General features: G+C 64.1%; 223 protein-coding genes, 1 tRNA gene and 2 pseudogenes (2 of these 226 running past the window's edge). 85 read left to right on the top strand and 141 right to left on the bottom strand.

Annotation, left to right across the window (positions count from 1 at the left end; genetic code table 11):
* From N551_RS0132865 to N551_RS0132835, 7 genes are all read right to left on the bottom strand, one after another.
* Nucleotides 1–1,306, bottom strand: the 5' portion of a protein-coding gene (locus tag N551_RS0132865) for a thiamine pyrophosphate-binding protein (protein WP_027570523.1). The gene continues 356 nt to the left of window position 1, outside the view; the window shows 1,306 of its 1,662 coding nt (coding positions 1–1,306); the start codon lies at nucleotides 1,304–1,306; the stop codon falls past the left edge of the window.
* Nucleotides 1,307–1,504: 198 nt separating this feature from the next.
* Complete coding sequence (locus N551_RS0132860) at nucleotides 1,505–2,290, bottom strand: ABC transporter permease (protein ID WP_027570522.1); 786 nt, start codon at nucleotides 2,288–2,290, stop codon at nucleotides 1,505–1,507.
* On the bottom strand, nucleotides 2,287–3,099 hold the full coding sequence (locus N551_RS0132855) for an ABC transporter permease (protein ID WP_035963486.1): 813 nt from the start codon (nucleotides 3,097–3,099) through the stop codon (nucleotides 2,287–2,289). The genes N551_RS0132860 and N551_RS0132855 overlap by 4 nt, the downstream gene beginning before the upstream one ends.
* Before the next feature lie 73 nt (nucleotides 3,100–3,172).
* Nucleotides 3,173–4,231 carry an ABC transporter substrate-binding protein gene (locus N551_RS0132850; RefSeq protein ID WP_027570520.1) on the bottom strand — a complete coding sequence of 353 codons (1,059 nt, stop codon included), beginning with the start codon at nucleotides 4,229–4,231 and terminating at the stop codon, nucleotides 3,173–3,175.
* 28 nt (nucleotides 4,232–4,259) lie between these two features.
* Complete coding sequence (locus tag N551_RS0132845; RefSeq protein WP_027570519.1) at nucleotides 4,260–5,567, bottom strand: FAD-binding oxidoreductase; 1,308 nt, start codon at nucleotides 5,565–5,567, stop codon at nucleotides 4,260–4,262.
* Nucleotides 5,568–5,582: 15 nt separating this feature from the next.
* Complete coding sequence (locus N551_RS0132840; RefSeq protein ID WP_027570518.1) at nucleotides 5,583–6,299, bottom strand: HAD family hydrolase; 717 nt, start codon at nucleotides 6,297–6,299, stop codon at nucleotides 5,583–5,585.
* Nucleotides 6,300–6,336: 37 nt separating this feature from the next.
* Nucleotides 6,337–7,419, bottom strand: coding sequence for an ABC transporter ATP-binding protein (locus tag N551_RS0132835; protein WP_027570517.1), 1,083 nt, complete (start codon nucleotides 7,417–7,419; stop codon nucleotides 6,337–6,339).
* A gap of 211 nt (nucleotides 7,420–7,630) precedes the next feature.
* On the opposite strand from N551_RS0132835, the gene N551_RS0132830 reads away from it, so the two are divergent.
* Nucleotides 7,631–8,569: a LysR family transcriptional regulator gene (locus tag N551_RS0132830; protein ID WP_027570516.1), complete on the top strand. Its 939-nt coding sequence runs from the start codon at nucleotides 7,631–7,633 to the stop codon at nucleotides 8,567–8,569.
* 57 nt (nucleotides 8,570–8,626) lie between these two features.
* On the opposite strand, the gene N551_RS0132825 is transcribed toward N551_RS0132830, so the two are convergent.
* From N551_RS0132825 to N551_RS0132795, 7 genes are all read right to left on the bottom strand, one after another.
* Nucleotides 8,627–9,538 carry a lipase family protein gene (locus tag N551_RS0132825; RefSeq protein ID WP_027570515.1) on the bottom strand — a complete coding sequence of 304 codons (912 nt, stop codon included), beginning with the start codon at nucleotides 9,536–9,538 and terminating at the stop codon, nucleotides 8,627–8,629.
* 263 nt (nucleotides 9,539–9,801) lie between these two features.
* The gene (gene uxuA, locus N551_RS0132820; RefSeq protein ID WP_081747980.1) at nucleotides 9,802–10,992 is read right to left on the bottom strand and encodes a mannonate dehydratase; all 1,191 of its coding nucleotides are present in this window, start codon (nucleotides 10,990–10,992) and stop codon (nucleotides 9,802–9,804) included.
* Nucleotides 10,993–11,007: 15 nt separating this feature from the next.
* The gene (locus N551_RS0132815; RefSeq protein ID WP_027570513.1) at nucleotides 11,008–12,057 is read right to left on the bottom strand and encodes an L-idonate 5-dehydrogenase; all 1,050 of its coding nucleotides are present in this window, start codon (nucleotides 12,055–12,057) and stop codon (nucleotides 11,008–11,010) included.
* Nucleotides 12,054–13,460 carry a TRAP transporter large permease gene (locus N551_RS0132810; protein ID WP_027570512.1) on the bottom strand — a complete coding sequence of 469 codons (1,407 nt, stop codon included), beginning with the start codon at nucleotides 13,458–13,460 and terminating at the stop codon, nucleotides 12,054–12,056. Before N551_RS0132810 ends, N551_RS0132815 begins: the two co-directional genes overlap by 4 nt.
* A gap of 4 nt (nucleotides 13,461–13,464) precedes the next feature.
* Nucleotides 13,465–14,043: a TRAP transporter small permease gene (locus N551_RS0132805; protein ID WP_027570511.1), complete on the bottom strand. Its 579-nt coding sequence runs from the start codon at nucleotides 14,041–14,043 to the stop codon at nucleotides 13,465–13,467.
* 136 nt (nucleotides 14,044–14,179) lie between these two features.
* Nucleotides 14,180–15,139 (bottom strand): sialic acid TRAP transporter substrate-binding protein SiaP, encoded by a 960-nt coding sequence (locus tag N551_RS0132800; RefSeq protein ID WP_035963484.1) that lies wholly within the window; start codon nucleotides 15,137–15,139, stop codon nucleotides 14,180–14,182.
* Nucleotides 15,140–15,243: 104 nt separating this feature from the next.
* Nucleotides 15,244–16,053, bottom strand: a complete 810-nt coding sequence (locus N551_RS0132795) for a FadR/GntR family transcriptional regulator (RefSeq protein WP_027570509.1) — start codon at nucleotides 16,051–16,053, stop codon at nucleotides 15,244–15,246.
* Nucleotides 16,054–16,198: 145 nt separating this feature from the next.
* Here N551_RS0132795 and N551_RS0132790 point away from each other — a divergent pair, with 145 nt between their 5' ends.
* Both N551_RS0132790 and N551_RS0132785 read left to right on the top strand, forming a co-directional pair.
* Nucleotides 16,199–17,683, top strand: a complete 1,485-nt coding sequence (locus N551_RS0132790; protein WP_027570508.1) for a mannitol dehydrogenase family protein — start codon at nucleotides 16,199–16,201, stop codon at nucleotides 17,681–17,683.
* Nucleotides 17,684–17,783: 100 nt separating this feature from the next.
* A complete protein-coding gene (locus N551_RS0132785) occupies nucleotides 17,784–18,191 on the top strand; it encodes a nuclear transport factor 2 family protein (protein ID WP_027519831.1) in 408 nt (135 codons plus the stop codon).
* A 24-nt stretch (nucleotides 18,192–18,215) separates the two neighbouring features.
* Here N551_RS0132785 and N551_RS0132780 read toward each other — a convergent pair whose 3' ends face one another.
* The gene (locus tag N551_RS0132780) at nucleotides 18,216–18,977 is read right to left on the bottom strand and encodes an HAD family hydrolase (protein WP_027570507.1); all 762 of its coding nucleotides are present in this window, start codon (nucleotides 18,975–18,977) and stop codon (nucleotides 18,216–18,218) included.
* A gap of 145 nt (nucleotides 18,978–19,122) precedes the next feature.
* Here N551_RS0132780 and N551_RS0132775 point away from each other — a divergent pair, with 145 nt between their 5' ends.
* Nucleotides 19,123–19,974 carry an SDR family oxidoreductase gene (locus tag N551_RS0132775; RefSeq protein ID WP_027570506.1) on the top strand — a complete coding sequence of 284 codons (852 nt, stop codon included), beginning with the start codon at nucleotides 19,123–19,125 and terminating at the stop codon, nucleotides 19,972–19,974.
* A 119-nt stretch (nucleotides 19,975–20,093) separates the two neighbouring features.
* Nucleotides 20,094–21,359, top strand: a complete 1,266-nt coding sequence (locus tag N551_RS0132770; protein ID WP_027570505.1) for a serine hydrolase — start codon at nucleotides 20,094–20,096, stop codon at nucleotides 21,357–21,359.
* Nucleotides 21,360–21,415: 56 nt separating this feature from the next.
* Here N551_RS0132770 and N551_RS0132765 read toward each other — a convergent pair whose 3' ends face one another.
* Together N551_RS0132765 and N551_RS0132760 are read right to left on the bottom strand one after the other, a co-directional pair.
* Nucleotides 21,416–22,303: a dienelactone hydrolase family protein gene (locus N551_RS0132765; protein WP_027570504.1), complete on the bottom strand. Its 888-nt coding sequence runs from the start codon at nucleotides 22,301–22,303 to the stop codon at nucleotides 21,416–21,418.
* A 112-nt stretch (nucleotides 22,304–22,415) separates the two neighbouring features.
* The gene (locus N551_RS0132760) at nucleotides 22,416–23,642 is read right to left on the bottom strand and encodes an MFS transporter (protein ID WP_245287901.1); all 1,227 of its coding nucleotides are present in this window, start codon (nucleotides 23,640–23,642) and stop codon (nucleotides 22,416–22,418) included.
* Between the two features lie 488 nt (nucleotides 23,643–24,130).
* Between N551_RS0132760 and N551_RS0132755 the strand changes: the two genes are divergently transcribed.
* Complete coding sequence (locus N551_RS0132755) at nucleotides 24,131–24,709, top strand: MarR family winged helix-turn-helix transcriptional regulator (RefSeq protein WP_027570502.1); 579 nt, start codon at nucleotides 24,131–24,133, stop codon at nucleotides 24,707–24,709.
* Nucleotides 24,710–24,722: 13 nt separating this feature from the next.
* Here the strand turns inward: N551_RS0132755 and N551_RS0132750 are convergent, their stop codons facing one another.
* Nucleotides 24,723–25,727: a hypothetical protein gene (locus N551_RS0132750; RefSeq protein ID WP_027570501.1), complete on the bottom strand. Its 1,005-nt coding sequence runs from the start codon at nucleotides 25,725–25,727 to the stop codon at nucleotides 24,723–24,725.
* Nucleotides 25,728–26,546: 819 nt separating this feature from the next.
* Between N551_RS0132750 and N551_RS0132745 the strand changes: the two genes are divergently transcribed.
* Nucleotides 26,547–27,317 (top strand): response regulator transcription factor, encoded by a 771-nt coding sequence (locus N551_RS0132745; RefSeq protein ID WP_007595845.1) that lies wholly within the window; start codon nucleotides 26,547–26,549, stop codon nucleotides 27,315–27,317.
* A 171-nt stretch (nucleotides 27,318–27,488) separates the two neighbouring features.
* Here N551_RS0132745 and N551_RS0132740 read toward each other — a convergent pair whose 3' ends face one another.
* From N551_RS0132740 to motA, 37 genes are all read right to left on the bottom strand, one after another.
* A complete protein-coding gene (locus tag N551_RS0132740; RefSeq protein ID WP_018453988.1) occupies nucleotides 27,489–27,947 on the bottom strand; it encodes a hypothetical protein in 459 nt (152 codons plus the stop codon).
* Nucleotides 27,944–28,456, bottom strand: coding sequence for a hypothetical protein (locus tag N551_RS0132735; RefSeq protein ID WP_027570500.1), 513 nt, complete (start codon nucleotides 28,454–28,456; stop codon nucleotides 27,944–27,946). The genes N551_RS0132740 and N551_RS0132735 overlap by 4 nt, the downstream gene beginning before the upstream one ends.
* A gap of 42 nt (nucleotides 28,457–28,498) precedes the next feature.
* Nucleotides 28,499–28,984, bottom strand: coding sequence for a rod-binding protein (locus tag N551_RS0132730; protein ID WP_027570499.1), 486 nt, complete (start codon nucleotides 28,982–28,984; stop codon nucleotides 28,499–28,501).
* Nucleotides 28,981–29,400 carry a hypothetical protein gene (locus N551_RS0132725; protein WP_027570498.1) on the bottom strand — a complete coding sequence of 140 codons (420 nt, stop codon included), beginning with the start codon at nucleotides 29,398–29,400 and terminating at the stop codon, nucleotides 28,981–28,983. The genes N551_RS0132730 and N551_RS0132725 overlap by 4 nt, the downstream gene beginning before the upstream one ends.
* A gap of 6 nt (nucleotides 29,401–29,406) precedes the next feature.
* On the bottom strand, nucleotides 29,407–30,159 hold the full coding sequence (gene fliR, locus N551_RS0132720) for a flagellar biosynthesis protein FliR (protein WP_027570497.1): 753 nt from the start codon (nucleotides 30,157–30,159) through the stop codon (nucleotides 29,407–29,409).
* Nucleotides 30,156–32,237, bottom strand: a complete 2,082-nt coding sequence (gene flhA / locus N551_RS0132715) for a flagellar biosynthesis protein FlhA (RefSeq protein WP_027570496.1) — start codon at nucleotides 32,235–32,237, stop codon at nucleotides 30,156–30,158. Before flhA ends, fliR begins: the two co-directional genes overlap by 4 nt.
* A gap of 91 nt (nucleotides 32,238–32,328) precedes the next feature.
* The gene (gene fliQ, locus N551_RS0132710; RefSeq protein WP_018453982.1) at nucleotides 32,329–32,595 is read right to left on the bottom strand and encodes a flagellar biosynthesis protein FliQ; all 267 of its coding nucleotides are present in this window, start codon (nucleotides 32,593–32,595) and stop codon (nucleotides 32,329–32,331) included.
* Nucleotides 32,592–33,008 (bottom strand): flagellar hook assembly protein FlgD, encoded by a 417-nt coding sequence (gene flgD, locus N551_RS0132705; protein ID WP_027570495.1) that lies wholly within the window; start codon nucleotides 33,006–33,008, stop codon nucleotides 32,592–32,594. Before flgD ends, fliQ begins: the two co-directional genes overlap by 4 nt.
* Nucleotides 33,009–33,022: 14 nt before the next feature.
* Nucleotides 33,023–33,433, bottom strand: a complete 411-nt coding sequence (flbT, locus tag N551_RS0132700) for a flagellar biosynthesis repressor FlbT (RefSeq protein WP_027519845.1) — start codon at nucleotides 33,431–33,433, stop codon at nucleotides 33,023–33,025.
* Nucleotides 33,433–33,777 carry a flagellar biosynthesis regulator FlaF gene (gene flaF, locus N551_RS0132695; RefSeq protein WP_027570494.1) on the bottom strand — a complete coding sequence of 115 codons (345 nt, stop codon included), beginning with the start codon at nucleotides 33,775–33,777 and terminating at the stop codon, nucleotides 33,433–33,435. The genes flbT and flaF overlap by 1 nt, the downstream gene beginning before the upstream one ends.
* 67 nt (nucleotides 33,778–33,844) lie before the next feature.
* Entirely contained in the window at nucleotides 33,845–34,891 is a 1,047-nt protein-coding gene (locus tag N551_RS0132690; RefSeq protein ID WP_027570493.1) for a flagellar hook-associated family protein, read from the bottom strand.
* A gap of 3 nt (nucleotides 34,892–34,894) precedes the next feature.
* Nucleotides 34,895–36,373 carry a flagellar hook-associated protein FlgK gene (gene flgK / locus N551_RS0132685; RefSeq protein WP_027570492.1) on the bottom strand — a complete coding sequence of 493 codons (1,479 nt, stop codon included), beginning with the start codon at nucleotides 36,371–36,373 and terminating at the stop codon, nucleotides 34,895–34,897.
* 34 nt (nucleotides 36,374–36,407) lie between these two features.
* On the bottom strand, nucleotides 36,408–37,640 hold the full coding sequence (locus tag N551_RS0132680; protein ID WP_027570491.1) for a flagellar hook protein FlgE: 1,233 nt from the start codon (nucleotides 37,638–37,640) through the stop codon (nucleotides 36,408–36,410).
* Between the two features lie 90 nt (nucleotides 37,641–37,730).
* Nucleotides 37,731–38,312, bottom strand: coding sequence for a transglycosylase SLT domain-containing protein (locus N551_RS0132675; protein WP_027570490.1), 582 nt, complete (start codon nucleotides 38,310–38,312; stop codon nucleotides 37,731–37,733).
* Nucleotides 38,263–39,603 carry a flagellar hook-length control protein FliK gene (locus N551_RS0132670; RefSeq protein WP_027570489.1) on the bottom strand — a complete coding sequence of 447 codons (1,341 nt, stop codon included), beginning with the start codon at nucleotides 39,601–39,603 and terminating at the stop codon, nucleotides 38,263–38,265. Before N551_RS0132670 ends, N551_RS0132675 begins: the two co-directional genes overlap by 50 nt.
* The gene (locus N551_RS0132665; RefSeq protein WP_027570488.1) at nucleotides 39,600–40,802 is read right to left on the bottom strand and encodes a chemotaxis protein; all 1,203 of its coding nucleotides are present in this window, start codon (nucleotides 40,800–40,802) and stop codon (nucleotides 39,600–39,602) included. The genes N551_RS0132670 and N551_RS0132665 overlap by 4 nt, the downstream gene beginning before the upstream one ends.
* A complete protein-coding gene (locus N551_RS0132660; RefSeq protein WP_027570487.1) occupies nucleotides 40,799–42,130 on the bottom strand; it encodes a MotB family protein in 1,332 nt (443 codons plus the stop codon). The genes N551_RS0132665 and N551_RS0132660 overlap by 4 nt, the downstream gene beginning before the upstream one ends.
* Before the next feature lie 6 nt (nucleotides 42,131–42,136).
* Nucleotides 42,137–42,844 carry a hypothetical protein gene (locus N551_RS0132655; protein ID WP_027570486.1) on the bottom strand — a complete coding sequence of 236 codons (708 nt, stop codon included), beginning with the start codon at nucleotides 42,842–42,844 and terminating at the stop codon, nucleotides 42,137–42,139.
* Nucleotides 42,841–44,472 carry a flagellar basal-body MS-ring/collar protein FliF gene (fliF, locus tag N551_RS0132650; protein ID WP_027519855.1) on the bottom strand — a complete coding sequence of 544 codons (1,632 nt, stop codon included), beginning with the start codon at nucleotides 44,470–44,472 and terminating at the stop codon, nucleotides 42,841–42,843. The genes N551_RS0132655 and fliF (N551_RS0132650) overlap by 4 nt, the downstream gene beginning before the upstream one ends.
* A 304-nt stretch (nucleotides 44,473–44,776) precedes the next feature.
* Nucleotides 44,777–45,688, bottom strand: a complete 912-nt coding sequence (locus tag N551_RS0132645) for a flagellin (RefSeq protein ID WP_027570485.1) — start codon at nucleotides 45,686–45,688, stop codon at nucleotides 44,777–44,779.
* A gap of 268 nt (nucleotides 45,689–45,956) precedes the next feature.
* Nucleotides 45,957–46,865, bottom strand: coding sequence for a flagellin (locus N551_RS0132640; RefSeq protein ID WP_027570484.1), 909 nt, complete (start codon nucleotides 46,863–46,865; stop codon nucleotides 45,957–45,959).
* Between the two features lie 264 nt (nucleotides 46,866–47,129).
* Nucleotides 47,130–47,870, bottom strand: a complete 741-nt coding sequence (gene fliP, locus N551_RS0132635; RefSeq protein ID WP_007595877.1) for a flagellar type III secretion system pore protein FliP — start codon at nucleotides 47,868–47,870, stop codon at nucleotides 47,130–47,132.
* Nucleotides 47,867–48,310, bottom strand: a complete 444-nt coding sequence (locus tag N551_RS0132630; RefSeq protein WP_027570483.1) for a flagellar basal body-associated FliL family protein — start codon at nucleotides 48,308–48,310, stop codon at nucleotides 47,867–47,869. Before N551_RS0132630 ends, fliP begins: the two co-directional genes overlap by 4 nt.
* Before the next feature lie 42 nt (nucleotides 48,311–48,352).
* A complete protein-coding gene (flgH, locus tag N551_RS0132625) occupies nucleotides 48,353–49,048 on the bottom strand; it encodes a flagellar basal body L-ring protein FlgH (protein ID WP_027570482.1) in 696 nt (231 codons plus the stop codon).
* Nucleotides 49,049–49,807 carry a MotE family protein gene (locus N551_RS0132620; RefSeq protein ID WP_027570481.1) on the bottom strand — a complete coding sequence of 253 codons (759 nt, stop codon included), beginning with the start codon at nucleotides 49,805–49,807 and terminating at the stop codon, nucleotides 49,049–49,051.
* 64 nt (nucleotides 49,808–49,871) lie between these two features.
* Nucleotides 49,872–51,002 (bottom strand): flagellar basal body P-ring protein FlgI, encoded by a 1,131-nt coding sequence (flgI, locus tag N551_RS0132615; RefSeq protein ID WP_027570480.1) that lies wholly within the window; start codon nucleotides 51,000–51,002, stop codon nucleotides 49,872–49,874.
* Nucleotides 50,999–51,475, bottom strand: coding sequence for a flagellar basal body P-ring formation chaperone FlgA (gene flgA, locus N551_RS0132610; protein ID WP_081747979.1), 477 nt, complete (start codon nucleotides 51,473–51,475; stop codon nucleotides 50,999–51,001). Before flgA ends, flgI begins: the two co-directional genes overlap by 4 nt.
* A gap of 13 nt (nucleotides 51,476–51,488) precedes the next feature.
* Nucleotides 51,489–52,277, bottom strand: a complete 789-nt coding sequence (gene flgG / locus N551_RS0132605) for a flagellar basal-body rod protein FlgG (RefSeq protein WP_007595892.1) — start codon at nucleotides 52,275–52,277, stop codon at nucleotides 51,489–51,491.
* A gap of 15 nt (nucleotides 52,278–52,292) precedes the next feature.
* Nucleotides 52,293–52,622 (bottom strand): flagellar hook-basal body complex protein FliE, encoded by a 330-nt coding sequence (locus tag N551_RS0132600; protein WP_027570478.1) that lies wholly within the window; start codon nucleotides 52,620–52,622, stop codon nucleotides 52,293–52,295.
* 2 nt (nucleotides 52,623–52,624) lie between these two features.
* Nucleotides 52,625–53,041 carry a flagellar basal body rod protein FlgC gene (gene flgC / locus N551_RS0132595; protein ID WP_007595894.1) on the bottom strand — a complete coding sequence of 139 codons (417 nt, stop codon included), beginning with the start codon at nucleotides 53,039–53,041 and terminating at the stop codon, nucleotides 52,625–52,627.
* Nucleotides 53,042–53,052: 11 nt separating this feature from the next.
* On the bottom strand, nucleotides 53,053–53,433 hold the full coding sequence (gene flgB / locus N551_RS0132590) for a flagellar basal body rod protein FlgB (protein WP_027519862.1): 381 nt from the start codon (nucleotides 53,431–53,433) through the stop codon (nucleotides 53,053–53,055).
* A gap of 85 nt (nucleotides 53,434–53,518) precedes the next feature.
* Complete coding sequence (gene flhB, locus N551_RS0132585) at nucleotides 53,519–54,604, bottom strand: flagellar biosynthesis protein FlhB (RefSeq protein ID WP_027570477.1); 1,086 nt, start codon at nucleotides 54,602–54,604, stop codon at nucleotides 53,519–53,521.
* Between the two features lie 13 nt (nucleotides 54,605–54,617).
* Nucleotides 54,618–55,658 (bottom strand): flagellar motor switch protein FliG, encoded by a 1,041-nt coding sequence (locus N551_RS0132580; protein WP_027570476.1) that lies wholly within the window; start codon nucleotides 55,656–55,658, stop codon nucleotides 54,618–54,620.
* Between the two features lie 2 nt (nucleotides 55,659–55,660).
* Complete coding sequence (fliN, locus tag N551_RS0132575; protein ID WP_027570475.1) at nucleotides 55,661–56,041, bottom strand: flagellar motor switch protein FliN; 381 nt, start codon at nucleotides 56,039–56,041, stop codon at nucleotides 55,661–55,663.
* A 76-nt stretch (nucleotides 56,042–56,117) separates the two neighbouring features.
* Nucleotides 56,118–56,432, bottom strand: coding sequence for a hypothetical protein (locus N551_RS0132570; protein ID WP_027570474.1), 315 nt, complete (start codon nucleotides 56,430–56,432; stop codon nucleotides 56,118–56,120).
* Nucleotides 56,413–57,351: a flagellar motor switch protein FliM gene (locus tag N551_RS0132565; protein ID WP_007613971.1), complete on the bottom strand. Its 939-nt coding sequence runs from the start codon at nucleotides 57,349–57,351 to the stop codon at nucleotides 56,413–56,415. Before N551_RS0132565 ends, N551_RS0132570 begins: the two co-directional genes overlap by 20 nt.
* Entirely contained in the window at nucleotides 57,348–58,247 is a 900-nt protein-coding gene (gene motA, locus N551_RS0132560; protein ID WP_007613972.1) for a flagellar motor stator protein MotA, read from the bottom strand. Before motA ends, N551_RS0132565 begins: the two co-directional genes overlap by 4 nt.
* A 142-nt stretch (nucleotides 58,248–58,389) precedes the next feature.
* Between motA and N551_RS0132555 the strand changes: the two genes are divergently transcribed.
* The 7 genes from N551_RS0132555 to N551_RS0132520 all read left to right on the top strand — a co-directional run bounded on the left by N551_RS0132555 (nucleotide 58,390) and on the right by N551_RS0132520 (nucleotide 67,539).
* Nucleotides 58,390–59,178: a DUF1217 domain-containing protein gene (locus N551_RS0132555; protein ID WP_027570473.1), complete on the top strand. Its 789-nt coding sequence runs from the start codon at nucleotides 58,390–58,392 to the stop codon at nucleotides 59,176–59,178.
* A 20-nt stretch (nucleotides 59,179–59,198) separates the two neighbouring features.
* Entirely contained in the window at nucleotides 59,199–59,927 is a 729-nt protein-coding gene (gene flgF, locus N551_RS0132550) for a flagellar basal-body rod protein FlgF (RefSeq protein WP_007595915.1), read from the top strand.
* A 36-nt stretch (nucleotides 59,928–59,963) separates the two neighbouring features.
* Nucleotides 59,964–61,289, top strand: a complete 1,326-nt coding sequence (gene fliI / locus N551_RS0132545) for a flagellar protein export ATPase FliI (RefSeq protein ID WP_018453953.1) — start codon at nucleotides 59,964–59,966, stop codon at nucleotides 61,287–61,289.
* 863 nt (nucleotides 61,290–62,152) lie between these two features.
* Nucleotides 62,153–62,788: a MarR family winged helix-turn-helix transcriptional regulator gene (locus N551_RS0132540; protein WP_027570472.1), complete on the top strand. Its 636-nt coding sequence runs from the start codon at nucleotides 62,153–62,155 to the stop codon at nucleotides 62,786–62,788.
* Nucleotides 62,789–63,813: 1,025 nt separating this feature from the next.
* Nucleotides 63,814–64,878: a ketopantoate reductase family protein gene (locus tag N551_RS0132530; protein ID WP_007595931.1), complete on the top strand. Its 1,065-nt coding sequence runs from the start codon at nucleotides 63,814–63,816 to the stop codon at nucleotides 64,876–64,878.
* A 231-nt stretch (nucleotides 64,879–65,109) separates the two neighbouring features.
* A complete protein-coding gene (locus N551_RS0132525; RefSeq protein WP_027570471.1) occupies nucleotides 65,110–65,925 on the top strand; it encodes a YkgJ family cysteine cluster protein in 816 nt (271 codons plus the stop codon).
* A 102-nt stretch (nucleotides 65,926–66,027) separates the two neighbouring features.
* Complete coding sequence (locus N551_RS0132520; RefSeq protein ID WP_027570470.1) at nucleotides 66,028–67,539, top strand: ATP-binding protein; 1,512 nt, start codon at nucleotides 66,028–66,030, stop codon at nucleotides 67,537–67,539.
* Between the two features lie 16 nt (nucleotides 67,540–67,555).
* Here N551_RS0132520 and N551_RS0132515 read toward each other — a convergent pair whose 3' ends face one another.
* The 9 genes from N551_RS0132515 to N551_RS0132475 all read right to left on the bottom strand — a co-directional run bounded on the left by N551_RS0132515 (nucleotide 67,556) and on the right by N551_RS0132475 (nucleotide 76,662).
* A complete protein-coding gene (locus tag N551_RS0132515) occupies nucleotides 67,556–68,587 on the bottom strand; it encodes a HoxN/HupN/NixA family nickel/cobalt transporter (protein ID WP_081747978.1) in 1,032 nt (343 codons plus the stop codon).
* A gap of 213 nt (nucleotides 68,588–68,800) precedes the next feature.
* Nucleotides 68,801–69,541: an ABC transporter ATP-binding protein gene (locus N551_RS0132510; RefSeq protein WP_027570468.1), complete on the bottom strand. Its 741-nt coding sequence runs from the start codon at nucleotides 69,539–69,541 to the stop codon at nucleotides 68,801–68,803.
* Nucleotides 69,538–70,371, bottom strand: a complete 834-nt coding sequence (locus N551_RS0132505) for an ABC transporter ATP-binding protein (protein WP_027570467.1) — start codon at nucleotides 70,369–70,371, stop codon at nucleotides 69,538–69,540. The genes N551_RS0132510 and N551_RS0132505 overlap by 4 nt, the downstream gene beginning before the upstream one ends.
* Nucleotides 70,371–72,194, bottom strand: a complete 1,824-nt coding sequence (locus N551_RS0132500; protein ID WP_027570466.1) for an ABC transporter permease — start codon at nucleotides 72,192–72,194, stop codon at nucleotides 70,371–70,373. Before N551_RS0132500 ends, N551_RS0132505 begins: the two co-directional genes overlap by 1 nt.
* A gap of 13 nt (nucleotides 72,195–72,207) precedes the next feature.
* Entirely contained in the window at nucleotides 72,208–73,365 is a 1,158-nt protein-coding gene (locus N551_RS0132495) for an ABC transporter substrate-binding protein (protein WP_027570465.1), read from the bottom strand.
* A gap of 60 nt (nucleotides 73,366–73,425) precedes the next feature.
* Entirely contained in the window at nucleotides 73,426–74,010 is a 585-nt protein-coding gene (locus N551_RS0132490) for an alkylhydroperoxidase domain protein (RefSeq protein WP_027570464.1), read from the bottom strand.
* A 12-nt stretch (nucleotides 74,011–74,022) separates the two neighbouring features.
* On the bottom strand, nucleotides 74,023–74,649 hold the full coding sequence (locus N551_RS0132485) for a CMD domain protein (protein WP_027570463.1): 627 nt from the start codon (nucleotides 74,647–74,649) through the stop codon (nucleotides 74,023–74,025).
* A 47-nt stretch (nucleotides 74,650–74,696) separates the two neighbouring features.
* Nucleotides 74,697–75,731 carry a putative FMN-dependent luciferase-like monooxygenase gene (locus N551_RS0132480; protein ID WP_027570462.1) on the bottom strand — a complete coding sequence of 345 codons (1,035 nt, stop codon included), beginning with the start codon at nucleotides 75,729–75,731 and terminating at the stop codon, nucleotides 74,697–74,699.
* A 136-nt stretch (nucleotides 75,732–75,867) separates the two neighbouring features.
* Nucleotides 75,868–76,662, bottom strand: a complete 795-nt coding sequence (locus tag N551_RS0132475) for a MetQ/NlpA family ABC transporter substrate-binding protein (protein WP_027570461.1) — start codon at nucleotides 76,660–76,662, stop codon at nucleotides 75,868–75,870.
* A gap of 392 nt (nucleotides 76,663–77,054) precedes the next feature.
* On the opposite strand from N551_RS0132475, the gene N551_RS0132470 reads away from it, so the two are divergent.
* Nucleotides 77,055–78,842, top strand: a complete 1,788-nt coding sequence (locus tag N551_RS0132470; protein ID WP_027570460.1) for a peptide ABC transporter substrate-binding protein — start codon at nucleotides 77,055–77,057, stop codon at nucleotides 78,840–78,842.
* Between the two features lie 541 nt (nucleotides 78,843–79,383).
* Here N551_RS0132470 and N551_RS0132455 read toward each other — a convergent pair.
* Together N551_RS0132455 and N551_RS0132450 are read right to left on the bottom strand one after the other, a co-directional pair.
* Entirely contained in the window at nucleotides 79,384–79,566 is a 183-nt protein-coding gene (locus N551_RS0132455; protein ID WP_155810078.1) for a hypothetical protein, read from the bottom strand.
* Nucleotides 79,567–79,688: 122 nt separating this feature from the next.
* Entirely contained in the window at nucleotides 79,689–79,883 is a 195-nt protein-coding gene (locus N551_RS0132450) for a hypothetical protein (RefSeq protein WP_027519884.1), read from the bottom strand.
* Nucleotides 79,884–79,969: 86 nt separating this feature from the next.
* Here N551_RS0132450 and N551_RS0132445 point away from each other — a divergent pair, with 86 nt between their 5' ends.
* Nucleotides 79,970–80,485, top strand: a complete 516-nt coding sequence (locus tag N551_RS0132445) for a ferritin-like domain-containing protein (RefSeq protein ID WP_027519885.1) — start codon at nucleotides 79,970–79,972, stop codon at nucleotides 80,483–80,485.
* Nucleotides 80,486–80,548: 63 nt separating this feature from the next.
* Here the strand turns inward: N551_RS0132445 and N551_RS0132440 are convergent, their stop codons facing one another.
* Both N551_RS0132440 and treZ read right to left on the bottom strand, forming a co-directional pair.
* Entirely contained in the window at nucleotides 80,549–81,406 is an 858-nt protein-coding gene (locus tag N551_RS0132440) for a glucose 1-dehydrogenase (RefSeq protein WP_027570457.1), read from the bottom strand.
* Nucleotides 81,407–81,469: 63 nt separating this feature from the next.
* A complete protein-coding gene (treZ, locus tag N551_RS0132435) occupies nucleotides 81,470–83,278 on the bottom strand; it encodes a malto-oligosyltrehalose trehalohydrolase (protein WP_027570456.1) in 1,809 nt (602 codons plus the stop codon).
* Between the two features lie 334 nt (nucleotides 83,279–83,612).
* Between treZ and glgA the strand changes: the two genes are divergently transcribed.
* The 5 genes from glgA (at nucleotide 83,613) to N551_RS0132410 (ending at nucleotide 89,448) form a co-directional block, all read left to right on the top strand.
* Nucleotides 83,613–85,022 carry a glycogen synthase GlgA gene (glgA, locus tag N551_RS0132430; RefSeq protein WP_027570455.1) on the top strand — a complete coding sequence of 470 codons (1,410 nt, stop codon included), beginning with the start codon at nucleotides 83,613–83,615 and terminating at the stop codon, nucleotides 85,020–85,022.
* 73 nt (nucleotides 85,023–85,095) lie between these two features.
* The gene (locus N551_RS0132425) at nucleotides 85,096–85,353 is read left to right on the top strand and encodes a DUF3606 domain-containing protein (RefSeq protein ID WP_027570454.1); all 258 of its coding nucleotides are present in this window, start codon (nucleotides 85,096–85,098) and stop codon (nucleotides 85,351–85,353) included.
* Nucleotides 85,354–85,394: 41 nt separating this feature from the next.
* Nucleotides 85,395–87,632, top strand: a complete 2,238-nt coding sequence (gene glgX / locus N551_RS0132420; protein ID WP_027570453.1) for a glycogen debranching protein GlgX — start codon at nucleotides 85,395–85,397, stop codon at nucleotides 87,630–87,632.
* 104 nt (nucleotides 87,633–87,736) lie between these two features.
* Nucleotides 87,737–88,030 carry a hypothetical protein gene (locus N551_RS0132415; RefSeq protein ID WP_027570452.1) on the top strand — a complete coding sequence of 98 codons (294 nt, stop codon included), beginning with the start codon at nucleotides 87,737–87,739 and terminating at the stop codon, nucleotides 88,028–88,030.
* A 146-nt stretch (nucleotides 88,031–88,176) separates the two neighbouring features.
* Entirely contained in the window at nucleotides 88,177–89,448 is a 1,272-nt protein-coding gene (locus N551_RS0132410) for a DUF892 family protein (RefSeq protein ID WP_027570451.1), read from the top strand.
* Between the two features lie 3 nt (nucleotides 89,449–89,451).
* Here the strand turns inward: N551_RS0132410 and N551_RS0132405 are convergent, their stop codons facing one another.
* Complete coding sequence (locus N551_RS0132405; RefSeq protein ID WP_027570450.1) at nucleotides 89,452–92,568, bottom strand: DEAD/DEAH box helicase; 3,117 nt, start codon at nucleotides 92,566–92,568, stop codon at nucleotides 89,452–89,454.
* Here N551_RS0132405 and N551_RS0132400 point away from each other — a divergent pair.
* Nucleotides 92,567–92,797: a hypothetical protein gene (locus N551_RS0132400; protein ID WP_027570449.1), complete on the top strand. Its 231-nt coding sequence runs from the start codon at nucleotides 92,567–92,569 to the stop codon at nucleotides 92,795–92,797. The two genes, N551_RS0132405 and N551_RS0132400, sit on opposite strands and share 2 nt — an antisense overlap.
* Nucleotides 92,798–92,956: 159 nt before the next feature.
* On the opposite strand, the gene N551_RS0132395 is transcribed toward N551_RS0132400, so the two are convergent.
* Entirely contained in the window at nucleotides 92,957–93,217 is a 261-nt protein-coding gene (locus tag N551_RS0132395; protein ID WP_007595982.1) for a hypothetical protein, read from the bottom strand.
* A gap of 121 nt (nucleotides 93,218–93,338) precedes the next feature.
* Here N551_RS0132395 and N551_RS0132390 point away from each other — a divergent pair, with 121 nt between their 5' ends.
* A complete protein-coding gene (locus N551_RS0132390) occupies nucleotides 93,339–94,070 on the top strand; it encodes a DUF3750 domain-containing protein (RefSeq protein WP_027570448.1) in 732 nt (243 codons plus the stop codon).
* Nucleotides 94,071–94,347: 277 nt separating this feature from the next.
* Here the strand turns inward: N551_RS0132390 and N551_RS0132385 are convergent, their stop codons facing one another.
* The 7 genes from N551_RS0132385 to N551_RS0132355 form a co-directional block, all read right to left on the bottom strand.
* Nucleotides 94,348–94,635 (bottom strand): DUF2934 domain-containing protein, encoded by a 288-nt coding sequence (locus N551_RS0132385; protein ID WP_035963479.1) that lies wholly within the window; start codon nucleotides 94,633–94,635, stop codon nucleotides 94,348–94,350.
* A gap of 283 nt (nucleotides 94,636–94,918) precedes the next feature.
* Nucleotides 94,919–95,080: a DUF2934 domain-containing protein gene (locus N551_RS37585; protein ID WP_081747976.1), complete on the bottom strand. Its 162-nt coding sequence runs from the start codon at nucleotides 95,078–95,080 to the stop codon at nucleotides 94,919–94,921.
* A 335-nt stretch (nucleotides 95,081–95,415) separates the two neighbouring features.
* Nucleotides 95,416–96,072, bottom strand: a complete 657-nt coding sequence (locus N551_RS0132375; protein ID WP_027570446.1) for a hypothetical protein — start codon at nucleotides 96,070–96,072, stop codon at nucleotides 95,416–95,418.
* Nucleotides 96,073–96,086: 14 nt separating this feature from the next.
* On the bottom strand, nucleotides 96,087–96,581 hold the full coding sequence (locus N551_RS0132370) for a type II 3-dehydroquinate dehydratase (RefSeq protein ID WP_027570445.1): 495 nt from the start codon (nucleotides 96,579–96,581) through the stop codon (nucleotides 96,087–96,089).
* Between the two features lie 31 nt (nucleotides 96,582–96,612).
* Nucleotides 96,613–97,893, bottom strand: a complete 1,281-nt coding sequence (locus N551_RS0132365; protein ID WP_027570444.1) for a TRAP transporter large permease — start codon at nucleotides 97,891–97,893, stop codon at nucleotides 96,613–96,615.
* Nucleotides 97,894–97,951: 58 nt separating this feature from the next.
* On the bottom strand, nucleotides 97,952–98,461 hold the full coding sequence (locus N551_RS0132360) for a TRAP transporter small permease (RefSeq protein ID WP_027570443.1): 510 nt from the start codon (nucleotides 98,459–98,461) through the stop codon (nucleotides 97,952–97,954).
* Nucleotides 98,462–98,536: 75 nt separating this feature from the next.
* Nucleotides 98,537–99,553 carry a TRAP transporter substrate-binding protein gene (locus tag N551_RS0132355; RefSeq protein ID WP_027570442.1) on the bottom strand — a complete coding sequence of 339 codons (1,017 nt, stop codon included), beginning with the start codon at nucleotides 99,551–99,553 and terminating at the stop codon, nucleotides 98,537–98,539.
* A gap of 230 nt (nucleotides 99,554–99,783) precedes the next feature.
* Between N551_RS0132355 and N551_RS0132350 the strand changes: the two genes are divergently transcribed.
* Together N551_RS0132350 and N551_RS0132345 are read left to right on the top strand one after the other, a co-directional pair.
* Complete coding sequence (locus N551_RS0132350) at nucleotides 99,784–100,443, top strand: GntR family transcriptional regulator (RefSeq protein WP_027570441.1); 660 nt, start codon at nucleotides 99,784–99,786, stop codon at nucleotides 100,441–100,443.
* Between the two features lie 33 nt (nucleotides 100,444–100,476).
* Complete coding sequence (locus N551_RS0132345) at nucleotides 100,477–101,376, top strand: SMP-30/gluconolactonase/LRE family protein (protein ID WP_027570440.1); 900 nt, start codon at nucleotides 100,477–100,479, stop codon at nucleotides 101,374–101,376.
* Nucleotides 101,377–101,424: 48 nt separating this feature from the next.
* Here the strand turns inward: N551_RS0132345 and N551_RS36460 are convergent.
* Nucleotides 101,425–102,151: pseudogene (locus N551_RS36460) on the bottom strand (SDR family NAD(P)-dependent oxidoreductase).
* Between the two features lie 1,060 nt (nucleotides 102,152–103,211).
* Between N551_RS36460 and N551_RS0132335 the strand changes: the two are divergent.
* Both N551_RS0132335 and N551_RS0132330 read left to right on the top strand, forming a co-directional pair.
* On the top strand, nucleotides 103,212–104,141 hold the full coding sequence (locus N551_RS0132335) for a Ku protein (protein WP_027570439.1): 930 nt from the start codon (nucleotides 103,212–103,214) through the stop codon (nucleotides 104,139–104,141).
* 45 nt (nucleotides 104,142–104,186) lie between these two features.
* Nucleotides 104,187–104,915, top strand: coding sequence for a DUF72 domain-containing protein (locus N551_RS0132330; protein ID WP_027570438.1), 729 nt, complete (start codon nucleotides 104,187–104,189; stop codon nucleotides 104,913–104,915).
* Between the two features lie 102 nt (nucleotides 104,916–105,017).
* On the opposite strand, the gene N551_RS0132325 is transcribed toward N551_RS0132330, so the two are convergent.
* From N551_RS0132325 to mnmA, 5 genes are all read right to left on the bottom strand, one after another.
* Nucleotides 105,018–105,287, bottom strand: coding sequence for a hypothetical protein (locus N551_RS0132325; RefSeq protein ID WP_018453910.1), 270 nt, complete (start codon nucleotides 105,285–105,287; stop codon nucleotides 105,018–105,020).
* 251 nt (nucleotides 105,288–105,538) lie between these two features.
* Nucleotides 105,539–105,615: transfer RNA gene (locus N551_RS0132320), tRNA-Met, on the bottom strand.
* 326 nt (nucleotides 105,616–105,941) lie between these two features.
* Nucleotides 105,942–106,298: a hypothetical protein gene (locus N551_RS0132315; RefSeq protein WP_027570437.1), complete on the bottom strand. Its 357-nt coding sequence runs from the start codon at nucleotides 106,296–106,298 to the stop codon at nucleotides 105,942–105,944.
* Between the two features lie 46 nt (nucleotides 106,299–106,344).
* Complete coding sequence (locus tag N551_RS0132310) at nucleotides 106,345–106,983, bottom strand: class I SAM-dependent methyltransferase (RefSeq protein ID WP_007614059.1); 639 nt, start codon at nucleotides 106,981–106,983, stop codon at nucleotides 106,345–106,347.
* Nucleotides 106,984–107,004: 21 nt separating this feature from the next.
* Entirely contained in the window at nucleotides 107,005–108,186 is a 1,182-nt protein-coding gene (gene mnmA / locus N551_RS0132305) for a tRNA 2-thiouridine(34) synthase MnmA (protein WP_027570436.1), read from the bottom strand.
* A 211-nt stretch (nucleotides 108,187–108,397) separates the two neighbouring features.
* Here mnmA and N551_RS0132300 point away from each other — a divergent pair, with 211 nt between their 5' ends.
* The 9 genes from N551_RS0132300 to N551_RS0132260 all read left to right on the top strand — a co-directional run bounded on the left by N551_RS0132300 (nucleotide 108,398) and on the right by N551_RS0132260 (nucleotide 118,245).
* Entirely contained in the window at nucleotides 108,398–110,191 is a 1,794-nt protein-coding gene (locus N551_RS0132300; protein WP_245287884.1) for a flagellar hook-length control protein FliK, read from the top strand.
* Nucleotides 110,192–110,204: 13 nt separating this feature from the next.
* The gene (locus N551_RS0132295; protein ID WP_027570434.1) at nucleotides 110,205–110,912 is read left to right on the top strand and encodes a flagellar hook capping FlgD N-terminal domain-containing protein; all 708 of its coding nucleotides are present in this window, start codon (nucleotides 110,205–110,207) and stop codon (nucleotides 110,910–110,912) included.
* A gap of 373 nt (nucleotides 110,913–111,285) precedes the next feature.
* On the top strand, nucleotides 111,286–111,561 hold the full coding sequence (locus N551_RS0132290) for a DUF1153 domain-containing protein (RefSeq protein ID WP_002714638.1): 276 nt from the start codon (nucleotides 111,286–111,288) through the stop codon (nucleotides 111,559–111,561).
* Between the two features lie 192 nt (nucleotides 111,562–111,753).
* A complete protein-coding gene (gene fliF, locus N551_RS0132285) occupies nucleotides 111,754–113,361 on the top strand; it encodes a flagellar basal-body MS-ring/collar protein FliF (protein WP_027570433.1) in 1,608 nt (535 codons plus the stop codon).
* Nucleotides 113,362–113,378: 17 nt separating this feature from the next.
* Nucleotides 113,379–114,470 (top strand): flagellar motor switch protein FliG, encoded by a 1,092-nt coding sequence (fliG, locus tag N551_RS0132280; RefSeq protein ID WP_007614076.1) that lies wholly within the window; start codon nucleotides 113,379–113,381, stop codon nucleotides 114,468–114,470.
* Nucleotides 114,470–115,090: a FliH/SctL family protein gene (locus tag N551_RS0132275; protein ID WP_007614077.1), complete on the top strand. Its 621-nt coding sequence runs from the start codon at nucleotides 114,470–114,472 to the stop codon at nucleotides 115,088–115,090. The genes fliG and N551_RS0132275 overlap by 1 nt, the downstream gene beginning before the upstream one ends.
* Before the next feature lie 3 nt (nucleotides 115,091–115,093).
* Nucleotides 115,094–115,444 (top strand): flagellar motor switch protein FliN, encoded by a 351-nt coding sequence (gene fliN / locus N551_RS0132270; protein WP_007596160.1) that lies wholly within the window; start codon nucleotides 115,094–115,096, stop codon nucleotides 115,442–115,444.
* Between the two features lie 44 nt (nucleotides 115,445–115,488).
* A complete protein-coding gene (locus N551_RS0132265) occupies nucleotides 115,489–116,874 on the top strand; it encodes a sigma-54-dependent Fis family transcriptional regulator (protein ID WP_027570432.1) in 1,386 nt (461 codons plus the stop codon).
* Between the two features lie 216 nt (nucleotides 116,875–117,090).
* On the top strand, nucleotides 117,091–118,245 hold the full coding sequence (locus N551_RS0132260; protein ID WP_027570431.1) for a M20 family metallopeptidase: 1,155 nt from the start codon (nucleotides 117,091–117,093) through the stop codon (nucleotides 118,243–118,245).
* A 114-nt stretch (nucleotides 118,246–118,359) separates the two neighbouring features.
* Here the strand turns inward: N551_RS0132260 and N551_RS38505 are convergent, their stop codons facing one another.
* The 13 genes from N551_RS38505 to N551_RS36455 all read right to left on the bottom strand — a co-directional run bounded on the left by N551_RS38505 (nucleotide 118,360) and on the right by N551_RS36455 (nucleotide 129,643).
* Nucleotides 118,360–118,518: a hypothetical protein gene (locus N551_RS38505; protein WP_018453881.1), complete on the bottom strand. Its 159-nt coding sequence runs from the start codon at nucleotides 118,516–118,518 to the stop codon at nucleotides 118,360–118,362.
* Nucleotides 118,519–118,613: 95 nt separating this feature from the next.
* Nucleotides 118,614–119,195, bottom strand: coding sequence for a flavin reductase family protein (locus tag N551_RS0132250; protein ID WP_027570430.1), 582 nt, complete (start codon nucleotides 119,193–119,195; stop codon nucleotides 118,614–118,616).
* 34 nt (nucleotides 119,196–119,229) lie between these two features.
* The gene (locus N551_RS0132245) at nucleotides 119,230–120,066 is read right to left on the bottom strand and encodes an ATP-binding cassette domain-containing protein (RefSeq protein ID WP_027570429.1); all 837 of its coding nucleotides are present in this window, start codon (nucleotides 120,064–120,066) and stop codon (nucleotides 119,230–119,232) included.
* A 20-nt stretch (nucleotides 120,067–120,086) separates the two neighbouring features.
* Nucleotides 120,087–120,893 (bottom strand): aliphatic sulfonate ABC transporter permease SsuC, encoded by an 807-nt coding sequence (ssuC, locus tag N551_RS0132240; protein WP_027570428.1) that lies wholly within the window; start codon nucleotides 120,891–120,893, stop codon nucleotides 120,087–120,089.
* Nucleotides 120,890–122,065, bottom strand: coding sequence for an FMNH2-dependent alkanesulfonate monooxygenase (gene ssuD / locus N551_RS0132235; protein ID WP_027570427.1), 1,176 nt, complete (start codon nucleotides 122,063–122,065; stop codon nucleotides 120,890–120,892). The genes ssuC and ssuD overlap by 4 nt, the downstream gene beginning before the upstream one ends.
* Nucleotides 122,062–123,015 (bottom strand): sulfonate ABC transporter substrate-binding protein, encoded by a 954-nt coding sequence (locus N551_RS0132230; protein ID WP_027570426.1) that lies wholly within the window; start codon nucleotides 123,013–123,015, stop codon nucleotides 122,062–122,064. Before N551_RS0132230 ends, ssuD begins: the two co-directional genes overlap by 4 nt.
* A 38-nt stretch (nucleotides 123,016–123,053) precedes the next feature.
* Nucleotides 123,054–124,016, bottom strand: coding sequence for a sulfonate ABC transporter substrate-binding protein (locus tag N551_RS0132225; RefSeq protein ID WP_027570425.1), 963 nt, complete (start codon nucleotides 124,014–124,016; stop codon nucleotides 123,054–123,056).
* A 359-nt stretch (nucleotides 124,017–124,375) separates the two neighbouring features.
* The gene (locus N551_RS0132215; protein ID WP_027570424.1) at nucleotides 124,376–125,542 is read right to left on the bottom strand and encodes a cytochrome P450; all 1,167 of its coding nucleotides are present in this window, start codon (nucleotides 125,540–125,542) and stop codon (nucleotides 124,376–124,378) included.
* Nucleotides 125,543–125,619: 77 nt separating this feature from the next.
* Entirely contained in the window at nucleotides 125,620–126,408 is a 789-nt protein-coding gene (locus tag N551_RS0132210) for a helix-turn-helix transcriptional regulator (RefSeq protein ID WP_027570423.1), read from the bottom strand.
* 117 nt (nucleotides 126,409–126,525) lie between these two features.
* A complete protein-coding gene (locus tag N551_RS0132205) occupies nucleotides 126,526–126,885 on the bottom strand; it encodes a DUF2200 domain-containing protein (protein ID WP_027570422.1) in 360 nt (119 codons plus the stop codon).
* 345 nt (nucleotides 126,886–127,230) lie between these two features.
* Nucleotides 127,231–127,962 (bottom strand): PRC-barrel domain-containing protein, encoded by a 732-nt coding sequence (locus N551_RS0132195; RefSeq protein WP_027570421.1) that lies wholly within the window; start codon nucleotides 127,960–127,962, stop codon nucleotides 127,231–127,233.
* A 34-nt stretch (nucleotides 127,963–127,996) separates the two neighbouring features.
* Nucleotides 127,997–128,374 carry a response regulator gene (locus N551_RS0132190; RefSeq protein WP_027570420.1) on the bottom strand — a complete coding sequence of 126 codons (378 nt, stop codon included), beginning with the start codon at nucleotides 128,372–128,374 and terminating at the stop codon, nucleotides 127,997–127,999.
* A 45-nt stretch (nucleotides 128,375–128,419) separates the two neighbouring features.
* The gene (locus tag N551_RS36455) at nucleotides 128,420–129,643 is read right to left on the bottom strand and encodes a sensor histidine kinase (RefSeq protein WP_035963368.1); all 1,224 of its coding nucleotides are present in this window, start codon (nucleotides 129,641–129,643) and stop codon (nucleotides 128,420–128,422) included.
* 388 nt (nucleotides 129,644–130,031) lie between these two features.
* Here N551_RS36455 and N551_RS0132180 point away from each other — a divergent pair, with 388 nt between their 5' ends.
* Complete coding sequence (locus tag N551_RS0132180) at nucleotides 130,032–130,478, top strand: hypothetical protein (RefSeq protein WP_027570419.1); 447 nt, start codon at nucleotides 130,032–130,034, stop codon at nucleotides 130,476–130,478.
* A gap of 161 nt (nucleotides 130,479–130,639) precedes the next feature.
* Here N551_RS0132180 and N551_RS0132175 read toward each other — a convergent pair whose 3' ends face one another.
* The 3 genes from N551_RS0132175 to N551_RS0132165 form a co-directional block, all read right to left on the bottom strand.
* Nucleotides 130,640–131,845 (bottom strand): LLM class flavin-dependent oxidoreductase, encoded by a 1,206-nt coding sequence (locus N551_RS0132175; RefSeq protein ID WP_027570418.1) that lies wholly within the window; start codon nucleotides 131,843–131,845, stop codon nucleotides 130,640–130,642.
* Between the two features lie 81 nt (nucleotides 131,846–131,926).
* A complete protein-coding gene (locus tag N551_RS0132170) occupies nucleotides 131,927–133,168 on the bottom strand; it encodes an acyltransferase family protein (protein WP_027570417.1) in 1,242 nt (413 codons plus the stop codon).
* Nucleotides 133,169–133,255: 87 nt separating this feature from the next.
* Nucleotides 133,256–134,383, bottom strand: coding sequence for a helix-turn-helix domain-containing protein (locus N551_RS0132165; RefSeq protein WP_027570416.1), 1,128 nt, complete (start codon nucleotides 134,381–134,383; stop codon nucleotides 133,256–133,258).
* A gap of 207 nt (nucleotides 134,384–134,590) precedes the next feature.
* Between N551_RS0132165 and napE the strand changes: the two genes are divergently transcribed.
* The 6 genes from napE (at nucleotide 134,591) to N551_RS0132135 (ending at nucleotide 139,969) form a co-directional block, all read left to right on the top strand.
* Nucleotides 134,591–134,776 carry a periplasmic nitrate reductase, NapE protein gene (gene napE, locus N551_RS0132160; protein ID WP_007596178.1) on the top strand — a complete coding sequence of 62 codons (186 nt, stop codon included), beginning with the start codon at nucleotides 134,591–134,593 and terminating at the stop codon, nucleotides 134,774–134,776.
* Nucleotides 134,777–134,803: 27 nt separating this feature from the next.
* Nucleotides 134,804–135,118 carry a chaperone NapD gene (locus N551_RS0132155; protein WP_027570415.1) on the top strand — a complete coding sequence of 105 codons (315 nt, stop codon included), beginning with the start codon at nucleotides 134,804–134,806 and terminating at the stop codon, nucleotides 135,116–135,118.
* A 16-nt stretch (nucleotides 135,119–135,134) separates the two neighbouring features.
* Nucleotides 135,135–137,648: a nitrate reductase catalytic subunit NapA gene (gene napA / locus N551_RS0132150; protein WP_027570414.1), complete on the top strand. Its 2,514-nt coding sequence runs from the start codon at nucleotides 135,135–135,137 to the stop codon at nucleotides 137,646–137,648.
* Nucleotides 137,645–138,115, top strand: coding sequence for a nitrate reductase cytochrome c-type subunit (locus tag N551_RS0132145; protein ID WP_027570413.1), 471 nt, complete (start codon nucleotides 137,645–137,647; stop codon nucleotides 138,113–138,115). The genes napA and N551_RS0132145 overlap by 4 nt, the downstream gene beginning before the upstream one ends.
* A complete protein-coding gene (locus tag N551_RS0132140) occupies nucleotides 138,112–138,765 on the top strand; it encodes a NapC/NirT family cytochrome c (RefSeq protein WP_027570412.1) in 654 nt (217 codons plus the stop codon). Before N551_RS0132145 ends, N551_RS0132140 begins: the two co-directional genes overlap by 4 nt.
* A gap of 88 nt (nucleotides 138,766–138,853) precedes the next feature.
* A complete protein-coding gene (locus N551_RS0132135) occupies nucleotides 138,854–139,969 on the top strand; it encodes an ATP-dependent RecD-like DNA helicase (protein ID WP_027570411.1) in 1,116 nt (371 codons plus the stop codon).
* Nucleotides 139,970–140,152: 183 nt separating this feature from the next.
* On the opposite strand, the gene N551_RS0132130 is transcribed toward N551_RS0132135, so the two are convergent.
* Complete coding sequence (locus N551_RS0132130) at nucleotides 140,153–141,850, bottom strand: caspase family protein (protein WP_027570410.1); 1,698 nt, start codon at nucleotides 141,848–141,850, stop codon at nucleotides 140,153–140,155.
* A gap of 244 nt (nucleotides 141,851–142,094) precedes the next feature.
* On the opposite strand from N551_RS0132130, the gene msrA reads away from it, so the two are divergent.
* The 4 genes from msrA to N551_RS0132110 all read left to right on the top strand — a co-directional run bounded on the left by msrA (nucleotide 142,095) and on the right by N551_RS0132110 (nucleotide 144,041).
* A complete protein-coding gene (gene msrA, locus N551_RS0132125) occupies nucleotides 142,095–142,799 on the top strand; it encodes a peptide-methionine (S)-S-oxide reductase MsrA (protein WP_027570409.1) in 705 nt (234 codons plus the stop codon).
* A 44-nt stretch (nucleotides 142,800–142,843) separates the two neighbouring features.
* Entirely contained in the window at nucleotides 142,844–143,263 is a 420-nt protein-coding gene (msrB, locus tag N551_RS0132120) for a peptide-methionine (R)-S-oxide reductase MsrB (RefSeq protein WP_027570408.1), read from the top strand.
* A 108-nt stretch (nucleotides 143,264–143,371) separates the two neighbouring features.
* Nucleotides 143,372–143,536 (top strand): DUF3309 family protein, encoded by a 165-nt coding sequence (locus N551_RS37580; RefSeq protein WP_081747975.1) that lies wholly within the window; start codon nucleotides 143,372–143,374, stop codon nucleotides 143,534–143,536.
* 211 nt (nucleotides 143,537–143,747) lie between these two features.
* Nucleotides 143,748–144,041 (top strand): hypothetical protein, encoded by a 294-nt coding sequence (locus N551_RS0132110; protein WP_007596188.1) that lies wholly within the window; start codon nucleotides 143,748–143,750, stop codon nucleotides 144,039–144,041.
* A 78-nt stretch (nucleotides 144,042–144,119) separates the two neighbouring features.
* On the opposite strand, the gene N551_RS0132105 is transcribed toward N551_RS0132110, so the two are convergent.
* A complete protein-coding gene (locus N551_RS0132105) occupies nucleotides 144,120–144,677 on the bottom strand; it encodes a DUF4112 domain-containing protein (RefSeq protein WP_027570407.1) in 558 nt (185 codons plus the stop codon).
* Between the two features lie 61 nt (nucleotides 144,678–144,738).
* A complete protein-coding gene (locus N551_RS0132100) occupies nucleotides 144,739–145,164 on the bottom strand; it encodes a DUF5413 family protein (RefSeq protein WP_027519939.1) in 426 nt (141 codons plus the stop codon).
* 143 nt (nucleotides 145,165–145,307) lie between these two features.
* On the opposite strand from N551_RS0132100, the gene N551_RS0132095 reads away from it, so the two are divergent.
* The 3 genes from N551_RS0132095 to N551_RS36450 all read left to right on the top strand — a co-directional run bounded on the left by N551_RS0132095 (nucleotide 145,308) and on the right by N551_RS36450 (nucleotide 146,350).
* The gene (locus N551_RS0132095; protein WP_027570406.1) at nucleotides 145,308–145,553 is read left to right on the top strand and encodes a hypothetical protein; all 246 of its coding nucleotides are present in this window, start codon (nucleotides 145,308–145,310) and stop codon (nucleotides 145,551–145,553) included.
* A gap of 37 nt (nucleotides 145,554–145,590) precedes the next feature.
* Entirely contained in the window at nucleotides 145,591–145,818 is a 228-nt protein-coding gene (locus tag N551_RS0132090; RefSeq protein ID WP_007614124.1) for a hypothetical protein, read from the top strand.
* 259 nt (nucleotides 145,819–146,077) lie between these two features.
* Nucleotides 146,078–146,350, top strand: a complete 273-nt coding sequence (locus N551_RS36450; RefSeq protein ID WP_035963475.1) for a hypothetical protein — start codon at nucleotides 146,078–146,080, stop codon at nucleotides 146,348–146,350.
* 156 nt (nucleotides 146,351–146,506) lie between these two features.
* Here the strand turns inward: N551_RS36450 and N551_RS0132080 are convergent, their stop codons facing one another.
* Nucleotides 146,507–148,132: a hypothetical protein gene (locus tag N551_RS0132080; RefSeq protein ID WP_027570405.1), complete on the bottom strand. Its 1,626-nt coding sequence runs from the start codon at nucleotides 148,130–148,132 to the stop codon at nucleotides 146,507–146,509.
* Between the two features lie 37 nt (nucleotides 148,133–148,169).
* Complete coding sequence (locus N551_RS0132075; RefSeq protein WP_027570404.1) at nucleotides 148,170–149,462, bottom strand: adenylosuccinate synthase; 1,293 nt, start codon at nucleotides 149,460–149,462, stop codon at nucleotides 148,170–148,172.
* Nucleotides 149,463–149,827: 365 nt separating this feature from the next.
* Here N551_RS0132075 and N551_RS0132070 point away from each other — a divergent pair, with 365 nt between their 5' ends.
* Nucleotides 149,828–150,760, top strand: a complete 933-nt coding sequence (locus N551_RS0132070) for a DMT family transporter (RefSeq protein ID WP_027570403.1) — start codon at nucleotides 149,828–149,830, stop codon at nucleotides 150,758–150,760.
* Between the two features lie 28 nt (nucleotides 150,761–150,788).
* On the opposite strand, the gene N551_RS0132065 is transcribed toward N551_RS0132070, so the two are convergent.
* Nucleotides 150,789–151,193, bottom strand: coding sequence for a VOC family protein (locus N551_RS0132065; protein ID WP_027570402.1), 405 nt, complete (start codon nucleotides 151,191–151,193; stop codon nucleotides 150,789–150,791).
* Between the two features lie 85 nt (nucleotides 151,194–151,278).
* Nucleotides 151,279–151,683, bottom strand: coding sequence for a hypothetical protein (locus tag N551_RS0132060; RefSeq protein WP_027570401.1), 405 nt, complete (start codon nucleotides 151,681–151,683; stop codon nucleotides 151,279–151,281).
* 73 nt (nucleotides 151,684–151,756) lie between these two features.
* Between N551_RS0132060 and N551_RS0132055 the strand changes: the two genes are divergently transcribed.
* The gene (locus tag N551_RS0132055; RefSeq protein WP_027570400.1) at nucleotides 151,757–152,389 is read left to right on the top strand and encodes a TetR/AcrR family transcriptional regulator; all 633 of its coding nucleotides are present in this window, start codon (nucleotides 151,757–151,759) and stop codon (nucleotides 152,387–152,389) included.
* Between the two features lie 56 nt (nucleotides 152,390–152,445).
* Here the strand turns inward: N551_RS0132055 and N551_RS0132050 are convergent, their stop codons facing one another.
* Nucleotides 152,446–152,835 (bottom strand): DUF1330 domain-containing protein, encoded by a 390-nt coding sequence (locus tag N551_RS0132050; protein ID WP_081747974.1) that lies wholly within the window; start codon nucleotides 152,833–152,835, stop codon nucleotides 152,446–152,448.
* Nucleotides 152,836–152,939: 104 nt separating this feature from the next.
* Between N551_RS0132050 and N551_RS0132045 the strand changes: the two genes are divergently transcribed.
* Together N551_RS0132045 and N551_RS0132040 are read left to right on the top strand one after the other, a co-directional pair.
* The gene (locus N551_RS0132045) at nucleotides 152,940–153,875 is read left to right on the top strand and encodes a DMT family transporter (RefSeq protein WP_007614154.1); all 936 of its coding nucleotides are present in this window, start codon (nucleotides 152,940–152,942) and stop codon (nucleotides 153,873–153,875) included.
* A gap of 97 nt (nucleotides 153,876–153,972) precedes the next feature.
* The gene (locus N551_RS0132040) at nucleotides 153,973–154,950 is read left to right on the top strand and encodes a tripartite tricarboxylate transporter substrate binding protein (RefSeq protein ID WP_027570398.1); all 978 of its coding nucleotides are present in this window, start codon (nucleotides 153,973–153,975) and stop codon (nucleotides 154,948–154,950) included.
* Between the two features lie 156 nt (nucleotides 154,951–155,106).
* On the opposite strand, the gene N551_RS0132035 is transcribed toward N551_RS0132040, so the two are convergent.
* Nucleotides 155,107–156,792 (bottom strand): methyl-accepting chemotaxis protein, encoded by a 1,686-nt coding sequence (locus tag N551_RS0132035; protein WP_027570397.1) that lies wholly within the window; start codon nucleotides 156,790–156,792, stop codon nucleotides 155,107–155,109.
* A 252-nt stretch (nucleotides 156,793–157,044) separates the two neighbouring features.
* On the opposite strand from N551_RS0132035, the gene N551_RS0132030 reads away from it, so the two are divergent.
* The 8 genes from N551_RS0132030 (at nucleotide 157,045) to N551_RS0131995 (ending at nucleotide 165,565) form a co-directional block, all read left to right on the top strand.
* Nucleotides 157,045–158,088, top strand: a complete 1,044-nt coding sequence (locus N551_RS0132030) for a C-terminal binding protein (RefSeq protein WP_027570396.1) — start codon at nucleotides 157,045–157,047, stop codon at nucleotides 158,086–158,088.
* Between the two features lie 88 nt (nucleotides 158,089–158,176).
* Nucleotides 158,177–159,520 (top strand): ABC transporter substrate-binding protein, encoded by a 1,344-nt coding sequence (locus N551_RS0132025; RefSeq protein ID WP_027570395.1) that lies wholly within the window; start codon nucleotides 158,177–158,179, stop codon nucleotides 159,518–159,520.
* A gap of 136 nt (nucleotides 159,521–159,656) precedes the next feature.
* Nucleotides 159,657–160,613, top strand: a complete 957-nt coding sequence (locus tag N551_RS0132020; RefSeq protein ID WP_027570394.1) for a carbohydrate ABC transporter permease — start codon at nucleotides 159,657–159,659, stop codon at nucleotides 160,611–160,613.
* Nucleotides 160,606–161,502, top strand: a complete 897-nt coding sequence (locus N551_RS0132015; protein ID WP_027519957.1) for a carbohydrate ABC transporter permease — start codon at nucleotides 160,606–160,608, stop codon at nucleotides 161,500–161,502. Before N551_RS0132020 ends, N551_RS0132015 begins: the two co-directional genes overlap by 8 nt.
* A gap of 133 nt (nucleotides 161,503–161,635) precedes the next feature.
* A complete protein-coding gene (locus N551_RS0132010; protein ID WP_027570393.1) occupies nucleotides 161,636–162,592 on the top strand; it encodes an MBL fold metallo-hydrolase in 957 nt (318 codons plus the stop codon).
* Nucleotides 162,593–162,653: 61 nt separating this feature from the next.
* Nucleotides 162,654–163,658 (top strand): alpha/beta fold hydrolase, encoded by a 1,005-nt coding sequence (locus N551_RS0132005; RefSeq protein WP_027570392.1) that lies wholly within the window; start codon nucleotides 162,654–162,656, stop codon nucleotides 163,656–163,658.
* Between the two features lie 20 nt (nucleotides 163,659–163,678).
* Entirely contained in the window at nucleotides 163,679–164,125 is a 447-nt protein-coding gene (locus tag N551_RS0132000) for a DUF6130 family protein (RefSeq protein WP_027570391.1), read from the top strand.
* 84 nt (nucleotides 164,126–164,209) lie between these two features.
* On the top strand, nucleotides 164,210–165,565 hold the full coding sequence (locus tag N551_RS0131995) for an esterase-like activity of phytase family protein (protein ID WP_027570390.1): 1,356 nt from the start codon (nucleotides 164,210–164,212) through the stop codon (nucleotides 165,563–165,565).
* Between the two features lie 190 nt (nucleotides 165,566–165,755).
* Here the strand turns inward: N551_RS0131995 and N551_RS0131990 are convergent, their stop codons facing one another.
* The gene (locus N551_RS0131990) at nucleotides 165,756–167,432 is read right to left on the bottom strand and encodes a mucoidy inhibitor MuiA family protein (RefSeq protein WP_027570389.1); all 1,677 of its coding nucleotides are present in this window, start codon (nucleotides 167,430–167,432) and stop codon (nucleotides 165,756–165,758) included.
* Between the two features lie 168 nt (nucleotides 167,433–167,600).
* Nucleotides 167,601–168,221 (bottom strand): response regulator transcription factor, encoded by a 621-nt coding sequence (locus N551_RS0131985; protein ID WP_027570388.1) that lies wholly within the window; start codon nucleotides 168,219–168,221, stop codon nucleotides 167,601–167,603.
* Nucleotides 168,222–168,424: 203 nt separating this feature from the next.
* Here N551_RS0131985 and N551_RS0131980 point away from each other — a divergent pair, with 203 nt between their 5' ends.
* Nucleotides 168,425–169,453 (top strand): AraC family transcriptional regulator, encoded by a 1,029-nt coding sequence (locus N551_RS0131980; RefSeq protein ID WP_027570387.1) that lies wholly within the window; start codon nucleotides 168,425–168,427, stop codon nucleotides 169,451–169,453.
* A gap of 2 nt (nucleotides 169,454–169,455) precedes the next feature.
* Here the strand turns inward: N551_RS0131980 and N551_RS0131975 are convergent, their stop codons facing one another.
* Nucleotides 169,456–170,667, bottom strand: a complete 1,212-nt coding sequence (locus N551_RS0131975) for an NnrS family protein (protein WP_027570386.1) — start codon at nucleotides 170,665–170,667, stop codon at nucleotides 169,456–169,458.
* 128 nt (nucleotides 170,668–170,795) lie between these two features.
* Here N551_RS0131975 and N551_RS0131970 point away from each other — a divergent pair, with 128 nt between their 5' ends.
* Complete coding sequence (locus N551_RS0131970; protein ID WP_027570385.1) at nucleotides 170,796–171,506, top strand: Crp/Fnr family transcriptional regulator; 711 nt, start codon at nucleotides 170,796–170,798, stop codon at nucleotides 171,504–171,506.
* Between the two features lie 87 nt (nucleotides 171,507–171,593).
* Here the strand turns inward: N551_RS0131970 and N551_RS0131965 are convergent, their stop codons facing one another.
* On the bottom strand, nucleotides 171,594–171,791 hold the full coding sequence (locus N551_RS0131965) for a DUF1858 domain-containing protein (protein WP_007596228.1): 198 nt from the start codon (nucleotides 171,789–171,791) through the stop codon (nucleotides 171,594–171,596).
* A gap of 101 nt (nucleotides 171,792–171,892) precedes the next feature.
* Nucleotides 171,893–173,245 carry an oxygen-independent coproporphyrinogen III oxidase gene (gene hemN, locus N551_RS0131960; RefSeq protein ID WP_027570384.1) on the bottom strand — a complete coding sequence of 451 codons (1,353 nt, stop codon included), beginning with the start codon at nucleotides 173,243–173,245 and terminating at the stop codon, nucleotides 171,893–171,895.
* A gap of 159 nt (nucleotides 173,246–173,404) precedes the next feature.
* Here hemN and N551_RS0131955 point away from each other — a divergent pair, with 159 nt between their 5' ends.
* The 3 genes from N551_RS0131955 to N551_RS0131945 all read left to right on the top strand — a co-directional run bounded on the left by N551_RS0131955 (nucleotide 173,405) and on the right by N551_RS0131945 (nucleotide 175,874).
* On the top strand, nucleotides 173,405–173,611 hold the full coding sequence (locus tag N551_RS0131955; protein ID WP_027570383.1) for a hypothetical protein: 207 nt from the start codon (nucleotides 173,405–173,407) through the stop codon (nucleotides 173,609–173,611).
* A 236-nt stretch (nucleotides 173,612–173,847) separates the two neighbouring features.
* Nucleotides 173,848–174,945: a copper-containing nitrite reductase gene (nirK, locus tag N551_RS0131950; protein ID WP_027570382.1), complete on the top strand. Its 1,098-nt coding sequence runs from the start codon at nucleotides 173,848–173,850 to the stop codon at nucleotides 174,943–174,945.
* Nucleotides 174,946–174,995: 50 nt separating this feature from the next.
* Nucleotides 174,996–175,874, top strand: coding sequence for an SUMF1/EgtB/PvdO family nonheme iron enzyme (locus N551_RS0131945; protein ID WP_027570381.1), 879 nt, complete (start codon nucleotides 174,996–174,998; stop codon nucleotides 175,872–175,874).
* 43 nt (nucleotides 175,875–175,917) lie between these two features.
* On the opposite strand, the gene N551_RS0131940 is transcribed toward N551_RS0131945, so the two are convergent.
* Genes N551_RS0131940 through N551_RS0131930 form a run of 3 tightly spaced genes read right to left on the bottom strand, consistent with a single transcriptional unit; the run spans nucleotide 175,918 to nucleotide 177,952 of the window.
* Nucleotides 175,918–176,553 (bottom strand): GNAT family N-acetyltransferase, encoded by a 636-nt coding sequence (locus N551_RS0131940; RefSeq protein WP_027570380.1) that lies wholly within the window; start codon nucleotides 176,551–176,553, stop codon nucleotides 175,918–175,920.
* 22 nt (nucleotides 176,554–176,575) lie between these two features.
* Complete coding sequence (locus tag N551_RS0131935) at nucleotides 176,576–177,226, bottom strand: CoA transferase subunit B (protein WP_027570379.1); 651 nt, start codon at nucleotides 177,224–177,226, stop codon at nucleotides 176,576–176,578.
* Nucleotides 177,227–177,244: 18 nt separating this feature from the next.
* Complete coding sequence (locus N551_RS0131930; protein ID WP_007596238.1) at nucleotides 177,245–177,952, bottom strand: CoA transferase subunit A; 708 nt, start codon at nucleotides 177,950–177,952, stop codon at nucleotides 177,245–177,247.
* A gap of 290 nt (nucleotides 177,953–178,242) precedes the next feature.
* Between N551_RS0131930 and N551_RS0131925 the strand changes: the two genes are divergently transcribed.
* From N551_RS0131925 to N551_RS0131910, 4 genes are all read left to right on the top strand, one after another.
* On the top strand, nucleotides 178,243–180,168 hold the full coding sequence (locus tag N551_RS0131925; RefSeq protein WP_027570378.1) for an AsmA family protein: 1,926 nt from the start codon (nucleotides 178,243–178,245) through the stop codon (nucleotides 180,166–180,168).
* A 209-nt stretch (nucleotides 180,169–180,377) separates the two neighbouring features.
* Complete coding sequence (locus N551_RS0131920; protein WP_027570377.1) at nucleotides 180,378–181,763, top strand: ABC transporter substrate-binding protein; 1,386 nt, start codon at nucleotides 180,378–180,380, stop codon at nucleotides 181,761–181,763.
* Nucleotides 181,764–181,839: 76 nt separating this feature from the next.
* Complete coding sequence (locus N551_RS0131915) at nucleotides 181,840–182,712, top strand: carbohydrate ABC transporter permease (protein WP_027570376.1); 873 nt, start codon at nucleotides 181,840–181,842, stop codon at nucleotides 182,710–182,712.
* Nucleotides 182,709–183,560 carry a carbohydrate ABC transporter permease gene (locus tag N551_RS0131910; protein WP_027570375.1) on the top strand — a complete coding sequence of 284 codons (852 nt, stop codon included), beginning with the start codon at nucleotides 182,709–182,711 and terminating at the stop codon, nucleotides 183,558–183,560. The genes N551_RS0131915 and N551_RS0131910 overlap by 4 nt, the downstream gene beginning before the upstream one ends.
* Here the strand turns inward: N551_RS0131910 and N551_RS36445 are convergent.
* The 7 genes from N551_RS36445 to N551_RS0131880 all read right to left on the bottom strand — a co-directional run bounded on the left by N551_RS36445 (nucleotide 183,557) and on the right by N551_RS0131880 (nucleotide 191,231).
* The gene (locus N551_RS36445) at nucleotides 183,557–183,922 is read right to left on the bottom strand and encodes a hypothetical protein (protein ID WP_245287882.1); all 366 of its coding nucleotides are present in this window, start codon (nucleotides 183,920–183,922) and stop codon (nucleotides 183,557–183,559) included. The genes N551_RS0131910 and N551_RS36445 overlap by 4 nt on opposite strands.
* 11 nt (nucleotides 183,923–183,933) lie before the next feature.
* Complete coding sequence (locus N551_RS39615; RefSeq protein ID WP_256379065.1) at nucleotides 183,934–184,059, bottom strand: hypothetical protein; 126 nt, start codon at nucleotides 184,057–184,059, stop codon at nucleotides 183,934–183,936.
* A gap of 11 nt (nucleotides 184,060–184,070) precedes the next feature.
* Entirely contained in the window at nucleotides 184,071–184,883 is an 813-nt protein-coding gene (locus N551_RS0131900) for an ABC transporter permease (RefSeq protein ID WP_027570374.1), read from the bottom strand.
* Between the two features lie 4 nt (nucleotides 184,884–184,887).
* Entirely contained in the window at nucleotides 184,888–185,802 is a 915-nt protein-coding gene (locus tag N551_RS0131895) for an ABC transporter permease (RefSeq protein ID WP_027570373.1), read from the bottom strand.
* The gene (locus N551_RS0131890) at nucleotides 185,799–186,968 is read right to left on the bottom strand and encodes an ABC transporter ATP-binding protein (protein ID WP_027570372.1); all 1,170 of its coding nucleotides are present in this window, start codon (nucleotides 186,966–186,968) and stop codon (nucleotides 185,799–185,801) included. Before N551_RS0131890 ends, N551_RS0131895 begins: the two co-directional genes overlap by 4 nt.
* 75 nt (nucleotides 186,969–187,043) lie before the next feature.
* Complete coding sequence (locus N551_RS0131885) at nucleotides 187,044–188,504, bottom strand: glycerol-3-phosphate dehydrogenase (RefSeq protein WP_027570371.1); 1,461 nt, start codon at nucleotides 188,502–188,504, stop codon at nucleotides 187,044–187,046.
* Nucleotides 188,505–188,543: 39 nt separating this feature from the next.
* Nucleotides 188,544–191,231, bottom strand: a complete 2,688-nt coding sequence (locus tag N551_RS0131880; protein ID WP_027570370.1) for an EAL domain-containing protein — start codon at nucleotides 191,229–191,231, stop codon at nucleotides 188,544–188,546.
* Nucleotides 191,232–191,433: 202 nt separating this feature from the next.
* Between N551_RS0131880 and N551_RS0131875 the strand changes: the two genes are divergently transcribed.
* A complete protein-coding gene (locus N551_RS0131875) occupies nucleotides 191,434–192,537 on the top strand; it encodes an NAD(P)/FAD-dependent oxidoreductase (RefSeq protein ID WP_027570369.1) in 1,104 nt (367 codons plus the stop codon).
* A gap of 166 nt (nucleotides 192,538–192,703) precedes the next feature.
* On the opposite strand, the gene N551_RS0131870 is transcribed toward N551_RS0131875, so the two are convergent.
* A complete protein-coding gene (locus tag N551_RS0131870) occupies nucleotides 192,704–192,883 on the bottom strand; it encodes a YdcH family protein (protein ID WP_007596254.1) in 180 nt (59 codons plus the stop codon).
* Nucleotides 192,884–193,210: 327 nt separating this feature from the next.
* On the opposite strand from N551_RS0131870, the gene N551_RS0131865 reads away from it, so the two are divergent.
* The 3 genes from N551_RS0131865 (at nucleotide 193,211) to N551_RS0131855 (ending at nucleotide 194,015) form a co-directional block, all read left to right on the top strand.
* Nucleotides 193,211–193,417 (top strand): YdcH family protein, encoded by a 207-nt coding sequence (locus N551_RS0131865; RefSeq protein WP_027519980.1) that lies wholly within the window; start codon nucleotides 193,211–193,213, stop codon nucleotides 193,415–193,417.
* Between the two features lie 117 nt (nucleotides 193,418–193,534).
* The gene (locus tag N551_RS0131860; protein WP_027570368.1) at nucleotides 193,535–193,741 is read left to right on the top strand and encodes a hypothetical protein; all 207 of its coding nucleotides are present in this window, start codon (nucleotides 193,535–193,537) and stop codon (nucleotides 193,739–193,741) included.
* 22 nt (nucleotides 193,742–193,763) lie between these two features.
* Complete coding sequence (locus N551_RS0131855) at nucleotides 193,764–194,015, top strand: hypothetical protein (RefSeq protein WP_027570367.1); 252 nt, start codon at nucleotides 193,764–193,766, stop codon at nucleotides 194,013–194,015.
* Here the strand turns inward: N551_RS0131855 and N551_RS0131850 are convergent, their stop codons facing one another.
* Nucleotides 194,016–194,792, bottom strand: a complete 777-nt coding sequence (locus N551_RS0131850) for a GGDEF domain-containing protein (RefSeq protein ID WP_027570366.1) — start codon at nucleotides 194,790–194,792, stop codon at nucleotides 194,016–194,018.
* 141 nt (nucleotides 194,793–194,933) lie between these two features.
* On the opposite strand from N551_RS0131850, the gene purE reads away from it, so the two are divergent.
* Nucleotides 194,934–195,422: a 5-(carboxyamino)imidazole ribonucleotide mutase gene (purE, locus tag N551_RS0131845; protein WP_027570365.1), complete on the top strand. Its 489-nt coding sequence runs from the start codon at nucleotides 194,934–194,936 to the stop codon at nucleotides 195,420–195,422.
* Entirely contained in the window at nucleotides 195,419–196,525 is a 1,107-nt protein-coding gene (locus tag N551_RS0131840) for a 5-(carboxyamino)imidazole ribonucleotide synthase (protein ID WP_027570364.1), read from the top strand. The genes purE and N551_RS0131840 overlap by 4 nt, the downstream gene beginning before the upstream one ends.
* 36 nt (nucleotides 196,526–196,561) lie before the next feature.
* Here N551_RS0131840 and aqpZ read toward each other — a convergent pair whose 3' ends face one another.
* Nucleotides 196,562–197,284: an aquaporin Z gene (gene aqpZ / locus N551_RS0131835; RefSeq protein WP_027570363.1), complete on the bottom strand. Its 723-nt coding sequence runs from the start codon at nucleotides 197,282–197,284 to the stop codon at nucleotides 196,562–196,564.
* Between the two features lie 260 nt (nucleotides 197,285–197,544).
* Here aqpZ and rpsU point away from each other — a divergent pair, with 260 nt between their 5' ends.
* Together rpsU and N551_RS0131825 are read left to right on the top strand one after the other, a co-directional pair.
* Entirely contained in the window at nucleotides 197,545–197,859 is a 315-nt protein-coding gene (rpsU, locus tag N551_RS0131830) for a 30S ribosomal protein S21 (protein WP_007614218.1), read from the top strand.
* 124 nt (nucleotides 197,860–197,983) lie between these two features.
* A complete protein-coding gene (locus N551_RS0131825; protein ID WP_027570362.1) occupies nucleotides 197,984–198,634 on the top strand; it encodes a tetratricopeptide repeat protein in 651 nt (216 codons plus the stop codon).
* 27 nt (nucleotides 198,635–198,661) lie between these two features.
* On the opposite strand, the gene N551_RS0131820 is transcribed toward N551_RS0131825, so the two are convergent.
* The 11 genes and pseudogenes from N551_RS0131820 to N551_RS0131770 all read right to left on the bottom strand — a co-directional run bounded on the left by N551_RS0131820 (nucleotide 198,662) and on the right by N551_RS0131770 (nucleotide 211,454).
* Nucleotides 198,662–199,648 (bottom strand): hypothetical protein, encoded by a 987-nt coding sequence (locus N551_RS0131820; protein ID WP_027570361.1) that lies wholly within the window; start codon nucleotides 199,646–199,648, stop codon nucleotides 198,662–198,664.
* Between the two features lie 92 nt (nucleotides 199,649–199,740).
* Nucleotides 199,741–200,025, bottom strand: a complete 285-nt coding sequence (locus tag N551_RS0131815) for a cupin domain-containing protein (protein WP_027570360.1) — start codon at nucleotides 200,023–200,025, stop codon at nucleotides 199,741–199,743.
* Between the two features lie 37 nt (nucleotides 200,026–200,062).
* Nucleotides 200,063–200,527 (bottom strand): annotated as a pseudogene (locus N551_RS36435) (ionic transporter y4hA); the annotation flags it as partial.
* A gap of 111 nt (nucleotides 200,528–200,638) precedes the next feature.
* Nucleotides 200,639–202,120, bottom strand: a complete 1,482-nt coding sequence (locus N551_RS0131805) for a sodium:proton antiporter (RefSeq protein ID WP_027570359.1) — start codon at nucleotides 202,118–202,120, stop codon at nucleotides 200,639–200,641.
* Nucleotides 202,074–202,871 (bottom strand): alpha/beta hydrolase, encoded by a 798-nt coding sequence (locus N551_RS0131800; protein WP_027570358.1) that lies wholly within the window; start codon nucleotides 202,869–202,871, stop codon nucleotides 202,074–202,076. Before N551_RS0131800 ends, N551_RS0131805 begins: the two co-directional genes overlap by 47 nt.
* Nucleotides 202,872–203,043: 172 nt before the next feature.
* Nucleotides 203,044–204,441 (bottom strand): NAD(P)(+) transhydrogenase (Re/Si-specific) subunit beta, encoded by a 1,398-nt coding sequence (locus N551_RS0131795; protein ID WP_027570357.1) that lies wholly within the window; start codon nucleotides 204,439–204,441, stop codon nucleotides 203,044–203,046.
* A gap of 42 nt (nucleotides 204,442–204,483) precedes the next feature.
* Nucleotides 204,484–204,801, bottom strand: a complete 318-nt coding sequence (locus tag N551_RS0131790; RefSeq protein WP_007596278.1) for a proton-translocating transhydrogenase family protein — start codon at nucleotides 204,799–204,801, stop codon at nucleotides 204,484–204,486.
* 11 nt (nucleotides 204,802–204,812) lie between these two features.
* Nucleotides 204,813–205,940, bottom strand: a complete 1,128-nt coding sequence (locus N551_RS0131785) for a Re/Si-specific NAD(P)(+) transhydrogenase subunit alpha (RefSeq protein WP_027570356.1) — start codon at nucleotides 205,938–205,940, stop codon at nucleotides 204,813–204,815.
* Nucleotides 205,941–206,077: 137 nt separating this feature from the next.
* The gene (locus N551_RS0131780; RefSeq protein WP_007596280.1) at nucleotides 206,078–206,230 is read right to left on the bottom strand and encodes an aa3-type cytochrome c oxidase subunit IV; all 153 of its coding nucleotides are present in this window, start codon (nucleotides 206,228–206,230) and stop codon (nucleotides 206,078–206,080) included.
* A 186-nt stretch (nucleotides 206,231–206,416) separates the two neighbouring features.
* Complete coding sequence (locus N551_RS0131775) at nucleotides 206,417–209,308, bottom strand: cell division protein (RefSeq protein ID WP_027570355.1); 2,892 nt, start codon at nucleotides 209,306–209,308, stop codon at nucleotides 206,417–206,419.
* A 214-nt stretch (nucleotides 209,309–209,522) separates the two neighbouring features.
* Nucleotides 209,523–211,454, bottom strand: a complete 1,932-nt coding sequence (locus tag N551_RS0131770; RefSeq protein ID WP_027570354.1) for a M3 family oligoendopeptidase — start codon at nucleotides 211,452–211,454, stop codon at nucleotides 209,523–209,525.
* Nucleotides 211,455–211,581: 127 nt separating this feature from the next.
* On the opposite strand from N551_RS0131770, the gene N551_RS0131765 reads away from it, so the two are divergent.
* From N551_RS0131765 to N551_RS0131755, 3 genes are all read left to right on the top strand, one after another.
* Complete coding sequence (locus N551_RS0131765; protein WP_027570353.1) at nucleotides 211,582–213,075, top strand: sigma-54 dependent transcriptional regulator; 1,494 nt, start codon at nucleotides 211,582–211,584, stop codon at nucleotides 213,073–213,075.
* Between the two features lie 347 nt (nucleotides 213,076–213,422).
* The gene (locus N551_RS0131760) at nucleotides 213,423–215,582 is read left to right on the top strand and encodes a murein L,D-transpeptidase (protein WP_027570352.1); all 2,160 of its coding nucleotides are present in this window, start codon (nucleotides 213,423–213,425) and stop codon (nucleotides 215,580–215,582) included.
* A gap of 287 nt (nucleotides 215,583–215,869) precedes the next feature.
* Entirely contained in the window at nucleotides 215,870–217,492 is a 1,623-nt protein-coding gene (locus tag N551_RS0131755; protein WP_245287881.1) for a DUF882 domain-containing protein, read from the top strand.
* A gap of 15 nt (nucleotides 217,493–217,507) precedes the next feature.
* Here N551_RS0131755 and N551_RS0131750 read toward each other — a convergent pair whose 3' ends face one another.
* From N551_RS0131750 to N551_RS0131740, 3 genes are all read right to left on the bottom strand, one after another.
* Nucleotides 217,508–217,930 carry a hypothetical protein gene (locus tag N551_RS0131750; RefSeq protein ID WP_027570350.1) on the bottom strand — a complete coding sequence of 141 codons (423 nt, stop codon included), beginning with the start codon at nucleotides 217,928–217,930 and terminating at the stop codon, nucleotides 217,508–217,510.
* Between the two features lie 60 nt (nucleotides 217,931–217,990).
* Entirely contained in the window at nucleotides 217,991–218,263 is a 273-nt protein-coding gene (locus tag N551_RS0131745; protein ID WP_007596286.1) for a DUF2312 domain-containing protein, read from the bottom strand.
* Between the two features lie 210 nt (nucleotides 218,264–218,473).
* Nucleotides 218,474–218,776, bottom strand: a complete 303-nt coding sequence (locus tag N551_RS0131740) for a DUF1244 domain-containing protein (protein WP_007596287.1) — start codon at nucleotides 218,774–218,776, stop codon at nucleotides 218,474–218,476.
* 178 nt (nucleotides 218,777–218,954) lie between these two features.
* On the opposite strand from N551_RS0131740, the gene N551_RS0131735 reads away from it, so the two are divergent.
* Together N551_RS0131735 and pyk are read left to right on the top strand one after the other, a co-directional pair.
* On the top strand, nucleotides 218,955–219,548 hold the full coding sequence (locus N551_RS0131735; protein WP_027570349.1) for a DUF1036 domain-containing protein: 594 nt from the start codon (nucleotides 218,955–218,957) through the stop codon (nucleotides 219,546–219,548).
* Nucleotides 219,545–220,981 carry a pyruvate kinase gene (gene pyk / locus N551_RS0131730; RefSeq protein ID WP_027570348.1) on the top strand — a complete coding sequence of 479 codons (1,437 nt, stop codon included), beginning with the start codon at nucleotides 219,545–219,547 and terminating at the stop codon, nucleotides 220,979–220,981. Before N551_RS0131735 ends, pyk begins: the two co-directional genes overlap by 4 nt.
* A gap of 150 nt (nucleotides 220,982–221,131) precedes the next feature.
* Here the strand turns inward: pyk and N551_RS0131720 are convergent, their stop codons facing one another.
* Nucleotides 221,132–221,812 carry a TetR/AcrR family transcriptional regulator gene (locus tag N551_RS0131720; RefSeq protein WP_027520003.1) on the bottom strand — a complete coding sequence of 227 codons (681 nt, stop codon included), beginning with the start codon at nucleotides 221,810–221,812 and terminating at the stop codon, nucleotides 221,132–221,134.
* A gap of 295 nt (nucleotides 221,813–222,107) precedes the next feature.
* Here N551_RS0131720 and N551_RS0131715 point away from each other — a divergent pair, with 295 nt between their 5' ends.
* Nucleotides 222,108–222,838, top strand: the beginning of a protein-coding gene (locus N551_RS0131715; protein ID WP_027570347.1) for a hypothetical protein. It continues 760 nt past the right edge of the window; the window shows 731 of its 1,491 coding nt (coding positions 1–731); the start codon lies at nucleotides 222,108–222,110; its stop codon lies off the right edge, out of view.

Here is a 222,838-nt window from a genome sequence, read left to right as displayed (position 1 = left end):
TGACGGTGCGGTCCGGATATTGCCGCTTCGCGAGCACCGCGGCCGGCACGCCATAGCCCATCGAGCCCGACGTCGGAGCGAGTTGCGCCGCAAAACTGTGGAAGCGGTGATGGCGATGGATCCAGCCGGCATAATTACCGGCGCCGTTGCAGACGATCGCGTCCTTGGGCAGGCGATCGCGCAGCCAGGTCATGACTTGTCCGTACTGGAACGTGCCCGGCAGCTCGCGCGCCTTCTCGGTCCAGGCGAGGTAATCGGCATGCGCCTTGGCGGCTTCGCCCTTCCAGGCGACTGCGCCGGCAGGCTTCAGCGTCTCGACCGCGGCCGCGAACGCGGCGGGCGTGGCCTGGATCGCGAGCTCAGGCTGATAGATGCGGCCGAGCTCTTCGGAGCCCGGATGAACGTGGATCAACTTCTGCCGGGGGGCCGGAATGTCGAGCAGCGTGTAGGATGAGGACGGCATCTCCGACATGCGGCCGCCGATGAGCAGAACGACATCGGCGTTGTCGATGCGCGTCTTCAGGCCCGGGCTCGGGCCGATGCCGAGATCGCCGGCATAGTGCGAGTGATCGGCGTCGATCAGCGAGGCCCGGCGGAACGAGGTCGCGACCGGCAAGTCGAAGCGCTCGGCAAAGCGCGCGATGCTCCTGGTCGCCTCATCGGTCCAGCGCGAGCCGCCGAGAATGACGAGCGGTGCCTTGGCGCTCGCAAGCATGGCGCCAACGCGCTCGATATCGGCGGGCGCCGGCCAGCTCACCGCCGGCTCGATCCGCATGGCGTCCGCAACGGCAGCAGTCTCGGTCAGCATGTTTTCGGGCAGCGAGATCACGACGGGACCGGGCCGGCCCTGCATGGCGACGCGGAAGGCGCGCGCGACCAGCTCCGGAATGCGGTCGGGACGATCGATCTCGACCGCCCATTTCGCCATGGTGCCGAACACCGCCTTGTAGTCGAGCTCCTGGAACGCCTCGCGCTCGCGCATGCCGGTGTCGACCTGACCGACGAACAGGATCATCGGCGTGGAATCCTGCATCGCGATGTGGACGCCGTGGCTGGCGTTGGTGGCGCCGGGGCCGCGGGTGACGAAGCAGATTCCGGGGCGGCCGGTGAGCTTGCCATAGGCCTCCGCCATCATCGCCGCACCGCCCTCGGCGCGGCAGATCATGACGTCGATCGGGCTGTCATGCAGCGCGTCGAGCGCCGCGAGATAGCTCTCGCCCGGCACGCAGGTGACGCGCTCGACGCCTTGCGCGACCAGCTGATCAATCAGGATCTGGCCCCCGGTGCGGGTGTTGCGAATGGTCATGACGGCTCCCTCAAGGCTTTGGCAATGCGTTTCGCAGCTTCGCGAAAATTTTGTTCCGGGCTGGCGTAGGACAGCCGGAAACAAGGTGCAAGGCCGAAACCGCTGCCCGGCATTACGGCCTCGTCATGCCTCTTCGGCAAATAGCGGCGGCAGCCATGCCTCTCTCGGACGTCGACCTGGGAGCGGGCCCCCTTGCCGTCATGCCCCTTTGCGCTGCCGCGCGCTTGCCAGCAGCACCAGCATGAACGAGGCCGCGGTCATCAGCGTCGAGATGGCGGCGATGGTCGGGTCGATCTCGTCGCGGAGCGCGGTGAACATGCGCTTGGTCAGGGGCTGATACTGGCCGCCGGAGATGAAAAGCGCGACGATGGTCTCGTCCATCGCCGAGATGAAGGCGAAGATGCCACCTGCGACCACGCTGGACTTGATCTGCGGCAGGGTCACCGCGAAGAAGCTGCGCAGGCGGTTCATGCCGAGGCTGCGTGCGACCATCTCCTGCGCCGGGTCGAAGCTCTGCAAACCCGCCAGCACCGAGATGATGACGTATGGCAGGCCCAGCATCACGTTCGCCAGCACCAGGCCCGGCAGGGTCGCGACCAGGCCGACTTTGGCATAGAGGAAGAAGATGCCCACCGCAGTGATGATGATCGGCACCACCAGCGGCAACAGCAGCGCCATGTGGATGACGCGCATGATGCGCAGCTTCGACTGGCTGATGGCGTAGGCGGCGGCAACGCCGAGCGGCGTCGCGATCACCACGGTCAGGAGCGCGACGGTCAGCGTCACCCGCGTCGCCTGCATCCAGGCGGCGTTGGAGAAATACTGCTGATACCAGCGCAGCGAGAACGACGGCGGCGGAAAGGTCAGGAAGCGCGCGCTGGAGAAGGAAATCGGCGCGATAATCAGCACCGGCAGGATGAGGTAGATGAGCACCAGCGTGCTGATCACATAGAGGGCGATCCGGGCGGGCGACAATCGCGTCATTTCTGCCCCAATATGCGATCGAGCGAGATGAAGCGGCTGACGGCGAAGAAGATCGCGAGCACGCTTAAGAGCAGCACGACGGCGACCGCGCTCGCTGCGCCGAACTGGTTGTAGAGCTCGACATTGCGGCTCACCAGCATCGACACCATCACCGTGCGGCCGCCGCCGAGCAGTTCCGGCGTGATGTAGAAGCCGAGGCAGAGCACGAACACCATGGTGCAGCCTGCGAGCACGCCCGGTAGCGACAGCGGCAGGAAGACGCGGACGAAGGTGAGCGACGGGCTCGCCCCCAGGCTGGCGCCGGCCTGCATGAGATCGCTCGGAATCTTCTGCATGGTGGCATAGAGCGGCAGCACCATGAACGGCAACAGGATGTGTACCGTCGCAACCACGGTGCCGAAGGTGTTGTGCACCAGCGCGAGCGGTTCGCTCGTCACATCGAGATAACGCAAAAGCTGGTTGATTACGCCGGTGCGCTGGAGCAGCGCCAGCCAGGCATAGGCGCGCACCAGCACACTGGTCCAGAACGGCAGCACGACCAGCGACAGGATGAGAATGCTCCATCCTTTCGGCACCGAATTGGCGAGGTAGGCCACGGGATAGCCAAGCAGCAGCGCGATTCCCGTGACCGCGAGGCTGATCTCGAAGGTCAGCGCAAAGCTGCGCCAGTAGATGTCTTCGGTGAAGACGCGGCGATAATTCTCCAGCGTGAAGCCGTCATCGTAGATCGACTGCCAGGCGAGCCAGCCGACCGGCAACACGATCAGAGCCAAGATCACCAGCAGCGCCGGCGATACCAATGCCAGCATCAGCGCATGCTCGCGGCGCTGATGCTTTTGCGATGGATCTGGCACGGATCTCGTCAATGCGGTCTCGCTTGGCTTACTTCTGCATGAACGACGCCCAACGCTTCTCGGCGGCTTCGCCGGCCGGCGAGGACCACCAGGCGTAGGACATCAGCGCCTGCTTGGCCGCATTGGCCGGCTCGCTCGGCAATTGGGCGGCGCGCTCGGGCTTGATCACGCCGGTATCGAACGCCTTGGGATTGCCCGGGCCGTAATCGATATTGAGCGGCAGATTGGCCTGGTGCACGGGATCGACGGCCTCGTTGAGAAATTTGACTGCCGTCTCGAGATTCGGCGCGCCCTTGAGGATGCAGAGCGAGGTGCTTTGCAAAACACCCTGGTTGTAGGTGAAAGCAACCTTGGCGCCTTCCTTCGCGACTGCGCTGACGCGGCCGTTCCAGGCCATCTCCATATCGACCTCGCCGTCATTGAGAAGCTGCGCCGACTGTGCGCCGGAGGTCCACCACACCGTGATGTGCGGCTTGATCTCTTCGAGCTTCTTGAAGGCCCGGTCGACGTCGAGCGGATAGAGCTTGTCGGGCGCGACGCCGTCGGCCATCAGCGCCGCCTCGAGCGTGGCGATCGGATGGTTGCGCAGCGCACGGCGGCCGGGGAATTTCTTGACGTCCCAGAAATCGATCCAGCTGTTCGGCGCATCCTTCGGGAACGTCTTCTGGCTGTAGGCCAGCACGCTGGAATAGAACTCGTACGACACCGAATAGGGATTGCGATAAGCCTCCGGCATCGCCGCCGCGTTAGGGATCTTCGAGAAATCGAGTTTCTCGATCAGCCCCTGCTCGCCGCCGCGCAGGCAATAGCCGGTTGGAGTATCCACGACGTCCCAGATCGGCTTGCCGCTGCCGACTTGCGTCTTGATCGCGGGCCAGGCATCGGGAATGGAGTCCTGGTTGATGGTGATGCCGAGCTTCTTGGCGGAGGGATCGAGAATCGCCACCGTCTGCGCCTGCTGGTAGGCGCCGCCCTGCGAGACGAAGGTGATCTGTTCGGCAGCGGCGGCGATGCCGGTTGTTGCGAACAATCCGAGCGATCCGCCCAACAGCGCGTAGCCAAATCGAATATCTCGTTTCGTCATCATCCTCGCCTCCTCTGTCACCAATTAAACGTCATTGACCGATCGCATCGAGAAACTGGTACCAGCCGGCGACCATGCGGACGGCGGGCTCGCGCAACGGATAGAACGGGATGTCTTTCAATCGCCGCGCGTCGAGCAGCCCGACATCTGGCGTCTCGCCGCGCACGAAGGCGGCGAGATAGCGGCCCATCAGGCTCGACATCGCCACGCCCGCGCCGTTGTAGCCCATCGAGAACAGCGTGCGGTCGTCGAGCCGGCCGATATGCGGCACCGAGTCCAGCGTCATCCCGACCAGGCCCGACCATTTGTAGGCGAGCGGGAGGTCAGCGAGATCCGGGAAGATGCCGACCATCGCCTTGCGCAACGCGTCGAAGGCGGTTTCCGAATCCTGCTTGCCGAACGCGCCGCGGCCGCCAAAAATCACGCGGTTGTCGACCATGCGGAACCAGCGCATCATGCGCTTGGTCTCGGTGTAAGTGCGCCCGGTCGGCATCAGGCTTCCCGCGAGGTTGCGCGGCAGCTTGTCGGTCGCGATGATGGCGCTGCGGAACGGGATCAGCGTGCGCTGCATGTTCGCGGTCGCGCCAGTGAGGTCGGAATAGCTGTTGGTGGCGATGATCGCTTGTTTCGCCCGCACCGCGCCCTGCGGCGTTTCGGCGACGATGCCGCCGTTGTCGCGCCGGAGCCTTACGACCGGCGATTCCTGGAAAATATTCACGCCGCGGCGCGCCACGCCATCGGCAAGGCCGCGCAGATAATTCAGCGGATGGATGCCGCCGGAGCCGGGATTGAGCACGCCGCCGACGAAGATGCCGGAGCCGGTCTCGTCGCGCACTTTCCCCTTGTCGAGGATGCGGACCTCCGCATCGCCCATCTCGCGCTTCATCCAGTTGGCTTCGTCGATCGCGGCCTTCAGCGTCGTCTCGTTGTGGGCGGCCTTGACCTGGCCGGTGCGCGTCAACGCGGCACTGGTGATGCCAAATTCGGAGACCAGCTCCTCGACAATATCGGTGGATTCATGCGCGATCCCGTACATGCGCTGCGCCATGGCGCGGCCGTGCACGGCGTCGATCTCGCGGAACGAGAGGCGGAACTTTGCGGTGATCACGCCGCCATTGCGGCCACTCGCGCCCCAGCCCGGGCGATTGGCCTCGAGCACGATCGGCGAAAGGCCGCTCTTGGCGATGTGGTGCGCAGCGGACAGGCCCGTATAGCCCGCACCGATGATCACCACATCCGCCTGGTGCTCGCCTGACAGAGCCGGAAACTCGCGCGCGGGCTCGGCCGTGGCTGCCCACAGCGAGTTGGCCGATGGCAGCGCGTTCCGGTCCCGTGTCATGCCACCGCTCATGCCCTACGCCGCCGGCCCGATGGCCGCATCGGCAAGCGCTTTCAAGGTCGGAAAATGGAAGTCCGGCTTGGTCAGCGTCTCCACGGCCGGTGTGCCTCCGAAGCCGGCCATGCCCTGACGACGCTCGATCCAGCACACCTTGTAGCCGAGTTTCCGCGCGATCCCGATGTCGTGATACTGGCTCTGCGCGACGTGAAGGATATCGGACTGCTTGTAACCGAAAGCGGACTGGCGTCCCTTGTTGTACGCGAAAAACTCCGGATCGGGTTTCGCAACGCCAGTCTCGTCGGCGCACACGGTATCGTCGAAGGGATTGCCGAGCGCATGCGCGTAACAGGAGAGCGCGACCCGGTCGGCATTGGTCATCGCGACCAGGCGGAATTTCGTGCGCAGGCGTTTGAGTGCCTCGACCGAGTCCGGGAACGGTCCCCAGCGCAGCACCGCGAGTTGGAAGACGTCGCAGGAGGCGTCATCGGCCTGTAGCCCGAGCTCCTTGGCAAGATAGCGATAGACATGAAACATCACCTCGCTCGAACGCTCGTGGTGCTTGTCGCGACCGCGCTTGTAGGATTCGAAGATCTTGTCATCGCTGAGCTCGGCCGGCGACTTGCCCGAGATCCTGCGCACCGCGGAGAGCACGCCGGTCTCGAAGTCGATCAAGGTGCCGACGACGTCGAAGGTGAGAACCTTGAAATTGCTGAACGAGGCTGTTGACGACATTTTTTGGCTTCTTCTCTCGGTTGGACAAGGCTTGGGTTCAGTCCCTCACCCTGGGCACGACGATGGTGTCCTCGGGATGAAGGGTCACGGTGAGACTGCCGCCGAGCGGCGGGATGCGGCTGTAGGCCTGATGATAGCTCGCCTGGCGCAGGCTGAGCCCGATGCCATCGGCGAGCGCCAGGAAGATGCGCAGGCTCTCGCCCTGATAGACGATGTCGGTGACCGTGCCGGTCAGCCGATTGCAGGCGTTGTCCGGCGCGCCGTCGTCGATCAGCAGCTTTTCGCTGTGCACGGCGAGCATCAGCGCGTCCCCGTCGGGAATGGCCCGGGCGCTGCGCAGAAGGACATTGCCGAGCGCAACGCTGGAGGCGTCGACGCGACGCACGGGAAGCATCGTGGCCTCGCCAATGAAACTCGCGACGAAGGAATCCGCGGGATGATCGTGCAGGCGCTCGGGAGCGTCGATCTGGATCAGCCTGCCGTCCTTCATCACGGCGACGCGGTCGCTCATGGTCAGCGCTTCGCGTTGATCGTGGGTGACGTAGATGATGGTGGCGCCGATGCGCTTGTGCAGCGTGCGCAGCTCGATCTGCATGGATTCGCGCAGCTGCTTGTCGAGCGCGGACAGCGGTTCATCCATCAGGATCAGCCGCGGCTCGAAGATCATGGCGCGTGCGAGCGCCACGCGCTGGCGCTGGCCGCCGGAGAGTTGCGCGATACCGCGCTCTTCGTAGCCGGCGAGGCCGACCATCGAAAGCGCCGCGCGCACCTTATCCGGCCAGGCCGCCTTCGGCAGCCGTCGCGCGCGCAAGGGAAAGGCGACATTCTCGCCGACGCTCATATGCGGGAACAGCGCGTAGTTCTGGAACACGACGCCGATGTCGCGCTTGTGCGGCGGCATCCAGGTGACGTCGCGGCCGCCGAACAGGATCGTTCCGCTCGATGGCAAGATGAAGCCGCCAAGGATGCCGAGCAACGTGGTCTTGCCGGAACCGGAGGGGCCGAGCAGCGAGACGAACTCGCCGGCCGCGACATTGAGGGACACGTCGTCGAGGGCGCGAACGGCGCCATAGGCCTTGCTCGCGGATCTGATCTCGACGCTTTCCGCTCGTTTGTCCAACGATCGACCTCGCCATGTCCCTACATGGCGTGCCTCACTGCGCGCCATAAGCCTGCTTTATAGACAGGACATTTGAGCACTTACGGTCGAAGCGTGCACCGCACCAACTTCTTCGCTCGCGAGCCCTGTCTTTAGGCTGTCATGTCGATGACACCAGACTTGGCAAAACTCGGCAATTGCCAAATTCTCACCCGGCTCATAACATGGTGTTATGCCCGAGCTGCGCCGGATGCTGCCCTCAAGTAACGCCCTGTTCGTCTTCGACGCAGCGGCGCGCAATGGCAGCTTCACGGCTGCGGCCGCCGAATTGAACGTCACCCAGCCTGCGGTGAGCCGGATGCTGGGTCAGTTCGAGGACCATCTCGGCGTCCGCCTGTTCGACCGCAAGGCGGGACGCGCCGTGCTCACCGAGGAAGGCGAACTCTTGTATCGCCGCGTGCTCGAAGGCTTTCGCAGCATCGAGAGCGGGCTGGTCGAGATCGAGCGGCGCCGCAAGGGCACCGAGACGGTGACGCTGTCGGTCTCCTCCGCCTTCACCACGCATTGGCTGATGCCGCGCATCGACAAGCTGCAGCGGCAATTCCCTCAGGTCGATTTGCGCTTTCAACTGATCTCCGGCGCGCTGCGCGGTCCGGTGGAAAATGTCGATCTTGGCATGCGCTTCCGCGATCGCGAGGAGCCGTCATCCGGCGGCACGCTGGTGATGAAGGAGGTCATGCTGCCGATGTGCAGTCCTGCCTATCTCGGCGAAACCGATCCCGCCGAGGGCAACACCATCATTCGGCTCGCCGAGACGCCGGGCGACTGGGCCGCGGATTACGCATCGCTTCTCACCGGGCGCCGCGGTGCGGCCAAGGCGCTGAGCTTCACGGACTATGCCGTCGTGATGCAGGCCGCCCTGCTCGGCCAGGGCATCGCGCTCGGTTGGCTGACGGTCGCCTCGCACTGGCTGTTGACCGGCGCGCTGGTGCCGGCCTCCGACACGCTCACCACCACACGCCGCATCTGCGAATTCCTGCCACCGCGCAACCGGCCGATGCGTCCCATCGCCGCCGAGATCCGCGACTGGATCACCGCGCAGATGAAAAGCGAGATCGCCGCGATCGACCGGCTCTATCCGAAGCTCGGAGCGATGGCGGCTTGCTACTAGCGCGTTTTCGGGCGAAGTGGACCGGTTCACGTGAAGAAAACGCATCAAAACCGAAGTCTAGGCGGGTGTCAGCGCGGCACAGTAACGATCGGGCAGGTGATCGCCGATCCCCGCCGGCAGCAGCACCGTGAGCCTGCCGACGACATCCGACCGCGTGTTCTCGGATACGCCGCTGAGGAGATTGCGGACCTGCTCACCAATTCCAGCATTCGCCATTGGCTCATCCGAACCAACATTCGTCGTGAGCTGGCTGGCGCTGAATTTGGCGCCGCGTGCACAGGCGAGATAACGGCCGACGTGATGAAAGCCAAGCCCAGGCGGAGGCACGGTCGGGACGATGTCGGTGCCGTGCACGAGACGATAGGTCGTCCTGCCGAACGTACCGTTGTAGAGGGCGACGAAATCGTCGCGGCCCACGCGCGGACAACCGTAAAGATAGATCTGCGCATCCGCGAGCTGGAGCTGCTCCCGCGCGAAGTCCGCCGTTGCCACCGCGATCGCGGCGCCGAGGCTGTGCCCAGTGATGAAGATCGGTGATTTGCGCGCCAGCGCTGCCGCCAGCGCGCTCTTCACGCCGTCCCACACGGCCGCCGCCGCATCGACGAACCCCTGGTGCACGGGCGCCTTCGGTCGGCCAAGCGTGAAATCGCTGACCCAGTTCAGGAGATGAAGCGGGTCGGTGCCGGCGAAGGCGACAATGGTTGCGTCGCCCTTGCTCGCGATGATCCCGCGCGTGTCGGTCAGCGGCAGCGTCGAATGCGCCGGTTGGCTCAGCAGCTTGACACCGGACAGATCCCAGAACGGAGAGATCCTATTGATGGTGTCCGGCACATGGGTCTCGTAGGCGAGTTGCGACATCCACATCATCGCGCGAGCGATGTCGAGATCAAAGCCGGTTGATGTCTCGTTGAATTTTGCAAATGCCCGCCGGTCATATTGATCGGGAGGGAGTTCGACCAGAATGCTCACATCAAGCTCCTAAATGGCTTATTGCTGCAATCCGTCGATCGAAAACGGAATGGCGCTACCTTCGCATATGGCTGGAACTTTGACAATCTGTGCGCGTGCCCGGGACGTATTCTGCCTTCCCGCTTAAGAGGACAAGGTTGAGACGAGGCACCTCTCCCTCCGCGTCATAGCAAGCGTAGCGAAGCAATCCAGAGTCTCTCCGCGGAGGGATTCTGGATTGCTTCGCCGCGCTCGCTATGACGGTGTGGATAGAGTTTTGGCTTCTATCGATGCTCGATCGCGCGGATCGCACCGCGGAGCTCGGCGAGGCCGCGGAGGCGGCCGATCGCGGTGTAGCCCGGATTGGTGCGCTTGGTCGCCGCGAGATCGTCGAGCATGCGATGGCCATGATCGGGCCGGAATACGATTTGCCGGTCGGGCGAACGCCGCGCGTTCTCCTTCAGCAGCGCCTTCAGCACCGCGACCATGTCGACGTCACCGTCGAGATGATCGGACTCGTAGAAGGACAAACCATCCGCTTCGCGCTTGGTCGCGCGCAGATGCGCAAAGGCGATGTGCGGACCGAAGCGTTCGGCCATCGCGGGTAGATTGTTCTCGGCGCGCACGCCGAGCGACCCCGTGCACAGGCAGATACCATTCGCCTTCGACGGCACGGCATCGAACAACGCCTGATAGTCGTCGGCGCTGGACGCGACGCGCGGCAGGCCGAACAGCGGGCGCGGCGGGTCGTCCGGATGCAGCGTCAGCGAAACGCCGAGCTGCTCGGCGACGGGCGTGACGCGGCCCAAAAACTCGGCGAGATGCTGCCGCAGAATTTTTGGCGTGACGTCGCGATATGTTTCGAGCCGGTCGCGGAATTGCGGAATGGTCATCGGCTCGGTGGTCGAGCCCGGCAGCGCGCTGGCGATGACCATGACGAGATAGTCGATATCGGCCTGGCTCATCTGGTCGAACAGCTTTTTCGCGCGGGCCTGCTGCTCGGATGAGTATTCCTGGATAGCGGCGGGACGCTTCAGGATGTGCAGCTCGAACGCAGCAAAGCGATCCTGGTCGAAGCGCATGGCGCGGGCGCCGTTCGGCAGCTCCCATTCCAGATCGGTGCGGCACCAATCCACGACAGGCATGAAGTTGTAGCAGATGATCTTGATGCCGGCGGCGGCAACCGCCTCCAGGCTGGCGATCCACGTCTCGATCGAGCGCGTCGCCTTGGCCCCGAGACGCTTGACGTCGTCGGGGATCGGAATCGATTCCACCACCGACCAGGTCAGCTGCGAACGGCCGGGTTGGCCGTTCTCGATAAAGTTCTTGCGCTCCTCGACCGCCTTGCGTGTCCAGGCTTCGCCGATCGGCACCTGATGCAGCGCCGAGACGATGTCGCTCGCCCCGGCCTGCCTGACATCATCGAGCGAGACCGGATCATCCGGCCCGTACCAGCGCCATCCCTCAAGCATCATGCCCATTTTCTCCGATCAGTTCGCGGTCAGCACGACCTTGACGCTCTGCGAGCGGTCGAGCGCCAGCCGCAGCGCGTCCGGCGCGGTGGACAGCGGCCGCTCGGCGGTCACCAGCGACAGCACGTCGACACTGCCGTCCGCGATCAGTTCTACCGCCGTCATGAACTCGAGCCCGAACCGGAACGAGCCGCGCAAATCGATCTCCTTGGCCATCACCGCATTGGCGGGCACCGGAATCTGGCCACCCGGCAAATTGCCGATCTGTACGACAACACCGCCGCGCCTGACGATACCGATCGCACTGGCAAGGCCTGCAGCCGTGCCCGAGACTTCGAAAGCGACATCGTAGGGGCTCGACGCGGCCTGCGCCTTCAGGCCTTCCTCGCCGGCCGCGACATTCTCGATGTGAGAAGCGCCGAGCCGGGTCGCAAAGGCCAGCGGCGCCGGTGCGATGTCGGCCACCGTGATGTCGGTCATGCCGGCGCGGCGCGCGGCGAGCATGGTCAGAAGCCCGATCGGACCGGCGCCGAAGATGATGCCGCGCTTGCCTTCGATGTTGCCGGCACGTGCCACCGCGTGCAGGCAGACCGCGAGCGGCTCGGCCAGCGCCGCAGCCTGATAGGACACATGATCGGGGATCTTCACGCACTGCGCCGGAATCGCGTCGAAATAATTGGCGAAGCCGCCCTGCATGTGCGGAGTCTTCGAGGCCGAGCCCATGAAGTAGATATTTTCGCAAAGGTTTTGCCGGCCTTGGCGGCAGGCGCCGCAATGGCCGCACCAGCGCGACGGGTTGACGGCAACGCGGTCGCCGACCTTCAGGTTCGCCGCGGAGCCCGCGATCTCCACGACCTCGCCGGAGATCTCGTGGCCGAGCACCAGCGGCGATTTCACCACGAAATCGCCGGTCCGGGCATGACGGAAATAATGCATGTCCGAGCCGCAGATGCCGCCGGCGCCGAAACGGAGGCGCACCATGCCTTCAGCGAGCTTGTCGAGCGGATGCTCGACCATGCGCAGATCTTCGGGGCCAAACAGGGTTGCGGCGAGAGCAGTTGAGGTCATTTGGAAAGTCCCATGTATTTCGGCAGCCAGAGGGTCAATTCGGGGATGTAGGTGATCGCGATCAGCGCGAGCATCAGCGGCACCAGCCAGGGCAGGATTGCCACCGTCGTGCGCTCGACCGAGAGCTTTGCGACGCGCGCGAGCACGAACAGCACCATGCCGAGCGGCGGATGCAACAGGCCGATCATCAGGTTCAGCGTCATGATCAGACCGAAATGGATCGGGTCGATGCCGAGCTTGAGCACGATCGGCAACAGGATCGGCACCAGAATGGTGATCGCGGCCGTGGTGTCGATGAAGCAGCCGACGAACAGGATCAGGACGTTGGCGAGCGCCAGGAACACCCATTTGTTGTGGGTGATGCTGAGCATCCAGTCCGACAGCATCTGGGCTGCCTGCGACACGGTTAGCAACCAGGCGAAGATCGAGGCCGCCGTGACGATGAATAGAACCGACGCGGTGGTCTCGATGGTGTCGAACGTCGCTTTCGCTACCGTCTTCAACGTCATGGTGCGGTAGCGTACCAGGCCGAGGAACAGCGACCAGATCACGGCGGCGACCGCGGCCTCCGTTGGGGTGAACCAGCCGAGCGTCATGCCGCCGATCAGGATCACCGGCGCCATCAGCGCCATTACCGCGGAGAAATCGAAGTACCAGTCGATCGCGAGCAGCGCGAATAGGCCAAGACCAACTGCCCAATTGGTGGAGAGACCGGCGACCGTCAGAAGCCAGACGGCCATCGGGAAGCTCAATACTACGACGATCTCAAGCCCCGCCGATCCCAATTGCGGCCAGGAGAACGGCGTATCGCTGCCCCATTTGTTCTTGTGCGCGAAGTAGGTGACGGTGGCCATCATGAGCAGCGTCAGCACAACGCCTGGAATGACGCCCCCCAGAAACAGCGCGCCGATCGAGACGTTCGCCATCATGCCGTAGATCACGAAAGGCAGCGACGGCGGGATGATGGGCCCGAGCGTGGCGGAGGCCGCGGTGACGCCCACGGAGAATTCCGTGGAGTAGCCGTGATCCTTCATCGCCTTGATCTCGATGGTACCGAGACCGGCGGCATCCGCGATCGCAGTGCCGGACATGCCGGAGAAGATCACCGAGCCGATGATGTTGACGTGGCCGAGGCCGCCGCGCATCCAGCCAACCAGCGCGACGGCGAATTTGTAGATGCGCCCGGTGACGCCAGCGATGTTCATGAGATTGCCGGCCAGGATGAAGAACGGCACGGCGAGCAGCGGAAAGCTCTCGACGCCGGCGATCATGCGCTGCGCCAGCGTGACGTCGGGCGTCACGCCGCTGACCAGGATGTAGAGCAGCGACGACGCGGCCATGGCGATGGCCACGGGAACGCCGAGGAGCATCAGGATGAGGAAGCCTCCAAGCAGCAGCAGCATAAAATTACCCTTCAAAACCGTCGTAGGCGCCGGGACGCTCGAGGATCGAATAGCCCTGGCGCAAATGTTGCACTGCCACCTGCAGAGAGCGCACGAACATCAGCACGAAGCCGAGCAGCACCGCGTAGTAGACGTAGTCCTTGGGAAGATTAATCGTGGTCATGGATTCGTCGCCGATGATCTGGATGTAGACCCAGACCAGCTTGATAGCGTAGCCGAAGAAGGCGATCCGGATCAGGTCGATCACCGTCGACAATGCGCGCGCCACGAGGTGCGGCAGATAGCGATAGAGCAGGTCGACCTGGATGTGCCGCGACAGCCGCACGCACATCGAGGAGCCGATGAAGACCACGCCGATCAGGCAGTAGGTCGCGATCTCCTCGGTCCAGGCGTAGCTATCGTTGAGCACATAGCGGGTAAAGAACTGGAGGAAGACGGCAAGCGCCATCACCCAGAAAATCGCCAGCGCGACCCAGTCCTCAAAAGCGTAGATGCCGAGATCGACCTTCGGCGCCGCCTCTTCCTCGAAGGTGTGGGCGATCTCGTCCGCGGTGATCTGCCGGTGCGTTTCGGCGGTGGACATGGGTTGCTCCTCAAACTGATCACGTCATTCCGGGATGGTGCGTCAGCACCAGACCCGGAACCTCGAGATTCCCAGGTGCGCAATTGCGCACCTGAGGTTCGGTCCTGCGGACCGCTCCGGGATGACGACTACGTCGTCACTTCACCGCCTGAATGCGTTCCCAGTCGGCCTTGCGATAGCCAAACGTCTCGAACGCGACGTTCTTCAGCACGGTGTCGCGGAACTCGTTCTTGTCGACCTCCGTGACGGTCAGGCCCTTCTCCTTGAAGAAGGCGACCAGCTTGGCCTCGTTCTGCTTGATCTCCGCGGTCGCCTTGGCGGCGGCCTCCTGCGCGACGTCGGTGAAAATCTTCTTGTCCTCATCGCTGAGCTTCTTCCAGAGCGCGCCGGCCACCACCGTGTTGAGATGGTCGACGATGTGGCCGGTCAGCACGATGTGCTTCTGCACCTCGTAGAACTTCTTGGCCTCGATCGTGGTCAGCGGGTTCTCCTGCGCCTCGACGGTGCCGTTCTGGAGCGCCAGATAGACTTCGGCGAACGCGATCGGCGCGGTGTTGGCGCCGCAGGCGCGCGGCATCGCCAGATAGGCGGGAACGTCGGGCACGCGCATCTTCAGGCCCTTGAGGTCGGCACAGGTCTTGATCGGCTTGTTCGACGAAGTCTGGCGCACCCCGTAGTAGGTCACCGCGACGATGTGGTGGCCGCTCTTGTCCTCATAACCCTTGGTGAGCTCCTTGAAGATGTCGCTCTTGGTGTAGGCGAGCAGATGATCGGCATCGCGGAAGGTGTAGGGATAATAGGTGACGCCGATCGGCGGAAAGCTCTTCGCGGCAAAACTCGAGCCGGAGATGATGATGTCGACCGAACCAAGCGAAAGGCCTTGGTTGATGTCGGCCTCCTTGCCGAGCTGCGAGGCCGGATAGACGTCGATCGCATAGCGCCCGTTGGTGCGCTTCCCGATCTCCTGCGCGGCCCAGACCGACGCGGTGTGGAACGGCTCCGAGGTCTCGTAGACATGGGCCCATTTGAGCTTGGTCTGCGCCATGCCGGCGCCAGTCGTAGCAATCATCGCCGCGGCCGAGACCGCCAGCACCATTGTCATCTTTTTCAACACTGACTTTTCCTCCATCTTTCAAGTCTGCTTCTTTTAAATCTGCTTCTTGTCAGCCCGCCCCCAACGCGGGTGCGGGCTGCACAATGTCATCGCTGTCGCGCACTGCTGCTCTCAGCTCGCTTCTTCTTCGGCGCACGTTCCGGTTTTGACGGCTTTGCCGTCGATCGCGCAGTGCGCCCGGAAGACGGTGCTGCCGCTTTCTCGGCGCCGAAGTTCTGCGCAAAGCGCTCCTGGGATCGCGCGAGATGATCGCGCATCGCGTCGCGAGCCGCTTCAGGATCGTGTGCGGTGATGGCGTCGCGCACCGCGCGATGCTCGTCGAGCGCAGTGCGCCACGTGCCCGGGCTCTCGAAATAATGCGCAAGCTGCGCGAAATAGGGATTGAGGCGCTGGTCGAACAACTCGCCGACCACACGGACCAGAACGGCATTGCCGAGGCTGCCGGCGATCGCGACGTGGAAGGCGCGGTCGTGGACCATCGAGGCTTCGCCGGGGTGTTCTACATTCCCCATCGCGACAAGGGACGCATCGATGCGGGCAACGTCGTCTTTCGTCGCCACGCGCGCGGCTTCTTCGGCGATGGCGCTTTCCAGGAACTCGCGGGCGCGCAGCAGCTCGAACGGGCCCTCGATGACGGAAGCAGGCGCGGTCGCCGCAACCGCCGCGGGCTCGATCACATAGATGCCGGAACCGACGCGGATGCGGAGGCGGCCCTCGACTTCGAGCGCGATCAGGGCTTCGCGCACCGTCGGCCTGGAAATCCTGAGCTGCTCGGCGAGTTCGCGTTCGGTCGGCAAGCGGCTGCCGACCGCGTACTCGCCGCTGTCGATCAGGCTTCGCAATTGATCGGCGACTTGGCGATAAAGCCGTCTCGCCTCCACAGCTTCCAGCGGCACGCTGGTCCTCCCGAAAGGGTCATGCCGGCAGCTCTCGCTGCCCGCGGCCCGCCAATTTTGGAAAATTGGTCTTACCAATTGACCGCAGCATTGACCGAGGATAGGCGCCATGTCAAGCAGCGGCCAAACAAGAGGAGAGACGACCATGCGCCTTGATCCAACGCGCCTTGGCCGCGCCAATCTCGATCGGCTGCCACCAGGTATTCGCCGCCCGGCCTACGACCGTTCGCGCGTCACCTCCGGCATCGTGCATCTCGGCCTTGGCGCGTTTCATCGCGCCCACCAGGCCGTCGTCATCGATGATTGCCTTGCGGCCGGCGCCACCTCGTGGGGCATCGTCGGCGCCAGCCTGCGCAGCCCTGACACACGCGACGCCCTCGCCCCGCAGGATCATCTCTATACGGTCGCCGTCCGTGCAGCCGAAGGCACCGAACACCGCATCATCGGTGCGCTGCTCGACAGCGTGGTCGCGCGCGAGAACCCGGCACGACTGGTCGAGCGAATGGCCGATCCCGCCATTCGCATCGTCTCCCTCACCGTCACCGAGAAGGGCTACTGCCACACGCCGCAGACCGGCGATCTCGACGAGCGGCATCCTGATATCGTGCACGACCTCAACAATTTCGACGCGCCGCGCTCGGCTCCCGGCTTCATCGTGGCCGCGCTGGCGCGCCGGCGGGCCCTGGGCGCCCCGCCCTTCACCGTGCTGAGCTGCGACAACCTCGCCGCCAACGGCCACACCGTACAGCGGATCGTGACGCAATTCGCCGCGCTACGCTCGAAGGATCTCGGCAAGTGGATCGCGGATACCGCGGCCTTCCCCTCGACCATGGTCGACCGCATCGTGCCGGAGACGACGGATGGTGACCGCGATGCGGTTTCATCAGCACTCGGTTTGCACGACGCATGGCCGGTCATGACCGAGCCGTTCACGCAATGGGTGGTCGAGGATCGCTTTACGGCAGGCCGGCCCGACCTTGCCGCCGCCGGCGTCGAACTGGTGAACGACGTCAAGCCGTTCGAGTTGATGAAGCTGCGGCTGCTCAACGCCAGCCATTCGGCGCTGGCCTATCTCGGCTATCTCGCCGGCTACGAGACCATCGCCGACACCATGCAGGATCCGCATTTCGCGCGCCTCGCCGCGCAGGTGATGGAAGAGGCCGCGGTGACGCTGACGATGCCATCAGGCGCAGACCTGGCCGCCTATCGCGCCTCGCTGCTCAAGCGCTTCGCCAATCCGGCACTGCATCACCGCACCTGGCAAATCGCGATGGATGGCTCGCAAAAGCTGCCGCAGCGGCTGCTCGGCGCGATCCAGGATCGTCTCGCCAGGAACCTGCCGATCGCGACGCATGCGCTCGCGGTGGCCGGCTGGATGCGCTACGTCAGCGGCCTCGACGAGAAGGGCCGCACCATCGACGTGCGCGATCCGCTCGCCGCCGAGTTCGCCGATTTGGCGCGCGAGGCAGGTCCCATCGCCGAACGATTGGCGCCCGCGCTGCTCGGCGTCGCGAAAGTGTTCGGGCCGCTAGGCGCGGAGCCGCGCCTGCGCGAGGCCGTGACCGTGGCGCTCGGCCGACTCTACAAGGATGGCGCGCGGCGTGCGGTGGAGACCCTGGTCTCGGTGTGACCACAAAACCGGCAGCAATGCTGCATTGCGGTCCAGAGCGAACGGAAAGTCGACGGAAGTCTTGCTTGATTTTTGCCTGTCATTGCCCCACCCGAGAGGCATGGCAAAGGACACCAAGGTGATCGCCGCGAACGCAGCGTTCTACGCCGCCTTCTCGACTGGCGATTTCGACGAAATGGAGCGGATGTGGGCGGACGATGACGCCATTTCCTGCATTCATCCCGGCTGGCCGGCCATCATCGGCCGGGCCACGGTGATCGGAAGCTGGCGCGACATCCTGCAGAGTCCGGAACGGCCGCAGATCGTCTGCGCGGAACCGCAGGCCATCGTCGATGGCGACAGCGCGCGCGTGCTCTGCATTGAGATCGTCGACGGCACGGCATTGGCTGCGGCCAACCATTTTCGGCGCGTCGGCGACGACTGGCGCCTGGTGCACCATCAGTCCAGCCCGATCGCGCAAATTGTCGAGCAAGCTGAGGACGATAGAGCGAGCCACCGCGTCCATTGAGGGCACTCGGCCCGCAGACACATTCTACTGTGCATGGGGTTGTTTTTCAGTTTTTTTGTTTTGGCGCTTCACCCCGAGCCCAGACAGGTCATCCAGCACGACCCGCGCTTGGCTAAAATTGTCGTCCCGGAAGAACATGCTTCTGGTGATGAGCACGGGAATGTTCGCCCGCGCGGCTGCGATCAGCCCGTTGGCGGAATCCTCGATCGCGACGCAGTCGGGTGCGTTGAGCTTCAGCCGCACCAGGATCTCGAAATAGACATCCGGCGCAGGCTTTTTGTGCGGCACATCATCCCCGGCGACGATCGCATCAAAATCCGCGGCCCAGCGCTTTCCCAAAGCCTGCGACAGCAGCGCATCGATGTTGCCGTGCGACGTGGTCGTCGCGATCGCGAGCCGCTGGCCGCGCGCCTTGGCAGCAGCGAGGAGATCCGTCACCCCGGGCCGTAAGGGGCAGCAGCCGGTTTCGACCAGTTCGGCATAATGCGCGGTCTTGATGCGGTGGAGTTCCGCGATGTCCACATCCGATAATGGCGCGGCGATCCTCAGCCTTTCATGGTGGGCGCGGATCCGCTCCTTGCCGCCTGTAACCCGCAGCAGATCCTTGTAGACGGCCCGGTCCCATTGCCAGTCGAGACCGTGGCGGGCGAAGGCATGGTTGAAGGCCTGCCGATGCAGCTCTTCGGTCTCAGCCAAGGTACCGTCGACGTCGAAGATCAGCGCGGCGGCGCGGCGGATCAGCTCGGCGGCGTCACATGGCCTTATGGCGGGCGCTTCTGCCTGCATGATCTATACGTCCCTCCCGACGAGCGACCATCGCCTGCACAGGCGGACGAGACAAATTGCAATATCTTTTGCCGGACCCAAAAATCTCTTATGAGCGGAGGCGCGCTGCGGCGCGAACGGGAACTCCGACCTGCAAGGAAGATGTATGCGGCTCTTTATCCTTGGCCTCGGCTACAGTGCGCAGCACTTCGTCCGCCTGTTCGGTGGCCGCTTCTCGCATATCGCCGGCACGGTGCGCGATCCCGCGCAGCGGGGCGCTCTCGCCGGCGTCGAGGTGCATGCTTTCTCCGGCAGCAGTCCGGCACGCGAGACGATCGAACGCATGAGAGACGCGGATGCCCTTCTCGTTTCGATCCCGCCCGACAGCGCCGGCGATCCCGCAATCGCGGCCTTCTCCGGCCTGCTGGCGGCGGGCGGCGAGCGCAAGATCATCTATTTGTCCACGATCGGCGTGTATGGTGGTCACGCCGGCGGCTGGGTCGATGAGAGCACGCCGCCGAAGGCGGACCTCGACCGCACGCGCATGCGGGTCGCGGCGGAACAGGCGTGGACCGACACGACCGGTGGCGACGCCGCGATCCTGCGGCTCGCGGGTATCTATGGCCCCGGCCGTAACGCGCTGGTGACGCTGCGCGCTGGAACGGCCCGGCGCATCATCAAGCCGGGACAGGTGTTCAACCGCATCCACGTCGACGACATCGCGAGCGCGATCATGGCCGCGATTCATCACCCGAGCGGCGGCACGTGGAACGTCTGCGACGACGAGCCGGCGCCGCCGCAGGACGTGATCGCTTACGCGGCGAAGCTGATGAACGTTGCACCGCCGGCGGAAGAGCCGTTCGAGACCGCCGAGATGTCGGCGATGGCCCGCAGCTTCTATGCGAGCAGCGCCCGCGTCTCCAACGCGAAAATGAAGCGCGAGCTCGGCGTCACGCTTGCTTATCCGACCTACCGCCACGCCCTCGAGGCGTTGTGGCAAGCGGGGGAACGAGGATAGGGCTCCGGCATTCCCGGCGTCCTAGACATGCCCTGCCGCGCTTGACTTCGCGCCGGTGCGGTCGTGATCTAATCACTGAGCGGGCCAATGCATAACGAGCCCGAGCTTGGGAGGATTCCATGAAGAACATCGCCATGATCGCCGCGACCGCTGCCGCCATCACGTTCGGCGCAGCACGCGCCGCACCGCTGCCCGAAGCTAGTCCAGACGACGCCGGCTTCTCGAAACAAGGCCTTGCACGGCTCGACAATTTCTTCGCACGTGAGATCGCCGCCAAGCGCGTCCCCGGCGCGGTCGTCGCGATCGCCCGTGACGGCAAGCTCGTGCACTACAAGGCCTACGGTATGCTGGATCCGGACAAGGGCACGCCTATGCCTATCGACGCGATCTTCGCCCTGGCTTCGATGACCAAGCCGATGGCCGCAGTCGCGGGCCTGACATTGATGGAGCAGGGCAAGCTGCCGCTCCAGGCCAAGCTGTCCGACTATTATCCCGGCTTTGCCGACATGAAGGTCGGCGTTCAGCAGGCCGACGGTTCATTGAAGCTCGAACCGCAGGCATCACCGATCTTCATTCATGACCTGTACCGACACACGTCTGGCCTGATGTACGGCGGCCGCCCGGACAGCGCGAGCCCGGTGGCGCGGCAATATCCGGAAGGCACCGCGCCAGCGATCGAAGGTGACACCCAGGCCTTCATCGATCGCATCACCAAGCTGCCGCTGGCGCATCAGCCCTCGACCGAGTTCGAATACGGTTTCTCGATCGACGTGCTCGGCGCCGTCGTCGAGAAGGTGAGCGAGCAGAAGCTCGGCGACTATCTCGCCGCCAACGTCTGGCAGCCGCTCGGCATGAAGGACGCGACCTTCCACCCGACCGACCCACAGCGCCCTCGCCTCGCCCGCCCGTTCGCCAACGATCCGCTTACCGGCAAGCCGCAAGCCATCAAGCTTTTGGACACGCCGACAAAATTCGACTGTGGCGGCGCCTGCTCGTTCGCGACCGTCGGCGACTACATCCGCTTCGGACAGATGCTGCTCAACGGCGGCGACCTCGACGGCCAGCGCATCCTCGGTCCCAGGACCGTGCATCACATGACGACCAATCATCTCGGCCCGGAGATCAAGAACAACGTGGCGAACATCGAGCCGCATCGCGCCGGCTTCGGCTTTGGCCTCGCAGTCGCGGTCCGCACCAGCGAGGGATTGTCGTCAGTCCCCGGCAATCCCGGCGAGTTCACCTGGAATGGCGCGTACGGAACGCAATTCTTCTGCGACCCCAAGGAGCGTCTCGTGGTCGTGGTGGGAACGGCGGCGCCGGGCGAGCTGCGGAAATATTATCGCGAACAGGTTCAGGACATCGTTTATGGCGCGATGGTGAAGTGAGATCGACGCCTTGAAATAGAAGGGCGGCCGCTCGGGCCGCCCTTCTAAAATCAGCGTCAGCTCAGGACGCCATACTTCTTGAACCAGGCCTGCGCCTGTTTCCAGGCATCTTCTGCGGCGTCCTTGCGGTAGCTGCCGCGGTAGTCGGCATGGAAGCCGTGCGGCGCTTCCGGATAGATCTTGAACTCGGCTGTCTTCTTGTTCTGCTCCAAGGCTGCCTTGAGCTGCTCGACCTGGGCGACGGGAATGCCGGTATCGGCGCCGCCATAGAGGCCGAGCACCGGTGCCTTCATCTCGGGCGCGAGCTGCATCGGGCTTTTCGGCCACAGCGGATTGGCTGGATCGACCGGCGGACCGTAGAAGGCGACGCCGGCCTTGAGGCTGCCGCTGTGAGCGGCATATTCCCAGACTGTGCGCCCGCCGCGGCAGAAGCCGATGATGCCGAGCTTACCGGTGTCGCCGCCTTGCGATCCCGCCCACGCCACCGTCGCATCGAGATCGGACAGCAGCTCGGCGTCCGGCTTGGCATTGACGATCGGCAGCAGGTCCTTGATCTCGGTGACCTTGGTCAAATCGACGCCCTTACGGAAATAGTAGTCGGGCGCGATCGCGAACGCGCCGAGCTTGCCAAGGCGCCGCGTCACGTCCTTGATGTATTCGTGCAGGCCGAAAATCTCCATCGCCACGATGATCACCGGCGCCTTGGTGTCGCCGGCGGGGCGGGCGAAATACGCAGGCATCTCCTCGGAACCGACCTTGATCTTGGCGTCCCCGGTCTGGAGGCCACTGGTGTCGGTCGTGATCGCCTCGGCGCGCACGGGCCCGGCCGCAAGCGTGTAGCCGGCGGCGACGGCCGCGGTGGCGCTCATGAATCCGCGGCGCGAGACCGGGGCGACCTTGGTCAGCCCGACGACGTCGGATGTCATGGTGGTTTCGATACTCATCGGTTAATCCTTCCTGATGCGCGGCCCTGATCCTTCAGGCGCGCATTCGCCAATAATTGCCGGTGAAACGCAAATCACCAGCCTGCGAGCGCGCCACTTTCGGGGCTTGTTTTCAGATCTTGGTCTGACGCTGTTTCACCGGCGCAGTCTCGGGCATGAGGCTCATCGCGACAAGTCCAACGATCGCCGCAAGCAGCAGGTACCAGGCCGGCGCCAGCGGATTGCCGGTGACGTGGAGGAGCCAGGTGACCACGAGCTGCGCCGTCCCGCCGAAGCTGGCGATCGCGACCGCGTAGACGGTCGCGAACACGCCGCCGCGGATGTTCTGGGGCAGCGCCTCGGTGAAGGTCGCGTAGAACGCAGTGAACGGCAGCGAGCCGATGACGGACAGAACACCGAAACCAACCAGGAGCGACAACGCGCCGGGCGCATGGACGATCCACAAGAAGGTCGGGTAGGTCAGCAGCAGCGTTGCGAGCTGCGGCCAGATCATCACCGGCTTGCGACCGAGACGATCCGCCAGCCAGCCCCCGACCAGCGCGCCAACAAACTGGATGCCGTTGCTGACCAGCGACACGGTGAAAGCCAGGGTCGACGACACATGCAGCGTATTCTGCGCATAGGTCGTCATATATTGGGTGACGTAGGTCGAGATCGTGCCGCTTGCCAGGATCATCAACGCAAGTCCGATGATGCCAAGGTGCCGTCTCGCCTGCGAAAGATGACCGGTGTGCTCGACGGTGCCGGCACCGGCTTCGGCCTGCGGGATTGTCTCGGGCAGCGTCCGGCGCATCCAGAAGCCGAACGGCAGGCACACCGCCCCGATCAGAAACGCCACCCGCCAGCCATAGGCGTCGAGCATCTCCGGCGCCATCGTCCTGCTCAGGATGACGCCGACGAGCGCGCCCGCGGTCGCGGCGATCTCCTGGCTGGCCGGCTGCCAGGCCACCACCAGCGCGCGATGCTCGGGCGGAGCGATCTCGATCAGATAGGCGGTGGTCGGTCCAACCTCCCCGCCCAGAGCAAAGCCTTGCGCCATACGCGCCGCGATCACGATGACGGGCGCTGCAAGGCCGATCGTTTGATAGGACGGCGTGAGCGCGATAGTCAGGATTGATAGCCCCATGAGCGCAAAGCTTAGCAGCATGGCAGGCCGCCGGCCGATCCGGTCGGAATAGATCCCAAGCACGATTCCGCCGATCGGCCGCGTCACGAAGCCGGCGCCGAAAGTCGCCAGCGACAGCATCAGGCTGCCGTACTCGCTTCCCGTCGGGAAGAAGGTATGGCCGATCTGGATGGCGAAGAAGCTGTAGGTGATGAAGTCGTAGAATTCGAGCATGTTGCCGACGGTGGCGGCCAATGCTGCGCGCTTGACGCTGAACGGCTTCACTTGCTCGATCGCGGACGACACTCTGGCATTCCCGGGCTCGATCCTATTTCGATTTAACCGCCTGGCCGCATTGCAACGCAACATCCATTAACCGCAAACGGTGGTTCCCTCGCGCCCCTTTCCGCCGGCCCGAGTTGCGGCCGATCCGCCTGCTCGCGCGATTCGACGCGCATCACGCAATAAATGGGCTTTGCGGTGGTCGCAACGACACATCATGTTGCACGCACATCCCACGCTATCGGAATTTGCGCGTACTCCGCGGTCATTTGACTGAAATTTTCAGAAGAGTTGAGCCGGGCGATTTACTCGAACTTTCTTCGCGACGCTCTAGTTCCACGACCGGAAGGTTCCACCTCTTTGGGGATCCTCATTATCCGCCGCCCGGATTGCGCTACCAAAAGCTCAATTGAATTAAGATTTACCGACCTGGAATTGAAATGAACTTGGCTCGCGAATCGATTGAACTGCTGGAACAGGTCGCCCGGATCCTGTGGTTCGAAGGCACCAAGCACGGCTTGCGTGACCGCGAGTGGATGGCGCTGCGTTTCCTTTCCCGCGCCAACCGGTTTTCCAGGACGCCGTCGGCGCTCGCGAGTTACGTCGGCACGACGCGTGGTACCGCCTCGTTCATCATCGGCGAGCTGGAGCGGCTCGGATATCTCGAGCGAAAGCGCTCGGCCCAGGACAAGCGGTCGGTGATGCTGAGCGTGACACAACAGGGCAAGAAGTTCCTGGTGCGCGACCCCGTCAACGTCCTCGTCGAGGCCATCGCCGTGCTCGAGGGCGAGGCGAAGGTCAGCTTCCGCGACGCGCTCCGCCACGTGCTGGATCAGTCGGACGCGGCCGAACAGCGGCACCATACCGACGTCTGCAAGCGATGCATCTTCCTCCGCGAAGATCGCACCACCACGGACAGCAGGACGACGGCCGAGTTCAGCTGCCGCCTGTTTCGGGCGCCGATCGCGGAGGCGGAGGTCGATCTGCTATGCACCAGCTTCGAGCATCACCGCAAATAGAAGTGGCCCTCGATCAGGGCGTGGCCTTGCGTGACGAATAGATGACGCCCCCGCTGGACTCGACCACCAGACGTCCGTTCTCGTTTTTGATCTCCTCGATACGGCCCAGGCCGGGCACCTGCTGTCCCAACACCGCCTCGACGACGCCGTTCGGGCCTTGCAGGATCGCAATCCCCTCATAGGCCTGGCGGACCGACCAGCCCTTGACCGTCTTGCGCGGCGCCGAGATGCGCTCGGACGGTGCTACCGATCCCGTGATCTCGGGCGTAGCGGCCGAGGCCATCATTGGCATTGGCTGTGTGGCGACGGGCGCCGGAGCCTGGGCCTGCACCTGGGCAAGCTTGTCGAGCTTCACCGTAGAGGACGAGCTCACCCGTTCGATGCGATCCAGATTTTCGCCAAACCGGCCAAAACGGTCATTGGTCGCCTTGCTCGATTGATCGACCGCGGTGCGCAGGCCGTCGAGATTGTCGGACACGCCCGACACCTGCCTGCGCAGTTGCGCCACCGTCTCGCGCAGGTTCCTGATCTCAGTATTGGCCGCGACGTTGCTCTGGGCGGGCTGCGTGGTGAGATAGGCGATCACGCCGGTGCAGGCACAGACGACCAGGATCGCAGCGACCGCCAATGTCGCGAGCGGCACGACCCATGTCGGGCGCGGCGGCGGCGGTTTGGCCACGATCACGGCCGGCTTGATCACGATGGGCGTAGGCTTGGAGATTGCCATCTTGTCGAGGCGCGCCTTGGCGCGAATACGCTTCAGACCCTCGAGCGCCTCTTTCGCCAGAGTTTCATCGCTCGCTGCTGCCGACGCAGGCTTGGTGCTCGCAGCGGGCTTGGTATTCGCGGCAGGCTTGGTATTTGCAGTGGGCTTGGTATTTGCAAAAGACTGGGTATTTGCAAAAGGCTTGGCCGTCGGCCCCGCATTGTCTCTGGCATCGCGCGTCTCCGCAGGCGGTTTCGCCGCTGCGGAAACATCGGCGGTCGCGTTGGGACGAGCTTGTCCATCGGACAACATGCGAGAATGCTCCGTTCGGTTCGATCTGTCGAACGGTGACATTATTTGCCGAAGCTTGCCTGAAACGTACGCATCGAAAACTTTTCATCACGCGCGATGCGACGTCACATGAGTCAAACGCGTCACGCACGTGGCGAGAGTGCGACTCGAAAGACACACCCTCGCCAAGATTTCGCCAAGCTGGAGTCGCCTCGCCATACATGAGTCGAATTGTCGCATGTGGAAAGACGATGACGAGAGTCAATCCCGGGTTGAAAACCCACCGATGTGCGTTAAGCGCAGCACCACCCAAAATGTCTGTAATCATACGGGGATGCGGAACTTTAGAACCGCCAGGGTGCAAAACTAGTTCGAATCCCAAATCAACTGATGCGATTGAATATACAAAGAAACAACTCGAACCAAACCAACAGCATCAAGCACGTGTAGCAACCGCTTAGTTGCGCACGCTTGATCGGAAATCGGCAATTGTTACGGTCCTACTCAAGTGATTCTCGCCAGTTGGCGAGGGGATTGACACAGTACAGTAGCGTTCGGATGCAATGAGCAACTTGGCGCAACTGTTCTAGGTCGCTTTCTCAATCCGCTCCGCGAGGTGATCCGCAAGACACCCGCCGAGCCTCACGCAGTAAGCGTTCAGTATCGAGTCGAAGTAGCAGGCCTGCGAGACGCAGGCACTGAATGCGTAGGGCTGCCCGCGAATATCGAAACCATAATAACGGTTCGCGGGATGGAATATCGTCAAACAGCACAGTTGCCGAGCCGGGCATCACAACAAACAACCGGCCGAAACAAGTGCGAAACAGGGGCGAAAAACTGATGTATATTATCGTTGATGATCGCGAGAGCGTCACGAACAGCTATGTCGGAGGGCTCGTTCGCGAAGGTGTATCGTCGATCGGCTTCTCCTCCGGAGAATTCTGGGACTGGCTGCAATCTGCGAGTGAATCGGATCTGGCCGCGGTGGACGCCTTCCTCCTCGGGGATTGCGACACCCGCGGAAGCCTGCCGCGGGCGATGCGCAAGCGCTCCTCGGCCCCTATCATCGCCATGAGCGGCCAGAAGATGCTCAAGAACACGCTGGAGCTCTTCGAGTCGGGCGTCGATGACGTCGTCCACGTGCCGATTCACCTCCGCGAGATCCTCGCCCGAACGGCCGCAATTGCGCGCCGCCGGGTCGGGGAACTGCCGAGGCCCTGCGAGACCAGGATCCAGGTCTTCTTCAACGGACGTGACCCCGAGATCGCTGGCCACGCCCTCACCCTGCCCCGCCGCGAACTGCGCATTCTCGAATATATGGTCAGCAACCACGGCAAGTGGGTCACCAAGACGCAGATCTTCAACGCGGTCTATGGCATCTTCGAAGCGACATTCGACGAGAGCGTGATCGAGAGCCACGTCAGCAAACTGCGCAAGAAGCTCCGCGACCGCCTCGGCTTCGATGCAATCGTAGCCCGGCGTTACGTCGGATACCGCCTCGACATCCCGGCCGGCGAGACCATCGACGTGCCGATGCAGGAGCTCGACGAAGTCGGCATCCTGCTGAACAGGGCGCATACCGCCCCAGTGGCGTATCCGGCCGGAAACTGATCGGCAGGGCGCTGCCACGAAACCGACAACGGCCTCTGCGAACCACCTTCGCAGAGGCCGTTGTAGTTTCTGACGTCAACGGCGAATAGAGCGCGGCAGTACCGGCGCTGCGGCTCGCGTGTAAGTATATTCTAGAGGCTCGCTTCTGATTCAATCAGAACCGGTAATGCCCTAGGGCTTCTGCTGGAATTCTTCCTTCGACACGTAATTGAAGTCCTCGACAAGGACGTCCTGGACGACTTCGGCCTGCATTCGCTCGTTGACACGCTGCTTGATGGCCGTCGTGAGGATGGAGAGGTCGTAACGGGCGAGTTTTCTGAAATCGAGGCGGTCGTCGGCATAGATCCTGCGGAAGGCTTCATCGACGACGAACGGCTCGGGCGGAACGTTGAGCTGGTGCATGGTCCGCGCCTCTACGGTATAGACGAAGCGCGCGACGATGTAGCCCTGCACGTTGCCACTCTCGACCATCGGCACGCTCAGCGCCCGCGTCTTCTGGTACTGCAGCCCGTCAAGATATTCGTCCTTTGCCGGCAGCAGGCTGCCATTTTCCTTCCAATAGGCCACGGCATAGCTCGTTCCCGCGGTGAGGATGCATACCCAGAGCCCGGCCAGCACGAGTCTGATCATTTTCCGTCCTGTGCTGCGCGACCGGTATAGGTGCCGTCCGACTCGGCGTCCTTGATGGCCTTGACGATGATGGTCGCAACCTCGCGCACCGCATCGTAATGCATTTCGAGGATGGAACGGTTTCGCTCGAGCTTCTCGCGCAGCCGCTGGACCTCCTCGGTGATCTCGACCTCGCCGCCGAGGTGCATTCGTGCCCGCATCAGGCGGACGAATTCCAGCATGCTCCGGCTCTTCCGGGCGCTGAACTCGTCGAAGTCGATCTTCTTGCCCGTCGCGAGCGCAGCCGTCTCCTCTTCGACGATGCCTTCGAGCCGGCGGATCGCAGCCAACAGGCCGCGCACCTCGTCCGATCTCGCCGCCTCCGCACCGTCGTTCGCCACCTCGCCACCGACATTCGGCAGCAGCACGGGCAACAGGGCGTCCCCCGACATGGCCGCCGTCGTCATCGCCTCGGTGTCCACGGCCGGCTGCTCTATCACCATGGCCGCCGCGCCTTCTTGTGCCTGCATAGGAAATTCACCCTTCAACTTCTGTCACCCATTCCCGAATCATCATCCGGCCTTGCCCGTAGCGTCCGGTCCCGCCGGATGCGCGGCAGCAAGCTGCTTGGCAATGCCAATGCCCTTGCCCTTTGCCAACTGCGCACCAAGTTGCTCCGCCAGCATCGACTTCCAGACGCCGCCCGCCGTGCCCTTCCCGAAGACCTCCTCGGACTCCTTCGGCAGCATCGTCTCGACGAAGGTCTGGAGGATGAAGGCCTCGAACTTGCGGTACACCTCGCCGGATGCCGGCGCCTTGATCACCTGCACCGGCGCCCCGTTCACCGCGCCCGACTGCGGTTCCGAAACCTTCGTCGCGGATTGATCGGCAGCAGCCGTCTTGGCCTTCGCCTTGCCGACCTCCGCGTCCATCGTGGCGGCGAAATCCGCGTCCGATGATTTCAACGCGTCGAGCTTCGCGGTAGCCGCGCGCTGCGTCACGGGATCGGCAGCATCGAGGACGTCGAGAACGAGGTCGGGTGTCGCTGTCACGATCATGTCTTGGTCCGATTGGCTTGCCGTGGCGTCCACTCGCGCACGGTGAGGCTTGTTCCCGTCATCTCCTCGAGCGATCGCTTCTCGGCGTCGCGAAGCTTGTCCGCGAGCGCCGCCTTCGCGACCTGCTCGAACTGCTTCACACGGCGGCTCTCCGCGCGAACCTGGTCGAGCTGCTGCGAGGCCTGCGCCTGAATCGCACGCGCGTCGACGCTGGTTCTGGTCAGACGCCGCGCGATCGATTCGCTCGATGATCCCGCCGGCGGCTTGCCCTCGTTGAGAGTTCCGACCAGCCATTCCTGTTCATCCTGCAAGCTGCGCTCCTGCTGCCGCAGATGCGCGAGCTGCCACTCTGACAGCCGGAGCTGGAGCTTCACGAGCGAGACCATCCGGCCGAGCTTGTCCGCGCGCGACGTCATGGCCGATCACTCCGCCAGCCACGAGGAGACGCCAAGCATGAATTGCGTCAAGAGCTCGTCGCTGGTGAGGTAGAGCAGCAGGAAGCCACCGAACAGCACGAACGGTACCGAGATGAAATAGACCGGAATCGCCGGCGTCAGCTTGTTGATCAGGCCGACCGCCAGGTTGACGACGACCGAATAGACGATGAAAGGGCTGGCGATCCGCAGCGTCAGCACGAATGCCTCCGACAGCCTTCCGACGAGCTGGTCGAGCGGCATGCTGCCGCCGAGCCGGTCGCCGGGATGCCAGACGTCGTAGGAGTTCATCAGGCCGCGCAGGACCTGCCAGTGCTGGTCGGTCATGAAGAACAGCGTGGTGACGGACGTCATGATCAGCGGCACCAGGGCCGGCGCCGGATCGGTGTCGCCGACCGGCGTCCCCGGGATGTTGCTCAGCCCGATTGCGCTGGCCATCACGGTGGCCATGGTCTGGAGTGCGAGAAAGAACACGCGACCGCCGAGCCCGATGACGCTGCCGACCACGAGCTCGGAACAGATCAGCAGCACGAGGGTCAGCGGCGCCGCGTTGTCCGTAAGTGGTTTCAGGACGGCGATCAGGATCGGCGTCAGCGCAAACGTCGTGACGAGCGCGACGAACAAGCGGACCTGGGCCGGAACGTTGACGCTGGAATAGCCGGGCACCAGCATCAGGCAGGCACCGATGCGGCAGAACACGATGAACGTCACCAGCACACTATCGGTGAGGCCGCTGATCACGATATGGCTCCGAGGGCCCTGATCTCGGTGCTGCGCGCGACCTCGACATGCGATAGGATCGGCAGGGTCGGAAAGACCCGCTCCAGGATCATCCGGACATAGGGACGCGCTTCCGGGGTCACCGCCAGCACCACGCTGGTGCCGTTCTCGGTGAACTTGCGGATCGCGGCGCTGGCTTCGGTCGCAAACTGCTCGATCAGGCGCGGATCGGCGTCGAATTCGACGACGTCGCCCTTGGCATCGCGCTTCAGGCTCTGGTGGAACGCGAGATCCCAACGGTTGCCGAGACGGACCACGTTGAGCACGCCGTTGTCGGAGAGATCGCCGCAAATCTGCTGGGCAAGACGTGTACGCACATGCTCTGCCACCTGCTCGGAGCGCCGCACATGGGGCGCGATCTCGGCGATGGCTTCGAGGATCAGATGAAGGTTGCGGATCGACACGCGCTCGGCCAGCAGGATCTTCAGGATCGCCAGCAGCCCCGAATACGATATCTGCGACGGGCAGAGATCCTCGACCAGGCGCTTGTATTCGGGATCGAGCCGGTCGAGCAGGCCGCGCATGTCCTTGTAGGACAGGAGCTGGGCGAGGTTGGCCCTGATCACTTCGCTCAGATGCGTGAGCAGCACCGAGAGATTGTCGACCGGCTTGCAGCCCTGGCGCTTGACCTCGTCGGCGAACGCGTCCGTCACCCACAGCGCCTTCATGCCGAAGGCCGGCTCGATCACCTCTTCGCCGGGAACGTCGGGCTTGCCATCCTTGTCGACGAGCACCAGCACTTCGCCAAGCCTGAGCTCGCCCTGGGCGACGCGGGTGTCGTGGATCCGGATCTGGTATCCCTTGGGATCGATCGACAAATTGTCGGTGAGCTTGATCTCGGGAACCACGAAGCCGTACTGCTTGGCGAACTTCTTGCGTATCTTGGCCACGCGGTGCGCCAGCTCGTTGCGCGAGCCCAGCAGATGGACCGAGAGGTGGCCCCCGAGCGCCAGCTCGATCTCCGCGGTCTTGAGCGATTCCTTGACGGACTCCTTGGCATCGACCTGGGCGCGTTCGTCGGCCTTGCGAGCATCTTCCTTCTGCTTCAGGGCTGCCTGCCGCCTCGGCAGCGAGTATCCGACGAAAGCCATGACGCCGCCGAGCAGCAGGAAGGGCGCCGTCGGCAGCCCCGGCATCAAGGCGAGCACGAACATCATCAGCGCGGCGGCCGACACCGCGCGCGGATAGCCGCCGAGCTGGCGCAACACCGCCTGCTCGGCCGAACCTCTGGTGCCGCCCTTCGAGACGAGCAGGCCCGCCGACAGCGACACGATCAGCGCGGGCATCTGCGTCACCAGACCGTCGCCCACGGAGAGCTTGGTGTAGACGTCGGCGGCGCGTGCCAGCGTCAATCCGTGATGCGTCACGCCGATGATGATACCGCCGAAAATGTTGATCGCGGTGATGATCAGGCCGGCGACGGCATCGCCGCGGACGAATTTCGAGGCGCCGTCCATGGCGCCGAAGAACGCGCTCTCCTCTTCCAGCTCGCGGCGCCGGCGCTGGGCCTCCTTGTCGTCGATCAGGCCCGCGGACAGATCCGCGTCGATCGCCATCTGCTTGCCGGGGATGGCATCCAGAGTGAAACGGGCGCCGACTTCGGCGATACGCGTTGCGCCCTTCGTGATCACGACGAAGTTCACCGTGACCAGAATCGCGAAGATGATCAGGCCGATGACGAAGTCACCACCCATGACGAACTTCGAGAAACCGGCAACGACATGGCCCGCGGCGTTTTCGCCCTCCCCGCCGCGCGACAGGATGAGACGGGTCGTTGCGACGTTGAGCGCAAGCCGCAGGATCGTCGCGATCAGGAGGACGGTCGGGAAGGCCGAGAAATCGAGCGGCCGCTGGATCCACAGCGCGACCATCAGGATCAGCGCCGACAGCGCGATCGAGAATGCGAGGCCGAGATCGATCAGGATCGGCGGTATGGGCAGGAACAGGATCGTGAGCATGGCCACGATGCCGCCTGCGAAAAAGGCGTCGGCGCCCAATCGTCGCGGGGTCGGCAGGCTAGCGGCTAACGTATCCGTCATGGGTCACCGGCAGAGGATCCGGCCCGTAATCTGCCGTGCAAAGCTTACGCGGGGGTGGTGGCAGGGGCAGAGGCGGCCGGGACCGCCCGGATCAGAAGCCGCGCTCGATGTGCGAATAGACCATCTCGGTGAAGGTGGAGAGATGGGCTCCGATGAAGGAGCCGGAGACGGCAACGACGACGAGAATGACGATGATCTTCGGAACGAAGGTCAGCGTCACCTCCTGGATCTGGGTCAGCGCCTGGATCAGCGCGATGATAGTGCCGACCAGCATCGCGGCACCGACGGCAGGCCCGGAGGCGACGATGATGGTCCAGATCGCCGCCTGGACGATGTCGAGGGCATCCCGTTCGTTCATGACTGGCTGATCGTGAGACCGGGGCCGATCGCGACTTTCGTACCGTTCTCGAGTGTCGCGATGGAGCCGTCGCTGTTGATGGAGACCGAAGCGACCTTGCCGCTGAAGCTTGCTCCGGTCGAGTCCGTGAAGCTGACGGTCTTTCCGATCAGTCCATTGGCCTGCGACAGCGACTGCGAAGACAGCAGAGCGTCGAGCTTGGTATTGGTCTGCATCGCCTGCTCGACCGACGAGAGCTGCGCAAACTGGCTCATATATTGCGAGGTGTCCATCGGATTGGTCGGATCCTGATTCTTCATCTCCGCGACGAGGAGCTGAAGAAACGTGTTGTAGTCGACGCCGGTGCTCGACGTCGTCGAGCTGGTCGAACTGGACGACTTGCTGGTGCTATCGGTCGCGCTGGTGACGTTCATGTCGCTCTCCGCTGTCAGGCAGCCTCGAATGGGGAATCGATCTTGGCGCCGGCCAGGATGGCCTGCTCCACCGGAAACAGTGCTCGGATCCGCTTGAGCGCCTCGAAGTAACGGCTCGCCCCGACCAGGTCGTCGACCGCACCAAGCCCGACCAGCATCTCCTGGCTCTCGCACACGGCGAGCAGGGCCGCGTGATGCTGCCCATAGAGAGCCGAAGCGTCCCGAACGTCGGTCGGATTCATCAGCATGAGTTGGACGATGAAATAGAGCTGCCGCAGCGCCGTGGTCGCGTCGGAGGCCTGCATGATCTGCCCTTCGAGCAGGAACATCACGTCATTGACGAGCTCGACGGAGACCTTGCGGTCCACGCGCAGCACCGCGCCGTTGATGTAGACCCGTTCGCCCGCACGCAAGGATATCTTCATCAAAGTGCGTCTCGGATCAGGCGGTTGATTTCGATGAGCTGGATCACGTCGTTCGACTTTTCTTCGCGAAGGCGGTCGGCTTCCTTGACCACCCACAGCCCGATCGAGATGATGTCGGCGCGCAGCTTTTCCGGAAGCCCGTTTTCCGGATGCGCGAGATCCTCGATGAAGATCGTCCACAGCCGCCGCACATAGAGCAGGCTCTCGACCAGATCCTCGAGGCTGAAGCGGTCCTCCTGGATCCGCTCGAGCCGGTCGATGCCGAGGCTGAGCGCCTGCCGCTCGCGGCCCCGCGCCTCATAGCCGCTCTCGTCGACGACCGATTCATAGGCTTCAAACGTCATCAGGACAACTCTGCGCAGGAGACCGAACAACAAGACAAGGGTTACGCGCCTTACGAAGGAGCTGGACTCAGAGATAGTTGATGAGGCTGATCTTCTGGAGTTGCGAGGTGAGCGCAAGCGCCGTCTGGATCTGCGTCTGCAAGGTGTTGACCCTGACGGAGGCTTCCGTCGGGTCCACCTTCTCTATACCGACGATCTGATTGTTCAGAATGTCCTGCTGCGTCTTCAGCTTGTCGGTTGCGGAGGTGATCCGCTGCTGGACCGTGCCGATGTCGCCGCCGAGGGTCGCAAGGTCAGTGATGGCGTTTCCGACAAGGCCGATGGCCTTGTCCACGACGACTTGGAACGTCGCTTGGTCCAGGTTCGCGTTCCCGAGATCCGCCATCATGGTGTAGGCCTCGGCGAGCTTGCGGAAACCTGTCTGATTGGCGCTGACGGAGGTATCTGCGATCTCCGTCGTGGAGATACGGCTTTGCATCACCTGGTCGGTCGCCGATGACCAATTGGTGTTCCAGGCCGGGCTCGCGAACTCCGCATCGAAGGTGGTGTCGAGGAAGGTCTGCATCTGGGCCGGGGTGATGGTGTTCACGCTGGGCGATGATTGCGAGAAGCCGAAGGTCGCAAGGAAGTCGGCATCGACCTGGTTCTTGCTGGCCGAGCCCGCGGTGTAGGCCGTGATCGGCGTGTTCTGCGTGTTGATGCCCGCGAAGAGAGACGAGCCGTTATAGGAGACGTTCAGCGCGCCAATCAGATCCTGGAGGTTGGAGGACGCAGGCGGCAGGATGATCCGCCCGCCGCCGTCGGTACTGCGAGCCGCGATCAGGTCCTTGAGGAAGTCCGTTGCGGTCGAACCAAGCTGGGTGATCCGGCTCTGCGTGATGTCCAGGCGTCCGGAGACCAGCCCGTTGGTATCGACGAGCTGATCGGCGAAGCTCAAATCCGCCCGCAGGGTGACGTCGCCTCCCGTCGTGGCGCCAAGCTCGAGGCCGACATCGGCGAAGCGGCCGGTGGTGGCTTCCTTCGAGGCCTTGGCCAGCGCGGCCTGATTGTTGGTGATCGAGGACCTCAACGACGACGATAGCATCAAGGTCGAGATGTAGTTCGCGCTCATCATGACTTAATTTCCCACGGCAGCCAGCAGGCTCTGCAACATTTCGTCGACGGTCGAGATGATCTTCGACGAGGCCGAATAGGTGCGCTCGACCTGGAGCATCAACGACATCTCGTCGTCCATGTTGACGCCGCTGACGTTCGACAGCGCCGCGGTGCTGCGGTCGAGCAGCGTTTTCTGGTAGGTGACGTTGGAGTCGGCGGTCTTGCGCTGGTTTTCGATCCAGCTCGTCGAGGACGACGCGAAGTCGATCAAGCTGCCGTTCGGCTTGCCTTGCGTGGTTGCATCGAACGGCTGCGACGCATCCATGGCGCCAATGAGCTGCTGCAGCCGGGCCGAGTAACCGCCATTGCCGACGGTATTGTATTGGTATGCGACGTTGCCGCTGATCGCACCGTCGCGCAGCAGATTGGGATTTCCGCCCTGGGCCGGATCGACCGATGCAGCAACGGAAATCGTACCAGCGAGGCCCACCAAGACGGTGGCGCTCGCCGGCATCGCCGGCGCGCCGGGATAGGTGAAGAGACCGGGGACGTTGGGCAGCGTCGGAACAGGCGACTGGTCACTTTCCTTGAAGGCATCGACCAGGCCGCGCGCGATTTCGTCGAGCTGGCTCTGGTAAGTAACGGTATCATTGTCGCGCAGCTGCGCGAGGCCAGCAAGCTTGCCGGACTTGAGCGGCATCACGGAATTGGCGCCGGTTACCGGAACGCCGTCGATATAGACGGCATTGCCGGTGGTGCTGGCCGTATAGGCGTTCGTCGGCGCAAAGCTCACCGTTCGCGCTATCTTGTCGAACAGCACGACGCCGCTGTCGGTATAGAGCGCCGCGTCCCCGTTAGGACGGAGCGACATCGACACTCCGACCTCCTGTGACATCTGCGAGACGATGCTGTCGCGCTGGTCGAGGTAGTCGGTGATGTCGTCGCCGGAGATCGTCCCCTTCACGATCGCGGTGTTGACGGTCTGGAACTGGGAGAGCAACCGATTGATGTTTTGAACAGACGTTTGCATGTCGGCATCCGCGCCCTCACGGACCGTCTGCACGGTTTGGGTCGCCTGGTTGAGCGCGATCGCCATGTCCTTGGCGGACGTCACCGCTGCCTGCGCCAGCGTGGTGTTGTCCGGGGCGTTGGCATATTGCTGGAGCGCCTTCTTCAGCGCGTTGAGCTGCGCCGTCGGCGACTGGTCGAGTTCCGGATCGTCCACCGTGGCAGATGCGATCTTCTGGAGACCGTCAAGGATCGCGCTCTGCTTGGCCGACGTCGAGGTTGCGGTCAAGACATTGTCGTAGAGCCCCGAGCTGGCGGCGCGCTGGATTGCCGCCACGTAAACGCCGGCCCCGGGGAGATTGTCCAATACGGCGATCTTGCGCGAATAGCCGGCGGCACTGGCACCGGCGATGTTGCGCGAGATCGTCGACGACTGGATGCCCGACGCCATGAGCGATGCGCGAGCGGAGTCGAGAGCAGCGGTAAGGGACATGGTCTACTCTTGGCCGGGACGAGTGCAGAGGGGTTCAGCGCTTCAGGTTGACGACGACGTCGAGCAGGTCGGCGCCGGTCTGGAACGATTTCGAGTTCGCGGTGAAGCCACGCTGTGCCTCGATCATCCCGGTGAGCTCGTCCGCGAGATCGACGTTGGAGTCTTCCAGCGCTTCAGACTGGATCGTGCCAAGCCCACCGGTGCCGGCATTCGCGGCCTGGGCGTTGCCCGAATTCTGGTTGGTCGAATAGACGTTGCCCGGCTCGGGCGTCAGATTATCGGGGCTCGCCACGTCGGCGAGCATGAGCGTGTAGAGCGTCAGCTGCTGACCGTTCTTGAGCACGGCGGTCACGTACCCGTTCTGGTCAACGTCGACCTTATCGATGGCCGACGGAACGCTACCGTTGACAGTAGCCTTGAAGCTGAAGTTGGTGCCGACCTGCGTCATGTTCGACAAGTCGAGGGTCACGGTCGCGCCGCCGGTGACCGGAAATGCAAGCGTCGTGGCGCTCGCTGCGGCCAACGCGCCCTTTCCGGCCGTCGTCGTGTCGAAGGTATAAGTTCCGGTCGCGCCGAGCGTGGCGCCCGTCGTCGAGTTGTAGGCTTGGATTTGCCAGGTGTCCAAGCCCGCCGCTGTCGCGGTATGGGACATATAGAGATCGACCTTAACGGGCTGGCCGATATTGTCGTAGGCCACGATCGAGCTTTTCGACGAGTACGCGCCCGGACCGGGCGGACCGGCAATAAGTGCTGCCGTCGGATCCAGATTGCCGGTGGTGAGCGTTCCCGCCGTCGATGGCACGGGCACCTGCGAGACCTGGGCGATGTTCACGATCTGCATTCCCGACAGGCTGTTCTGTGAGAAATTAGTCACCTTGCCCGGCTGGCCGAGGAGATAGTAGCCGGCCGCATTGACCAGATTGCCTTGGCTGTCCGGGACGAACGAGCCGGCCCGCGTCAGGAACTGCTGCGTGTTAGTGGCGTCGGACACCACGAAGAAGCCGTTGCCTTGAACGGCAAGATCCGTGCTCGATGTGGTGAATTGCGTATGTCCGGCGTCGCTGATGGCGTAGCGGACGGTGGTCTCGACGGCGCCTGAATCGTAATTGCCGGAGCCGCTCTTCAGAATCAACGAGGAGAATTCGGTCGAAGCCCGCTTGTAGCCGGTGGTGTTGACGTTCGCGATGTTGTCCGAAACCGTCGACAGCTTGTTGGACTGCGCGGCCATCCCGGAAACGCCGGTACGCATAATGCCATAGAGGCTCATGGATTGGGCTCCTTAAGTAGGTTGCAATTACAATGATGGGTTTTGCTTGCGCGGGGCTGATGGTAAGGAACCATGCACAACTTCATGTCGTCAGCTCGTCTTGGGCTGACAGAACGAGCGCGCCTTGTCGGTCCACGCGCCGAAGCCGCTCGAGACGAGATGCGCGACGATGTGGCAGACGTAGCGCTTCTGCGCCGGCTGGTTGTTGGGGCCTGCATTGTAGCGGGCGACCGCCATGGTCCAGCTGCCCTCGCGCTGCTTCAGCTCCTTCAGGAAGCGCGCGGCGTAGTCGACATTCCCTGCGGGATCGAACATCGCCCGGACCGAGACGAATTTGTCGCCGTGATAGTAGTGGTTGATCTGCATGCAGCCGACGTCGATCAGCTTGATCCCCCTAGCTCGCATGGCTTCGAAGTTGGCGATCGCGTCGTTCATGTCTTTGGCGAATACGGTCTGTCCATCGGCGCCGAGCGCGTAAGGATGAAGCGCGCCGCGCCGGCCGGTCTCGGTCAGGCCGACCGCGTAGAGAATGCCGAGCGGAATTCCGTGCTGCTGGGACGCACGCGTCATCTCGCGCTCGCACGGGCGCGAATTGTCGGTCGCAGCAGTCGCGGCGCCGGCGTTACAGATAAACAGGGCCGCGACGAATCTGCGGCGCCACGTCCTGCTCATGACGCGTCTCCTGGTTGGACGGGCGCTCCTGTCGGGCCTGCTTGGCGCCGCCGTCGGCTTGTCCCGACGAATTGCTCGTACCGTCGAACGTGCCTTGCGACTGCGACGAGGGCTGTTGCTGGCCCGAAAGCTGCGGCTGCGACTGGCCGGAGCCGCTCTGGAAACCATCCAGCGAGCCGTGCTGGACGGGCGCTATGTCGGCGACGTAGCCCGCCGATTGCATCAGCTCGCGGATCGAATCGCGCTGCTGATCCAGCATCTGGCTCGTGTCCTTGCGCGCGGCGGCAAGGTGGACGGACACCTCGTTGCCGACCAGACGAAGGCGCACGGTGACATTGCCGAGCGCGGGCGGCTCGAGATTGATGGTCAGGATCTTGAGCGGCTGATCGGGCGCATTGGCTTGGGACGCGGCAACATCTGCAGCTGCGGACGCCGTCGGTGCCGGAGCTTCTTTCAGCTCGGCGATAACGGCGTTGGCAACCTGCTGCGGAGCGTTGAACTGCGCCGGCGGCAGATGGGTCTCTTGCTGGACTACGGTGACCTTGGTCGTCCCGGGCAATGCGTCCCGCGCCGAAGCCTTGGCAGCACGCTCGACATTGGCCGCGACGGCCTCGAAGCCGGGTGCGGTTGCCTTCTGCGACGGCTCACTGCCTTGCGGCGATGTCGCCTGGTCGGTAGCCGTCGCGTGCGACGCCGCGGTCTGCGAGTGCGCGGTGGTTGGAGCCGCGGGAGGCGCGGGCTCGGCTGTCGTCGCCTTCGCCGTGCCTATGGCCTGAACGTCGCGCTTCGTCGTGGAAGATCGCTCGTCGCGCCCAGACGAATCCTTCTTGTCGCCGATCGGTGCTTGCATCTGCGGAATCACGACCGGCGGCCCGGGGACGATCTCCTGCCCCATGATCCCGGCGATGCTCGATCGGCTCTGGACGTCGGCCTGCTCGGTAGGATCGAGGAGTTCATGTTTCCGGGACGATTTCTCGGTGGGTTTCTCCCTGGATCCGGGCTCTTCGGCTGCCGCGGCACGGTCGTGCACCGTCTCGTCGTTGGCGTCGTCCTTCCCGCTCTGGTGCGCCAGGCGCGTCCGCAGCGTGCCGGCTTTCACCGCCGTGTCGCCGCCCTCATCGTTGAGCGCCCGCTTCGCGAGATTCGAGACGGTGTGCAGCAGATCGTTGAAGGAGGAGTCCGCCTGCGCCTTCGGTCCGGCGCTCTTCCCGGAGCGCGATGTGCCCCGCATGTTGAGGCTTTCGGCGAGACTCGAAAAGACCTGTCCGGAGGTTCCACTGAGCTTCGTCATGGACGGCGATCCCTGGTGAGAAGTTCGAGTTCCCCGAGTTGCTTCTGCGCGCGAGCAAGCGTTGCGTTCGACGACGCGAGGTCGAGACGCGCCGGCGTGACCGGAGACTTGTCGGCTGCGGCGGCGGATCCGCCAGCGAACGGCTTGCGAACGTCGAGTGCGAGCTGCACCGTTGCATTGAGAAAGGGAATGTCGCGCTCCGGCAGCTTCGACCGGTCGAGCGCCTTCAACTCGGCGAGACCGCCGTCATATTCGTCGGCGAGCGCCCGCGACACGCCGCGGAACAAATGCGCCCGCTCGCGCTCCGCCGAGGCATCGGCGCTGAGAGTCAGGGCACGCTCGCCAGCAAGCCGGGTCACGGCCAGCCCTCCGCGCACCATCGCGGTCCGCGCGATCACGAGATAGAGCTTGAGGCGGCTCGCGCGGTCGATCTGCTCCAGCAGGGTGGTGATCCGCGCAAACCGACGCTCGTCGAGCGCGAGGCTCGACTGCGTCAGGCCGGTCGCAAAGCGCTGCCAGAAGTCCCCGGCATAGACCGAGTTGTGGTAGTGCCTGATATAGGCCAGCGTTAGGAACTCGAACTTGTCGAAATCCTCGGCTTGCCCGACCAACAGGATCTCGCGCCGCAGCGCGGCCTCCTCCACCAATGTGCCCGGCAAGAGCAAGCGCGCGTCATCCAGACGCTCGATTGCGAGCGATGCCTCGGCGCGTGCGAACAGCGCGCCCTGGACCAGCGCGAGCTGTCCGCCCAGGCCCGACGGAACCGTCCGCGGCTTGACGTCCTTGAGCAGTTCGCGCGCTTCGTCCTGACGACCCTCGACATAGGCAAGCGCGCCATCGAACAGCCGTCCATCGACGTTCAGCTTGTCGCGCGGCAGCTTGCGAATGATTTGCGGCGCGCCGCCACTAAGTAGGTAGATAACGGCCGCCTGGCCGTTCTGCGAATTACTCCACACGCCCGGATCGGCGGCGAGAAATTTTTCGCCGATCTGCCGGATCAATGCGCTGTGGCTGCCGTGCGCCGCGCTATCGCCGTTGGCGATGCCATCCTGCACGGCCTGCAGCGCCCGAACGAGCTCGTATGGCTCGCCCGATGCCGATGCCGGCGGGGGCGGCATCGGTCCCGGCTCGGCGAATGCGCCTGCCGCCGTGAACGGCAGCAGCATCAGCAGCGTGGCGCGGAGAAGAGGCCTGATCAAGGACGCTTCTCCCGGACCATGATCTCGATCCGGCGATTCTGCGCGGCCGCCGGATCGTTCTGAAGTTTAGGCCGCCGATCGGCATAACCCTCGACATGCTCGATGCGCTGCGCATCGACACCGGAGCGGACCAGCATGTAATAGGCCATCTGCGCACGGGCCGTCGACAGCCGCCAGTTGTCATAGGCCTCCGAACGGTACGGCCGATTGTCGGTGTGGCCGCGGACGATGATCACGCCGGGACGCTTCGTCAGCAGCGGGCCGATCTTGTCGATCACCCGGATGAGTTCGGGCCGCGGCTCAGCCGAGCCGACCGCGAACATGCCGAAGTTGGCATCGTCGGTCAGGCTGATCAGCAGGCCTTCCTCGACCTGACGCACCTCGGCCACCGGTCCGGCGCCAGCCTTGACGTCCGACAGCGCGTCCGCGATCGCCGACTGAAGCTGGTTGACCGCTAATTGCTGGGCCTGAGCCGCGTCGCGCGGCTCGGATTCCTTCGTCGTGTCGTTGGGACGCGGCTGAGCGGCGGCATTGGCTTGATTACCAGCCTGGGCGCCGGGCTGCGCGCTCCCTTCGCGTGAGGCCTGCGATGGCGCGGGCCCCGGCGGCAGCAGAGCCGACAGGCTTGCGGACGACGCATCGGCGTTCGGAGCCACGCTTCCGCCGGCATCGTCCTGCCTGGCTCGGCGTGCCTGTGGCTCGCCCTCGCCTGTGCCGGACGCAGTGTCGCGCGCGGACGCATTCGGCTTCAGCTCGGGCTTGGGCTCGATGATGCGATCGGCATCCTTGGGTGCCTGCGGCGCAAGCTTCCAATAGCCGGGATCGAACGGATCGCGGTAGGCGTCGCCTCCCTTGAGGCCATCCTCTTCGGCGGACGTCAAAGCGCCGGCGCGCCGCTGGCCCGAGGCCTGGTTCGCGCTGCTGGCGATCTCGGCGAGTGTCGTATAGGGATCGCGGAACAGGACCTTCTCCTCGTAGAAGGGCGGCTTCTCGGCCGTCGGAGAGTCACCGCGACGTTCCTCGCTCGGTCCTCCCGGCTGGCGCCTGCCGTCCTGGCCGTCGAACGACGACGGCTCCTTCTTGGAGAGATCCTTGAGCCCCTTCGGGGCAGGTGCGTTCTCCGCGAGCTTGATCGGATTGAAATAGCTCGCGACCACCTGCTTCTGATCCTGGTTGAGCGCATTGATCAGCCACATCACCAGGAAGAACGCCATCATCGCGGTCATGAAGTCCGCATAGGCGATCTTCCAGACGCCGCCGTGCGGCTTCTCGTCGTCGAAGGCGCTCCGCCGGCGGATGATGACGAGTTCTGACTTGACCTCATTCATGACGGACTACCGGCGCGCCTCTTTCAGGCGCTCGCTCCAGGCCGTGATCTGGGTCTCGATCACGGTCTGGTCGGCCACGACGCGAACCTCGAATGTATCGGCGGCCTCATACTCGATGCCGGTTCGCCGCGCCGTCCCGAGCTGCGTCTTCACCAGGTCGAGCAGTTCGCTCGGGCCGGTGACCTTGAACACCGGCACCGGCGAATTGCCGGTCAGCGCAGCAATCTGCTCGACCAGCGACCCGATCGCCTTGTCGCGGACCGCGTCGGCGAGGAACGGCAGCAATATCCGCGCAACGGAGCTCGCGATGTTGGTCTCGATTTCACGGCAAGCCGTGTCGAAGCCGCTGACGACCGCCACCGCCTGCTGGTCGGACCACTTGGCCCGCTCTTCGCCGAGCCGGATCGCGCTGCGCACGCGTTCCTCGGCGATCCTGGACTCGCCGTCCGCAACGCCGGCCGCATGGCCGCGCCGAAAGGCATCGTCCAGGAGATTGACCGCCGGGGCTTCCGCCTTCGGCGCCGGAGGCGGCGACTGAAGCTGCGGCTGCGATTGCGGTTGCGAATGGGTCTGAGGCTGCGGCTGAGGCTCGCGCCGGGCTTCCTTCGGCCTCGTCAGCACATCCTGGATTTTGGGCGCCGGTGGAGGCGGAGGCGATTTGACCCGCCCGTTCACGTCGAACTGCGTCAGGAGCTTTCCGATTGCCGCGTTCATGCCGCCTCCTCGCGTCGCATCCAGTCTTTAAGGATCGCTGCCGCCTGCATCTGATCGAGACGAACGATCTGCTCCAGCCGCTTCTGCGGCGTTCGCTGCATCTTGCCTTCGAGGTCTTCGACCAGGTTGAGCTCGGCTTCTTCGCTGTCCGCCAATGCGAGGGCGCCTGCGGCCGACTCGAGCTGGGCGGCTTCCGCCGCCTCGGTCTGCTCCTGCGCCGCGCGGTGGGTCAGAATGCCATTGACCGCAGGACGAAGTCCGAACCACACCAGCATCGAAGCTACGGCCAGGATCGTGACTGCGTTGATGACGCTGCCGAGCTGCTTGTTGATCATCTCGACGAAGCTGATCGGCGGCACCGGCGCCAGTTCGCGCGAGCCTTCGATGAAATCGACGGCCGTCACCTGGATCTGGTCGCCGCGCGCCTTGTCCAGCCCGCCGGCCGTGGCCGCGAGTTGGCTGATCTCGGCGAGCTTGCTGTCGACGATGGCCTGATTGCTCTTGTCGCCGAGGTCGGCAATGAGCCGCCCGCGGTTGACCAGCACGGCAATGAACAGCTTCTTCACCGAATAGCCGTCGCTCACCGTCGTCGTGGTCTTGGACGAGACCTCGAAATTGGTGACGTCCTCGCGGCGGGTCTTGTCTTCGCTGGAATTCTTGGTGCCGCCGGCGTTCACCTGCTGGTCGGGGAGATTTTGCTGCACCGTGGTCGGCTGCGAACGGTCCGCATTCTGTGACTTCTCGTTCTCGCGGACGTTCCGGACCGAGCGTTCGGCGCGGCTTTCGGGATCGTAGACGGTCTCGTTGGTCTGCCGCTTGTCGGTGGAGAGCTGCGATGCAACGCTCACTTCGAAGTTGTCGAGCCCCAGATACGGGGTCAGCGCCTTGCGGATGTTCTCCTGCACCATCCCGCCGACCGTCTTCTGCAGACTCGCCATCTTGGTCGGAGCAGCAGTCGCCTCATCCTCTTCGGCAAGCAGCATCGAACCGTCAGCGTCCAGCACCGTGACCTTGTCGCGGCTCATGCCCGGAATGGCAGCCGCGACGAGATGACGGATCGACTGCGCCGTGCGCGCCTCGATCGCGCCGTCGGTGCGCAGCACGACCGATGCCGAAGGTGGCTGCTGCGTCGCGCGGAACGACCCCCGCACCGGCATCACGATATGCACCCGCGCCGCCTTCACGCCCTTCATCAACTGCACCGTGCGCGCGATCTCGCCTTCGAGTGCCCGGAGCTTGGTGACCTCCTGCATGAACGAGGTCAAACCGAGCGAGCCGATCTTGTCGAACAGCTCGTAGCCGGAATTGGCGCTGGTCGGCAGCCCCTTCTCGGCGAGCAGCATCCGCGCCTGCATGGTCTGGCTCGGACGCACCGAGACCGCGTCGCCGGCGGTGTTGACGTCGAAGGTGATGTTCTGCTCGCGCAGCGCGGCACCCATGCGCGTCACGTCTTCGCGGGAAAGGCCGGTATAGAGCGTTTCGAATTCAGGCCGGCTCAGATAATAGGCGCCGCCCACGACGGTGACGAGAACGGCGAAACCGATCAATCCCAAGGCCATCAGGCGTCGCGGCCCAAGCTCCAGCAGATTATTGAGCAGTTGCTGTATCTGCGCACGACTGAACAGCATGTGACCTCATACCAATGCGAACGTAGAGGACACTCTGCTGCCAACCTTGTCTGAAGGTTGCGCGAGACCACGAATGTGTCGGTTCGCCGGCGAGGCGTTGCAATTTTACAAGAGACTGAGTGACGCAATTGCGCGCGTCGGCGACAAGCGGACGGCCGGTCGCATCGCGGTGCGATCGCCGACGGCGTGTTCCCTGGAATGTGGCGTCAGGAAATCGATGTGGGCACGTCGTGTGCCGTCGGATCCGCCGCTCACGGCGGAGACCGTGCTCCCTGAGGAGCACGGTCGTTTTCGAAGCCGCGGCTTAGCGGAACAGCGACAGGATGCTCTGGCTGTTCTGGTTGGCGATCGAGAGCGCCTGAACACCGAGCTGCTGCTGGGTCTGGAGCGCCTGAAGGCGGGTCGATTCCGCATTCATGTCGGCATCGACGAGCTGGCCGATACCGCGGTCCACGGAGTCCATCAGGGTCTTGACGAATTCCGTGTTGGTCGCGAGTCGGTTCTTGACGGCACCGAGATTGGCGGCGGCCGACGCCACCGAGTTGATCCCGGCGGTGACCTGCGCGATGTAGCCATCGAGCGTGGTCTGGTCAGCCGCCGAGTCGGTCAGCACGGAGATGCTCATCGTGTTGATCGACGGAGAGGTCGAACCAGCCGTGTCCAGAATGCCGGTCTGGGTCGAGGTGTAGAGCGAGTAGTTCGCGGTCGTCACGGTGATCGAGCCGATGGTGGGCGTACCGCCGACACGCGAGTACGACGACACCAGGTTGAAGGTCGTCGGCGTCGTGGCGGTCGTGCTCAGCCAGTTGATGCCGTTGAAGGTCGCCGAGTTCGCCTTGAGTTTCATATCCTGCTGGATCTGGGTGATGTCAGCCTGGATCTTGGTGCGATCGATACCAGCGGTCTTGGCTTCGACCAGCAGCGCCTGGAGCTTGGTCAGGCCGGAGTCCTTGTCGCCGATAACCGAGGTCAGAGCGGTATATTCGGTGTCGACGGTCGCGGCCGACAGACCGAGCGAGTCGGAGACCGCGGAAAGCGCGGCGTTGTCGGAGCGCATCGACGTCGCGATCGACCAATAGGCAGCGTTGTCCGAGGCGGTCGAGACGCGCATACCGGTCGAGATCCGGTTCTGCGTGGTCGCGAGCTGCGAGCTGACGTTGCGAAGGGTCTGCAGCGCGGTCATTGCAGACGAGTTGGTGAGGAGGCTAGAACCCATTTTGATGTCCCTTTGGAGATTGAATTAAATTTGGGGACATACCGGACTTACACCGGTACGGCAGGGCGGCGTCATGCCTTTGGGCTGCGCAAAAGCGTCAAGGCCCAACCTGTCGTAACGGCGACGATAGCCCGCGAAGCTTGTGCGGGGCTTGTGGCTCTGTGTCTTTGCCGCAACAAGGCGGCTGAAATTGCGGCGCGCGATGTCACGCCAAATGAAAGGGCCGCGCCTCGTGAGAAGCGCGGCCCTCCCCAAAATCGTTTGAGGCTTAGCGGAACAGCGACAGGATGCTCTGGCTGCTGTTGTTGGCGATCGAGAGCGCCTGCACGCCGAGCTGCTGCTGGACCTGGAGGGCCGACAGGCGGGTGGACTCCTGGTTCATGTCGGCGTCGACGAGCTGACCGATACCGCGGTCCACGGAGTCCATCAGCGACTTCACGAAGTCCGTGTTGGTCGAGAGCCGGTTCTTGACGGCACCGAGATTGGCGGCGGCCGAGGCCACCGAGTTGATGCCAGCGGTGACCTGCGCGATGTAGCCATCGAGCGTGGTCTGGTCAGCTGCCGAGTCGGTCAACGCGGAGATGCTCATCGTGTTGATCGACGGAGCGGTCGAACCGGCCGTGTCGAGAATGCCGGTCTGCGTCGAGGTGTAGAGCGAGTAGTTGGCGGTCGTCACGGTGATGGAGCCGATGGTGGGCGTACCGCCGACACGCGAGTACGACGACACCAGGCTGAAGGTCGTCGGCGTCGTGGCGGACGTGCTCAGCCAGTTGATGCCGTTGAAGGTTGCCGCACTGGCTGTCGCCTTCATCTGCTGCTGGATCTGGGTGACGTCTGCCTGGATCTTGCTGCGGTCGATACCGGCGGTCTTGGCTTCGACCAGCAGGGACTGGAGCTTGGTCAGGCCGGAGTCCTTGTCGCCGATGACCGTGGTCAGAGCGGTATATTCGGTGTCGACGGTCGCAGCCGACAGACCGAGCGAGTCGGAGACCGCCGAGAGCGCGGCGTTGTCGGCGCGCATCGAGGTCGCGATCGACCAGTAGGCAGCGTTGTCCGAAGCGGTCGAGACGCGCTGGCCGGTGGAGATGCGGGTTTGCGTGGTGGAGAGCTGCGAGCTCACAGACCGCAAGGTCTGGAGTGCGGTCATGGCGGTCGAGTTCGTAAGCAGGCTTGACATTGCGAATGTCCCTTTATGTACGCGTTACATTTTCACGAGGGGACATACCGGGCTTTCACCGGTACGGAGGGGCGGCATCATGCCTTTGGACTGATGTGGGTGGGGTCCAACCCGCCGTGACGCATTGCTAGCACGCCGAATCTTGCGCGCGGATTAAGATCGGCTTGAATTGCGCTGTAAAATCAGTTGGTTAACAGTACCTATTGCTAACCATAGTCCGGTACTTATCGCTAACCATAACCGTCCGCCTGGCGCTCATTGCCGTTACGAGAACGAGCGCACCAGCCCGGAGGCAAGCAGATTCCAGCCGTCGATCAGCACGAAGAACAGCATCTTGAACGGCAGTGCGAGGATTGTCGGCGGCATCATCATCATGCCCATCGACATGGTCAGGGTCGCCACGATCATGTCGATGACGAGGAACGGCAGGATGATGAGAAATCCGATCTCGAACGAACGCCTGAGCTCGGAAATCATGAAGGCCGGAATGATGACGCGCATGTCGACGCGCTTGTCGTCGAACTTCCTGCGGAAGCTCTCCGCGGCCAGCGATTCGAAGGTCTGCAGATCCTTGTCGCGAACATGGGCCAGCATGAATTCGCGGAACGGATCGGTGATCTTCAGATAGGCCTCTTCCTCCGAGATCTCGTTCTTCATCAGCGGCTGGATCCCGGTTTCCCAGGCGCGGTCGAAGGTCGGCGCCATCACGTAGAAGGTCATGAACAGCGCGAGGCTGATCAGCACCAGATTGGCCGGCGTGGTCTGAAGTCCGAGACCGGCGCGCAGGAACGACAGCGCCACCGCAAACCGCGTGAAGCTCGTTACCATGATGAGCAGTCCCGGCGCCACGGACAGTACCGTGATCACCGCCATCAACTGGATGATCCGGCCGCTGGTCGAGCCGTTACCCGGCGGCAGCAGCGAATTGAGGTCCGGAATTTGGGCCAGTGCCACTTCGGGCAGCACGACCAGGAGCAACGCAAGCAGCAGGACTCTCAGTTTCACTGAATCACCAACGTCTCAATGATCAATTCGCGGATCTTGCCCGAGGAGCGGATATTGGCGCGTTCGGTCAGGTCGTCGCGCAGGTGCTGAAGCCCGCGCGATCCCTCGAACTGCGCCACCGTCGCCGACCGCAGATAGGTGACGATGTCCTCGCTGATATGGGCCGCCAGGATGCCGGCATCCTCGTCGCTCATGCTGTCGGTCACCATGGAGGCTTCGATGCGGGCCCAGTTGTTGGCCGGCGCGCCGAGATTGGTCACGATCGGCGACAGCTTCCTGAGCCGCGCGCTGCCAGCGTAGCTCGAGGCAAGAGGCGGCGGCGTGGCGGTTTTCTTCGCATCGGCGACGCGCTCGGCGGCTGCAAACAGATGCAGGCCGGCAAGCCCGCCCGCGCCGATCGCGATCAGGGTCAGCACCACGATGGCCGCAATCAGGCGCATGACGTCCCCTGCCCTCGTGACGCGGCCCGACGGTCGCGCATCTCAGAACGGTGCCACGGCGTCATAGATCCGATGTCCCCATCCAGGCTGCTGCACGTCCGAGAGATTTCCCCGGCCGCCGTAGGCCACGCGCGCCTCGGCGATCTTCTCGTAGGAGATCGTGTTGGTTCGAGAGATATCGCGTGGACGCACGATGCCGCCGACGTTGAGCACGCGCATTTCCGTGTTGACCTTAAACTCCTGCGAGCCGCTGATCATCATATTTCCGTTCGGCAACACGTCGGTGACGATGGCTGCGATCGACAGTTTGATATCCTCTGCGCGGTCGATCTGGCCGTTGCCCTTGATCTGGGTGTTGGTGTTGAGGTTGGCGCTCGTCGAGCCCTTGTCCTGCCATCCCGCGACGTCCATCAGCCAGTCGAGCCCGAACTTGATCTGCGAATCGCGCGAGCGGCCGGTCTTGTTGTCGAGCTTGGCCTTGTCCTGCATCGAGATGATCACCGTCACGACGTCGCCGACGCGCCGGGCGCGGGGATCGCGGTAGAGGTCGGTGCCGTCGTCCCAGGTCGAGCGATAGCTGACGGGCGAGTGCATGCGGGGCGTCACGGGAATCGGATCGGCCTGCGTCCTCAGACCGCTCCCGACCGGCGACAATCGCGGGCCAGTCAGGACCTCGGCCGGATCAGTGACGCATCCCGCAAGCGATAACAGCGACAGGATGAGGATCAGATTCTTCATCTATTTGGTCTTTCCGTCATCCACGCGACGCATCCCGCCGAGCAGATCGGCGAGGTGCGCCGCGCGCCCCGTCTCCATCTCGTTGAAGATTGCGCTCGAGCTCCTCGGGCTGAGCTTTGCGAGCACGGCCGCAGCCGTCTCGTCCGCCATCCCGGCGATCTGGGTTGCGGCGGCGTCCGGCTTCATGCGCGAGTAGATCTCGACGACGCTCGCTTCGGCCTTCTTCAGGAAGTCGTCGCGCAACGCCATCCACTTCTCATATTCAGCGCGTTTGGCCTCGACCTCGGCGATCCGCTCACGGAGCTGGTTCTCGGCCTTCTCCAGCTCCTTGAGCTGCCAGGCCAGCCTTGCATCGACCGCGGGGTCGGCGACATTGCTGCAGAACAGAGCGACTTCGTTGTCCGCGGTTGCAGCGGCCTGGGGCGGCACCGGCTTCGGCGGCGCCGTGACGCTACCGGGCTTGGCGGGTCGCGGCGCGGCTGTGGGTACCGGCGCGGGCTTCTCGGAGGCCGGCACGGCACCCGTGATCGCGGGTCCCGAATCTTCGGCTGCCCACGCCGTCGCCCGCATCGACGCATTGTCGCTCGGGATCGATGAGATCGGCTTCTGCGGGCCAGGCGCGCGGGCGCGCGCGAAGGACAGCAGGTTGAGCGGCTTCGACGGCTTGGCCTCATCCAGCGCCAGAACGGGCGAAGCGCTCGCGAGCGCGGAGGCCGCGACCAGGAGGAGGAGTTTGGCTTTATGATCCAGCTTCAACATCGGTCCGCGTGCGATTCTCAGTCAAGAGAGCATTGAGCGACCAAGCTTGCACGGCGCTTGCGCGTCATTGCACGATGACGTCCGCCTGGAGGGCGCCGGCCGTCTTGATCGCCTGGAGGATCGCGATGATGCCGGATGGTTTCAGGCCGATCTGGTTCAGCCCGCGCACCAGACGCTGGAGATCGACGCCGCTCAGGATCGCCACCTGCGATCCGGCCTCGTTGGCCTCGACCACGGTCTGGGGCACGACCACCGTCTGCCCTTTCGAGAAGGGCGCCGGTTGCGACACCACGGGAAGCTCGGTGACGCGGACCGTCAGATTGCCGTGCGTCACGGCAACGGTCGATATCCGTACGTCGCGTCCGATCACCACCGTGCCGGTGCGCTCGTTGATCACCACCCGCGCCGGCGTGTCCGGCTCGACGGTCAGCTCGCCGATTTCGGCGAGGAAGCGGACCGGGCCGATGTGGCGCGGCTTCGACAGCACGATGGTGCGGTAGTCGCGCTCGAAGGCGATCTGCGCGCGGTAGCGTCCGCCCGCGTAGCGATTGATGGCGTCGAGGATTCGCGTTGCGGTGACGAAGTCGGGGTTCTTGAGCTCCAGCACAAGATACTCCATTTCATGGAGGCTACCCTGCACCTCGCGCTCGACCAGCGCGCCGTTCGGGATGCGGCCCGCGGTCGGCGTGCCCTGGCTGACGTTCTGGGCCTGGCCCCCGACGCTGTAGCCGGCGACCGTGACCGCGCCTTGCGCCACTGCATAGACCGCACCGTCCGCCGCGCGCAGCGACGTCATTACCAGGGTGCCGCCGAGCAGCGAGGTCGCATCGCCGAGCGACGACACGGTCACGTCCATGCGCTCGCCGGCACCGATCGAGGGCTGCAGGTCCGCGGTCACCATCACGGCCGCGACGTTGCGCGTGCGCAGCGTCGTCGGCCGCGGTGGATTGTTGGTGCTGGTGGTCTCGTTCCTGACATTGATGCCCATGTTCTCGAGCATCGATTGCAGGGACTGCTCCGTGAACGGAGCATTGCGGAGCGTGTCGCCGGTGCCGTTCAGGCCAATGACGAGGCCATAACCGACGATCTGGTTTTCGCGCAATCCCTTGATGTCCGCGATGTCCTTGATGCGGACGGCGGCCTGGGCGCTGGCGGCGAAAACGAGCAGGACGAGCGCAAGCAGGACTCTGGTCATGACCCGTCCACGACCTTGACGCTGCCGTCCGGCTGGACGACACCCCTGATGATCACACCCGTATCGGTGTTTCGTATCGGGATGAGCGCGCCGGGCGCGCCCGACTGCATCGCGGCGCCGTAGGTCACGATCGACAGGCCGCTGTCTTCGACCACGACCTTGACCATCGCTCCGCGGGCGACCGTCCAGGGATCCTCCACCGAGTTGGTCGGGATCGGCTGGCCGGGGAGCAGCGCGCGGCGCGCCATGCGGCCGACCAGGACCTGGCGTCCTTCGATGAAAACGGCGACGCCGAGCACGTTCGGCGTAAAGGCACGCTCGGTGATCATCTCGTCCCGGATCAGCTCGCCGGCGCGGATCGAGACGGCCGGCACGGGAAGCCGCTTCTCCTCGGCCGCCGCGACTCGCGCGAAGACGAGAACCAGCAGCACGGCGGCCAACCCGCGCATGATCGAGCCCATCCTGTTCAACATGGATACACCGGAACTAGCGCATGCCCTTCGAGACCGTCTGGGCCATTTCATCCGAGGCTTGGATGACCTTGGCATTCATTTCGTAGGCGCGCTGGGCGGAGATCAACTCGGTAATTTCCTTGACCGGGTCGACGTTCGAGGCTTCGAGATATTGCTGGTTGATCTTGCCGTAGCCGGAATCGCCCGGCAGGCCGACCACCGGCGTGCCGGACGCCGTCGTCTCGCGGTAGAGATTGCTGCCCAGCGGTTCGAGGCCGGCCTCGTTGGCGAAATTAGCGAGATTGAGCTGGCCGATCTGCCTCGGGTTCACTTCCGTATCCAGCTTGGCAAACACCTGTCCGGTCTGGTTGACCGTGACCTGAACCGTTCCCTGCGGCACCGTGATTGCGGGATCCAGCAGGTAGCCGTCGGTCGTGACGAGCTGGCTGTTGGCGTTGGTGTTGAACGAGCCCGCGCGGGTATACTGCACCTCGTTATTCGGGCCGAGCACCTGAAACCAGCCGCGGCCGTTGATCGCCATGTCGTAGGGATTACCGGTCTGCGTGAGCGCGCCCTGGATGTGCAGCTTGCGGATCGCCGCCGACTTGACGCCGAGGCCGAGATTAGCGCCTTCCGGGATCGGCGACGAGCCGCTGGTGTTGGCAACGCCCTGCATGCGGTCCATCTGGTAGAACAGATCGGTGAACTCGGCACGCGCCCGCTTGTACGAGGTCGAGTTGATGTTGGCGATGTTGTTCGCGATGACTTCGATGTTGGTCTGCTGGGCGTTCATGCCCGTGGCCGCGATGGCAAGCGATTTCACAGCGTCACTCCTTGATCAGATCGACATCCGAACGACCTCTTGGTAGGCCTGCACGACCTTGTCGCGAACTGCGACCGCCGTCTGCAAGGCCTGTTCGGCCGACATCAGCGCCTCCACAACGCGCCGCGTCGATTCCTTGCCCTGCATCGCCGAGATCGAGGCCGCCTCGCCCGCCTTCAGTGTCCCGATCGCGTCCGTCGTCACCTGCTTCATGACAGATTCGAATCCGACGTCGGCGCCGGACTGGATCGCGGGTGTCGCCGTCGACGAGATGGCCTGCGCCTCGGTCGCGCGGCTCGCCGCTTGCCCGGCCGAAATCGCTGTGGATGAAATTGCTTCAAGCATTGTCAGCTCCTCAGCAGGTCGATGGTCATGCCCAGCATCGACCTCACCTGTTTCACGACCTGGAGATTGGCTTCATAGGACCGGTTGACTTCCCGCATGTCCGCCATCTCGATCATCATGTTGACGTTCGGCAGCTTGACGTAGCCGGCCTTGTCGGCGGCGGGATGCCCCGGCTCGTACTCCACGCGGTACGGCGTGGTGTCGACGCCGATTTCCTTGACCTTCGCCAGCTGAGCGCCCGAGGCGCGGTCCATCGCGGCATCGAAGGTGATTGTCTTGCGTTGATAGGGATCGGCGCCGGCGGCGCGCCCCGTCGACGTCGCGTTGGCGAGATTCTCCGAGACGATGCGCATGCGCGTCGACTGCGCTTCGAGCCCGGAGCTCGCGACCGTCAACGAGGATTGCAGTGAGTCCAGCATGTCAGTTCACCTCAGGTCTTTGCGCTCGACAGCAGCATGCGGTGAAACGACCGCACGACCGCCGAGTTCATCGAGTAGTCGCGACTGACGTCGCTGCCCTTGATCATTTCCTGCTCGAGACTGACGGAGTTGCCGGAGTGAACCACGTCCCAGCTGTCCTTTTTCGCGGTTGCCCGCGTGTCGCTCTCGGCAGCGGAGAGTTGCATGTGCGACGGCGACGTGGTCGCCAATCTCACCGGCGTGCTGTCGAGCACCTTGTTGAAGGGCTCGACGTCGCGCGCCTTGAAGCCCGGCGTGTTGGCGTTGGCGACATTCGTGGCGATCGTCGATTGGCGGAGCTCGAGGTATCGCGCCTGCGACGATGCGAGTTCGAAGAGATAGAGCGGTCCCACGGCAGCACCATTCTGGTTCAGACGGTGTAACCTTAGGGTCGCAAGCTTTCGTCAGGCTGATGGAATAGACGCCGTCCTCGGAATTCTACTGGACCTTCTCGGACCGCGGCGCCTGCTTGGACTGCAGGAAGTAGATGATCTCGGCGACCGGCCGGAAGAACTCCGCCGGAATCACCTGGTCGACCTGAACCGCCTCGTAGAGCGCGCGCGCCAGCGCCTTGTTCTCGATCACCGGAATCCGGTTCTGCTCGGCGACTTCGCGGATCTTCAGCGCAATCACGTCCATGCCCTTCGCCACGACGATCGGCGCCGGATTTTCCTCGCGATTGTAGCGCAGCGCGATCGCGAAGTGCGTGGGGTTCGCGATCACCAGCGTCGCCCGCGATGCGGAGGCGATCATGCGCTGGCGCGAGCGGTCGCGCGCCAGCGAGCGCAGGCGGGCCTTGATCAGCGGATCGCCTTCGGCCTGCTTGTGCTCGTCCTTGATCTCCTGCCGCGTCATGCGCAGCTCGCGCCGCCAGTGGAAGCGCGCCCATGCGAGATCGACCGCTACCAGGACGATGGTCGCGATGCAGATCGCCGAGACGATTCGCATGGCGATGTTGAGAATCATCTCCGGCAGCGCGACCGGGTCGGTGTACATCGCCTCGAACGCCTTCGCTTCCGACGAGCGCAGCACGAACGCGACGACGACGGTGACCGCGGCGAGCTTGAACAGCGACTTGGCGAACTCGACGAGGCCCTGCGATCCAAACAGCCGGCTCCAGCCGCTGAGCGGAGAGATTCGCGACAGATCCGGCGTGATGCGCTGGAGCACCAGGCTGGGAGCATTTTGCAACAGCGAGGCGGCCAGCCCGAAGGCCGCCAGGGTGACGACCAGCGGCGTCAGGAAGCGGAGTGCCTGAAGCCCGACCACGATGAGCAGATTCTGGGCGTCGGCCCCGGTGCTGAGAGGGAAGCCGTCGGGATCATCGAGAAAGCCCGTCAGCATCGGCGTCAATTGCTGAACGCCCTGGCCGATCAGGAACGCCTGGATCACCATCAGCGCGGCCATCGAGGCGAAGATGGAAGCCTCCCGAGAGACCGGGATTTTGCCCTGTTCGAGCGCATCGCGGACTTTCTTCTCGGTCGCCTCTTCTGTCTTGCTCTCCTGATCGGTTGTTTCTGCCATGCCCGTTCAGCGGTCAGCGGAAGACCAGCTCATCCTCCTGCTCGGGGTTGAGCTCGATTTCGCCCTTTTCCGCGAGGTCGAGCGCGAGGTCGGTGATCACGCGCCGCGCCTCGAGCACGTCGCGCTGGTTCGACGGTTCGCCGATGGCGAGCTCGTGCTCGACGACCCGGCGGACGCGCGAGGCGACCGAGGACAGGATCATCTCGCGGAAGTGCTTGTCGGTGCCCTTCAGCGCGATGACGATGCGATCGGTCGGCACCTGGTCGAAGATCATGGTGCGCGCCTTCGGCGTCAGGTTGGTGACGTCGTCGAAGGTGAAGAGCAGCTCCTTCAGCACTTCGGCCGACTTCGGCCGCTTCTCCGACAGGCTCTTGAGCATGTCCTCGATGTGTCCGCGCTCCATCTTGTTGATGATGTCGGCGACGCGGGCATAGGTGTCCGCGCCGAGGTTGCGGGCGAAGTTCAGCGTCAGATCCTCATGCAGCGTCTTCTCGAGGACCCTCATGGCGTCGTCGACGATCGGCTTGAGGCTGAGCACGCGCCGCATCAGCTCGTTGCGCAGGCTCGACGGCAGCTGGCTCATGACCTTGGCGGCGCAGGACGGCTTGACCTTGGACAGGATGAGCGCCGCGGTCTGCGGATGCTCCTTGGACAGGTAGCTTGCCAGCGAGTTCTCCGACACCGACGAGACGCGATCCCACACGGACCGGCTCGAATTGCCCAGCAGGTCCGACATGATGGCCGAGACCTGGTCGGCCGGAAGCACGTCGCCGAGCACGGCTTCCAGGCCACCGAGGGTGCCGAGAATGTTGGCGCCCATCGAGAATTGCTGGGCGAACTCCTCGACGATCGCTTCAAGTTCCTGCGCCGTGATCGGCCGCAGCTCGGCCGCGGCCTTTGTAACGGTGCGGATATCCTGCGGCTCGAACTGCGCGAGTACGCTCGCGGCCGCCTGCCGGCCCATGGCGAGCAGGAGTGCCGCGACCTTCTCCGTTCCGCCCAGCGTGGCGACGCCTCGCTGCTTGATAGGAGCCATGCCGACCTGTGCCGCCATGGTCAGGTATCACCCTGCCCCAACGGGCCCACAATCTCGGTGAGCGAGACGCCGAAGCGGGAATTGTCTTCTTCGACCACGACCACCTCGCCGCGGGCGACGACGCGGCCGTTGACCACGACGTCGACGGGTTCGCCGACCCTGTGGTCGAGCGGAACCACCGCGCCGCGGCCGAGCTTCATCAAATTTGCCACCGGAATGGTCGCCGATCCCAGCACCACCTGCATGGTCACGGGAATGCGCAGGATGGCATCGACATTGGCGAACTTGCCGGTCTCCTCCGCGGTGCGCGCGGCGATCTCCGCCAACCGCTCCAGCGGAGATGCTTCGGTATGCCCCTCGTCGGCCGCCGATGCTGACTCATAGTCGAAGGATTGCGCCATCTGGTATCGCCTCTTGGTATTTCCGCTCCCGGAGCGCCGCGACGTTCCGATCGTATTTATTCCGCCGGCTTCGGCTTCAATGCTTGTTCACGTCGGCGCCGCCCGCGCTCGCTGCGGATGCGAGCCCGCTCCTCGCATCGAGCGCCGCGATCGCCTCGTGGGCCTGATCGATCTTCGTGCTCAGCACGTTGGCGAGCCGCCCGAGATTTGCGGTGGAATCATGCGCTGCGGTGATGACCGTGTCGAAGGCGCCCGCCGTCTCGTGGACGATGGTCGAGAACTCGCCCTGGTAGCTGCGCAACCGCGCCAGCTCGCGATGCATCCGGGTCACCCGCATGCTGGTGAAGGCGAGCGCGATCAGCAGCACGGCATCAACGAGATAGGATATCATCGACGAACTCCCGTTTCTGATCGACGGGATCTGCCACCTGCATGGCGTAATAGCCGTCAAGCTGGCCGATCTGACACCAGAACAGCACCTGGTTGTTGCTCTCGAGTCGAGCCAGCGTGCGTGGCGTGGCTTCGAGCTCGAGCACCTGGCCGACCTGGAACTTCACGACGTCGCCGAGCGAAATCATCTTTTCGTCCAGCACGGCGCTCAGCGTCACCTCGGTGCGGTGAACCTCCGTCTCCATCTGCTCGCGCCAGCGCGGATCGGCCGCGCGGCCGTCGCTCACGACCACGGTCGCGAGCTTCTGCCTGAGCGGGTTGAGCGCGGAGTGCGGAATGATGAGGAACATCTGGCCGCCGCGGTAGAGTGCCTGCAGCATGATGTTCGCGCAGATCGACATGTTGCCGCTCCGCCCGATCGCCAGCGATGCCATGGCGGTCTCGACCCGCTCGACGCGGAAAGTGACGTTGGAGGTGCCGGCGAAAGCGGATTGCAGCGCCTTGGCGAACCGCTCGAACAGCGCCTGGACCAGGCGGATCTCGATGTTCGAGAAGCTGCGCTCGACGTCGAGCGGCGGTTCGGCGCCGTCGGAGCCGAACATCGCCTCGACCATCGTGAACACGAAGTCGCGGTCGAGCATGATGATGATGCGGGAGTCCCACTGCTCGGCATAGAGCACGGCCGCAACCGCATTGGCCTCGTAGTCCTTGATGATGTCGCCGACACGGTCGTTGGTGATGCCGTTGACCGAGAAATAGCATGGCGTTCCAGCCATCGGCTGCAGGCTGTCCGTGCACGACGCCGCCATGCGATCGAAGATCACATTGAGCATCGGCATGCGCTCGATCGAGATGCCGGCGGCGTCCAGCAGATAGTTCGGCAGCGGCTTGCGCTGATCGACGTCGAGGGCTTCCATCATGATGCGCGCGCAGCCTTCGGTTCAACCTCGGTCACGACCGCCTTGGGTCCCGCGATCGTCTCGTTCTCGACGACGTCGATCGAGGGTCGCTCGGGGCTCGCGATCATCTTGCGGCCGTGCTCGACGGCGATCTGCGGCATGGCGCCGTTCATGAACGCCAGCAGCGTCTGCTTGACGATGATGTAGGGCCGGCAACGCTTTTCGCGCGTCATCTTCACCTTCATCGCGAAGGGCGAAATGATGCCGTAGGACAGGAAAATGCCGGCGAAGGTGCCGACGAGGGCGGCGCCGATGAAGCCGCCCAGCAGCTTCGGCGACTGGTCGAGCGCACCCATGGCCTTGATGACGCCGAGCACCGCGGCGACGATGCCGAGCGCGGGCAGCGCTTCCGAGACCACCACCAGCGCATGGTAGGGCGCCAGCTTGCTCTTCACGATGGTGTGGATCTCCTCGTCCATCAGCGCTTCGATCTCATGCGTTCGCGCGTTACCCATGATGATGAGACGGACGTAGTCGCAGATGAACTGGAGCAGCGACGGATCTCCGAGCACGCTCGGGAACGCCTTGAAGATCTCGGAGGACGCGGGATCGTCGATATGCGCCTCGACCTCGTTGCGGCCCTTGCCCCGCAGCTCCCGCATCAGCGCGTGCAGCGCGCCGAGCAGATCGAGATAGTAGCGTTGACCGGGCACCGCCCCTGTCACTGCCTGCACGCAGGCAAGCCCGGTATCCGCGACCGTCTTCCAGGGATTGGCCATGATGAAGGTGCCGGCCGCGGTGCCCATGATGATCACGAACTCCCAAGGCTGCATCAGCACGCCCAGATGCCCGCCCATGGCGGCAAATCCGCCCAGCAGTGCCGCTACCGTGATGACGATCCCCACGAAACTGCCCAACGCGCCGCTCCATCACCGATCCCATCGGGAATATCTAGTCGGTGAGCCTTGCGCGAGGCTGGCTTCCCCCTCGCCAGCCTCGCGCAAGCGATTCACGGCAGCTTGGGACGACGTCGCGAAAGCGGCCAGAGGGGCGCGGGTCATGCTATCCACCATCGCGGACTACACCAGACTGACCAAGGACATGGGCAAGTCGCTGACACAGGTCGCGACGCAGCCGGACGTCAGCCGCGACACCGATTACTTCCTCAGCCACATCGGCAACGTGAAGACCATCGACGACTTCCTGAAGGACTATCGCCTCTATTCCTACGCGATGAAGGCATATGGCCTCAGCGACATGACCTACGCCAAGGCGTTCATGCGCAAGGTGCTGACTGAGGGTATCGCCGACAACAAGACCTTCGCCAACAAGCTGACCGACATCCGCTACCGGCAATTCGCCGCCGCTTTCAATTTCGCCGCCCTCGGCGACAAGGCGACCCAAACCGCCGCGGCCACGACCGGCACGGCGACCCAATACGTCACGCAGACGATGGAGGAGAAGGCCGGCGACCAGAACGAGGGCCTGCGGCTGGCGCTCTATTTCACGCGCAAGGCTTCCACGATCACCAATTCCTACCAGATCCTCGCGGACAAGGCGATGACGCAAGTGGTCCAGACGGCGCTCGGCCTGCCGTCGACGATCAGCTCGGCTGATATCGATGCCCAGGCCAAGATGATCACGAGCAAGATCAAGCTCACCGATTTCCAGGATCCGGCCAAGGTCACCAAATTCGTGCAGCGCTTCGCGGCGATGTGGGATGCGACCCGGGCCCAGAGCGACACCTCGACCAACCCGGCGCTGGTCCTGATCGGCGGCGCCACGACGTCGATTGGCATGGATACCAACGTGCTCACGACACTTCAGAACATCAAGTTCAACAGGTAAGTCATTTCAACAGGTAAGTCATGCAATCGGCCCTCTATGTAGGATTGTCGGCGCAGGTCGCCCTCGAAAAACGCCTCCAGACGATCGCCAACAACGTCGCCAACGTCAACACGGCGGCGTTCCGCACCGACGTGGTGAAGTTCGAGACGGTGTTGTCCAAGGCGGGCGCGAACCCGGTCGCCTTCTCCTCGCCCGGCGACAACATCATCTCGCGCGAGATGGGCAGCATCACTGAGAGCGGCAACCCGCTCGATGTCGCCGTGGTCGGACAGGGCTGGATCGCCTTCGCCGGTCCGAACGGCACGGTCTATACGCGCGACGGTCGACTCCAGATCGCCGCTAACGGCGACCTTCAGACCGTCTCCGGCTTCCCCGTCATCGATTCCGGTGGCGCGCAAATCACCCTCGATCCGAACGGCGGACCGGTCTCGATCGCGCGCAGCGGCGCGATCACCCAGGACAACAACGAGATCGGCACCATCGGCCTGTTCAACATTCCCGCCGACGCCAATCTCGACCGCTACGGCAATTCGGGCGTCACGCCCAACCGGCCTGCGACCGCCATCGCCGACTTCTCCCGCGACGGCTTCAAGCAGGGCTATGTCGAGGGCTCAGGCGCCAATCCGATGATGGAATTGACGAAGCTGATCGCGGCCTCGCGCGCCTTCGACGGCACCAATTCGATGATCGAGGGCACTGAGAGCTCGCTCCAGAACGCAATCCGGACGCTGGGCGAACCCGGCAAATAGACTGCGCCCCGCGCGCAATGAGGTTGGACGGTTTCCTTGAACGCTCTTCGGCAACTTGAGTGGGCGCTGCTGGAGCTTCAGCAGAGCACTCCCCTGGCAAGCGTCAGCGGCGCGATCTCCGAGATCGCGTCGACGCATTTCCGTGTCTCCGGCCTGTCGCGCTTCGTCAGGCTCGGCGAACTGATCGGCGTCAACTCCGGCGGCAAGCCCCAGATCGGCGAGGTGGTGCGGATCGACAGCGAGGGCATCATCGCCAAGCCGTTCGACCGGCAGTTCGCCGGCGGCCTCGGCTCGGTCGCCTACCGGATGCCTCCTTTGTCCTTCGCACCCGATCCGAGCTGGAAGGGCCGCGTGATCAACGCGCTCGGGGCGCCGCTGGACGGACAGGGCCCTCTCACCCCCGGGTCGCGTCCGGTCTCGGCCGAGGCGGAGGCGCCTTCGGCCATGAAGCGCGCGCGGGTCCACAAGCCGCTGCGCACCGGCGTACGCGTCATCGATTTGTTCGCCCCGATCTGCGCCGGCCAGCGCGTCGGTATCTTTGCCGGCTCCGGTGTCGGTAAATCGACGCTGCTTGCGATGCTCGCCCGCAGCCAGGGTTTTGACACCGTCGTGCTGGCCCTGGTGGGCGAGCGCGGCCGCGAGGTGCGCGAGTTCATCGAGGACGTGCTGGGCGCCGACCGTCACCGCGCCGTCACGATCGTGTCGACGGGCGACGAGAGCCCGATGATGCGGCGACTGGCGCCGAAGACGGCCATGGCGGTCGCCGAATATTTCCGAGACCGGGGCGAATCGGTCTTGCTCATGGTCGATTCGATCACCCGGTTCGCCCACGCCGCCCGTGAAGTCGCGCTCGCCGCAGGTGAGCCCGCAGTCGCGCGCGGCTACGCACCCACCGTCTTCACCGATCTGCCGCGCCTTCTGGAGCGCGCCGGACCCGGCGAGGAGGGGTCCGGGACGATCACCGGGATTTTCTCCGTGCTGGTGGACGGCGACGATCACAACGAGCCGATCGCCGATACCATCCGCAGCACACTCGATGGGCACATCGTGCTCTCCAGGCACATCGCCGACCAGGCACGTTACCCGGCGGTGGACGTTCTGGGTTCGGTCTCCCGTCTCGCCCATAACGTCTGGGACCCCGAAGAGCGCGAATTGGTGAGCAAGCTGCGCGCCATGATCGCCAAATACGAGGACACGCGCGACCTTCGCCTGATGGGCGGATACCAGGCGGGACGTGATTCGGGGCTCGACCAGGCGGTCGACATGGTCCCGAGAATCTATGGCGCGATGCGGCAGGACGCTTCGGCTCCGCCAAGCGCCGATCCGTTCCGCGAGCTGCGGGACATGCTCAAGGGCGACTAGCAAGTCTCAGCTTGGGTCGGGGCGCGAGGCGCCCCGCGATCGCACCTTGCTCGTTGTTTTCGACAGGCGATTGCGCATGCCGCCACGCTTCCAGCGCATGCACATGCACGCCCGTCTCCGGTTTCAGCCGTGATCGCCTCCACCGTTCGGGTGAGGGAAATCGCGCAGCCGCGCCGAATGCGACTGAACCGGCGACTTCTCGATCCGACCCGGACAACCGCCGCGTGTAATTCCTGTGAGTTCCCCCGGACAGTTCTTGGCAGAACGCACAAGTTGTGGATGACATGCCGACGCACATCGTCGTCATGCACAAGCTTCGGTCAACTTGCATCAACGACAGCCAACAACGTGCCGTGCAATAAAACCGTCGCATAGTTGCGTGCATGTTGCTCGTGGGACAGCGTATTGCGTTCACCATCATGTGTCCCGAAGAGCGAGATTGTCTTGAACGTTACATTCGCCTGCGACGACATCCTGTCTGCGAGATGGTCTCTACTTGATTTTGTTGAGAAGGTCATTCATCGTTTCGTCGGAAGATAAGAAACGTCTGCGTGTGACTTGAACCTTAGGGGCTTCGGTTGAACTACTCCGATCCATCGTCTGCTGGCGACGGCTATTCGGGCTCCCGTACGACAACGCCGCGAATGGCATACCATCAGCAACGCCGCTTACCGTGCCATAGCTTGCAGTGCCCATTGGTCCAGGTCGGGGGCCGGGCAGTCCGTGCTTTCACGCGAGAGAAGAGCACGGTGCATGTGTCGAACATTGCCGGTAGTACGGCTTCTCGCAAACGGCTCATTCGCGACGGCGGAAGGCGGCTCGGGGGCGCCGCAAACGTGACTCCCGGGGCAAGGTAGGAATTCATGCCATTGGCAAGAGAAGCCGTGGAGCTGCTGGTTCAGGCAGCGAGGGCTTGGTATTTCGAAGGCGATCAGCATGGGTTGCGCGATCGGGAATGGATGGCGCTGCGCTTTCTCGGCCGCGCCAACAGGTTTTCGCGCACGCCGTCCGCGCTCGCCGGCTTCATCGGCGCAACCAGGGCAACTGCATCGCAGATCGTGAAGACGCTGGAGAGCAAGAGCTTCCTGGTGCGAAAACCGTCGCACGAAGACAAGCGTTCTGTCGTGCTGCACGTCACCGCACAGGGCGAGAAGTGCCTGAGCCAGCACGATCCGATCAATCACGTGCTGAACGCGGTCACGGCGCTCGGACCCGACGAGTGCGTCAGGCTGCGCGATTCGCTGCGCGACATCCTCAATCACCTCGACGCAGCACATCAGCGGCTCGATGCCAGCGTGTGCCGGGACTGCATGTTTCTTGCCGAACGCGGGCCGGGTACCGGCAAGGGACGCGCAACGGCGGAATTCATGTGCCGTTTGTATCGCGCCCCGGTCTCGCTCGAGGAGACCGAACTGCTCTGCACCAGTTTCGAGCGCACCCGCGACCGCCCCAAGATCGAGGAGCATCTCGACCGCGCGCGCATGGCGAACCAGGGGTGAGGCACGCGAGCGTTGCTGCGCAGAGCTGCGACCCAGCGGCGACATGGCGTAATGCGGCGACAGACTGGATTGCTCCGCTGCGCTCGCAATGACGGAGTATGAGGCGGCAGCGGCACTCTTCCAGCTCGCATTCAGATTGCAGACACGCCTTCGCATCCTCGCGGCGCGTTTCGCCCGAGTTTTGCTTCGTCACTCCACCCTCTTGTCCAAGAGGGCGCAGGGAAGGCCGGGTGCCGGCTAGCACCCGCGGTCCGCTGCGCGAAAATATAGCGCAAGGAAACCGCACAGCAGCATACAGGTGTAGCCAATCACTCGGCCTTCCCTGCGCGATGGTTGGACGGCTTATGCCGTGCTCTCCCGGGAGCCGAGTTCTCTTTGGCCTCCCTCGCCCTCACAGAAGTCGCCGACACCGCGCCGGTTGACGCGAATGCCGCATCCGCAAGAGCTTGACCGTAGCAACGACGGCCAGGACCACACGGTTTTGCCGTACGCACGGCTCGCCATTTCGCCGCAGTTTTTCCAGCCCTGTCGACGGAGCCGGAAACTTACAGACGAGACGAAGCCTAGCAGCGCCGCTCGTCGGAACGAAGCCTTGGGCTCACGGAGAGCAATCCGCCCTGCCCTTGGCCTCTCGCACCCGAACGCTGCCGCGTCCACCGCAAGCCCGGCTCGCGAACGTGACGACCACAAGATCGCCCCTCAAGGATGAGCCGGGATGCGCGACACATACGCCATTTCCGAATTTCGGTAAATTGGAATATTTTCGCGAAGATAGATTGACAGAGGGCGACACAGAGGAGGTCCCGTAGCCCGGATGGAGTGCAAGCGTAATCCGGGAAGGTACCGAACGCTGGGCCGAGCAGCCCCGGATGCACTCCGCCCGATCCCGCCATGTCATATTCGCCCGGCCCTTGTATCCATTATCCCAGTTGCCATCCTCACGCACTTTGCCTTACATGCCCGCCAAACCCGGCCGCGGATGACGGCCGGGGCTCAAAAATCACAAATTGGCAAAGGGACGAGGCATGGCGCGTAACATCCTGATTCTCGGGGCTTCCTACGGCTCCCTGCTGGGCACGAAGCTGCTGATGGCGGGACACAACGTGACCTTGGTCTGCCGCGCCAAGACCGCGGAGCTGATCAACCGCGAGGGGACCGAGGTGCGCATCAAGTTGCGTGACGAGGCGGTTCACCGCGCCATCTTCTCGCGCGACCTGCCCGGCAAGCTCGACGCCGTGACACCCGCCAATGTGGACTTGTCGCGCTACGACATGGTCGGCCTTGCGATGCAGGAGCCGCAATACACCAACCACACGGTGCGCGTTCTCATGGTCAGGATCGCCGCGGCGAAGCTGCCGTGCCTGTCGATCATGAACATGCCGCCGCTGCCCTATCTGAAACGGATTCCCTCGCTCGCAGACATGGATCTCGAGGAGGCCTACACCAACGCGCAGGTGTGGGAGCGCTTCGAGCCGGGGCTCGTAACCCTGTGCTCGCCCGACCCGCAGGCGTTCCGTCCGCCGGAAGAGGCTGCGAACGTGCTTCACGTCGGTCTGCCCACAAATTTCAAAGCATCCGTGTTCGCCGACGAGAAGCACAACAAGGTGCTGCGCGAGCTCGAAGCCGACATCGATGCGGTGACCCTCGACGGCCACGACGTGCCGGTGAAGCTGAAAGTGTTCGATTCTCTGTTCGTGCCGCTGGCGAAATGGTCGATGCTGCTGACCGGCAACTACCGCTGCATCACGCCACACGAGCCGCAGTCGATCCGCGACGCCGTGCACGGTGATCTCGCGCGCTCGCAGACGATCTACGAGCATGTCGACGCCATCGCCCGGCGTCTGGGCGCCGATCCGCAGGATCAGGTGCCGTTCGCGAAATACGCCAAGGCCGCCGAGAGCCTGCTGAAGCCGTCATCGGCCGCACGCGCGGTGGCCGGCGGCGCGCCCTTCATCGAGCGCGTCGATCTGCTGGTCAAGCTGATCTCGCATCAGCTCGGCGCGCCCAATGCAGAGATCGACCGCACGGTCGAGACCGTGGACCTGAAGCTCAACGAGAAGATCGTGCAGGGCGGATCGGGCGCGCTGTAACACCATGGGCGCGGGAGGCCTTGCTGCCCGGAATTGCCACATCGATCGCGATCAGGCGCAATTCGGACCGTCCCCGGGACGCCACCGATTTGCGCAAACATCGCATCCATGCGAGTTCTAGCCATGCGAGTTGCCGAATTATCCGCCGCGCGACGGGCCGGCAGGCGGTTCCGCAGGTTCCCGACCGGCGCGCAATCGTCAGATGGAAGGCAGAAGAACAAGTAGTCGAAGATGGATCAGGCGACGTTGCAGGTCGTTCGCGCCGTGGAAGCCGGCGCAACGACGATAAAGGGCGTCATTGACGCGACCGGCTTGTCCCGCCTCAAGATCGAGCGCGCATTGAACGCACTCGAGAAACAGCGGCTGCTCGTTCGCGATAGCCAGGGGTTCAGGGCAGCCGGTCGAACTGCGCCGCCGCCCACCCGGCAATGCGGCTCGTGCAATGCCTGCTGCGACATCCTCGAAGTGGCCGGCGTCGACAAGCCGGTAAACCAGCTGTGCAAGCATTGGCAGACAGGCACCGGGTGCACCATCTACGAGCGCCGTCCCCAGATGTGCCGTTCATTCGTCTGCGCCTGGCTGCAAGGCCATCTCGACGAGGACTGGTTTCCGGCGAAGTCGGGCATCATCGTGCATTTCAGCCAGGACGCCGTGAACGTGACGGTCGATGACCATTGCCCCGACCGCTGGCGCGAGGAGCCCTATTTCAGCAAGCTCGCCGAATGGTCGCTGAACGGCATCAAGCGAATCGGAAATCGCGGCTACGCGACGCTCGTCGTCTCCGGCGACGACCGGTTCCTGCTGCTCGGGCGCACCGTCGTTCCCGAGCCGACGCTGTTCGGCACCGCGTTCCTGCCGCTCACCGCCGACACCTTCCGATTCTGGCGGGCGAAATCCCCGGAGCATTTGCAGCGGCTGCACGAGCGCATCGCCGAAATCGAGCGGATCAGGCAGGAATTCGGCTCCTGCGCCATTCCCTCGAATGAGGACGACGATCCACAAGCCCCCTATCGGCCCGCACTTCTACGTTTGTCGCGTCACGCCTGAACTGCGCCGTGGGCAACGGACCATGATTTGCGCCGTGGCGCTCGACGCGCCGCGGCCGGGTTGATAAGCCCCTGTCCGCGAATGATGGGACTTGAGTCGGGCATGACGGTTGCGATCGAGATGGGGCAGACCACGGCGGGCGCCGCGGCGGCCATGGACCTCGAGGAACTGCTGGCGACCCGCCTCCTGGTGCAGGGCAATTCGGGCTCCGGAAAATCACATCTGCTGCGGCGGTTGCTGGAGCAGAGCGCGCCTTGGGTGCAGCAGGCCATCATCGATCCCGAAGGCGATTTCGTCTCGCTGGCGGAACATTTCGGCCATCTCGTGATCGAGGCCGAGGATCACACCGAACGCGGCCTTCAGGTTGCCGGCGAGCGCGCGCGGCTGCATCGCGTCTCCACCGTGCTCAATCTCGAAGGGCTCGACGCCGAGAACCAGATGCGCCGTGCCGCGGCCTTCCTTGGCGGACTCTTCGACGTCGGGCGCGACCATTGGTACCCGATGCTGGTGGTGGTCGACGAGGCGCAGCTGTTTGCGCCTGCGGTCGCGGGCGAAGTCTCTGACGAAGCGCGAAAGCTTTCGCTCGGCGCGATGACCAATCTGATGTGCCGCGGCCGCAAGCGCGGGCTTGCCGGGATCATCGCGACCCAGCGGCTGGCAAAGCTCGCCAAGAACGTCGCGGCCGAAGCGTCGAACTTCCTGATGGGCCGCACCTTCCTCGACATCGACATGGCGCGCGCCGCCGACCTGCTCGGCATGGAGCGGCGGCAGGCCGAATCCTTTCGCGATCTCGAACGCGGACAATTCATGGCGCTCGGCCCCGCGCTGTCACGCCGGCCGCTGCGTTTGAACATCGGCGCGACCGAAACCCAGCCGCGCAATTCCACGCCGCGGCTGATGCCGATGCCTGAAGCGGCACTCGAAAATATGCGCGCCGTGATCCTCGCCGCGCCGCCCCCCGATGCTAGCCGGCCGCAGCGCCGGCCCGCGCCCGATCTGCTCGAACAGCTCCGCGCCGCGAAGGCTGCGGCACCGGAGATCGGCTCCGAAATGATCGAGGTCCCGATCAGTGCCGAGGAGCTCGCGGAGCGGCGCGAACGCGTCGATCGAACCCTGCGTGCCGTGCTCGCCGCGCCCGATGCCGGCTTCCGCGCGGTCGGCGTGCTCTACCAGGAGTTCGTGGTCCGCTGCCGCATCGAGGGGCTCGGCTCGGCGGTACCCGACCTCACCGAATTCCGCCGCATGCTGACACGCGCACGCGCCGGGCTCGGCGCCGAGCATGCTGAGGACGATGCCTGGCAGGACGTTTCGCTTCGCGCTTCGATCCTGCCCGACGACATGCAGGGCGTGTTCATGATGATCGCGCGCGCGGCGAAAGAAGGCTGGCCGTGTCCCGGCGACGCCGCCATCGCACGTGCCTACGGCTCGCATTCGCTGCGCCGGGCGCAACGCCTGCTCGGCTACATGGAAGAGCAGGGCCTGATCGTCTGCCAGCTCGACGGCGCCGGCCGCAGGTTCGTGACGCTGGTGGAACTGGCCTGGGCCACCGCGCCGGGCGATCCCAACGCCGACGATCTGCCGGCGGAGCAGGTCGCGAGCGCGGCGTCGGCTTGAGCCAGCGGATTGTCGATCAGGCCGCTTCGGTGGCCTCGGCGCCGATAAGCGCATCCGCCGCGCGCCGCCGCTCAACTGCAAACATGCGCCGATAGAGCACGACCGAGACGAGCCAGGCGATCACGAACAACGCGACCACGGCGAAGCCGACATTGGCGAGCGAGTCGTTGAGCGCGTCAACCAATGCCCACACGCCGCCGGTCAGGCCGAGCCGGTCCGCGATCAGCCCGAGCGCCTCGATGCCGCCGATCAACAGCGCCACTGCCACGGAAGCCCCTGTGATCGTGAGGTTGTACCAGAGCTTTCGCAGCGGATCGACAAAGGCCCAGCGATAGGCGCTCACCATCAGTGCCGAGTCGGCGGTATCGACCAGCGCCATGCCCGACGCGAACAGCGCGGGGAAGACCAGGACATCGGCAAACGAAGCGCCGCGCGCGGCTTCGCCGGCGGAGATGCTGAGCAGGCCGATTTCGGTTGCGGTGTCGAAGCCGAGCCCGAACAGGAAGCCCAGCGGATACATGTGCCAAGGTTTTGTCACCAAGCGGAACATCGGGCCGAGCAGCCGCGCCAGAAGGCCGCGATTGGCAAGCAGGGCATCGAGGCCCTCGGCGTCGTGAATCCCCTGCACCCGTGCCGCGCGAAACGTCCGCCACAGGCCAGCGAAGATGACGAGATTGATGGCCGCGATCACCAGCAGGAACAGCGCCGACACAGAGGTGCCGATGAAGCCGCCGATCTCCTTGAGCAGGCTGTCGCCACCGAGGCTCACGACGCCGAGCGCGAGCAGCATGGTCGCGACCACGACGATTGTGGAATGGCCGAGCGCGAAATAGAGGCCGACGCTGCGCGGCGCGCCGCCGGCCTGCATCTGTTTGCGCACGACATTGTCGATGGCGGCGATGTGGTCGGCATCGACGGCGTGGCGCAGGCCGAACACCCAGGCGAGCAGCGCGGTCGCCATCACCGTCGGCCGATCACCGAACGCCGCGAAGGCCCACGCCCAGGCCCCGATGTTGGCCGCGATCAGCCCGCCGAACAGCAGCACCATTCCGGGCTCGACCGCCCGCAAAGATAATTTCGTCACGACAATCATTCCGTCTGCTGCACGCCACATCGCACGAGCGGTATGATCTTTTCATAAGATGGTCATACTGACCAGTGCAATCCCGGAGGGGGCGGCACGGTTCTGCAGCAGTGCTTGCGGCCATCCTTCGAGACGCCCGCTGCGCGGGCGTCTCGAACCATGCAGGCCATGATGGCGCTACGCCGCCTCGGAGCCGCCGAGATAAGCGTCGCGGATGCGCGGATCGTCCTTCAGCGCGCGGGCGGAGCCGGAGAGAACGATCTTACCGGTCTGGAGCACATAGGCCTCGTGCGCGATCTCGAGCGCGAGGCTGGCGTTCTGCTCGACCATGAAGACCGAGACGCCCTCCTGGTTGATGGTGCGGATCAGCTCCAGCACGCGGTCAACGTAAAGCGGCGACAGGCCCATGGTCGGCTCGTCCATCACGATCATCCTGGGACGGCTCATCAGCGCGCGCGCCATCGCGACCATCTGCTGCTCGCCGCCCGAGAGCGAGCCGGCGCGCTGCGACAGCCGCTGGCCGAGCTTCGGGAACAGCGTGAGCATCTTGTCGAGATCCTGCGCGATCGCCTCACGGTCGTCGCGCACGAAGGCGCCCATCAGGATGTTCTCGCGCACGCTCATGTCCGCGAACAGGCGCCGTGCCTCCGGCACCGAGGCGATGCCGCGGCGGACGATCTGCGGCGTGGTCAGTCCGAGCAGCGAGGCGCCGTCGAAAGTCACGTCACCGGAACGCGGCTTCACCAGGCCTAAAATGATCTTCATCGTCGTCGATTTGCCGCTGGCGTTGCCACCAAGCAGGCAGACGATGTGGCCGCGCGGCACTGATATCGACAGGTCGAAATGCACCTGGGCCTGGCCGTAGAAGGTATCGACGTCGGTGAGCGCGAGCAGCGCATCGGGAGGCGAGTTCGTCATGCCGCGCTCTCCTGCTTCGTCGCCAGGCCGTGGCCGAGATAGGCCTCGATCACCTTGGGATCGCCGCGCACCTGTTCACCCGGGCCTTCCGCGATCTTCTTGCCCTCGTCCATGACGATGACGCGGTCGGAGAGGCGCATCACCATTTCGAGCTTGTGCTCGATCAGCAAGATCGTCAGGCCTTCGGCCTTCAGCTCGGCGACGAGCCCCTGCATCTCCGTGGTCTCGGTCGGGTTCATGCCGGCGGTCGGCTCGTCCAGCAGCAGCAGACGCGGCTTCAGCGCGAGCGCCCGCGCGATCTCGACGCGGCGGCGATTGGCGTAGGAGAGGCTGTAGGCCGGCTGGTCGATGCGCGGCAGCAGCCGTTCGCCGAAGCGCGCGAGAATGACCTTCACCTCCTCGCGCAGCCGCTCTTCCTCCGCCTTGACGCTGGCGGGGCGCAGCAACGCCAACCCCAATTCCAGCAATGGCCCGATCACCGGCACGGCCGGCTTGACCGCACGCAGCCGCGTGTGGGCACCGATCAACACGTTATCCATCACGCTGAGATTGCCGAAGACGCGGCCGAGCTGGAACGTGCGCGCGATGCCTGCGGCGGCGAGCCGCTCCGGCGAGAGACCCGTGATGTCCAGTCCCTCGAAGCGAACCGTCCCGGCGTCCGGCCGGTCAAGCCCGGTCACGAGATTGAACAACGTCGTCTTGCCGGCCCCGTTCGGGCCGATGATGCTGATCAGCTCGCCCCTGGCGAGATCGAGATCGATGGCATCGACGGCGGTGAGGCCGCCGAAACGCCGCGTCAGCCCGCGCAAGGACAGCATGGTCGTGCTCATCACATCGTCCCCAACAATCCTTGCGGTCTGAACCGCACCAGCAGCAGCAGCACGATGCCGTAGATCAGGATGCGATACTCCGCCGCGATCCGGAACACTTCCGGCAGCCCGACCAGCGCAACCGCTCCGACGATGGCCCCGACGACATTGCCGAGGCCGCCGAGGATCACCACGGTCAGCGCCAAAATGGATTGCTGCGTGTTGAAGGTCTCGTGGTTGATGTAAGAATAGAGATGCGCGGCGATGCCGCCACTGACTCCGGCGGCAAAGCCGCCGAAGATGAAGGCCAGCGATTTGTAGCGATTCAGGCTGAGCCCATAGGCGCGCGAGGCGATGTCGTCGTCGCGGATGGCGCGAAAGCTGCGGCCGAGATGGGAGCCGAGCAGGCGTCCCTGCAGCAGCGCCAGCACCACCATCACGATGAAGCTGAACCAGTAAATCGAAATCGGGCTGACCAGCTCATAGCCAAACAGCGACAGCGGCGGGATGCCGGAGATGCCGATCGGCCCGCGCGTGACGCTCTCCCAGTTCAGGATCACCAGCGAGACGATCTCGCCGATCGCGAGCGTCGCGATCGACACATAATGTCCGCGCAGCCGGAACGACGGCGAGATCAGCGCCGTGCCGAGCGCAGCACTCATCAGGCCGCCACCGATGATGGCAAGGCCGACCGGCACGGCGAACGTGAGCGACAGCAGCGCGGAGGTGTAGGCCCCGATCGCGAGCAGCGCGGCGTGTCCCAGCGAGACCTGACCGATCGTGCCTGCAACCAGGGTGAGGCTCAGCGCGAGCATGCCGAGCAGCCAGGCGTTGATCAGGGTCTGGAGCACATAGAACGACACCGGCAACAGCGGCAGGATCGCAAAGACGGCGGCAGCGATCAGCAGAGCCCAGCGCGGAATGCGCACCGGGCGGCTCGGCGCAATGAAAGTGCCGGTGAGCGGCTCGGGCGGCGCCTGCCGGGCGCTGGCGAACAGGCCGTTCGGGCGCAGCACGAGCACCACGACCAGCAGCAGGAACGCGAACAGATTGCGGTAGCTGGTGCCGAACACGGCGACGCCATAGCTCTCGACCAGTCCGAGCAGCAGACTGCCGATCACCGCGCCCGGCACGTTGCCGGCGCCGCCGACGACCTCGGCGACGACGCCCTTGAGCGTCGCCTGCAGGCTCATCGCTGTGTCGATCTGGTTGTAGTACATGCCGACCAGCAGGCCGGAAACGCCGCCGAGCGCGGCCGCAATGCCGAACACGGCCTGATTGACGCGATTGACGTCGACGCCCATCTGCATCGCGGCGTCGCGGTCCTGCGCGGTGGCACGCACGGCCCATCCGAGCTTGCTGTAGCGCAGGAACACGAACAGCAGCAACGCGCTGGTGAGGCCGACGCCGGCGATGAGGAGATCGAGCGGTCCGATCGTGCCGCCGCCGATCTGGAAACGGACATCCGGCAACTGGCTCGGCAGCGCGCGCGGATTGGGCGAGAAGGTCAGCATCACGAGCTGATCGAGCACAAAGCTGATGCCGATGGTCGCCAGCAGCGGCGCGATGCGCACCGAGTTCTGCAGCGGACGCAGCCCAAACCGCTCGATGATCAAGCCCACCAGCGCCGCCGCCACCGCGACCACGATGATGGTGAGCGGGAGCGGCGTATGCAGCTGCACCACCGCGACCCAGCCGATATAGGCGCCAACGAGATAGATCGAGCCTTGCGCAAAGTTGATCAGCCGGCTGACGCCAAAGATCAGCGCGAGCCCGACCGCAACGAGGGCGTAGACGTTACCGACGATCAGCCCGTTGATCGTGTAGTCGAGCCAGGAAGACACGCAGAAAATCCCCTCAGGTCGGCTTGCCGTCCCAGAGGGCGAACTGGCCCTTGCGCACGACGAGCTCGGCGTTCATGGCGCCCTTGACGCGCCGGCTCTCGACGTCGAACGTCGCCTTGCCGAAGATCACGCTCGAGACGTCCTTCACTTTCGTGAAGGCGTCGCGGATCGCGCGCCGGTCGGCGCCGCCGATCCTCACGACGGCGGCCGCCATGTTCATCGCGTCATAGGCGTAGGCGTTGAACGCGTCGGGCTCCACCCCGTTGTACTTCTTCTTGAAGCCCGCGATGAACGTCTGCACCTCGGGGCGCGGGTCTTCCGGGAAGTAGCGCGTTCCGACATGGACGTCCTCGACTGCATCGCCGCCGAGCTCCAGGAATTTCGGCGAGTAGACCGAGCTAGCGGCGCAGATCACCTGCTTCAGCCCGACCTGGCGCGCCTGGCGCGCGATCAGCGCACCGTCGGAATAATAGGAGATCAGGATCAACCCGTCCGGATTGGCGTCGCGGACCCGCACCAGCGTGGAGCGGAAGTCGCGCTCCTCCGCGATGTAGCCTTCGGTGACGGCGATTTCGGCGCCGTGCTCTTTCGCGGCCTTGACGAAATAGTCACGGCTGGTACGGCCCCAATCGGTGTTGAGGTGCAGCACGGCGAGCTTCTTCAGGCCGAGACGTTTGACGGCATAGGCCGCCAGCAGCGGCTGCTCGTCGGCCTGACTGACCGAGGTGCTCCACATGAAGTCGCCGCCCTTGGTGAAATCGGGATGCGAATTGGTGAAGCCGAACTGCACCAACCCGCCGCGCTGATAGATTGGCGAGGCCGCCATCGAGGCGGGACTGGAGAAGTCGCCGAGCTCCATGACGATCCTGGGATCGGAGACGAACTTCTGGGCGATCGCCACCGACTGGCGCGGGTCGCTCTGGCTGTCCTCGAAGCTGTAGGCGAGCTTGCGGCCGTTGATGCCGCCCGCCGCCTGAATCTCGTCGAGCGCGAGATCAAAGCCCTGCTTCCACTGCGTGCCATATTGCGCGTTCGGCCCGGTCAGCGGACCGCTGACGCCCAGCAAAATCGGCTCGGACGATTGCGCAAGCGCGGCGCGCGAGAAGGCTGCTCCCGCCATCATGACGGCAAGCGAGCCCTTGACCAGGGTACGACGATCGATGTTGCTCATGGACGGCTCCATCCTGTCAGGTGTTGAAACAACCAGCAATTTCCATGCCGGTGAGATTGGCTATTTCGAGGGCTCGCCGAGCGACAGCATCAGCCGGTTAGCCCAGTTGAAGAACGACGCGCCGTTGATGACGTCGACGATCTCCGCATCGTCGAGACCGGCGCGGCGCAGCTCATCAATATTGTCGGGGCCGAACGCGATCGGCGTTGCGGCCAGCGCCACCGAGGCCTTGACGACTGCATTCCAGCGCTCGCCGAGATCGGCGCCAACGCCCTCGTCGAGCAGCCGCTGCACATCGTCGCGGCGCTTGGAATAAGTGCTGGCGAAACGCGCATGTACGGAGGCGCAGTAGATGCAGCCGTTATAGCGCGAAGTCGCTGCCGCTGCGAGCTCGCGCTCGGCGCGCGGCAGGCCGTCGGCAACGTTGTAGAAGATGTCCTTGTCGGTCTTGGTGCGGGCTTCCAGCACCTCGGGATCGCGCACCAGCAGTCGAAAATATTCGGACTTGGAACGAGAGCGATCGACGAGGCCGGCGAAATGCCGCTCGGTCAGCTCAGTCTCGGGCAGCGGATCGATCCACGACACCCAGCCCAGTTCATCCTGGGTGAAGACGACGGGCGGATTGACATTGTTTGCAGCGCTCATGATGCAGCCTCCTTACGCGCCGGCCGCGGCGTTCGCGGCGCGCCCGAGCGAGGCACCGAGCACGCGCAGTCCGGTGACGACGCGCACCTGGAACGACAGGAACGCAACGAGCTGAGAGAACGTGACGATGCCGGTGTTCGACCAGCCGGCGGCGAGCAGAGCCTTCATGTCGGCTGCAGCCGCATCGCGCGGGCGGAATACCAGCAGATGCGCATGCTCGAACGCCGCAACGAGCCGGTCCCCGAGACTGGCCTTGCGCTCCGCGCTGACGCGGTAGATCAGGCCGGCCTTGTTCTCGACCGAAAGCGGTCCGGCCGGAAAGGCGCCGTAGGGGCCCGAGGTCTCGCCCCGCGCGATTTCGACATCGACCGCTTCGACCAGGCGCGCGCCATCGGCGGTCGCAGCTAACTTCGCGCGATAGAAGGCAGCTACAGTCCGCTCGCGGTGAAGGCCAATCACGAAGAACGCGACTGCGGCACGCTCGATGAGCGAGACATCGCCGGCGTCGAGCGGCTCGAACAGAGAGAGATAGCTCTTCTGCGCATTGTCGCGCGCCTGCACGCGCTTGGCGCGAATGCCGTCCAGAGCCGAACCCGGTTCGATCCTGGCGAGCGTGTCGATGATATCTTTCGTAGCCATCATTCAGCCTCTTACAGCCTCGTGCAACGCGATTGCGTTCATTCCGACTAACCCGCCAGCGCCACGTCGGGCGCCGTCCGCGCCCAGCCTAGCGCCGGCGCGACCTTCTCCGCGACCAGCTCGATCGAGCGCAGGATATGGGGATGCGGGGCATCGACCGAATGTGCCTGGAAGACGAGATCGGTCACCCGCTCCAGGGTGGCGTCGGCGCGCAGCGAGGCGATGACGTCGTCGGCCGCGCCGACATGGGTGTCGAACGCCGCGATCATCTCCTCCAGCGTCTCGCCCGGCTTGGCGTGGCCGCCCTTGAGGAATTGCGGCAGAGCGCGCCGCAGGCCGATATCGGCAAGGCGCATCGCCTCGGTCCGGTCGTCGGCGACGAAGACCGTACGCGAAGCCATGATGCGGGGCTCGCGTCCCGGCGGTAGCGCTTCGAGATAGGCATCGATCACCGGATTCTGAATCTCAGCCAGCGTTGCCTTCGGCGCCTCCTTGGTCCGGGGCTGGGTACGCGACAGCAACAGGCCATCGCCTGCCTTGCCGGCACGCGCGCCGCCCGCCACAGAGAACGTCGCCTGCCAGATCCGGTTGTCCAGTTGCGGCCGCTGTGGATAGAGCGTGTCACCACCGTCGAGCGGCTTGCCCACCAGCGCGGTGCGGACGACCTCGAGATTGCGCGCAAAGATCTCGTTGCGCTGGGCGCTGTCGAGGCCGAACGCGGCAAAGGCCGAGGGATTGCCGCCGGTGCCAACACCGAGCTCGAAGCGACCGTTGCAGAGCAGATCGAGCACCGCGGCGTCTTCCGCCACCCTCACCGCATTCTCCAGCGGCAAGGTGACGATGCCAGTACCGAGCCGGATGCGCGAGGTTTGGGCAGCGACGTAACCGAGGAAAGTAAAGGGCGACGGCAGACCGCCCTCGCGCTCGTGGAAATGGTGCTGCGCGATCCACGCGGAATCGAGGCCCGCCTTCTCGGCGCGCACGATCTGCTCGGCCGCGAAGCGATATCGGTCGGCCGGCGGGGCCTCGTCGAGAAGCCGCGTGAAAAACCCCAGGCGTTTCAGGTTTGCTAAGCGTTTCATACGACCCCTGTCGGACGAGGATGGGCCCCGATGATGTCGGTTGCCGCAGCTCCAGACAAGCGGGCATTGCGCAGGGCTCGTACGCAAGCCTGCCCGCCGGGATCGCCCTGAGCTGAACTTTGGCTGGGCAGACTGCCTACCAGCTCGGCAGTACCGCGCCCTTGAACTTGGTCAGGACGAACTCCTTGACCTCTGCGGTGTGGTAGCTGTCCACCAGGATCTTGACCCAGGGCTTGTCCTTGTCGACCGTGCGAACGGCGATGAGATTGACGTAGGGACCCTTCGGGTCCTCGCGCAGGATCGGATCCTTGACGGGATCGAGGCCCGCCTGGGTTGCATAATTGGTGTTGATCGCCGCGGCGTCGACATCGTCGAGCGCGCGCGGCGCCTGCGCTGCGTCGACTTCGATGAACTTCAGCTTCTTGGGATTCTCGGTGATATCAAGCACCGTCGGCTTGAAGCCCGTGCCGTCCTTCAGCTTGATCGCGCCCTTGTCGCGCAGCAGCAGCAGCACGCGGCCGCCATTGGTCGGATCGTTCGGGATCGAGACCTTGCCGCCCTCGGGGATGTCGGCGAAGGCCTTGTGCTTCTTGGAATAGACGCCGATCGGAAAATTCACGGTCAGGCCGGCGGCTTCGATCTTGTAGCCACGGTCGGCCTTCTGGTTGTCCAGATAAGGCTGGTTCTGGAACGAATTGGCCTGGATCTCGCCGGCATCGAGCGCGGCGTTCGGCACGACGTAATCGGAGAATTCGATGAGCTGGATGTCGAGACCCTGCTTGGCGGCGATCGGCTTCACGGCCTCGAAGATCTGGGCGTGCGGCCCCGGCGTCACGCCGATCTTGATGGTCTCGCCTGAAGCGGCGGCCGACCAGGCGGCGAGCACGGTCGCAAGGATCAGGGGGAGGCGAAACGACATCTTGGTCTCCATGGCTTGGCAATGATTGGAACCGTATTCGCTTCTCCGCAGCGCGAAATCAATGAAATTGAAATCCATATTGGCCTGCTGGAGCGGACGACGCTTCTCCGTTCGTCCGCATGGGGGGAACGAATGCACCTGCGCAAGTATGAGGCGCATCACGGCAAAACGGCACGGATCGTTGGGCCCAGGCCGCTGGAGCGAAGCGCAATCCGGAGCGCCGCCTGCCGCGGCCGGACTTATCCTGGTTTGCGCTCGGCCCCATCCGGGCTTCAGACCTCTCCCCGCACGTTCGTCATTTCGTCGCATGGTTTTCTCACCCTGTCGGCATTGCCGCCTCGCCCTTGATGAAACATGATGGGCCTTGGCCGGTGACGACTTGTCCGTGAAGTGGGGATCATCCGATGAACGAGAACGAAATCCGCAAGTCCATCGCTGAGGTGAAGCAGGGCAAGCTGTCGCGACGCTCGTTCATGCAGACGATGGCTGCGATCGGGATCGCAGCGCCGGTCGCCAGCCAGATCCTGGTCTGGAACGACGTGGCGATGGCGGACGCCACGCTGCCTTACAAGCCGACCAAGGCCGGCGGCGGCGGCCCGCTCAAGATCCTGCTCTGGCAGGCCCCGACGCTGCTCAATCCGCATTTCGCGCTCGGCACCAAGGACCAGATCGCCTCGCGCGTCTTCTTCGAGCCCCTCGCCGGCTGGGACAAGGAGGGCAACCTCGTCCCCTGCCTCGCGGCCGAGGCCCCATCCAAGCAGAACGGCGGCCTTTCGCCGGACGGCCTGAGCGTGACCTGGAAACTGAAGCAGGGCGTGAGATGGCATGACGGCAAGCCCTTCACCGCCGATGACGTCGTTTTCACCTGGCAATACGCCTCGGATCTCGCCACAGCGGCGTACACCACCGGTTCCTACAAGGACATCACGGTCGAGAAGATCGACGACCATACCATCAAGGTGCTCTTCAAGGCCCCGACCCCGTTCTGGGCCGATCCCTTCGTCGGCTCGGTCGGCCCGATCCTGCCGAAGCATCATTTCGGCGACTATGTCGGCGCGAAGTCGCGCGAAGCGCCCGGCAATCTGAAGCCGGTCGGCACCGGTCCCTACAAATTCGTCGAGTTCAAGCCCGGTGACCTGATCCGGGCAGAACGCAATCCCGACTATCACGTCAAGAACCAGCCGCATTTCGACACGCTGGAGATCAAGGGCGGCGGCGATGCGGTGTCCGCGGCGCGCGCCGTGCTGCAGACCGGCGAATACGATTATGCCTGGAACATGCAGGTGGAGGAGGAGGTCCTCAAGCGCATGGAGGCCAGCGGCAAGGGCAAGCTCGACGTCACGCCCTCCGGCAACGTCGAGTTCATCATCCTCAACACGACGGACCCGTGGACCGAGGTGGACGGCGAGCGCTCCAGCCCCAAGACCAAGCACCCGACGCTGTCCGATCCTGCCGTTCGCCGCGCGATCAACCTGCTGATCGACCGCGACTCGATCCAGAAGTTCATTTACGGGCGCGGCGGCATCGCCACCGCGAGCTTCGTCAACGCACCCAAACAGTTCAAGTCGCCCAAGCTGAAATACGAGTTCGACGCCGACAAGGCCAACAAGATCCTCGATGAAGCCGGATGGGCCAAGGGCGCGGACGGCCTCCGTGAGAAGGACGGCAAGAAGCTCAAATTCGTTTTTCAGACCTCGACCAATGCGCCGCGTCAGAAGACGCAGGCCATCATCAAGCAGGCCTGCCAGAAGGCCGGCATCGAGATCGAGATCAAGGCGGTCACGGCATCGGTGTTCTTCTCATCCGACGTCGGCAATCCCGACACCTACTCGAAGTTCTATGCCGACATGGAGATGTACAACACCACGCAACCGCAGCCCGACCCGGAGCGCTTCCTGAACCAGTGCGTCTCTTGGGAAATTTCCAACAAGGACAACAAATGGCTCGGCCGCAACGTCTCGCGCTGGTCCGATCCCGAGGCCGACAAGGCCTACAAGGCTGCACAGAACGAGCTCGATCCCGTCAAGCGCGCCGCGTTGCTGATCAAGGTCGACGAAACTTTTTGCGAGGCCAACGTGTTCCTGCCGCTTCTATCCCGCAACATCGTCAACGCAGGGGTCAACAACCTCATGGTCGACATGTCGGGATGGGACGTCACGACTTGGAATCTGGCGAGCTGGTACCGCAGCTGACGCCTTCCAGCTCAATCCTTGTAAGCTCAATCCCTGCCGGCGAATTGACGGTCGAGGTTTGACGCCGTGTCGGCGCTTCTCAGCCGTTTCATCAGCTCATCCCTCTCCTTACCGTCGGGCAACGACTCGGCCCTTTCGCGGATGGTCCTGGTGAACTCCGCAAGCCGCTCTTGAAGAGTGGTGGTTTGCTGAACGCGACGCCGCCTGAGCACGATCGGGTCTCCATGTCATGGCACCATGCGGTGCCCTTCTGGATTGCCAATGATAAGAGCGGGCGCAGCCATGTCTGTATCAAATGATATAGTTCAAGCCATTTGGTGCCGACGCCCTTTGTTCACATGTGAACAGTCGGAGCTGCCTTCAGCTGATGGTCCGGAACGAACAGGACGGCTGTTTCATTGACGCTGCGAGACAGCACGGACGCGCCATGGGCAAGATATTGATCAGCACCGCCGTCGTGAGCCTGGCGCTCATCATTGCCTTCGCGGTCTATGTCATCACTCTGTGAATTGCCGAAGCCAATGATAGTGCGGCTCGGAAATCACCCGCACGCGCAGCAATCCACCAGCAGGTCCCAGATCCGCTGCGCCTCGCCCGATGCGCGGGTCTCTAACCCCTTCTCCGGGTTGGACTGCGAGTAGCCCGCCACCGGGGGCGCTTCGCGCGGCACAATCCATCTCTGGGAGATCGGATCGTACCATTTTCCGATAGTGGTTTCAGTCACGCCGCTCGACTCACCGATATGATCCTGGGCGGAGCCACGGCTCACGGGCTTCGTCGAATCCCATTCACCGCGCCTCACCCATTTTACAAATCGGCTCCTTGCCGGATCGTTCCTGCCGCGGCTCAGCCCGGCCGTGCCGGATGAAGCGTACGGGGATGCCGCTCGTGCAGCAGCCGTGCGAGCTCTTCCCGCTCCGCAGGCCGTCCCTTCATGGCGGTCTCGAACAGCGCTTCCTGGATATCGCGCGGCATGTCGCCCCACACGTCCATCGCCGCCCGTCCGAGCAGGCTCGCAAGATGATCCGCACCATCGCTCATTCGGCTCTCCTGATCTGGTCACAGGAATGGAACAGCTGCGGCTGTGCGGCGTTCCAGTTCCATCATTGTGAAAGGAGACGTCGTTTATGGGATTCTTCACCAAGGACATCAAATCGATGGAAGACCTGCTGCTGCACGGGCTGCAGGACATCTATTACGCGGAACAGCAGATCCTGAAGTCGCTGCCGAAGATGATCGACAAGGCGACCAACAGGGACCTCGTCACCGGACTGAAAGCTCATCTGGAAGAGACCAACAAGCAGGTCGACAGGCTCGGCAAGGTGTTCGCGAAGCTCGGCAAGGAGCCGAGCGGGACACACTGTCCCGCCATCGACGGCATCATCAAGGAGGCCGATGAGACCGCGGGCGAGATCGAGGACAAGGCCGTGCTCGACGCCGCGATCGTGGCCAACGCACAGGCCGTCGAGCATTATGAAATGTGCCGCTACGGCACGCTGATCGCATGGGCAGAGGAACTCGGGCACGACGACATCGTGCGCTTCCTCACGACGAACCTGAACGAAGAGAAGGCCGCCAACACCAAGCTGAACACGGTGGCGCTTCGCAAGGGCGTCAATGCCAAGGCGTCCAGCGCCGCTTGATCGAGACGTACTGGGCGTGGCGGCCCTGCTCGCAGGGCTGCCACTTTCTCGTCGCACGTTCGGTCAGATGAACGGCTTGCCGCCGGTGACCGCAAGGGTCGCTCCCGATGTGTAGCTCGAGAGCGGATCAGCGAGCATGACATAGGCGGTCGCGAGCTCGGCCGGCTGGCCGGCCCGTTGCATCGGCACCTGCTTGCCGAAATTCTTCACGGTGTCCTCCGCCATCGTCGATGGAATCAGCGGCGTCCAGATCGGACCCGGGGCGACCGCATTGACCCGAATGCCCTTCGCCGCCAGCATCTGGGCAAGCCCACCGGTAAAGTTTTGAATGGCGCCCTTGGTCGTGGCATAGGCCAGCAGGGTCGGATTCGGCATGTCGGAGTTCACCGACGCGGTGTTGATGATCGCCGCTCCCGGGCGCATGTGGGGCACCGCAGCCTTGCTGAGATAGAACATGGCATGGATGTTGGTCTCGAACGTCCGCTGCCATTCCTCGTCGCTGATATCACCGATCTCCTTGAACGTGTCCTGATGGGCCGCGTTGTTGACGAGGATGTCTATTGCGCCGAACGCCTCGACGGTGCGGGAGATGATCGCGCGGCAATGATCGGGATTGCGGATGTCGCCGTGGGTCAGGACGACCTTGCGTCCTTCGCGCTCCACCAGCGCCTTCACCTCGGCGGCATCCTCGTCCTCGTTCAAATAGGCGATGACGATGTCCGCGCCTTCCCGGGCATAGGCGATCGCGACCGCGCGGCCGATGCCACTGTCGCCTCCGGTGATGATTGCCTTCTTTCCGGCCAGGCGCCCGGCGCCCTTGTAAGTCTCCTCGCCGTGATCCGGTCGCGGATTCATCGCGCGGGTCGAACCGGGCATCGGTTGCTGTTGCGGAGGATAAGGCGGTTTTGGATATTCGGTCATGGAGCGGCTCCAGGGATTTGCTGCGCTAACGGAAAGCTTTCGGAAGCGTTCCTCGCCGTTCCATCACGCTTCCTGGCCAAGCCGCACGATGATGTCGTTCGGCAACAGGGCTGGCGCGTCGGCCGCGCCCAATCGCCACAGGCTCTCGCCCGCGACCAGCGCCGGCATGGGCAGTTCGCGGTCGGCGAAATTGGCAACAATCTGCAAGATGTCCCCCTCCTCCGTCCGCCAACGGGCATCCAGGCCGCCCTTGCGCTGGTCCTCCCCCAGCAACTTGCAATGAGCCGACACGAAACCCCGTTTGATCAGCGGCACGATCTTCTCGCGCCGTATCTTCAGCAATTGGGTCGTCAGACCGCGAAACCTGGCGCTGGCGGGAGAGCGATCGATGTCCGTCCAATCGAGCTTCGATGCCTCGAAGGTTTTTTCATCGCACGGATCCGGAATTCTGGCGCGCATGTCGGGCGTCGAGAATGCCTTGAAGTGCGCGAACTCCTTGCGCCGCCCTTCCCGCGTCAGCTCGGCAGCTTCGCCGGACCAGTCTGCGAAGAACAGGAATGGCGTCTCGGCCGCGGCTTCCTCACCCATGAACAACATCGGAATATGCGGGTTCAAGAGAACCAGTGCCATGGCCTGATCCAGCTTCTCCGGACCGACCAGCGCGGAAAGCCGCTCCCCGAGCGCGCGGTTGCCGATCTGGTCGTGGTTCTGGGCGAAGAAGATGGTGGCCTCAGGCGGCAGATGCGCGCTCGGCTCGCCGCGCGGTTCGTCATGCAGCGGAAAGACTTCGCCCTGGTAGGCAAAGCCCTCGGTGAGCGCTCGCGCGAGATGTTCAAGCGGCCTGTCTGCGAAGGCGCGATAATAGCCTTCGTCCTCGCCCGTCAACAGGACGTGGAGCGCGTTGTGAAAATCATCGCCCCATTGCGCGTCATAGAGCCGGGTTCGCCCTTGCGCGCGGTCGAGCAGGCGGGCCTGATTGGCCTCGTTCTCCAGCATCAGATGCACGCGCCGGCCCGGCAGCTGACTGCGAACCGTCTCGGCAAGCTCGATCAGGAAATGGCGGTCGGAATCGTCCTTCAGCGCGTGAACGGCGTCGAGCCGCAAGCCGTCGAACCCGTAGTCGCGCAGCCACATCAGCGCGTTCTCGATCAGGAACTCGCGCACGAACGCGCCGTCGTGTCCCTCGAGGTTGACCGCAGGCCCCCAGCCGGTGCTATGGCGCGGGGTGAAGAAGCTTTCTGCATAGAGGTGCAGATAGTTCAGCTGCGGCCCGAAATGGTTATAGACGACGTCGAGATAGACCATGATGTCGAGGGCATGCGCCGCGCGTAACAGCCGCTTGAGGTCTTCCGGCCTGCCGTAGCGTGCATTCGGCGCGTTCAGCAGCACGCCGTCATAGCCCCAATTGTGCCGGCCGGGGACGTCATTGAGCGGCATCAGCTCGATCGCGGTGATGCCGAGATCGCGCAGATAGGGCAGCTTCTTCTCGATACCGGCATAGGTGCCTTCCTCGCTGAAGGTGCCGACATGCAGCTCGTAGATCACGGCCTCCGCCCAGGGGCGGCCGGGATAGAGCACCGAATCCCGGAACGCCGCGGTGTCGACCACCTCGCTCGGCGCCCCGACGTCGTCCGGCTGGAAGAACGAGGCGGGATCGGGAACGACGAGATCTTCGTTGATCCTGAACTGATAGCGCGTGCCGACATGCGCGGTGGGACTCAACGACTGATACCAGCCATCGTGGTCGCGCATCATCCGGAGTGGCCGGCCGGCTTCGAGCAATTCGACCGATTGCGCCGTCGGTGCCCAGAGATTGAAACAGACCCCTTGCTGGAGGCATCGAGGACCGTGGTGTCGCGCTTGCCCTGCCATTCCCAATCTGTGACTCAAAACTGGCCGCCTTTGCGTGCATGGCTGGAGTTACGACTCGCTTCGCGAGGCTCGATTTTACGATCGCTTAAGCATGCTCAGGACGTGAGAAGCCGAGATGCAGGCATTCGTTCCTCAGGCGAGCGCCGCACCCCGCGCACACGCTCTGTGTGCACTTTTGAACCGAGGACGAAAAACGTCTGTTCGGTGGCGAAAGTTAGGAACGTTTGTTGCGGCGCGGAATTCAGGAATTGCGCTCCGTTGGGGAAGCGCAATTGGAATTCTAGAGATGGTTGGCAGAGGCCAGTGGTGTCCCTCGGGCCGGGCGGCGTGACGCATGCGGATCCTTTTCGCGACGCCCGAAGTATCAGACTTCATTCAAGTGGGTGGACTTGCCGCCGTCTCGGCGGCTCTCCCGCGCGCCTTGCGCGACTTTGCCGACGTCCGCGTCATCATCCCCGGCTACCCGGCCGTCCTGCGCGGATTACAAGACCTTAAGACCGTCGGGCGATGCCAACCTTTCGCGGCCCTTCCGGCCTTTGCCATCGATCTTGGGCATACCGCCGACGGCATGACCTATTACGTCGTCCGGTGCCCGGCGTTGTACGAACGAGACGGCACGCCCTATGCCGATGGCCGCGGAGCTGATTGGGGCGACAACAATGTCCGGTTCGCAACCTTCTCTTATGCCGCAGCGCAGGTCGCGAGAGGATTGGTCGACAAGGATTGGGCCGCCGATCTCGTCCATGCCAATGACTGGCAATGTGCACTGATCCCCGGCTATCTGGAATGGCACTACGCGCACATTCCAACTGTGTTCACGATCCACAATCTGGCCTATCAAGGCGTCTTCGACCGCAGCTCGCTCGCGCCGCTGGGGATTCCCGAGGCGAGCTTCAATATCGACGGCGTGGAATTCTACAATCGCCTGTCCTTCATCAAGGCCGGCCTGGTCTACGCTTCCCACCTGACGACCGTCAGTCAGACCTATGCCCGCGAGATCACCACGGCCGAGTTCGGCTGCGGTCTCGAAGGGCTGTTGCGGCAACGGGCCGATCGCAACCAGCTTTCGGGCATTTTAAACGGAATCGACGAGAGCTGGGATCCGCGCACCTGCTCCTCGCTATTCCAGCCGTTCGGCGCCGGTGACTGGGCCGAACGATCATTGAACGCCGACGATGTCAGGGAACAGTTCGGGCTGGCGGTCTCGAGAGGTCCCCTGTTCGCGCTCGTGGCGCGTCTGGTGCACCAGAAGGGCGTCGACCTCGTCATCGAGAGTACGCAAGCGATCATCGACGCCGGCGGCCAGATTGTCGTGACAGGCAAGGGCGAACCGCAATTCGAGGAGGCGCTGCTGCAGGCGCAGGTGCGCGCGCCGCGCTCCATCGGCGTGAAGATTGGCTTCGACGACGCCGAGGCACGAAAGATATTCGCCGGCAGCGACTTTACCCTGATGCCGTCGCGCTTCGAACCCTGCGGGCTGAGCCAGATGTACGCCCAGCGCTTCGGCTCGCTGCCGATCGGCCATCGCACCGGCGGGCTCGCCGAGACGATCGTGGACGGCGAGACCGGCTTCCTGTTTGACCGCGCGTCGGCGCCCGGCTTCCTTGGAAGCCTTTGCCGGGCCTTTTCCACCTTCGGCATGAAGGACCGCCTCGATCACATGCGCCGCGCGGCCATGGCGCAGGCCTTCAGTTGGACCCAGTCGGCCAAGTCGTACGCAGCCATCTACAAATCCTCGATCTAGACGGGTAACTGCAGACGAGCAAGGAACGGAATCGCCTGAGGGGTGGTTGCAACTCTACACAGGAGTTTTCGACATGCGCCGCTCGAAGCCGCAGCCGATCCGCAACAAACTTGACTTGGCCGACCCTACTCAGGTGCGCCTCGTCAGAAAGCGTCTCGGGCTATCCGATGCGGAGCTGACCAGCATCGTGGAGCGGATCGGCAACTCGATTGCGGCGATCAGCAAGGAGGCGGCGCTGCAAAGGGCAACCACGCTGCCCAAGCCAGACGATGTGCCTCCTGTCGCCGTGATTACTTCTGCGACGGTCGGCGAACGGGCGACGCGCAAGTGAGAGCAAGTGCACCAAATTGTTGAAGGGCTGTACGGGGAACGATGGATCAAACAGTACATTCAGACGACGCCCTGACGCGGGCGGCCTCGAGCCTGCGCCGCTCCCGCATCAGCGAGGGCAAGCCGTTTCCGCTCGGCGCCACCTGGGATGGGCTCGGCGTCAATTTCGCGCTATTTTCGGCCCATGCCACCAAGGTCGAGCTTTGCCTGTTTGACGACGACGGCGAGACCGAACTGGAGCGGATCGAACTCCCGGAATATACCGACGAAGTCTGGCACGGCTATTTGCCCGCGGCCCGACCCGGCACCGTCTACGGCTACCGCGTCCATGGCCCCTACGAACCCGACGCGGGACACCGCTTCAATCCCAACAAGCTCGTGCTCGATCCCTACGCCAAGCAGCTGGTCGGCCGGTTGCGCTGGGGACCGGAGCTGTTCGGCTACCAGCTCGACCATGCCGACAAGGATCTCTCCTATGACGAACGCGACAGCGCCCCTTTGATGCAGAAATGCCGCGTCATCGACCCGGCCTTCACCTGGGGCGCCGCGCGCAAGCCGGAAGTGCCGTGGGAGCGGACGATCGTCTACGAGATGCACGTCAAGGGCTTTACCCAGCTGCATCCGCTGGTGCCAGACGCGGACCGCGGGACGTTCTCCGGTCTCGCGCATTCGGAAGTCCCGGCCTATCTGCGATCGCTTGGCATCACCAGTGCGGAATTGTTGCCGATCCATGCCTTCGTCGACGACAGCTACCTGGTCGAGAAAGGCCTGCGCAATTACTGGGGCTACAACTCCCTTGCCTTCTTCGCGCCGGAGCCGCGTTACCTCAAGACGCCGTTCGCGAACGAATTCAAGACCATGGTCAACCAGTTCCACGCCCATGGCATCGAGGTCATCCTCGACGTCGTCTACAATCACACCGCGGAGGGAAACGAACTCGGTCCGACGCTGTCATTCAAGGGCATCGACAACGCCAGCTATTACCGCCTGCTGCCGGACCAGCGGCGCTATTACATCAACGACACCGGTACCGGGAATACGGTGAACCTGTCGCACCCGCGCGTGCTGCAACTGGTCGCGGATTCCCTGCGCTACTGGGCGACCGAGATGCGAGTCGACGGCTTCCGTTTCGACCTCGCCACCATCCTGGCACGGGAGCCCTACGGGTTTGACGAAGGCGGCGGCTTTCTCGATGCGTGCCGCCAGGACCCCGTGCTCTCCAGCGTCAAGCTGATCGCCGAGCCTTGGGACATCGGTCCGGGCGGCTATCAGGTCGGTCAGTTTCCGCCGGGATGGGCGGAGTGGAACGACAAATTCAGGGACACCGTGCGCGCTTTCTGGAAAGGCGACGGGGGTTCGATCGCGGACTTCGCCAAGCGCGTGTCTGGATCCGGCGATCTCTTCAACAAGCGCGGCCGTCGGCCATGGGCCAGCGTCAACTTCGTCACCGCCCATGACGGATTCAATCTCAACGACCTCGTTTCGTTCAACGACAAGCACAACGAGGCCAATGGCGAGGACAATCGCGACGGCCACAGCAACAATCACTCCTGGAACTGCGGCGCCGAGGGACCGACGGACGATCCGGAGATCATTGCGCTGCGCGAGCGCCAGAAGCGCAATCTGCTGGCAACCATGCTGTTGTCCCACGGCACGCCCATGCTGCTAGCCGGCGACGAATTCGGACACACCCAGCACGGCAACAACAACGCGTACGCCCAGGACAACGAGACCACATGGCTCGACTGGATGGGCATCACCGCGAACGGTCGCAGCCTTCGCGAATTCACCCGCAAGCTGATCGCGACGCGCAAGGCCTTTCCGATTCTCTACCGCAGCCGCTTCCTGGTCGGCTCCCACAACGAAGAGCTGGACGTCAAGGACGTGACGTGGCTCGCGCCGTCCGGAGAGGAAATGACGACGGAGCAGTGGCAGGACGGCAACGCCAAATGTTTCGCTTTGCTGCTCGACGGCCGCGCCCAGGAGACCGGGATCAAGCGCCGCGGTTCGGACGCAACCATGCTGCTGATCTACAATGCTCATCACGACGTCGTCAATTTCACCTTGCCCGCGGTCGCCGAGGGACGCAGCTGGATCGGATTGATCGACACCAATCAACCGGAGGGGCAGATGCCCGCATTCGAATTCGGGCATGTTTATGCGGTGACCGGGCGATCCCTCGTGGTATTCGGCCTCGCGACCGAGAGCATCGCCACGCGGCGCCTGCGCCAAGGCCTCGGCGCGCTGCTGGACGTCGTGGAGGCGCCGCTGCCGGGATAGTTCGCCATGATAGTGCGAGAAGACGTTTTCGACTTGATGAGACAGGGAACGCCCGCAGGTCACCGGCGTTCGAGTAGATGGGGCATCAGTCGGAGAACACCGAGATGAAGTTCACAGGTGCCGTTATCCTCGCCGCTCTCGCGCTGCCTGCAGCAGCCTGGGCGCAGGCCAGCAAGCCTGACGTTTCGTCCGCGCCGAGCGCACAGAATTCGGGAGCCGGCATTGCCGGACAGCCCGGCAACAAGAACGGGCCGACCGCCAAGCCTGGTGAGACCGTCGGATCGAGCTCGACGAGCTCCACTGGCAACACCGCCGTGCAATCGCAGGATCCGGCGCATATTCAGGGCGCACCGGGCAACAAGAGCGGGCCGCCTGCCAAGCGTCCGGATCAACGCTGAACGAACCCGCCCGAAATCCTGCCGATCGACTTCGAACGACCTGCGCCTGACATCATCGGCGCAGGTCGTTTCGCGAGGAACGAACGCTGAAGCCGCCCGTTCGGAAGACATCTTCTTTCCTGTCCTTCCAATCCGAGAGTCCTTCCATGTATCACCATGTCAAGAAGCTGATGTTCACCGTGCGTGTCGACGAGCCGGATCCCCGCTTCGGCAACATGCTGCTGGAGCAGTTCGGCGGCGCCAATGGCGAGCTCGCTGCCGCGATGCAGTACTCTATCCAGGGATTGAACTGCGAGGATCCCGATCGCAAGGACCTGCTGATGGACATCGGCACCGAAGAGCTCAGCCATCTGGAAGTGGTCGGCACGCTGGCGCGGATGCATCTCAAGCCGTCGAAATTCGACCGCCAGGCTGCCGAAGCCGATCCCCTCATCGCCATCGCCGGCGGCGGCGGGGTCAATCTCTTCAACTCCCAGGGCAATGCCTGGACCGCCGACTACCTGAAGATCACCGGCGAGCTCGACGTCGATCTGCGCAGCAACATCGCCGCAGAGGCGCGGGCCAAGATCGTCTACGAGCGGCTGATCAATTTCTGCGACGACGCCGGCAGCAAGGACGCGCTGCAGTTCCTGATGACCCGCGAGATCACGCACATGAAGGCGTTCGCGCTCGCGCTCGAGAGCATGGGCAAGCCGGCGTTCAGCATCGGCCGCATCGCCCCGACGCCCGGCCTCGTGGATCAGTTCTTCAACGATTCTACCGGCGCCGGTGATCATGGCGAGATCGACACGCGCGGACCGTGGAACGAGGGCGGCGACTGGGTCTTCACGGAGTCGCCGGCGATTCAGGCGGGCGAACCGGGTCCGGCCTCGGCCATCGTCACCGAGAGTTCGCCACCCGCTGACGAAGCCGGTCTGGGCGATCTGCTCATCAACGAGCTGCGCGATATCCTGCATGCCGAGAAGCAATTGACCAAGGCGCTTCCCAAGATGGCGGAGGCCGCCCGCTTCGACCAGTTGCGCGAGCTGTTCGAGCAGCACCTCGCCGAGACCGAAGCGCAGGTCGAGCGCATCAACGAATGCTTCGAAATGCTCGGTAAATCCGCCCGCGCCAAGCCCTGCAAGGGCATGATGGGCTTGGTCGAGGAGGGCCAGGAAGTCATGGCCGAGGGCGAGGACAAGGAGGACGCGGCGGCCGACCTCGCCCTGATCGGCGCAGCGCAACGCGTCGAGCATTACGAGATCGCAGGCTACACTACTGCGCGCAACCTCGCCCAGCAGCTGCGCCACAGTGCGATCGTCGCCCTGCTGTCGAAATCGCTCGCGGAGGAGGAGAACGCCGATCAGCTCCTCAACCAGGTGGCCCGCTCGCTGATGTCGGTGGCCAAGATGCCGGCGGCGGTCGAGCAGACGGAATAATCCTCAGGCGTCGAGGAGTTCGAGGAATTCCTCGACGCGCCTGAACGGGTCCTGATCACGGCGACCGGCGTAGACGACGCGGTCGCCGTCGCGCTGCAGTAATCGGCCATCCGACTTCGCCCTCGATTTCGGCAGCCGCCCCGGCAGGAACGTCGCCGCGACGGCCTCGGGACCGACATCGAGCCTGACGATGCCGCGCCGCTTGCAATCGATCCGGAGCCTGGCGGATGCGAAGAAGTCGCGGGCCTCCGGCGGCAGCCTGCCGAAACGACGCGAGATCTCCTCCTCCAGGTCTTCCAGATCGTCGTCGCTTCGGCACCTGGCAGCGCGGCCATAGATCTCGAGCCGGACCGCTTCCGATTGCACGTAGCCTTCAGGCAGCATGTCGGCCAACGGCATATTGAGATCGGGGACCCACAGATCGGCGCCGGTATCGCTGCCTCGCTCGGACGCCCGCTTCAGCAGATGACTGTAGAGCACGGGTCCGAACACCTGGACGTGGCCGGACTGCTGTTCCGAAAACAGATCGCCGGCGCCCCTGAGGTCGAGGTCGCGCTCGCTGATCGCAAAGCCGGCACCCGGCTTGCTGAACTCCTCCAGCACCGCCAGACGTTTCTCGGACTGCTCCGAGGTCGATTCCGTCAGCAAATGAGCAAACGCGCGCGTGCCGCCGCGTCCCACCCGTCCCCTGAGCTGATGCAGCTGTGCAAGCCCGAACTTTTCGGGCCAGCACACCACGATGGTGTTCGCGCGTGGAATATCGAGACCGCTTTCCACGATATTGGTCGCCAGCAGCACATCCGCCTCGCCATCGACGAAACTCATCATGCGGTCGTCGATCTCGTCCACGGGCAGTCTGCCGTGAAGACAGACGATGCGCAGCTCCGGCGCCACCGATTGCACACGGGCCAGCATCGGCTCCAGATCCTGGATGCGCGGGCAGATCAGGAAGCTCTGACCATGCCGCCTGCGCTCGCGGAGCAGCGCGGCGGCAATGGCAGCGTCCGACAGCGGCGCGATCCTGGTCACGATGGGAAGGCGATGAACCGGCGGCGAGGCAATCACGCTAAGATCCCTGAAGCCGGCAAGTCCCGCCGCGAGCGTGCGCGGAATCGGCGTGGCGCTCATCCACAGCGAATGAGCCCCCTTGGCGAGCCCTGAAAGCTTCGCCTTCTCCGCCGCCCCGAAATGCTGCTCTTCGTCGATGATGACGAGGCCAAGATCGGCGAACTTCACGTCCTTTGCCGCAAGCGCCTGCGTGCCGACCACGACTTTCAACGTGCCGCGCCGCAGCCCCTCCTTGGTCTCTCGCGTCTCCGGGCCTGAACTGGCCCGCGAGAGGCTTCCCACCTCGATGCCGAGAGGGCCGAACCGTTTGCGGAAGGTTTCGACATGCTGCCGCGCCAGCACTGTGGTCGGCGCCGCGATCGCCACCTGCTTGCCCGACAGCGCCACGGCGGCCGCCGCCCGCAGCGCGACCTCGGTCTTGCCGAAGCCGACGTCACCGCAGATCACCCTGTCCATGGGATGGCCCGCCGCAAGATCGTCGAGGACGTCTTGAATCGCTTGGCCCTGGTCCACTGTTGTGAAATAGGGGAACCGTGCGACGAATTTTTCGTAAGCCGGCCCCGGCGGCACCAGTTTGGGTGCGCGACGGCGGAGGCGCTGGCTGATGTGTTTGGCGAGCGCCTTGGCGGCGACCTGGATTTCCGCTTCCGCCTCGGTGCGCCGCGCCCACCAGCTGCTGCCGTCCGCCTTGTCCAGCGTCAGCTTGCCGGGCTCGCCGGCATAAGGCCAGATCACGGCAAGATCGGACGGCGGTACGAGCACAGCATTGTCGCCCGCGAATTTGAGCCTGATCATCTCGCGTCGCGATCCCTTGCCCATGTCCAGGGTCTGCAAGCCGTCGAGCACGGCGAGCCCGCGTTGGAGATGGACAATGGCGGCGCCCTTTTCGGGCACGTCGGGATGATCGAACGCCGGGTTCCAGGCGCGCGCCATCGGCTGGGGATGATGGGCCCGGCTGCCGAGCACGTCGGACGCGGTCACGACGACAAGCGGCTTGCGGCCGGCGCCAATGAACCCCGCGTCGAAATCGGCCAGCAGCGCGCCTTCGCGGCTCCGTGCCTTCGTCACCTCGCTCCAATCGGCCAGGCGCTCCGCTTTGATCCCGCTCATGCGCTCCATCGCGCGAAGGTCATCCTCGACGGCGGCGACGAACAGCAGCCGCGATCCGCCGCGCTGCATATCGGCGACAAAGGCGCGAAGCGCCTTGCGCGGCGAAGCCAGCTTCGAGAACTCCGGCGTCGAGATGAAGGCGGCCTTGCGCGGCAGCACGCTGATGCGCTTCTTCAGCTGCTTCCAGTCCGCCTGCCCCAGATACTCGCGCTCCGCGTCCCTGCGGCCGGCGGCGTCCTCGATCGTGCCCAGCCAGCTCTCGGCGTGGGCCGATACCCCGGCATCCGCGATCCATCGCGCGCGGCTGCAATAATCAGGTAGCGTCGCCCGTTGTCCGCGCGTAGCTCCCAGCGCGATCCGTTCGGACATGGGATCGATGATCAATTCGGCGGTCTCGTAGACGACCTCGTGCTCGATGGGATCGACCGCGACGATCTTGCGGATCGTGTCTCCGGAATGCTCGATCCGGAAGGGAGCGAGCGCGCCGGCGGGAAACACTTCGAACGTCTTGCCATGGAACAGGACGCCGCCCGGATACTCCGCCTCTTCGTCGAGATCGTAGCCGAGAGCTTCCAGCCGCGTCTCCAGCTCGGGCCCGGAATAGGGTGCGCCCACCTTCAGCGTGAGGCTCGACCGCGACCAGCTCGCCGGCAGCGGCAGCCGTTCCATGATCGCTTCCGCGGTCGACACCAGGAAGACGGGTTTCTTTGCCTTGGCGAGACGCCGCAGCACCGAGCTGCGCCGGCCCGCGATCTCGCGGGAGGGCTCGAGGCCGTCGAAGGGCAGCGTGTTCAGGCGCGGAAACACCAGCACGTCGACCGAGGGATCGAGGGCGTGGATTACGCCGCCCAGCCGCTCTGCCCTGCTCTCGTCATCGCAGAGGAAGACGAGGCCGTCGCGGCCGGACTTCTCCCAGTGATCGAGCAAATGCAGCGCCAGCATGCCGAGCGGCGATGAGGAGGCGACCGCGGAACGCGAGGCGCTCTTGTCCGGGCGCTTGCTTGTCGAGCCCGTGCTTTTCGAACTCGTGCTCTTCGAACTCTTGCTTTTCGCGCTGTTGCTTATCGAGCCTTTGCTTTTCGAGCTCTTGCTTTTTGTCTTTATCGCGCCGGTCGTGGCCCGGGCTTTCCTGGTGGGCGCCAATGTGTATCCAACTTTGTTTCGCAAATAGAGGCGAGCGAGGACGAGCCCTCCCGTCGAGCTCCGTCGATAACGCACCTCGGGCCTGAGCGCCCAATGACGTCATTACAATTTTGCAATTGCGTTGAAAAGCAGAGACAGGGGGTAAAGGCAAGCGGCCTGAACGGGCAGAAGGCTAACCGGCAGGCAGCTATTGCAGGACCTTCGGCAGCACCACGACCACGTCCACGCTCTGCGCGAGGATATGCGTTGCGACCACAGCGAGCTGGTGCGAGAACTCGTCCTCGATCTCGGCTGCGCAGTCTTCGTCGCTGGCAATGGCAAACAGCAGATTGCCGTCGATTTCGTCGAACCGGATGCCGGCGAAGAGGCGATCGAAAATCTCGGCGCCCGCGATGTACGCGATTCGCGCCTGGATGGCCTGGTCCTCGACGAGCGACAACTTCCTCATGGACGCAACATATGGCCGCACCACCCGAATGCAAGAGCAGGAGAGCGCTGGCGCCGCGTGCCTTGCGAACTATATTGGTGACATCGTCCCGCCTGACCGCCGTTGGCCTTTGAGGAAATCCTTGATTCTGTTCCTGCTGCTGATCTTCCTGCCGATCGGCGTGTCGGCCGGCCGCTATTATTTGCGCGGCGACGGCCGCGGCAATTGGCAGACGGCGGATCGCTCCAGCGCCGGCCTGCTGCCGCCCGCATCCGTCAATCCGGACGCGCTGATCCGCGTGTTCGCCGCGCGCACCGTGCGCTGGCGGAGTATTTTTGCGGTTCACACCTGGATCGTTGTGAAGGAGAAGGGCGCCGCCACCTACAGCCGGTACGACTACACGGCCTGGGGCGACCCGATACGCAGCAACGGCTTTGCCCCCGACGGCCGCTGGTTCGGCGCCCTCCCGGAAACCGTCGTCGCCGTCGACGGCGCGCGGGCCGAAGCGCTAATTCCCAAGATCCGTTCCGTCATCGAGAATTACAAGTTCCGCGCCTATGGCGACTACAGTGCCTGGCCGGGACCGAATTCCAACACCTTCGTGCAGGCCGCGCTGGACGCCGTTCCCGAGCTGCGCGCGGTGCTGCCGCCGACCGCCATCGGCAAGGACTTTCCCTACAGTGGACGCTGGGCCGGCATCACGGCGTCCGGCACCGGGCTCTACGCCTCGCTGTCGGGCTATCTCGGCATGACCATCGGCTGGGTCGAAGGGGTCGAGATCAATTTCCTCGGCGCGGTGCTCGGCCTCGACATCCGCCGCCCCGCGCTGAAGCTTCCAGGCATCGGCCGCCTGGGTGTCGCAGCCGGCGCGTAAAGCATGACGGAGCAGTCCCATCAAAGTCGGTGCCCTCGCAAGCTTCCCGATATCACCCTTTCAATGTGTGCTTCAGGTCACAGCAGAATCGAGCGCCTCGGCCTAGAATGATCTTGCATGGCCGCAAACAAGGTAACGGCGGTACGCACCAGGCTGGAGAGGCGACCAACAGCTACGAACTTTTGAGGCCGCCAGGGTGAAGAACTCGGCGGCTTTTTCTCTGTCCGCGGAACGCGCGGCCGAAGCTTGTGTGCTGCCGATGTGGCCACCGGAACTTCTATCGTTTGTCTGAGGGATCCGAGAGCCTCCGCTGATCGCGCTCTTCTTCGATCTGCCGTTCGGCCACGAGCCAAAACTCCACGTCCCGATCGGCCGGGCGACCGGCCTGCTCCCAGAGTTCGTACGCGCGCGCTCGTACCTTGCCGCGCCGCATCATGCGAAGCAGCTTTTGCTTCAGCTCCTCGGCGAAGTTCTTGAATCGCTGGACGGTGGTTTCGTCTTTGACAAGGGCTGCCGCTCGCGTTGCGAGTTCGATCTGGTGCTCTATCTTTTGCCGCTCGTCCACCGCAAACCCCGCCGTAGCCACGGGCCTGCGTCGCAGCCCGTGCTGCTCACAACCTCAATTCCTGCTGGAAGGCTCTGTTCCGCCTTCAATGCCAGGTCTTGCTAGTGCCACGTCGTGTCCGCATCGACGATCACTGCTCTTGTTTCGGGATCTTCCGTCACGTTGCAGGTGCAGGGCATGCCCTCACCGCAGCGGCAGCCGCCCAATTCCTCGCTCCAGGCGCGGAGCGGATGATTTTCGCAGACCCATCCCAAACCGTGGCAGAATGGGCATCTCTTGTCGGTCACAGCGTATCCGGCGTCCGCATTGGGTTCGACTTGTCCTCGTTGCGCAACTCCTGCTCGGCCGCGTGCCAGAACTCTTCCTCGCGGCCTTCCGGCTTGCCGGCTCGCTCCCATAGCCGGTGCGCGCGTTCTCTGATGTCGTGATCGGTCGGCTCAGGCATTGCATCTCCTGCGAAGAGACACGGCCCCACCCTGGGGGGTATGGGGGCTTGGAGGCGGGGCCGTGCAGGCCAGCAAATCGGCGGCGACGCTGGCCCGCTGAGTCAAGCCTCGATGGTGCGCAAGAGTTCCTAGTTCGGAGCGGCGATCACGCGAGCTCAAACGAAGCCGCCGTCGCCGCCTTTTGCGGACCCCGCGATGAAGCGGTGCACTCCCGACGCGGCGCGTTCCGCGGGTATCGGGATGCCACGTCAGCCAGCAATTCAAACCAATCTGGCGTCGAGCAGCAGGCGGCGCAAGCTCGAGCAGGTCAGCGCGGCGAGCGAGAACGTTGTCGTCAACCGAAATCCGCGATGCGGGCGTCGAGCGCAAACATGCTTTGATAAACTTCCGGCTCGCTCGCCCCGGCCATGACGTCGGGCGCAAGCTCGCTTGCCCGCTGCAAGGCAGCCTGCAACGAGGCGACGTCGAGCGCCTCGATCAGCAAAAGCCCCGCGAAGAAGCCCTCGTTCTTCCGCATGCCCTTTTCGGTCGTCCGCACCGACGTCCGCGCCTCGTCAGTCGCGCCGATCTGCACGGCGGCAACCCCGTCGCACGCAACGAGCGCCTGAGCCAGACCCTGGAGATCTTTCGGCAACATCTCTATCCGGAGCGCCACGACCGAGGCGCCCTCGCCCCGCCCTCCCCGCACGATCATGGCACCGCCGCCCCGCATGAAATTGCCGAGCTTCGGCATGATGCGCTGGGACCACGGCGTCGGTGCGTTGAGGCGCGTCAGATAGGCCTCGCCGTCGAGGACCTCCGGCGTCTCCAGCTCATACAGAATAAAGAAGCGGTCGATGTCGTCCCTTGCCGCGCGGAAGACACGCGATGCCAGGAAGCCCTTCGTCGTCACGCGCTCGGTCGTGTGCTCACGCGTCAGCCAGTGCCGGTAGTCGGTCAGGTCGTGAGCCTCGACGTCGCTCCAGATGGCAAGAAATCCCGTGCCGCGCATTGCGCCCTCCATGCTTACGCCTTGCCGCCGGCCGCAAGCCCGTGCAGAGCCGGTGCGATGGTCTGAGGCAATTGCCCCAACCGTTGGACGACCGCGAGCATCGCGGCGAGATAGCCATATGGACCGAGACCGCAAATGACCGCCGTGCAGGCACTCGACGTGATCGAATGGCGGTGCAGCTCGTCCCGCGCGTGGATGTTCGAGATATGCACCTCGATCTTCACACCCTCGAAAATCTTCAGCGCATCGATCAGCGCGATCGAGGTGAATGAATAGGCCGCGGGATTCATGATGATGGCGGCCGCGTTACCATGGGCGGACTGGATCAGGCTGACGAGCTCGCCCTCCATGTTCGTTTGATGGAACGACATCGAGACTCCGAGCTGATCGGCCAGCGCCTTGCAGCTCGCCTCGATCTCATCGAGCGTCGTCGAGCCGTAGATGTGAGGCTCGCGGATACCGAGGAAATTGAGATTGGGTCCGTTGAGGATCATGATCCTTGCGGCCATTTTCGTTTGTCCTTCTTTTGTGCCGACGCGTCTAGCCGGCAAACCATTTGGCCGGGATCGTCACCAGTCCCGGGAATAGCACCATCGCGAACAGGACGATCAGTTGCGCGATCATGAAGGGCCAGACGCCCTTGATGATATCCTCCATGCTGATCCTGGAGACGCCGCAGACGACATTGAGCACGATGCCCACCGGTGGCGTGATCAGGCCGATCGCATTGTTGATGATGAAGAGCACGCCGAAATAGACGGGGTCGATGCCCGCCGCCTTGACGATCGGCATCAGGATCGGCGTGAGAATGAGGATCGTCGGTGTCATGTCGAGCGCCGTCCCCACAATGACAACCACAACCATGATCGCGAGCATCAGCAGCGTGTTGTTGCCCATGAAGGGCTTCAGCAGGGTTACGACCTGCGCGGATATCTCGGACACGGTGATGAGCCAGGACGATACCAGCGCCGCAGCGACCAGGAACATGACGATGCTCGTCGTCACGGCAGAGGAGACGAAGATCGCGTAGAGCTGCGACAGTTTCAGCTCGCGGTAGACGCAGGTCGCGACAAACAGCGAATAGACGGCGACGACCACTGCGGCTTCCGTCGGCGTGAAGATGCCGAAGCGCAGGCCGACCACGATGATGACCGGCAGCATCAACGCCCAGAAGCCGTCGACGACGGCCTTGACGATCTCCGACCACGAGGCCCGTGGCGGCGGCGTCAGGTTCTCTTTCCGCACTACCCACGCCCAGGCCAGACAGAGCCCTGCGCCGAGCAGCAGTCCGGGCACGATGCCAGCCAAAAACAGTTTCGAGATCGAGACGCCCGCGGCGACGCCGAAGATGACGAAGCCGATGCTGGGCGGGATGACGGGAGCAATGATGCCGCCCGCCGCCACGAGGCCCGCTGCATAGGACTTCTTGTGCCCCGCCGCCACCATCATGGGCACCAGAAGGGACGCGAGCGCCGCTGCATCGGCAGCCGCCGAGCCGGACAGCGACGCGAGGATGCAGGAGGCAAGGATCGTGACATAGCCGAGCCCGCCACGGAAATGCCCGACCGCGACCAGCGCGACATTCACGATACGCTTGGCCAGCCCTCCCTTGTTCATGATCTCGCCCGCGAGCATGAAGAAGGGAATCGCCATCAGCGGAAAGCTGTCGGCGCCGTTGATAACATTCTGCGCCACGATCTGGGCGTCGAACATGTCGATCGTGCTCATCAGGGCCACGCCGCAGACGATCAACGCAAAGGCGATCGGCATGCCCAGCGCCATGGCGCCCAGCAGCGAGAAGGTGAAGACGGCGATCGTCATGACGCGATCCCGGTGGACTGCTGGATGTGGACGCCGCCTGGTACGGTTCGATGAGACATCAGTGCTCTTCCGATTCCTTGACGGCCACCATGTCGGATTCGCGCGCCTGTCCAGTGAGCACGCGGACGAGGTCGTAGAGAAGGATGACTGCGGCCGACGCGCCGAAAATCACGCCGACCGCGTAAAAGATGGCCATCGAGAGACCGGTCGCCGGCGCGCGATCGTCAATGTTGATAATGGTCTGGCGCCAGCTTCCCGACAGCAGCAGCCAGTCGGCAAACAGCATCAGGCAATAGTTGATAACGAAGCATATGCGCTTGCCAGAGGCCGGCAGCATCCGGACGAGGCTGTCGACGCCAAGATGGGCGTGCTCGCGAAGCGCGACGATTGCGCCCAGGAAGGTCAACCAGACCAGCAGCCAGCGCGACAACTCTTCGGAAATCGTGATTCCGGAGTTGAAGCCGTAGCGCAGGACGACATTGCCGAAGACCAGGACCACCATCACTGCGAGGCACGCGGCAATGACGGCCTTCAGGAACGTGCAATAGAGGTCGAGAACTCGCGCCATGCGTGACGTCCGGACAAATGAGGGGCGGAGCCGACCACTGGCCGACTCCGACGCCTGCGTGACAGCAGAAGTCGACTACTTCACGTCCTTGCGGATGCGCTCGACCTCTTCGTTGAAGAGCTTCACCGTCTCGGGACGAAGGCTGGCCGACGTCTTGTCCGCGACCGGCTGCGCTGCCTTCCGCATGCGCTCCGTTTCTTCAGGAGCGATCGCGTTGTACTGCATGCCCTTGGCCTGCAGCTCCGCCAGAGCCTTGTCGGTCTGGAGGCGGGTCTGCTCCTTCTGATAGCCGCGGCTTTCTTCATAGGCTTCGCGCATCAGGCCCTGCTCGGTTGGCGACAGCTTGTCCCAGAAGATCTTACTCACCAGGATGATGTTCAGGGTGAAAGTGTGATTGGTGGCGGAAACGTACTTCTGCACTTCATAGAACTTGTTCGAGAGAATGACCGTGTAGGGATTCTCCTGGCCGTCGACGGTGCGGGTCTCGAGCGCCGAATACAGCTCACCGAAAGCCATCGGGACCGGATTTGCCTTAAAGGCACTGAAGCTTTCGAGATAGACCGGATTCGGAATCACACGAAGCTTGAGGCCGCTGAAGTCCTCGAGCTTGGTGATCGGACGGGTGCTGTTCGTGACGTTGCGGAAGCCCAGGCCCCAATATCCGAGGCCAATAAGCCCCTTCGACGGCAGCGTATCCATCATCGCCTTGCCGAATTTTCCGGTCGCGAGAGCATCGGCCTGCTCGGTCGTGTTGAACAGGAACGGGAAATCGATCAGACCGAATTCCGGAACGACGGTGGCAAGTGATGTCGTCGAGGCCGAGAGCATCTCCTGGGTGCCGCCGCGCAGCGCGGATTGCTGCTGCAACTCGTTGCCGAGCTGTGAGGCCGCGAACTCGCGGACCTTCATCTTGCCCCCGCTCTTCGCCAGCAGGATCTCGGCGAATTTCTGCACGCCAAAGCTGACGGGGTGATCGGTGTTGTTCAGGTGTCCCCACCTGATCGTGCGCTCCTGAACGTCCTGAGCGGATGCGCCGACCGTCAGCGCCACGCAGATCGCCGTCGCAGACAGCGCCCGTACCAGCAAGCTCATCGTTTTCCTCCCTGTTCGAACGGGCGCGAACGGCGGCTTAAGCCATCATTTTTCGCACCCTCAGTCCATTTAGACATCACACATATATTTCTATGTCAAATGATGATATCTATTTCATATGATGATTTACCGTACGTCCGACATTTGAAATCTGCTATATTGCTGGCAACACTGATGGTTCGGCCGCCTCCGAAGTGGCTGACCGATCGCGACAGGTGGGATCAGAAGGCATGACGTCACTCGAGGAACGGCCCCTGTCGGCGGGCGACAGTGGCTATCAGCGCATCCGGGCCGACATCATTTTCGGAGTGCTCACGCCATCCGGACGCCTCAAGCTCGACGCCATGAAGGAAGATTACGGCCTCAGCGTCAGCACACTGCGCGAGATCCTCAATCGTCTGACCTCCGAGGGTTTTGTGGTCGCCGAGGGCCAGCGCGGCTTCGAGGTGGCGCCGATCTCCATCCAGAACCTGCGTGAGCTCGCCGGTCTGCGCATCCTGCTGGAGCATCATGCGATGGCCGAGTCGTTCCGCGCCGGCGACGTGGAGTGGGAAGGCCGCGTGGTGTCGGCGCATCACAAGCTGGCGGCGACCGAACGGACGGTCCTCAAGGAGGGCGACGATCCCGAGCTGCGCAAACGCTACGACGGCGAATTCCACCAGGCGCTGATCTCGAGCTGCGGTTCGCGCGAGCTGATGCAGACCCACGCGGTCGTGTTCGACAAGTATTTCCGCTATGCGCTGCGCTACCGTGGCGCGGAGACGATCAACCAGCACAAGGCGCTGCTGGACTACGCGCTCAAGCGCGACATCAAGAGCGCCAAAGCCGTCCTCACCGAGCACATCAACGGTTGCGTCGCGCACGCCCTCGCCTCCTGGAACGAGGACTGATCGCCCGGCTCGCGGCTGGAATCGGATATCGGGATGACCACCGACATGATCCCCGCACATCGGGTCGAGACCGCGGTCGCCGCCGGCGATGTCCTCGGCGAGACGCCGTTGTGGTGCGACCGATCCCGCAAGCTGTGGTGGGTCGACATCGACCGGCGGCTGCATCAATCGTTCGATCCGGCGACAGGCGCTCATCAGGTTGTTCCGTACGCATGCAACTTCCTCGGCAGTCAGGCTCTGACGGCGGATGGCTCCCACCTGCTCGCGCAGGATCTGGGACTTTATCGCCGCGCGTCCAATGACGGTCCTCCAGCTCAGCTCTGCGAGGTCGAAAGCGGCCCCGACAACCGCCTGAACGACGGGCGCGTCGATGCGCGGGGCCGGCTATGGATCGGCACCATGGACAACCAGCTGCATCGACCGAACGGGGCGCTGTATCGCGTGGACGCCGACGGCCGGACAGCGCGCATGTTCGGCGATGTCATCGTGACGAACGGCATCGCGTTCTCACCCGACAATCGCACGCTCTATTTCACCGATACGAGGCGATACCAAACCTGGCAGTTCGACTTCGACCTCGATGACGGCGTGATTGGCAACAGACGGCTGTTCGCGGATTACAGCGCCTCCGGCGAGAGGCCCGACGGCGCGTGTGTCGACGTCGCCGGCGGACTGTGGACCGCATTCTTCTCCAGCGGTCGGGTGATACGCTATCGGCCGGACGGCCGGATCGACACCGTCATTCCGGTGCCGGCGACCAATCCGACCTGCGTGTGCTTCGGCGGAACCGATCTGAAGACCTTGTTCGTGACGACGGCCAGAAAGTTTCTGGATCGCGAGCAACTGAGCCGCGAACCCCAGGCGGGTCATGTTCTGGCCATTGATGGCATCGCACAGGGACTTCCAGAACACCGCTTCGGCAATTCATTCTAAAGCCTTTTCATTCTGAACCCTTGCACGGGCCATCGTGAACTGGCTCCGCTACCATCTCTCGCCGAAGGGACCAATCTCCAGCTCGAAGGTCCAGGCACTCTTGGGTTGCTGACAGAGCATCCAATAGGATTCGGCGACCGGCGACGGCGGCATCAGGAGGTCGGGAATATCCAGCGCGTTCGGACCGAGCGCCTCGATCCGCCGTTGCCCGACCCATTCCGTGTCGACGCCGGAATCGATGATCAGATGCGCCACGTGAATGTTCTTCGGGCCCAATTCGCGCGCCGCGGCTTGCGCGACCGCCCGCAGGCCGATCTTGGCGCTGGCAAAGCGCCGCATAGCCGCTTCCGCCGCGCAAGCTCGCCGTCGCACCGGTGAAGAAGATATTGCCCTGGCCGCGGGGCAGCATCAGGCGCGCGGCCTCGCGGCCGGCGAGGAAGTCGGAATAGCAAGCCATCTCCCAGACCTTGCGGAACACCCGTTCGGTGGTGTCGAGAATCGGAAAGTTGACGTTGGCGCCGACGTCGAAGATGCAAACCTCGAGCGGCGCGTGCTTGTCGGCATCGCCGAGAAACGAGATGATCTGGTCTTCCTTGCGCGCATCGAGCGCGCGCGCGTGAATTTCGCCGCCGGCCTGCTCGATCTCCTTGACGAGCGGTTCGAGCTTGGCGGCGTCGCGGCGTCCCGCAAACACCGTAAAGCCCTCGGAGGCGAACTTCTTTTCAATCTCAGGTTCATACCCACCCCGGCCCCGGAGCTCGACGCAACTCGCCATCGGCGGCGCCGGAGAAGCCGACGGCAAAACAGAGGCAAAGACGAAGGCGAAGGCCCGCCGCAGGGCCGCCTGAGATGGCCACGTAGCGCGAGCGCCGTTCGACGTATCCCGGGAAATGATGCGACTGATCTTTCAACAGCGGACATGAGTTCTCGTTCTCGCAGCGCGTTTCGCCCGAGCTTTGCCTGGTCGTTCCACCCTCTTGTCCAAGAGGGCGCAGGGAAGGCCGGGTGCCGGCTGGCACCCGCGGTCCGCTGCGCGAAGATGTAGCGCAAAAGAACCGCACAGCAGCATACAGGTGTAGCCAATCACTCGGCCTTCCCTGCGCGATGGTTGGACGGCTTATGCCGTGCTCTCCCGGGAGCCGAACTTTCCTTTTGGCCTCCCTCGCCTCGCGAATTTGGATGATGCTGTCCGCCCGGTTGGGCTCGCACACACCTCCGCGACAGCTTGACCGTAGCAACGACGGCCAGGACCACACGGTTTTGCCGTACGCACGCCCCGCCATTTCACCGCAGTTTTCCCGGCCCAGTCGACGGAGCCGGAAACTTACAGACGAGACCAAGCCTTGCAGCGCCGCTCGTCCGCACGCGGTTGCGGGCTCACAGGGACTACCCGCCCTGCCCGCACCATCTCGTGCCGACGCTGCCGCGTCCATCGCAAGCCCGGCTCGCAATCAAGACGACAACGAGATCGCCCCTCAAGGATGAGCCGGGATGGCCGACACATATGCTATTTCCGAATTTCGGTAAAGTGGAATATTTTGCGGGGAGGGGTTGACGGGGATGGCGGGTGTTTTGCCCGACGGGCTGGGTTGCCGCTCCCCTTAGAGCAACGGATTGGCTGATCCACAAAGGTCTAATGACCGAGGATCTGCCATGGGTTGGGTCACCGCTGTATGTTCTTATTTTGTCCGTATGAGTCATGACCGCCCGCCATATATTCCGGCCGCTTGACCGGGACGTGGCATCAATTTGCAGTGGACACCTGCGGGTGATGTCGGAACTGCGGCCCGCCGTTCGTCTTGAGTCCAAGTCCCCGCAATGGAGTGTTGCGTACCATGGCCCCCCGCGCGAACTGGAAAGGCTTTTTGCGTCTCTCGTTGGTCACCTGTCCCGTGGCGCTCTACCCAGCTACTTCGGAGAGCGAGAAGATCTCCTTCAACCAGCTCAACCGTCAGACCGGTCATCGGATCAAGTACCTGAAAGTCGATGCCGAGACCGGCGACGAGGTGCCCAACGAGGACATTGTCAAGGGCTACCAGCTCGAGAAGGACCAGTTCATCGAGGTGACCAAGGAGGAGCTTGAGGAGATCGCGCTGGAATCCACGCGGACCATCGAGATCGACGAGTTCGTAGACAAGGCCGACATCGATCCGCGCTACCTAATTCGCCCCTACTACATCCGTCCGGACGGAAAAGTCGGCCACGACGCCTTCGCGGTCATCCGCGAGACCATCCGCGAGATGAACAAGGTTGCGATCGGGCGCGTGGTGCTCACCAACCGAGAGCACATCATTGCGCTCGAGCCGATGGACAAGGGTCTGGTCGGCACCTTGCTGCGGTATCCCTACGAGGTTCGTAGCGAGCAGGAATACTTCGACGAGATCCAGGACGTCAAAGTGACGAAGGATATGCTCGATCTGGCCAGGCACATCGTGAACCAGAAGGCTGGATCATTCGAGCCGGAGAAGTTCGAGGACCATTATGAAAGCGCGCTGATCGAGCTCATCAACCAGAAGCGCGCCGGCAAGCCGATCGTGCCGAAGGATCGACCGAAAGGCGAGAACGTCGTCGATCTGATGGACGCGCTACGCAAGAGCGTCGGCGGGGCAGCAGCAAAGACCGAGGCTCCGAAAAAGCCTGCCAAGAAGACGAAGAAGGCTGCCGCGGCTCAGAAGGAAATGCTGATGCCGATCGCCGGTAAGAAGCTGGCTAAGGAAGCGACGGCGAAGAAGCCGACAGCAGGGACGCGGCGGAAGTCGGCGTGAGATTGTGAAACATCCGGTGATGTCCGATGGCAGTTACGGACTGACATGGAAGAGGCCGCGCATGTCAAGGCTGAGCCGCGGCTCGGCACAGCGGGATGGAATGTTCCGCGAGTCTGGAAGGAAAGAGTTGGCGGGGTAGGTAGCCAGCTTGAACGCTACGCGCGGGTGTTGAACGCCACCGAGATCAACTCATCATTTCACAAGCCGCACCGGCGTTCGACCTATGAGAAGTGGGCGAACGCGACGCCAGATGATTTCCGCTTTTCGGTAAAGGTCCCGAAGTCTGTTACTCACTCGTCACAGCTTGCGCAGGGTGAACTCGATCGGTTCATCGAAGAGAGCGCCGGACTTGGTGCGAAGCTCGGGGTTTTGCTCGTTCAGTTTGCGCCTCGCAAAATGTTCGTTGAGTCCGATGCGGAGTTCCTGTTGCGCGCGCTGCAGGAAAGGACCTCAGCCGCTCTCGCTTGCGAGCCACGTCACGTCAGCTGGTTTACGTCCGAGGTCGGCGCCTGGCTCAGGGAACGTCGGATTGCCCGCGTCGCCGCGGATCCGGCGCGGGTGCCCGATGCCGATCTGCCGGGCGGGTGGCCGGGCTTGCGCTATTTTCGACTGCATGGAGCGCCGCGCATTTACTACTCCGCTTACGACGGGGCGTTCCTGCGATCGCTGAAGGTGCGGCTCGGTGCTGCGTCGTCATCTAGTGAGACCTGGTGCATCTTCGACAACACCGCCGCCGGCGCAGCGATCGAGAACGCACTAGACTTGCTCGCTTGAAGGGCCTTTTAGCAAGTCCGCTCATATCCCTCACGTCCTCCAGCCTTGTCGAAGGCCTTTGAGGCTCGCACGCGATCCGAGCGGCGCGACAGCGCAGGGGACCTAATCGGGACGTGGCGGGCACTCCGGGCACGTATCGCCGATCGAATGCAAAACCTCGCGCACTTGCCCGACGGCCTGATCCGGAGACAAGCCCTCGGGTGGCTCCTGCCTGGCTATATCCAATGCGTGCTCGCGCGCATGCGGGTCGGCCCGGTCCTTCGCCCAGCCGTGCTCCTCGCATTCGTGGATGGCGCCCGCTTCCTGCAGCACGCTGAGCGCCCATCCGCGCAGCGTTCGGATCGCCGGTCGTCTTTCCTTCGTCATCAGCATCGAGCTTGCTCCTGCCGGGACGAATCCTTCGCCCGTCTTATCGTTCCGGCGGTTAGCACGCAGCAGGGATTCGTAGTCGGCAGAGCTGAGGTTCGTCCCCTTGTTCCGCGGCTCTGTGCACAAGCCGACTGCCGGCGCCGGCATGAGGCGCGCCCAGTGCTTCTGCAGGGTCGCGAATGGAGCCTAGAGCTCTCTCAAGGTGGCAGGCCGGACACGACGGCTCCCGAGCCTTGGATATCGCGTTGATTTTTTGGTAGCGGGAGAGGGACTCGAACCCCCGACCCCAGGATTATGATTCCCGTGCTCTAACCAGCTGAGCTACCCCGCCACAGGGTCGCGAGGGCCGAACAAGGCCATCTCGCGAACGCGCGGCATATAAGGAAGGGGGCGACGGGCTGTCAATCCGAGTTTGCTTCCGCTTTGGCTAAAGCTTCCGCCTTCGCCAAGGCTTCCGCCTTCGCTAAAGCTTCGGCGGGACATGTCGGCGGGGATTTGGGCCTTTTGGCGCTGAATCCGTCATGGCCGGGCTTGTCCCGGCCATCCACGGCCGTCGCGCGGCCACAAGAACGTGGATGCCCGGGACGAGCCCGGGCATGACGGCGAGATTCGGATGCGGAACAGGGCTCCGCTTACGCCAAGGCTTCGGCGCGACAGCTATTTCGGCCGGACCGTCGGGTCGCCGCCGGGGCTGCCGGGGGGCGGGATGACGGGCATGGCGCCGTTCGTGCTGGGCGCCGGGGCGTGCATCTCGGGGTCGACGCCCGAGGGCGGGCAGAGCACGCCGTCCGATTTTGCCAATTTGTCGCCGAGCGGTTCCCGGGACTGGCCGGTGGTGGTGCCGTCGGTTGAGCGGTTCGGCCGGTCCTGCGGCGTACAACCGGTGGCATGCTGCGGGGATGGCGGCGCGGTTTGTTGCGGCGGCGTCGCCGGGGCGGGCGGGGCCTGCGCGATCGCGCTGCCGGAGGCGGCGATCAGGAGGCTGGCCAGAATGATGTTTGATGTGGTGCGCATGGGAGGGAAACGCGCGGGGCGTACGCCCTGTTCCCACCCCCGAACATTACGATTTGAGGTAGCGGATCAGCGAAAAGTGCCCCATCGGCGGCATCGGGCGGCGCTCAGCCAGGGTGACGCCGCCGTGTTTTGCGGCCCAGTCGACCAGGCGGGCCCACGGAAACTCCGGGCGCCAGCCGAGGCGGCGGGCCAAGGGCGCAAACGCCAGCTCGGACAGTTTGCGCAAACCCTTTTCGGCGCCGATGTGGTTGACCAGGATCAGCTCGCCGCCGGGCTTCAAGACGCGCACGAACTCGTCGAGCGTGCCTTCGGGATCGGGCACCGCCGTGATGACGTATTGTGCGACCACCGCGTCGAAGAAGTTTTCGGGGAAGGCGAGGTTTTTGGCGTCCATCACCGAGAGCACTTCGACATTGGAGAGCCGCAAGCTCCGCACGCGCGATTGCGCCTTGCGCAGCATCGGCTCGGAGATGTCGACGCCGCAGATCTTGGTGGTGCGCGCATAGTCGGAGAGCGAAAGCCCGGTGCCGACGCCGACGTCGAGGATGCGGCCGCCGATGCGGTCGGCCTCGGCGATGGTCGACTGCCTTCCGGCGTCGAACACCTTGCCGAACACGAGATCGTAGACCGGCGCCCAGCGGCCATAGGCCTTCTCGACCCCGGCCCGCGAGATGTCTGCTGCCATGCCCCTGCCCTATATATTTTTTTAGCCGCGGACCGCTTCTGCGAGCGGCCTCGTCGTGCTGCTTGCGGCCTTCGCGGCGGCGCTTTGAATGAAGCCGCCGCCGAGCACGCGGGCCTGGCCGCCAGGTGCGTCGTAAAACACGCAGGCCTGTCCCGGCGAAACGCCCTCTTCGCCGGCGACGAGCTCGACCTCGTAATGGCCGTTCGCGCCGCGCAGCCACGCCGGCTGCGGCGCGCGGGTCGAGCGCACGCGCACGAACATTTCGAGCCCATTGCCGATGGCGCGGTCGATGTCGCCATCGCCGATCCAGTTAACGTCGCGCAACACGATGCGGTGCATCTTCAGCGCCTCACGCGGGCCGACGACGACGCGGCGGTTGGCGGCCTCCAGCCGCACCACGAACAGCGGTGCGGCGGCTGCGATGCCGAGGCCGCGGCGCTGGCCGATGGTGAAATTGGCGATGCCGTTGTGCCGGCCGAGCACGCGGCCGTCGAGATCGACGATGTCGCCGGGGTCCATCGCGTTCGGCCGCAGGCGGGTGATGATGTCGGTGTAGCGGCCGGTGGGCACGAAGCAGATGTCCTGGCTGTCGTGCTTGTCGGCAACCGCGAGACCGAAGCGCCGCGCCAGCTCGCGCGTCTCGGGCTTGGTCATGTCGCCGAGCGGAAAGCGCAGATAATCGAGCTGCTCCTGCGTGGTCGCGAACAGGAAGTAGCTCTGGTCGCGATCGGCGTCGGCGGCACACACCAGCGCGCGCGAGCCGTCGGCGCGGCGGCGCGAGGCGACGTAATGGCCGGTGGCGAGCGCGGTGGCGCCGAGTTCGCGCGCGGTCTTCAAGAGGTCGCGAAACTTGACCGAGCGGTTGCACTCGATGCACGGCACCGGCGTCTCGCCGAGCGCGTAGCTGTCGGCGAAATTGTCGATGACGGACTCGCGAAAACGGTCCTCGTAGTCGAGCACGTAATGGGGAATGCCGAGCTTGGCCGCGACGTCGCGGGCGTCGTGGATGTCCTGGCCGGCGCAGCAGGCGCCCTTGCGATGGGTGGCCGCGCCGTGGTCATAGAGCTGCAGCGTGATGCCGACGACGTCGTAGCCTTCCGCCTTCAAAAGCGCAGCCGTCGTCGAGGAATCGACGCCGCCCGACATGGCAACGACGACCCTGGTATCCTCAGGACGGCCTTCGAGATCCAGACTGTTGAGCATGGGCCTTAAAGCGTTGTGGACGGCGGCGTTGGGCGATCCGCTGGGTGCTTCCGGCGGGACAACGGCGACCCGCGGGAACTGAGAGTTCCCGAATGGCGCGGCCTGCCCGGTCGAAAGCGGCTGAGAGCTGTCTCTTTAATATAGGCGGCCTTCCGGTGAAGCAATCACGGACCCCGCATGGTTTACGGCAATTCTTGCCGGGGAGGCAGAAATGGTGGGGCTTCGAGAGGCCTCGCGGCGGAGGCGCCAATTCGCCAAGATATTGATTTGTCTCGATAAAACTTCATCGCGCAAGGATGGCCCGCTCCTTGCTACCTTTCATGGCGAAGATGTTTCCAAGGGGTTGCCTGTGGTCGGTCGTACGTCAGATGTAGCGGCAAGCGTGCAAGTGCAGAGCGCGCAGCAAAAGCCTGCCCGGTCGCAAGCCCCGAAAGACAGCTCCGCCAACGACTCCTTCGGCTCGCTGGTGGACAGCAACACCCAGGCGATCAACGACAGCGCGTCCTCCGCACAGGACACCCCGCGGCGGCCGGATTCATCGTCCTCCGCCTCGGACAAGAGCCCGCGCGATCGCGCGGCGAGCGACCAGTTCTCGCAGAGCAAGGCCAGCGACGACGCCGACAATTCCGCGTCCGCCAAAAACGACGCCAGGAACGACGCCAGGAACGATGCCAAGAGCGACGCCAAGAACGACTCGACCGCCGATGCGGCCAAGGCTGATAGCAAGACCAAGGACAAGCCGAAGGCGTCCGACGCCAAATCGGCCGACAAGTCTGCGGACAAGTCCGACGAGACCAAAGCGGACAATGCCGACGGCACCGATGGCCTCGCCGCCGTCGTCGATACCGCGGCCGCCGCGCAGATTGACGCGACGCAGGCCGCCGTGCCCGATCCGAATGCACTCGTGGTAGCCGTGCCGGTCGATCCCAACGCGACCGCGAACCAGGCCGCCGGCCCCGCCTCCTCGCCCCTGACGATTGCCGCCGCCGGCATCGCCGCCAGCGCGTCCATCACGGCGCAGATCGCCGGCACCAAGACCGATACCGCGACGCCGGGCGACAAGAGCGCCAAGGCCGCGAGCGCCAAGGTCGATGCGGACACCTCGGCGACGCTGGCCGATGCCGCGACCGGCACGACCGATTCGACCGCGACGGACGCGAAGACCAATGGCGGCCTGATCGCCGCCGTCGACCAGGGCACGCCAAAAACCTCGTTCAAGGCCGCAGCCACTGCGCAAGGCGCGAGCGACGTCTCCAATATCGGTCAGGACACCGGCAAGGCGAACGCCGCGCAGACCTCGGCGACGGCAGCCTCCGCCACCACAGCGCATCCGCAAGCCGACAAGCCGCCGATCGACGCGAACGCGGCCGACATCAAGGCAGGGACTTCCGACCGCACCGCCGATGCCGCACCGGCGACGGCAACACCGCATGCCCACGCGGGCATGCAGGCCGCTATCCCCACCACCGACGCCAGCGCGCAGGCGGCCTCCGCCATCCAAGCGCCGCTGACCAATACCACTTCGGCCGCGACCGCTTCGACCGCGACGCTCACGGCGACCGCGGCGAATGCCAATGCCATACCGATCAGCGGCGTGCCGATCGAAATTGCCGCCGCCGCACGCGCGGGCAAGACCCGGTTCGACATCAGCCTCGATCCGCTCGACCTCGGCCGCATCGACGTCCGCATCAATGTCGACCGCAACGGCCAGGTCACCTCGCATCTCACCGTCGAGAAGCCGGAGACGCTGCAGATGCTGCGGCAGGACGCGCCGCAATTGCAGCGCGCGCTCGACGATGCCGGCCTCAAGACCGGCAGCAACGGGCTGTCCTTCAGCCTGCGCGACCAGAATTCATCGGGCCAGCACTCCGGCCAGAACAACGACAATGGCGGCAATGCCCGCCGGCTGATCGTCAGCGACGAGGACGCAGTTCCCGCGGCCCCGGTCGGGCGCAGCTACGGCCGCATGCTCGGATCGAGCAGCGGCGTCGACATCAGAGTGTGAGGAGTATTCGATCATGACCACCACGAATGCCGCCACTGCCCCATCCGTCGTCTCGGGCACGACGGACCTGCCGAAATCCTCGTCGAACCCCGGCCTGGGCTCGACCACCGGCGCGACGCTCGCCGGCAACTTCCAGACCTTCCTGACGCTGCTGACGACGCAGCTGCAGAACCAGAACCCGCTCGATCCGCTCGATACCAACCAGTTCACGCAGCAGCTGGTGCAGTTCGCCGGCGTCGAGCAGCAGCTCAAGACCAACGACTCGCTGTCCCAGCTCGTCACCCTGCAACAGACCACGCAGGCGACCCAGGCGCTCGGCTTCGTCGGCAAGACCGCCCTGGTCGACGGCACCACCGGGACCATGACGAATTCGTCGGCGACCTGGCATCTCAACGTGCCGAGCGACGCCACCGTCGACATCACCATCGCCAATGCCAGCGGCCAGACCGTGTTCACCGGCAAATACACCGCCGGCGCGGGCACCGACGTTCCGTTCACCTGGAACGGAATGGGCAATGACGGCACGCAATGGCCCGACGGCAAGTACACGATCTCGGCCACGGGCAAGGATGTCGCCAACAACAATGTCGGCATCGCCGCGCAGGTGCAGGGCACGGTGTCATCCGTCGACCTGACCCAGTCGCCGCCGCTGCTGACCATCGACGGCTCCAGCTACACCTTGAGCCAGGTCAAGAGCATCATCGCGACGGCCAGCAATTAAAGGCGGAATGTCGCGACTGAATATTCGGTGTCGTCCTGGCGAAAGCCAGGACGCATAACCACCGCAAGTCGTTTTGGCGCGAGGACCTGACCCCGAGTCGTCGTAGCAACTCTTCCCTGGGGTAATGGGTCCTGGCGTTCGCCAGGACGACAATTGGAGCCTTGCAGCGTCGCGCGCAGGCCTCGTTCGTTAGTAAAGTATTTACGAACATCCCCCTCGGCCCGCCTGGACGCACCGTCCCGCCGGTCGAGACGGCTGCGTTCCAGCCATTTTCAACGAGAATTGTATTGAAGCCTTAGGCTTAGCGGATTTTTAAGCCGGCGCGCGTAGGGTTCCTGAGTGAGTTCAGTGGTTGAGAGTTTGTGAGTACGCCATGACAGAACCCCATCGCCCGAGGGTAAAATACGTCATCGGGCCGGACGGTAGTCCGTTGACGATTGCGGATCTGCCTGCACCCGGCACCAAACGCTGGGTCATCCGCCGCAAGGCCGAGGTCGTCGCCGCAGTCCGTGGCGGTCTTCTCTCCCTTGAGGAGGCCTGCAGCCGTTATACCCTGACGGTTGACGAATTCCTCTCCTGGCAGTTTTCGATCGACCAGCATGGTCTGGCGGGACTTCGCACCACCCGTATCCAACAATATCGCCAGTAGGCAATCCGGAAATCTGCGGCTTTTGACGAAAATCGGCCTCGCCTTGCGAGGCCGATTTTTTTCATGTTTCGTTTTGGCGCGACTTTTGTCGCAGCTCTTAACCTTCGTTAACCATATCGAAACCATCACCTAGGCAATAATTGCCCAGTCGGCCTTTCCTGTGAAAGCAGCCGAATCTGTCGGGGCGGTTGCTTGCAAGGTCTTGCGGACTTTCTGAAGGGTATTGGAGCCGCCCGGTTCGGGGCGATGATCGCGGTCACCGCCGCGCTCGTCGGCTTCTTTGCGTTCGTCATCATGCGCGTCACCACGCCGCAGATGACGACGCTGTTCACCGACCTCAGCGTCGAGGACTCCTCGGGCATCATCAAGGATCTGGAGCGCCAGGGCATCCAGTTCGAGCTGCGCAACGAGGGCACCATCATCATGGTGCCCAAGGACAAGGTCACCCGCCTGCGGATGAAGCTCGCCGAGGGCGGCCTGCCCAAGGGCGGCGGCGTCGGCTACGAGGTGTTCGACAAGTCGGATGCGCTCGGCACCACCTCTTTCGTCCAGAACATCAACCATCTCCGCGCGCTGGAAGGCGAGCTCGCCCGCACCATCCGCGCCATCGACCGCATCCAGGCCGCCCGCGTCCATTTGGTGCTGCCCGAGCGCCCGCTGTTCTCGCGCGAGGCGCCGGAGCCGTCGGCCTCGATCGTGGTTCGGGTCCGCGGTGCGCTGGAAGCCCAGCAGATCCGCGCCATCCGCCACCTCGTGGCCTCGGCCGTGAACGGGCTGAAGCCGCAGCGGGTCTCGATCGTCGACGAGACTGGACAGCTGCTCGCCGACGGCGCGCAAACCGATCCGGACCAGCAGATCGGCGACGAGCGTCGCACCGCCTTCGAGAAGCGGATGCGCAAGCAGGTCGAGGACATCGTCTCGTCCGTGGTGGGGACGGGACGCGCCCGGGTCCAGCTCTCCGCCGATTTCGACTTCAACAAGATCACCCAGACCTCGGACAAGTACGACCCCGAAGGCCGCGTGCTGCGCTCGAGCCAGACCCGCGAAGAGCAGAGCATGACCGCCGACAACAACGGCCAGGTCACCGTCAACAACGAGTTGCCCGGCAATCAGCAGAACGGCGGCGTCGCGGCCAAGGACCAGAGCAAGAAGAGCGAAGAGACCAACAATTACGAGATCTCCCGCACCACCAAAACCGAGGTGACCGAGGCTGGCCGGGTCAACCGCATCTCGGTCGCGGTGCTGGTCGACGGCATCTACTCCAAGAACGAGAAGGGCGATCTGGCCTACCAGGACCGCACCAAGGAGCAGCTCGATCGGATCGCCACGCTGGTGCGCTCGGCGATCGGCTTCGACCAGAAGCGCGGCGACCAGGTCGAGGTCGTCAATCTGCGCTTTGCCGACGCCCCGTCCACCACGCCGATCGCGGAGCCGAGCGGCTTGCTCGGCATGCTCCAGTTTACCAAGGACGACGTCATGTACTTCGTCGAGCTTGGCGTGATGATGCTGCTCGGCCTGGTCGTGCTGTTCCTGGTGATCCGGCCGCTGGTCAAGCGCATCCTGGCATCGGACGAAGTCGCAGCCGCCATCTCCGGCGTCCTCACCGGTCCCGCGAGCGACGAGGCCGCGCCCGCCAGCCAGCCGCTCCTGCCGAGCGGCGCTGCGAGCGCGATCGACGTCGCCACCGTCCAGGGCCAGGTCCATGCCCAGTCCGTCCATCGCGTCGGCGAACTCGCCGAGCGCAATCCCAACGAGACGGTCGCCATCATCCGCCAATGGCTGACCGAACCCGCGAAATAATCGAGAAGTGATCTGACATGGCCGCTGCCCTGCAAAACGCCAATTCCAACGACATCACCAGCGTGATCTCCACGCTCGGTCAGCGTGCCGTCGGCCGCGCGGGCGCCAAGACCGAAGCAGTGCCGGGGCCGAAGCGCGCCGCGATCCTGATGCTGGCGCTCGGCGAGCAGTATGGCGGCAAGATCTGGGGCTTGCTCGACGACGACGAGGTGCGCCAGCTCTCCCTGGAGATGTCGACGCTCGGCACCGTCGAGGTCGACACGGTGGAGGACATGCTGCTCGAATTCGTCTCGCGGATGTCGGCTTCCGGCGCGCTGATGGGCAATTTCGACGCCACCGAGCGGCTGCTCCAGCAATACCTTGCCCCCGAGCGCGTCAACGGCATCATGGACGAAATCCGCGGCCCCGCCGGCCGTAACATGTGGGAGAAGCTCTCCAACGTGCAGGAAGAGGTGCTCGCCAACTATCTCAAGAACGAGTATCCGCAGACCATCGCGGTGGTGCTGTCGAAGCTGAAGCCGGAACACGCCGCCCGCGTGCTCGGCATCTTCCCCGAGGATCTGGCGCTCGACGTCGTCAACCGCATGCTGAAGATGGAGGCGGTGCAGAAGGAGGTGATCGAGAGCGTGGAGAAGACGCTGCGGACCGAATTCATGTCCAATCTGTCCCAGACCCGCCGACGCGACGCGCACGAGGTGATGGCGGAAATCTTCAACAATTTCGACCGCCAGACCGAAACCCGCTTCATCACCTCGCTGGAAGAAGACAACCGCGAATCGGCCGAGCGCATCAAGGCGCTGATGTTCACCTTCGACGACCTTGTGAAGCTGGATTCCGGCTCCGCCCAGACCCTGATGCGCAACGTCGACAAGGACAAGCTCGGCGTCGCGCTCAAGAGCGCCAACGAGGACGTCCGCAACTTCTTCTTCGGCAACATGTCTTCTCGTGCGGCCAAAATGCTCCAGGACGACATGGCGGCGATGGGTCCGGTCCGCCTGCGCGACGTCGACGAGGCCCAGGCGCTGCTGGTCAATCTCGCCAAGGACCTCGCCGCCAAGGGCGAGATCATGCTGACCAAGAACCGCGCCGACGACGAGCTGGTGTATTGATGGCCGCTCCGGCAAAATTCCTGTTCGACAACGACTTCGCAGCGCCCGACCGGACGCGCGAGAAGGCCGCAACCGCGGCCGAGATCGCCCAGAAGGTCGCGGAAGCCGAGGCGCGCGCCTATCAGGACGGCTTCGCCGCTGGCCAGCGCGAGGCCAAGGCCGAGAGCGACCGCCGTGTCGCGCTCGCCATGGAAGAGATCAACATCGCCATCCGGGGCATCGCTTCGGGCATCGGCAACATCGAATCCAAGATGGAGACCGAGGCGGTCGACGTCGCGGTCGCGGTGGCGCGCAAGCTGTGCGCCGATCTGGTCGCCGCCGAGCCGCTCGGCGAGATCGTCGCGCTGGTCAAGGACTGCTTCTCGCATCTGGTCGCGACGCCGCATCTCGTCGTCCGCATCAACGACGCGCTCTACGATGCCGCGCGCGAGAACATCGAGCGGCTGGCCAGGCAGAACGGCTTTGAAGGCCGGCTGGTGATTCTGGCCGAGCCCGAGATTGCCACCGGCGACTGCCGGATCGAATGGGCCGATGGCGGCGTCGTGCTGGAGCGCGCCGCCATCGCGGCCAAGATCGACGAAATGGTGGGGCGCTACGTTGCGTCCCGCAGGGGGAGTTAAATCATGAGCGACACTGACGGACAGGTCCCGCTGCCCGATCTCAACGGCCCGATGCCGCCTACCGGCACCGACGTCGGCTACAACGAAGACGAATACGCGACGCGCGCCGCCGCCGACCTCGAGGCCGTATTCGACGTGCCGGTGCAGGTCTCGGCCGTGCTCGGCCGCTCCAAGATGGACGTCAGCGAGCTGTTGAAGCTCGGACCGGGGACCGTGCTCGAGCTCGACCGGCGCGTCGGCGAGGCCATCGACATCTACGTCAACAACAAGCTGGTCGCCCGCGGCGAAGTCGTCCTGGTGGAGGACAAGCTCGGCGTGACCATGACTGAAATCATCAAGACTGAACGCGCCTAAAGCGACGACGCGCGGCAGCGCGACCAGACGGACAGGAGACTGACATGCGGCTTCTCATCGTTGGCACATTGAAGGGCCAGCTCACCACCGCCACCAAGATCGCGATGGCGAACGGCGCCACTGTGACCCACGCCGAGGATAACGAACAGGCGATGCGCGTGCTGCGCGGCGGCAAGGGCGCCGACCTGCTGCTGGTGGACGTCGCCCTCGACATCCGCGACCTCGTGATGCGTCTGGAGGCCGAGCACATCCACGCCCCGATCGTCGCCTGCGGCATCACCAACGACGCCCGCGCCGCGGTTGCCGCGATCCATGCCGGCGCCAAGGAATACATCCCGCTGCCGCCCGACCCGGAACTGATCGCAGCGGTGCTGGCTGCCGTCGCCAACGATTCCCGCGAGCTGGTCTATCGCGACGAGGCGATGGCCAAGGTGATCAAGCTCGCCCAGCAGATCGCGGGCTCGGACGCTTCGGTGATGATCACCGGCGAATCCGGGACAGGCAAGGAAGTGCTGGCTCGCTACGTCCACACCCGCTCGGGACGCGCCAAGCGCCCGTTCATCTCGATCAACTGCGCCGCGATCCCCGAGCATCTGCTGGAGTCCGAGCTGTTCGGCCACGAGAAGGGCGCCTTCACCGGGGCGATCGCCCGCCGCATCGGCAAGTTCGAGGAGGCGACCGGCGGCACCCTGCTGCTCGACGAAATCTCGGAGATGGACGTCCGCCTGCAATCGAAACTGCTCCGCGCCATCCAGGAGCGCGTGATCGACCGCGTCGGCGGCACCAAGCCGGTCCCGGTGGACATCCGCATCATCGCGACCTCGAACCGCAACCTGGTCGAGGCCGTGCGCGAGGGCACGTTCCGCGAGGACCTCTTGTTCCGGCTCAACGTCGTGAATCTGAAGATCCCGCCGCTGCGCGAGCGTCCCCTCGACATTCTCGAGCTCGCCCAGCACTTCGTGAAGAAATACGCCGAAGCGAACGGCGTGCCGATGCGCCCGATCTCGGCGGAAGCGCGCCGCGTGCTCTCCACCAACCGCTGGCAGGGCAACGTCCGCGAACTCGAAAACACCATGCACCGTTCGGTGCTGATGGCGCAGGGCGACGAGATCGGCGCCGATGCGATCCTCACGCCCGACGGCGACCGCCTCGACCTCGCCAAAACCGTGCCGGCCGTGGCGCATGCCACCATGGCCGCCGAGCAGGTGACGCGGGCCCTGGTCGGCCGCACCGTCGCGGACGTCGAGCGCGACCTGATCCTGGAGACGCTGAAGCACTGCCTCGGCAACCGGACCCATGCCGCCAATATCCTGGGCATCTCGATCCGTACGCTGCGCAACAAGCTCAACGAATATTCCGACGGCGGCATTCCGATCACGCCAGCCGGCACCCCGGGCGAGTATCCGCGCATGCCGATGGTGGGGGCGTAAGATCCACGCCGATTGAGAGAATGCGAATGCCCGGGCCCAGTCCCGGGCATTTTTGTTTGAGATAGAACGTCACCGCGCGCCACGGCCCAGTGTCGTCCCGGCGAAGGTGGAGAGATATCCCGCCTTGAACCGCAGCATGGCCGCACCGCATCCGGCGACTAGGCCAGGCCCCCGCAAGGCCCTATAACCCCGCGTGAGAACCACGCGAGGATCAACATGTCTCAAGATCAAATCACGGACTGGCTGGCGACGCAGCGGCAGGCGATGATCGACCTGCTGCGCGATGTCGTGAACATCGATTCCGGATCCTATGACAAGGAAGGCGTCGATGCGGTCGGGGCCCGGTTCGAGCGGCATTTTGCCGAGCATGGCATTCCGTTCCGGCGCGAAAGCCACGGCACTTTCGGCGATGCGATCCACGCCGAGGTGGCAAAGCCCGGCAGCAACGAGAAGCCGGTGCTGTTGATGGGACATCGCGACACCGTGTTCGGCAAAGGCGAGGCCGCGCGGCGTCCGTTCACGATTCAAGACAAGCGCGCCTATGGTCCTGGTGTTGCGGACATGAAGTCCGGCGTCGTCATGAACATATTCGTGGCAACCGCCTTCAACAAATTCGGCGGCAATCCGCACCCGATCAAGCTGCTGATCACCTCGGACGAGGAGATCGGCTCGCCCTCCTCACGGCCGGTGATCGAGCGCGAAGGACGCGCCGCGCGCGCCGTGTTCAATTCCGAGCCAGGCCGCCCGACCGGCAATATCGTCACCGGCCGCAAGGGCGGCATCTTCATGCATTTCGCCATCATCGGCAAAGCCGCGCATTCCGGCGCCAATTTCGCCGCCGGCGTCAGCGCAATCGGCGAGCTCGCGCACAAGATCGTGCATATCCACGCGCTGACTGATCTCGACAAGGGCATCACGCTCAATGTCGGCCTTGTCTCTGGCGGGCAATCCGTCAACACGACCGCGCCTTACGCTGAAGGGCAGATCGACCTGCGCTACGTCGATCCGGCGGACCGCGCGAGGGTGATGGCCGCGATCGAGACCATCATCGCGACACCTTACGTGCCCGGCACCAGCGCGACGCTGACGGTCAAGGGCGAGTTCGTGCCGGTGGTGCAGAGCGCCGATTCAAAGGCACTGTTCGAGAATTATCAGGCCGCCGCAAAGCAGGCCGGCCTCACCACGCTTCAGGGCGAGTTCTCCGGCGGCTGCGCCGATTCCGGCTTCACCGCCGCGGTCGGAACGCCGACCATCTGCGGGCTCGGACCGGTCGGCGGACTCGCGCACACGCCGGAGGAATATCTCGAGCTCGACAGCATCGTGCCGCGCGCGCAGGCGCTGGCGCTGGCGCTGGCGATCTTGCGGGGGTAGTCGCCACGCACTCCGCCGTCATGCCCGGGCTTGTCCCGGGCATCCACGTCTCTCCGGGAATCGCGGCGGCGCGTGGATGGCCGGGCCAAGCCCGGCCATGACGAGGAGAGAACCTCACGAATAGCTCGGCGCATCCGGCCTGCGGAATATCTGGATGGGGTCGCCCGGCACGATCGGATGGCCGCTGAACATCGCATAGGCATAGAGCGCGAGATAGGCGATCGCGAGCGCGCCGACCGCATAGAAGGCCCAGGTCGCGACGCGTTTCATCATTGCGCTCCATTGCTGTCCCGGCGGGAGGCTCAGGCAGCGCTTCTAGAGCGATGACGGGGAAAAGGCCAGCCTGCACGGCCTGTGGCCGGCGGCGATCAAATGCCGCGCCGAACGTGGGTGGGAACGCTGACGTCCGCAAGCCTGACCGCGTCTTCGTCCTGATCCACCGCCACGTACTGGCCGTGCCAATAGGCCAGAGCAGCATTGCGGGTCGAATTCCTGACGTCTCGCACCCGCCCGATGACGATGCCGTGCGAATGGCGCTCGAAGATCTCCTCGACTTCGCAATCGACGGCGGACAATGCACCGACCAGCAGCGGAACACCCGAGACCGCCGTCACCCATCTGGCGCCCGCGAAACGATCGGCACCCTTGATCCCGCCCTTGCCGGCAAAGCGCTCGGCGATGTCGAGCTGATCGGCCGCGAGGATGTTCACGCCGAAAGCGCCGTGGCGACGGATCAGCGGGAAGGAGGAGGCGTCGCGGTTGATGCTGACGATCAGCGTCGGCGGATCGACCGAGAACGAGCTGACCGATGTGACGGTCATGCCGGTGATGTCCTTGCCCCGTCCGGCGGTGATGACGCTGACGCCGCCGGTGAGATGGCGCATGGCGCCGCGGAAATCGGCGGAGGAGACGACATTTTCGGTCATGAGATCGCGGGGCACTACATTCATGGCATCGTCCCCAAGCGGGGGGGTCCCTGTCTATCTAGGTACGATCGTCCGCCGACAAAAGGTGGCTCAGGATCGAGCCTTCGAGACCCGCGAGCTCGGCCGAGCCGCGTTCGCGCGGCCGGGCCGTGTTAACCACAACGTCGTGGGCGATCCGCCCTTCCTCGATCACCAGCACCCGGTCGGCCAGCGCGACCGCCTCGGCGACATCGTGGGTTACCAGGATCGCGGTAAAGCCCTGGTCGCGCCAGACGCGCTCCAGCAACCGCTGCATCGAGATGCGGGTCAACGCGTCCAGCGCGCCAAGCGGCTCGTCGAAGGCGAGCACACGGGGACGCGAGACCAGCGCGCGGGCAAGAGCTACGCGCTGCTTCTGGCCGCCCGACAGTACCGAGGGCCACTGGTCGCGCTTGTCGGTCAGTCCGACTTCGGTCAACGCCTTATCGGCGCGTGTATGCGCATCACTGGATGAACGATCGCGACCGAGGCCGACCTCGACATTGGAGAGAACGCGGGCCCAAGGCAACAGCCGCGGCTCCTGGAACATCACGCGGATATCCTCGGGCTTCACGGCGTCGCCGAGCGAGATGCTACCGGCGTCGAACTTCTCCAGGCCCGCGATGAGGCGCAGCAGCGTGCTCTTGCCGCAGCCGCTCTTGCCCACAATCGCGACGAACTGGCCGGCGGGGATGTGCAGGTCGATGCCGCGCAGCACCTCGTTGTCGCCGTAGGATTTGCGCAAGCCGCGGATGCTGAGCGGCAGGCCAGATGTCTGCACCGGGCGCTCCTCGCGCACGACGCGGGCGTGAGGCGCGAAATGGGCGCGGCTGGCGAGTTCGGTGTCCGGAAGGGAGGTACGAAGGGCTGTCTGCATGTGATTCCCAGTATGTCTGCTCAGCGTTTCCAATAAGCCGGGTGCCAGGAGAGCGTCAGGCGCTCCAGCAGGCGGGAGGCGCTGTCGGCGAGCTTGCCGAGCAGCGCGTAGATCAGGATCGAGAGCACCACGACGTCGATCAGCATGAACTCGCGCGCCTGCATCGCCATGTAACCGAGGCCCGAGGACGCCGCGATGGTCTCGGCGACGATCAAGGTCAGCCACATGATGCCGAGCGCAAAACGGATGCCGACGAAGATCGAGGGCAGCGCGCCCGGAAAGATCACCCGGCGGAACAGCTCGCCGTCGGTCATGCCGTAAATGCGGCCCATCTCGATCAGCTGCGGGTCGACGGTGCGGATGCCGTGCAGCGTGTTGAGGTAGATCGGGAAGAACACGCCGAGCGCGACCAAAAACAGCTTCGCGCTCTCGTCGATGCCGAACCACAAAATGACAAGCGGGATCAGCGCCAGATGCGGCACGTTGCGCACCATCTGCAGCGTGGTATCGGTGAGCTTTGACGACAGTTGCGACAGGCCGTTGGCGAGGCCGAAGGCAAAGCCGATGCTGCCGCCGATCAGGAAGCCGATCGAGGCGCGCCAGAACGAGACCCAGATGTTGCGAACGAGCTCGCCGGAGAGCAGCAGCTTCCAGCCCGCAAGCAACACGTCGCTCGGCGCCGGCAGCACCCGCGTCGGCACGAAGCCGGTGACGCTGGCGACCTGCCAGATCGCGATGATGGCGAGCGGCACGATCCACTGGATCAGGCCGTTCGCGCGCGGCAGGCGCAAGCCGCGGGGAAGCGAAACGCTGTCGATCAGGCTCATGATTGCGACACCTGCTGCTGCGGACGATAATCGCTGCCGACCGTTTCACCAAAAGGGCCACCGTTGAAGTGCAGCTTGGTCACGTTGCTGGGCTGCTCCAGCGAGAGCAGCGGAAACACCAGCTCGGCAAAACGATAGGCTTCCTCCAGATGCGGGTAGCCCGACATGATGAAGGTATCGATGCCGATGTCCTGATACTCCTTGATACGGGCCGCGACAGTCTGGGCGTCGCCGACCAGCGCCGTGCCGGCGCCGCCACGCACGAGACCGACACCGGCCCACAGATTCGGAGCGATCTCGAGCTTGTCGCGCTTGCCGCCATGGAGCTGCGCCATGCGCTGCTGGCCGACCGAATCCATCCGCTCAAAGTTCTTCTGCGCGGTCGCGATGGTCTCGTCGCTGACATGCTTGATCAGCTCATTCGCCGCACGCCAAGCCGCGTCGCTGGTCTCGCGGACAATCACGTGGAGCCGGATGCCGAAGGATAGTTTTCGACCGCGAGCCGCTGCGACCTCCCTCACCTTCGCGATCTTCTCCGCGACCAAGGCCGGCGGCTCGCCCCAGGTCAGATATTTGTCGACGGTATCGACGGCGACGTCGATGCCGGCATCCGACGAGCCGCCGAAATAGAGCGGCGGACGCGGCGACTGCACCGGAGGAAACAGCAGCTTGCCCCCTTCGACGTGGATGTGCTTGCCCTCGACATTGACGGTCTTGCCGGCGAGCAGCTCGCTATAGACGCTGAGGAACTCGCGGGTGACCTCGTAGCGCTCGTCATGGGCGAGGAAGATGCCGTCGCCCTTGTTCTCGACGGGATCGCCGCCGGTGACGACGTTGACCAGGAGCCGGCCGTTGGTGATGCGGTCGAGCGTCGCGGTCATGCGCGCGGCCACGCTCGGCGATTGCAGGCCGGGCCTGACCGCCACGAGATAGCGCAGCCGCTCGGTGAACGGCGCGACCGAGGAGGCGACGATCCATGAATCTTCGCAAGACCGCCCGGTCGGCAGCAGCACGCCGAAATAGCCGAGCTGGTCGGCAGCCTGCGCGATCTGGCGCAGATAGTTGAAATTGACCTCGCGGCCGCCGATGCCGGTGCCGAGATAGCGGCCGTCGCCGTGGGTCGGCAGGAACCAGAGGATGTTGGCGTTCGCTTGCTTGCTGTGCGTGCTCATGATCCTGGCCTCCGCGCCACGTCGGAAATCTTGATGGATTTGGGGATCAGGTTGAGCGCGAAGAACGCGTCCGCAACCTGCTGCTGATCGGCGATGACGGCATCGGTCAGCGGCTTGATGCCGTAGGATTGCCGCTTCAGCGCGACCTCGACCACCGGCACTGACAGGCCGATCGACGGCGCCAGCTGCTCGGCAACCGCGTGGATATCACCCTTGGCCCAATCGTCGACCGCGCTCAGCTCGGCCAGCACGGCGTCGACGATCTCAGGATGGGCTTCGAGGAATTTCTTCGAGGAGAAATAGAACTGGTAGTTCGCGACAATGTTCGTGCCGTCAGCGAGCGTGCGGGCGCCGGTCGCCGCTTCCGCGGCGGCCTGGAACGGATCCCAGATCACCCAGGCATCGACCGCGCCGCGCTCGAAGGCGGCGCGCGCATCGGCTGGCGCGAGAAACACCGGCTCGATCTCGGAATATTTGACGCCGGCTTTCTCCAGCGCCTTGACCAGGAGGTAATGGACATTGGAGCCCTTGTTGAGCGCGACCTTCTTGCCCTTGAGGTCGGCGACCGATTTCAGCGGGCTCTCCTTCGGCACCAGGATCGCCTCGCCCTTCGGCGCGGGCGGCTCGTAGGCGACATACTGGATCGGCGCGCCGGCGGCTTGCGCGAAGATCGGCGGGGCTTCGCCGGTGTTGCCGAAATCAATCGCGCCGATATTGAGCGCCTCGAGCAGCGGCGGGCCGGAGGGGAATTCGGTCCACACCACCTTGTAGCCGTCGGCAGCTAACTTCGGCTCCAGCGTGCCCTTGCTCTTGAGCAGCACCAGCTTGCCGTATTTCTGGTAGCCGATGCGGACCACCTTGTCCTGTCCGTAGGAGGTGCCGACCGCGGCGGCGACGATGCCGATCGACAGCACGATGGCCGCGATCAGACGCTGGATGATACGCCTCATGTTCAAACCCTTTTGAATGGGAAGGCTGGTTGGCACGATCAGGCTGCCGGGTTGCGCCAGACGATGTCGCGGATCACGATCGGCTTCGGGATCAGGCCGAGCTTGTGGAAGCGGTCGGCGACACCCTGCTGGGTCGTGACGACGTCGTCGGTGACCGGGCCGACCACGAAATTCGCGCGATTGGCGGCGAGGGTCTGGATGTCCAACGGGACGCCGGTGATCGCGGCGAGCGATTTGGCGACCGCGTCCCGGTGCTGCTCGGCCCATTGACCGGCCGCGGTCGTCACATCGATGATCTGTTGCAGGACGGCGCCGCGATTCCTGGCGAACTCGCGGTTGGCGATGAAAAAAGAATTCGTCTTGGTGACGTCGCGCGCATTGACCAGGATGCGGCCGCCCTGCTTGGTCTCGCCGATCGCGAAATACGGATCCCAGATCGCCCAGGCTTCGATGCTGCCATTGGCAAAGGCGGGCCCGGCATCCGGCGGCGTCAGATAGACCGGCGTGATGTCGGCATAGGTGAGGCTGGCTTTCTCCAGCGTCTGCACCACGATATTGTGGGCGCTGGAGCCCTTGGTGAAGCCGACGCGCTTGCCCTTCAGGTCGGCGATTGAGCGGATCGGCGAGTCCTTCGGCACCAGGATGCCCTGCCCGTTGGTGATGGGCTGGCCGGCGGCATAGACGATCGCCGCGCCCGCGGCCTGGGCGAACACCGGCGGAGAATCGCCGACCGCGCCGAAATCGACGCTGCCGACATTCATCGCCTCCATCATCGGAGGTCCCGACGAAAACTCGACCCATTTCACGTCGACGCCCAAGGGCGCGAAATGTTTTTCCAGGGCGGCCTGCTGACGCGTGATAACCAGCACGCCGGTCTTCTGGTAGCCGACACGAATTTCCTTTACCGCGCCTTGTGACGTTCCTTGCGCGTTGGCGCGCGAAGCGAATGCGGCGACTGCCGCAGTTCCAACGGATAGTTTGAGAAAGTCCCGACGTTGCATCCGACACTCCCGGCCGCGTGCGGCCGTCCTTCATTCGTGCTCGGGAATGATGGTGCGGCTGATCGAAGGTGTCGAGACGCGCGGAAAAATAGCGATGCAAGCACTGCGCGCATGGCGGAGCGCATGATTAATCTTTCAATCGGCGGAGCGAATGCAGGGGATATTTTTCCGCACGCGAATGTGAAAAACGCACGCGCCCGGCCAAGATTCAAAAAATCGCGAAAACAACCCCATGCACAGTAGCCGGGACGTGCGAAAACAATGACTTACGCCTTATCCGAAATTGCTTTGACTCGTCGGGCAAAACAGGAGCAGGATGGCATCATGGCGGCGTTGCGGATGGACCGGTCCCTGCCGGACTAATGCAGCCATCTCACGGGCAGATTTTGCAGCCCGCGAAAGGCCCAGCCGCCGATCCGCACCGGTTCGTCGACGGCGATCTCGAGCCGGCCGGCACGGGCGAACAAGGTCGGCAGTGCGACGTCGCCAATCATGGCGCGCGAGGCCCAGGCACCGGCGCAGAAATGCGGACCGGCGCCGAACGCGACGCTCTTGGCCGTATCACGCCGCACGTCGAACTGGTCGGCGCGCTCAAAATGCTTCTCGTCGCGGTTGGCGGAGCCGAACATGAGGAATACGCGTTCATCGGTCTCGAACGCGACGTCGCGGATCGTCCACGGCTTTGCGATGCGCCGCGGCGACATGCCGATCGGCGAGATCCAGCGGGCATATTCCTCGAAGGCCTGGAGCCACGTCACCTCGCCCTTGCGCACGAGATCGAGCTGGTCTGGATGGCTCAGCAGCGCCCATACCGTGCCGGCGATCGCCTTGCGCGGCTCGTTCTGGCCGCCTGAGATCGCGAGTTTGACGTTGGCGCGCACGCTCTCCATCGCCATGCCCGACGCGAGCAGCACGCCGAGGATGCTCTGGTCGGGATGCTTGCGCATCACCGGCAGGATGTCGTCGATCGCCGCATCGATTCCCGACGTCGCCGCATGGCAACGCGCCTCGACGGCGGCGTCGCCGCTGTAGTTGGCGATGCCCTCGATCATGCCCTGTGACCAGGCGTCAATGTCCGCAAAGCCGATATTGGTGAGGCCGGTGATCGACTTCAGGCATTCGCCGGAGAACGGCAACGCGAAATCGCGCATGAAATCGATCCGCCCGGGCTCGATCGCGTCGATGATGCGATCGGCATGGGCCTGGAACAGCGCGGCCCAGTGCGCCTTCACCGTCTTCGGCGACACCGTCGGAAACATCGCGCGGCGCTCGACCTGATGCGCCTCGCCGTCCTTGCGCATCATGTTGTGGCCCATCAGCCGGTTCATCAGGCCCGCGGGCTGGTGCGAGGAGAACACGTCGATCTGCTTCTCGGAGATCGAGATATCGTCGCGGCTCGTCAGCAGCGTCGAGCCGAGCTGCGGCACGAAGGCGATCGGCGCCTCCTTGCGCATTGTCGCGAGCATCGGGTACGGGTCGGCCCAGAATGCGACAGGGTCGATGTCGATGCGCGGCGCGGTGCTCAAGCTTCGCTCCATTGCTGATCACCGCCAACGTTAGCGGCTTCAGGAGGCGCCGTCTGTCCCCAGCGATTGGGACAGCTTCAGTTCAGGCCGCGCGGGCCGGCGAGCAGGCGCAGCACGATCGCAAACAGCTCGCTTTGTGACGAGATGCCGAGCCGCTCATAGGCGCGTTTGCGATAGGTCAGGGTCGAATGCAGGCTGATTCCGAGCGCCTGCGAGATCGCCTCGGAGCTGAAGCCCGAGAGGATGCGCCGGCAAACGTCCTGCTCGCGCGGGGTGAGGCTGGCGAGCGGCGCGCGCGTCGCGAAGAGCGCGGCGAGAGACTGCTCGGTCGTCGCCGCCGAGCTGTGCTGGAAATGGCGTGCCACGCTCGCACTGATGGCCGGTGCGATGGCCTCAAGCCGCGAACGCTGGGCGTCGCTGAAGCGGCCCTGGACAGCGATGCGATAGAAATTGACGTAGAAACAGGTATCGTCGACCCAGATCGCGGTCGCGCATTTGTCGACGATGCCGGAATCCACAAAGAACATTTTTCGGTAGCGCGCGCCGTACATCCGCGGCGCAAAGGCGGGCAGCACGAGCGTCGCACGGCCCTCGCCTTCGAACAGCGCATCGCGGTTGGGATCGGATTGGTGGAACTGCCCGGCATAGGCCGCGCCGAGATCGCCGCCGATCGGGATGTTGCCGGCATCGAGCAGGCAGTGTGCGGCGCCCGCGCGGCTCAGCGCGAACACCATGCAATGCCCGACCCCGGCCTGCCGGCGCAGTGTATCGATCAGGATATCAGGGAAATCCGGACGACCGATGGCAAGCACCGCGGGCGTGACATCCCCAACAGCCGGATTTGCGGGCGTCCCGCGAGGGCGCATCGTTTTCTCCCCATCGCCTTTTGACGAAATTTATCAGCAATGGCCGCGCAGCGAAAGGCGGGTGTCGCCGGATATCTGCCGTAACGTCGCCAAGCCAGGCGGACGAAGGATGCCCCCTTAGTCAGCACTTTTGCGCAAAATCTTGTCCATCGCTTTTCCCTTGGCCAGCTCATCGATCAGCTTGTCCAGGTAGCGGATCTCTCGCATCGTTGGTTCTTTGACATCCTCGACCCGGACGCCGCAAACCACGCCTTTGATGAGGGCTCGCGAAGGATTGATCTTGGGGGCTTTCGCAAAGAAGGTTTCGAAGTCCGTCCGCTGTTCCAGTTGAGCTTCCAGCTCCTTCTGACCATAACCTGTCAACCAGGAGATGACCTGATCGACCTCTGCTTTGGTGCGTCCTTTCTTTTCCGCCTTCGCAACGTAAAGCGGGTAAACGCTTGCGAAGCTGGTGGTGTAGACGCGGTGTTTTGCCATGACCACTCCAGGGGATCACTCGTCAGGAACGTAGAGGCTTGAGACTATACCGTAATCCTTCGCCACCACATCCGCCGACGGTGGCCGACAGAGACCTGCCATCGATGGAGTTTGCCTGTAGAAGCTCTGACTGGAAAGTCTGTGGAAGGAAATGCTGCAAAACTTCCCCGTGCCACGATCGCTGTCGACGCCGCCAGTTCAGGTCACATGGTTCTCTACGGGACGGGCGGTGGTCTCAACCTGTCCGCTTTCGCCCTCACCGACGCAACGCTCTGCATGTGGAAGTGAACGAAGCTCTGGGCTAGCTAGTGATGCGCCGTTGCGTAAAAACGCGCCGCCGGTCGGCTACGGCTTTTCAAACAAGGCATCGTTATTGGCGCGCCAAGCCGGGTCGGAGAGCCACTTGTATTCCTGGTCAGGCATCACAGGCACCGTTTTCATGACTTCCTTCCCAATGGGAAGAAAGAAGCTTGATCGATCCTGCGTAACCTTCAGAGATCGGATCGGCACCACGATGCTGTCCTTTCCAGTGGTGAAAAATCCGCCCGAGGCGACGATCGCGTAGTCCCTTCCATCTTTTGTGCCAAAGACGATGTTACGCACCTCGCCGACGATCTTGTCATCGGAACTGCGGACCTCCGCCCCAATCATCTCGTCGGTCCTCAAACCGGGCGTAAGTTGGTCGATCTTTATTAACGGCTTGGCGTCTTTCTTGTCACGGCTGCCTAAAGTCGCTCCGCGTCTGATTTTCGGTTCACGAGCAGCAATTTGCTTATCGGCCTCTTCCTCATCGTTGTCTCCCAACGACCCCATCGGCGGCCCCGCGATGAGTTCGCGAATGTTGGCGAGGAGACGCTCACAGTCGTCATGCCGTCCATAAGATCGAAGCGTGAAAGCGGCATCTCTTAGACTCCGAAGGTCGCGCACGGCCTGACTGTTGGCTGGTCCTCGAAACCGGGGATTTTGCTGAATGGCCTCCTCCAGCCTTGCGTCAGCAATTTGGCACTCAGCCAGCGCCTGGGTGACACCCCCGGCAACGATCAGCGCAGCCATGAACAAGGTCCGTATGGTCTTCATTGCAACTTACCTTCTTGGCAACTGGGGTAGTTCATTACGCCGCGCTGGTCAGCTCACGGATCGCGTCGATGATTTGCACCGGCTGGTAGGGCTTGGGGATAAACCGGGCGTCCGCCGGAAGATCACCGGCTCGTATTTTGACGTGGCCCGAGGTTGCAACGATCCTGACTGGCGGCCAGCGGTCCCTGACAGCCGCCGCCAATTTCAAACCGTTCATTGAACCGGGCATATCGATGTCCGTGAATATGAGACGGACATCAGAGTTGCGTTCGAGCATTTGAATGGCCTCGTCGGCGCCGGGTGCCTCTAGCACTTCGAATCCGGCCGCGCGGAGCACGTCAACTACGTCCATGCGAATGAACGCTTCGTCTTCGACAACAAGGACTCGGATGGGTGGAGTGGCCAAGGCCATGTAAGAGAACCCTCAAGACTTCAATGCAGAAACCCGGAATAGCCTTCAGTACGCATCGAGCGATTGTTGAGGGTGATCAAGAGGAAGCCGGATTGTGAATAGCGCTCCCCTCGGTATATTTGTTGAGATCGTAAGCTCGCCCATCAACTGCCTGACCAGGCCGCTGACGACCCGGAATCCGAGACTCTTCCGCGGCTGGTTGATGTCAAACCCGTCGGGTAGCCCTGCGCCCTGATCGGAGATTTCGACCAGCAGATGTCCGTCGATCTCGCGGGCGTCTACAGCGATGACACCCGGCCCATCGACATAGGCATATTTAATCGCGTTTGTGACGAGCTCGTTCACCAGCAAGCCCAGAGGAATGGCCTTGTCCGCGGATATGACGATGGGATCCGAACGATATTGAAGCCTGTGTTCCGGCGCCGAACTCTGAAGATTTCTGCAAAGATGCTCGACGAAATCGGCAAGATCGACGAATCCGACCTTGCCGCCGCGCCAGAGATGATCATGCACTTCCGCGATCGAAGCGACGCGCATGGCGGCGTTTTCCAATGCGTGCTTCACATCGACGGAATCCGACCCACGTGCTTGCACACGTAGCAGGCCAACGACTGAGGTGAGGCTGTTCTTGACGCGATGACTCATCTCACGCGTGAGCAATGCTTCGTGCTCAAGAGCTTCCTGAAGCTTGGCGTCGGCGTGTTGGCGCTCAATCGCGATGCCGAGCAGGCCTGCGAAACCAGCCAGGAAATCCGCATCAGCGTCGTCGAATTGTCCGGGATCGTGACTATCGGCCTCGAGAACACCGAACGGCACGTCGCCCTCGCCACCTCGCCTGATAAGCACGTTGATCGCACGTTTGATGCCATGCTTGGCCAGAAGCGCCGGCGTCCGGAAACGTGTCTCTTCCTGCAAGTGATTGGAGATGACCGATTGGCCGGTCTGGTAGGCAAAGCCCGCGGGCGATTCGATATCAGCACCGAGCGTTACGTGATCTACTGTCCCCGCGGGCCAGCCGATCCCGGCACGCACGATCAAACGCTTCTCGTCCGGAAGATATTCCAGAACCTTGGCGTATGAGCATCCCAGACCGCGAGCACTGAGTTCTGCCGCATGCTGAAGAATTTGCCTGAAGTCACGGGTTTGCAGTGCAGCCGTACCGAACTCCCTGAGGAGAGCCTGTTGGCGGCGACGGTATGGAAGCTCATCCTGGCGATCGAGGGAGGCATCGGAGGCCATTCCTGAAACCAGCCTCGGTTCGGAGGGCATTAAATCGCCAATCTGGATTGCGTCTTTCGCAGAAGCGCGGCGATACGCGGTGGCTTGAAGAAGCGCCGACCAATTTCTACAACGCCGCAAGCGGTTCTTTGTTCCCCCGGAGCAATCAATCGAGCTCGAAATGACTCGATGGCGGTTTCGAGGCTTTGGACGGAGCCCCCAGCGGCCGTGTCAACCGCCACCACGCAAGCCGTCTCAAAGCTTCGCTTTCCGCTCACAGAATACGCGGGAGTGTCTGGTGGCACACGTTGCCAACCCGCAGCGAAAGAAGCATCGCCATTCGCTCTGATGAATCCATTGAAACAAAAGGCTGACGATAAGCCTTAACAATGTCTTATGAGCTCCAACATCATTGGGGCCAGGTTTGATTGGAACGAAAATGGACGCCGAGCAGCTCGCCGAGAAGTTCCGACAGAAATTATCCGCAGCCGTCGTCGAAAAGGAGAGGCAGACGACTATCGCCGCGGAGAACAAGGACAAGCGAACCGCCGACATCGAGTACTGCAAGCAGGCGATGGAGCGCGAGGTAATACCTTTCCTGGAGGAGCTGAAGCATCATCTCGGCGAAGACCTGTTCTCCTTTTCTCCGCAGATCGAGCGGAATGATCACCGTCCCGTCGGGGTTACTTTTACCGTGGGCAACGGTGCTGCGACGAGCATCTCAACTGCACTTGGCAACATCGTTGTGACCCGCATCGTCGGCAGCGGAACCAGGAAGGGCGCTCCTTTTGTCTATGCCCCGGATGTCGAGCCTTACATTTCAAACTCGGGTGATCTGACGCGGGACAAAATAGCGAAGCTGGTTGAGATGGTGATCGACGACTAGGCGAACACCAACACGGCTTTATGTTTAAGACACCATGGCTGTAGAAGGATGCGGACAGCGTCTTGAGAAAATCGCCGCCGAACTCGTGCGCCGGCAGGTTGATGGTGCGGGGGCGCACTCGACTTCGTGGTCGTCCCTACCGCGGTGCCGCAACACGCTGCCTACCCCGCCGCCCCCTTCGCCGGCCCCACGCTGACCGCGAGCTTGCCGTAGCGGTCGGTGAAGGCCTCGGTGTCGATTTCCTCCAGCTTGATCTCGCCGCTCATGACGCCCTGCTTCCAGGCCGCCTGCGCCGGATCATTCTGGAATTCCGGCATCACCTCGCGGCCGAACAGCTCCAGCGATTCGCAGATGTGCTCGTGGCTGTTCTTACCCGCCTGGTTCAGCAGGATGACCTGGTCGATGTGCGAGCCCTGGAAGCGCTTCAGCTTCCTACGGATCGTCTCGGGCGAGCCGATCAGGCCGCCGCGCAGCGCGGCCTCCTGCGCCTCCGGATTGTCGCGCTTCCACTTGTTGTACTCGTCCCACATGTTGACGGTGTAGGGCGCCGGACGCTGGCGGTTCTGCGAGGCGCCGTAGAAGCGCAACGCGAACTGGAAGAAGGTGGCGCCGTCGGCGCGGGCGCGGGCCTCCTCATCCGTCTTCGCGCACATGAAGAACGACACCAGCGCCATGTTCGGGTTGATCTCGTAGTCGGCGAGCTTGGCGAGACGCTTGGTCATGGCGTTGTAATAGGCGTGCACCCAGGCGTGCGCGGCATCCGCGCTGACGAACTGGAAGCCGAGCGCGCCAAACCCATGGCGGCCGGCGCGCTCGATGGTCTGTAATTGCGAGCAGGCCATCCACAATGGCGGATGCGGCTTCTGTACCGGTTTCGGCACGACGTTGCGCAAGGGGATGTCGAAATATTTGCCGTGATGCTCGCTGCCCGCGTCCTTGAACATCGGGAAGATCGCGGCGACGGCTTCCTCGAACACCTCTTTCTTGGTCTCCATGTCGCGGCCGAACGGCGTGAGCTCGGTGATGGATGCGCTCTCGCCCATGCCGAATTCGCAGCGGCCGTTGGAGAGCAGGTCGAGCACCGCGACGCGCTCGGCGACTCGCGCCGGATGGTTGGTGGTGAGCTGGAGGATGCCGTGGCCGAGCCGGATGTTCCTGGTGCGCTGGCTTGCGGCTGCGAGAAACGATTCCGGCGAGGGCGAGTGCGAGTATTCTTCGAGGAAGTGATGCTCGACGACCCAGGCGTGGTCGTAGCCGAGCTGGTCGGCCAGTTCCATCTGCGAGAGCGCGTTCTGGTAGAGGCTGAGCTCGTCGCCGGCGACCCACGGACGTGGCAGTTGCAGCTCATAGAAGATGCCGAACTTCATGACGCCTCTCCCAAGTTTTCTTGAGTATTCTTGCCGCTCATATTTTTGTTGCGGGCATCTTAATGGGTGGGGCGGCGCTGTCTACGCAGTCGCAATTCCGCCTTGCGGGAGAAGGCGCTTTTCGGCGCGGCGGCCATTCAGGACCACACCGATAAAGGTGAAGCGCACCAGCAGATGATAGCTCGCAAGCATCGGAGGAAGCGCGACAAGGAGAATGATCGCGAACTTGGTCAGCCCGGGCCAGTCGAGCTGCGACAGCGCGACCTGCAGCGCCATCACGATCGGCAGGTGGATCAGATAGAGCCAGTAGGATGCATCGGCGAGGTAGCGCCACGTCCGACTGAAGCCTGACATGAAGCGGAGGGCGAGGCCGAGGACCGCGAATGTGGAAACCCAAATCGCCGGTGCATAGAGGATGGCGGAGATCAGCCTGAGCGTGGCGAAGCTGACCGGCAGTTTCGGCGCGACAGGCAACGACAGCATCACGCCTGACACCGCGAAGCTGACCAGGATCAGGAAGACCGCGAGCAGGACATGCGTCAGCCAGCATCGCTCGATGAGCCGCAGCAGATCGACCTGCCGATGCAGGAGCCAGCCGATGCCGAATGCGGTGCCGAAGCCGATCCAGGCCTGCGCGTTGGTGACGAGCGATTGATCCGGCGTCCTCACGCCCATCACGTTGATCCATCGCGGGTCGAGGCAGAAGGCAATGCCGATCGGGATTGCCAGAACCAGGGGAGCCAGCGGATTTCGCATGATCCGCGCGAAGACACGGTCAAACACCATGCGCAGCGTCCCTGATACATCAAGCCAGACCATTGCACCGCGCAGCAGCAGCGTCGCGACATAGAGCTCCAGCAGCACATACAGAAACCAGAGGTGGGTCAGGGGGAACTTAGGCAATGCCGGCAGCCAGCCGGACGTGGGGTGGATCGGACCGCCATTTGGAAAGTGAGATGCCCAGATCACGATCAGAGCTATCGGCATGAACACGAGCGGCCAGCCGATCACCAACGGCAGGCCGATCCGCTGCAGCCTGTCCCTGACGAAGCCCCAGCTCCCCCGGCGGTGAAAGCTCATGCGGGCAAAGAAGCCGGCCATCAGGAAGAAGGTCGTCATCCGGAAGACGTGGATGGTAAAGGACAGCAGACCCAGAGTAACGCTTGGATGGGTATCCTGAATGATCCAGAACCGGGGCGAGGCCGGCACAAACGACAATGTCGCGTGCAGGACGATGCCGAGCAGCAGCGCGCCGCCCCTGACTGCGTCGAGAGCATGGAGCCTCTCCGACACAGGGGCGGCGGCGGCGGTCGAGTGGGACATGGACAGGCTCATTCCGCTGGATGGGAGTTTATGCTTGGACCGTCTAACCAATCGGCGCAGGGCGTTCTCGCCTGATCCAAAAATCGGCTAGCCGATTTCGCGGCGTGGCTGGCTGAGTTCAGCGCTCTCGGGCCGGCTCAGCGCCTCGCGCCGGAATTCGGTCGGGGTCATGCCGGTTTCGGCCTTGAACGCGCGATTGAAAGGTCCGATCGACTGGAAGCCCGCATCCATGGCGATGGTCAGCACCGGGACATCCCGCTGCGTCACGTCGGACAGCGCCAGCCTGGCGTCCTCGATACGGTAGCGGTTGAGGAACGCATTGAAGTTGCGATGGCCCAGCCCTTCGTTGATCGCCTGGCGCAGCCGATGCTCGGGAACATCGAGCCGCGCCGCAAGCGCTCCGATCGCAAGACCTTCCTGGCGATAGGTTCGCTCCACCGTCATCAGATGGTCGAGGCGCCGCAGCAGGATCGGGTCGACGACGACCCGCCCCGCGGCGGCGCGGTCGGCGGCCGGGGCTTGCCTCCCCGCCTCGCCGGATGCGATGGCGGCCGTGGCTTCATCGACGGCCATCGCCGGCGCGCTGAACAGGCCGATGCCGGCAAGCATGGCCACCACGAACAGCCCGAGCGCGGTCGGGAGACTGCCGTGCGCACCGGGAACCGCGACGGGAATTGCGGCGAAGCCGGCGACGGCGACGGTCGCGATGAGCACGACATTGATCGCAAGCATCGCCAGCCGCAGTCGGCGTCGCCGCGCGACCAGATCGGCTCGCCAGGTCTTGACCGTCTGAATCGCGGCGGCGAGGGCCAGCACCAAGGTGGCCAAAGCCAGGACTCGCCCGCCTGCGCCGGCCAAAGCGGGCCAGTTCGCCCAGCCCAGCGTGATCGCAAACCCGAAAGCCACGATGCTCAGCCACAGGGCGCCGTGCCAACGCCTCAGCACGAAATCGTCGTCGAACGCCGCGCGCGCCCACAGCCAGAAGACCGCAGGCTGCGCGGACAAGATCGGCAATACCCACCACCAAGCCGTTTTGGGAAGGTTGGGCGCCGTCGCGATCGCATAGAACATGCCGCCTGCGCACATCGCGATGCCCAGCAAAGCCTGTTGGCCGGTTGCACGACGCAGCAAGGCCACGAGAACGATCAACAGGAACACGCCGCTCGCCGCGCCGCGAAGCCCGAGATCTATCGCCGTCAGCCCCGTCGCGTTCACAGCTCGTATCCCCGTTCGATGCCAAATTGTCGCATCGCCGTCGCACGGGTACAACCCAAACTTGTGCTTGTGGGTCTGGCGGGAGCCAGCATCGCAACTGGACGGATTGATCCAGATCAAGGCGTCAGTGGCCCTGCTACATCTAAAGTGCGGCAAGGCAACGGCCCGGATGCCGTCCCAATCCCCACATTTCAGACGAGACCGAATATGTCGGCCCCTGACGACGCGACTTCGCGCGTGCGCCGTAAGCGCATGGAGATTTTCGCTTTCCTGTTCCTGACCGCGATCGTGATGCCCGTCCTCGCGGTCGGAACGGTCGGCTCCTACGGGCTCGGCGTCTGGATCTACCAGATGTTCGCCGGCCCTCCCGGCCCACCGCCCTCCCCGCATTGATCCCCCGAAAAGCAAAAGACAGGCATCATGGCCGAATCCAAACTCAACCGCCGCGCACTGATCACCGGCCGGGTGCTCAGCGCCGAGCGCGTCATCTCGCCGCCCGGTTGCGAAATCGCCAGCATCATCGTGCAGGCGCGCCCCGAGCGTCTGGACCAGCTGGAAGCCGCGATCACCGCCCTTGCCGGCTGCGAGATCCACGGCCGCGACCCGCGCGGCAAGCTCATCGTCGTGACCGAGGCGCCTGATTCCGGCAGCCTCGGCACCCTGCTCAACACCATCCAGTCGCTGCCCGACGTCTATTCCGCGGCGCTGGTCTTTCACGCCATCGAAACCGCCTGAGTCAGGAAGAGCCATTATGACATCACCAAAGCTCGACCGCCGCCAGATGCTGAAGCTCGAGGCCGCCGCCATCGCGGCCGCCGCTGCGGGCATGCCGGCACCAGCGCTCGCCGCGAATCTCGTCGCCGAGCGCGACGTCGCCGAACTGAAATGGGACAAGGCCGCCTGCCGCTTTTGCGGTACCGGCTGCTCCGTGATGGTCGCGACCAAGAACAATCGCGTCGTCGCCACCCACGGCGACATCAAGGCCGAGGTCAATCGCGGCCTCAACTGCGTCAAGGGCTACTTCCTCTCCAAGATCATGTACGGCCACGACCGCCTGACCCAGCCGATGCTGCGCAAGACGGCCGGCAAATACGACAAGAACGGCGAATTCACGCCCATCTCCTGGACCGAAGCCTTCGACATCATGGAGGTGAAGTGGAAGGAGGCGATCAAGAAGCGCGGGCCGAACGGCGTCGCCATGTTCGGCTCCGGCCAGTGGACGGTCTGGGAGGGCTATGCGGCCGTGAAGCTGTTCAAGGCCGGCTTCCGCACCAACAATATCGATCCCAATGCGCGCCACTGCATGGCCTCCGCCGTGGCCGGCATGATGCGCACCTTCGGCATCGACGAGCCGGCCGGCTGCTATGACGACATCGAGGCCACCGATGCCTTCGTGCTGTGGGGCTCCAACATGGCGGAGATGCATCCGATCCTGTGGACGCGCCTTGCCGACCGCCGGCTCTCCGCGCCGCATGTCCGCGTCGCCGTGCTCTCGACCTTCGAGCACCGCTCGTTCGACCTCGCCGACATCGGCATGGTGTTCAAGCCGCAGACCGACCTCTACATCCTCAACGCCATCGCCAACCACATCATCAAGACGGGCCGGGTCAACAAGGACTTCGTTGCCGCGCATACCATCTTCAGGCGCGGCCAGACCGACATTGGTTATGGCTTGCGGCCCGAGCATCCGCTGCAGAAGAAGGCGACGGGCGCGGCGAAGGCCAATGATTCCACCGAGATGAGTTATGACGAGTACGTCAAGTTCGTCTCGGAGTACACGCTGGAGAAGGCGGCCGAGATGTCGGGCGTGCCGCTCAACCGGCTGGAGGCGCTGGCCGAGCTCTATGCCGACCCCAAGACCAAGGTGGTCTCGTTCTGGACCATGGGCTTCAACCAGCACACTCGCGGCGTCTGGTGCAACAATCTCGTCTACAACATCCATCTGTTGACCGGAAAGATTTCCTCGCCCGGCAACAGCCCGTTCTCGCTGACCGGCCAGCCCTCGGCCTGCGGCACCGCGCGCGAGGTCGGCACCTTCTCGCACCGCCTGCCGGCCGACATGGTCGTCACCAACAAGGAGCACCGCACCAAGGCCGAGCACATCTGGCTGCTGCCCGAGGGCACCATTCCCGACAAGCCCGGCGCGCACGCCGTGCTGCAAAGCCGGATGCTGAAGGACGGCCTGATCAACGCCTATTGGGTGCAGGTCAACAACAACCTCCAGGCCGGCCCCAACGCCAACGAGGAGACATATCCGGGCTTCCGTAACCCCGACAATTTCATCGTAGTCTCGGACGCCTATCCGTCGGTGACGGCGCTCGCCGCCGATTTGATCCTGCCGACCGCGATGTGGGTGGAGAAGGAAGGCGCCTACGGCAACGCCGAGCGGCGCACGCAGTTCTGGCACCAGCTCGTCCCTGCACCCGGCGAGTCCAAGTCCGACCTCTGGCAGCTCATGGAGTTCTCCAAGCGCTTCAAGATCGAAGAGGTCTGGCCGGAGGAGCTGATCGCCAAGAAGCCGGACGTTCGCGGCAAGACGCTGTTCGACGTGCTCTACAAGAACGGCCAGGTCGATAAATTCCCGACGTCGGAGATCGAGGAAGGCTACGCCAACGAGGAGTCCAAGGCGTTCGGCTTCTACGTGCAGAAGGGCCTGTTCGAGGAATACGCCGCGTTCGGCCGCGGCCACGGCCACGACCTCGCGCCGTTCGACGCCTATCACCGCGAGCGCGGCCTGCGCTGGCCCGTCGTCAACGGCCAGGAAACGAAATGGCGTTTCCGCGAAGGCAGCGACCCCTACGTCAAGCAGGGCACCGACGTGCAGTTCTACGGCTATCCCGACGGCAAGGCGCGCATCTTCGCCCTGCCTTACGAGCCGCCGGCGGAATCGCCCGACAACGAATATCCCTACTGGCTCTCCACCGGCCGCGTGCTGGAGCACTGGCATTCCGGCACCATGACGCGCCGGGTGCCCGAGCTCTACAAGGCCTTCCCCGAGGCCGTGTGCTTCATGCATCCCGACGACGCGCAGGAGGCGAAGATCCGCCGCGGCGACGAGGTGAAGGTGGTCTCCCGCCGCGGCTTCATCCGTGTCCGCGTCGAGACCCGCGGCCGCGACCGGCCGCCGCGTGGCCTCGTATTCGTGCCGTGGTTCGACGAATCCAAGCTGATCAACAAGGTGACGCTGGACGCCACCGATCCGATCTCGCTGCAAACCGATTACAAGAAGTGCGCCGTGCGCATCGAGCGGGTGAACGTGTCATGATGAAACGATTTGGAGTAGCGCTGCTCGCGGTCGTGATCGCGGCTGGCGCGAGCTCGCTGACCGCGCAGACGGTGACGTCAGGCCTGCGCGGCCCGACGCCGCTCAACGACGAAGGTCCGGCGCCGCCGATGCTGCCGAACCGCAACACCTCCGAAAGGGAAGTGCGCAACTATCCGGAGCAGCCGCCGGTGATCCCGCATGCGATCGACGGCTATCAGGTCGATCTCAACGGCAACAAGTGCCTGTCCTGCCATGCGCGGGCGCGCATCGCGGAATCGCAGGCGCCGATGGTCTCGATCACCCACTTCATGGATCGCGACGGCCAGTTCCTGGCTTCGATCTCGCCGCGCCGCTTCTTCTGCACGGAATGTCACGTGCCGCAGAACACTGCCAATCCGCCGGTCAGCAACGACTTCACCGACATCGACACGCTGCTGTCGCGCGCAAGCCCCGGTGGCCGCCGATGACGACGACCGCTGATGAGCCCGACGAGGGAATGAAGGCCAAACGCGGCTTCGTCGCGCGAAGCTTGGACTTTGCGCGCGAGCTCTGGCAGGTGCTGATCCGTCCGAGCTCGGTGTTCGGGCTCGGCGTGCTGGTGCTGGCGGGCTTCATGGCCGGCGTGATCTTCTGGGGCGGCTTCAACACCGCGCTGGAATTGACCAACACCGAAAAATTTTGCACCGGCTGCCACGAGATGAAGGACAACGTCTATGCCGAGCTGAAGTCGACCATCCACTTCGCCAATCGCTCCGGCGTGCGCGCGACCTGTCCGGACTGCCACGTGCCGCACAACTGGACCGACAAGATCGCCCGCAAGATGCAGGCCTCCAAGGAGGTCTGGGGCAAGATCTTCGGCACGATCGACACCCGCGAGAAATTCCAGGATCACCGGCTCGAGCTGGCGGCGCACGAATGGGCGCGCTTCAAGTCCAACGATTCGCTGGAATGCCGCAACTGCCACAGCGCCGATTCCATGGACATCACCAAGCAGTCGCCGCGGGCCTCGGTCGCCCACCAGCGCTTCCTCTTCACCAAGGAAAAGACCTGCATCGACTGCCACAAGGGCATCGCTCACCATCTGCCCGACATGCGCGGCGTTCCCGGCTGGCAATAGGGCGCCCCGCCCGGCTTGAACCGGCGGTGCGAATGGTTAGTTTTGGGGCTGGCGAATCGCTCCGTTTCGCCCCCTCCTCAAGACAGACATGGCCACATTCACCCCGCATCAGGATGCCGCGCTCAAGGCCGTTGGCGATTGGCTCAAGGCCAAGCCCGGCCGCAACGGCACGCCGCCGGTGTTCCGCCTGTTCGGCTATGCCGGCACCGGCAAGACCACGCTGGCGCGGCACATCGCCGACGGCGTCGACGGCGAGGTGAAGTTCGCCGCCTTCACCGGCAAGGCGGCGCTGGTCATGCGCAACAAGGGCTGCGACGAAGCCTCCACCATCCATTCGCTGATCTACCGCACCCGCGAATCCGGCGAGGAGCAGCCGAGCTTCGAGCTGTGGGACGACGCCCCGGCGTCCAAAGCCAAGCTGATCGTGATCGACGAATGCTCGATGGTCGATGCCGAATTGGGCCGCGACCTGATGTCGTTCGACTGCCCGCTGCTGGTGCTGGGCGATCCCGCGCAGTTGCCGCCGATCCAGGGCGGCGGCTTCTTCACCAATACCGAGCCGGACGCGATGCTGACCGAGGTGCACCGCCAGGCCCAGGACGATCCGATCGTGCGGATGTCGATGGACGTCCGCGAGGGACGCGAGCTCGACATAGGCCGCTACGGCGAGAGCGAGGTGGTGTCGCGCAAGGAGCTCGATCCTGATCGCGTCATGGCCGCCGACCAGGTCCTGGTCGGACGCAACAACACGCGGCGCGCGTACAATATGCGGGTGCGTCAGCGCCAGAACATCGAGGACGTCTTCCCCGTCGCCGGCGACAAGCTGGTCTGCCTGCGCAACAATCGCAAGAAGGGCCTGTTCAACGGCGGGCTGTGGCGCGTGAAGTCGCGCAACACCTCGCGCTCGAAATCCCGCATTCTCAGCATGAGGCTGTCGCCGGACGAGGATCTCGGCCACAAGGTGACGAAGGTCTCGGTGCGCGCCGATTGCTTCGAGGGCGGCGTCGAGTCGATCGCCTGGGAGCAGCGCAAGCCCTATGACGAGTTCGACTACGGCTACGTGCTGACCGTGCACAAGTCGCAGGGCTCGCAATGGGACGACGTCGTGCTGTTCGACGAGAGCTTTGCGTTTCAGGAGAGCCGCGCGCGGTGGCTGTACACGGGCATCACGCGGGCGGCGAAGCGGCTGAGCATTGTGGTTTAGCCGTCGTCCCGGCGAAGGCCGGGACCCATACCGCGTCATCTATCCGTATTCGGCGGTCTTGGTACCGAGGAAGGTTCGATCACTGTCAGTCTTCGCCAAACCACGCCCTGTGGCTATGGATCCCGGCCTCTGCCGGAACGACACCTAATGTGAGGGGACGAAGGTGCGCCCCATAAGCAGCCTTCACTTCCCCGCGACGAAATAAAAATCCTCGCGGCCAGGCGGCGAGCCGTAGGAAAACGGCTGCTGCACGTGCTTGGTCACAAGCCAGACATCGTCGCGGACGATGTCGAACAGCTTTCGGATCTCGACGCGCGGCATCTTGATTTCGCGGGCGAGCGCGGTGGCGAACGGACTGTCGGCGCCGCCGTCGCCGTCCATCGCGGTCTCGCCGTGCTTGGCGGCGTAGACCACCATGAAGCCGGCGCCGGGCTCGATGTTGGAAAAGCCCTTGTCCACCAGCTTGAGCGACAGCGTGCGCTGCATGGTCGGCGCGAACGGATTGTCGCGGCAGGCGTCCAGCATGACCAGACGCACTTTTCGCGCAGCGCCCACCGCCGCGATCACCTGCTCCAGCGCAACCGCCTGGGTCTCGGCGTCCTTGTCGGCGGCGAGCTTGGCATCGACGGGAACGAGATAATTGACGCCGCCGATCTCGAAACCGTGGCCGGCGTAATAGACCACCGCCCAATCGGCCTTCTCTGCCTCGGCCGCAAACGTCTGCAACGCTTCGAAGAACTTGTCGCGGGTGAGGTCGCTGACGGATATCACGGTCTGGAAGCCGACATCGCGCAGCGCGGCTGCGATCATTTTCGAGTCGCGTGGCGGATTGGGCAAGGCGTGGACGTTCTTGTAGGCGCCGTTCCCGATCACAAGCGCCACACGGCGCCCCGTTGATCCGGCCGGCGTCTGCGGGGTCAGCGCCGCCAATCGCTCCTGCGCGATCGCGCGGGCACGCGCGACGTCGAGCTCGTCGAACTTCGTCAGCGAATAAGCCGCCGCACGATAGTCGGCACGGGCTTGGGCAAGGTCCTTCTTGCGCTCGTAGATCTGGCCGCGACCCGAATGTGCCCGGACATTGTTCGGGTTGATCTGGATCGCAATGTTGTAGTCCTTCAACGCGGCGTCGAAATCGCCCTTCAGCATGTTGACGTCGGCGCGATTGTTGATCGCGTACACGTTCTTCGGCTGCTTCTCGATCAGGCCGTTGCAGTCGGCGAAGGCCTGGCCGTACTCGCCCATCATGCCGTAGGTGATGCAGCGGTTGGCGGTGATCTGCTGCGCGCCCGGTTCGATCTTCTCGGCCTCCGCGAAATCGGCGATCGCGCCGTCAAAATCCTGCATCAGCGTGCGCACGCGGGCGCGGTTGGTGTAGCCGAGCAGGAATTTTGGCGCGTATTTGATCGACAGGTTAAAATCGTCGAGCGCGCTTTGCAGCGCCCCCCGGCGCAACTGGATGATGCCGCGGTTGTTGTAGGGGACACCGTAGGTCGGGCGCTTCTGGAGCGCGAGGTTGTAGTCCGTCATCGCATGGTCGTCCTGGCCCGTCCGCTCATAGGCGAGGCCGCGCAAATTGAGCGTGACGACGTTGTCGGGATCGAGGTCGACGGCCATGGACAAGGTCTCGATGGCATGGACGTAGTCGCGCTTGTTGATCAGCGTATTGCCGCGCACGGAAAGCGCGACGGCCTTGTCCTTGCCGCTGAGCCGGTCGGCGTTGAGCAAATTGTCGCAGGCCTGCGCCCTCGCCTGCGCATCCGCCTGGCGGTCGCGGCAAATGGCGAGGTCGTCGCCGGGTTTTGGTTCGGCCGCCGCGATCGAGCTCCAGCCGGCCAGGATGGCGAGCACGGCGACGAGGGTCAGGGATACGACGCGCAGCATGTTGTCAGGTCAGCTCCAGCCATCATTCTTTAGGTCGATCACCGATCGCGCCGGTTCATCTAGCGCGGAGTTCCTGTCCTCGCCAAGCCGGGCCGCTCCAGGCGGCGCGTTTCACAGACTCGTGTCCGTCCGGCCGTAACAATCGCCCGGCCGGCCCGTATCTCGAATGTCCGAAAATGCCGGGCAGGCTGTTCGCCCGGCCCCAACCGCCCTAGACTGTCAGACCTTCCGAAAGAGGATCGCCATGCGCCGACCTGCCATCCTGTCCCTGCTCGCCGCAACCACCGCCCTGACGCTGGCCTTTGCCGCGCCGACCCGGGCCGCAGAGGATGCGGTCGTGATCCCCGCTCCCGCCGTTGACGCGGCGCCCGCAAGCGGGATCCAGACCGCCGTGATCGCCGGCGGCTGCTTCTGGGGCGTGCAGGGCGTGTTCCAGCACACCGCAGGCGTCGTCAACGCGGTCTCCGGCTATGCCGGCGGCACCAAGGCGACGGCCGACTACCAGACCGTCTCGAGCGGCCGGACCGGCCACGCGGAATCGGTCGAGATCAAATACGACCCGAAGAAGATCTCCTACGGCAAGATCCTGCAGATCTACTTCTCGGTGGCGCACGACCCGACCCAGCTCAACCGGCAGGGCCCCGACTCCGGCACGCAATATCGCTCGGCGATCTTCACCACCTCCGACGAGCAGAAGAACGTGGCCGAGGCCTATATCACCCAGCTCAACGGCGCCAAGGTCTTCAATAAGCCGATCGCGACCAAGGTCGGCGCGCTGGAGGCGTTCTATCCGGCGGAGGCCTATCACCAGGATTATCTGACGCTGCACCCGAACCAGCCCTACATCGCCTACAACGATCTTCCGAAGGTCGAGAACCTGAAAAAGCTGTTCGCGGATAACTATATCGAGAAGCCGACACTGGTGAGCGCCAGCAAGGCCACCAACTGATCGCGAGATCACTGAAAACAAGATCATCAAAAAACGGGAGATCCATGCCCGATACCAAGACAAAAACCACGGACGACAAGGTCATCAAGAGCGAAGAGCAATGGCGCAGCGAGTTGTCGCCGATGCAATACGCAGTGCTGCGCGAGAAGGCGACCGAGCGTCCCTTCTCCGGCGAATATGAGCACGACCACCGCGCCGGCACCTATACCTGCGCCGGCTGCGGCAATGTGCTGTTCGAGTCCGACGCGAAGTTCGATTCCGGCTGCGGCTGGCCCAGCTTCACCCAGCCCGCCGTCGAGGGCCATATCGACGAGGAGCGGGACGTCAGCCACGGCATGGTCCGTACTGAGGTGCTGTGCGCTAAGTGCAGCGGCCATCTCGGCCATGTCTTCCCCGACGGCCCGGGGCCGACGGGCTTGCGTTACTGCATCAATTCCGCGGCGCTGAAGCTCGAACCCAAATAAACCTTGCGCGACGCCGGGTTCCGTCATGGAACCCGGCGGCACGATGTGCTTTTCTTACCTCGTGGTGCGGCCGGCCATGGCGTTGCCGCGGCCGCCAGGGAGGATGCCATGACGCTTGGGACCATCCTGATCATCCTGGTGATCATTTATCTCGTCGGCGGCCTGTCGGGCCGGGTTGGTGGCTACGGCTACGGAATGGGTCATTCCGGCATGGGGATCGGCGGCCTTGTCCTGGTGGTGCTGCTCGTGCTGCTGCTCCTTGGCAAGCTGTAAACCATTCAAGCCACTGACATTGTTGTCATTTTCGGCCCTGCGGAGCTGCCATGCGCGGATTCATCATCTCGCATCGCGGGGGTCGCAATTTTGTCAAAACGGGCTATATTAGAGGACGAAAATGACATGTGCGGCGCCCACTCAATCGTGGCCTCTGCCCGTCCCAACCCCACGCGCTTAAAGCCCCAGAGAGATCACGAGGTCTTTGACCATGCGTCCACTGCGTCCGTTCAACTTCAACACTTCCGCCGAACTCTTCCCCGCTGCGATCCGCAAGAAGAAGCGTGCAGGCTTCACCTATCGCCGGTTCGGCACCGCGGCCGAAGCCGTGCAGTTCGCGATGGAGCAGTTGCCGACGGATTCGCTGAACGGCGCCTATCTCCAGGTCGAGGAAGCGCGCTTCGATCAGAACGGTATCCGCTCGCTTTATGAGAGCGAAGCCTTCCCGCTGCCCCGTCACCGCAAGCCGGTGGAAGCCAGCACCGACGCTGCCGACGCGGCGTAAGTTTTCGTAACGCGCTCCGATGTGCGCTGAAAGCGCGACGGCCGAAAGGCTGTCGCGCTTTTTGCGTTTTGGGGCGTGTCAGATGCGCGGCTGCTTGTCGAGCCAGCGGCGGAGCAGGCGCACGTTGCGCATGTTGGCACGGAACATGACGTCAAAGGCGTCGCCCGCGAACGGCACGATGCCGACGACGCCGTCGAGGGCGACATTGCCGAGCATGCGCGCGGTGATGTACCAGGGCGCCCCGAGCGCCCTCGCCTCTCGCACCAGCCAGAGCGAGATCGCGGTGGTGATGATGTCGCCGACAACGGGGATCAGTCCGATCAAGCCGTCGATGCCATAGCGGATATTGGTTCCGGGCAGCACGAAGGCGACGTCGAGCAGCTTTGCGATCGCCTCGATCCGCGCGATCCGCTGCTCGCGCGTCAGATTGCCGAACGGGTTGCCGGCGAAGGGACTGTCCTTCCCAAACTCGAAGCGAAACTCGCGAAAGCCCTGCTCGAGCGTTTCGGGCCGGATCTCGTGACCATCCTGATCGATGATCGGCCCACGCCCCTCGGTGCCCGAAGAGGCCGCACCCGGGCGGCTTCCCGAACGGGAGCGACGCGGAGCAAGAATATCGTCATCGGACATGGTCATGGCCTGTAGGGAACGCGCCAGCGCGGCGGAGGTTGCTGCGGCGTGATCGAAGGTCGCGCCCTCAAGTCTGTGCTGCCGCCGGCTGCGGCTCCGCGACATATCTATGCACGAGCCAGGATGAAATCACCGCCGGCACGAACCCGACGAGGCCGTACAGGATGAACTGCACTGCGCCCGAGTCCGGACCGCGCGAGCTGTAGGTCAGCGAGGCCAGGATGAAGGCGAACACGCCGACCAGCAGCATCCGCAGCACCGGGCCGATCCGGCGGATGTGGACCAGGATATCGTCGACTGCACCGATCATCAGCGAGGGCAGGAAGCCGAACAGATAACTGTATTGCAGGGATTTGAAGAACACCGCGAACAGCTTGCCGACCTCAGCGAGACTGGTCTGGGTCCAATAGCCGGACTGATAGGTCGTCGTCAGCAGCAGCAGGAACCCGCCCACGAACGGGCCGACCAGCGCAAACACGAGATAGCGTTTCATCAGGCACCCTCATCCTTCGCCCCGTTATAGCAGCGCTGCGGGAACCTTGAATAGCGGGGGGACGGGCTCTGCGCTGGGAACAAGCGGGATAGCGACGAGTTCAGACAGGACCTGAAACTCACCTGTCAGATTTGGAGCCGCCAATGTCCCGTAAACTGTTCTTCCTGGCGACGATCGCGCTGATGGCCGTGAGCGGCCTGTCAAACGAGCCCGCTCTCGCACAAGGCCATATGGGTTCGCCGCAAGAGCAGAAGGCCTGTTCGCGGGACGCCTCGCGCTTCTGCCGCAAGGACCTCGGCAACGACATGGCGGTGCAAGGCTGCTTGCAAGCCAACAGGGCCAAGTTGTCGCGGTCTTGCAGCAAGGTGTTTCAGAGCCACGGCATGTGAGGACCGGAACCATCCCCGGCGAACGGAGAGTGAAGCCATGTTGCGCGACGAACAGCTCTCGATCCTGAGGGACATCAGCCAATCCATCGCCTTTGCCGACGACCGGCACGGCAAGATAGGCGAGCTGATCGCCGACGGTTACGTGATGAAGGACGGCGATCTGTTCGAGCTCACGGCAAAGGGCGTTACGGCTGTCGAGGAGCACGCGGCGCTTGGCGCAAGCGATGCGGAACAAGCGAGCGTATCCTCCGATCGGTTGATCTGATCGCACGCGAGTCGCATTGTGCGTGACGTGCGCGCAACAATTGCGAATTCCTTTTCGCCTGCCATTGCGGCCGCGTGACAATGGCGCATACTTGATTCGGGCGGCGCAGCACTTTTCGATTCGAACATCACGAGAGATCGAGCGACCACATGCGGGATTGAGGTCCCGGCGTGAAGGCTGTGACATGCGGCAGGTCAAGCCGCGTGCGGCGCCCCAAAACCAAGTGGCTCAACCCACGGAACTCGGGGACGCATTCCGCATGACACGCTACCAGACCATCGCAACTCTCTTCGCCGTCACAACCGCAGCCATCGCATTCCAGACATCGGCCGGCCTTTCCTTCTCGTCCGAAGCGCAGCAGATGTGCTCCGGCGATGCCATGCGGCTGTGCTCCAGTGAGATCCCCGACATCCCCAGGATCAGGGCCTGCATGGTGCAGAAGAAAGCTCAGGTCAGCCCGGGCTGTCGTGCCGTGATGGACCGCGAGCACGCCGCCGCGACATCGCGCAAGCGGGAAGCGACGGCGCAGTAGAGACAGCGTAGCCGGCCATCCTTCGAGACGCCCGCCCAAGGGCGGGCCCTCAGGATGAGGGCTCGTTTCGCGGCGAGATATCAAACCTTCATGGTGAGGAGCCCGCCAAGGCGGGCGTCTCGAACCATGCGGGCCGAGGTCTCACGGAGCAGAGATCTAGTCGCCCCACTGCGCGAAGGCGTCGTTGAAGGCGCGCTCGCCGGGAGCGCCCTTCTCGATGGCGATGATGGCGCGGCGCTGGTTGGCGTAGACCAGGGGCACGTCGAACCAGGAGCGCTCCTTGAGGAGCTGGACGTTGCGGCTGCGGTCGGCGTCGACGTTGGAGAGGCCGACCAGGAAGAAGCCGTCGGTGACCTTGACCGCGAGGCCTGCGAGCGGCGTGCCGCGTGCCTGCTCGTTCGACTTCATCAGGATGCCCGGCACGTTGGCGACGCCGCCGCCCGAAAAGTCCGCCGGCAGGACGAAGGTCAACTCCGCGGTGTGGCTCGCCGGCAGCGAGGAGTCGGTGTTGCGGCGGAACGACATCGTCATCTTGAACTTGCGGTCGGGGATCTCGATGTCGGCGCGCACGGCGACATCGGCCTTCTGGTTGCCCGACGCCTTGATCGGCTCGAGCCGCCACACCACCGAGCCGACATATTGCTTGCCCTTCGGATCGGACGGATCCTCGTCATAGAGCACGACCTTCTGCGCCACTGGCGCGACCGGCTGATCGCTGGCCGAGGGCTGGCCGACGCGATCCGGAATCTTGGGCCTGCTCTGCGGCTGCGACGAATCCCTGGGCGCCTCCACCACCTGCGTCGGCGAAGACTTCAACAGGTTGGTCGCGGTCTGAACCAGCTGCTTGCCCCAGAGGATGCCGGCACCGACCAGGATCAGCACGATGCCGACGGCGATCGCGCTCTTGAACGGAAACACGGAGCCGGTGCGGGCGCGCTTCTTCTTGGGTTCACGGTCGAGAACGGGGATGTGCGGACGTTGCGACGGCGGCTGCGACTGCGGCGCGTAGCGCTCGGCCTCCTCGATCGATTCGTCGTAGGAGTAGGGCGCGTCCGTCCCGGCAGCGCGATTTTCCAGGCTCGGCTCGAGCCGGTCGAATTCCGGCGAGGGCGAAGGCACGTTGGCGTAGGTGCGGCGCGCGGCGCGGTTGGCCTGCGCGGCGGCGCCGCCGAGATCGTTGGCGTCGGCCGTGATGTCGCGGAAGCCGCGCACGCCCGGTGCCGGCGGCAGCGGCGGCGGGGGTCCCATGTCCGGCGGGCGGCGCCCACCGGCGCGATCACGTCCGGCCGGCGGCGGCTCCGGCATCGACGGCGGTGCCGACGGACCCTGCGGCCGCGGCGCGTCGAAACGCGGAGCCCGCGGCGCACGTGGGGCGTCGCCCTGGTCATCGACGTTGAAGGAGGGCCGGTCGGCGCGCGGCGGCGGCGGAGCCGGAGGGGCGCGTGGCGGGGCAGAAGTTTGGGGCGCGGGCGCGTTGCCCTCGGTGGCGCGGGTGCTGGCGCGGCGGAAGGCATCGCCGCTGCCGCTGCTGCGCGCGCCGCCACCGGGGCGCGAGGCCTCGCGGGCACGCTGGGCGGCCTCTGATTCGACCTTACGGACGGCCTCTTCCAGCGAGAGCCGCTCGCGGGTGATCTCGGATTCGGAGAGCGGCGGCTGCACGCTGCGGAGCTGCGCGATCAGCGCCGTGCGCGCCCGCTCGTAGAGCGCGCGACGGCTCTCGCCGGGAGCGTTGGGGTCCAGGGCGGCAATAGCGCGGGCGATCAGCGGATAGTAATCAGCCATTTCTACTCAATTATACGCGCGTCCCGGTAAGAGATCGTTAAGCCTCAAACGGATTTTGTACCAGGATAGTATCCTCGCGTTCGGGGCTGGTGGAAAGCAGTGCGACCGGGCACCCCACCAATTCCTCGATCCGGCGGACATATTTGATCGCCTGGGCCGGCAGCTGGGCCCAGGACCGCGCATTGGCGGTCGGCTCCTTCCAGCCTTCGATGGTCTCGTAGATCGGCTCGACCCGGGCCTGGGCGCCCTCGCCCGCCGGGAAATGATCGATCTCCTTGCCGTCGAGCTTGTAGCCGGTGCAGACCTCGATCGTGTCGAAGCCGTCGAGAATGTCGAGCTTGGTCAGCGCCAGACCGTTGATGCCGCAGGTCCGGACCGCCTGGCGAACCAGAACCGCATCGAACCAGCCGCAGCGGCGGGGCCGTCCGGTATTGGTGCCAAACTCGCGGCCGCGCTCGCCGATCTTGCGGCCGGTCTCGTTGTCCTGCTCGGTCGGGAACGGGCCCTGGCCGACGCGGGTCGTATAGGCTTTGCAGAGGCCGAGCACATAGCCGACCGCGGCGGGGCCGAGGCCCGAACCGGTCGCGGCCTGCGCCGCCACCGTGTTGGACGAGGTGACGTAAGGGTACGTGCCGTGATCGACGTCGAGCAGCGCGCCTTGCGCGCCCTCGAACAGCATGCGCTTGCCCTCGCGCCGCTTGATGTCGAGCAGCCGCCACACCGTCTCGGCATAGGGCAAGAGCTGCGGCGCCAGCGCGGTCAATTCCTTCAGGATCTCCTTGCCGTCGAACTCCGGCAGGCCCAATCCGCGGCGCAATGCATTGTGATGCGCCAGCAGCCGGTCGATCTTGTGCGGCAGCGTATCGAGATCGGCAAGGTCCATCAGGCGGATGGCGCGGCGGCCGACCTTGTCCTCGTAGGCCGGGCCGATGCCGCGGCGAGTGGTGCCGATCGCGGTTGCCGCGTTGGCAGATTCGCGATGCGCGTCGAGTTCGCGATGCAGCGGCAGGATCAGGGTGACGTTCTCGGCGACCCGCAAGTTTTCCGGGCTGATGGCGACGCCCTGTGCACGCAGCTTGGTGACCTCGTCGAGGAAGGCGGTGGGATCGAACACCACGCCGTTGCCGATCACCGACAGCTTCTGCTCGCGCAGCACGCCCGAGGGCAGCAGCGCCAGCTTGTAGGTCTTGCCGTTGATCACCAGCGTGTGGCCGGCGTTATGGCCGCCCTGGAAACGGACGACGATGTCCGCCTGCTCCGACAACCAGTCGACGATCTTGCCCTTTCCTTCGTCGCCCCACTGGGCGCCGACGACGACAACATTGGCCATTCGCGGGTAATCCCTATGCAATCTGTTAGATGCGCCCAGCCCAATCACGGCCGGGGCCGCTCGAACGCGAGGCAGCCAACCGGATAAAGGATGCAGCCTCTCTAGGCAAGCAAGAACGGGACTTTTTCGAGGCCGCGAGCGTACTCCAAGCCTTTGATATCCCCTGAAAATCCAGAAACCTTCGCGACCGGTGCAATGCTTCGACCAAAGCGTGAGAGGCTGCTTCCGCCGCTGCATGGTCGCGATGCATCCGCCCCCCGTTGATGCAACCTCGATTTCCGTGTCTTTGAACGGGCCGGGTCCGAACCGGCCCGGGTGCCGCCGGGCTGGAGGCTTGGCGCATGACGCGGGGCCACAACAATCCAATGTCCGCCACCGACGAGACCACCGGCGCCGCCACGTCCGGCCAGAACTGGATCGCCAACCAGCCTTATCTGCTGCTCAGCATCACCGCGATGTGCTGGGCCGGCAATGCCATCGTCGGACGGCTCGCCGCCGGTCACATCCCGCCGGTGACGCTGTCGTTCTTGCGCTGGTTCTTCGCCTTCCTGCTGGTGCTGCCGTTCGCCTGGAAACACCTGGCGCAGGACTGGCCCGCGATCCGCGGCAAGCTCGGCCTGATGGTCACGCTCTCGATCACCGGCATCGGCGCCTTCAACACGCTGCAATATTGGGCGCTCGAGCATACGCAGGCGCTCAACACTCTCCTCTTGCAATCCGCCGCGCCGCTCGTCGTGGCGCTGTGGTCGCTCGCCATCCTCGGCGTGCGCCTCACCGCAGCGCAGGCCTTCGGCGTGCTGCTGTCGATGTGCGGCGTGCTGATCATCCTGCTGCATGGCGATTTCACCACGCTGTCGAACATCGATTTCAACAAGGGCGACCTCATCTTCGTCGTCGCGCTGATCATCTTCGCGCTCTATTCGGTGCTGACCTTGAAGCGGCCGCCGATGCACGGCCTGTCGTTCCTCGCCTTCACGTTCGGCTGCGGTGCTGCCTGTCTCATTCCGCTGGAGATCTGGGAGTTGTCCGTGCGTCCCGTGATGAAGCTCGACGGGCCGAACCTCCTGACCCTGTTCTATGTCGCGGTGTTCCCCTCGACGCTCGCCTATCTCTGCTTCAATCGCGGTGTCCGGCTGATCGGCGCCAACCGCGCCGCGCCGTTCTTCCATGTCGTGCCGGTGTTCGGCTCGATCATGGCGATGGCGTTTCTGGGCGAGCACCCCCAGGCGTTCCACTTCATCGGCTTCGCGCTGGTGCTGGCCGGCGTGTTCGTGGCGTCACGGAAGCAGGCGAGCTAGGCTTGGGGCCCGGTTCGATCGGCTGCGATCAAGCGTTTGCCGACGGGTTCATCCACACCATCTCCCAAACATAGCCATCCGGGTCTTCAATGTGTCGGTTGTACATGAAGCCGAGATCCTGCGCCGGATTGGGATCGGCGCGACCGCCCGCAGCCACCGCGCGGGCCAGCGTTGCATCGACGGCATCGCGCTCGTCGAGCGTCAGAGCGAACATGGCCTGGCTGTGGCGCCGCGCGTCACCGATCTCGCGTTGGGTGAATTCACGATACTGGTCGTGGGTCAGCAGCATCACGCCGATCGCGTCCGTGAACATGAGCGAGGTCGAAATTGCTCCAGAGAATTGAGGATTCACCACGCCACCCAGCGCTACGTAGAATGCTGTCGATGCGGCGAGGTCGCGCACAGGCAGGTTGATCAGAATCATCTTGGACATTGCTTTTCCTTCGAAAGCGGCTGGAAGCCGCGCCAGGGTCTGACATTGGAAACAGAGAGCTCTCGATACTCCTCCTGAACTGCATTCAAATGTAGCGCGCGGCGCCCATGCAGAGCGCGGCGATACCCAGCAGGCCCGCCGCCGCACGTTGGACGGCGGCGATACGTGCACGGAGGTCCTCCGGCTCGCCGGTGCCACGACGCAGGGCCACGAGCGCGCGGGGACCGATGACAGCCTGAATACCGGCCGCGAGCAGTGCGCAGACAGCACCGACCGCGAGCACCTGCTCGGTCTTGCCGAAGCTGTGGGAATGAACGAGATGCCCGAGATAGCCGCCGGTCAGGATGGCAATCGTCGCCGCGCCGAGTTGTGGAAAGACCAGTTGCTCACCGCCAACTCCGCCGATGCGGGCCAGCGCAAAGCTTGATCCCGCCCAGAACACGGACGACAACACATGAATCGACAGGGCAATCACGAGGGCAATTTGCATGGCAAGCTCCGAACCGACTTCTAAATTGAATATACTATATGTATAATCAATACGTCAACAGAATGGCAAGGCAATGCCGAAGCGCAATTATGTGAGCTCCGCGCGGGCTTCCGCGGCCGCGGCGACGCGCGAGCGCATCATCGCCGCCGGCGCACGGCTATTGCGCAAGGACGCGAGCATTTCGAGCTTCTCGCTCGACGTCGTCGCGAAGGCGGCCGGCGTCACGCGGTTGACCGTCTACAACCAGTTCGGATCGCGGCGGGGATTGCTGGAGGCCGTGTTCGACGACATCGCGCACCAGGGCGGACTGTTCGAACTGGCCGAGGTCATGACAATGGCGGATCCGCGCGCCGCGCTCGACCGCGTCATCGAAATCTTCTGTACCTTCTGGGGGCGCGATCCCGCCATCGGCGGGCTCAACCAGGCGATCGCGACCGATCCGGAATTCGGCGAGGCGCTGATCGAGCGTAACGAGCGCCGCCGGGAACTGCTGACCGCGCTGCTGTCGCGGATCGTCGGCAAGCACGCAGCAAAGCGCGCCATGCGGGACACCGTCGATCTGATCTTCGTGCTGACGAGTTACCCGACTTTTGCAGCGCTGAGTCGGCAGCGATCGACGGAGGAGGTCTGTCGCTTGCTGCAGACGGCGTGTCACGCGGCTGTAGACGCACTGGATGAGGGCGACAAGCGGGAGCGGAAGAAGTAAGAGCATCGCGACGCCTTCTTCCTTCTCCCCTTGCGGGAGAGGGAAAGAGCATGCGCCTACTTCACTTCAAACTTGCTGTACGCTTCGTTCATCGCAATGATGACGTGCTCGGCGCAGGCGTTGACGCGATGCGGATCAGCCTCCGTCTCGTAGGCCTCCGATGTCATCATGGCGATGAAGGCCGTGACGGTGGGATAATAGACCAGCGCCGCGAAATCCCAGTTGTTACCCTGCTGCGGGCCGAGCGCGACCGCCTTGGCGTCGCCGGTCCAGAGCAGCGTGCCGCCGCGCGCCTTGATCATCGGCACTGTGACCGCACTGTAGCGCAGATAGGCGTCCCAGCCGGAACCGTCGCCGTCGCCCGAGCGCGCGTGGAAGCGCATCAGGTTCAGCATCACCACCGGTGCATGCCGATCGAGCCGCTCCAGGCCGTCGATGTTCAACATATTAACCGCCAATGCCGCCTCCTCTGGTCACGCCTGCATTGTAGCATTGCGGCCGCGTGACTTGTGTCACGACGTAAATCCGGCGCAAGCTTGTACCAACGCCAATGACGATCGCCTCGCCCGCGCCACCGGCCTCCAATCCGGCCAGTTGGCTCAACAACCAGCCTTATCTGCTGCTCAGCCTGAGCTCGCTGTTCTGGGCCGGCAACATCGTGCTCGCGCGCCACGTTGGCGCGCATGTGCCGCCGCTGACGGTGACCACGATCCGCTGGTTCGGCGTGTTCCTGATCCTGCTGCCGTTCGCCTGGCCGCACCTGAAGCGCGACTGGCCGAATCTGCGCAAGAGCCTGCCGCTGATGCTGTTCCTGTCGCTGGTGGGCTTTGCCTTCAACAACGCGATCTCATACTGGGCGATGCAGTACACGGAAGCGCTGAACGCGCTGCTGATCCAGTCAGCCGGACCGCTGTTCGTGGCGCTGTGGTCGCTGGTGCTGTTCGGCGTGCGGCTGACCGGTGCGCAGCTCGCCGGCATCGGGATCTCGCTTCTCGGGGTGCTGATCATCATTCTGCGCGGCGATCTCGCCGCGCTCGCGAGCATCAGCTTCAACAGGGGCGACATCATGTTCGCCTCCTCGCTGGTGGCGTTCGGGATCTACTCTGCCTTCATCCCGCGGCGACCGAAGATCCACCAACTCTCCTTTCTCTCCTTCACCACCTGCTGCGGCGCGACGATGCTGCTGCCGACCGCGATCTGGGAGGCCTGGAGTGGCCGCGTCCTGCAACTCGACGGGGTGACGCTGGCGACGCTGGGCTACATCCTGATCTTTCCCTCGACGTTGGCCTATCTGTTCTTCAACCGGGGCGTGGCGCTGATCGGCCCGAACCGCGCCGCGCCGTTCTTCCATCTGGTGCCGGTGTTCGGCTCGGCGATGGCGATCCTGCTGCTCGGCGAAAAGATCCAGCCATTCCACCTGATCGGCTACCTGCTGGTGCTCGCCGGCGTCGTGATCGCCTCGCGCCAGGGCTCTGCGGTGAAGTAATTCCGCACCGCGAGACGAGGCGACAAACTCGCGCCTTCCGATTTCAACGAGGAGACGCTAGGTTCCGCGCCAACGAAAAAAGAGGGAACGAACCGACATGCTTTCAGCGTTGATCCGAAACCTGCGTGCCATCGGCACGGCCGTCCTTTGTCTCGCCGCTGCGTCCGCTGCGCAGGCCGACAATTATCCGAGCCGCAACATCACGTTGGTGCTGCCGTTCGCGGCCGGCAGCGGCACCGACACCACGACACGGCTGATCTCGCAGCATTTGTCGCAGGCACTCGGCGTCGGCATCGTCATCGAGAACAAGGCGGGCGCCAACGGCATGATTGCCGCGACCTATGTCGCGCGCGCCGCGCCCGACGGCTACACGCTGCTGGTGACCACCAACACGACGCATTCGGCCAATCCCTATCTGCTCAAGAGCCTGACCTATGATCCGGTCAAGGACTTCACCCCGATCGCGCGCACCGGCGACCTGCCCTTCATGCTGGTGATCCACCCGGAGGTGCCGGCCAAGACCGTCGGCGAGCTCATCGCCTACGGCAAGGCCAATCCGGGCAAGCTGAGCTATGCCTCGGGCTCGTCCTCGGCGATCGTCTCTGGCGCGACGTTCGCGCACAATGCCGGGCTCGACCTCCTGCACGTGCCCTACAAGAGCTCGCCGCCGGCGCTCAACGACGTCATGGGCGGCCGCGTCTCGATGATGTTCGTGGACATCCTGACCGGCCTGCCGCATGTCCAGGGCAATGCGCTACGCGCGCTCGCCGTCACGACAAAGGACCGCTCGTCACTGGTGCCGAACCTGCCCTCGATGCAGGAGGCCGGCGTGCCGGACTTCGACATCTCGTCGTGGCAGGGCTATTTCGGCCCCGCCGGCATGCCCAAGGAGATCGTGACGCGGCTCAATGCCGAGATCCGGAAGATCGTCGAGAAGCCGGAGATCAAGGCGCAGCTCGCCACTCTCGGCATGGACGCGTTTTCAGGCACGCCGGAGCAGCTCGGCACGTTCGTGAACGAACAGCTCGTGTTGTGGGAAAAGCTGATCCGAGAGGCTGGGATCGAGAAGCAGTAGAGGCGCGCGAAAGCCGCGCCCTCCGCATTCTCCGTCATGGCCGGGCTTGTCCCGGCCATCCACGTCTATCAAAGCGTCCGGTATCCAAGAACGTGGATGCCCGGGACAAGCCCGGGCATGACGATGGAATAGGTGGCGTCGCTCTGGTGTGAAGCCTTACGCCGCGCGCACCTTGGCGAGGAAGCCGTCGACTGCGCTGCGCAGCGCGCCGGACTGGCTGTCGAGCTCGCGGGCGTTGGTGAGCACGTCGCTTGCCGCCGTGCCGGTCGCTTCCGCGGCCGAGGTGACGCTGCCGATATTGGCGTTGATCTCGTTCGATCCGGCCGCGACCGACTGAATGTTGCGGGCGATCTCGCGGGTCGCCTCGCCCTGCTGCTCGATCGAGGCGGAAATGCCCGCCGTGATCTGGCTCATCTCCGCGATGGTCTGGGTGATACCGCCGATGGCGGCGACCGCATCGCTGGTCGAGGTCTGCATCGCCGCGACCTGGGCGGAGATTTCCTCGGTGGCCTTGGCGGTCTGGTTGGCGAGCGCCTTGACTTCGGAAGCGACGACGGCGAAGCCGCGGCCGGATTCACCGGCGCGCGCCGCCTCGATGGTGGCGTTCAGCGCCAGCAGGTTGGTCTGTGCCGCGATCGAGTGGATCAGCTTGACCACCTCGCCGATCTTCTCGGCGCCGGTGGAGAGTTCCTGCACCGTGGCATTGGTACGCTCGGCGTCGTTGACGGCGCGGCTCGCCACTTCGGTCGAGCGGGTGACCTGGCGCGAGATTTCCGCAACCGAGCTCGACAGCTCTTCGGCAGCGGCGGCAACCGTGCCGACATTGCCAGACGCTCTCTGCGACGCCGCGCCGACGGTCGCCGCACGCGAAGAGGCGTCGCTGGCGGTCGCGGTCATCGATTGCGCAGTGGCTTGCATGCCCGTCGCGGCCGAGGAGACCGAGCGGACGATGCCGTTGACGCTGCGTTCGAAATCGCTGGCGATGCCCTCCATCGCGCTGCGACGTTCCGCCGCGACACGATCCTTCGCATCGGCTTCGGTCTTCTCGAGGTCGCGAATGCGCAGTGCGTTGTCCTTGAAGATCTGGACGGTCGACGCCATCGCGCCGACCTCGTCGCCACGGCCGACGCCGGGAATGTCACCCTCGAGCTTGCCCTCGGCGAGATCCTTCATGCGGGCGCCGAGCAGAACCAGCGGACCGCTGATGCTGCGGCCGAGCAGCCAGGCGACGCTGCCGGCGACGATGACGATGCCGAACATGGCGAGACCGAGCAGCCAGTAGACCGGGCCCATCTTTGCGTCGATGTCGTCGAGATAGGCGCCGGTGCCGAGATACATCTCGAGTTCGGGGACGGCCACCGCGTAGCCCATCTTCCGGATCAAGCCTTCCTGGCCCGGTTTCGCGTATTCATAGGTCAAAAGGATCGAACCGTTGGCCTTCGCGCCGTTCATCAGCTCCCAAGACAATTTGCGGCCATTGGTCAGAACTTCCATGCGGTTGCTGCCGATCTGCTTCGGATCTGGCGCCAGCTGCGTGATACCGTCATAGGACGTTCCGAAGAGATAACCGGCGCCTTTGTCATAGGTCATCGCGTTGCCGTAGCGACGAAGATCAGCCATCGCGGCGTCCTTCGTCATCTCGCCCGCATCCACCCGCTTCTTCAGCGCCACCGCATAGTTGCGGCCCATGTCGACGATGGCCTTGGCCTGCTCGATGCGCGCGTTCACCATCTCCTGCTTCATCAGGTATCCGGAGAGGACCCCGGAAATGCACAAGCCGAACAAGGTGACGCCGACAAGGATGCCGAGCTTGGGGGCGATCTTCATATTGCTCAATTTCACGGGATGCTCCGGCAACAAAGGGATAAGGACGCGCGAGTGAATCGATCGAAATCAAATTAACTTTTAGGGGGTGACCCCTTAGCAAGCTGTTACGGGGCGCCCCGTAAAAGCCCGGAGAAGACGTCGGACCAGTCGTATAAATCGCCTCAACGACAACCTGGAATTGTACGCGACGTCCCCGATTTCGCGTAAAAGACGCAAAGGCCCGCGCGAAGGCCGGGTCACAACAAGAAACCAAATCGGGAGCAGGACATGCCGAAATACAGGATCGTGACGCCGAAGGGCGCGAGCTTCACGGTCGCGAGCAGCGATTATTCCTACGAGCGCGAGGCGCTCGATCCGATCGACGCCGAGATCGTCGAGGCGCCGGCCGATGAGGCCGGGTTCATCGCCGCCGCGAAGACAGCGGACGCCATCTACGCGAAGGGGATCCCGATCACCAAGACCATCATCGACGCGCTGGAGAGCTGCAAGGTCATTACGCTCGGCTCGGTCGGCGTCGATAGCGTCGACATCAAGGCCGCAACCGCGCGCGGCATTCCCGTCACCAACATCCCCGACACCTTCATCGAGGAGGTCGCCGACCACGCTATGATGCTGCTGCTCTCGGGCTTCCGCCGGCTGGTCGAGCAGGACCGGATGGTGCGCAGCGGCCGCTGGGCCGAGGGCCGGCCGGCGTTGTCGAAGATTCCGCGGCTGATGGGCCAGACGCTCGGCTTCATCTCGTTCGGCCGCGTCGCGCGTGCAGTTGCGAAACGCGCAGCTCCGTTCGGCCTGCGGATGATGGCCTACGATCCCTTCATCCAGGAAACGCTGATGTCCGACCACGGCGTGATTCCGGCGACGCTGAACGAGGTGTTGTCGCAATCCGACTTCCTCTCGATGCACGCCCCCGCCCGGCCCGAGGTGCATCACATGCTCACCGAGAAGCACTTCCGGCAGATGAAGAAGGGCTCGGTCTTCATCAACACAGGCCGCGGCGCCACCGTGGACGAGGAAAGCCTGATCAAGGCGCTTCAGGAGGGCTGGATCGCCCATGCCGCCCTCGACGTGCTGGAGAAGGAGCCGCCCTCGCACAACAATCCGCTGCTCGGCATGGAAAACGTCACTCTGACCGCCCATGTCGCCTCCGCCTCGGCACGGTTTGACGAGGCGCGCAAGCGCCGGGTGGGCTACGAATTGTCACTGGTGCTTCAGGGCATGTGGCCGGTAAGCTGCGTCAATCCGTCGGTGCTGCAAGACACCGCGCTCCGCCGCTGGCAGCCTGTCAGCATGGACCGCGGCCCGAACAGCTAGGCGGGACGGCCGCGAAGGCGCGCCGGCAACCGGAAAGACCCTTCACCGGCGATCAACGCCGGGAAGGGAAACACATAGGGAGGAACCGATGAGGAACGACATCACACGTCGTGATGCCTTGGCGCTGGGCCTGTCCGCTGCGGCAATCGCGGCAACCGGTGCTCCGGCGAATGCCCAATCCGCGATCAAGGCCGCGGACGTCCCCACACCGAAGCTGCCGATCGAGAAAGGCGCATCCCTGCGCATGCTGCGACCGGTACGTTTCGTCCAGGCCGACGAGGATGTGTTCCGCGCCAATGCAGCAAAATTCACCAAGGAAACGGGCGTCGAGGTCAAGGTCGACTTCGTCGGCTGGGAGGACATCAACCAGCAGACCGCGGTGACCTCGAATTCCGGCGCCGGTCCGGACATCATCATCGGATTCTCCGACGCACCGCACATCTATGTCGACAAGCTGGTCGAGCTGACCGACGTCGCCGATTATCTCGGCAAACGGTACGGCGGCTGGCTGCCGCTGGCGCAGCGCTACGGCAAGAAGAACAAGAGCCCCATTTGGATCGGGCTGCCGTTCGGAGCCACTGCGGGTCCCCTGATCTACCGCAAGTCGATCCTGCAATCGGTCGGCTTCGACAAGGTGCCGGAAGACCATGCCGGAATCCTCGACCTGTGCCAGAAGCTCCAGAAGGCCGGCAAGCCGGCGGGCTTCGCCCTCGGCAATGCCAAGGGGGACGGCAACGGGTTCGCAAGCTGGGCGCTATGGTCGCACAACGCAGCCCTGCTCGACGAAGAGGGCAACGTCATCATCAACAGCAAGGAGACGATCGCCGCGCTGAACTGGGTCAAGCAGCTCTACCCGACCTTCATCGCCGGCACGACGTCCTGGAATGACGTCAGCAACAACCGCGCCTACGCGGCGCAGGAGATCGCGCTGACCGCCAACGGCGTCTCGCTGTATTTCTCGCTGAAGAACGATCCGGCGACCAAGGCGATCGCCGACGACAGCGAGCATCAGTTGCTGCCGAAGGGCTTGGCCAAGGTCTCGCCGATGGCGGGCCTGACGCTGAACGCCATGGTGTTCAAGCACAGTCAGTATCCCAACGCCGCAAAGGCTTTCCTGCAATACATGCTGGAAAAGGACCAGTACGAGCCTTGGCTCAACGCCAATTCCGGCTACTGGTCCCAGCCGCTGGCCGCCTATGCCGAGGCCGCCGTGTGGTCGCAGGACCCCAAGGTGAAGCTGTTCAAGGACACGATGAACAGCACCTATTACGACGGCTACGCGGGCCCGATCTCGACCGCGACCGGCGCCGTGAGCGCCGACTACGTGCTGATCCAGATGTTCGCGTCCGTCGCAACCGGCGCTGCCACACCGGAAGCCGCGGCCGCGGAAGCCGAGCAGCGCTGCAAGCGGTACTTCCGACGGCAGAAGTAACGTTGAACAGAAGCGCGTCATTGCGAGCGAAGCGAAGCAATCCAGCCTGTCTCCGCGGTTACGGCCTGGATTGCTTCGTCGCTTCGCTCCTCGCAATGACGGGCATGGAGACTTTCACAGACAGGACAACGACCCGATGTCCGTGACCACACTTCCCACTCTCGCCCTCGCACGACGGCAGCCCTCCTGGCTGGTGCGCCTGTTCGACTACAAGCCGTTCCTGATCGTGATGTGCCTCGCACCCGCGATCGGCCTGCTCACGGTGTTCCTGACCTATCCACTGGGCCTTGGCATCTGGCTCGCCTTCACCGACACCACGATCGGCAGAAAAGGCGTCTTCGTCGGCTTCGAGAACTTCCAGTATCTGCTCACCGATTCCTTGTGGTGGAACGCGGTGTTCTACAGCGTGGTCTACACGGGGATCGCGACCTTCGGGAAGTTTGCGCTGGGCTTCTGGCTGGCACTGCTGCTCAACAACCATTTCCCATTCAAGAGCCTGTTGCGTGCGATCATCCTGATGCCCTGGATCGTGCCGACGGTGCTCTCGGCGCTGGCGTTCTGGTGGATCTACGATCCGCAATTCTCGATCATCTCCTACCTTCTGGTCGACGTGCTGCACTGGCGCACCACCAATATCGACTTCCTCGGCTCGCCCTGGCCGGCGCGCTTCTCGCTGATCGCCGCCAACATCTGGCGCGGCATTCCCTTCGTCGCGATCTCGCTGCTGGCGGGCCTGCAGACCATTTCGCCCTCGCTCTACGAAGCCGCGATGCTTGATGGCGCCAGCGCCTGGCAGCGCTTCCGCTACATCACCTTCCCGATGATGATGCCGATCCTCGCCATCGTCATGACCTTCTCGATCATCTTCACCTTCACCGACTTCCAGCTGGTCTACGCCATCACCCGTGGCGGCCCCGGCAACTCGACGCATTTGCTGGCAACGCTGGCCTTCCAGCGCGGCATTGCCGGTGGCGAGCTCGGCGAGGGCGCGGCAATCGCGGTGTCGATGATCCCGTTCCTGGTGTTCGCAACGCTGTTCTCTTATTTCGGCCTGGCGCGCCGCAAATGGCAGCAAGGAGAGAGCAATGACTGATACCACCGCCCAACCGGCCGCCGTCGCCACCACACCGCCGGACACCATGGCCTGGGATTCCGGGCTGCGGCGGCTGATGATGATCTACCTGCCGCTCGGTTGCTTCGTGCTGATCCTCCTGTTTCCGTTCTACTGGATGGCGATCACGTCGTTCAAGCCGAACGCAGAGCTGATGAACTACAAGGAGCACAACCCGTTCTGGATCTCCTCGCCGACGCTGGCGCACATCAAGCACCTCTTGTTCAATACCGCCTATCCGCGCTGGCTATGGACGACGATGCTGGTTGCGGTCGGCGCGACCACGCTGTCGCTGATCGCGAGCACGCTGGCCGCCTACGCGATCGAGCGCCTGCGCTTCCGCGGCAGTCCTTATGTCGGCCTCGGCATCTATCTTGCCTATCTCGTGCCGCCGTCGATCCTGTTCATTCCACTCGCAACCGTGGTCGTGCAGTTCGGCCTGTTCGATTCACCGCTGGCACTGATCCTGGTCTACCCGACCTTCCTGGTGCCGTTCTGCACCTGGCTCCTGATCGGCTATTTCAAGTCGATCCCCTACGAGCTAGAGGAATGCGCGCTGGTGGACGGCGCCACTAGGCTCCAGATCCTACGCCGGATCACGCTGCCGCTGGCGGTGCCCGGCCTGATCTCGGCCGGCATCTTCTCCTTCACGCTGTCCTGGAACGAGTTCATCTACGCGCTCGCCTTCATCCAGAGCGGCGCCAACAAGACGGTGCCGGTCGCGATCCTGACCGAGCTCGTCACCGGCGACGTCTACCAGTGGGGTGCGCTGATGGCGGGATCTCTGCTCGGCTCGCTGCCGGTTGCGATCTTCTACTCGCTGTTCGTCGATTACTACGTGTCGTCGCTGACGGGCGCGGTAAAGGAGTAATTCGTGGCTGCGCGCAAGCGCAGCCGATCGTGCTATCGTGATAGACCGCATGTTGCCTTGGCCCCACGCTCCATCCTGACAGCGGGGTCGATCATTGGCGCCGTCGATTGTCGCTCGAGAAAGCGAAAATTGCATGCGTTCGCCAAAGCTCCCATCATTATCTCGACGCGGTTTCTGCCTGTGTTGCGTCGGCGCCGCGACCGCCGCCGCTTCGGGATGGCTTAGCCCTAGGGAAGCCTACGCAGAGGCGCGAGGCATCGTCAGCCTGATCAAGGACAGCGCTGCAGTATCGCCGATTGTCACGCACAAGCTCCGAAACAACATCACCGTGCTGGAAGGCTCCGGCGGCAACATTGCCGTGCTGACCGGGCCCGACGGCAAAGTGCTGATCGATGCGGGGATCCGCGTCTCACGTCCGCAACTCACCAAAGCGCTGGCTGATCTCGGCGCCGATCCCGTCACCCATCTCGTCAACACCCACTGGCATTTCGATCATGCCGATGGCAACGAATGGCTGCATGCAGCCGGCGCCAAGATCATTGCACAGGAAAATACCCGAAAGCACCTGCTCGAAGTCCAACGAGTCGAAGACTGGGACTACAATTTCCTTCCGCTCGGCGCGGGCGGAATCCCCAGCGAAGTCTTTGCCGACAGCCGCGAGCTTAAGCTCAACGGAAGCTCCATCGGCCTGAAGTATTACGGGCCCGCGCACACCGACAGCGACATCTCCGTCACCTTCGCAGAAGCCAACATCGTTCACGTCGCCGACATGTTCTGGAACGGCATCTATCCGTTCATCGACTATTCGACCGGCGGCAGCATCGACGGGATGATCGCTGCATGCGACGCCAATCTCGCGGCAATGGACAAGGACACGATCGTCATCGCCGGGCATGGCAAGCCGGTCGGCAACAAAGCCGAGTTCCAGGCCTTTCGCGACATGCTCGTCGGGATCCGCGACAACGTCGCCCGCCTCAAGAAGCAGGGACGAACGCGCGATGAAACCGTTGCGGCGAAGCCGACAGCGGCGTTCGACGCGATATGGGGGCAATTCGTGATCGATCCCGGCTTTTTCACCAGACTGGTCTAGCAGGGCGTTTGAAAAACCCTCGCGGCCGTCGGCGAACTCATCGTTTTGAAAGGAAATTAATATGAAAACCGCAGAGACCACACGCAAGCCATCGCTCCTCGATCGTCGGAGTCTCGTTCTTGGGTTGTCCGGAGCGGCTGTCGCAGTTGCTTCGACGGCAGCGTCCGCGAAGCCGGAGCGCGACGAACACACCGCCGGTGCCTATCCGGTCACCTATCATCGAACCAAGACCGTCGACGGGATCAAGATCTTCTATCGCGAGGCTGGTCCGAAGGACGCGCCGGTTGTGCTGTTGCTGCACGGCTTCCCGACCTCCTCGCACATGTTCCGCAACCTGATCCCGGCACTGGCCGACAAGTACCACGTGATCGCTCCCGACTATCCCGGATATGGCCAGAGCGAGATGCCACCGCGCGCGACATTCAAGTACACGTTCGACCGTTTCGGCGAGCTTGTCGGCGGCCTGCTCGACCAGCTCGGCGTCACCCGCTACGCGATCTACGTCATGGACTACGGAGCTCCCGTCGGCTGGCGCCTGGCGCTCAAAAATCCAGAGCGCATCAGCGGCCTGATCGTGCAGAACGGCAACGCCTATGACGAAGGGCTGAAGGAGTTCTGGAATCCGATCAAGCAATACTGGGCCGACGGATCCGATGCCAGTCGGCAGGCATTGATGAAGCTGGTAACGCTGGAAACGACGAAATTCCAGTACACCGACGGCATGTCCGACGTCAGCCGGATTTCACCCGACAACTGGGTGCAGGATCAGGCGCTGCTCGACCGTCCTGGCAACAGCGAAATCCAGATGGACCTGTTCTACGACTATCGGACCAATTTGCCGCTGTATCCCGCGGTGCAGGCCTACTTCCGCAAGCACAAGCCGCCGACCCTGATCGTCTGGGGCAAGAACGATATCGTCTTCCCGGCCGATGGCGCCCATCCCTACAAACGCGACCTGCCCCAGGTAGAATTTCACCTGATGAACACCGGCCATTTCGCGCTCGAGGACAAGTTCGACGAAATGGTCCCGTTAATTCGCAACTTCCTCTCCCGCAAGATCGCCTGATCATCCCGAAGGAAACGGACATGTATGCCGCTCTCGACTGCGTGGCCGTTCTGGCGGCCTCCACCTTGTTCGCAGCAGCCGCCGTCGCCCAAACCGCCAGAGATGTGCGCGGCCCATCGCCACTGGTCGCGATCGAAAACGAGGCGCCCGCGCGGCTGATCGTCGATCCGCCGCTCGGCGAACAGTTGGCGCAGGGTCTCGTCTTCATCCAGTACACCACGGAGAATCTCCGCGTCGTGCCGGTGTTTGGCAAGGGCGCGCTCGACGTATCGCCGCGCATCGGCCACGTCCATATCACGGTCGACGATGCGCCGTGGCATTTTGTCGATGCCAGCGGCGAGACCGTGATCGTGGTCGGACTGAAGCCCGGCCCCCACAGGGTCCTGCTGGAGCTGGCCGATCCCACGCATCACGTAATCGACAGCAAGAGCGTCAGTTTCGAGATCCCAACACGCCTAAAAAAATAACTGTCGGCCGCGGCGCCTGGCCCGGTTTCACAAAACTGCAATGCGCGGTCCGCATAAGACGTCCTCCGTTAACAGGAGACGCATATGCGCGCGACTTTTCTTGGCACCGTCGCAACGATCATTCTTACCGCGAGCTCCGCGCTCGCGCAGAGCGAAGACGAATTCCCCGCCAAGCTCGCCGGCCACGTGGTAATGCCAGCCGCCGCGTTCATCGACGCACCGGCTGATGCTCCCGCCGATCTCAAGACATCCGGCAAATACACCACCGGCAAGCGGGTCGACGCGCTCGGCACGGTGATGGGCAAGTCCTATGAGCGGGCGACCGGCGTGTCGCTGCCGTTCAAGGGCCAGCCGCTGCAAGGCCATTCCGGCATCAAGTCGATGAGCGACGGCACCTTCTGGGTCATCACCGACAACGGCATGGGCGCGCGCGCCAACTCGCCGGATTCGATGCTGTACCTCAACCGCTACAAGATGGATTGGGCCGGCGGCAAGATCGAGCGGCTCGAGACCGTGTTCCTGCACGATCCCGACAAAAAGGTGCCGTTCCGCATCGTGCACGAGGACACGGAGAGGCGTTATCTTACCGGCTCCGACTTCGACACGGAGGGCTTTCAGATCATCGGCGACACCTTCTGGATCGGCGACGAGTTCGGCCCTTACATCCTGAAGGCCGACAAGACCGGCAAGATCCTCGGGCTGTTCGAGACGGTCGCTGACGGCAAACCGGTGCGATCGCCGGATCATTGGGCGGCGGCGACGCCGGGCGCGCCGGGCGCGACCTACACCAACGTCAACCTCCGCCGCTCCAAGGGTTATGAGGGCTTCGCCTCCTCCAAGGACGGCAAGTTCCTCTACGGCCTGCTCGAGGGGCCGCTGTGGGACTCCGACAAGAAGGACTGGGAGAAGGTCGACGGCAAGGAAGCCTCGCGCATCCTCGAATTCGACGTCACTGCCGAGAAGTTCACCGGCCGCTACTGGCAATATGTGTTCGAGCAGAACGGCAATGCCATCGGCGACTTCAACATGATCGATCCGAGCGCCGGCCTGATCATCGAGCGCGACAACGGCGAAGGCACGCCCGACAAGGCCTGCCCGCAAGGCACCCGCGGCGAGAACTGCTTCCCTGACGTGGCCAAGTTCAAGCGCGTCTACAAGATCGAGCTCAGCGACGGCAATGTCGGCAAGCCCGTGCGCAAGATCGGCTACATCGACCTCCTGAAGATCAGGGATCCCGACAAGAAGGCGAAGAAGCCGCTCAATGACGGCGTCTACACCTTCCCGTTCTTCACCATCGAGAACGTCGATCGTGTCGACGAAACCCACATCATCGTCGGCAACGACAACAATCTGCCGTTCTCGTCCAGCCGCGATCCCAACAAGGCCGACGACGACGAGTTCATGCTGCTCGATGTCGCGGATTTCCTGAAGGCGAAGTGAGCTATGCTCTTTCAACACGGTCATCGCCCGGCTCGACCGGGCGATCCAGTAATCCGCGGCGCCAGCGATTAGATCGTGACGCCGCGGCGTACCGGATGCCCCGCCCCCGTGCGCAACTGCGCACTAGGCGGGGCATGACAGGGAGTGAGCGAGCGCGAGCTAAGACGGCATCGCACTTCGGCGCCGCCCATCAGCCCGCCGGCACGATCACCATGCTCTTGTCCTTCGGCCAGCGAACGCGCCAGGCGAAGTTGATGTCCTTGACCTCGCCGGGCTTGGAGTCGAACGACCATTCCAGCACACCGCGCCGGTCGCGAATGTTGCTTGCGGTCGGCGGCGTGGTCGCAGGCAGCATCTCGACGAGGATGTCCTCGTTCTCGCTGACCGGCAACTGATCCTCGATCGCGACCTTGATCGGGAAGTCGTGACCGTTGCGGATCGTCGTCTTGAACGATCGCTCGTCGGTCTTCGACGTCGTGACCAGGAGGCCTGCCGAACCTTCGTTGCGCTTGAGCACCGCGCGCTCGATCCTGACCTTGTCGTCGGCGCCGAAGCCGAGTCGCACGATATCGTCCTTGGCCGAAGCCGAGAGCTTGCCGCGGCCGACGAAAGTCCCGTCGCGATAGATTGCGACCTTGCCCGGCAGCAGGCTCGTGTCGTCGGTCTGCTTGAAGCTGGCTTCGAGGAACGCGGTGGGGTCCATCACCGGTGCCGCGCGCACCATGAGATCGGCGGCCACGGTCATCGAGGCGATGCGCAGGCTCTTGGCGCCCTCGGCGGCGCCGAGGCTGATGCGGCCGGGGATTTTGTAGGTGGCCTGGAAGTCGCCGATCTCGGCGACCGCCTGCTGTTCTTCGGCGCGTTCGCGGATATCGTCGGCGGCCTTGGCCGCAGAAGTTTCCATCTTTCGCTGCTGCATTGGCGCCGCTGCAGGCATTGCCGAATCCGAAACTGAGCCCAGCGCCCGCGGCCTCGGCACCTGCGGATATTGCGCAACCAGCGAATTCAGCTCCGGCGCGCTGCCGCCGCGGCCGATGCGGACCGTGGAGACGCCGAGCGCGACGTTGGACCAGTCCTCGCCGGTGGATTGCGTGACCTCGGCGCGGCGGACAAGCTCGAGCTGCGGTTTGCGATCCTTCGCGCCGGTGTCGAGCCGGGCGTCGTAGAGCGGCAGCCAGCGCGCATTGCGCACATTGTAGGTGACCCTCAACGTCGCCTTGGTTGCTGCCGGCGCGGCGATGTCCATGCGGACTTCGAGCTTGCTCGGCGGCTTGGCCTTGCGCTCGACTTCGAGCTGGGCGATCTGCCGATCGATCTCGCGCATCTTGCGCGTGGCGTCGCGAACGGCGGTATCGGCGCTGGCAATTTCCTCGCCGACGGTGGCAAAGGCCGTGCGCCATTCGGCAATCGGCCGCGCCTCGCCCTTGTCGCCGATGCCGGCAGGAGAGGCTTCCGCAAAATGCTCCGCGAATTTGCGCCGCGCATTGGCCGAGTCGATCGCGCCTTGCAGGTCGGCGCGCTGGTCGTTCAGTGCCTCGATGCGCTTGTCCAGCTCCGGCAGATTGACCGGCGCCGCACGTGGCGTTCGCGCATCGATCGTGCCGATGGTGAGCTTCGCTCCTCCCTCACCCTCCACCCGGATCGAGGAGGTGTCGAGACCAAGCGGGAAGTCCTTGGCAACGAGCGTCGAATCGCCAGACGGCAGGTCCACCGCGATGACGCGGGTTACGGTCGCGCCATCGGGGTAAACGGTGACGGTATCGATGGCCGACGTGGCGCCCAATTCGGCGGCCCATGACGACGACGCGAATGCCGTGGTCACCAAAACCAGGCTAGTCGTCGCCAAACATCTTGCGGTGATGCGCATCAAGTCCCTCCTCCAAGTCATCGCCGCCGCCAGCCGGACGCGCGATCCAATGCCTCGCCAACATGGTTGGACGCGGCAGGGAAGGAACTGGTTCGATTAGGGTTTCCGTGGGGCGCCGCCGCGGCGGCAGCAAGGCCCGGAACGTGTCGTCAGCCCGCGACGGAGCCCTTAATCCTGAGCGGACGAACCCTGCCCGAAGATGCGGCGGAGCAGATCGGTGACGTTCTTGGCGCCCGCCTTCCTCAGAATGCCGGCGCGATAGCCCTCGACCGTGCGTGCGCTCAGATGCATGCGCCGGGCGATCTCCTTGTTGGTCAGGCCGGCGGCGAGATGCTCGAGCACGTCGCCCTCTCGCGCGGTCAGGGGTTCGCAGCCGGGCAGCCAGCGCTGCCGGCTGGAGCCGGGCTGCGCGAACTCGTCGATGGCGGCATCGATCCGGTCGACGATGTCGCGGGTGCGGAACGGCTTCTCGATGAAGTCGGCCGCGCCGCTCCTGATGGCATCAACCGCCATGGCGATGCTGCCGTTTGTCGCGGTCACCAACACCGGCGCCATGCAGTTTTCCTCGCGCAGGCGCTTGAGCACGTCGAGACCGGAGCGATCGGGCGGCATCTCCAGCAGCACGCAGGCCGGCATCCGCGCCTTGGCCTCCGAGAGCAGAGACGCGCCGTCGGCGAAGCAGATCACGTTGTATGCGCTCTGTTGGAGCGCGGTGGACAATTGTTCGCGGGAGGCGGCATCGGTGTCGATGACGAATACCTCACCCTTGGAAAGCATGTTCCCCGGCATAATTCCGATCCAGCAATGTCTTTGGTCAAATGGTCCGAGACAGCAGCGGGGCCTCGTCGCGCCGTGCCGTCATATGCACGGCATTCACGCCCGTGCTTCGGTTTCACTTATGTATGTTCCACCCGGTTCCCGGATTTGACGGATCGGGACGTAAACTTTACATTTCGGGACATCTGCGGGGATGGCTGACAGGAACGGGTCGCATGACCGACCTCATTCGTAGCGCAGGCTTGAGCTATTACCCGGAGGTCGCCCGGTCGGTCGGGCTCGACCCCAAACAAATGATGCGCAAGGTCGGGCTGCCGCTGGCCTGCCTCGACAAGCCCGATACGCCCATTGCCGTCACCGGCCTGCGCCGCCTGCTCGAATTGTCGGCAGAGGCGTCCGGAGCCGAAGATTTCGGCTTGCGGCTTGCCGAGCGCGGCGGGCTGACCAATTTCGGCGCAGTCGGCCTGATCGTGCGCGAACAGGCGACCGTTGGTGAAGCCATCGAAGCCTTCTCGCGCTTCATCCCGATCCATCACGACGGCATGAAGCTGGATGTCACCCGGGACAAGCAGACCGTCACCGTCACGCTGCACCTGCGCGGCCGACAGCCGACCGCGCCGCGCCAGTCGATCGACATGGCGCTCGGCAGCGTCCACCGCATCATCCAGTCGCTGTTCGGCAGCGATTGGCGGCCGCAGGAAGTTCACCTGCATTACCCACCGCCGCTCGACCGCAAGCGCTACCGCGAGTTCTACGGCTGCCGTGTGACCTTCAATGCGGAGGATGATTCGATCCTGTTGTCGGCACACGACATGGAGCGCCGGATCCCGAGCGCGCATCCGCTGATCGCGAGCTATCTGCGCAAGCGGATCGAGGCGATCGAGACGCGGCCGGCAAGCTGGGAGGAGAAGGTCGACGAGGTCGTGCGTCTCCTGCTCGCCGGCGGCGACTGCACGGTCGAGCGCGTCGCCGAGCACCTCGCCTGCACCCGCCGCACCATCCACCGCCATCTCGCCGAAGCCGGCACCAGCTTCTCGGCCATCCTCGACGCGCAGCGCGCCGATCTCGCGGTCCAGCTGATCGACGACCCCGGCCGACCGCTGGCCGACATCGCCGTGCAGCTCGGCTTCTCCGCACAGAGCGCCATGGCCCGCTGGTTCCGCGGCCATTTCGGCTGCACAATCACCGCATGGCGCAAAGGCGTCCGGCCATTGGAATCACGGCCCGCGGCGACCGCGGCTTGAATTCAGCGTGCCGGGACGGGCACGCCCATGATGGCGAGGGCGCGGCGACGGCTGCCGGCGAGCAGCGGACCGAACGCGATGGCAAAGCCGAGGAACGCAACGATCCAGCCGCACGCGGCAAGGTGCAGCAACGCATCGCTGTGCGCCGGCCAAACCACCGCCGCGACCCGCGCCAGCGCCGCGACGATGATCGCGGCATAGATGGCTTGTGTCGCCGGCGACGCCGTCAGCGCCTGTCCGGTATGGCCGAGACTCGCGCGGGTCATCACCGCGAGCGTCATGGTTCCTGCCGCTCCCGCCATCCAGGCGTGGATGCCCGCGCTCGGCGGCAACGCGCCGAAGACGGCAAAAGCATGCAGGAGGAAGCCAAGCGGCACGAAGACATAGCCGACATGGAGAATCAGGAGCAACCGCTCGCGGAAGGTGCGATCACCGGCCCAGCGCGCAAGCCGCACCAGGTGCAGCACACCCACCAGTGCCATCACCGCCCCGGTAACCGTACTCAAGGGCGCGACGATCCACGCGATGATCGCAATTGCGCTGCACCCGATCACCACACCGTCAAAACGCCCGAACGGCACCGGCAGGCGGCCGGGGTTGAACTTGACCAGCCAGTTTCGGGTGAAACTCGGGATGATGCGGCCGCCGATCAGCGAGATCATCACAACGACCACGCCGATGCCGACGCGGATGCCGACATCGGCCGCACCCGCGTAATGCGCTTCGAGATGGAAGGCGACATTGCCTGCGAGCAACACGAGCACCAGCACCACCACAGGAAGGTTGCGCCAGTTGCCGCCGGCGATGATCTCGCGCGTTGCAGCAGCGACGACCAGCGTCAGGAAGGCGGCATCGACGGCAAGCGCAAACGCCCAGCCGATATCGGCAGACAGCGTCACCGCGACCCGACCGGCGAGCCAGACCGCCACCAGCGCAGCCAAGGACGTCCCCTGGATCGGCAGCCGCCCGGTCCAGTTCGGGATCGCCGTGAACAGGAATCCCGTGATCACCGCCGGCAGGAAGCCGTAGAGCATCTCATGGACGTGCCAGTCGCGCGGCGCGAAAGCGGAGCTCACCGACAATTCGCCATAGAACATCGGCAGCCATGCCAGGATCGAAAGCCCTGCCTGGATGGCGGCAAGCAGGAAAAAGGGCCGAAAGCTGTTCGCAAACAGCGGCCAGCCCTCAAAGTTGCGGGATCGGACGCCAGCCATGGGTCAACTCCAGTCGGTTCAAATCGTCGCCTGGAAAAATACTGCCGTCCGGCCGGGTCGTTTTTGAGCTATCGCAAACACCCTGACGATTGCAGGTGTCATCACACTTCCAGCGCCAAGGAGGCAGAATGGCCAAGGTCGACACATCGCTGGTTGCGCATTTGCCGCTGTTTGGGGGTGTCAAACCGGAGGACCTCGAGGAGATCCTGCGCGAGGCCCGCTCAGTGCGCTATCCCAAGAACAGCGCCATTTTTGAGCAGGGCGCGGACGCGCAATCCTTCTTCCTGCTGCTGCACGGCCATGTTCGCGCGGCCAAGACCACACCGACCGGCGAGCAGATCGTGGTGCGCTATGTCGCGCCGGGCGAAACGTTCGGTCTCGCGATGGCGATCGGCGCCGCGCGCTATCCGGCCACGGCGATCGCGGTCGACGACAGCGTCGCCCTGATCTGGCCGACCTCGGCATGGCCGCGACTGGTCGAGCGATTTCCCTCGCTTGCCGCCAACACGCTCCAGACCGTCGGCACGCGGCTCCAGGAGAGCCACACCCGGATCCTGGAAATGTCGACCCAGCAGGTCGAGCAGCGTGTCGCTCATGCGCTGCTGCGCCTCGCCAAACAATCCGGCAAGAAGCTCGACCACGGCATCGAGATCGATTTCCCGATCAGCCGCCAGGACATCGCGCAGATGACCGGCACCACGCTGCACACCGTGAGCCGCATCCTGAGCGGCTGGGAACAGCAGGGGCTGGTCGAAAGCGGCCGTCAGCGCATCATCCTGCGCGATCCGCATGGGATCGTCGTGCTGGCGGAGCGGAGCCCCGACAGCGGCGCGGCGTGAAGCCAGGGGTGAAGGGTGCTTCCGCTTACGGCGAAAGCGCCCCTCACCCGGGAATCCGCACGCGGCCCGCGCGAATTCCAGACCGGTTCACGCCGGCACGCGGTCGCACAGCGCGGCGAGGAATTTGTCGCGATCGATGCCATGCTCGCGGCAGGCGTCATCGACCGTGTGGAAGGTTGCGATCGGACAGCCTACGCAAGCCATCCTGAAGGCGAGAAACACGCGGATCGTGTGCGGCGCCGTGCGCATGATGTCATCGACCAGATCGTCGGATCCAAAAGGCATGGACAACAACTCCGTTGCGAAACCACGATAGCGGAGCGGGCGAGAGTCTCTTTGTCGAAGCGCAAGCTGGCCCGTCATTCCGGCATGACGGTAAGGTGATCTCACACCGCCCGGCTGTGCAACTGCTTCGCGGGATCCAGATGCGCGTCGAACGCGGCTGCGACGCTGCGCACGAGAAAGCGCGAGTCCTTTGCGACTGCGATGCGGTCGCCGTCCAGTCTCACGACGCCGTCGGAAATCAGCGGCTTCAGACGCGATGCCGATTTCAGCATTGCCCCGGCCTCTGCGCCATGACGCGCGCAGATATCGCCGAGATCGGCGCTGAACTCGCACATGATGCGTTCGATGATGTCGGCGCGCAGCCGGTCGTCGTCGGTGAGCCCATGGCCTTTCGCGGTGGCCAAATGACCCGCGGCGATGCTCTGCGCATAGGCGCCGATCTGGACCTCGTTCTGGACATAGCCCTGCGGCAAATGTCCGATCGCGCTCGCGCCGAAGCCGAGCAGGACTTCGCCCTTGTCGGTGGTGTAGCCCTGAAAATTGCGCCGCAGCGTGCGTTGCTCGAAGGCCACAGCCATGGAATCGTCCGGCCGCGCGAAATGATCGAGCCCGATCTGCACATAACCGGCCTCCTTCAACGCATTGGCGATCGCGCAGGCCTGGTCGTGGCGCGCAAGGCCGTCGGGCAGCACGGCCTCGTCGATCATGCGCTGGTGCTTCTTGAAAGCAGGCACATGCGCGTAGCCGAACACCGAGAAGCGGTCGGGCCCAAGCTCGAGCGAACGTCGCACCGTATCCAGGCACGAGGCAACGGTCTGGTGCGGCAGTCCGTAGATCAAATCGAAGTTGATCCCGTTGATGCCGGCGCGCTGGAGCATGTCGACGACGGAAGCCGTCTGTTCAAAACTCTGCACACGATTGATCGCGCGCTGCACGACAGGGTCGAAGCTCTGCACGCCTAGGCTCGCGCGATTGACCCCCGAGAGCCGCATGGCCTCGACCATGTCGGCCGTCAGCGTGCGGGGATCGATCTCGACCGCAATCTCGGCCGACGGCAGCACGAAGAAGGCTTGGCGCATCGCCGCCATCAACTCGGCAAAAGCCTCCGGCGCCATGATCGTCGGGGTGCCGCCACCGAAATGGATGTGCTCGACCTTGATGCGCCGGCCGATCGTCTCGGACACCTGCGCGATCTCGCTGCGCAGTGTACGCAGATAGGCCGCGATGAGACCGTCTCGACGAACGATCTGGGTATGGCAGCCGCAATACCAGCACATCTCGCGGCAGAACGGCACGTGCAGATAAAGCGACGCGCTGGCCGCCGCCGGGAGCTCCGCCAGCCACTGGGCGTAGGCACCCTCGCCGATCGCCGGCGAGAAATGCGGCGCGGTCGGGTAGCTCGTGTAGCGTGGCAGTCGTTCTTCGCCGTAGCTCGTCGCAAGATCGGCCCTCATATCTTACCCATTCGTCAATCAATGCTGCGCAGCGGTGCGGCGCATCCCGGATGGCACGAAATTACCCGTTTTCAGATGCGAAACCTTGCGCTCGCTCAAAGTCCCAGCACGGGATCGGAGCCATGGTGACATTTGATTATTGCCCTCTGGAGATAGGTTATGGCGTCGTTCGCGCTCGATCTCGTTCTGTGGCTCACCGGCGTTCGCGGCCATATCCCGCGCTTCGACGATTTTCGTCCGGTCCCTTCCACGCCTGCCGTTGGCGCCAGCCACCTGGTACGCGTGATGGTCATCACGGCCGCCGTCTTCGCCGCGCTGTCGCTCGCTGTTTGGGGCACGGTCTGGATTGCGATCCAGTTGCTCTAGCCGAGAACAATCCATCCGCAATACACGGAACTGAACGTGCGAGCGATTTGCGCTCGATGCGGCTGACGTCGCGCACCACCGCGTCTTTCGTATCGCCGATGCGATCTTCGACAAACTCCTAAGGATTTTACCGGAGGCGAATACGGCAAAAGCTTGTTGCAGCACAAACAGCGTTGCCGCGATCGGCGCACACTGCATTCCGTCATCAAGACCATTTCAGATGAAGGATGCTTCCGATGTTCACCCGCCGAGCCGCATTGATCAGCGCCGCCGCCACCGCCTTGATGCTGGCGACACCCGCCTTGGCTGCCGACGATCTCAAACTGCCGCGCCAGAAGGTCGAGCTGGTCGCTCCGCCGTTCGTGCACGCGCATGAGCAAGCGACCAAGCAGGGCCCCAAGATCGTGGAATTCACGCTCACGATCGAGGAGAAGAAAGTCGTCATCGACGAGAAGGGAACCACCTTCCAGGCGATGACTTTCAACGGCTCGATGCCGGGTCCGATGATGGTCGTGCACGAGGGCGACTACGTCGAAACGACGCTGGTCAATCCCGCATCCAACTCCATGCCGCACAACATCGACTTCCATTCCGCGACCGGTGCGCTCGGCGGCGGTGCGCTCACGCTGGTCAATCCCGGCGAGCAGGTCGTCTTGCGCTGGAAGGCGACCAAGACCGGCGTGTTCGTCTACCATTGCGCACCGGGCGGCCCGATGATCCCCTGGCACGTCGTCTCCGGCATGAACGGCGCCGTGATGGTGCTGCCGCGCGACGGCCTCAACGACGGCAAGGGCCACGCACTGAAATACGACAAGGTCTATTATGTCGGCGAGCAGGACATGTACGTGCCACGCGACGACAAGGGCAATTTCAAATCCTATGAATCGCCGGGCGAAGCCTTCACCGACACCGAAGAGGTGATGAAGAAGCTGATCCCCTCCCATGTGGTGTTCAACGGCAAGGTCGGCGCGCTCACCGGCAAGAATGCGCTCACGGCCAATGTCGGCGAGAACGTGCTGATCGTGCATTCGCAGGCCAATCGCGACAGCCGTCCGCATCTGATCGGCGGCCATGGCGATTATGTCTGGGAGACCGGCAAGTTCTCCAACGCGCCGGAGACGGGGCTCGAGACCTGGTTCATCCGCGGCGGCTCGGCGGGCGCTGCGCTGTACAAGTTCATGCAGCCCGGCATCTACGCCTATGTCACGCACAATCTGATCGAGGCCGCCGACCTCGGCGCCACCGCGCACTTCAAGGTCGAAGGCAAATGGAACGACGATCTGATGACGCAGGTGAAGGCTCCTGCCGATATCCCGCCCCCCAACACCAACTAGACGCGACGAGGGGCCGGTGATGACCGACCCCTTTTTCATGGGGAACGACCATGCTGATCGCATTCAAGCTGAAGCTGCTACTCGCCTGCGCCGCCGGGCTTGCGGGGCCGATCGCAGTGGCGCCGCTGGTATCGGACATCGGGACCCACGGCACCGCGACGGAGCCCGCCATCGTCAGGGTCGCGCCAGGCAGCCTGTCCTATCGCGAGGCCGGCGATTTCACGCGTGCCGGACAGCAAGCGGAAGCGCCGCTGCGCGCGATGCGCTTCGAGAGGCCGCTGCACATCATGCGGCATCAGGTCTCGTCATCCGACTATCAGATTTGCGTGTGGGAGGGAGCTTGCCGCGCGCTTGATCGCGGCGTGGCCATCGCCTCCGATCGACCCGCGGTGCAGGTGAGCTGGCACGATGCCGAGGCGTATGCGGGTTGGCTCTCGCGCAAGACCGGTCACAGCTACCGCCTGCCGAGCGACGCGGAATGGGCTTTTGCGGCCGGCTCCAGATTCAGAGATGACGGCCTTCCGGTGGACGCAGCAGATCCATCGAAGCGCTGGATCGGTCGCTACGAGCGTGAATCCGAGCGCGACCTCTTCGACACGACCGCCTATCCGTTCGGCAAGTTCGGTTCGAACGAGCACGGCATCGAAGATCTCGCCGGCAATGTCTGGGAGTGGACCTCGACCTGCTTCGTGCGCTCGCGCACCGACGCGGCCGGCAATACCGGCAAACCGACCGTGAACTGCGGCGTGCGCGTCGCCGAAGGTGCCCACCGCGCCTATGTCACGGATTTCATCCGCGACGCCCGCGCCGGCGGCTGCGCGCAAGGCGTACCGCCTGCCAATCTCGGCTTCCGCCTGGTGCGAGAGGAAACGTCCTGGGTCGCCAGCGTATCGGCGCGGTGGAGCAAGACGTGGGCGGCGAGGTCGTGAGTGATCGTAGCGTCATGGCCTTCGCCAGCACGACGCCGGGAATTCACATCGCCCGCGCGAACATGCGAAAGCCCGGCGCACCGATGATCGCCTCGAAGGCAGGATCGCGCTTCTCCTCGGCAAGGACAAAGCCGGCCTTGGCATAAGCGCGCTCGGCGGGCTCGTTGCCGATCAGGAACGATATTGTCGCCCGGGCAAATCCAGCCGCCCGCCCCTTCTCCAGCGCATGCGCGATCAGCGACTGCACGAGACCGCGACCACGATAGGCGGGATCAGTCGCGACATACTCGATCATCCAATCGCCCTCACCGCCCTGAACCCAGCAGGCGCGCGTGTAGCCGCCACGTTGGCGGATGGCGGCAAGCTCAGGCGGGGCGAGCCCGGTCGCGGCAGCGATCTCTTCGATGGCACGCCAAGCTGCTGGTCCCGTGCCGTCCGCCGGTAGCGCACACAAGGCAGCCGCAGGCTTGTCATCGATCTCGGCGACCAGAAATTCCGAGACGTGCCACATCGACACCGCGCGCGCGACCACGATGCGCGCGACGAACTCGCGGCACTGCGTCTCCGGCAAACCGAGCGCAACGTCGAACCAGCCGCGCGGCCGGTAGCCGCGTTGCGATGACAGGATGGTTTGCGCGATGAAGTCGGCGTCTTCGGGACGCGCAGACCGTATCGTCATGCGCGCCCCCTTCGCGAAAACCTTACGTGTTCTTCAGTGCGACGCGGAATTCGGCTTCGGTCTTGGCCTTGACCTCGTCGAGCGAGACGCCGTCGGCGAGCTCGATCAGCGCCATACCGCCGTTGCCGTGCTTGTCGATGGTGAAGACGGCCAGATCGGTCACGACCATGTCGACCACGCGCTCGCCGGTCAGCGGCAAATTGCACTGCTTCAGGAGCTTTGGACCGTCCTTCGCCGAATGCTCCATCACAACGACCACGCGCTTGACGCCGGCGACGAGATCCATCGCGCCGCCCATGCCCTTGACCATCTTGCCGGGGATCATCCAGTTGGCGAGATCGCCGTTCTGGGCCACCTGCATCGCACCGAGGATCGACAGATCCATGTGGCCGCCACGGATCATACCGAAGGAATCCGCGCTCGAGAAATACGAGGTCGACGGCAGCTCGCTCACGGTCTGCTTGCCGGCGTTGATGAGATCGGCGTCCTCTTCACCCTCATAGGGGAACGGGCCCATGCCGAGCATGCCGTTCTCGCTCTGGAGGCTGACGTCCATGCCGTCCGGGATGTAGTTCGAGACCAGCGTCGGGATGCCGATGCCGAGGTTGACGTAGTAGCCGTCACGCAATTCCTTCGCGGCGCGCGCAGCCATCTGTTCACGGGTCCAGGCCATGTGGTTCTCCTGATACGCTTAAGCGGCGGTGCGCGGGCGGGTGTTGCGGAATTCGATGCGCTTCTTGGCCGTTCCGACCTCGACGATGCGCTTGACGAAAAGACCGGGCGTGTGGATGTGGTCGGGATCGAGTTCGCCGGCCGGAACCAAATGCTCGACCTCGGCCACAGTGACTTTAGCGGCGGTCGCCATCATTGGGTTAAAGTTGCGCGCGGTCTTGCGGTAGATGAGGTTACCTGCGGTGTCGCCCTTCCAGGCGTGCACGATGGCGAGGTCGGCGAACAGGCCGCGCTCCATCAGGTATTTCTGCCCGTCGAATTCCTTCACTTCCTTGCCTTCGGCGATCAGCGTGCCGACGCCGGTCTTGGTGTAGAAGGCCGGAATGCCGGCGCCGCCCGCGCGAATGCGCTCGGCCAGCGTGCCCTGCGGATTGAATTCGAGTTCCAGCTCGCCGGCGAGGAATTGCTGGGCAAACAGCTTGTTCTCGCCGACATAGGACGAGATCATCTTCTTGATCTGGCGGGTTTCGAGCAGGCGGCTGAGGCCAATGCCGTCGACGCCGGCATTGTTCGAAACCACCGTCAGGTCCTTGACGCCGGAGTCGCGGATCGCGTCCGACAGCGTCTCGGCGATGCCGCAGAGGCCGAAGCCGCCCGACATGATCATCATGCCGTCTTTCAGAACGCCCTCGAGAGCCGACTTGGCGTCGGGATAGACCTTGTTCATGCAAATAACCTTCGAGTGAACCTTCGGCTTGCAGGCGTCGCGCCTTATTGGCGGCGATTATTAGGCGAAATCGTCCGAAGCCGTCAATGATACGGGGTTCTCCGCTCCGCCCCTGGGTGATAGAAGCTGCCCAAGCCGTGGGCGCAACCGTTCCCGTGGCCTTGAAAGCGACAAGAAAACCCATCAAGTTGCGGCACTTAACACAATAGGTCTTGGGCGTGGGGGCGCGCAGGTTTCCCGGCCCGCCTTCTGGCTCCAGCGACCAACCCGATCAGGACATGCCATTGACCATGGCCCAAGGAATGAAGCGCCTCGGGACGCCGATCGCGGCGCTGCTCGGCGTGGCGCTGATCGCCCTGATCGCGACCTCATGGCTCATCAATCGCGACGCACTGCGCAAGGCGGTGGAAACGCAGATCCGCGACGTCACCGGACTCGAGGTCAATGTCGCAGGCGCGATCGACATTTCGGTGCTGCCGGCAAGCTACATCTCCTTCCATGACGTCGGCCTGAAGGGCGGCGGTACCAGCGATCCCGCGCTCCATGTCGACGTGCTCACCGCGAACCTGCGGCTGCTGCCGCTGCTGCTGCAACGGTTCGAGATCGCCGACCTGACGCTGCTGCGGCCGCGCATCCATGTCAGCCTGAAGCCGGACGGCGAGAGCAACTGGACGCCGTTCATCCAGACCATCGCGCGCACCATGAAGCCCGGTGCCGAGAATCAGGTGTCGTTCTCCGAGATCCGGATCCAGGACGGCGTGCTCGATTACGAGGACGCTGCCACGCACGGCACCGAGAAGTTCGAGGACATCGACCTGTCGCTGGCCTGGCCCTCGATCTCGCGCTCCTTCGCCGCGACCGGACAGTTCGACTGGCGCGGCGAACGGGTCGACGGCTCGATCAGCTTTTCCGATTTCGTCGCCGCGCTCTCCGGCGAGCGCTCGGGGTTGAAGGCGCGGATCGCGAGCGCACCGCTCAAGCTCGCCTTCGACGGCAGCGTCGCCAACCGCACCAGCCCGATGATGGAGGGCACGCTCACCATCGACAGCCCGTCCTTGCGCAACGCGCTGCGCTGGACCGGCCAGCCGCAGCCCGCCAGCGGCGGCTTCGGCCGCTTCGCGCTGAAGGCGCGGGCCAATGTCGTCGGCGCCTCGATCGCGCTCACCAATGTCAATGTCGAGCTCGACGGCAACACCGCCGAGGGCGTGATGACCTACGCCAATAACGGCCGTCAGACGCTGCAGGCGACGCTTGCAGCCGACGCGCTCGACTTCACGCCCTATATCTCGACCTTCCGCCTGCTCGCGAGCGGCGCGCGCGACTGGAACAGGCAGCTGTTCGACCTCAACGCCCTCTCGACCACCGACCTCGACATGCGCCTGTCGGCCGCCAAGCTGACGGTCGGGGCGTCGAAACTCGGCCGCACCGCGATCGGCGCGAATCTGCGCAACGGCACGCTGGCGCTCTCGGTCGGCGAAGCCCAGGTCTATGGCGGCATCGCCAAGGGCTCGTTCGGCATCGCGCGCTCCGACACCGTCGCCGACATCAAGGCGCAGTTCCAGTTCACCGACGTCGACCTTCAGGCCTGCGCCTCCGAGCTGTTCGGTATCAACAAGCTGTCCGGGCGCGGCAACATCAACGTCTCGCTCCTCGCGTCCGGCTCGAGCCCGTTCGGCCTCGTGCAGTCGCTCGACGGCAGCGCCATCGTGACCGGGCATGACGGCGCGATCTCCGGCTTCAATGCCGAGCAGCTCCTGAAGCGGCTCGAGCGGCGGCCGCTGTCCGGCGGCGGCAATTTCCGCAACGGCTCCACCCCTTACGACAATCTCACTATCGCGGTGAAGTTCTCCGATGGCGTGGCCACCGCCGAGGACATCCGCGTCGAGGGACCGGCGGCGAAGATCACGATGACCGGCACCGCATCGGTGCCGACGCGCGAATACGACATGAAGGGCGTGGCCAGCCTCAACAGCGCGTCGGGGTTCGAATTGCCCTTCGTCGTGCAGGGCCCCTGGGACGATCCCCTGGTGTTCCCCGACCCGGAAAGCCTGATCCGCCGCTCGCCGGCCTCAGCGCCCCTGCTCGACATGCTGAAAGACCGCAAGCCGGGCGACGCGGTACGCTCCGCGATCGAGCGTATCACCGGGACCGGAAAACGTCCCGCACCGGCCGAAGCGCCGACAGCGGAGAACGCCAAGGGCGCGAAGTCCAACTGAGGACGGCGATCAAGCGGCACCAGCCGATCGACGCAGAATTGATCAGGGCGAATTGATGCAGCGATTGGATCGATGCGCGCATTAAGCATCTCCTCTCGCCCGACACCCCACGACCTATGTCTGACAAGAAGCCGCTAGATCGTACCACGGCCATGCGCTAGTGTTTTATACGACCGGTTAAAAACACCGGCCGTTTGAGGGAGAAAAACGTGAAATCCAAGGTTATTGGCGCAGTATCACTGGCGGTCGCTGCGGCCGGGCTGTTTGCAGCCGCTGCACCCGCATTTGCGCAGCAGAAGACGATTACGGTCTGGTGGGGCAAGGGCTTCTACCGCTCCGAAGACGACGCGCTGCTCGATACGATCAAGAAGTTCGAAGCCAAGACCGGCATCAAGGTCGAATTGTCGCAGTACGCGATCCAGGACATGATTCCGAAGACGGTCGCCGCACTCGATTCAGGCACCGTGCCCGATGTTGCCTATTCCGACACCTACGACGTGCAGGTGCAGGGCAAGTGGGCCTACGAAGGCAGGCTCGAGGACCTCTCCGACATCATGGAGCCGATCAAGGATCGGTTCGTGCAGAACACGCTGGATGCGTCGATCCTCTATAACGACGTCACCAAGAAGAAGGCCTATTACGGCTTCCCGCTGAAGCAGCAGAGCATGCATGTCGAGATCTGGAACGACATGCTGGAGAAGGCCGGCTTCAAGCTCGCCGACATCCCGACCGACTGGGAAGGCTACTGGACGTTCTGGTGCGACAAGGTGCAACCGGGGATCCGCAAGGCGACGGGCCAGCGCGTCTACGGCGTCGGCCAGCCGATGGGCGTGGAATCCACCGACGCCTTCCAGTCGTTCTACACCTTCATGGATGCCTATCACGTCAAGCTGGTCGACGACGACGGCAAGCTCACGGTCGACGATCCCAAGGTCCGCGAGAACCTGATCAAGGCGATGAAGGACTACACCGACACCTACATCAAGGGCTGCACCCCGCCGTCCTCGACGACCTGGAAGGATCCCGACAACAACGTCGCGTTCCACAACAAGACCATCGTGATGACCCACAACTTCACGATCTCGATCGCGGCGAAGTGGTTCGAGGACTCCCAGAACCAGGCGCTCACGCCCGAGCAGCGCGAAGCCGGCAAGAAGGCCTATGGCGAGGACATTATCACCGCGTCCTTCCCGAAGGCTCCGGACGGTTCGACGATCCGCTACCGCTCGGACGTCAAGACCGGACTGGTCTTCTCCGTGGCCAAGAACAAGGCCGAGGCCAAGCAGTTCATCGCCTTCCTGCTCCAGGAAGAGAACGTCCGGCCCTATATCGAGGGTGCGCTCGGCCGCTGGTTCCCGGTGACGAAGGAAAGCCAGGAGAGCCCGTTCTGGCAGGCCGACCGGCATCGCAAGGCGGTCTACGCGCAGTTCAAGGGCGGCACCGCCCCGTTCGACTTCACCAAGAACTGGAAGTTCACCATCCTGAACAACGAGAACGTCTGGGCCAAGGCGATGAACCGCGTTGTCAGCGAGAAGGTGCCGGTGGACAAGGCGGTCGACGAACTGATCGCCCGCATCAAGGCGGTCGCGGGCTGATCCCGGACTGAAATAAGGTATATGCTAATACCGGTCGCGGCTCTCCGCGACCGGTTGCTTTCGGTGGGTATGCGATATGGCGATCACACTTTCCGGCTCAGACACAATTCCGGCCCCTCCCCTGTCGGCGCGCCTAACCACGCAGCAGGTCTGGGGCATCTTGCTGCTTGTGCCCTATCTGCTCGTCTTCCTGGCCTTCGTCCTCTATCCCGTCGGCTACGGCCTGTGGCTGGCGCGCAATCCGGCGAACTATGTCGCGCTGTATAACGACCCGATCTTCGCGCGCGCCGCGGTCAACACGCTGATCTTCCTGGTCATCGGCATCAACGTGAAGATGCTGATCGCGCTGTTCCTGTCCGGCTTCTTCGCCCAGCAGCGCCCCTGGATCAAATGGCTGTCGGTGATCTTCATCCTGCCTTGGGCGGTGCCGTCGATCCCGACCATCCTGTCGGTCCGCTTCATGCTCAATCCCGAATGGGGCATGGTCAACCATTTCATCTTCTCCCTCACCGGCGATGACGGCCCGAACTGGCTGAACGATCCGACGGTCGCGCTGACCATGGCGATCGCCGTGCATATCTGGAAGTCGCTGCCGTTCTGGACGCTGATCCTGCTGACTGGGCGGCTCGCGATCCCGCAGGATCTGTACGAGGCGTCCGAGGTCGACGGCGCCAGTCCGTGGCAGAAATTCCGCTTCATCACCTGGCCGTCGATGCAGATGCTCTACATCACCTGCACGCTGCTCTCGATGATCTGGACGCTCGGCGACTTCAACAGCGTCTATCTGCTTACCGGCGGCGGGCCGGCCGACCTCACGCATGTGCTGTCGACGCTCGGCATCCGCTATCTCCGGCTCGACCAGCTCTCGCTCGCGATGGCCTCCATCGTCTGCGCGATACCGTTCGTGCTGCCGCTGATGTACTTCATGATGAAACGGTTGTCGCGATGAAGCTTCCCACCCTCCGCGAAGTTGGTACCGAAGCCAAGCTCCTGCTGATCGGCATCCCGGTCTTCATCTGGACCATGATTCCGATCTACCACATGTTCCTCTTCGCGATCTCGCCGAAGGAGGACGCGTTCTCGGGCAAGCTGTGGCCGGATCATCCGACGCTGCACAACTTCCACATCGTGTTCTACCAGGAGCACTATTTCCTGCGCGACTTCTGGATCCAGTTCTGGAACTCGACTGTGATCGCACTGGCCGCCGGCGCGCTGACCTTGTTCATCGCGACCGCCGCCGCATTCTCGATCTCGCGGCTTAAGGTGCCGGGCGGCCGCTGGGTGATGAATCTCGCGCTGTTCACCTACTTCATCCCGGCGGCGTTCCTCGCCGTGCCGATGTACCGCACCATGGGCACTTACGGCCTGCTCAACAATCACTGGTCGCTGATCCTGGCCATGGTGACGATCGCCTCGCCTTATGCGATCTGGGTGCTGAAGCAGGCGTCCGACAAGCTGCCGGTCGAGCTCGACGAGGCCGCCGTGATGGACGGCGCGACCACGCTGCAGCTGTTCCGCTTGGTCTATGTGCCGCTGATGATGCCCTCGCTGGTCGCGATCGGCACCTATGCCGTGCTGCTGGCCTGGAACGAATATCTCTACGCGTTCCTGCTCTTGTCCAAGGACACCGACATCACACTGCCGGTCGCGCTCGGCAACTTCCTCGCCGCCGACGACTCGCCGTGGGAGCTGTTGATGACCACCGGCTTCATCTACGCGCTGCCGCCGGCCGCGGTCTATTACGCCTTCAAGCGCTACATGGTGGGCGGGCTCACGGCAGGTGCGGTGAAGTCCTAAACATCGGCCGCGCTCTTGCGGCGATACGCGATCAGAAGCGCGATCGTCGAGCCGATGAAATAGCCGGCGGTCGCGCCGGAGATGGCGCGGCCGACGATGACGGCCAGCGCACGATCGTCCGCATCGATCGCCGAGATCACGCCGACCGCATATTGCGAGGCGAAGACGATGAGGTTGCGGACCAGACCAACTGGACTGCCCGGCCGGATGATCTGCCCGGTCGCGTGATCCAGTTCGAAAGGGCGCGGCGTCAGCACGCCTAGCGGCAGCAGCGCGATTGCGGCCAGAAACCATGCGACCAGCGGCCATGCGCTGTCCTGATGCCCGAAGCCGATCCTGGACATCCCCCAGACGATGAACACGACTGGTACGATCAGCGCGCGCCAGATCGGCGTCGTGCGCGCTGCATCGCCTGCACACCTTGCCAGACGAGGTAGGCAAGCAGTGCGAGGACCCAGACCGGCGTATGCACGAGGACCTGATAGGCGAAAATCATCATCGCCTCCGCTCTCAAAGCGGCGCCCCGCTCTCGCCCTGCGAGCTCGACAATTTCGAAGCGAGCGAGGCGATCACGATGACGACCGCGATCAGGGCGATCACCAGCGTGCAGATCGCGTTGATCTCGGGCTTCACTCCCAGCCGCACCTCCGAGTAGATCCGGATCGGCAGCGTCGCCGAGCCCGGGCCGGTGGTGAAGCTCGCGATCACGAGATCGTCCAACGACAATGTGAAGGCGAGCATCCAGCCCGCGACGATCGCGGGCGCGATCAGCGGCAGCGTCACGGCCACGAACGCGCGCACCGGATCGCAGCCGAGGTCCATCGCGGCCTCTTCCAAGGAGCGGTCGAGCGAGCCGAGGCGGGACTGCACGACGACGGCGACGAAGCACATCGTCAGCGTGGTATGGGCGATCGTCACCGTCCAGAAGCCGCGCTCGGCGTTCAGCGCCACGAACAGCAGCAGCAGCGACAATCCGGTGATCACCTCCGGCATCACCAGCGGCGCATAGAGCATGCCGGAGAACAGGGTGCGGCCGCGGAACCGCTCGCCGCGCGACAGCGCCACGGCGGCAAGCGTGCCGATCAGGGTCGCAATGGTCGCCGACGAAACCGCGACGCGCAGGCTCATCCAGGCCGCCTCGATCATAGCACGGTCATTGAAGAACTCGTGATACCAGCGCAGCGACCAGCCGCCCCACACCGTCACCAGCCGCGAGGCGTTGAAGGAATAGATGACGAGGATCAGGATCGGCAGGTAGAGGAAGGCCAGACCCAGCGCGAGCGAGGCGACGTTGAAGCGTGACAGGCGGGAGACCTTGCGCATCGCCTCACCGCCCCTGTTCCAGCTGCCGCTTCTGCAGCCGTTCATATAGCAGCAGCGGGACCAGCAGCACCACCAACAGCACGATGGCCGCGGCGGAGGCGACCGGCCAGTCCTTGTTGGTGAAGAACTCGAGCCACAGCGTCTGACCGATCATCAGCGCATTGGAGCCGGCCAAGAGATCCGGAATGACGAACTCGCCGACGATGGGGATGAAGCACAGCAGCACGCCGGCGCCGACGCCGGGCAGCGACAGCGGGAAGGTGACGAGCCAGAACACCTGCCAGCGCGGCGCACCGAGATCGGAGGCGGCCTCCTCCAGCGCGGGCTCCATTTTGGCCAGCGTGGCGTAGAGCGGCAGGATCATGAACGGCAGGTAGGAATAGACGATACCGATATACATCGCGCTGTCGGTGGAGAGCCACACCACCGGCTGACTGACCAGATGCAGCGCCAGCAGGATCTGGTTGAGCAGGCCGTCATGCTGGAGGATGTTGATCCAGGCATAGATCCGGATCAGGAACGAGGTCCAGAACGGCACGATCACGAGCACCATCGCCACGGCTTGCCAGCGCGTCGGCAGCCGCGCCATGCCGTAGGCGATGGGATAACCGATCAGGAGCAACAGCGCGGTCGCGGTGACGGCGACGATGAGGCTACGCACATAGGCGAACACGTAGATGTCGTCGGAGACGAGCAGCCTGAAATTGTCGATCGACAACGCGGCAAAGGCGGTCTTCAGCGCCCCCCATCCCGCCATCAGGTCGAACACCGGCTCGTAAGGCGGCTGCGCGATCGCCGTCTGCGACAGGCTGATCTTCAGCACGAAGCCGAACGGCACCAGGAAGAACAGCACCATCCAGACATAGGGCGCGATCGCGGCAAGGCGAGCCGGTCGCGCGAAGATGCGGCGCGCGCTCATGACGGCAGCACCACGCAGTCGTCGGGCGTGAACCAGGCGACGACAGGCTGGTTCAGGCTGTAGGCGTCGACGTCGAGGCGCGCGCTGTTGGCGACCGAAGCCTGCACCATCCCGCCGGCGTCGAGCTTCACCTTGTAGGTGGTGGTGCCGCCGAGATAGCAGATGTCGGCAATCACGCCGTCCAGCTGGTTGATCGCCGTTTCATGACCGGCTTCCCTCACCGGACCACGGCGCGAGAGCTTGACCTTTTCGGGGCGGATCGCAACCGATAATCTGACCTCGCCGAACGGCTCGCGCGGCTCCGCCACCACCAGCGGTCCCGCATCGCGCGTGCCGATGACCAGACGATGACCGTCGCGCAATTTGGACTCGGCGTCGAACAAATTGACGTCGCCGACAAACTCCGCGATCCAGCGCGAGCGTGGCGCCTCGTAGAGCTCGCGGGGACTCGCGACCTGCGCGAGCTTGCCGTCTCTCATCACGCCGATCCGGCTCGCCATCGTCATCGCCTCTTCCTGATCGTGGGTGACGATGATGAAGGTCATGCCGAGCCGGCGCTGAAGCTCCATCAGCTCGCCTTGGGTACTCTCGCGCAGCTTCTTGTCCAGCGCTGCGAGCGGCTCATCGAGCAGAAGGAGCTGCGGCCGCCGCGCCAGTGCACGCGCCAACGCCACACGCTGGCGCTGCCCCCCGGAGAGCTGGTCGGGCTTGCGCTTCTCGAGCCCGTCGAGCTTCACCAGCGCGACCATCTCCGCCACACGCGTGGCAATGTCGGCGCGCGCCATGCCGGCGCGCTTCAGGCCGAAGGCGATGTTGTCGCGCACCGACAGGTGCGGAAACAGCGCGTAGTTCTGGAACATCATGTTGATCGGCCGCTCATGCGGCAGCGCCTGCGCGATGTCCTTGCCGCCGAGCAGGATGCGCCCTTGATCCGGCGCTTCGAAACCGGCGAGCATGCGCAGAAGCGTGGTCTTGCCGCAGCCGCTGGGGCCGAGCAGCGCAAAGAACTCGCCGGTCTTGATGTCTAGCGACACGCCGTCGACGGCCCGGAACGTCCCGAAGGTCTTGGCGACGCCCTCGATGCGCAGCAGCGGCTCGCTGGCCGCGAACTGCGTCTCTCCGACCGAATCCGCAGCCGCGTCTGTTCTGGGCAACTCGTCAGTCATGGTCCCTGCCAACCTCAATCCCGCCGCACGCTAGCGGCCGATCGTCCCTCACTCAACCGGTTAGAGGCGGTTCGTTCACATCGGATTCGCCATGAACGCAGCCAGCGCATCGCATCCCTCCGCCGACATCGTCAGGCCGAGCTTGGAGCGGCGCCACAGGATGTCCTCGGGAAAACGCGCCCATTCATGGGTCATGAGATAGCGCACCTCGGCGCCCGTCAACTCGGGACCGAAGGCCGGGCCGAGATCGTCGCGGGTCTTCGCCTCACCGAGCACAGCCGGCAGCCGCGAGCCATAGGCCGCGACGAAGCGTTGGGCCTGCGTCTCCGAGAGAAAGCGCCAGCGGTCACGCGCAAGATCGACCTCGGTGTCGAAACGGTCCCAGGCGAAATCTCCGCCCGGCAGCGCCGCGCCTGCGGTCCAGGGCGGCGACATCGGATAGAACGGCGTCAACTTCGTCACCGCGCGCTCCGCCCGCAGGCGCGATGTGGTGACGTCACCGCCGAACATCGTGATCAGCGGCGCCTTGCGCCGCCGCGTGTGGAACAGCGTGGTGCCGTCACGCCGGCGCGCGGACGCAAGCGTCAGGTTGACGCCGGAGACCGCCCGCACCACGTCGGTCGGGGCGACGCGCTCGCGGAAATAGCGACTGGCCGCCTCACAGAGATAGCCGACGTCGGCCCCCCCCATCGCGACGATCGCGGGATCGCCGGTGAAATCGTGCGTGATTGTGCCGATCAGCGTAAAGTCGCGATCGAGGGGACTCGCGAAGATCAGCCGGCCATCGCTGTTCTGGAAGACGTAGACGTTATCGGAATCGAACAGCCGCGGGACGATGATCTGGCTCATCTGCATCGCCGCCATGGCGGGTTGCGGCTGCCGCAGCACGGTCTCGGCGACCATCGACGTCCATCCGCCGGTGGCGTTGGCCAGTGCCCGGGCCGTGATCGCGTGGCGATGGCCACGGTCGACCACCGCGAGCCGCCATGTGTCTGTTCGATCGGCACGCACACAGCGCGCTCCAGTCCGAATCACGGCGCCCCGCTCGGCCGCATCCAGTGCCGTGAGCACCACCAGTCGGGAATCGTCGACGACGCAATCCGAATATTCGAAGGCCGTGCCGAATGGTCGTTTCAGCGCGTTGCCGACCGGGTGATGCGTGATGTCGAGGGTCGCCGTTGCAGGCAGGCCGCTCCGGCTGGTGAGGCTGTCGTAGAGGAGCAGGCCGAGGCGCAGCAGCCATGGCGGGCGCTCGTCGGAATGCGCCGGGATCACGAAGCGCATCGGCCGAACCAGATGCGGCGCGATCCGGAGCCAGGTCCGGCGCTCGGCTAGCGCCCGGCGCACCCGTCGGAAGCCGCGCCGTTCCAGGACCGAGAGATCGCCGTGGATCAGCCGCGGTGTTGCCGAGGACGCCGCGCCGCCCAGATCGCCCTGCTCCAACAGGATGACCCGCAGGCCGCGGCCGGCGGCATCGCGCGCGAGGCTGACACCGTTCAGGCCGCCCCCGATGATCGCAAGGTCGTAATCCGCCATGAAGCCGTCGAATGGAAGCGAACGAAGCGCCCACCATCACTAACCGGTCTTGAGCGCAAGCTCCATGACTTCGGCGCGACCGACGAGGCCGGCATATTTCCCGATCGGCAGGGGCTTGCCGAGCAGATAGCCCTGCACGCCGTCGCAGCCTTCCGCGGCGAGGAAGGCAAGTTGTTCCAACGTCTCGACGCCCTCGGCGACGATCGACATTTCCAGGCCATGGCCGAGATCGATCACCGCGCGCACGATCGCCGCCGATTGCGGGTTGCGGCCGAGATTGATGATGAAGGCGCGGTCGATCTTGATCTTGTCGAACGGGAACGCCTGGAGATAGCTCAGCGAGGAATAACCGCTGCCGAAATCGTCCATGGAGATGCGCACGCCGAGCGCCTTGAGCCGGCGCAGCAGCGCAAGACCGCGATCGAAGTCCTCGATCAGCACGCCCTCGGTGATCTCAAGCTCTAACCGGCCGGGTGCGAGACCCGTCTCGATCAGAATGGAATGGACGAGCCCGACCACGTCGCCGTGCATGAACTGCGCCGGCGACAGGTTGACCGCGACCTGAAGCGGCGTCGGCCAGGAGGCGGCCTCGCGGCAGGCCTCGCGCAGGATCCACTCGCCCATCTCGACGATCAGGCCGCTTTCCTCCGCGATCGGAATGAATTCGGCCGGGGAGACCTGGCCGCGCACCGGGTGCTGCCAGCGCGCCAGCGCCTCGAAGCCGATGATATCGCTCTCGGCGACGCTGTGGCCCGCAGTCCCCTGCGGCTGGAAGGCGAGCGAGAGCTCGCCATTCTTGATCGCCATCGAGAGGTCCTGGTGCAGCACGCGGCGATCGCGGATCTGCTGGTCCATCTCCGGCTGGAACAGGCTGATCGTGCCGCGCGATTTCTGCTTGGCGCGGAACAGCGCCGCGCCGGCATTGGCGAGCAGCGAGGCGGCGTCGGCGCCGTTGTGCGGGAAGATCGACATGCCGGTGGTGACGCCGGCGCGGACCGGGCGGCCGTCGATCTGGAATTCCTTGGCGACGGCATCACCGATCTGCTGCGCCAGCGCGAGGCCTGCCTCCGGCTGCTTGCCGTCGATGATCAGGCCGAACTCGTCGCCGGACAGGCGCGCCACCACGCCGCCGCGCGCGGAATCCTGGAGCCGCTGGGCCACCTCGACCAGGAGCTTGTCGCCGTGCGCATGGCCGAAGACGTCATTGACCTCCTTGAGGCCGTCGAGATCGACGCACAGAACCGCGAACTCCTCGCCGGTGCCCTCGCAGGCCTCGATCATCTGGGTCAACGCCTGCAGGAAAGCGGCACGGTTCGGCAAATCGGTGAGGCCGTCGTGGTAGGCCATGTGCGCCATGCGCGACTCGGTCTGCCGGCGATCGGTGACGTCCTCGTGGGTCTTGATCAGATATTGCGGCTCGCCGGTGTCGCCCAGCACGGTGGCGCGGCGGGTGAGGAACAGCCGCAGCCCGTCCTTGGTGGAGATCGGGTGCTCTTCGGTGATCATCCCACGCTTCTTGATCGCGGCTTCGTCGCGCGCGATGATCAGCTTGGCTTCCTTGGGATTGAAGATGTCGGACGCGGTCAGGCCCGTGGCTTCCTCGCGCCTGCGGTTGAGGATCGTCTCCGCGCTGCGGTTGGCGAGCAGGTAGCGGCCGTCCTTGACCTGCTCGACGATCAGGGCCACCGGGATGTTGTCGACCACAAGCTCCAGGAACTTCTTCGTGCTCTCCAGCTCCTTCGACAGCGAGCGGCGATCGGTGATGTCCTCGAACACGAGCATCAGGAATTCGGGCTTGTTGCTCTCGTTGCGGACCACGATCCGGATCGAGGCAACCATGCGCCGCTCACCGGCGCGGTCGACCTCGAATTCGTTGCGAAACTGGCCGTCCGGCGAATCGAGTGCCGCCCGGTCGGTCGCCTCGATGCTGTCCGCCGAGATGGGCGCAAACAGCTCGCGGGCGTTCTTGCCGACGGCATGATCGCGTGAGAAACCCCAGAAGCGCTCATAGGCGCTATTGGCGAAAATGTAGCGACCATCCTCGATGTTCTTCGCCGCCACGCAGGCCGGTACGTGGTCCAGCAATGTTTCCAGGAACTGCTTGGTGGAGGCGAGCTGCCGGGACAGCCTGCGCTGCTCGCTGACGTCCAGATGGGTCGCCACCGAGCCGCCGTTGGGCAGCACGAAATACTTCACCAGGATGGCCCGCCCGTCCGGCAGTTCGGTTATCAGGCCGTTCGGGCTTGCCGCCTTCTCATAGAACTCGTCGTCGGAAGCGCCGCCGAGCACGCCACGCTGGCGCCGCAGCTCAAGGATGTCGTGGCCGGTCATTCCGGCCCAGATGTCCGACCGCATCAAGCCGTAGATATCGAGATAGCGGTCGTTGCAGAAGATGATGCGCCGCTGCGCATCCGTCATCACCACGCCCTGGTTGAGGTTGTTCATGGCGGAGGAGACAAAGGCATTGCGCCGCAGCTGCAAACGCCTAGTCCGGCGCAGTGAGGAATGGATCCATAGCGCGATCGCGGCGAAGAACGAACAGATCACAATTCCCGCGATCAGGGCTTCCCAGATCACGTTGGGATCGAGGTGGCCGAGGTAGCTCGGAGGGCTGAAGCTGTCGGAGAGGGCAAAGGCGCGCGCAGGCGCGACCGCTGCGGCCAGGCACACGACGGCCTGCATCGCAATCGGAAGCGCGCTGCCCACGTGCCAGTTCTTCTCAGCCATCAGCCACCCGCGATTTCAACGTCGGATTGTCTGGCCTGGCGGGTTTGGATCGGGTAAACGCCTGTACGAGCAACGGAAAAATGTGGCATCAAATACGGCAATTGCCCTGACATGATAAATGCTTCCTTAACGGAAAACGCCCCCGCGCCGCCGTTCCCAGGCGTGAGGCCTTGGTCGCTTCGAGCGGACGTCCTGCACAACCATGGATAGGGTGGACTGCGTCGTCATCGGAGCCGGCGTGATCGGGCTCGCGGTGGCTCGAAAGCTGGCGCAAGCCGGGCGCGAGGTGATCGTGCTCGAGCAAGCCGAGGCCATCGGCACCATCACCTCCTCGCGCAACAGCGAGGTGATCCATGCCGGCATCTACTACCGCGCCGGAAGCTGGATGGCGCGCATGTGCGTCGACGGCAAACACGCGCTCTATCGTTACTGTTCCGAGCGCGGCATCCCGCACAGGAATTGCGGCAAGCTGATCGTCGCGACCAATCCGAAAGAGACCGAGAAGCTGCAATCGATCAAGGCGCATGCCGAGGCCAACGGCGTGCTCGACATGCAGTTGCTCACGGGCGATGCGGCACGTGCGCTGGAGCCGGCGCTCGCCTGCGACGCCGCGCTGCTGTCGCCGTCGACCGGCATCATCGACAGCCACGCCTACATGCTCTCGCTGCGCGGCGAAGCCGAGGACGCGGGCGCGGCCTTCGCGTTCCACACCCCGCTGATCCGTGCCAAGGCGACCGCCGGCGTGATCGAGATCGAGGCGGGCGGCGAAGCGCCGATGACGCTGCAATGCAGCCTTCTCGTCAACGCCGCCGGGCTCTCGGCGACCACCGTGGCGCGCAACATCGAGGGCATGCCGCTGGAACGGATCCCGACGGCCTACCTCGCCAAGGGAAACTACTTCAGCTGCAATGCCAGGGCACCGTTCTCGCGCCTGATCTATCCGGTGCCCGAGCCCGGTGGGCTAGGGGTGCATCTGACGCTGGACATGGCCGGGCAGGCACGTTTCGGCCCCGACGTCGAGTGGATCGAGACGATCGACTATGAGGTCGACCCGGCACGCGCCGAGCGCTTCTACCCGGCGATCCGCAGATACTGGCCGACGTTGCCTGACGGCGCGCTCATGCCGAGCTATTCGGGCATCCGCCCGAAGATCGTGCCGCCGGCGGTGGCCACGCAGGATTTCTTGATGCAGGGCCCGCGCGATCACGGCGTCGAAGGCCTGATCAATCTGTTCGGCATCGAGTCGCCCGGATTGACGTCATCGCTCGCGATCGCGGATCACGTCGCCGAGCTCGCAAACATCTAGTGGTTTAAAGCGAAGGGGATTCCGGTTGCGCGTAAAGAAGCGCGTCCAGACAAGAAGCTAGAGCCGCGCAAATCCTTGCACGCTGAGCGCCTTGCCGCAGGGATGAGCGCAAAGGCTCCCATCCCTGCCTGAAGGGTGCGATCAACTCTACGCTGTTACGGGGTTACTAGTGGAGCGTGTCGCCGTGCCTGAGACGCTCGATCTGGTCCTTGACCATCAACTTCCGGCGCTTCAACTCAACAATTTGCAGGTCGTCTGTTGAAAGGTGCACGAGAGCTTCGTGCAATTCGTTTTCGAGAGTTTTGTGCTTCCGTTCCAATTCAACCAGATGTGCCTGAATTGTCATTCGAAACCTCCTCGGTAGGGGTGAACCTTGGATTCGACCGGACGACGAAGTGTACATCACCGATTCGTTCTGTCGATGGGTATCCGTCGTCGCATTGTCATTTTTGAAAATTCATATGTAACGAAGCGTGAGTAAGGGAACCACGCGGGAAAAATCCGTGATATCAATGCGCTTGCGCAACGTCGGAGTGACCGCAGAAATATCCCGCGGGAGATCGACGCGGGACAGCCCGAGATCGCTTGCGATCACGGCGCGCAAGGACGATAGTTTCCACAGGGCATCCACAGCCTTAATCTCACGCCTATCGGTTTTTCGGCCACCGCAGACATGACCAATGAAGATGCGCGCGAACTCGAATCCGAGCTCGCCCGGTTGCACCAGGAACACCGAGATCTTGATGCGGCGATCGATGCACTGCATCAATCGCCCGCCCCCGACCTGTTGCGGTTACAGCGGTTGAAGAAACGCAAGCTGTTGTTGCGTGACCGTATCGCGTTCATCGAAGACCAGATCACGCCCGATATCATCGCCTGATCCACAGGAGGACAGCTCACGGCGACCCGCCGCATGTGAATCCGCTTGACTCAAAAGGAACAAAATAAGAACATTTGGACACCAACGCCCCTCGGAAACCGTCCAAGGAAAACGCAGATGTCGGCAGCCGCCCTTCTCGACAACAGCCATTATGAACAAGCCTGTGATCAGGCGATCGCGATGTGCGACGGCAATCTGCGCAGCACCATCAAGGCGCTGATCATGGCCAATGAATATCTGGAGGCCGAGCTGGAGGAATTGCAGGCGGCGGTTTCCGCAGGCTGCATTCCGGAGACCTCGCGCAGCAAGAGCAGCGCCGCCTGACTGTCAGCTATCGGAGCCGACCATGTCCGATGTCACCTATTACGTTGCATTACCTTTCCTGACCGACGAGGACGGCTCGCCGGTCGCAGGTGCGGCCGAGGAATGCCAGAGCGCAGCGGCCGCGCTACGGCGCGCCGAGATCATGTCGCACGGCGCCGGCCACACCGGCGCGGTCGCGTTCAGCCGCAGCGGCGATCCCATGACCGGCGAATTCGGCGACGCCAAACTGCTCCGCAGCTTCGGCAACGTACCGAAAGACCTCGGCACACTTTAACTAGCTGCTGACGAGCCTGATGCGCGGCTCGTGCCGCCGGTGCGCCTTGCGCACATACATGGCGGCATCGGCATCCTCCAGGGCCCGCGTGGCGTCGGACTGCACTCCAAGCAGGGCGACGCCGGCGGAAGCGCCCGCGCTCACGTGCTGGCCGCGAAAGACAAAGGACAATTCGTCGACGGCCTGCTCGAAAGCCGCGGCCTTCGCCTTGGCGTCGGTCTCGCTGAGATTCCAGAGCAGCAGCGCGAACTCGTCGCCGCCGAGGCGGCCCACCACGTCCGAGGCGCGGATCTGCCGCGTCAGCGTGGTGGCAATCGCCTTCAGCACCTCATCGCCGGCCGCATGGCCGAAGGAATCGTTGATCGGCTTCAGCCGATCGACGTCGAGGACGATCAGCGCGCCGCTGGCGCGGTAGCGCTTCATATAGGCGACGGCGCGAGCGAGCTCGCGTTCGAAGCCGCGCCGGTTCGGAATTTCCAGCAGGAAGTCAGTGTCGGCGGCTGCCTCGAGCTCCGCGACCCGCCGCAGCGCCCCCTTGAGCTTGCTCCGGAGGTCGCGGATAGTCGCGTTGACGGCCGGCTTCATAGCCCCTTTGGCGCCGCCAGCGGCCGACGCTCCACGCCGCGCCGGAAGCTTGGCCGGACCCTTGGCCGGGCCCTTGGCCGGGCCCTTGGCCCGACTCTTGGCCAGACGCTTGGGAGCAACTTTGGAGCGACCGGCGCTAGTTTTCGGGCCCTTTTTGGCCTTCGCAGCGCTCGCCCTTTTTGGTTTCTTCATGGGCATCCTGCTCAATGAAGGCTTGCGGGGATTCACCAAGACAGGATAGTGCATTCCCTTCTCCTTGCCACCGCCTTGCGAGCAACCGGCCGGAACCGCTAATCTGGCCTATCTTCCTGTTTTTCGAGCACAATTGACGTCATGACCGCGCCAATCGCCATCATCATGGGAAGCCAGTCGGACTGGGACACGATGCGGCATACCGCCGACACGCTTGCAGCGCTCGGCGTTGTCGCCGACACTCGCATCGTTTCGGCACACCGCACCCCCGACCGGCTGTTTGCGTTCGCCAAGGGCGCCAAGGGGGCCGGTTACAAGGTCATCATCGCCGGCGCGGGCGGCGCTGCGCACCTGCCCGGCATGGCGGCAGCGCTGACGGAACTGCCCGTGTTTGGCGTCCCAGTCGAATCCAGGACGCTGAAGGGCATCGATTCGCTCTATTCGATCGTCCAGATGCCCGCAGGCATCCCGGTCGGCACCCTCGCCATCGGCAAGGCCGGCGCCGTCAATGCGGCGCTGTTGGCGGCCGCCGTGCTGGCCTTATCCGACCCGGCCTTGTCCGATCGCCTCGCCGCCTGGCGCAAGGCGCAGACCGAGGCCGTGGCCGAGCGCCCGGAGGACAAGGCGTGACTGACGCAAAGCAGGTGAAGCTGAAGCCCGGCGACACCATTGGCATCCTCGGCGGCGGACAATTGGGGCGGATGCTGGCTATGGCGGCGGCACGGCTCGGCCTGCGCTGCCAGGTGTTCTCGCCCGATCCGGATTCACCGGCCTTCGACGTCGTCCTGAATGCGACCTGCGCCGAATATGCAGATGTCGAAGCACTCGAGCTGTTCGCCAACGACGTCGACGTCATCACCTACGAATTCGAGAACGTGCCGTCCGCGGCCGCGATGGTGCTGGATGCGCGCCGTCCCGTGCTGCCCAACCGCAAGATCCTTGAGACCACCCAGGACCGGCTCGCCGAGAAGGATTTCGTGACGCGGCTGGGCATCGGCACCGCAGCCTATGCCGACGTCACCTCGGTCCCGTCGTTGCGCGAGGCTATCGCCAGGATCGGCCTTCCGGCGGTGCTGAAGACCCGCCGCTTCGGCTATGACGGCAAGGGCCAGGCCATCATCCGCGAGGGCGACGACGTCGCGAAAGTATGGACCAGTCTCGCCACCAAATCGGCCATCCTGGAAGCCTTCGTGCCGTACGAACGCGAGATTTCCGTGATCGCCGCCCGCTCCGCGACAGGCCAGGTCGAGTGTTTCGACGTCACCGAAAACGAGCACCGCGACCACATCCTGAAGATCTCCCGAGCGCCCGCCCGGATCCCGGACGTGCTCGCCGAGGAAGCGCGCAGCATTGCCGGCAAGATCGCGGGCGCGCTCGATTATGTCGGCGTACTTGCCGTCGAGATGTTCGTGCTCGCCAACGGCACCGGACCCAAGGTGCTGGTCAACGAGATCGCTCCGCGCGTGCACAATTCCGGACACTGGACGCTCGACGGCGCATCCGTCTCGCAGTTCGAGCAGCACATCCGCGCCATTGCCGGCTGGCCCCTCGGCAAGCCCGTGCGCCACGGCGAGGTCGTCACCATGACCAATCTGATCGGCGACGAGATCAACGAATATGACAAATGGCTGAGCGTGCCGGGCGCGACCGTGCACATCTACGGCAAGGGCGCACCGCGCCCCGGCCGCAAGATGGGGCATGTCACCGAAGTGCGACCCACGACCGGCGATTGACGGGACCGCGGCGCATGCCGCGATCCCGCTTTGCGATTACGCCGTCTTTGCGCCAGCGACGACGCCGGTGGGTTCGTCGCTGAGCCAGCGATAGATCACCCCGCCCAGCGCGCCCCCAATCAGTGGCGCAACCCAGAACAACCAGAGTTGTGCTGTCGCCCAGCCGCCGACGAACAGCGCCGGTCCCGTGCTGCGCGCCGGGTTCACCGAGGTGTTGGTGACGGGGATGCTGACGAGATGGATCATCACCAGCGCGAGCCCGATCGCCAGCGGCGCAAAGCCCGCGGGCGCGCGGCCGTGGGTGGCGCCCATGATGATGAACAGGAACATCATGGTCATCACTACCTCGGTGAGGAAGCACACGATCATGCTGTACTGGCCGGGAGAATGGGCGTCGTAGCCGTTGGACGCGAATCCTTTGCTGACGTCGAAGCCGGGAGCTCCGCTTGCAATGACGTAGAGAAGCCACGCGGCCACGATCGCGCCGGCGACCTGCGCGATCACATAAGGCAGGATCTGTCCGGCCGGAAAACGTCCGCCGGCGGCAAGACCGACGGTGACGGCCGGATTGAGATGGCAGCCTGAGATGTGGCCGATCGCGTAGGCCATGGTGACCACGCTCAGCCCGAATGCGAGGGAGACACCGACCAGGCCGATGCCGACCTGCGGAAAGCCGGCTGCGATCACAGCACTTCCGCAACCTGCGAATGTGAGCCAAAAGGTGCCGATAGCCTCGGCCGCGTATTTCTTCATATCCATGTGTCGTCCCCTGCTTTCAAAGATACCGGAACAAAGCTCCGGAAACGGCCCCACCCTTGGCGTCAAATCTCCCAAATCAGGGCCGCGCAGAGGTATTTTGCCTCATTTAATGGCTGAACTTGGCCCGAAAACCCGCTTGGCCGGTGGACATCCCAAGTTTTGTCTGATACATCCGCGCCCTCAAGGTTAAGGGCGTGTGCGTTTCGCCATCCCCTTTGACTTACCAGAATTCAAATCCGATCCACTGAAGAGGATGCCGCGTGCAGGTTCTCGTTCGCGATAACAATGTCGATCAAGCCCTCAAGGCGCTGAAGAAGAAGATGCAGCGCGAGGGTATTTTCCGCGAGATGAAGCTCCGCGGTCACTACGAAAAGCCCTCCGAGAAGAAGGCCCGCGAAAAGGCCGAAGCCGTGCGTCGCGCACGCAAGCTGGCCCGTAAGAAGCTGCAGCGCGAAGGCCTGCTGCCGATGAAGCCGAAGCCGGTGTTCGGCGCCGGCCCCGGCGGTGATCGTGGCGGTCGCGGTGGCCCTGGTGCTGGTGCAGGTGCAAGTGCTGGTCCGCGCGGACCGCGCTGATTTACCAAACTTGAGAGACTTCAGTTTTTGATAACGCGGGCCCCTGGCCCGCGTTATTGTTTGTGAACGGTGCCTTCCTGGGATGGGGCACTACCGATGCGGCACCAGCGCGAGCGAACCGTAGATGGCCTCCCCTTTCCCCAAGCGCGGCTTGGCGCGGTTACGCCAGATCTTGCTGCAGCCGTTTGCGCTGGCCTTGATGGGGATTTCGCTGTGCGGCTGCTCCTTCGACCTGGGATCGCTGACGCCGGAGAAGGAGAAGCCGCAGGAGGCACCCAAGGCAGCTGCGACCGCCGAAAACGTGGTCAGCGCCGGCAATGTCAGTGAGGCCCAGGCCCATACGGCAAAGGCCCAGGCCCTGGCAAAGTCCGGCGAGACGGCGGCCGCGCTCGAGGAGCTCAATCACGCGGTCGGACTCGATCCCTACAATGCGCAGGCGCTCTATGGCCGCGCCCTGATCTACCAGGGCAAGAACCAGCACGATTTCGCGATCGCCGATTTCAGCGCCGCGAGCGGCCTAAACCCGCAAAAGGTCGAGCCGCTGCTCGGCCGCGCCATCAGCTATCTCGCCCTCGGCAAGGTCAAGGAGGCAGCGGCCGACCTGGATGAGGCTTCCGAGGCCGATCCCCACAATGCCCAGGTCTGGACCATACGCGGGCAAGCCTATGAACGGCTGGGCGACAGGACCAAGGCGGCGGCGTCCTACACCAAGGCGGTCTCGCTTCGTCCACGCGACGACGTCGCCCGCAGCGGCCTCGCCCGCGTCGGCGGCTGACGATTCTGCCGCAGCGCAGGCGCCGTCTTAATCCGGGGTGACACTCTTCGGCAGAACGGAATGGAACATGGACTTGACGCCCGACAGCATGTCGTCGGCGACATTGGTCTTCGGCCGCGGCATGGACGCGCCGGCATCGGCGCGCAGATCGAGCGGGGGCGCGATCATCGGGACCGGAATATCAGCCGGGGGCGTCAGCCGATTCGGGTTCTCGTTGCCGACCGAGGCCGTGTAGGGCGGGCTCGCCTGCGATGAGCCGCCGTTGCCATAGGCCTCGGCTGCGGGTGTCGAGACCGTGATCGGCGGCGGCAACGGACGCACCGATGACGTATCCACGGGAATGATACGCGGGGCCTCCGGGGTGCGGGCGGCTTCACGCACTGCAGGCTCCTGAATCTTCTCGGGCGACTTGGTCTCGGAAGACTTGGTCTCGGAAGACTTGTTGTCGGAAGCCTTTGTGTCGGAAGCCTTTGTGTCGGAAGCTTTGGCCTCAGCCGCTTTGCTCTCAGGCGACTTGCGCAGGCGCTCGATCGCGGCGCGCACGAGATCGTTGGCGTCGGGGGTTGCGGCCGGCGCGGCAGGAGCCGGCGCCGAATTGGCCTCCACCACCGGGGTGGCGGGAGCGGGTGCACTGACGGCCGGGGTGGACTTGGCAACCGCCTTCTCGCGCGCGGACGGCTTGCCGCGCGCCACGGCCTCGGGCGGTGCCACGTCCGCCGTCGACTTCTCAGTTGTCTTGGGCTCAGCACCCGGCTGATCGGCAGTCTTCTCGGCCGCCGGCTTGTCCGTCACCTTCTTCTCGGAAATGCCCTTGGCCTTGACGCCGGGCGCGGGGAGGTTGGCCACATCGGCGGGCTTGCCGTTCTTGCCAGCCTCGGCGGGCGCCGTCACGGCCGCGGGTGCATCCGCCGCCGGCTTGGCGTTGATGTAATGATTAACGATGTACGCCCCGATGATCGTTGCGAGCACCGAGGGGAAGATGTCCATCGAGATTTTAGCAATGTATTTCAGCATTCCGGCCACTCCCCGCGCGATCTGATGCGGGAACTTTGAGGCATAGTGAGGGATCAACTGCGACAGATCAATGGCAAAGGGGTACGCCGGAATTACGGCTTCAGCTCGACCTCAAGGAACACGATCTCGGTTGCGGTTTCGTTAAGCACGTCGTGCTGAACGCCGGCCTTGCGAAAATAGGATTTCCCAGCCGCAAGCTGTGCTTTGGACCGCTCGCCATTGGGTGCCACGATGGTCATTTCCCCTGCGACCACGGGAACAATGACGTAGTCCATGCCGTGGGTGTGATGGCCGGTGGCGCTGTTTGGCGCGAGCCGCCACTCGGTCACCCGAACCTGGTCATTGTCGATCTGAACCTCGGACTCGGCGGCAATCATCGGAACTCTCCTGGGGCATCATCCGGAAAACCGGTTCAGGCACGAAAACCATGAACACATAGACGGCAAATACCACCATATGGACCAGCCCGAACAGGACATTGGTCCTGCTCGTACCGAAGGTCAGCATGCTCAGGAAGAAGGTCAGGAGCAAAAGCACGCTGCCGTGGCCGCTGAGGCCGCGCGTGAGTTCCTTGTCGAGTGCATAGGTGGCGACACCGACCGCCGGGATAGTCAGCCCGATGGTGGCCAGCGACGAGCCGAGCGCGAGGTTGATGCTCTTCTGGAGGTCGTTCTTGCGGACCGCCGAGACGGCCGCGACGCCTTCCGGCAGCAGGATCAGGAGCGCGACCAGAAGTCCGGCAAAGGCAGGCGGCGCACCGATCCTGGCCGCGACGGCATCGACTACCAGCGAGAATTTCTTGGACAGCAACACGACCGCCAGCAGCGCAATCAGCAGCAGCACGACACTGAGCACCAAGGTCCGGCCCGACAGATGCGCCTCGCACGGCCAGCGCCGGAAAGATCCAGGCCGACCGAGGCATCGGATTGTGCGCGCTTATCCATCGGCTCCAATTGTCTCAGTCGAGCAGTAGCAAATCGGGCGGCAGATTCAATGCCAGCGCAGGATCGGAGCGAACGGCAGCAGCGTCAGCAGCACGAACAGCGGGATCAGCACCGCGCTGGCGCGCACGAAATAACCGAAGAAGCTCGGCATCTCGATCCCGTTCTCGCTTGCGATGCTGCTCACCATGAAATTCGGCGCATTGCCGATATAGGTGAGCGCGCCCATGTAGACTGCGCCCATGGAGATGGAAGCGAGCGTGCCCGAGAGCTCATGCATCAGCACCTGCGGGTCGCCGCCGGCGAGCTCGAAGAACAACAGATAGGTCGGCGCATTGTCGAGAAACGCCGACATCAGACCGGTGAACCAGAAATAGGCAACCTCGCGCGGCGTGCCGTCCGGCCCTGTCACGGCCGACAACAGCCAGGCGAACGCGCCGTGATGGCCGGCATCCAGCATGGCGATGACCGGGATGATCGCGATAAAAATGCCGGCGAACAGCTTCGCGACTTCGCGGATCGGCTCCCAGGTGAAGCCGTTGGCCTGCCTGTGCTCGTCCGGCGTCAACCACACCGACAGGGCCGCTATGGCCAGCAGCGCCGCGTTGCGGACGATGTCTTCCAGCTCCAGCCTGGTTCCGAGAACGTCGAAGGCGATGCCGGGCTTCCACATCGCCGAGGCCAGCAGGCTCGCGACGACGGCCGCGATCAGCACCAGGTTGACGAGGCCGCGGATGCGGACCGGCTTCGCGGCGCCGACAGCGCCGGGCAAGGGTTCGCTGCGGAAGCGCCAGACGTCGATGACGACGAAGATCGCGAGCAGCAGTCCGGCAACGATCGCCGTCTGCAGCCAGATGGTCCGCGTGGTCCAGAAGAAGTCGACGCCATGCAGGAAGCCGACGAACAGCGGGGGATCGCCGAGCGGGCTCAGCGCGCCGCCGACATTGGCGACCAGGATGATGAAGAAGATGACGACATGGGCGTTGTAGCGCCGCGGCCGGTTGGCGCGGATCAGAGGGCGGATCAGGATCATGGCCGCCCCCGTGGTGCCGACGACGCTCGCCATCACCGTACCGAGCGCGAGGATGCCGGCATTTGATGCCGGCGTCGCCTTGATGTCGCCCGTCACGAGAATGCCGCCAGCCACGACATAGAGCGAGAACAGCAGCACGATGAAGCCGAGATATTCGGCGAGCATGGCGTGAACGAGCGCGGCCAACGTCGCCATGCTCCCGGCAAGGATGACGAGCGAGGCGAGTGCCAGCAGCGACCAGGCCGCGGCGATCTTGCCGTAATGGTGGTGCCAGACTTTTGCAAACAGCAGCGGCCCGAGCGCGATCGACAGCAGCAGGCCGGCAAAGGGCAGCGCATAGGGCCAGCCCATCACCGCCCCGTCGAGCCCGGTCGCCGCCCATGCGTGCTGTGGCAACAACACGACGAGGATCGCGGCGATAAACCCGCTCCCGCGCCGAACGAAAAGTCGTCTAGAAAGCAATGAAGCGCCTCGCCGTTTCAATCGCACCGAACGCATCGAGATTATCGTGTCCGCCGCCCGCAAAGCGAACGAACTGTTTCGGTTCATGCGCGAGCACGAACAGACGCTCTCCGAACACGATGGAAATGGCAAGGTCATCGGTGCCATGCATCACCAATAGCGGCACAGTGACGCGCGGGATGCGCTCGTCGGAATGAAATGGATCGCGCATCAGCAGACGCACCGGAACGTACCAGAACGATGAAGCTGCAATATCGGCCGTCGATGTATAGGGCGCTTCCAGGATGAGTTTTCCAACACGATGCTCCGAGGCGACCGCGACCGCCACGCCGGTCCCGAGTGAAAAGCCCCAGGCGACGATTCGCTCCGCCGCGTAGCGCGCAGTGGTGAAGGCGTAGGCGGCCGCGGCATCGCGCAGCAGGCCGGCCTCACTCGGCGCCCCGCTTGAGCCGGCATAGCCGCGATAGGACAGCGCGACGAGGCCGGTGCCGTCCGCCGTCATGGCCTTGAGGCGGCTGACGCGACCGGCGAGATAATCGCCATTGCCCGGAAAATACAGGATCACGGGACGGCCTTGCTTCGCCGGCACGTGCCAGACGATGACCTTCTCGCCATCGGAGGTGGTCAGGACGTGCTCTTCGGCCTCAGGGAGGCCTGCGGCGTCCGGCGCTGTGCGACCGACGGGCGGGATCGGAAACAGCATCTCGCGCTGCCTGACATACAGCACGAGGAGACCGGCGAAATAGACGGTCACGAGCAGGATGGCGATCCACTTGACGATGGTCATGATGACGCGGCCCGGCCCCCGTTCAGGGCTTTGCAGCAGCTCCGCAGCAATTTCATGACACCGCCCGAGGCGACCCCGGAACGCTGAGGCGCCCGCACGCCACCTGCTGAGCGGCGTACCATGCGACGCGCTGCTCGCGCGTCGCATTCGCAATGGTCGGTTTGTCTCCGCGTTACATCGCCTTGACGATGTTCTCGGTGACCTTCTTGGCGTCGCCGAGCAGCATCATGGTGTTGTCGCGATAGAACAGCGGATTGTCGATGCCGGCATAGCCCGAGGCGAGCGAGCGCTTGATGAACATCACGGTTCCGGCCTTCCAGACCTGGAGCACGGGCATGCCGTAGATCGGCGAGGTCTTGTCCTCTTCGGCCGCCGGATTGGTGACGTCGTTGGCGCCGATCACGAAAGCAATGTCGGCCTGCGCGAATTCGGAGTTGATGTCCTCGAGCTCGAACACCTCGTCATAGGGCACATTGGCTTCGGCCAGCAGCACGTTCATGTGGCCGGGCATGCGGCCGGCGACCGGGTGAATGGCGTATTTCACCTCGACGCCTTCCTTCTTCAGGATGTCGCCCATTTCGCGTAGCGCATGCTGGGCCTGCGCCACCGCCATGCCGTAGCCCGGCACGATGATGACCTTCTGCGCGTTCTTCATGATGAAGGCGGCATCGTCGGCCGAGCCGAGCTTGGCCGGCTTCTGCTCGCCGCCGCCACCGGCGGCCGCCGCGGTCTCGCCGCCGAAGCCGCCGAGGATGACCGAGATGAAAGAGCGGTTCATCGCGTGGCACATGATGTAGGACAGGATCGCGCCGCTTGATCCCACCAGCGCGCCGGTAATGATCAGCGCGGAATTGCCGAGGGTGAAGCCGATGCCGGCCGCGGCCCAGCCCGAGTACGAGTTCAGCATCGAAATGACGACCGGCATGTCGGCGCCGCCGATCGGGATGATCATGAGGACGCCGAGCGCCAGCGCGATGATGACGATCAGCCAGAAGTCGAGCGCGCTGCCCGACATCACCAGCCCGACGATGAAGACGACAAGGGCGATCGCGAGCGCGATGTTGATGAAGTGGCGGAACGGCAGGATGATCGGGGCGCCGCTCATGCGCGCGGACAGCTTCAGGAACGCGATCACCGAACCGGTGAAGGTCAGCGCGCCGATGGCGACGCCGAGCGACATCTCGACCAGGCTCTGCGGATGGATGTTGCCGGGGCTGCCGATGTCGAAGGCCTCCGGCGCGTAGAACGCACCGGCGGCGACCAGCACCGCGGCCATGCCGACCAACGAATGGAACGCGGCGACCAGTTCCGGCATCGAGGTCATCGGCACGCGGCGCGCGATCACCGCGCCGACGCTGCCGCCGATCGCAATGCCAAGGATCACGAGGATCCAGGCGAGGCCGTCCGCCGGCGGATGGCTGGCCAGCGTGGTGGCGACCGCGATCGCCATGCCGATCATGCCGAAGAAATTGCCCTGCCGCGATGTGGCGGGGCTGGACAGCCCGCGCAGTGACAGGATGAACAGCACACCCGCCACGAGATACAGAACTGCAGCCAGATTGGCGTTCATCTCAGGTCCCCTTTGTCTTTGTCACCCCGAGGTGCACGCCGCTCACTTCACCTTCTTCTTGTACATCGCCAGCATGCGCTGGGTGACAAGGAAGCCGCCGAAGATATTCACGCAGGCGAAAATGAGCGCGATGAAGCCGAAGCCGCGCGCCCAGCCTGAGCCGCTCGAGATCATGCCGACGCCGACCGCGAGCAGCGCTCCGACCACGATCACCGAGGAGATCGCATTGGTCACGCTCATCAGCGGCGTATGCAGCGCCGGGGTCACCGACCACACCACGAAATACCCGACGAAGACGGCGAGAACGAAGATCGACAGCCGGAAGACGAAGGGATCGACGACTTGTGCGATATGCTCCATGACGGCTCTCCTTACGCTTTCGGCTGGAAATTCGGGTGGATGACGGCGCCGTCCCTGGTCAGCGCGGTCGCCTTGACGAGTTCGTCGTCCCAGTTCACGGCCAGCGCCTTGCTGGTCTTGTCGACCATCGTCTCGATGAAGTTGAACAAATTGCGCGCGTAGAGGCTGGAGGCCGACGCCGCGACGCGGCCGGCGATGTTGGTGTAGCCGACGATCTTGATGCCATCGACCTCGGCGACCTCGCCCGCCTTGACGCCTTCGACATTGCCGCCGCGCTCGACAGCGAGATCGACCAGCACCGATCCCGGCTTCATCGACTTGACCATGTCGGCCGTAACGAGCCTCGGCGCAGGCCGGCCCGGAATCAGCGCGGTGGTGATCACGATGTCCTGCTTCTTGATGTGCTCGGCGGTGAGCGCGGCCTGCTTGGCCTGGTACTCCTTGGACATTTCCTTCGCGTAGCCGCCGGCGGTCTGCGCGTTCTTGAATTCCTCGTCCTCGACGGCGAGGAATTTTGCACCGAGCGATTCGACCTGCTCCTTGGTGGCGGGCCGGACGTCGGTCGCGGTGACGACGGCGCCGAGACGGCGCGCGGTCGCGATCGCCTGGAGGCCGGCGACGCCGACGCCCATCACGAACACTTTGGCGGCGGGCACCGTGCCGGCCGCGGTCATCATCATCGGGAAGGCGCGTCCGAAGGCCTCGGCGCCCTCGATCACGGCGCGGTAGCCGGCGAGGTTGGCCTGCGAGGACAGCACGTCCATCACCTGCGCGCGCGTGATGCGCGGCATCAATTCCATCGCGAAGGCGGAGACGCCGGCATCGGCGATCGTCTTCAGCGCGGCCTCGTTGCCGTAGGGGTCCATGATGGCGATGACGAGCGCGCCGCGCTTGTACTGGGCCAACTCGGAGGCTTCGGGGCGCTTCACCTTGATGATGATGTCGGCGTCCTTCAGCGCGTCGGCGCTGACGGTGGCGCCCACGGCGGTGAATTCGGAATCCGGCAGACCCGACTTGAGGCCGGCGCCCGGCTCGATGGCGATCTCGGCGCCTAACGCCTTGAACTTCTTCACCGTATCCGGCGAAGCGGCGACCCGCGGCTCCGACGGATCGATTTCCTTGGCAACGGCGATCTTCATAGGCCCTCCGGCGACGCGGGAAAGAGCGCGCACGCGAACTTAGCGTTACTCCCGCAACGTTGGATACCGGTTTTCAATCCGGCTTGATTGCAAATTTTATGGGCACCGACGACGCTGGCGGTGCTGCAGGCAGTGGATCAGGTCAGGAAGATCGCCATCAGGATCACGATGAGCGCGACCGAGACCGTGCCGTACTTCACCAGCTTGATGAAGCCCTCGTAGGTCTGCTCGTGGGCAACGTAGTCGTTGCCGTCGGCGGTGCTGTACGCCACTTCGCTATGGTCGGCCATGAATTGTCCCCAGTCGAAAGTCGAATTTCATGGCTGGGATACCGCAAACTTTCGGGCAGGGCAACGGCAGGCAGGCGCGGTTTCCCGGCAAATCAGGTCATTTGGAATTCCGATTGGCGGGAATTCGGCTCAGACCGGTATTCCGCCCGTCAGAGGCGATCTCCGATGCCACGAGCCGAAGGCCTCTCAGCGCAGACCGAGCGCACGGCGGACTGCGCCGATCGGCTCCACCTTGCTGTCGCAGAAGTTTCGCTTTGCGCAGCGTTCTCCCGGAACGTTGACGACGATCGCATCCGCGCCGGCATCCTCAGTGAGAAATCCGTGCGTCATGTGGAAACCCAGCGCGCGGTAGACCTCGAACTGCTCCTCCGAGAAGAACTGGTCACCGGTGGTTTCGTGCGGGAAGGTGTCGTTGCGGCGTGCATAGTCGCGGATGTAGTCGTTCTCGTCTCCGGTCAGGGACGATTTGATGTACACGAGGTACCCCTTCTCCCCCGAGCCGTAGTCGATTGTGCCGACCGCCACGTGCGGTCCGCCCGCCGCGCGCCGGGCCGCTGCCGGGGATTTGGTTGCGTTGCATTTCATCCACTCGAGCGTCGTGTTGCGGATCGGCGTCCACGGCAGGTCGATGATGATCCCGAGATCAATGCGCGCATAACGCTGCAGCGTCACCAGCGACGAGAAATTCATCGGCGCATCGGCTTCGGCGTCAACCGCGATGATCACCTTGCAGCGTCGTCGCAATAACTCGTAGACACCGAGATTCTCGATGTGTCCGCCGTCCGTCAGATAGACCGCATCGGCATTCTCGTAGAGCCGGCCCGAGATCTCAGACCATAAAAACAAGGGGGTTGAGTGGTGCTGCGGCTTGTCCTTTGTCGAGACCCAGCGCGGGTTCTTCAACCAGTACCCCAGGCGCACATTGAGGAGCGCCAGGGTCGGGGTCAGCGAGCGGATCGACCCCGAGCCCATGTTCGACGAAGCGGCGGCCCCGGAGATCGCCATCGCGGTCGCAAGATCGAGGCCCGGCGCGACCTTCTCGAAGGCCGGTGTATTCGCATAGCCGGTGGCCTCGCTGCCGACGTGCAGCGGCGAGAATATGAAGAAATCCGCGTTCCGTCCCCGCCGATTGGCGAAGTCGGATCCCTGGATGTTCAGCGCGGCGTTGATGATGGGATATGGCGAGGCCAGGCTGCATCTTTTCGATGTCGTGACCGTCATCGCTCCCGCTGGATCGACGCCGTAGTCCAACTGATGCAGCAGACCGCTCAGCTTCTCCTCGTCGAGCGGAAGGAAATCCCTCCCCTGGTCCAGGCTCGGCATGTTCCGCGACGGCTCCCCGTCGGCGTAATAGAGCGGATTGAACAAGAAGGCCTTGCTGAGGCGATCGCGATAGAGCCGGTGCAACGAATTGGCATTCGGCCCGAGAACCCACGACAGGCCGAACAGGGCCGAGCCCGACAAGAAGTAGAGCAGCACCATCCGCCAGCTGACAGAGTTGCCGAACTGGTACTTCGACCACGTGAATGTCTCCGGGGACTGCAATGACGCAACGGAAAACAGCCATGCGGGGATGTGCGAGATCGGCCCCACCGGCTTGGAGACGACGGCCTTCGCTTCGCCGTTGGTGATCTCGGCCGAGAGCTTGCGCGTCGCCGAGTCGAACTGGACATTTCCCTTGACGTCGACACCGGCCGCGGGCGGCACAGGTTGCACGCCAGCCGCTCCCCACTCCTCGATCATGGGGTATTGGCGGTAGACGGCGTCGAGCGCCTTGTCGTTCGCGATGCCCCAATAGCAAAGATAGAGATATCCGACCCAGATCAGTAAGGGCAGCGCCAGTCCCGCGACAAGCACGGCTGCTTTCGCCGCATGGGCCAGCAGGCGTGAGCCCAGGTCCGAGGCGCCGGCGCCCTTCAGCAGGTCGGCGAATTGCTGCCGGAACAGCGTGACGGCCGCCGCAACCGGCGCAGTGATGGCCGCAAGCGATTGGACCCACTTGATTGCGACGCCCCCAACGATGCCGCCGGACTGGATCGTGTTGGCGTCGGCGACATCGAACATCTGGGCGATCATGAAGGGCTGGAATTCGAAGAAGCAGATGACGGCAAGCAGAACGAGATAGGTCGCGCCGACAGTCGACGGATAGCCGCGGAATTCACCTCTCTTGGTCGACGAAATCGAGCGCAGCACCGCCCAGCCGAAGAAAAGCGCGAGGCCGAGCAGGACCGCTGCAAGCGAAAGGCCAAAATGATCGACGTTCAGGCAGCTGGCGATCGCACAGATGAGACCCATCGCAAACGCAAGACCGGCCAGGTACCGAAACAGCTCGCGCCGCCCCACATTGAAAAGGCGCCCGACCAACAAAAGCAGCAAGGCCGCAACAAGGCCGACAAGAAAGTAGGCAGGCACCAATCCCAGGCTGGAGAGGGGACCAAGATTGTGGGTGTCGTCGACGCTCAGCCCGAAGAAATTGGTCGTATAGAGTGACGAGCGTGCGGCGTTGGACAGGATCGTGATCACGGCAACGAGCAGTACGACCGGCAGCGTCAGGCTCAGATTGGCAACGAGTCCACGCACGACGATTGCGACGCCGGTGATCAGATCTCGCGCGCCGGCCGGAACGAGGTAGTTCGAATAGTTCCGGATATGGCCCACCGCAGGCGTGTCACTGATCTCATTGGCGCTCTCGGCTCCGGGTGTCGGCGTGCTTCCGAAGACGAAATTCTGCGCCCGCGTCATGGTCGCCGTGAACGAACAGCCGGTGTAACCGCCACCCGATACGGTCGACAGATAGTCGATGTGCCTGATCAGCCCGTGGTGATTGAAAGCCTGCAAGACGCCGAGGCAGATTGCGGAGGATCGGATCCCGCCGCCTGACAGCGCAAGGCCGACCGTGTCGATCGCCTTTTCGTCGCCAGGGTACGCAACGGGATCCATGCCCTGGGCGAGGCGGCGGTTGTTGATGGCTGCGAGCTCGCGCTTGACGATCTTGCGGTGCTGCGTCCCCCACAGTTGCTGTTCTTCGACAGCCCGCGGCGGCTCCACCTTGGGGTCTGGGGCACTGATCCTGGCCATGTTCGCCTCCTTGGCCGAGCACACCACGACGATCAACAATCATAGATTGCATTGCAGGTCGAAACCGCCTTGCAAGAATTAGTCTGGCCCCAGGCACAAACGTTCAATGTGCAGGACGGGATCTATACAACCCCGCCCCGCCCGTCGTTGGAACAACGGGACCTTCGGACAGCCGACCCAACCCGCTCGCTGCAGCGCCGAAGACGGCTCGCCTTCAGCCCATCGCTTCCAGCTCGTCGATCATACCGGCGATGACGCTCAGGCCGCCGTCCCAGAACTTTGGATCCTTGGCATCGAGCCCGAACGGCCGCAGCAGTTCGGAATAATGCTTGGTGCCGCCGGCGGCGAGCATGTCGAGATAACGTTCAGCGAATCCCTCGGCCGCATTCTCGTAGACGGCGTAGAGCGAGTTCACGAGACAATCGCCGAACGCATAGGCGTAGACGTAGAACGGAGAATGGATGAAGTGCGGGATGTACATCCAGTAGTTCTCGTAGCCCGCTTTGATTTCGATTGCCGGCCCCAGGCTCTCGCCCTGCACAGAGAGCCAGATCTCGCCGAGCCGCGTCGCGGTGAGCTCGCCGTTCTTGCGCTCGGTGTGGACCGCGCGCTCGAAGGAATAGAACGCGATCTGCCGCACCACGGTGTTGATCATGTCCTCGACCTTGCCGGCGAGCAGCGCCTGGCGCTGCTTTGCGCTCCTGGTCTGCGCCAGCAGCCGCCGGAAGGTCAGCATCTCGCCGAACACGCTCGCGGTCTCCGCCAGCGTCAGCGGCGTCGGCGCCATCAATGCGCCGTTCCTGGCCGCCAGCACCTGGTGCACGCCGTGGCCGAGCTCATGGGCGAGCGTCATCACGTCGCGTGGCTTGCCCTGGTAGTTCATCAGCACGTAGGGGTGCGCGGACGGCGTGGTCGGATGCGAGAAGGCCCCCGGCGCCTTGCCCGGGCGCACCGGCGCGTCGATCCAGCGGTCGGTGAAGAAGCGCTCGGCGATGTCAGCCATCTTTGGCGAGAAGCCGCGATAGGCGGTGAGCACCATGTTTCGCGCGTCGCCCCAGCCGATCACGTCGGTCGCAGCAAAGGGCAGCGGCGCGTTGCGGTCCCAATAGGCCAGGCGCTTCCTGCCGAACCAGCGTGCCTTCAGCGCGTAGTAGCGATGCGACAATTTTGGATAGGCCGCGCGGACCGAGGCGACCAGCGCATCCACCACCTCGCGCTCGACCCGGTTATTCAGATGCCGGGAATCCGCGACGTCCTTGAAGCCGCGCCAGCTGTCGGAGATGTCCTTGTCCTTGGCCAGGGTGTTCGTGATCAGCGCAAAGGTGCGCTCATTGGCCTTGAAAGTCTTTGCGAGCGCCTCTGCCGCGGTCTTGCGCTTGGCGCCGTCGCGGTCCTGCAACAGATTGAGCGTTGGCTCGATCGCGAGATCCTTGGGCCCGACCTTGAAGCGCAAGCCCGAGATGGTCTGGTCGAACAGCCGGTTGAAGGCGGAATAGCCGGTCTGCGCCTTCTCCAGGAAGAGCTGCTCGAGCTTGTCGTCGAGCTGGTACGGCTTCTCCTTGCGCAGATCCTCGATCCAGGGACGGTAGTGCGCGAGCTCGGTGGCCTGCATCGCGCGGTTCAAAATATCGTCATCGATGCGATTGAGCTCGAGCGCGAAGAACAGCAGATGTGTCGATGCCGCCGTCAGGCGCTCGGAAACGTCGCCGTAAAACTTTGAAATCTTGGGGTCCACGCTGTCGCCGGCATGAACGAGGCCAGCGTACGAGCCGAGCCGGCCGGCGAGGTCGTCGATCGCCTCATAGCGTCGCACGGCTTCAGCGAGCCATTTTCCGCCATCTTCCTTTGCTGTTCCTGTTGCGAGCTTGCCCTTGTAGTCCGTCTCGAACGCGACGCAATCGGCATCCATCTTTGCGAGATCGCGCGCCACTTCCGGTGCATCGATCCCGGAATAGAGGTCGGCGAGATTCCACACCGGAAGCTTGCCGGTCTTGCTCGCAGGCTTTGCGGGTGAAGGCTTGGCAAGCGAAGACTTGGCGGGTGAATGCTTGGAGGGTTTTGCCTTGGCTGTCTTGGTGTTCGGCTTGCGAAGAGCGGGCTTGCTGATGGCGGACTTCTTAACTGCAGGCTTGGAGCGCGAATTCATTGTGTGGGAAACCTGTGTTCAACAATCACGACGGCGGGCGGGGGCATCAGGATTTAACAGTGCGTTAATCGGCTTCGGCCAGAGTGCCCCGATTCGAGACAGATAGTAGTAGCGTGCGGGGAACACCATGGCTGCCAGTATTTTGATCGCCGACGACGACGCTGTAGCCCGCCGGCTGGTCGAAAACATGGTGCAGAAATGCGGCTATGAGACGATCGTGGTGGACTCCGGCGACGCGGCGATTGCCGCCCTCACCGCCCCTGACGCGGCCATCGACGGCGTCATCCTCGATCTCGTGATGCCCGGCCTCGACGGCATGGGCGTGCTGGCGAAAATCCGCGAAGCGGGTCTCAGCATCCCCGTCATCGTGCAGACGGCCCATGGCGGCATCGACAATGTAATCTCGGCGATGCGCGCGGGCGCGGCCGATTTCGTGGTCAAGCCGGTCGGCCTGGAGCGGCTCCAGGTCTCTCTTCGCAACGCGCTCAACTCCTCGGCGCTCAAGGGCGAATTGCAGCGCATCCGTCACAGCCGCGAGGGCCGGCTGACCTTCTCCGACATCATCACCCGCGCCGAGGCGATGGCGAGCGTGATGCGCGCGGCGCAGAAAGCAACAAACTCCTCGATCCCCGTGCTGATCGAGGGCGAGTCCGGCGTCGGCAAGGAGATGTTCGCGCGTGCCATCCATGGCAGCGGCGAGCGCAAGGCAAAGCCGTTCGTCGCGGTCAATTGCGGCGCGATCCCCGACAACCTCGTCGAGTCCATCCTGTTCGGTCACGAGAAGGGCGCCTTCACCGGCGCCACCGAACGCCACACCGGCAAGTTCGTCGAAGCCCATGGCGGCACGCTATTCCTGGACGAGGTCAGCGAGCTGCCGCTGAGCGCGCAGGTCAAGCTGCTTCGCGCGCTCCAGGAAGGCGCGGTCGAGGCGGTCGGCGGCCGCAGACCCGTGAAGGTCGACGTCCGCATCATCTCGGCGACCAATCGCAGGCTGCTGGAGCGGGTCAAGCAGGGCCACTTCCGGGAAGACTTGTTCTATCGCCTGCATGTGCTGCCGCTCACGATCCCATCGCTGCGCGCCCGGCGCGAGGACATTCCGCATCTGCTCAGGCATTTCCTGGCGCGCTTTGCCGCCGAGGAGAACCGCCCCATCACCGGCATCAGCGGCGAGGCCGTTGCTCACCTTGCCCAGCTCGATTGGCCCGGCAACATCCGCCAGCTCGAAAACGCGGTCTACCGCGCCGTGGTGATGAGCGACGGCGACCAGCTTGGCCTTGACGACTTCCCCCTGATCGCCTCGCAGCCACATCCGGGAACAGACATTCCGACCGCGCCGCTGATGCTGGAGCCGATCGCGGCCCCCTCCGTCGTGTCGGGTAATGACATACCGATCGCACCGCTGCCGCAAGCGGGTGCTCTCTCCATGCTGACCGCGACCGGCGACGTCCGGCCGCTGGAGGATATCGAGAACGAGATCATCCGTTTCGCGATCTCGCATTACCGCGGGCAGATGTCCGAGGTCGCCCGCCGCCTCAAAATCGGCCGGTCCACCCTCTACCGCAAACTCGATGAGGCCGGGGTTCCCGGCCATGGCGGCAAAAGCGGTGAGGAGACGCACTGAGCCTGACGCGAACGGAGGTTCGTCCGGGCGGAGCGATACGACTGTAAGCCGTTCGTACGACGACGGAATTCGACTGCGATTTGAACCGTGACTTGGAAGTGACAGACACAGGGAAAAGCGCGTGGCAGAAGCGCACAATCCGTTGCCAAGAGGCTTGCTTGAAGTCAGTTTGTCGTGAGTTGTCCCGGGTAGCGCTGGCTGCGAAATCGGGGCCTGTATATCGTCTGCGTAGGATTCGTTGCGTGCAGGCGTGCAACTTTCGAGAGGCCGGCGCGGTTTAGCCGAAGCTCAATAGGCGATAACGAAGCTGTTCCACGGGGGACAGTTCACCCGAGGGGTGCGACACAATGCGTGACTGTTTGAACCACCGTGCAGGCTTTGACCGTGTCTTGATGACGGTCGCGGCGACCTTCCTCACGGTATCGGCCAGCTCGGCCCTGGCGCAGGATCAGGTGCGCAGCAGCGCTGCCGAGCTCGCGATCGAAGCCGCGATCCCGCGCCCCGAACCCGCAAACGTCCCGCCCCCGACCGCATCCGACATCAAGCTCGACACCACCGCCACGGTTCAGGACTCGGCAAAGGAGCCGGTCAAGGAACCCGTGAAGGCCGAAGCCGCTCCCGCGCCGGACAAGGTCGAGACCAAGCCTTCCGACGTCGCCACCACGCCGGCGACCGAGGCGCCGAAGAGCGAGACGGCGAAGACGGAACCTGCCAAGGCCGACACGGCGACAACGCCGGCCGCGCCCGCCACCGCTGCGGCTCCGGCCTCGGAGCCGGTGAAGGCCGCGAGCAACGTTCCCGCCGCCGACCAGCCGGTCGCCGACAAGCTCAAGGACGCCATCGGCGCCAAGGCTTCACGCTATTTCGACCGCAAGAACGAGCGCGCGACGATCGAGAAGTTTTACGGTGCACGCGACTTCGCGCCGGTCTGGACCCAGGCCGGCAGCCTGACCGCTGCGGCCAAGGGCGTGATCGCACGGCTGAAGGACGCGGCGTCCGACGGTCTCAATCCCGCCGATTACCCGCTGCCGGACTTCGCAGCCGCCACGACACCCGATACACTCGCCGATGCCGAGCTCAAGCTCACCGCCAGCATGTTCGACTATGCGCGCCAGGCTCAGAGCGGCCGCATGCACTGGTCACAGGTCAGCGGCGACATCCTCTATCCCGAGCATCCGATCGATCTGAACGAGGTGCTCGCCAAGGTCACGACGGCGGCGGACGCCTCCGCGGCGCTCGACAGCTACAATCCGCCGCAGAAGCTTTACAAGGAGCTGAAGGCGAAGCTCGCAGAGCTCCGCGGCCAGGGCAACGGCCCGGTGATCGAGATCGCCGATGGTCCGACGTTGAAATACACCCCGGCCGGCAAGAAGCAGGCTGAAATCGTCGTTGAAGATCCGCGCGTGCCGCAGCTGCGCGCCAAGCTCGGCATCACCGAGAACGCCAACGACAGCCGCTATGACGCGGCGGTCGCCGAAGCCGTGCGCAAGTTCCAGAACGGCGCCGAGCTCAAGGCGACCGGCGTCCTCGACGACAAGACGGTCAAGGCGATCAACACCCCGAAGCGCGACAAGCAGATCGACGTGGTGCTGGTGAACATGGAGCGCTGGCGCTGGCTGCCGCGCGACCTGGGCGTGCCCTCGCTCGGCGATGCCTACGTCATCCTCAACATTCCCGACTACACGCTGAAGGTAATGCAGCGCGGCCAGCAGGTCTGGACCACCCGCGTCGTCACCGGCAAGCCCGGCACGCATGCGACCCCGCTGCTCACCGAGACGATGAAGTACATCACGGTCAATCCCACCTGGAACGTGCCGCCGTCGATCGTCTACAACGAATATCTGCCGGCACTTCAGCAGGACCCGACCGTGCTCCAGCGCATGGGCCTCAAGCTCGAGCAGAACCGCGACGGTTCAGTGCACATCTCGCAGCCGCCCGGTGAAGCCAATGCGCTCGGCCGCATCCGCTTCAATTTCCCCAACAAGTTCCTGGTCTATCAGCACGACACGCCGGACAAGAACCTGTTCGCCCGGGACGAACGCGCCTTCAGCCACGGCTGCATGCGCGTGCAGAACCCGGATCAGTACGCGTCGGTCCTGCTCAACATTGCGATGCCGAACGAGAAGTACACGCCGGAACGCATCCGCAGCATGTACGGCAAGAGCGAGATCGACTTGAAATTCCCGACCCCGATCCCGGTCAACATCACCTATCAGACCGCATTCGTGGACGATGGCGGCAAGCTGCAATTCCGCAAGGACGTCTATGGCCGTGACGCGACCATGATCAACATCCTGAAGAACGGTCGCGGCAAGGATCTCGAGAACGTCGTCGCGCACTCCCAGCCGAGCTATTCACGCCCGGCAACGACGCTGCCGAACGGCGTCCTGGCGGCCAATGGCGGCTCGTCCGGCCCGAATTTCTTCGAGCGCCTGTTCGGAGCACCGACCCCGCCGCCGGCCCCGGTCGGCCGCCGGCCGCAGCAGCAGCGGGTGTTTACCCGCTGAGCTAGGCCCGCCCCGGGGTCTGATTTCCTGAAATTCCGCAGTAAAATCAGCGACCTCATCCTCTGATGGGGTCGCTTAACGTTAACCATTCTCCACCTGACCTCGGGCAGCGGGCCTTTTTTCGCCACACTCACCCGGTTAGGTTCGCGATCTGACTTGGTTTGGGGGCGGGAAGGTCAACCTCGAATTAACCTTCTCGCTTTAACAAAGCGTTCATCCTCTTTCGCGCGCTACGGGGTTAGCGGGAGAGTCCATTTTGAACGCTCGTCGACTGGGTGGGCTCTAACGTGCTGACTGGAATCGCACGCCAATTCGCTGTGCTGTCGTTGTCCCATGCGGGAGTGAAGGCCGGATCACGGATCGGCCTCGCTGCCGTATTGCTGCTTGCTGCCGCGGGTTCAGTTCATGACGCCGCCGCGCTCAACGAGACCAAGACGCTCTCCTTCCACCACACCCATTCCGGCGAAGACCTTACCGTCACCTTCAAGCGCGACGGGCGCTACGACGAAGCGGCGCTGAAGCAGCTCAATCACTTCCTGCGCGACTGGCGCAGCCAGGACGAGACGGTCATGGACCGTCACCTCTTCGACATCCTCTGGGAAGTCTACCGCGACGTCGACGGCAAGCAGCCGATCCAGATCATCTCCGCCTACCGCTCGCCCGCCACCAACTCCATGCTCCGCCGCCGCTCCTCCGGCGTGGCGCGCTTCAGCCAGCACATGCTGGGGCATGCGATGGACTTCTACATCCCGAACGTGCCGCTGGAGCAGATCCGCTTCGCCGGCCTGCGCCTCCAGCGCGGCGGCGTCGGCTTCTATCCGACCTCAGGCTCGCCGTTCGTACATCTGGACACCGGCAGCATCCGGCATTGGCCGCGCATGACGCATGACCAGCTCGCCCGGGTCTTCCCGGACGGACGCACCGTCCATGTCCCAACCGACGGCACGCCGCTGAAGGGCTATGAGCTCGCCAAGGCCGAGATCGAGCGGCGGGGCAGCGGCGAAGATTCCGGCAGCAAGTCGAATTTCTTTGCCGCCCTGTTCAAGGGCAAGCCGGCTCCGGCGGCCACGAGCAACGACGAGGATGACGAGGGCGCGCCCGCTCCGGCCGCGAAGCCTGTTGCGCCGACCGTGGTCGCCGCCGCGACCAAGCCGGCCGATCCGGTGCCGACGCCGCGCGCCAAGCCGTCAATCGCGGCGACGATTCAGCTCGCCTCGGCCGATGCGCAGCTCGTCGCGCTGCCCAAGTCGAAGCCGGCGCCCGTGGCTGACAAGCCGGCCGCCGGCAAATCTGCTGACGCCAAGCCCGAGACGCCCGCCGACATCATCAATGCCCGCGGCTTCTGGGATGCCCCGGCTACGCCGCAGCAGGCGACGCCGGCCCAAGTGGCTGCGCTGAAGGCCCGCCAGGCGCTTGCCGCCGCCACCGATCCGCAGCCGACCGCGAGCGTGTCCAGCGCCGCCTATCAGGCGCTGGCCTACGCGCCGGCGTCCGCCTCCCCGGTCGACCGCGCCAATGTCGTCGCCGCCTCCGCGCCGATCCCGCGCTCCGCCCGTCCCACCGCCGCGTCGCGCAACCTTGCGCCCGCGACCGAGATCAACACGGTGGTCGGCAAGCGTGTCGACGGCATGGTCGCAACCGCGACCCGGCTCTCCGCAGCCAAGGGCGAAAGCATCTGGCTCAAGATCGTGATGCTGTCGCCGAGCGCCAGCCGCGCGATGTCGGTCACGCTGATGGGCGAGCTCGACACGGCCGCGATGCGCGCCTACTTCGTCAAGCCGCAGTCCGTGATCGCCATGGGTTTTGCCGACGATCCGATGCAGGGCCTGTCCTGCGACAGCTTCTCGGGCACCGCCACCGCCAAGCTCGAGACGACGTCGTTCGTCATGCGGACCGCCGCGTTGCGCTGAGGTCTTCGCGCGCCGCTAACGCTTCTTCCTTCGTCGATCCAGATGATACGTCAACGCCAGCGACAGGCAGACCGATAGGTCCTGCTTCGGCAGCTTGCCCGACACCGGCAACAGCAGCGCCCTGGTCTGCCGATATTCGAACCGATCGGGAAAGCGTTCGCGAAAGGTATCGACCAGCGTCGTCTTGCAGTTGAACAGAATCGCGGCGTGCGCGGAGTCCTTCAGGCGGCCGAGCCGGATCGTGCTGCCACTGCCGGTCTCTTCGGTCAGATAAGCAGGCTCGCCCCATTTCAACGTTTCGGTGAGACGGCCGATGCCTTCATTCGCCGCGGCGGTCGCGAAGATCAGCTCGCGTACCCAAAGCAGCCGCTTGCCGATCGACGCCGGAAAAGCGTCGTAGGCACGGCTTACCTCGCGCGGCAGCGGCGGCGCAGTCACCGCGGTCTCCTTCCATCGACATGGTGTCGCCCTGGCAAAAGCCAGGACGACACCGATAGCTCAGATCATTCCCAGTGCCTGCATGTAGGTCTCGAGGATCGTCTCGGCCTCGGCGCGCTCGTTCGGGTCCTGCTTGCGCATGCGCACGATGGTGCGCAGCGCCTTGACGTCGTAGCCGTTGCCCTTGGCCTCGGCGAATACGTCGCGGATGTCGTCGGAGATCGCCTTCTTCTCTTCCTCCAGCCGCTCGATGCGCTCGATGATGGACTTGAGCTGGTCCTTGGCAAATTTCGTCGCGGGCTCGTCGTCGCGGACGGCGGCGGAGGTGGCCATCTTGGTACTCCCAATGGAACTGGCAAAAACGAGGTGACGCCGGCATCCTCACCGCGCGTGCTGGTTAGACCCTTAGGGTTCGGACCTCTCGGGTTCAAGGCAGCATCGCGCTCGTCCACAGCGCGCCCACACCTTCCTACGGCACGTCGAAGAAAGCTGTTGTGTGATGCGACTCAAGGGCACCGCACATCAGGCTGCCGGCGCGGCCGTTCAGTGCCCGGGATGAACCTTCTTCATGGCGTCGAGCTGCTCAGGCGTGGCCGCGCCCTGGTATTTCGATTTCCAGGCCTCGTAAGGCATGCCATAGACGGCTTCCCGGCTCTCGTCCTTGCTCAAGGCGACGCCTTGGGCGTCGGCGGCGTCCTTGAGCCAGTTGGACAGGCAGTTGCGGCAGAAGCCTGCGAGATTCATCAGGTCGATGTTCTGGACGTCTGTCCGCGTCTTCAAATGATCGACCAGGCGCCGGAAAGCGGCAGCCTCGAGTTCCGTTCTGGTTTTGTCGTCGATTGCCATGGCTGGATCCCTCGGCTTTGCGAAATTGGCAGTGACCTGGATGGGTCACCCTTACGAGATCAGGTGGGGCCTGTCACAGATTTTGCCATATCGCGGCGCAAACGGGCGAGAAGCCGGCTTCGGGCAGTTCCCGGGCCCTACGCCAAATCGTCAATGATCTGATATAGCTTCCGCGACAATGATCGCCGAATCTCCCCGCTCCCCCCTTCGCCTGCTCGCCCGGTTGGTCCCGGTGCTGGTGGTTGGCTTGCTATGCTTTTGGGCCAGCCCGGCCTCCGCCGATTTCCGGCTCTGCAACAACACGTCGAGCCGGGTCGGCATCGCCCTCGGCTACAAGGATGCCGAGGGCTGGACCACCGAGGGCTGGTGGAACATCTCGTCCCGCTCCTGCGAGACCCTGCTGCGCGGAACGTTGGTGGCCCGCTTCTATTACATCTACGCCATCGACTATGACCGCGGCGGCGAATGGTCGGGCCAGGCCTTCATGTGCTCGCGCGACAAGGAGTTCACCATCCGCGGCACCGAGGATTGCCTCGCGCGCGGCTATGACCGGACCGGCTATTTCGAGGTCGATACCGGCGAGCAGCGGGCCTGGACCGTTCAGCTCACCGATGCCAACGAGCAGCCGTCAAAACAGCAGCGCGTGCCTGGTCTCCCCGGCCCGGTTGGTCCGGGGGTTCCGGGTTTGCCCAATGGCCCGCCCGGTGGTACGCCCCCCGCCGCGCCTGGCCTCCCGCCAGCCCCCTCGCCCCCGTCTGGAAATAAGCCATGAGGCGTCTTCGCCGTATCAAGATTCTCGCGACCCTGGGACCCGCCTCTTCGGACCTCGCGATGATCCGCCGCCTGTTCGAGGCCGGCGCCGACCTGTTCCGCATCAACATGAGCCACACCCCGCACGACAAGATGCGCGAGCTGGTGGCAACGATCCGCAACGTCGAGAGCAGCTACGGAAGGCCGATCGGCATTCTGGTCGACCTCCAGGGCCCAAAGCTCCGGCTCGGTGCCTTCGCCGAAGGCGCGGTCCAGCTCCAGAACGGCCAGACCTTCACGCTGGATTCCGACAAAGCGCCAGGCGACACCACTCGCGTCCAGCTTCCGCATCCGGAGATCCTGGCGGCGCTGCGGCCGGGCCATTCGCTGCTGCTCGACGACGGCAAGGTGAGGCTGATCGCCGAGGAGACCTCGAAGGAGCACGCGGTGACGCGCGTCGTGGTCGGCGGCCGGATGTCCGATCGCAAGGGCGTCAGCCTGCCCGACACCGACTTGCCGGTCTCGGCGATGACGCCGAAGGACCGCGCCGACCTCGAGGCGGCGCTGGTCACCGGCGTCGACTGGATCGCGCTGTCCTTCGTGCAGCGCGCCGACGACGTGCTCGAGGCCAAGAAGATGATCCGCGGCCGTGCGGCGGTGATGGCCAAGATCGAGAAGCCGCAGGCGATCGATCGCCTCGCCGACATCATCGACGCCTCCGACGCCCTGATGGTGGCGCGCGGCGACCTCGGCGTCGAGCTGCCGCTGGAACGCGTGCCGAGCCTGCAGAAGCAGATGACGCGCATGGCAAGGCGCGCCGGCAAGCCGGTGGTGATCGCGACCCAGATGCTGGAATCGATGATCCAGTCGCCGGTGCCGACCCGCGCCGAGGTTTCCGACGTCGCTACAGCCGTCTACGAAGGCGCCGACGCCATCATGCTGTCGGCGGAATCGGCGGCCGGCAAATTCCCGGTCGAGGCTGTCTCGACCATGAATCGCATCGGCGAGGAGGTGGAGCGCGACCCGATCTATCGCTCCGTCATCACCGCACAGCGCCCCGCCCCGGAAGCCACCGCCGGCGATGCCATCGCGGACGCTGCGCGGCAGATCGCCGAGACGCTCGACCTGCCGGCCCTGATCTGCTGGACCAGCTCGGGATCGACCGCCGTGCGCGTGGCGCGCGAGCGGCCGAAGCCGCCGATCGTGGCGATCACGCCAAACGTCGCGGCGGGACGCCGGCTGTCGGTCGTCTGGGGCATACATTGCGTGGTGGCGGAAGATGCGCGCGACCAGGACGACATGGTGAGCCGCGCCGGCCAGATCGCGTTCCGCGACGGCTTCGTCCGGGCCGGCCAGCGCGTGATCATCGTCGCCGGCGTGCCGCTCGGCATCCCCGGCACCACCAACATGGTGCGCATCGCCTCGGTCGGCCCCGAGGGCGAAGCGAATATCTAGGCCCGCCAACACGCGGCAAACAAAAATGGCGAAAACAACCCCATGCACAGTAGCCGGGGGGTCCGGCGCATGTGCTGAGGTTTTTCGCAAAGGCGAGCTCTGGCAATGGCCTGGGCGCGATCAGGTCCGCCGGCCGATCAGGCTGACGTTTTAGGCCCCAACCAGCGCTTTCGCCGCCGGCAGCAGCGTCTGCTGCACGACGAGACCCCTGGCGCGGGCGTCCATGACGCCGACCGCGCGGAGCGCCAGCAGCGTCACGGTCTGCACGGCATCGCGCATCCTGGCGGGATCGTCGAGATTGTCCGGCGCGAGCGGTCCGACCAGGGCCTCGTGCAGGGCGCCGAGCAGCGCGGTGGCGGCGAGTGCGGTGTCCTGCGCCGGCAGGTGGCCAGCGCGCACGGCGGCGTCGATCCGCGAGGCCATTTCGCCCGCGATCTCGCGCCGGCTGGCGAGACGTGAAGCGCTGACATCGACATCGACCGGCTCGGCCAGGATGCCCCAGGCGAGCCTGCGCTGTGACAGGGTATGCACCGCCACGGTGGTCACCGCCGCCGCCAGCGCCGAAGACGGGCCCGGTGCGGCATCGGCTGCTCGCCGGATCGCAGTAAGCTCGTCGCGGGAGACTTCGGCGATCAATTCGGAGATCAAATCGGCCTTGGATGGGAAGTAGCGGTAGACCGTACCCGCAGCGACGCTGGCGCGAAGCGCGACCGGCGCAATCTGCACCGCCGCCATCCCACCTTCCGCCGCCGCCTCCCGCGCCGCCGCCAGTATCGCACTGCGCCGGGCCGCAAGGCGCTTCACCACTTGATGCGTCCGCCGATAAACCATGGCGCGCTTCCTGTCCCCAGCATCCGGTCCGGCGCAAAGCCCGACCGCCTGCTTATTCGCCAATCTTCGCCCAAATCGCCCTCAAGAACTGAACAACTATTCAGGGCGGATGACAAGACACAAATGAGCATATGCGCGCGACGCAAATTTCAGCGCGACAAGAGCAGGTAAACGCATTCTTGCTCGGCGCGGCCGCGGTATGACGATCCGGTTTACCTCAACTTAAAAGCGATCATGCTCAGCTTGCCGATGCTTGCGCGCTGCTGCGTGCTGTCGTTTCAGCCCCGAGAGTCCGATGTCGATTTCCATGACAAGCAGCGTGCCCGTCCGCGGTGTTGCGCGCTGGCTACTGCCGTTCTGCATCGCCGCCGGCGTCTACCTGTTCTTCCTGGGCATCGGCGACATCATGCTGCGGGATACCGATACGCTGTGGCAGATCAAGATCGGGCAGTGGATTCTCGAACACCGCGCCCTGCCCTATACCGACATCTATTCCTTCACGCGAGCCGGCGAGCCCTGGATCTCGAGCTCCTGGCTATCGCAAGTCCTGTTCGCGCTGGCTTACGAGCCGTCCAACTGGTCGGGGGCAGTTATCCTGACGTCGCTCGCGATCGGAGCGACCGCAGCGATTTTCGTCTACCTGCTTGAGCCCTATCTGGAGCCTGCGCGCGCCTTTCTGCTCGTCACCCCGCTCCTCTTCATGTCGATGGGCCACTTTCTCGCCCGCCCGCACATGCTGGCACTCCCTGTCATGCTGGCCTTTGTCGGCGGGCTGCTGGCGGCCGCCGATCGGCGCACCGCGCCGTCGTGGCTATTGCTTCCCTTGATGGCGCTATGGGCCAATCTTCACGGCGGCTTCGTCATGGGGCTGGCGCTGATTGGGCCCATCGGCCTCGATGCGATCGCGTCCACCGATCGCAAGGGCCGCTTTGCACTGGCGTCGCGCTGGGCCTTGTTCGGGCTTGCTGCGCTTGCCGCAAGCTGCTGCACGCCCTATGGCTGGAATACGCCGCTCGCATCGGCGAA

The sequence above is a fragment of the Bradyrhizobium sp. URHA0013 genome, from assembly GCF_000518345.1.
Classification (GTDB): domain Bacteria; phylum Pseudomonadota; class Alphaproteobacteria; order Rhizobiales; family Xanthobacteraceae; genus Bradyrhizobium.
This window is presented reverse-complemented; position numbering and strand designations above follow the sequence as displayed.

What these genes read in the sequence shown, in the direction of transcription:
- N551_RS0132030 (WP_027570396.1), top strand. Translation starts at nt 157,045, where the DNA reads ATGCCGAAATACAGGATCGTGACGCCGAAGGGCGCGAGCTTCACGGTC.
- msrB (WP_027570408.1), top strand. Translation starts at nt 142,844, where the DNA reads ATGCCCGATACCAAGACAAAAACCACGGACGACAAGGTCATCAAGAGC.
- ssuC (WP_027570428.1), bottom strand. Translation starts at nt 120,893, where the DNA reads ATGAGCCTGATCGACAGCGTTTCGCTTCCCCGCGGCTTGCGCCTGCCG.
- N551_RS0131945 (WP_027570381.1), top strand. Translation starts at nt 174,996, where the DNA reads ATGCTGATCGCATTCAAGCTGAAGCTGCTACTCGCCTGCGCCGCCGGG.
- glgX (WP_027570453.1), top strand. Translation starts at nt 85,395, where the DNA reads ATGGATCAAACAGTACATTCAGACGACGCCCTGACGCGGGCGGCCTCG.
- nirK (WP_027570382.1), top strand. Translation starts at nt 173,848, where the DNA reads ATGTTCACCCGCCGAGCCGCATTGATCAGCGCCGCCGCCACCGCCTTG.
- N551_RS0132845 (WP_027570519.1), bottom strand. Translation starts at nt 5,567, where the DNA reads ATGACACGGGACCGGAACGCGCTGCCATCGGCCAACTCGCTGTGGGCA.
- N551_RS0132555 (WP_027570473.1), top strand. Translation starts at nt 58,390, where the DNA reads ATGCTATCCACCATCGCGGACTACACCAGACTGACCAAGGACATGGGC.
- fliN (WP_027570475.1), bottom strand. Translation starts at nt 56,041, where the DNA reads ATGGCGCAATCCTTCGACTATGAGTCAGCATCGGCGGCCGACGAGGGG.
- N551_RS0131765 (WP_027570353.1), top strand. Translation starts at nt 211,582, where the DNA reads ATGGCTGCCAGTATTTTGATCGCCGACGACGACGCTGTAGCCCGCCGG.
- N551_RS0132830 (WP_027570516.1), top strand. Translation starts at nt 7,631, where the DNA reads ATGCCCGAGCTGCGCCGGATGCTGCCCTCAAGTAACGCCCTGTTCGTC.
- N551_RS0132410 (WP_027570451.1), top strand. Translation starts at nt 88,177, where the DNA reads ATGTATCACCATGTCAAGAAGCTGATGTTCACCGTGCGTGTCGACGAG.
- N551_RS0132025 (WP_027570395.1), top strand. Translation starts at nt 158,177, where the DNA reads ATGAGGAACGACATCACACGTCGTGATGCCTTGGCGCTGGGCCTGTCC.
- N551_RS0131785 (WP_027570356.1), bottom strand. Translation starts at nt 205,940, where the DNA reads ATGAAGATCGCCGTTGCCAAGGAAATCGATCCGTCGGAGCCGCGGGTC.
- N551_RS0132180 (WP_027570419.1), top strand. Translation starts at nt 130,032, where the DNA reads ATGGACGCCGAGCAGCTCGCCGAGAAGTTCCGACAGAAATTATCCGCA.
- N551_RS0132600 (WP_027570478.1), bottom strand. Translation starts at nt 52,622, where the DNA reads ATGCTTGAAGCAATTTCATCCACAGCGATTTCGGCCGGGCAAGCGGCG.
- flgD (WP_027570495.1), bottom strand. Translation starts at nt 33,008, where the DNA reads ATGAACGTCACCAGCGCGACCGATAGCACCAGCAAGTCGTCCAGTTCG.
- hemN (WP_027570384.1), bottom strand. Translation starts at nt 173,245, where the DNA reads ATGAGGGCCGATCTTGCGACGAGCTACGGCGAAGAACGACTGCCACGC.
- N551_RS0132840 (WP_027570518.1), bottom strand. Translation starts at nt 6,299, where the DNA reads ATGTCGTCAACAGCCTCGTTCAGCAATTTCAAGGTTCTCACCTTCGAC.
- N551_RS0131885 (WP_027570371.1), bottom strand. Translation starts at nt 188,504, where the DNA reads ATGGCGGATTACGACCTTGCGATCATCGGGGGCGGCCTGAACGGTGTC.
- N551_RS0131915 (WP_027570376.1), top strand. Translation starts at nt 181,840, where the DNA reads ATGGCGATCACACTTTCCGGCTCAGACACAATTCCGGCCCCTCCCCTG.
- N551_RS0132350 (WP_027570441.1), top strand. Translation starts at nt 99,784, where the DNA reads ATGACGTCACTCGAGGAACGGCCCCTGTCGGCGGGCGACAGTGGCTAT.
- N551_RS0132190 (WP_027570420.1), bottom strand. Translation starts at nt 128,374, where the DNA reads ATGGCCTTGGCCACTCCACCCATCCGAGTCCTTGTTGTCGAAGACGAA.
- N551_RS0131770 (WP_027570354.1), bottom strand. Translation starts at nt 211,454, where the DNA reads ATGAATTCGCGCTCCAAGCCTGCAGTTAAGAAGTCCGCCATCAGCAAG.
- flgK (WP_027570492.1), bottom strand. Translation starts at nt 36,373, where the DNA reads ATGTCCCTTACCGCTGCTCTCGACTCCGCTCGCGCATCGCTCATGGCG.
- N551_RS0132005 (WP_027570392.1), top strand. Translation starts at nt 162,654, where the DNA reads ATGAAAACCGCAGAGACCACACGCAAGCCATCGCTCCTCGATCGTCGG.
- N551_RS0132245 (WP_027570429.1), bottom strand. Translation starts at nt 120,066, where the DNA reads ATGCAGACAGCCCTTCGTACCTCCCTTCCGGACACCGAACTCGCCAGC.
- N551_RS0132090 (WP_007614124.1), top strand. Translation starts at nt 145,591, where the DNA reads ATGTTGCGCGACGAACAGCTCTCGATCCTGAGGGACATCAGCCAATCC.
- N551_RS0132425 (WP_027570454.1), top strand. Translation starts at nt 85,096, where the DNA reads ATGCGCCGCTCGAAGCCGCAGCCGATCCGCAACAAACTTGACTTGGCC.
- N551_RS0132105 (WP_027570407.1), bottom strand. Translation starts at nt 144,677, where the DNA reads ATGACCATGTCCGATGACGATATTCTTGCTCCGCGTCGCTCCCGTTCG.
- N551_RS0132485 (WP_027570463.1), bottom strand. Translation starts at nt 74,649, where the DNA reads ATGGCTACGAAAGATATCATCGACACGCTCGCCAGGATCGAACCGGGT.
- N551_RS0132345 (WP_027570440.1), top strand. Translation starts at nt 100,477, where the DNA reads ATGACCACCGACATGATCCCCGCACATCGGGTCGAGACCGCGGTCGCC.
- N551_RS0131900 (WP_027570374.1), bottom strand. Translation starts at nt 184,883, where the DNA reads ATGCGCAAGGTCTCCCGCCTGTCACGCTTCAACGTCGCCTCGCTCGCG.
- N551_RS0131780 (WP_007596280.1), bottom strand. Translation starts at nt 206,230, where the DNA reads ATGGCCGACCATAGCGAAGTGGCGTACAGCACCGCCGACGGCAACGAC.
- N551_RS0131775 (WP_027570355.1), bottom strand. Translation starts at nt 209,308, where the DNA reads ATGGCCAGGATCAGTGCCCCAGACCCCAAGGTGGAGCCGCCGCGGGCT.
- N551_RS0132400 (WP_027570449.1), top strand. Translation starts at nt 92,567, where the DNA reads ATGCCGAGCGGCGATGAGGAGGCGACCGCGGAACGCGAGGCGCTCTTG.
- N551_RS37585 (WP_081747976.1), bottom strand. Translation starts at nt 95,080, where the DNA reads ATGCCTGAGCCGACCGATCACGACATCAGAGAACGCGCGCACCGGCTA.
- N551_RS0132050 (WP_081747974.1), bottom strand. Translation starts at nt 152,835, where the DNA reads ATGTTGAACATCGACGGCCTGGAGCGGCTCGATCGGCATGCACCGGTG.
- N551_RS0132335 (WP_027570439.1), top strand. Translation starts at nt 103,212, where the DNA reads ATGGCCCCCCGCGCGAACTGGAAAGGCTTTTTGCGTCTCTCGTTGGTC.
- N551_RS0131805 (WP_027570359.1), bottom strand. Translation starts at nt 202,120, where the DNA reads ATGCGTTCGGTGCGATTGAAACGGCGAGGCGCTTCATTGCTTTCTAGA.
- N551_RS39615 (WP_256379065.1), bottom strand. Translation starts at nt 184,059, where the DNA reads ATGATGATTTTCGCCTATCAGGTCCTCGTGCATACGCCGGTCTGGGTC.
- N551_RS0132505 (WP_027570467.1), bottom strand. Translation starts at nt 70,371, where the DNA reads ATGAGCACGACCATGCTGTCCTTGCGCGGGCTGACGCGGCGTTTCGGC.
- N551_RS0132130 (WP_027570410.1), bottom strand. Translation starts at nt 141,850, where the DNA reads ATGCTGCGCGTCGTATCCCTGACCCTCGTCGCCGTGCTCGCCATCCTG.
- N551_RS0132805 (WP_027570511.1), bottom strand. Translation starts at nt 14,043, where the DNA reads ATGTCCACCGCCGAAACGCACCGGCAGATCACCGCGGACGAGATCGCC.
- N551_RS0132640 (WP_027570484.1), bottom strand. Translation starts at nt 46,865, where the DNA reads ATGTCAAGCCTGCTTACGAACTCGACCGCCATGACCGCACTCCAGACC.
- napE (WP_007596178.1), top strand. Translation starts at nt 134,591, where the DNA reads ATGTCGGCCCCTGACGACGCGACTTCGCGCGTGCGCCGTAAGCGCATG.
- pyk (WP_027570348.1), top strand. Translation starts at nt 219,545, where the DNA reads ATGAGGCGTCTTCGCCGTATCAAGATTCTCGCGACCCTGGGACCCGCC.
- N551_RS38505 (WP_018453881.1), bottom strand. Translation starts at nt 118,518, where the DNA reads ATGATGAAACGCGTCGCGACCTGGGCCTTCTATGCGGTCGGCGCGCTC.
- purE (WP_027570365.1), top strand. Translation starts at nt 194,934, where the DNA reads ATGACCGCGCCAATCGCCATCATCATGGGAAGCCAGTCGGACTGGGAC.
- N551_RS0132530 (WP_007595931.1), top strand. Translation starts at nt 63,814, where the DNA reads ATGGCGCGTAACATCCTGATTCTCGGGGCTTCCTACGGCTCCCTGCTG.
- N551_RS0131890 (WP_027570372.1), bottom strand. Translation starts at nt 186,968, where the DNA reads ATGACTGACGAGTTGCCCAGAACAGACGCGGCTGCGGATTCGGTCGGA.
- N551_RS0132725 (WP_027570498.1), bottom strand. Translation starts at nt 29,400, where the DNA reads ATGACGTCGCGCGCGGACAAGCTCGGCCGGATGGTCTCGCTCGTGAAG.
- N551_RS0132075 (WP_027570404.1), bottom strand. Translation starts at nt 149,462, where the DNA reads ATGGCCAATGTTGTCGTCGTCGGCGCCCAGTGGGGCGACGAAGGAAAG.
- flgC (WP_007595894.1), bottom strand. Translation starts at nt 53,041, where the DNA reads ATGCTGGACTCACTGCAATCCTCGTTGACGGTCGCGAGCTCCGGGCTC.
- N551_RS0131880 (WP_027570370.1), bottom strand. Translation starts at nt 191,231, where the DNA reads ATGGCTGAGAAGAACTGGCACGTGGGCAGCGCGCTTCCGATTGCGATG.
- N551_RS0131790 (WP_007596278.1), bottom strand. Translation starts at nt 204,801, where the DNA reads ATGGAGCATATCGCACAAGTCGTCGATCCCTTCGTCTTCCGGCTGTCG.
- N551_RS0132785 (WP_027519831.1), top strand. Translation starts at nt 17,784, where the DNA reads ATGGCAAAGGACACCAAGGTGATCGCCGCGAACGCAGCGTTCTACGCC.
- N551_RS0132675 (WP_027570490.1), bottom strand. Translation starts at nt 38,312, where the DNA reads ATGAGCAGGACGTGGCGCCGCAGATTCGTCGCGGCCCTGTTTATCTGT.
- N551_RS0132525 (WP_027570471.1), top strand. Translation starts at nt 65,110, where the DNA reads ATGGATCAGGCGACGTTGCAGGTCGTTCGCGCCGTGGAAGCCGGCGCA.
- N551_RS0132450 (WP_027519884.1), bottom strand. Translation starts at nt 79,883, where the DNA reads ATGAGCGATGGTGCGGATCATCTTGCGAGCCTGCTCGGACGGGCGGCG.
- N551_RS0132470 (WP_027570460.1), top strand. Translation starts at nt 77,055, where the DNA reads ATGAACGAGAACGAAATCCGCAAGTCCATCGCTGAGGTGAAGCAGGGC.
- N551_RS0132780 (WP_027570507.1), bottom strand. Translation starts at nt 18,977, where the DNA reads ATGCAGGCAGAAGCGCCCGCCATAAGGCCATGTGACGCCGCCGAGCTG.
- N551_RS0131935 (WP_027570379.1), bottom strand. Translation starts at nt 177,226, where the DNA reads ATGGCCTGGACCCGTGAACAGATGGCTGCGCGCGCCGCGAAGGAATTG.
- N551_RS0132135 (WP_027570411.1), top strand. Translation starts at nt 138,854, where the DNA reads ATGGCCACATTCACCCCGCATCAGGATGCCGCGCTCAAGGCCGTTGGC.
- N551_RS0132045 (WP_007614154.1), top strand. Translation starts at nt 152,940, where the DNA reads ATGACGATCGCCTCGCCCGCGCCACCGGCCTCCAATCCGGCCAGTTGG.
- glgA (WP_027570455.1), top strand. Translation starts at nt 83,613, where the DNA reads ATGCGGATCCTTTTCGCGACGCCCGAAGTATCAGACTTCATTCAAGTG.
- mnmA (WP_027570436.1), bottom strand. Translation starts at nt 108,186, where the DNA reads ATGCTCAACAGTCTGGATCTCGAAGGCCGTCCTGAGGATACCAGGGTC.
- N551_RS0131745 (WP_007596286.1), bottom strand. Translation starts at nt 218,263, where the DNA reads ATGGCCACCTCCGCCGCCGTCCGCGACGACGAGCCCGCGACGAAATTT.
- N551_RS0132670 (WP_027570489.1), bottom strand. Translation starts at nt 39,603, where the DNA reads ATGACGAAGCTCAGTGGAACCTCCGGACAGGTCTTTTCGAGTCTCGCC.
- N551_RS0131825 (WP_027570362.1), top strand. Translation starts at nt 197,984, where the DNA reads ATGGCCTCCCCTTTCCCCAAGCGCGGCTTGGCGCGGTTACGCCAGATC.
- N551_RS0131975 (WP_027570386.1), bottom strand. Translation starts at nt 170,667, where the DNA reads ATGGCTGGCGTCCGATCCCGCAACTTTGAGGGCTGGCCGCTGTTTGCG.
- N551_RS0132580 (WP_027570476.1), bottom strand. Translation starts at nt 55,658, where the DNA reads ATGGCGGCACAGGTCGGCATGGCTCCTATCAAGCAGCGAGGCGTCGCC.
- N551_RS0131860 (WP_027570368.1), top strand. Translation starts at nt 193,535, where the DNA reads ATGTCGGCAGCCGCCCTTCTCGACAACAGCCATTATGAACAAGCCTGT.
- N551_RS0132330 (WP_027570438.1), top strand. Translation starts at nt 104,187, where the DNA reads ATGGAAGAGGCCGCGCATGTCAAGGCTGAGCCGCGGCTCGGCACAGCG.
- N551_RS0131955 (WP_027570383.1), top strand. Translation starts at nt 173,405, where the DNA reads ATGGCGTCGTTCGCGCTCGATCTCGTTCTGTGGCTCACCGGCGTTCGC.
- N551_RS0132520 (WP_027570470.1), top strand. Translation starts at nt 66,028, where the DNA reads ATGACGGTTGCGATCGAGATGGGGCAGACCACGGCGGGCGCCGCGGCG.
- flbT (WP_027519845.1), bottom strand. Translation starts at nt 33,433, where the DNA reads ATGAAGATATCCTTGCGTGCGGGCGAACGGGTCTACATCAACGGCGCG.
- flgH (WP_027570482.1), bottom strand. Translation starts at nt 49,048, where the DNA reads ATGAAGAATCTGATCCTCATCCTGTCGCTGTTATCGCTTGCGGGATGC.
- N551_RS0132250 (WP_027570430.1), bottom strand. Translation starts at nt 119,195, where the DNA reads ATGAATGTAGTGCCCCGCGATCTCATGACCGAAAATGTCGTCTCCTCC.
- N551_RS0132445 (WP_027519885.1), top strand. Translation starts at nt 79,970, where the DNA reads ATGGGATTCTTCACCAAGGACATCAAATCGATGGAAGACCTGCTGCTG.
- N551_RS0132405 (WP_027570450.1), bottom strand. Translation starts at nt 92,568, where the DNA reads ATGCTGGCGCTGCATTTGCTCGATCACTGGGAGAAGTCCGGCCGCGAC.
- N551_RS0132325 (WP_018453910.1), bottom strand. Translation starts at nt 105,287, where the DNA reads ATGCTGATGACGAAGGAAAGACGACCGGCGATCCGAACGCTGCGCGGA.
- N551_RS0132260 (WP_027570431.1), top strand. Translation starts at nt 117,091, where the DNA reads ATGTCTCAAGATCAAATCACGGACTGGCTGGCGACGCAGCGGCAGGCG.
- N551_RS0132265 (WP_027570432.1), top strand. Translation starts at nt 115,489, where the DNA reads ATGCGGCTTCTCATCGTTGGCACATTGAAGGGCCAGCTCACCACCGCC.
- N551_RS0131895 (WP_027570373.1), bottom strand. Translation starts at nt 185,802, where the DNA reads ATGAGCGCGCGCCGCATCTTCGCGCGACCGGCTCGCCTTGCCGCGATC.
- N551_RS0132310 (WP_007614059.1), bottom strand. Translation starts at nt 106,983, where the DNA reads ATGGCAGCAGACATCTCGCGGGCCGGGGTCGAGAAGGCCTATGGCCGC.
- N551_RS0132755 (WP_027570502.1), top strand. Translation starts at nt 24,131, where the DNA reads ATGAACTTGGCTCGCGAATCGATTGAACTGCTGGAACAGGTCGCCCGG.
- fliQ (WP_018453982.1), bottom strand. Translation starts at nt 32,595, where the DNA reads ATGAACGAACGGGATGCCCTCGACATCGTCCAGGCGGCGATCTGGACC.
- napA (WP_027570414.1), top strand. Translation starts at nt 135,135, where the DNA reads ATGACATCACCAAAGCTCGACCGCCGCCAGATGCTGAAGCTCGAGGCC.
- N551_RS0132655 (WP_027570486.1), bottom strand. Translation starts at nt 42,844, where the DNA reads ATGAACGCGGCAATCGGAAAGCTCCTGACGCAGTTCGACGTGAACGGG.
- N551_RS0132080 (WP_027570405.1), bottom strand. Translation starts at nt 148,132, where the DNA reads ATGGCTGATTACTATCCGCTGATCGCCCGCGCTATTGCCGCCCTGGAC.
- N551_RS0132100 (WP_027519939.1), bottom strand. Translation starts at nt 145,164, where the DNA reads ATGAAACGCTATCTCGTGTTTGCGCTGGTCGGCCCGTTCGTGGGCGGG.
- N551_RS0132750 (WP_027570501.1), bottom strand. Translation starts at nt 25,727, where the DNA reads ATGTTGTCCGATGGACAAGCTCGTCCCAACGCGACCGCCGATGTTTCC.
- N551_RS0132060 (WP_027570401.1), bottom strand. Translation starts at nt 151,683, where the DNA reads ATGCAAATTGCCCTCGTGATTGCCCTGTCGATTCATGTGTTGTCGTCC.
- N551_RS0132790 (WP_027570508.1), top strand. Translation starts at nt 16,199, where the DNA reads ATGCGCCTTGATCCAACGCGCCTTGGCCGCGCCAATCTCGATCGGCTG.
- N551_RS0132760 (WP_245287901.1), bottom strand. Translation starts at nt 23,642, where the DNA reads ATGCTCGAATTCTACGACTTCATCACCTACAGCTTCTTCGCCATCCAG.
- N551_RS0132395 (WP_007595982.1), bottom strand. Translation starts at nt 93,217, where the DNA reads ATGAGGAAGTTGTCGCTCGTCGAGGACCAGGCCATCCAGGCGCGAATC.
- N551_RS0132155 (WP_027570415.1), top strand. Translation starts at nt 134,804, where the DNA reads ATGGCCGAATCCAAACTCAACCGCCGCGCACTGATCACCGGCCGGGTG.
- N551_RS0131985 (WP_027570388.1), bottom strand. Translation starts at nt 168,221, where the DNA reads ATGCCGGGGAACATGCTTTCCAAGGGTGAGGTATTCGTCATCGACACC.
- N551_RS0132770 (WP_027570505.1), top strand. Translation starts at nt 20,094, where the DNA reads ATGAAGAACATCGCCATGATCGCCGCGACCGCTGCCGCCATCACGTTC.
- N551_RS0132415 (WP_027570452.1), top strand. Translation starts at nt 87,737, where the DNA reads ATGAAGTTCACAGGTGCCGTTATCCTCGCCGCTCTCGCGCTGCCTGCA.
- flaF (WP_027570494.1), bottom strand. Translation starts at nt 33,777, where the DNA reads ATGACGTTTGAAGCCTATGAATCGGTCGTCGACGAGAGCGGCTATGAG.
- N551_RS0132495 (WP_027570465.1), bottom strand. Translation starts at nt 73,365, where the DNA reads ATGAGCAACATCGATCGTCGTACCCTGGTCAAGGGCTCGCTTGCCGTC.
- N551_RS0131970 (WP_027570385.1), top strand. Translation starts at nt 170,796, where the DNA reads ATGGCCAAGGTCGACACATCGCTGGTTGCGCATTTGCCGCTGTTTGGG.
- N551_RS0131850 (WP_027570366.1), bottom strand. Translation starts at nt 194,792, where the DNA reads ATGAAGAAACCAAAAAGGGCGAGCGCTGCGAAGGCCAAAAAGGGCCCG.
- N551_RS0132565 (WP_007613971.1), bottom strand. Translation starts at nt 57,351, where the DNA reads ATGATGGAAGCCCTCGACGTCGATCAGCGCAAGCCGCTGCCGAACTAT.
- N551_RS0132175 (WP_027570418.1), bottom strand. Translation starts at nt 131,845, where the DNA reads ATGAAGTTCGGCATCTTCTATGAGCTGCAACTGCCACGTCCGTGGGTC.
- N551_RS0132205 (WP_027570422.1), bottom strand. Translation starts at nt 126,885, where the DNA reads ATGGCAAAACACCGCGTCTACACCACCAGCTTCGCAAGCGTTTACCCG.
- N551_RS0131735 (WP_027570349.1), top strand. Translation starts at nt 218,955, where the DNA reads ATGATCGCCGAATCTCCCCGCTCCCCCCTTCGCCTGCTCGCCCGGTTG.
- N551_RS0132745 (WP_007595845.1), top strand. Translation starts at nt 26,547, where the DNA reads ATGTATATTATCGTTGATGATCGCGAGAGCGTCACGAACAGCTATGTC.
- N551_RS0132645 (WP_027570485.1), bottom strand. Translation starts at nt 45,688, where the DNA reads ATGGGTTCTAGCCTCCTCACCAACTCGTCTGCAATGACCGCGCTGCAG.
- N551_RS0131820 (WP_027570361.1), bottom strand. Translation starts at nt 199,648, where the DNA reads ATGCTGAAATACATTGCTAAAATCTCGATGGACATCTTCCCCTCGGTG.
- N551_RS0132690 (WP_027570493.1), bottom strand. Translation starts at nt 34,891, where the DNA reads ATGATGAGCGCGAACTACATCTCGACCTTGATGCTATCGTCGTCGTTG.
- treZ (WP_027570456.1), bottom strand. Translation starts at nt 83,278, where the DNA reads ATGGCAGGGCAAGCGCGACACCACGGTCCTCGATGCCTCCAGCAAGGG.
- N551_RS0132230 (WP_027570426.1), bottom strand. Translation starts at nt 123,015, where the DNA reads ATGAGGCGTATCATCCAGCGTCTGATCGCGGCCATCGTGCTGTCGATC.
- flgF (WP_007595915.1), top strand. Translation starts at nt 59,199, where the DNA reads ATGCAATCGGCCCTCTATGTAGGATTGTCGGCGCAGGTCGCCCTCGAA.
- N551_RS0132850 (WP_027570520.1), bottom strand. Translation starts at nt 4,231, where the DNA reads ATGATGACGAAACGAGATATTCGATTTGGCTACGCGCTGTTGGGCGGA.
- N551_RS0132145 (WP_027570413.1), top strand. Translation starts at nt 137,645, where the DNA reads ATGATGAAACGATTTGGAGTAGCGCTGCTCGCGGTCGTGATCGCGGCT.
- N551_RS0132210 (WP_027570423.1), bottom strand. Translation starts at nt 126,408, where the DNA reads ATGCGCCCTCGCGGGACGCCCGCAAATCCGGCTGTTGGGGATGTCACG.
- N551_RS0131815 (WP_027570360.1), bottom strand. Translation starts at nt 200,025, where the DNA reads ATGATTGCCGCCGAGTCCGAGGTTCAGATCGACAATGACCAGGTTCGG.
- N551_RS0132140 (WP_027570412.1), top strand. Translation starts at nt 138,112, where the DNA reads ATGACGACGACCGCTGATGAGCCCGACGAGGGAATGAAGGCCAAACGC.
- N551_RS0132195 (WP_027570421.1), bottom strand. Translation starts at nt 127,962, where the DNA reads ATGAAGACCATACGGACCTTGTTCATGGCTGCGCTGATCGTTGCCGGG.
- N551_RS0131720 (WP_027520003.1), bottom strand. Translation starts at nt 221,812, where the DNA reads ATGGTTTATCGGCGGACGCATCAAGTGGTGAAGCGCCTTGCGGCCCGG.
- N551_RS0132365 (WP_027570444.1), bottom strand. Translation starts at nt 97,893, where the DNA reads ATGACGATCGCCGTCTTCACCTTCTCGCTGCTGGGCGCCATGGCGCTG.
- N551_RS0132775 (WP_027570506.1), top strand. Translation starts at nt 19,123, where the DNA reads ATGCGGCTCTTTATCCTTGGCCTCGGCTACAGTGCGCAGCACTTCGTC.
- ssuD (WP_027570427.1), bottom strand. Translation starts at nt 122,065, where the DNA reads ATGAGCACGCACAGCAAGCAAGCGAACGCCAACATCCTCTGGTTCCTG.
- N551_RS0132660 (WP_027570487.1), bottom strand. Translation starts at nt 42,130, where the DNA reads ATGAATGAGGTCAAGTCAGAACTCGTCATCATCCGCCGGCGGAGCGCC.
- N551_RS0132355 (WP_027570442.1), bottom strand. Translation starts at nt 99,553, where the DNA reads ATGAGCTTGCTGGTACGGGCGCTGTCTGCGACGGCGATCTGCGTGGCG.
- N551_RS0132315 (WP_027570437.1), bottom strand. Translation starts at nt 106,298, where the DNA reads ATGCGCACCACATCAAACATCATTCTGGCCAGCCTCCTGATCGCCGCC.
- N551_RS0132170 (WP_027570417.1), bottom strand. Translation starts at nt 133,168, where the DNA reads ATGTCCCACTCGACCGCCGCCGCCGCCCCTGTGTCGGAGAGGCTCCAT.
- N551_RS0132000 (WP_027570391.1), top strand. Translation starts at nt 163,679, where the DNA reads ATGTATGCCGCTCTCGACTGCGTGGCCGTTCTGGCGGCCTCCACCTTG.
- N551_RS0132735 (WP_027570500.1), bottom strand. Translation starts at nt 28,456, where the DNA reads ATGCAGGCACAAGAAGGCGCGGCGGCCATGGTGATAGAGCAGCCGGCC.
- fliF (WP_027519855.1), bottom strand. Translation starts at nt 44,472, where the DNA reads ATGCTGTTCAGTCGTGCGCAGATACAGCAACTGCTCAATAATCTGCTG.
- N551_RS37580 (WP_081747975.1), top strand. Translation starts at nt 143,372, where the DNA reads ATGACGCTTGGGACCATCCTGATCATCCTGGTGATCATTTATCTCGTC.
- flhB (WP_027570477.1), bottom strand. Translation starts at nt 54,604, where the DNA reads ATGGCAGAAACAACCGATCAGGAGAGCAAGACAGAAGAGGCGACCGAG.
- N551_RS0131870 (WP_007596254.1), bottom strand. Translation starts at nt 192,883, where the DNA reads ATGACAATTCAGGCACATCTGGTTGAATTGGAACGGAAGCACAAAACT.
- N551_RS0131930 (WP_007596238.1), bottom strand. Translation starts at nt 177,952, where the DNA reads ATGAACAAGGTCTATCCCGACGCCAAGTCGGCTCTCGAGGGCGTTCTG.
- N551_RS0131800 (WP_027570358.1), bottom strand. Translation starts at nt 202,871, where the DNA reads ATGACCATCGTCAAGTGGATCGCCATCCTGCTCGTGACCGTCTATTTC.
- N551_RS0132740 (WP_018453988.1), bottom strand. Translation starts at nt 27,947, where the DNA reads ATGATCAGACTCGTGCTGGCCGGGCTCTGGGTATGCATCCTCACCGCG.
- N551_RS0132630 (WP_027570483.1), bottom strand. Translation starts at nt 48,310, where the DNA reads ATGCGCCTGATTGCGGCCATCGTGGTGCTGACCCTGATCGCGATCGGC.
- N551_RS0131760 (WP_027570352.1), top strand. Translation starts at nt 213,423, where the DNA reads ATGCGTGACTGTTTGAACCACCGTGCAGGCTTTGACCGTGTCTTGATG.
- N551_RS0131875 (WP_027570369.1), top strand. Translation starts at nt 191,434, where the DNA reads ATGGATAGGGTGGACTGCGTCGTCATCGGAGCCGGCGTGATCGGGCTC.
- N551_RS0132765 (WP_027570504.1), bottom strand. Translation starts at nt 22,303, where the DNA reads ATGAGTATCGAAACCACCATGACATCCGACGTCGTCGGGCTGACCAAG.
- N551_RS0132620 (WP_027570481.1), bottom strand. Translation starts at nt 49,807, where the DNA reads ATGTTGAAGCTGGATCATAAAGCCAAACTCCTCCTCCTGGTCGCGGCC.
- N551_RS0132300 (WP_245287884.1), top strand. Translation starts at nt 108,398, where the DNA reads ATGGTGGGGCTTCGAGAGGCCTCGCGGCGGAGGCGCCAATTCGCCAAG.
- N551_RS0132515 (WP_081747978.1), bottom strand. Translation starts at nt 68,587, where the DNA reads ATGGTGCTGCTGTTCGGCGGGCTGATCGCGGCCAACATCGGGGCCTGG.
- N551_RS0132095 (WP_027570406.1), top strand. Translation starts at nt 145,308, where the DNA reads ATGTCCCGTAAACTGTTCTTCCTGGCGACGATCGCGCTGATGGCCGTG.
- N551_RS0131925 (WP_027570378.1), top strand. Translation starts at nt 178,243, where the DNA reads ATGGCCCAAGGAATGAAGCGCCTCGGGACGCCGATCGCGGCGCTGCTC.
- aqpZ (WP_027570363.1), bottom strand. Translation starts at nt 197,284, where the DNA reads ATGGATATGAAGAAATACGCGGCCGAGGCTATCGGCACCTTTTGGCTC.
- N551_RS0132225 (WP_027570425.1), bottom strand. Translation starts at nt 124,016, where the DNA reads ATGCAACGTCGGGACTTTCTCAAACTATCCGTTGGAACTGCGGCAGTC.
- N551_RS0132070 (WP_027570403.1), top strand. Translation starts at nt 149,828, where the DNA reads ATGTCCGCCACCGACGAGACCACCGGCGCCGCCACGTCCGGCCAGAAC.
- N551_RS0132370 (WP_027570445.1), bottom strand. Translation starts at nt 96,581, where the DNA reads ATGGCCGCAAGGATCATGATCCTCAACGGACCCAATCTCAATTTCCTC.
- N551_RS0132275 (WP_007614077.1), top strand. Translation starts at nt 114,470, where the DNA reads ATGGCCGCTCCGGCAAAATTCCTGTTCGACAACGACTTCGCAGCGCCC.
- N551_RS0132680 (WP_027570491.1), bottom strand. Translation starts at nt 37,640, where the DNA reads ATGAGCCTCTATGGCATTATGCGTACCGGCGTTTCCGGGATGGCCGCG.
- N551_RS0132860 (WP_027570522.1), bottom strand. Translation starts at nt 2,290, where the DNA reads ATGACGCGATTGTCGCCCGCCCGGATCGCCCTCTATGTGATCAGCACG.
- N551_RS0132015 (WP_027519957.1), top strand. Translation starts at nt 160,606, where the DNA reads ATGACTGATACCACCGCCCAACCGGCCGCCGTCGCCACCACACCGCCG.
- N551_RS0132065 (WP_027570402.1), bottom strand. Translation starts at nt 151,193, where the DNA reads ATGTCCAAGATGATTCTGATCAACCTGCCTGTGCGCGACCTCGCCGCA.
- N551_RS0131965 (WP_007596228.1), bottom strand. Translation starts at nt 171,791, where the DNA reads ATGCCTTTTGGATCCGACGATCTGGTCGATGACATCATGCGCACGGCG.
- N551_RS0131855 (WP_027570367.1), top strand. Translation starts at nt 193,764, where the DNA reads ATGTCCGATGTCACCTATTACGTTGCATTACCTTTCCTGACCGACGAG.
- N551_RS0132360 (WP_027570443.1), bottom strand. Translation starts at nt 98,461, where the DNA reads ATGGCGCGAGTTCTCGACCTCTATTGCACGTTCCTGAAGGCCGTCATT.
- N551_RS0131865 (WP_027519980.1), top strand. Translation starts at nt 193,211, where the DNA reads ATGACCAATGAAGATGCGCGCGAACTCGAATCCGAGCTCGCCCGGTTG.
- N551_RS0132510 (WP_027570468.1), bottom strand. Translation starts at nt 69,541, where the DNA reads ATGACGAACTCGCCTCCCGATGCGCTGCTCGCGCTCACCGACGTCGAT.
- N551_RS0132375 (WP_027570446.1), bottom strand. Translation starts at nt 96,072, where the DNA reads ATGCGCGGCACGGGATTTCTTGCCATCTGGAGCGACGTCGAGGCTCAC.
- N551_RS0132440 (WP_027570457.1), bottom strand. Translation starts at nt 81,406, where the DNA reads ATGACCGAATATCCAAAACCGCCTTATCCTCCGCAACAGCAACCGATG.
- N551_RS0132570 (WP_027570474.1), bottom strand. Translation starts at nt 56,432, where the DNA reads ATGATATCCTATCTCGTTGATGCCGTGCTGCTGATCGCGCTCGCCTTC.
- N551_RS0131940 (WP_027570380.1), bottom strand. Translation starts at nt 176,553, where the DNA reads ATGACGATACGGTCTGCGCGTCCCGAAGACGCCGACTTCATCGCGCAA.
- N551_RS0132290 (WP_002714638.1), top strand. Translation starts at nt 111,286, where the DNA reads ATGACAGAACCCCATCGCCCGAGGGTAAAATACGTCATCGGGCCGGAC.
- flgI (WP_027570480.1), bottom strand. Translation starts at nt 51,002, where the DNA reads ATGACCAGAGTCCTGCTTGCGCTCGTCCTGCTCGTTTTCGCCGCCAGC.
- N551_RS0131910 (WP_027570375.1), top strand. Translation starts at nt 182,709, where the DNA reads ATGAAGCTTCCCACCCTCCGCGAAGTTGGTACCGAAGCCAAGCTCCTG.
- N551_RS0132010 (WP_027570393.1), top strand. Translation starts at nt 161,636, where the DNA reads ATGCGTTCGCCAAAGCTCCCATCATTATCTCGACGCGGTTTCTGCCTG.
- N551_RS0132540 (WP_027570472.1), top strand. Translation starts at nt 62,153, where the DNA reads ATGCCATTGGCAAGAGAAGCCGTGGAGCTGCTGGTTCAGGCAGCGAGG.
- N551_RS0132475 (WP_027570461.1), bottom strand. Translation starts at nt 76,662, where the DNA reads ATGGAGACCAAGATGTCGTTTCGCCTCCCCCTGATCCTTGCGACCGTG.
- flgA (WP_081747979.1), bottom strand. Translation starts at nt 51,475, where the DNA reads ATGTTGAACAGGATGGGCTCGATCATGCGCGGGTTGGCCGCCGTGCTG.
- N551_RS0131990 (WP_027570389.1), bottom strand. Translation starts at nt 167,432, where the DNA reads ATGCGCATCACCGCAAGATGTTTGGCGACGACTAGCCTGGTTTTGGTG.
- msrA (WP_027570409.1), top strand. Translation starts at nt 142,095, where the DNA reads ATGCGCCGACCTGCCATCCTGTCCCTGCTCGCCGCAACCACCGCCCTG.
- N551_RS0132020 (WP_027570394.1), top strand. Translation starts at nt 159,657, where the DNA reads ATGTCCGTGACCACACTTCCCACTCTCGCCCTCGCACGACGGCAGCCC.
- N551_RS0132295 (WP_027570434.1), top strand. Translation starts at nt 110,205, where the DNA reads ATGACCACCACGAATGCCGCCACTGCCCCATCCGTCGTCTCGGGCACG.
- N551_RS0132480 (WP_027570462.1), bottom strand. Translation starts at nt 75,731, where the DNA reads ATGAAACGCTTAGCAAACCTGAAACGCCTGGGGTTTTTCACGCGGCTT.
- N551_RS0131795 (WP_027570357.1), bottom strand. Translation starts at nt 204,441, where the DNA reads ATGAACGCCAATCTGGCTGCAGTTCTGTATCTCGTGGCGGGTGTGCTG.
- N551_RS0131980 (WP_027570387.1), top strand. Translation starts at nt 168,425, where the DNA reads ATGACCGACCTCATTCGTAGCGCAGGCTTGAGCTATTACCCGGAGGTC.
- N551_RS0132810 (WP_027570512.1), bottom strand. Translation starts at nt 13,460, where the DNA reads ATGCTGCTGCTGCTTGGAGGCTTCCTCATCCTGATGCTCCTCGGCGTT.
- N551_RS0131740 (WP_007596287.1), bottom strand. Translation starts at nt 218,776, where the DNA reads ATGGCAATCGACGACAAAACCAGAACGGAACTCGAGGCTGCCGCTTTC.
- N551_RS0132490 (WP_027570464.1), bottom strand. Translation starts at nt 74,010, where the DNA reads ATGAGCGCTGCAAACAATGTCAATCCGCCCGTCGTCTTCACCCAGGAT.
- N551_RS36455 (WP_035963368.1), bottom strand. Translation starts at nt 129,643, where the DNA reads ATGCCCTCCGAACCGAGGCTGGTTTCAGGAATGGCCTCCGATGCCTCC.
- N551_RS0132040 (WP_027570398.1), top strand. Translation starts at nt 153,973, where the DNA reads ATGCTTTCAGCGTTGATCCGAAACCTGCGTGCCATCGGCACGGCCGTC.
- fliN (WP_007596160.1), top strand. Translation starts at nt 115,094, where the DNA reads ATGAGCGACACTGACGGACAGGTCCCGCTGCCCGATCTCAACGGCCCG.
- N551_RS36450 (WP_035963475.1), top strand. Translation starts at nt 146,078, where the DNA reads ATGACACGCTACCAGACCATCGCAACTCTCTTCGCCGTCACAACCGCA.
- N551_RS0131995 (WP_027570390.1), top strand. Translation starts at nt 164,210, where the DNA reads ATGCGCGCGACTTTTCTTGGCACCGTCGCAACGATCATTCTTACCGCG.
- N551_RS0132055 (WP_027570400.1), top strand. Translation starts at nt 151,757, where the DNA reads ATGCCGAAGCGCAATTATGTGAGCTCCGCGCGGGCTTCCGCGGCCGCG.
- N551_RS0132110 (WP_007596188.1), top strand. Translation starts at nt 143,748, where the DNA reads ATGCGTCCACTGCGTCCGTTCAACTTCAACACTTCCGCCGAACTCTTC.
- flhA (WP_027570496.1), bottom strand. Translation starts at nt 32,237, where the DNA reads ATGACGGATACGTTAGCCGCTAGCCTGCCGACCCCGCGACGATTGGGC.
- N551_RS0132855 (WP_035963486.1), bottom strand. Translation starts at nt 3,099, where the DNA reads ATGCTGGCATTGGTATCGCCGGCGCTGCTGGTGATCTTGGCTCTGATC.
- N551_RS0132730 (WP_027570499.1), bottom strand. Translation starts at nt 28,984, where the DNA reads ATGATCGTGACAGCGACACCCGACCTCGTTCTCGACGTCCTCGATGCT.
- fliG (WP_007614076.1), top strand. Translation starts at nt 113,379, where the DNA reads ATGGCCGCTGCCCTGCAAAACGCCAATTCCAACGACATCACCAGCGTG.
- uxuA (WP_081747980.1), bottom strand. Translation starts at nt 10,992, where the DNA reads ATGATGCTTGAGGGATGGCGCTGGTACGGGCCGGATGATCCGGTCTCG.
- N551_RS0132800 (WP_035963484.1), bottom strand. Translation starts at nt 15,139, where the DNA reads ATGGTGCTGGCGGTCTCGGCCGCGGCGATGATTGCTACGACTGGCGCC.
- N551_RS0132815 (WP_027570513.1), bottom strand. Translation starts at nt 12,057, where the DNA reads ATGACCTCAACTGCTCTCGCCGCAACCCTGTTTGGCCCCGAAGATCTG.